General features: G+C 69.8%; 217 protein-coding genes, 4 tRNA genes, 2 pseudogenes and 1 riboswitch (1 of these 224 running past the window's edge). Of the genes and pseudogenes, 101 read left to right on the plus strand and 122 right to left on the minus strand.

Features of this window, described 5'->3' with window-relative positions; translation table 11 throughout:
* Positions 1–590 precede the first annotated feature (590 nt).
* The 3 genes from C8E87_RS09175 to C8E87_RS09185 form a co-directional block, all read right to left on the minus strand.
* On the minus strand, positions 591–1,388 hold the full coding sequence (locus C8E87_RS09175) for a carbon-nitrogen hydrolase family protein (protein WP_133872687.1): 798 nt from the start codon (positions 1,386–1,388) through the stop codon (positions 591–593).
* Positions 1,389–1,653: 265 nt separating this feature from the next.
* The gene (locus C8E87_RS09180) at positions 1,654–2,172 is read right to left on the minus strand and encodes a hypothetical protein (RefSeq protein ID WP_133872688.1); all 519 of its coding nucleotides are present in this window, start codon (positions 2,170–2,172) and stop codon (positions 1,654–1,656) included.
* Positions 2,169–2,528 (minus strand): nuclear transport factor 2 family protein, encoded by a 360-nt coding sequence (locus C8E87_RS09185; protein WP_133872689.1) that lies wholly within the window; start codon positions 2,526–2,528, stop codon positions 2,169–2,171. The genes C8E87_RS09180 and C8E87_RS09185 overlap by 4 nt, the downstream gene beginning before the upstream one ends.
* A gap of 72 nt (positions 2,529–2,600) precedes the next feature.
* On the opposite strand from C8E87_RS09185, the gene C8E87_RS09190 reads away from it, so the two are divergent.
* Positions 2,601–3,176 carry a PadR family transcriptional regulator gene (locus tag C8E87_RS09190; RefSeq protein WP_133872690.1) on the plus strand — a complete coding sequence of 192 codons (576 nt, stop codon included), beginning with the start codon at positions 2,601–2,603 and terminating at the stop codon, positions 3,174–3,176.
* A gap of 106 nt (positions 3,177–3,282) precedes the next feature.
* Here C8E87_RS09190 and clpX read toward each other — a convergent pair whose 3' ends face one another.
* From clpX to C8E87_RS09215, 5 genes are all read right to left on the minus strand, one after another.
* On the minus strand, positions 3,283–4,572 hold the full coding sequence (gene clpX, locus C8E87_RS09195) for an ATP-dependent Clp protease ATP-binding subunit ClpX (protein WP_133872691.1): 1,290 nt from the start codon (positions 4,570–4,572) through the stop codon (positions 3,283–3,285).
* A 209-nt stretch (positions 4,573–4,781) separates the two neighbouring features.
* Complete coding sequence (locus tag C8E87_RS09200) at positions 4,782–5,438, minus strand: ATP-dependent Clp protease proteolytic subunit (protein ID WP_133872692.1); 657 nt, start codon at positions 5,436–5,438, stop codon at positions 4,782–4,784.
* A gap of 11 nt (positions 5,439–5,449) precedes the next feature.
* Positions 5,450–6,079, minus strand: a complete 630-nt coding sequence (locus tag C8E87_RS09205) for an ATP-dependent Clp protease proteolytic subunit (RefSeq protein ID WP_133872693.1) — start codon at positions 6,077–6,079, stop codon at positions 5,450–5,452.
* A gap of 188 nt (positions 6,080–6,267) precedes the next feature.
* Entirely contained in the window at positions 6,268–7,617 is a 1,350-nt protein-coding gene (tig, locus tag C8E87_RS09210) for a trigger factor (RefSeq protein WP_133872694.1), read from the minus strand.
* 36 nt (positions 7,618–7,653) lie between these two features.
* Positions 7,654–7,727, minus strand: a tRNA-Pro gene (locus C8E87_RS09215).
* A gap of 133 nt (positions 7,728–7,860) precedes the next feature.
* Here C8E87_RS09215 and C8E87_RS09220 point away from each other — a divergent pair.
* Together C8E87_RS09220 and C8E87_RS09225 are read left to right on the plus strand one after the other, a co-directional pair.
* A tRNA-Gly gene (locus C8E87_RS09220) sits at positions 7,861–7,934 on the plus strand.
* A gap of 50 nt (positions 7,935–7,984) precedes the next feature.
* Entirely contained in the window at positions 7,985–8,413 is a 429-nt protein-coding gene (locus tag C8E87_RS09225) for a MarR family winged helix-turn-helix transcriptional regulator (protein WP_133872695.1), read from the plus strand.
* A 113-nt stretch (positions 8,414–8,526) separates the two neighbouring features.
* Here the strand turns inward: C8E87_RS09225 and C8E87_RS09230 are convergent, their stop codons facing one another.
* Both C8E87_RS09230 and C8E87_RS09235 read right to left on the minus strand, forming a co-directional pair.
* A complete protein-coding gene (locus C8E87_RS09230; RefSeq protein WP_133872696.1) occupies positions 8,527–9,171 on the minus strand; it encodes an MBL fold metallo-hydrolase in 645 nt (214 codons plus the stop codon).
* A 695-nt stretch (positions 9,172–9,866) separates the two neighbouring features.
* Positions 9,867–10,502 carry a GntR family transcriptional regulator gene (locus C8E87_RS09235; RefSeq protein WP_133872697.1) on the minus strand — a complete coding sequence of 212 codons (636 nt, stop codon included), beginning with the start codon at positions 10,500–10,502 and terminating at the stop codon, positions 9,867–9,869.
* A gap of 197 nt (positions 10,503–10,699) precedes the next feature.
* Between C8E87_RS09235 and atzF the strand changes: the two genes are divergently transcribed.
* From atzF to C8E87_RS09265, 6 genes are all read left to right on the plus strand, one after another.
* Positions 10,700–12,301 (plus strand): allophanate hydrolase, encoded by a 1,602-nt coding sequence (gene atzF / locus C8E87_RS09240; protein ID WP_239080706.1) that lies wholly within the window; start codon positions 10,700–10,702, stop codon positions 12,299–12,301.
* Positions 12,298–12,990, plus strand: a complete 693-nt coding sequence (gene biuH / locus C8E87_RS09245; protein ID WP_133872699.1) for a biuret amidohydrolase — start codon at positions 12,298–12,300, stop codon at positions 12,988–12,990. The genes atzF and biuH overlap by 4 nt, the downstream gene beginning before the upstream one ends.
* Positions 12,991–12,993: 3 nt before the next feature.
* Positions 12,994–13,659 carry a cysteine hydrolase family protein gene (locus C8E87_RS09250; RefSeq protein ID WP_133872700.1) on the plus strand — a complete coding sequence of 222 codons (666 nt, stop codon included), beginning with the start codon at positions 12,994–12,996 and terminating at the stop codon, positions 13,657–13,659.
* Positions 13,656–15,242 carry a regulator gene (locus C8E87_RS09255; RefSeq protein WP_133872701.1) on the plus strand — a complete coding sequence of 529 codons (1,587 nt, stop codon included), beginning with the start codon at positions 13,656–13,658 and terminating at the stop codon, positions 15,240–15,242. The genes C8E87_RS09250 and C8E87_RS09255 overlap by 4 nt, the downstream gene beginning before the upstream one ends.
* A gap of 63 nt (positions 15,243–15,305) precedes the next feature.
* On the plus strand, positions 15,306–15,665 hold the full coding sequence (locus tag C8E87_RS09260; RefSeq protein WP_133872702.1) for an AtzH-like domain-containing protein: 360 nt from the start codon (positions 15,306–15,308) through the stop codon (positions 15,663–15,665).
* Positions 15,666–15,818: 153 nt separating this feature from the next.
* Entirely contained in the window at positions 15,819–16,616 is a 798-nt protein-coding gene (locus tag C8E87_RS09265) for an SDR family oxidoreductase (protein ID WP_133876722.1), read from the plus strand.
* On the opposite strand, the gene C8E87_RS09270 is transcribed toward C8E87_RS09265, so the two are convergent.
* Entirely contained in the window at positions 16,609–17,202 is a 594-nt protein-coding gene (locus C8E87_RS09270) for a DNA-directed RNA polymerase II (RefSeq protein WP_133872703.1), read from the minus strand. The two genes, C8E87_RS09265 and C8E87_RS09270, sit on opposite strands and share 8 nt — an antisense overlap.
* A 102-nt stretch (positions 17,203–17,304) precedes the next feature.
* Between C8E87_RS09270 and C8E87_RS09275 the strand changes: the two genes are divergently transcribed.
* On the plus strand, positions 17,305–18,525 hold the full coding sequence (locus C8E87_RS09275) for a GNAT family N-acetyltransferase (RefSeq protein ID WP_133872704.1): 1,221 nt from the start codon (positions 17,305–17,307) through the stop codon (positions 18,523–18,525).
* 25 nt (positions 18,526–18,550) lie between these two features.
* The gene (locus C8E87_RS09280) at positions 18,551–18,967 is read left to right on the plus strand and encodes a hypothetical protein (RefSeq protein WP_166661123.1); all 417 of its coding nucleotides are present in this window, start codon (positions 18,551–18,553) and stop codon (positions 18,965–18,967) included.
* Here the strand turns inward: C8E87_RS09280 and C8E87_RS09285 are convergent.
* Genes C8E87_RS09285 through C8E87_RS09300 form a run of 4 tightly spaced genes read right to left on the minus strand, consistent with a single transcriptional unit; the run spans position 18,964 to position 21,809 of the window.
* A complete protein-coding gene (locus C8E87_RS09285) occupies positions 18,964–19,440 on the minus strand; it encodes a ribose-5-phosphate isomerase (protein WP_133872705.1) in 477 nt (158 codons plus the stop codon). The genes C8E87_RS09280 and C8E87_RS09285 overlap by 4 nt on opposite strands.
* Positions 19,441–19,467: 27 nt before the next feature.
* The gene (locus tag C8E87_RS09290; RefSeq protein ID WP_133872706.1) at positions 19,468–20,382 is read right to left on the minus strand and encodes an alpha/beta hydrolase; all 915 of its coding nucleotides are present in this window, start codon (positions 20,380–20,382) and stop codon (positions 19,468–19,470) included.
* Between the two features lie 4 nt (positions 20,383–20,386).
* Complete coding sequence (locus tag C8E87_RS09295; protein WP_133872707.1) at positions 20,387–21,586, minus strand: DUF1015 family protein; 1,200 nt, start codon at positions 21,584–21,586, stop codon at positions 20,387–20,389.
* A gap of 10 nt (positions 21,587–21,596) precedes the next feature.
* Entirely contained in the window at positions 21,597–21,809 is a 213-nt protein-coding gene (locus C8E87_RS09300; RefSeq protein ID WP_133872708.1) for a hypothetical protein, read from the minus strand.
* Positions 21,810–22,010: 201 nt separating this feature from the next.
* On the opposite strand from C8E87_RS09300, the gene pepN reads away from it, so the two are divergent.
* Positions 22,011–24,569: an aminopeptidase N gene (pepN, locus tag C8E87_RS09305; protein WP_133872709.1), complete on the plus strand. Its 2,559-nt coding sequence runs from the start codon at positions 22,011–22,013 to the stop codon at positions 24,567–24,569.
* A 1-nt stretch (position 24,570) separates the two neighbouring features.
* On the opposite strand, the gene C8E87_RS09310 is transcribed toward pepN, so the two are convergent.
* From C8E87_RS09310 to ctaJ, 3 genes are all read right to left on the minus strand, one after another.
* Positions 24,571–25,140 (minus strand): Uma2 family endonuclease, encoded by a 570-nt coding sequence (locus tag C8E87_RS09310; RefSeq protein WP_133872710.1) that lies wholly within the window; start codon positions 25,138–25,140, stop codon positions 24,571–24,573.
* A 167-nt stretch (positions 25,141–25,307) separates the two neighbouring features.
* Positions 25,308–25,700, minus strand: a complete 393-nt coding sequence (locus C8E87_RS09315; protein WP_133876724.1) for a DUF5130 family protein — start codon at positions 25,698–25,700, stop codon at positions 25,308–25,310.
* 64 nt (positions 25,701–25,764) lie between these two features.
* The gene (gene ctaJ, locus C8E87_RS09320) at positions 25,765–26,025 is read right to left on the minus strand and encodes an aa3-type cytochrome oxidase subunit CtaJ (protein ID WP_239080705.1); all 261 of its coding nucleotides are present in this window, start codon (positions 26,023–26,025) and stop codon (positions 25,765–25,767) included.
* A gap of 231 nt (positions 26,026–26,256) precedes the next feature.
* Between ctaJ and C8E87_RS09325 the strand changes: the two genes are divergently transcribed.
* Complete coding sequence (locus C8E87_RS09325) at positions 26,257–26,760, plus strand: hypothetical protein (protein ID WP_203721010.1); 504 nt, start codon at positions 26,257–26,259, stop codon at positions 26,758–26,760.
* A 4-nt stretch (positions 26,761–26,764) separates the two neighbouring features.
* Complete coding sequence (locus C8E87_RS09330; protein WP_133872712.1) at positions 26,765–27,592, plus strand: class F sortase; 828 nt, start codon at positions 26,765–26,767, stop codon at positions 27,590–27,592.
* A 6-nt stretch (positions 27,593–27,598) separates the two neighbouring features.
* On the opposite strand, the gene C8E87_RS09335 is transcribed toward C8E87_RS09330, so the two are convergent.
* Entirely contained in the window at positions 27,599–28,147 is a 549-nt protein-coding gene (locus C8E87_RS09335; protein ID WP_133872713.1) for an HNH endonuclease, read from the minus strand.
* Between the two features lie 212 nt (positions 28,148–28,359).
* Here C8E87_RS09335 and C8E87_RS09340 point away from each other — a divergent pair, with 212 nt between their 5' ends.
* The 4 genes from C8E87_RS09340 (at position 28,360) to C8E87_RS09355 (ending at position 32,805) form a co-directional block, all read left to right on the plus strand.
* The gene (locus C8E87_RS09340; RefSeq protein ID WP_133872714.1) at positions 28,360–29,430 is read left to right on the plus strand and encodes a mechanosensitive ion channel family protein; all 1,071 of its coding nucleotides are present in this window, start codon (positions 28,360–28,362) and stop codon (positions 29,428–29,430) included.
* A gap of 291 nt (positions 29,431–29,721) precedes the next feature.
* The gene (locus tag C8E87_RS09345) at positions 29,722–31,014 is read left to right on the plus strand and encodes an MFS transporter (RefSeq protein ID WP_239080704.1); all 1,293 of its coding nucleotides are present in this window, start codon (positions 29,722–29,724) and stop codon (positions 31,012–31,014) included.
* Positions 31,015–31,055: 41 nt separating this feature from the next.
* Positions 31,056–31,460: a globin gene (locus C8E87_RS09350; RefSeq protein ID WP_203721009.1), complete on the plus strand. Its 405-nt coding sequence runs from the start codon at positions 31,056–31,058 to the stop codon at positions 31,458–31,460.
* Between the two features lie 88 nt (positions 31,461–31,548).
* On the plus strand, positions 31,549–32,805 hold the full coding sequence (locus tag C8E87_RS09355) for a delta-60 repeat domain-containing protein (RefSeq protein ID WP_133872716.1): 1,257 nt from the start codon (positions 31,549–31,551) through the stop codon (positions 32,803–32,805).
* Positions 32,806–32,811: 6 nt separating this feature from the next.
* Here the strand turns inward: C8E87_RS09355 and C8E87_RS09360 are convergent, their stop codons facing one another.
* From C8E87_RS09360 to C8E87_RS09380, 5 genes are all read right to left on the minus strand, one after another.
* Positions 32,812–33,396 (minus strand): type III secretion system chaperone family protein, encoded by a 585-nt coding sequence (locus tag C8E87_RS09360; RefSeq protein ID WP_133872717.1) that lies wholly within the window; start codon positions 33,394–33,396, stop codon positions 32,812–32,814.
* A 131-nt stretch (positions 33,397–33,527) separates the two neighbouring features.
* On the minus strand, positions 33,528–34,187 hold the full coding sequence (locus C8E87_RS09365; RefSeq protein WP_133872718.1) for a DUF8185 domain-containing protein: 660 nt from the start codon (positions 34,185–34,187) through the stop codon (positions 33,528–33,530).
* Between the two features lie 16 nt (positions 34,188–34,203).
* On the minus strand, positions 34,204–34,623 hold the full coding sequence (locus C8E87_RS09370; protein ID WP_275409179.1) for an acyl-CoA thioesterase: 420 nt from the start codon (positions 34,621–34,623) through the stop codon (positions 34,204–34,206).
* On the minus strand, positions 34,616–36,292 hold the full coding sequence (gene ettA, locus C8E87_RS09375; protein WP_133872719.1) for an energy-dependent translational throttle protein EttA: 1,677 nt from the start codon (positions 36,290–36,292) through the stop codon (positions 34,616–34,618). The genes C8E87_RS09370 and ettA overlap by 8 nt, the downstream gene beginning before the upstream one ends.
* Before the next feature lie 132 nt (positions 36,293–36,424).
* The gene (locus C8E87_RS09380) at positions 36,425–36,970 is read right to left on the minus strand and encodes a hypothetical protein (RefSeq protein ID WP_133872720.1); all 546 of its coding nucleotides are present in this window, start codon (positions 36,968–36,970) and stop codon (positions 36,425–36,427) included.
* A gap of 125 nt (positions 36,971–37,095) precedes the next feature.
* On the opposite strand from C8E87_RS09380, the gene C8E87_RS09385 reads away from it, so the two are divergent.
* Positions 37,096–38,526 (plus strand): alpha,alpha-trehalose-phosphate synthase (UDP-forming), encoded by a 1,431-nt coding sequence (locus C8E87_RS09385; protein WP_133872721.1) that lies wholly within the window; start codon positions 37,096–37,098, stop codon positions 38,524–38,526.
* Here the strand turns inward: C8E87_RS09385 and C8E87_RS09390 are convergent.
* From C8E87_RS09390 to cobC, 4 genes are all read right to left on the minus strand, one after another.
* Complete coding sequence (locus C8E87_RS09390; protein WP_133872722.1) at positions 38,514–38,891, minus strand: VOC family protein; 378 nt, start codon at positions 38,889–38,891, stop codon at positions 38,514–38,516. The genes C8E87_RS09385 and C8E87_RS09390 overlap by 13 nt on opposite strands.
* A gap of 29 nt (positions 38,892–38,920) precedes the next feature.
* Complete coding sequence (gene cobA / locus C8E87_RS09395; protein ID WP_133872723.1) at positions 38,921–40,108, minus strand: uroporphyrinogen-III C-methyltransferase; 1,188 nt, start codon at positions 40,106–40,108, stop codon at positions 38,921–38,923.
* 235 nt (positions 40,109–40,343) lie between these two features.
* Positions 40,344–41,390 carry a nicotinate-nucleotide--dimethylbenzimidazole phosphoribosyltransferase gene (gene cobT / locus C8E87_RS09400; protein ID WP_438866171.1) on the minus strand — a complete coding sequence of 349 codons (1,047 nt, stop codon included), beginning with the start codon at positions 41,388–41,390 and terminating at the stop codon, positions 40,344–40,346.
* Positions 41,391–41,557: 167 nt separating this feature from the next.
* Positions 41,558–42,610, minus strand: a complete 1,053-nt coding sequence (gene cobC / locus C8E87_RS09405; protein WP_239080703.1) for an Rv2231c family histidinol phosphate aminotransferase CobC — start codon at positions 42,608–42,610, stop codon at positions 41,558–41,560.
* Between the two features lie 80 nt (positions 42,611–42,690).
* On the opposite strand from cobC, the gene C8E87_RS09410 reads away from it, so the two are divergent.
* Positions 42,691–44,916, plus strand: coding sequence for a transglycosylase domain-containing protein (locus C8E87_RS09410; RefSeq protein ID WP_133872724.1), 2,226 nt, complete (start codon positions 42,691–42,693; stop codon positions 44,914–44,916).
* Here C8E87_RS09410 and C8E87_RS09415 read toward each other — a convergent pair.
* Positions 44,913–45,533, minus strand: a complete 621-nt coding sequence (locus C8E87_RS09415) for a TIGR03086 family metal-binding protein (protein ID WP_243755144.1) — start codon at positions 45,531–45,533, stop codon at positions 44,913–44,915. The two genes, C8E87_RS09410 and C8E87_RS09415, sit on opposite strands and share 4 nt — an antisense overlap.
* Positions 45,534–45,657: 124 nt before the next feature.
* The gene (locus C8E87_RS09420) at positions 45,658–47,109 is read right to left on the minus strand and encodes a cobyrinic acid a,c-diamide synthase CobB (protein WP_239080702.1); all 1,452 of its coding nucleotides are present in this window, start codon (positions 47,107–47,109) and stop codon (positions 45,658–45,660) included.
* A 102-nt stretch (positions 47,110–47,211) separates the two neighbouring features.
* Here C8E87_RS09420 and C8E87_RS09425 point away from each other — a divergent pair, with 102 nt between their 5' ends.
* Complete coding sequence (locus C8E87_RS09425) at positions 47,212–48,291, plus strand: SURF1 family cytochrome oxidase biogenesis protein (protein WP_239080701.1); 1,080 nt, start codon at positions 47,212–47,214, stop codon at positions 48,289–48,291.
* A 171-nt stretch (positions 48,292–48,462) separates the two neighbouring features.
* On the opposite strand, the gene C8E87_RS09430 is transcribed toward C8E87_RS09425, so the two are convergent.
* The 9 genes from C8E87_RS09430 to ssb form a co-directional block, all read right to left on the minus strand.
* A complete protein-coding gene (locus C8E87_RS09430; RefSeq protein WP_133872726.1) occupies positions 48,463–50,157 on the minus strand; it encodes an ATP-dependent DNA ligase in 1,695 nt (564 codons plus the stop codon).
* Between the two features lie 113 nt (positions 50,158–50,270).
* The gene (locus C8E87_RS09435; protein ID WP_133872727.1) at positions 50,271–50,567 is read right to left on the minus strand and encodes a hypothetical protein; all 297 of its coding nucleotides are present in this window, start codon (positions 50,565–50,567) and stop codon (positions 50,271–50,273) included.
* Between the two features lie 50 nt (positions 50,568–50,617).
* The gene (locus tag C8E87_RS09440; protein WP_133872728.1) at positions 50,618–52,099 is read right to left on the minus strand and encodes an FAD-dependent monooxygenase; all 1,482 of its coding nucleotides are present in this window, start codon (positions 52,097–52,099) and stop codon (positions 50,618–50,620) included.
* Positions 52,100–52,109: 10 nt separating this feature from the next.
* Positions 52,110–53,465, minus strand: a complete 1,356-nt coding sequence (locus tag C8E87_RS09445; RefSeq protein ID WP_203721008.1) for a dipeptidase — start codon at positions 53,463–53,465, stop codon at positions 52,110–52,112.
* Between the two features lie 21 nt (positions 53,466–53,486).
* Positions 53,487–54,548, minus strand: a complete 1,062-nt coding sequence (locus C8E87_RS09450) for a M48 family metallopeptidase (RefSeq protein ID WP_133872730.1) — start codon at positions 54,546–54,548, stop codon at positions 53,487–53,489.
* 4 nt (positions 54,549–54,552) lie between these two features.
* The gene (locus tag C8E87_RS09455; RefSeq protein ID WP_239080700.1) at positions 54,553–55,182 is read right to left on the minus strand and encodes a uridine kinase family protein; all 630 of its coding nucleotides are present in this window, start codon (positions 55,180–55,182) and stop codon (positions 54,553–54,555) included.
* A 102-nt stretch (positions 55,183–55,284) separates the two neighbouring features.
* Positions 55,285–56,286: a cobalamin biosynthesis protein gene (locus tag C8E87_RS09460; protein WP_438866033.1), complete on the minus strand. Its 1,002-nt coding sequence runs from the start codon at positions 56,284–56,286 to the stop codon at positions 55,285–55,287.
* A 100-nt stretch (positions 56,287–56,386) separates the two neighbouring features.
* Positions 56,387–56,848 carry a hypothetical protein gene (locus tag C8E87_RS09465; protein WP_133872731.1) on the minus strand — a complete coding sequence of 154 codons (462 nt, stop codon included), beginning with the start codon at positions 56,846–56,848 and terminating at the stop codon, positions 56,387–56,389.
* A 181-nt stretch (positions 56,849–57,029) separates the two neighbouring features.
* On the minus strand, positions 57,030–57,665 hold the full coding sequence (gene ssb / locus C8E87_RS09470; protein ID WP_133872732.1) for a single-stranded DNA-binding protein: 636 nt from the start codon (positions 57,663–57,665) through the stop codon (positions 57,030–57,032).
* A gap of 173 nt (positions 57,666–57,838) precedes the next feature.
* Here ssb and C8E87_RS09475 point away from each other — a divergent pair, with 173 nt between their 5' ends.
* The 3 genes from C8E87_RS09475 (at position 57,839) to C8E87_RS09485 (ending at position 61,350) form a co-directional block, all read left to right on the plus strand.
* Positions 57,839–58,849 (plus strand): alpha/beta hydrolase, encoded by a 1,011-nt coding sequence (locus C8E87_RS09475; RefSeq protein ID WP_133872733.1) that lies wholly within the window; start codon positions 57,839–57,841, stop codon positions 58,847–58,849.
* A gap of 16 nt (positions 58,850–58,865) precedes the next feature.
* Positions 58,866–61,199: a tetratricopeptide repeat protein gene (locus C8E87_RS09480; RefSeq protein WP_133872734.1), complete on the plus strand. Its 2,334-nt coding sequence runs from the start codon at positions 58,866–58,868 to the stop codon at positions 61,197–61,199.
* 75 nt (positions 61,200–61,274) lie between these two features.
* Positions 61,275–61,350, plus strand: a tRNA-Arg gene (locus C8E87_RS09485).
* A gap of 235 nt (positions 61,351–61,585) precedes the next feature.
* On the opposite strand, the pseudogene C8E87_RS46640 reads toward C8E87_RS09485, so the two are convergent.
* Positions 61,586–61,801: pseudogene (locus C8E87_RS46640) on the minus strand (hypothetical protein); the annotation flags it as partial.
* Between the two features lie 540 nt (positions 61,802–62,341).
* Here C8E87_RS46640 and ltrA point away from each other — a divergent pair.
* Together ltrA and C8E87_RS45425 are read left to right on the plus strand one after the other, a co-directional pair.
* Positions 62,342–63,709, plus strand: coding sequence for a group II intron reverse transcriptase/maturase (gene ltrA, locus C8E87_RS09495; RefSeq protein WP_243755145.1), 1,368 nt, complete (start codon positions 62,342–62,344; stop codon positions 63,707–63,709).
* Positions 63,710–63,785: 76 nt separating this feature from the next.
* On the plus strand, positions 63,786–64,535 hold the full coding sequence (locus tag C8E87_RS45425) for a hypothetical protein (protein ID WP_243755182.1): 750 nt from the start codon (positions 63,786–63,788) through the stop codon (positions 64,533–64,535).
* Between the two features lie 72 nt (positions 64,536–64,607).
* On the opposite strand, the pseudogene C8E87_RS45430 reads toward C8E87_RS45425, so the two are convergent.
* Positions 64,608–65,162: pseudogene (locus C8E87_RS45430) on the minus strand (tyrosine-type recombinase/integrase); the annotation flags it as partial.
* A 45-nt stretch (positions 65,163–65,207) separates the two neighbouring features.
* Here C8E87_RS45430 and C8E87_RS43565 point away from each other — a divergent pair.
* Positions 65,208–65,420: a hypothetical protein gene (locus C8E87_RS43565; RefSeq protein WP_166660993.1), complete on the plus strand. Its 213-nt coding sequence runs from the start codon at positions 65,208–65,210 to the stop codon at positions 65,418–65,420.
* Here the strand turns inward: C8E87_RS43565 and C8E87_RS09505 are convergent.
* The 10 genes from C8E87_RS09505 to C8E87_RS09550 all read right to left on the minus strand — a co-directional run bounded on the left by C8E87_RS09505 (position 65,406) and on the right by C8E87_RS09550 (position 76,378).
* Complete coding sequence (locus C8E87_RS09505) at positions 65,406–65,612, minus strand: helix-turn-helix domain-containing protein (RefSeq protein ID WP_133872736.1); 207 nt, start codon at positions 65,610–65,612, stop codon at positions 65,406–65,408. The two genes, C8E87_RS43565 and C8E87_RS09505, sit on opposite strands and share 15 nt — an antisense overlap.
* The gene (locus tag C8E87_RS09510) at positions 65,602–66,999 is read right to left on the minus strand and encodes a replication initiator (RefSeq protein ID WP_203720506.1); all 1,398 of its coding nucleotides are present in this window, start codon (positions 66,997–66,999) and stop codon (positions 65,602–65,604) included. The genes C8E87_RS09505 and C8E87_RS09510 overlap by 11 nt, the downstream gene beginning before the upstream one ends.
* Before the next feature lie 201 nt (positions 67,000–67,200).
* Positions 67,201–68,559 (minus strand): FtsK/SpoIIIE domain-containing protein, encoded by a 1,359-nt coding sequence (locus C8E87_RS09515; protein WP_133872737.1) that lies wholly within the window; start codon positions 68,557–68,559, stop codon positions 67,201–67,203.
* A gap of 86 nt (positions 68,560–68,645) precedes the next feature.
* Complete coding sequence (locus C8E87_RS09520; RefSeq protein WP_133872738.1) at positions 68,646–69,023, minus strand: hypothetical protein; 378 nt, start codon at positions 69,021–69,023, stop codon at positions 68,646–68,648.
* A 1,569-nt stretch (positions 69,024–70,592) separates the two neighbouring features.
* A complete protein-coding gene (locus tag C8E87_RS09525) occupies positions 70,593–71,144 on the minus strand; it encodes a hypothetical protein (RefSeq protein ID WP_133872739.1) in 552 nt (183 codons plus the stop codon).
* 292 nt (positions 71,145–71,436) lie between these two features.
* Positions 71,437–72,249: an SAM-dependent methyltransferase gene (locus tag C8E87_RS09530; RefSeq protein WP_133872740.1), complete on the minus strand. Its 813-nt coding sequence runs from the start codon at positions 72,247–72,249 to the stop codon at positions 71,437–71,439.
* A 194-nt stretch (positions 72,250–72,443) separates the two neighbouring features.
* The gene (locus C8E87_RS09535) at positions 72,444–73,298 is read right to left on the minus strand and encodes a hypothetical protein (RefSeq protein WP_133872741.1); all 855 of its coding nucleotides are present in this window, start codon (positions 73,296–73,298) and stop codon (positions 72,444–72,446) included.
* Positions 73,299–73,325: 27 nt separating this feature from the next.
* On the minus strand, positions 73,326–73,940 hold the full coding sequence (locus C8E87_RS09540; protein ID WP_133872742.1) for a GNAT family N-acetyltransferase: 615 nt from the start codon (positions 73,938–73,940) through the stop codon (positions 73,326–73,328).
* An 18-nt stretch (positions 73,941–73,958) separates the two neighbouring features.
* Positions 73,959–75,443, minus strand: a complete 1,485-nt coding sequence (locus C8E87_RS09545; protein WP_438866034.1) for an APC family permease — start codon at positions 75,441–75,443, stop codon at positions 73,959–73,961.
* A gap of 68 nt (positions 75,444–75,511) precedes the next feature.
* A complete protein-coding gene (locus tag C8E87_RS09550) occupies positions 75,512–76,378 on the minus strand; it encodes a GPP34 family phosphoprotein (protein WP_239079990.1) in 867 nt (288 codons plus the stop codon).
* Positions 76,379–76,527: 149 nt separating this feature from the next.
* On the opposite strand from C8E87_RS09550, the gene C8E87_RS09555 reads away from it, so the two are divergent.
* On the plus strand, positions 76,528–77,091 hold the full coding sequence (locus C8E87_RS09555) for an NUDIX hydrolase (RefSeq protein WP_133872744.1): 564 nt from the start codon (positions 76,528–76,530) through the stop codon (positions 77,089–77,091).
* Here the strand turns inward: C8E87_RS09555 and C8E87_RS09560 are convergent.
* Complete coding sequence (locus C8E87_RS09560) at positions 77,088–78,449, minus strand: helix-turn-helix domain-containing protein (protein WP_166661125.1); 1,362 nt, start codon at positions 78,447–78,449, stop codon at positions 77,088–77,090. The genes C8E87_RS09555 and C8E87_RS09560 overlap by 4 nt on opposite strands.
* 505 nt (positions 78,450–78,954) lie before the next feature.
* Complete coding sequence (locus C8E87_RS09565) at positions 78,955–80,130, minus strand: hypothetical protein (RefSeq protein ID WP_133872746.1); 1,176 nt, start codon at positions 80,128–80,130, stop codon at positions 78,955–78,957.
* A gap of 287 nt (positions 80,131–80,417) precedes the next feature.
* Here C8E87_RS09565 and C8E87_RS09570 point away from each other — a divergent pair, with 287 nt between their 5' ends.
* On the plus strand, positions 80,418–81,812 hold the full coding sequence (locus tag C8E87_RS09570; protein ID WP_133872747.1) for an ApeA N-terminal domain 1-containing protein: 1,395 nt from the start codon (positions 80,418–80,420) through the stop codon (positions 81,810–81,812).
* Between the two features lie 81 nt (positions 81,813–81,893).
* On the opposite strand, the gene C8E87_RS09575 is transcribed toward C8E87_RS09570, so the two are convergent.
* Positions 81,894–82,571 carry a hypothetical protein gene (locus C8E87_RS09575; protein ID WP_133872748.1) on the minus strand — a complete coding sequence of 226 codons (678 nt, stop codon included), beginning with the start codon at positions 82,569–82,571 and terminating at the stop codon, positions 81,894–81,896.
* Positions 82,572–83,806: 1,235 nt separating this feature from the next.
* On the opposite strand from C8E87_RS09575, the gene C8E87_RS09580 reads away from it, so the two are divergent.
* Positions 83,807–84,256 (plus strand): DUF6232 family protein, encoded by a 450-nt coding sequence (locus C8E87_RS09580; protein ID WP_133872749.1) that lies wholly within the window; start codon positions 83,807–83,809, stop codon positions 84,254–84,256.
* 35 nt (positions 84,257–84,291) lie between these two features.
* Here C8E87_RS09580 and C8E87_RS09585 read toward each other — a convergent pair whose 3' ends face one another.
* Positions 84,292–85,203, minus strand: coding sequence for a helix-turn-helix domain-containing protein (locus C8E87_RS09585; RefSeq protein ID WP_166661126.1), 912 nt, complete (start codon positions 85,201–85,203; stop codon positions 84,292–84,294).
* 311 nt (positions 85,204–85,514) lie between these two features.
* Here C8E87_RS09585 and C8E87_RS09590 point away from each other — a divergent pair, with 311 nt between their 5' ends.
* On the plus strand, positions 85,515–85,727 hold the full coding sequence (locus tag C8E87_RS09590; RefSeq protein WP_239079986.1) for a DUF397 domain-containing protein: 213 nt from the start codon (positions 85,515–85,517) through the stop codon (positions 85,725–85,727).
* On the opposite strand, the gene C8E87_RS09595 is transcribed toward C8E87_RS09590, so the two are convergent.
* From C8E87_RS09595 to C8E87_RS09615, 5 genes are all read right to left on the minus strand, one after another.
* Complete coding sequence (locus tag C8E87_RS09595; RefSeq protein WP_133872752.1) at positions 85,724–86,434, minus strand: DUF5753 domain-containing protein; 711 nt, start codon at positions 86,432–86,434, stop codon at positions 85,724–85,726. The genes C8E87_RS09590 and C8E87_RS09595 overlap by 4 nt on opposite strands.
* Before the next feature lie 183 nt (positions 86,435–86,617).
* Positions 86,618–87,766, minus strand: coding sequence for an ABC transporter permease (locus C8E87_RS09600; RefSeq protein WP_133872753.1), 1,149 nt, complete (start codon positions 87,764–87,766; stop codon positions 86,618–86,620).
* 1 nt (position 87,767) lies between these two features.
* On the minus strand, positions 87,768–88,427 hold the full coding sequence (locus C8E87_RS09605) for an ABC transporter ATP-binding protein (protein ID WP_133872754.1): 660 nt from the start codon (positions 88,425–88,427) through the stop codon (positions 87,768–87,770).
* Complete coding sequence (locus tag C8E87_RS09610; RefSeq protein WP_166661127.1) at positions 88,424–89,476, minus strand: peptidoglycan-binding protein; 1,053 nt, start codon at positions 89,474–89,476, stop codon at positions 88,424–88,426. Before C8E87_RS09610 ends, C8E87_RS09605 begins: the two co-directional genes overlap by 4 nt.
* Complete coding sequence (locus C8E87_RS09615; RefSeq protein WP_133872756.1) at positions 89,473–90,021, minus strand: hypothetical protein; 549 nt, start codon at positions 90,019–90,021, stop codon at positions 89,473–89,475. Before C8E87_RS09615 ends, C8E87_RS09610 begins: the two co-directional genes overlap by 4 nt.
* A gap of 124 nt (positions 90,022–90,145) precedes the next feature.
* Here C8E87_RS09615 and C8E87_RS09620 point away from each other — a divergent pair, with 124 nt between their 5' ends.
* Both C8E87_RS09620 and C8E87_RS09625 read left to right on the plus strand, forming a co-directional pair.
* Positions 90,146–90,802, plus strand: coding sequence for a response regulator transcription factor (locus C8E87_RS09620; RefSeq protein ID WP_133872757.1), 657 nt, complete (start codon positions 90,146–90,148; stop codon positions 90,800–90,802).
* Positions 90,799–91,902 (plus strand): sensor histidine kinase, encoded by a 1,104-nt coding sequence (locus C8E87_RS09625; protein WP_133872758.1) that lies wholly within the window; start codon positions 90,799–90,801, stop codon positions 91,900–91,902. Before C8E87_RS09620 ends, C8E87_RS09625 begins: the two co-directional genes overlap by 4 nt.
* Here the strand turns inward: C8E87_RS09625 and C8E87_RS09630 are convergent.
* Together C8E87_RS09630 and C8E87_RS09635 are read right to left on the minus strand one after the other, a co-directional pair.
* On the minus strand, positions 91,897–92,754 hold the full coding sequence (locus C8E87_RS09630) for a DMT family transporter (protein WP_133872759.1): 858 nt from the start codon (positions 92,752–92,754) through the stop codon (positions 91,897–91,899). The genes C8E87_RS09625 and C8E87_RS09630 overlap by 6 nt on opposite strands.
* Before the next feature lie 41 nt (positions 92,755–92,795).
* On the minus strand, positions 92,796–93,014 hold the full coding sequence (locus C8E87_RS09635) for a hypothetical protein (RefSeq protein WP_133872760.1): 219 nt from the start codon (positions 93,012–93,014) through the stop codon (positions 92,796–92,798).
* Between the two features lie 107 nt (positions 93,015–93,121).
* Between C8E87_RS09635 and C8E87_RS09640 the strand changes: the two genes are divergently transcribed.
* Complete coding sequence (locus C8E87_RS09640; RefSeq protein WP_133872761.1) at positions 93,122–93,427, plus strand: hypothetical protein; 306 nt, start codon at positions 93,122–93,124, stop codon at positions 93,425–93,427.
* Positions 93,428–93,637: 210 nt separating this feature from the next.
* On the plus strand, positions 93,638–94,852 hold the full coding sequence (gene serA / locus C8E87_RS09645) for a phosphoglycerate dehydrogenase (RefSeq protein WP_133872762.1): 1,215 nt from the start codon (positions 93,638–93,640) through the stop codon (positions 94,850–94,852).
* 55 nt (positions 94,853–94,907) lie between these two features.
* Here the strand turns inward: serA and C8E87_RS09650 are convergent, their stop codons facing one another.
* Entirely contained in the window at positions 94,908–96,050 is a 1,143-nt protein-coding gene (locus tag C8E87_RS09650) for a hypothetical protein (protein ID WP_133872763.1), read from the minus strand.
* 178 nt (positions 96,051–96,228) lie between these two features.
* On the opposite strand from C8E87_RS09650, the gene C8E87_RS09655 reads away from it, so the two are divergent.
* Positions 96,229–96,486 (plus strand): hypothetical protein, encoded by a 258-nt coding sequence (locus tag C8E87_RS09655; RefSeq protein WP_133872764.1) that lies wholly within the window; start codon positions 96,229–96,231, stop codon positions 96,484–96,486.
* Between the two features lie 109 nt (positions 96,487–96,595).
* Here C8E87_RS09655 and C8E87_RS09660 read toward each other — a convergent pair whose 3' ends face one another.
* On the minus strand, positions 96,596–97,249 hold the full coding sequence (locus C8E87_RS09660; protein WP_133872765.1) for a response regulator: 654 nt from the start codon (positions 97,247–97,249) through the stop codon (positions 96,596–96,598).
* A gap of 220 nt (positions 97,250–97,469) precedes the next feature.
* Here C8E87_RS09660 and C8E87_RS09665 point away from each other — a divergent pair, with 220 nt between their 5' ends.
* The 5 genes from C8E87_RS09665 (at position 97,470) to C8E87_RS09685 (ending at position 101,254) form a co-directional block, all read left to right on the plus strand.
* On the plus strand, positions 97,470–97,946 hold the full coding sequence (locus tag C8E87_RS09665) for an AfsR/SARP family transcriptional regulator (protein ID WP_133872766.1): 477 nt from the start codon (positions 97,470–97,472) through the stop codon (positions 97,944–97,946).
* Between the two features lie 36 nt (positions 97,947–97,982).
* Positions 97,983–98,582, plus strand: a complete 600-nt coding sequence (locus tag C8E87_RS09670) for a class I SAM-dependent methyltransferase (RefSeq protein WP_133872767.1) — start codon at positions 97,983–97,985, stop codon at positions 98,580–98,582.
* A gap of 101 nt (positions 98,583–98,683) precedes the next feature.
* Positions 98,684–99,118 carry a MarR family winged helix-turn-helix transcriptional regulator gene (locus C8E87_RS09675; RefSeq protein ID WP_239079985.1) on the plus strand — a complete coding sequence of 145 codons (435 nt, stop codon included), beginning with the start codon at positions 98,684–98,686 and terminating at the stop codon, positions 99,116–99,118.
* Positions 99,115–100,842 carry an MDR family MFS transporter gene (locus C8E87_RS09680; protein WP_133872769.1) on the plus strand — a complete coding sequence of 576 codons (1,728 nt, stop codon included), beginning with the start codon at positions 99,115–99,117 and terminating at the stop codon, positions 100,840–100,842. Before C8E87_RS09675 ends, C8E87_RS09680 begins: the two co-directional genes overlap by 4 nt.
* A gap of 94 nt (positions 100,843–100,936) precedes the next feature.
* A complete protein-coding gene (locus C8E87_RS09685) occupies positions 100,937–101,254 on the plus strand; it encodes an antibiotic biosynthesis monooxygenase family protein (protein ID WP_133872770.1) in 318 nt (105 codons plus the stop codon).
* 98 nt (positions 101,255–101,352) lie between these two features.
* On the opposite strand, the gene C8E87_RS09690 is transcribed toward C8E87_RS09685, so the two are convergent.
* Positions 101,353–102,015: a GAF and ANTAR domain-containing protein gene (locus C8E87_RS09690; protein WP_239079989.1), complete on the minus strand. Its 663-nt coding sequence runs from the start codon at positions 102,013–102,015 to the stop codon at positions 101,353–101,355.
* Between the two features lie 426 nt (positions 102,016–102,441).
* The gene (locus C8E87_RS09695) at positions 102,442–102,645 is read right to left on the minus strand and encodes a hypothetical protein (RefSeq protein WP_133872772.1); all 204 of its coding nucleotides are present in this window, start codon (positions 102,643–102,645) and stop codon (positions 102,442–102,444) included.
* Between the two features lie 319 nt (positions 102,646–102,964).
* Between C8E87_RS09695 and C8E87_RS09700 the strand changes: the two genes are divergently transcribed.
* Complete coding sequence (locus C8E87_RS09700; protein WP_239079982.1) at positions 102,965–103,165, plus strand: hypothetical protein; 201 nt, start codon at positions 102,965–102,967, stop codon at positions 103,163–103,165.
* Between the two features lie 17 nt (positions 103,166–103,182).
* Positions 103,183–103,338 (plus strand): hypothetical protein, encoded by a 156-nt coding sequence (locus C8E87_RS43570; RefSeq protein ID WP_166661128.1) that lies wholly within the window; start codon positions 103,183–103,185, stop codon positions 103,336–103,338.
* Between the two features lie 35 nt (positions 103,339–103,373).
* Here C8E87_RS43570 and C8E87_RS09705 read toward each other — a convergent pair whose 3' ends face one another.
* Together C8E87_RS09705 and C8E87_RS09710 are read right to left on the minus strand one after the other, a co-directional pair.
* Complete coding sequence (locus C8E87_RS09705) at positions 103,374–103,895, minus strand: DUF1360 domain-containing protein (protein ID WP_133872774.1); 522 nt, start codon at positions 103,893–103,895, stop codon at positions 103,374–103,376.
* Between the two features lie 11 nt (positions 103,896–103,906).
* The gene (locus C8E87_RS09710) at positions 103,907–104,146 is read right to left on the minus strand and encodes a DUF6158 family protein (RefSeq protein ID WP_133872775.1); all 240 of its coding nucleotides are present in this window, start codon (positions 104,144–104,146) and stop codon (positions 103,907–103,909) included.
* 89 nt (positions 104,147–104,235) lie between these two features.
* On the opposite strand from C8E87_RS09710, the gene C8E87_RS09715 reads away from it, so the two are divergent.
* The 3 genes from C8E87_RS09715 (at position 104,236) to C8E87_RS09725 (ending at position 106,245) form a co-directional block, all read left to right on the plus strand.
* Entirely contained in the window at positions 104,236–104,643 is a 408-nt protein-coding gene (locus C8E87_RS09715; RefSeq protein ID WP_133872776.1) for a hypothetical protein, read from the plus strand.
* Between the two features lie 13 nt (positions 104,644–104,656).
* The gene (locus C8E87_RS09720; RefSeq protein ID WP_133872777.1) at positions 104,657–104,977 is read left to right on the plus strand and encodes a DUF3817 domain-containing protein; all 321 of its coding nucleotides are present in this window, start codon (positions 104,657–104,659) and stop codon (positions 104,975–104,977) included.
* Between the two features lie 166 nt (positions 104,978–105,143).
* Positions 105,144–105,270: riboswitch (cyclic di-AMP (ydaO/yuaA leader) on the plus strand.
* 57 nt (positions 105,271–105,327) lie between these two features.
* A complete protein-coding gene (locus tag C8E87_RS09725; RefSeq protein ID WP_133872778.1) occupies positions 105,328–106,245 on the plus strand; it encodes a C40 family peptidase in 918 nt (305 codons plus the stop codon).
* An 86-nt stretch (positions 106,246–106,331) separates the two neighbouring features.
* Here C8E87_RS09725 and C8E87_RS09730 read toward each other — a convergent pair whose 3' ends face one another.
* Complete coding sequence (locus C8E87_RS09730; protein WP_133872779.1) at positions 106,332–107,333, minus strand: sigma-70 family RNA polymerase sigma factor; 1,002 nt, start codon at positions 107,331–107,333, stop codon at positions 106,332–106,334.
* A gap of 588 nt (positions 107,334–107,921) precedes the next feature.
* Between C8E87_RS09730 and C8E87_RS09735 the strand changes: the two genes are divergently transcribed.
* Positions 107,922–108,617 (plus strand): SDR family NAD(P)-dependent oxidoreductase, encoded by a 696-nt coding sequence (locus tag C8E87_RS09735; RefSeq protein WP_133872780.1) that lies wholly within the window; start codon positions 107,922–107,924, stop codon positions 108,615–108,617.
* A gap of 5 nt (positions 108,618–108,622) precedes the next feature.
* Here C8E87_RS09735 and C8E87_RS09740 read toward each other — a convergent pair whose 3' ends face one another.
* Positions 108,623–109,339, minus strand: a complete 717-nt coding sequence (locus tag C8E87_RS09740; RefSeq protein WP_133872781.1) for a dTMP kinase — start codon at positions 109,337–109,339, stop codon at positions 108,623–108,625.
* 170 nt (positions 109,340–109,509) lie between these two features.
* Here C8E87_RS09740 and C8E87_RS09745 point away from each other — a divergent pair, with 170 nt between their 5' ends.
* The 7 genes from C8E87_RS09745 (at position 109,510) to C8E87_RS09770 (ending at position 114,750) form a co-directional block, all read left to right on the plus strand.
* Positions 109,510–110,091, plus strand: coding sequence for a nucleotidyltransferase (locus C8E87_RS09745; protein WP_133872782.1), 582 nt, complete (start codon positions 109,510–109,512; stop codon positions 110,089–110,091).
* Positions 110,092–110,108: 17 nt separating this feature from the next.
* Positions 110,109–110,357, plus strand: coding sequence for a BON domain-containing protein (locus tag C8E87_RS09750; protein ID WP_133872783.1), 249 nt, complete (start codon positions 110,109–110,111; stop codon positions 110,355–110,357).
* Positions 110,354–111,100, plus strand: coding sequence for a metallophosphoesterase family protein (locus tag C8E87_RS09755; protein WP_133872784.1), 747 nt, complete (start codon positions 110,354–110,356; stop codon positions 111,098–111,100). The genes C8E87_RS09750 and C8E87_RS09755 overlap by 4 nt, the downstream gene beginning before the upstream one ends.
* A 39-nt stretch (positions 111,101–111,139) precedes the next feature.
* Positions 111,140–111,283 carry a GPGG-motif small membrane protein gene (locus C8E87_RS43575; RefSeq protein WP_166661129.1) on the plus strand — a complete coding sequence of 48 codons (144 nt, stop codon included), beginning with the start codon at positions 111,140–111,142 and terminating at the stop codon, positions 111,281–111,283.
* A 170-nt stretch (positions 111,284–111,453) separates the two neighbouring features.
* Complete coding sequence (locus C8E87_RS09760; RefSeq protein WP_133872785.1) at positions 111,454–112,335, plus strand: MHYT domain-containing protein; 882 nt, start codon at positions 111,454–111,456, stop codon at positions 112,333–112,335.
* 20 nt (positions 112,336–112,355) lie between these two features.
* Positions 112,356–113,087 (plus strand): HD domain-containing protein, encoded by a 732-nt coding sequence (locus tag C8E87_RS09765; protein ID WP_133872786.1) that lies wholly within the window; start codon positions 112,356–112,358, stop codon positions 113,085–113,087.
* A 46-nt stretch (positions 113,088–113,133) separates the two neighbouring features.
* Positions 113,134–114,750: a glycoside hydrolase family 13 protein gene (locus tag C8E87_RS09770; RefSeq protein ID WP_133872787.1), complete on the plus strand. Its 1,617-nt coding sequence runs from the start codon at positions 113,134–113,136 to the stop codon at positions 114,748–114,750.
* On the opposite strand, the gene C8E87_RS09775 is transcribed toward C8E87_RS09770, so the two are convergent.
* From C8E87_RS09775 to xylA, 3 genes are read right to left on the minus strand one after another with little or no spacing between them, the layout of a single operon-like run.
* Positions 114,658–116,124: an MFS transporter gene (locus C8E87_RS09775; protein ID WP_133872788.1), complete on the minus strand. Its 1,467-nt coding sequence runs from the start codon at positions 116,122–116,124 to the stop codon at positions 114,658–114,660. The two genes, C8E87_RS09770 and C8E87_RS09775, sit on opposite strands and share 93 nt — an antisense overlap.
* 9 nt (positions 116,125–116,133) lie before the next feature.
* Positions 116,134–117,534, minus strand: coding sequence for a xylulokinase (gene xylB / locus C8E87_RS09780; RefSeq protein ID WP_133872789.1), 1,401 nt, complete (start codon positions 117,532–117,534; stop codon positions 116,134–116,136).
* 16 nt (positions 117,535–117,550) lie between these two features.
* Positions 117,551–118,738 carry a xylose isomerase gene (xylA, locus tag C8E87_RS09785; RefSeq protein ID WP_133872790.1) on the minus strand — a complete coding sequence of 396 codons (1,188 nt, stop codon included), beginning with the start codon at positions 118,736–118,738 and terminating at the stop codon, positions 117,551–117,553.
* Between the two features lie 125 nt (positions 118,739–118,863).
* Between xylA and C8E87_RS09790 the strand changes: the two genes are divergently transcribed.
* Entirely contained in the window at positions 118,864–119,943 is a 1,080-nt protein-coding gene (locus C8E87_RS09790; protein ID WP_438866172.1) for an ROK family protein, read from the plus strand.
* Here the strand turns inward: C8E87_RS09790 and C8E87_RS09795 are convergent.
* The 7 genes from C8E87_RS09795 to C8E87_RS09825 all read right to left on the minus strand — a co-directional run bounded on the left by C8E87_RS09795 (position 119,931) and on the right by C8E87_RS09825 (position 128,083).
* Positions 119,931–120,428, minus strand: a complete 498-nt coding sequence (locus C8E87_RS09795; RefSeq protein ID WP_239079981.1) for a MarR family winged helix-turn-helix transcriptional regulator — start codon at positions 120,426–120,428, stop codon at positions 119,931–119,933. The genes C8E87_RS09790 and C8E87_RS09795 overlap by 13 nt on opposite strands.
* Before the next feature lie 196 nt (positions 120,429–120,624).
* Positions 120,625–122,337, minus strand: a complete 1,713-nt coding sequence (locus C8E87_RS09800; RefSeq protein ID WP_133872792.1) for a substrate-binding and VWA domain-containing protein — start codon at positions 122,335–122,337, stop codon at positions 120,625–120,627.
* A 239-nt stretch (positions 122,338–122,576) separates the two neighbouring features.
* Complete coding sequence (locus C8E87_RS09805) at positions 122,577–123,629, minus strand: lactonase family protein (protein WP_133872793.1); 1,053 nt, start codon at positions 123,627–123,629, stop codon at positions 122,577–122,579.
* A gap of 27 nt (positions 123,630–123,656) precedes the next feature.
* Positions 123,657–124,256, minus strand: a complete 600-nt coding sequence (locus tag C8E87_RS09810) for a GTP-binding protein (RefSeq protein ID WP_133872794.1) — start codon at positions 124,254–124,256, stop codon at positions 123,657–123,659.
* Positions 124,237–124,623 carry a DUF742 domain-containing protein gene (locus tag C8E87_RS09815; RefSeq protein WP_133872795.1) on the minus strand — a complete coding sequence of 129 codons (387 nt, stop codon included), beginning with the start codon at positions 124,621–124,623 and terminating at the stop codon, positions 124,237–124,239. The genes C8E87_RS09810 and C8E87_RS09815 overlap by 20 nt, the downstream gene beginning before the upstream one ends.
* A complete protein-coding gene (locus C8E87_RS09820; protein ID WP_133872796.1) occupies positions 124,613–125,032 on the minus strand; it encodes a roadblock/LC7 domain-containing protein in 420 nt (139 codons plus the stop codon). Before C8E87_RS09820 ends, C8E87_RS09815 begins: the two co-directional genes overlap by 11 nt.
* Positions 125,033–128,083 carry a sensor histidine kinase gene (locus tag C8E87_RS09825; protein WP_133872797.1) on the minus strand — a complete coding sequence of 1,017 codons (3,051 nt, stop codon included), beginning with the start codon at positions 128,081–128,083 and terminating at the stop codon, positions 125,033–125,035.
* A 256-nt stretch (positions 128,084–128,339) separates the two neighbouring features.
* Between C8E87_RS09825 and C8E87_RS09830 the strand changes: the two genes are divergently transcribed.
* Together C8E87_RS09830 and C8E87_RS09835 are read left to right on the plus strand one after the other, a co-directional pair.
* Positions 128,340–129,002 carry a hypothetical protein gene (locus tag C8E87_RS09830; RefSeq protein ID WP_133872798.1) on the plus strand — a complete coding sequence of 221 codons (663 nt, stop codon included), beginning with the start codon at positions 128,340–128,342 and terminating at the stop codon, positions 129,000–129,002.
* A gap of 11 nt (positions 129,003–129,013) precedes the next feature.
* Positions 129,014–129,844, plus strand: coding sequence for a hypothetical protein (locus C8E87_RS09835; protein ID WP_133872799.1), 831 nt, complete (start codon positions 129,014–129,016; stop codon positions 129,842–129,844).
* Positions 129,845–129,887: 43 nt separating this feature from the next.
* On the opposite strand, the gene C8E87_RS09840 is transcribed toward C8E87_RS09835, so the two are convergent.
* Both C8E87_RS09840 and C8E87_RS09845 read right to left on the minus strand, forming a co-directional pair.
* On the minus strand, positions 129,888–130,358 hold the full coding sequence (locus C8E87_RS09840) for a hypothetical protein (RefSeq protein ID WP_133872800.1): 471 nt from the start codon (positions 130,356–130,358) through the stop codon (positions 129,888–129,890).
* A 165-nt stretch (positions 130,359–130,523) separates the two neighbouring features.
* The gene (locus tag C8E87_RS09845; RefSeq protein WP_133872801.1) at positions 130,524–132,371 is read right to left on the minus strand and encodes a M48 family metallopeptidase; all 1,848 of its coding nucleotides are present in this window, start codon (positions 132,369–132,371) and stop codon (positions 130,524–130,526) included.
* Positions 132,372–132,549: 178 nt separating this feature from the next.
* Between C8E87_RS09845 and C8E87_RS09850 the strand changes: the two genes are divergently transcribed.
* The gene (locus C8E87_RS09850; RefSeq protein ID WP_133872802.1) at positions 132,550–133,746 is read left to right on the plus strand and encodes a cytochrome P450; all 1,197 of its coding nucleotides are present in this window, start codon (positions 132,550–132,552) and stop codon (positions 133,744–133,746) included.
* 320 nt (positions 133,747–134,066) lie between these two features.
* Here the strand turns inward: C8E87_RS09850 and C8E87_RS09855 are convergent, their stop codons facing one another.
* Positions 134,067–135,536 carry a beta-N-acetylhexosaminidase gene (locus tag C8E87_RS09855; protein ID WP_239079980.1) on the minus strand — a complete coding sequence of 490 codons (1,470 nt, stop codon included), beginning with the start codon at positions 135,534–135,536 and terminating at the stop codon, positions 134,067–134,069.
* Between the two features lie 26 nt (positions 135,537–135,562).
* Between C8E87_RS09855 and C8E87_RS09860 the strand changes: the two genes are divergently transcribed.
* Positions 135,563–136,096: a GNAT family N-acetyltransferase gene (locus C8E87_RS09860; RefSeq protein WP_133872803.1), complete on the plus strand. Its 534-nt coding sequence runs from the start codon at positions 135,563–135,565 to the stop codon at positions 136,094–136,096.
* A 21-nt stretch (positions 136,097–136,117) separates the two neighbouring features.
* On the opposite strand, the gene C8E87_RS09865 is transcribed toward C8E87_RS09860, so the two are convergent.
* The 3 genes from C8E87_RS09865 to C8E87_RS09875 all read right to left on the minus strand — a co-directional run bounded on the left by C8E87_RS09865 (position 136,118) and on the right by C8E87_RS09875 (position 139,424).
* Entirely contained in the window at positions 136,118–136,870 is a 753-nt protein-coding gene (locus C8E87_RS09865; RefSeq protein ID WP_133872804.1) for an SGNH/GDSL hydrolase family protein, read from the minus strand.
* A gap of 270 nt (positions 136,871–137,140) precedes the next feature.
* Positions 137,141–137,971, minus strand: coding sequence for an LLM class flavin-dependent oxidoreductase (locus C8E87_RS09870; protein ID WP_133872805.1), 831 nt, complete (start codon positions 137,969–137,971; stop codon positions 137,141–137,143).
* Between the two features lie 475 nt (positions 137,972–138,446).
* Positions 138,447–139,424 carry a helix-turn-helix transcriptional regulator gene (locus tag C8E87_RS09875; RefSeq protein ID WP_166661130.1) on the minus strand — a complete coding sequence of 326 codons (978 nt, stop codon included), beginning with the start codon at positions 139,422–139,424 and terminating at the stop codon, positions 138,447–138,449.
* Positions 139,425–139,508: 84 nt separating this feature from the next.
* Here C8E87_RS09875 and C8E87_RS09880 point away from each other — a divergent pair, with 84 nt between their 5' ends.
* Positions 139,509–140,600, plus strand: a complete 1,092-nt coding sequence (locus C8E87_RS09880) for a magnesium and cobalt transport protein CorA (RefSeq protein ID WP_133872806.1) — start codon at positions 139,509–139,511, stop codon at positions 140,598–140,600.
* Between the two features lie 219 nt (positions 140,601–140,819).
* Complete coding sequence (locus C8E87_RS09885) at positions 140,820–143,435, plus strand: lipopolysaccharide biosynthesis protein (RefSeq protein ID WP_133872807.1); 2,616 nt, start codon at positions 140,820–140,822, stop codon at positions 143,433–143,435.
* Between the two features lie 464 nt (positions 143,436–143,899).
* On the opposite strand, the gene C8E87_RS45435 is transcribed toward C8E87_RS09885, so the two are convergent.
* Positions 143,900–144,751, minus strand: a complete 852-nt coding sequence (locus C8E87_RS45435; RefSeq protein ID WP_239079979.1) for a hypothetical protein — start codon at positions 144,749–144,751, stop codon at positions 143,900–143,902.
* Between the two features lie 510 nt (positions 144,752–145,261).
* On the opposite strand from C8E87_RS45435, the gene C8E87_RS09895 reads away from it, so the two are divergent.
* Together C8E87_RS09895 and C8E87_RS09900 are read left to right on the plus strand one after the other, a co-directional pair.
* On the plus strand, positions 145,262–145,615 hold the full coding sequence (locus C8E87_RS09895) for a DUF2750 domain-containing protein (RefSeq protein WP_133872808.1): 354 nt from the start codon (positions 145,262–145,264) through the stop codon (positions 145,613–145,615).
* 78 nt (positions 145,616–145,693) lie between these two features.
* A complete protein-coding gene (locus C8E87_RS09900) occupies positions 145,694–146,041 on the plus strand; it encodes a PRC-barrel domain-containing protein (RefSeq protein ID WP_133872809.1) in 348 nt (115 codons plus the stop codon).
* On the opposite strand, the gene C8E87_RS09905 is transcribed toward C8E87_RS09900, so the two are convergent.
* The 5 genes from C8E87_RS09905 to C8E87_RS09925 form a co-directional block, all read right to left on the minus strand.
* Entirely contained in the window at positions 146,004–147,026 is a 1,023-nt protein-coding gene (locus C8E87_RS09905; RefSeq protein ID WP_133872810.1) for a 3-oxoacyl-ACP synthase III family protein, read from the minus strand. The genes C8E87_RS09900 and C8E87_RS09905 overlap by 38 nt on opposite strands.
* A gap of 296 nt (positions 147,027–147,322) precedes the next feature.
* Entirely contained in the window at positions 147,323–148,192 is an 870-nt protein-coding gene (locus C8E87_RS09910) for an MHYT domain-containing protein (protein ID WP_133872811.1), read from the minus strand.
* Positions 148,193–148,379: 187 nt separating this feature from the next.
* On the minus strand, positions 148,380–148,769 hold the full coding sequence (locus tag C8E87_RS09915; protein WP_133872812.1) for a hypothetical protein: 390 nt from the start codon (positions 148,767–148,769) through the stop codon (positions 148,380–148,382).
* A gap of 59 nt (positions 148,770–148,828) precedes the next feature.
* Positions 148,829–150,043, minus strand: a complete 1,215-nt coding sequence (locus C8E87_RS09920; RefSeq protein ID WP_133872813.1) for a L,D-transpeptidase — start codon at positions 150,041–150,043, stop codon at positions 148,829–148,831.
* Between the two features lie 170 nt (positions 150,044–150,213).
* Complete coding sequence (locus C8E87_RS09925; RefSeq protein WP_133872814.1) at positions 150,214–151,461, minus strand: L,D-transpeptidase; 1,248 nt, start codon at positions 151,459–151,461, stop codon at positions 150,214–150,216.
* Positions 151,462–151,609: 148 nt separating this feature from the next.
* Between C8E87_RS09925 and C8E87_RS09930 the strand changes: the two genes are divergently transcribed.
* Positions 151,610–151,682 (plus strand) — tRNA-Lys (locus C8E87_RS09930).
* A 277-nt stretch (positions 151,683–151,959) separates the two neighbouring features.
* Here C8E87_RS09930 and C8E87_RS09935 read toward each other — a convergent pair.
* Together C8E87_RS09935 and C8E87_RS09940 are read right to left on the minus strand one after the other, a co-directional pair.
* On the minus strand, positions 151,960–152,445 hold the full coding sequence (locus tag C8E87_RS09935; RefSeq protein WP_133872815.1) for an NUDIX domain-containing protein: 486 nt from the start codon (positions 152,443–152,445) through the stop codon (positions 151,960–151,962).
* A 20-nt stretch (positions 152,446–152,465) separates the two neighbouring features.
* Positions 152,466–153,827 carry an NsdA family TPR-like regulatory protein gene (locus C8E87_RS09940; protein ID WP_133872816.1) on the minus strand — a complete coding sequence of 454 codons (1,362 nt, stop codon included), beginning with the start codon at positions 153,825–153,827 and terminating at the stop codon, positions 152,466–152,468.
* A gap of 194 nt (positions 153,828–154,021) precedes the next feature.
* On the opposite strand from C8E87_RS09940, the gene C8E87_RS09945 reads away from it, so the two are divergent.
* From C8E87_RS09945 to C8E87_RS45440, 3 genes are all read left to right on the plus strand, one after another.
* A complete protein-coding gene (locus C8E87_RS09945) occupies positions 154,022–154,504 on the plus strand; it encodes a glycine-rich domain-containing protein (RefSeq protein WP_239079978.1) in 483 nt (160 codons plus the stop codon).
* A gap of 145 nt (positions 154,505–154,649) precedes the next feature.
* On the plus strand, positions 154,650–155,414 hold the full coding sequence (locus C8E87_RS09950) for a phosphotransferase (protein WP_133872817.1): 765 nt from the start codon (positions 154,650–154,652) through the stop codon (positions 155,412–155,414).
* Positions 155,415–156,132: 718 nt separating this feature from the next.
* Entirely contained in the window at positions 156,133–156,756 is a 624-nt protein-coding gene (locus C8E87_RS45440; protein WP_275408983.1) for a replication-relaxation family protein, read from the plus strand.
* 387 nt (positions 156,757–157,143) lie between these two features.
* On the opposite strand, the gene C8E87_RS09960 is transcribed toward C8E87_RS45440, so the two are convergent.
* On the minus strand, positions 157,144–158,133 hold the full coding sequence (locus C8E87_RS09960) for an ABC-2 membrane transporter-related protein (protein ID WP_133872819.1): 990 nt from the start codon (positions 158,131–158,133) through the stop codon (positions 157,144–157,146).
* Positions 158,130–159,017, minus strand: coding sequence for an ABC transporter ATP-binding protein (locus C8E87_RS09965; RefSeq protein ID WP_133872820.1), 888 nt, complete (start codon positions 159,015–159,017; stop codon positions 158,130–158,132). The genes C8E87_RS09960 and C8E87_RS09965 overlap by 4 nt, the downstream gene beginning before the upstream one ends.
* 120 nt (positions 159,018–159,137) lie before the next feature.
* Between C8E87_RS09965 and C8E87_RS09970 the strand changes: the two genes are divergently transcribed.
* The 4 genes from C8E87_RS09970 (at position 159,138) to C8E87_RS09985 (ending at position 163,379) form a co-directional block, all read left to right on the plus strand.
* Complete coding sequence (locus C8E87_RS09970) at positions 159,138–159,800, plus strand: response regulator transcription factor (RefSeq protein WP_133872821.1); 663 nt, start codon at positions 159,138–159,140, stop codon at positions 159,798–159,800.
* The gene (locus C8E87_RS09975; protein ID WP_239079976.1) at positions 159,797–160,903 is read left to right on the plus strand and encodes a sensor histidine kinase; all 1,107 of its coding nucleotides are present in this window, start codon (positions 159,797–159,799) and stop codon (positions 160,901–160,903) included. The genes C8E87_RS09970 and C8E87_RS09975 overlap by 4 nt, the downstream gene beginning before the upstream one ends.
* A gap of 339 nt (positions 160,904–161,242) precedes the next feature.
* Positions 161,243–162,271, plus strand: a complete 1,029-nt coding sequence (locus C8E87_RS09980) for a methyltransferase (protein WP_133872822.1) — start codon at positions 161,243–161,245, stop codon at positions 162,269–162,271.
* Between the two features lie 232 nt (positions 162,272–162,503).
* A complete protein-coding gene (locus tag C8E87_RS09985; RefSeq protein ID WP_133872823.1) occupies positions 162,504–163,379 on the plus strand; it encodes an SGNH/GDSL hydrolase family protein in 876 nt (291 codons plus the stop codon).
* Here the strand turns inward: C8E87_RS09985 and C8E87_RS09990 are convergent.
* Positions 163,289–164,446 carry a glycosyltransferase 87 family protein gene (locus tag C8E87_RS09990; protein ID WP_133872824.1) on the minus strand — a complete coding sequence of 386 codons (1,158 nt, stop codon included), beginning with the start codon at positions 164,444–164,446 and terminating at the stop codon, positions 163,289–163,291. The genes C8E87_RS09985 and C8E87_RS09990 overlap by 91 nt on opposite strands.
* Before the next feature lie 2 nt (positions 164,447–164,448).
* Positions 164,449–165,840, minus strand: coding sequence for a polyprenol phosphomannose-dependent alpha 1,6 mannosyltransferase MptB (gene mptB / locus C8E87_RS09995; RefSeq protein ID WP_203720501.1), 1,392 nt, complete (start codon positions 165,838–165,840; stop codon positions 164,449–164,451).
* Between the two features lie 824 nt (positions 165,841–166,664).
* Between mptB and C8E87_RS10000 the strand changes: the two genes are divergently transcribed.
* The gene (locus tag C8E87_RS10000; RefSeq protein ID WP_166661133.1) at positions 166,665–167,705 is read left to right on the plus strand and encodes a radical SAM protein; all 1,041 of its coding nucleotides are present in this window, start codon (positions 166,665–166,667) and stop codon (positions 167,703–167,705) included.
* Here the strand turns inward: C8E87_RS10000 and C8E87_RS10005 are convergent.
* From C8E87_RS10005 to C8E87_RS10040, 8 genes are all read right to left on the minus strand, one after another.
* Positions 167,689–168,060 (minus strand): hypothetical protein, encoded by a 372-nt coding sequence (locus C8E87_RS10005; protein ID WP_133872826.1) that lies wholly within the window; start codon positions 168,058–168,060, stop codon positions 167,689–167,691. The genes C8E87_RS10000 and C8E87_RS10005 overlap by 17 nt on opposite strands.
* Before the next feature lie 54 nt (positions 168,061–168,114).
* Positions 168,115–170,142, minus strand: coding sequence for an SIR2 family protein (locus tag C8E87_RS10010; protein WP_166661134.1), 2,028 nt, complete (start codon positions 170,140–170,142; stop codon positions 168,115–168,117).
* Positions 170,139–171,353: a YqgE/AlgH family protein gene (locus C8E87_RS10015; RefSeq protein ID WP_133872828.1), complete on the minus strand. Its 1,215-nt coding sequence runs from the start codon at positions 171,351–171,353 to the stop codon at positions 170,139–170,141. Before C8E87_RS10015 ends, C8E87_RS10010 begins: the two co-directional genes overlap by 4 nt.
* A gap of 7 nt (positions 171,354–171,360) precedes the next feature.
* On the minus strand, positions 171,361–171,690 hold the full coding sequence (locus C8E87_RS10020) for an effector-associated constant component EACC1 (RefSeq protein WP_133872829.1): 330 nt from the start codon (positions 171,688–171,690) through the stop codon (positions 171,361–171,363).
* Between the two features lie 571 nt (positions 171,691–172,261).
* Positions 172,262–172,555 carry a hypothetical protein gene (locus C8E87_RS10025; RefSeq protein WP_133872830.1) on the minus strand — a complete coding sequence of 98 codons (294 nt, stop codon included), beginning with the start codon at positions 172,553–172,555 and terminating at the stop codon, positions 172,262–172,264.
* Between the two features lie 127 nt (positions 172,556–172,682).
* A complete protein-coding gene (locus tag C8E87_RS10030; RefSeq protein ID WP_133872831.1) occupies positions 172,683–173,036 on the minus strand; it encodes a hypothetical protein in 354 nt (117 codons plus the stop codon).
* 145 nt (positions 173,037–173,181) lie between these two features.
* Positions 173,182–173,817 carry a LuxR C-terminal-related transcriptional regulator gene (locus tag C8E87_RS10035; RefSeq protein ID WP_133872832.1) on the minus strand — a complete coding sequence of 212 codons (636 nt, stop codon included), beginning with the start codon at positions 173,815–173,817 and terminating at the stop codon, positions 173,182–173,184.
* Positions 173,790–175,055: a sensor histidine kinase gene (locus C8E87_RS10040; RefSeq protein WP_133872833.1), complete on the minus strand. Its 1,266-nt coding sequence runs from the start codon at positions 175,053–175,055 to the stop codon at positions 173,790–173,792. Before C8E87_RS10040 ends, C8E87_RS10035 begins: the two co-directional genes overlap by 28 nt.
* Positions 175,056–175,171: 116 nt before the next feature.
* On the opposite strand from C8E87_RS10040, the gene C8E87_RS10045 reads away from it, so the two are divergent.
* From C8E87_RS10045 to C8E87_RS10060, 4 genes are all read left to right on the plus strand, one after another.
* A complete protein-coding gene (locus C8E87_RS10045; protein WP_133872834.1) occupies positions 175,172–176,200 on the plus strand; it encodes a fatty acid desaturase family protein in 1,029 nt (342 codons plus the stop codon).
* A 163-nt stretch (positions 176,201–176,363) separates the two neighbouring features.
* Positions 176,364–176,945, plus strand: a complete 582-nt coding sequence (locus C8E87_RS10050) for a hypothetical protein (RefSeq protein WP_133872835.1) — start codon at positions 176,364–176,366, stop codon at positions 176,943–176,945.
* Positions 176,945–178,942 (plus strand): SPFH domain-containing protein, encoded by a 1,998-nt coding sequence (locus tag C8E87_RS10055; protein WP_133872836.1) that lies wholly within the window; start codon positions 176,945–176,947, stop codon positions 178,940–178,942. Before C8E87_RS10050 ends, C8E87_RS10055 begins: the two co-directional genes overlap by 1 nt.
* Positions 178,939–183,771 carry a DNA repair ATPase gene (locus C8E87_RS10060; protein ID WP_133872837.1) on the plus strand — a complete coding sequence of 1,611 codons (4,833 nt, stop codon included), beginning with the start codon at positions 178,939–178,941 and terminating at the stop codon, positions 183,769–183,771. Before C8E87_RS10055 ends, C8E87_RS10060 begins: the two co-directional genes overlap by 4 nt.
* Here C8E87_RS10060 and C8E87_RS10065 read toward each other — a convergent pair.
* Positions 183,746–184,150 carry an SRPBCC family protein gene (locus C8E87_RS10065; protein WP_166661135.1) on the minus strand — a complete coding sequence of 135 codons (405 nt, stop codon included), beginning with the start codon at positions 184,148–184,150 and terminating at the stop codon, positions 183,746–183,748. The two genes, C8E87_RS10060 and C8E87_RS10065, sit on opposite strands and share 26 nt — an antisense overlap.
* Before the next feature lie 45 nt (positions 184,151–184,195).
* Positions 184,196–184,990 (minus strand): helix-turn-helix domain-containing protein, encoded by a 795-nt coding sequence (locus C8E87_RS10070; protein ID WP_133872839.1) that lies wholly within the window; start codon positions 184,988–184,990, stop codon positions 184,196–184,198.
* 345 nt (positions 184,991–185,335) lie between these two features.
* Here C8E87_RS10070 and C8E87_RS10075 point away from each other — a divergent pair, with 345 nt between their 5' ends.
* From C8E87_RS10075 to C8E87_RS10105, 8 genes are all read left to right on the plus strand, one after another.
* Positions 185,336–188,671 carry a CARDB domain-containing protein gene (locus tag C8E87_RS10075; RefSeq protein ID WP_133872840.1) on the plus strand — a complete coding sequence of 1,112 codons (3,336 nt, stop codon included), beginning with the start codon at positions 185,336–185,338 and terminating at the stop codon, positions 188,669–188,671.
* Between the two features lie 299 nt (positions 188,672–188,970).
* Positions 188,971–189,120: a hypothetical protein gene (locus tag C8E87_RS43590; protein WP_166661136.1), complete on the plus strand. Its 150-nt coding sequence runs from the start codon at positions 188,971–188,973 to the stop codon at positions 189,118–189,120.
* Positions 189,107–189,550 carry a DUF2243 domain-containing protein gene (locus tag C8E87_RS10080; RefSeq protein ID WP_133872841.1) on the plus strand — a complete coding sequence of 148 codons (444 nt, stop codon included), beginning with the start codon at positions 189,107–189,109 and terminating at the stop codon, positions 189,548–189,550. The genes C8E87_RS43590 and C8E87_RS10080 overlap by 14 nt, the downstream gene beginning before the upstream one ends.
* Positions 189,547–190,293, plus strand: coding sequence for a cytochrome c oxidase assembly protein (locus tag C8E87_RS10085; RefSeq protein ID WP_133872842.1), 747 nt, complete (start codon positions 189,547–189,549; stop codon positions 190,291–190,293). Before C8E87_RS10080 ends, C8E87_RS10085 begins: the two co-directional genes overlap by 4 nt.
* A 69-nt stretch (positions 190,294–190,362) precedes the next feature.
* Entirely contained in the window at positions 190,363–190,671 is a 309-nt protein-coding gene (locus C8E87_RS10090; RefSeq protein WP_239079975.1) for a hypothetical protein, read from the plus strand.
* A 193-nt stretch (positions 190,672–190,864) separates the two neighbouring features.
* Positions 190,865–191,707, plus strand: a complete 843-nt coding sequence (locus C8E87_RS10095) for a GDSL-type esterase/lipase family protein (protein WP_133872843.1) — start codon at positions 190,865–190,867, stop codon at positions 191,705–191,707.
* 59 nt (positions 191,708–191,766) lie between these two features.
* Positions 191,767–192,279, plus strand: a complete 513-nt coding sequence (locus C8E87_RS10100) for a SigE family RNA polymerase sigma factor (RefSeq protein ID WP_133872844.1) — start codon at positions 191,767–191,769, stop codon at positions 192,277–192,279.
* The gene (locus C8E87_RS10105) at positions 192,276–193,424 is read left to right on the plus strand and encodes a hypothetical protein (RefSeq protein ID WP_133872845.1); all 1,149 of its coding nucleotides are present in this window, start codon (positions 192,276–192,278) and stop codon (positions 193,422–193,424) included. Before C8E87_RS10100 ends, C8E87_RS10105 begins: the two co-directional genes overlap by 4 nt.
* Before the next feature lie 4 nt (positions 193,425–193,428).
* On the opposite strand, the gene C8E87_RS10110 is transcribed toward C8E87_RS10105, so the two are convergent.
* From C8E87_RS10110 to C8E87_RS10135, 6 genes are all read right to left on the minus strand, one after another.
* Positions 193,429–194,502 carry a hypothetical protein gene (locus C8E87_RS10110; RefSeq protein WP_133872846.1) on the minus strand — a complete coding sequence of 358 codons (1,074 nt, stop codon included), beginning with the start codon at positions 194,500–194,502 and terminating at the stop codon, positions 193,429–193,431.
* Between the two features lie 72 nt (positions 194,503–194,574).
* Positions 194,575–195,267 carry an anti-sigma factor family protein gene (locus C8E87_RS10115; protein ID WP_133872847.1) on the minus strand — a complete coding sequence of 231 codons (693 nt, stop codon included), beginning with the start codon at positions 195,265–195,267 and terminating at the stop codon, positions 194,575–194,577.
* A complete protein-coding gene (locus tag C8E87_RS10120) occupies positions 195,264–195,725 on the minus strand; it encodes a sigma factor-like helix-turn-helix DNA-binding protein (RefSeq protein WP_133872848.1) in 462 nt (153 codons plus the stop codon). The genes C8E87_RS10115 and C8E87_RS10120 overlap by 4 nt, the downstream gene beginning before the upstream one ends.
* A gap of 23 nt (positions 195,726–195,748) precedes the next feature.
* Positions 195,749–197,470 (minus strand): YncE family protein, encoded by a 1,722-nt coding sequence (locus C8E87_RS10125; protein ID WP_239079984.1) that lies wholly within the window; start codon positions 197,468–197,470, stop codon positions 195,749–195,751.
* Between the two features lie 237 nt (positions 197,471–197,707).
* The gene (locus C8E87_RS10130) at positions 197,708–198,280 is read right to left on the minus strand and encodes a hypothetical protein (RefSeq protein WP_133872850.1); all 573 of its coding nucleotides are present in this window, start codon (positions 198,278–198,280) and stop codon (positions 197,708–197,710) included.
* Between the two features lie 182 nt (positions 198,281–198,462).
* Positions 198,463–199,989, minus strand: a complete 1,527-nt coding sequence (locus C8E87_RS10135) for a helix-turn-helix domain-containing protein (protein ID WP_133872851.1) — start codon at positions 199,987–199,989, stop codon at positions 198,463–198,465.
* 392 nt (positions 199,990–200,381) lie between these two features.
* Between C8E87_RS10135 and C8E87_RS10140 the strand changes: the two genes are divergently transcribed.
* From C8E87_RS10140 to C8E87_RS10160, 5 genes are read left to right on the plus strand one after another with little or no spacing between them, the layout of a single operon-like run.
* Positions 200,382–201,227: a S1C family serine protease gene (locus C8E87_RS10140; protein ID WP_239079974.1), complete on the plus strand. Its 846-nt coding sequence runs from the start codon at positions 200,382–200,384 to the stop codon at positions 201,225–201,227.
* Between the two features lie 37 nt (positions 201,228–201,264).
* The gene (locus C8E87_RS10145; protein WP_133876743.1) at positions 201,265–202,275 is read left to right on the plus strand and encodes an AAA family ATPase; all 1,011 of its coding nucleotides are present in this window, start codon (positions 201,265–201,267) and stop codon (positions 202,273–202,275) included.
* Between the two features lies 1 nt (position 202,276).
* Positions 202,277–203,161, plus strand: a complete 885-nt coding sequence (locus tag C8E87_RS10150; protein ID WP_133872852.1) for a DUF58 domain-containing protein — start codon at positions 202,277–202,279, stop codon at positions 203,159–203,161.
* Entirely contained in the window at positions 203,162–204,118 is a 957-nt protein-coding gene (locus C8E87_RS10155) for a vWA domain-containing protein (RefSeq protein ID WP_133872853.1), read from the plus strand. It abuts the gene before it with no gap.
* Complete coding sequence (locus tag C8E87_RS10160) at positions 204,118–205,185, plus strand: VWA domain-containing protein (protein WP_133872854.1); 1,068 nt, start codon at positions 204,118–204,120, stop codon at positions 205,183–205,185. Before C8E87_RS10155 ends, C8E87_RS10160 begins: the two co-directional genes overlap by 1 nt.
* Here the strand turns inward: C8E87_RS10160 and C8E87_RS10165 are convergent.
* Together C8E87_RS10165 and C8E87_RS10170 are read right to left on the minus strand one after the other, a co-directional pair.
* The gene (locus C8E87_RS10165) at positions 205,164–205,640 is read right to left on the minus strand and encodes an NUDIX domain-containing protein (RefSeq protein ID WP_133872855.1); all 477 of its coding nucleotides are present in this window, start codon (positions 205,638–205,640) and stop codon (positions 205,164–205,166) included. The genes C8E87_RS10160 and C8E87_RS10165 overlap by 22 nt on opposite strands.
* Complete coding sequence (locus C8E87_RS10170) at positions 205,627–205,995, minus strand: nucleotide pyrophosphohydrolase (protein WP_239079973.1); 369 nt, start codon at positions 205,993–205,995, stop codon at positions 205,627–205,629. Before C8E87_RS10170 ends, C8E87_RS10165 begins: the two co-directional genes overlap by 14 nt.
* Before the next feature lie 433 nt (positions 205,996–206,428).
* On the opposite strand from C8E87_RS10170, the gene C8E87_RS45445 reads away from it, so the two are divergent.
* From C8E87_RS45445 to C8E87_RS10185, 3 genes are read left to right on the plus strand one after another with little or no spacing between them, the layout of a single operon-like run.
* Positions 206,429–206,566, plus strand: coding sequence for a hypothetical protein (locus C8E87_RS45445; protein WP_239079972.1), 138 nt, complete (start codon positions 206,429–206,431; stop codon positions 206,564–206,566).
* The gene (locus C8E87_RS10180) at positions 206,563–207,183 is read left to right on the plus strand and encodes an RNA polymerase sigma factor (protein WP_239079971.1); all 621 of its coding nucleotides are present in this window, start codon (positions 206,563–206,565) and stop codon (positions 207,181–207,183) included. The genes C8E87_RS45445 and C8E87_RS10180 overlap by 4 nt, the downstream gene beginning before the upstream one ends.
* On the plus strand, positions 207,170–209,077 hold the full coding sequence (locus C8E87_RS10185; RefSeq protein ID WP_133872857.1) for an EAL domain-containing protein: 1,908 nt from the start codon (positions 207,170–207,172) through the stop codon (positions 209,075–209,077). Before C8E87_RS10180 ends, C8E87_RS10185 begins: the two co-directional genes overlap by 14 nt.
* A gap of 45 nt (positions 209,078–209,122) precedes the next feature.
* Here C8E87_RS10185 and C8E87_RS10190 read toward each other — a convergent pair whose 3' ends face one another.
* Positions 209,123–210,262 (minus strand): type III PLP-dependent enzyme, encoded by a 1,140-nt coding sequence (locus tag C8E87_RS10190; protein ID WP_133872858.1) that lies wholly within the window; start codon positions 210,260–210,262, stop codon positions 209,123–209,125.
* Between the two features lie 163 nt (positions 210,263–210,425).
* Here C8E87_RS10190 and C8E87_RS10195 point away from each other — a divergent pair, with 163 nt between their 5' ends.
* Complete coding sequence (locus tag C8E87_RS10195) at positions 210,426–211,355, plus strand: helix-turn-helix domain-containing protein (protein ID WP_133876746.1); 930 nt, start codon at positions 210,426–210,428, stop codon at positions 211,353–211,355.
* A 37-nt stretch (positions 211,356–211,392) separates the two neighbouring features.
* Here the strand turns inward: C8E87_RS10195 and C8E87_RS10200 are convergent, their stop codons facing one another.
* The 3 genes from C8E87_RS10200 to C8E87_RS10210 form a co-directional block, all read right to left on the minus strand.
* Positions 211,393–214,908: a S8 family peptidase gene (locus C8E87_RS10200; protein WP_239079970.1), complete on the minus strand. Its 3,516-nt coding sequence runs from the start codon at positions 214,906–214,908 to the stop codon at positions 211,393–211,395.
* A gap of 114 nt (positions 214,909–215,022) precedes the next feature.
* Positions 215,023–215,754, minus strand: coding sequence for a hypothetical protein (locus C8E87_RS10205; RefSeq protein WP_133872860.1), 732 nt, complete (start codon positions 215,752–215,754; stop codon positions 215,023–215,025).
* Positions 215,747–216,343 carry an RNA polymerase sigma factor gene (locus tag C8E87_RS10210; RefSeq protein ID WP_239079969.1) on the minus strand — a complete coding sequence of 199 codons (597 nt, stop codon included), beginning with the start codon at positions 216,341–216,343 and terminating at the stop codon, positions 215,747–215,749. The genes C8E87_RS10205 and C8E87_RS10210 overlap by 8 nt, the downstream gene beginning before the upstream one ends.
* A 67-nt stretch (positions 216,344–216,410) precedes the next feature.
* Between C8E87_RS10210 and C8E87_RS10215 the strand changes: the two genes are divergently transcribed.
* The 5 genes from C8E87_RS10215 (at position 216,411) to C8E87_RS10235 (ending at position 220,525) form a co-directional block, all read left to right on the plus strand.
* On the plus strand, positions 216,411–217,589 hold the full coding sequence (locus tag C8E87_RS10215) for a YncE family protein (protein WP_133872862.1): 1,179 nt from the start codon (positions 216,411–216,413) through the stop codon (positions 217,587–217,589).
* Between the two features lie 182 nt (positions 217,590–217,771).
* Positions 217,772–218,791, plus strand: a complete 1,020-nt coding sequence (locus C8E87_RS10220; protein WP_438866035.1) for a polysaccharide deacetylase family protein — start codon at positions 217,772–217,774, stop codon at positions 218,789–218,791.
* A 158-nt stretch (positions 218,792–218,949) separates the two neighbouring features.
* Positions 218,950–219,243 (plus strand): hypothetical protein, encoded by a 294-nt coding sequence (locus tag C8E87_RS10225; RefSeq protein ID WP_133872863.1) that lies wholly within the window; start codon positions 218,950–218,952, stop codon positions 219,241–219,243.
* Between the two features lie 102 nt (positions 219,244–219,345).
* Positions 219,346–220,131 (plus strand): hypothetical protein, encoded by a 786-nt coding sequence (locus tag C8E87_RS10230; protein ID WP_133872864.1) that lies wholly within the window; start codon positions 219,346–219,348, stop codon positions 220,129–220,131.
* Between the two features lie 10 nt (positions 220,132–220,141).
* On the plus strand, positions 220,142–220,525 hold the full coding sequence (locus tag C8E87_RS10235; RefSeq protein WP_133872865.1) for a VOC family protein: 384 nt from the start codon (positions 220,142–220,144) through the stop codon (positions 220,523–220,525).
* Between the two features lie 11 nt (positions 220,526–220,536).
* Here C8E87_RS10235 and C8E87_RS10240 read toward each other — a convergent pair whose 3' ends face one another.
* Entirely contained in the window at positions 220,537–221,355 is an 819-nt protein-coding gene (locus tag C8E87_RS10240; RefSeq protein ID WP_133872866.1) for a S1 family peptidase, read from the minus strand.
* A 149-nt stretch (positions 221,356–221,504) separates the two neighbouring features.
* Here C8E87_RS10240 and C8E87_RS10245 point away from each other — a divergent pair, with 149 nt between their 5' ends.
* Positions 221,505–222,218: a hypothetical protein gene (locus C8E87_RS10245; RefSeq protein WP_133872867.1), complete on the plus strand. Its 714-nt coding sequence runs from the start codon at positions 221,505–221,507 to the stop codon at positions 222,216–222,218.
* Positions 222,219–224,147, plus strand: coding sequence for a CHAT domain-containing protein (locus C8E87_RS10250; protein ID WP_133872868.1), 1,929 nt, complete (start codon positions 222,219–222,221; stop codon positions 224,145–224,147). It begins immediately after the preceding gene.
* On the opposite strand, the gene C8E87_RS10255 is transcribed toward C8E87_RS10250, so the two are convergent.
* The gene (locus C8E87_RS10255) at positions 224,080–225,756 is read right to left on the minus strand and encodes an L-lactate permease (protein WP_133872869.1); all 1,677 of its coding nucleotides are present in this window, start codon (positions 225,754–225,756) and stop codon (positions 224,080–224,082) included. The two genes, C8E87_RS10250 and C8E87_RS10255, sit on opposite strands and share 68 nt — an antisense overlap.
* A gap of 274 nt (positions 225,757–226,030) precedes the next feature.
* Here C8E87_RS10255 and C8E87_RS10260 point away from each other — a divergent pair, with 274 nt between their 5' ends.
* Positions 226,031–227,178 carry the 5' portion of a hybrid sensor histidine kinase/response regulator gene (locus C8E87_RS10260; protein WP_133872870.1) on the plus strand. The gene runs 691 nt beyond the window's last position, so the window shows 1,148 of its 1,839 coding nt (coding positions 1–1,148); its start codon is at positions 226,031–226,033; its stop codon lies beyond the right edge, outside the window.

Raw genomic sequence — 227,178 nt, forward strand, 5'->3', positions numbered from 1 at the left:
ACCGGGGTCGACCAGCCCACGCACCACCCGCAGCAGCACAGCCACACTCCACCAGCCAGCGCACAGCCAGCGGAATCGACCAGCCCACGCACACCACCCGCAGCAGCACAGCCGCTGTCCACCAGCCAGCGCATACCAGCAGCGATCGACCAGCCCCACGCACCACTCGGAGCAACACCACACTCGACCAGCCAGCGCATACCCAGCAGGATCGACCAGCCTCACGCACCACCCGGAGCAGCACCGCCACACTCGACCAGCCAGCGCATACCCAGCAGGATCGACCAGCCCCACGCACCACCCAGAGCAACACCACACTCGACCAGCCGGCGCACAGCCAACGGACCGACTGGCAGCCACGCCACGACCCGGATCAACAGCGTTCATCGCGTCCGCGCAGCCACCGACCCGGCCACGCTTGACAAGCAGCGCACAGCCAACCAACCGACCGGGTAGCCAGCCACACTCGCCACCAACCGGAGCAGCACAGCCGCACTCGACCAACCGGCGCACAGCCAACGGACCGATCAGCAACCAATAGCACCCACTACGCCGATCAGCACGGGCGTGCTTGGCGAGGTGGCGCGGGGCTAGAGGCGGCGGTTGGCGAGGCTGGGCAGTTCGGAGCGGATGTGGTCGAGGCGCGCGAGGTCGAGGTCGGCGGTGACGATGCCTACGGTGTCGGGGGCCTGGGCAAGGACCGTGCCCCAGGGGTCGACGATCATGCTTCGGCCGAAACACGTACGGGATGGGTCGTGGTCTCCGATTTGGCCGGCGGCCACGACGTAGCACTGGTTTTCGATCGCGCGCGCCCGCAGCAGGACCTCCCAGTGGTCGCGGCCCGTGTGCAGCATGAACGCGGCCGGCACGATCAGGATGCGAGCTCCGCCGTCGACGGCCAGGCGCCTGTAGAGCTCGGGGAATCGCAGGTCGTAGCAGATGGACAGGCCGGTGCGGACCCCGGCGATGTCAGCCGAGACGGTTTTGTCGCCGGAAGCGACCGAGCGGGACTCCTGGTAGGAGACTCGGCCCGCGATCTCCACGTCGTACAGGTGGATCTTGCGGTAGACGGTGATGAGCTCGCCGCGCGGATCGAAGACCAGCGAGGTGTTGTAGGTGCGGTGCTCGTCGGGGCCGGCCTCGTGGAAGGAGCCGGCGTGCACCCAGATGCCCAGCTCGCGCGCCGCGGTGGCGAAGAACTGCGCGAACTCGCCGTCGATGCCTTCCGGCTTGGGCGCTGTCTTGCCGGGGCCCAGGTAGTCGACGTATTCCGGAAGCACGGCCAGCTCGGCGCCGGCGGCCGCGGCACGGTCGAGCAGACCCCGGGCAACCTGCAGGTTGTGCTCCCGATCGGCCCGTGAATTCACCTGACACACCGCTACTCGCATGAAGGAAGCCTACGAGCGGAGCCACCGTCGGCCAACCGCCGGAAGTAGCCCCTCGACCCAGTACCGAAGTATCTGGGCACAGCTCCGTGCCAGGGTCAGGATTGCGAGGCGCAGGTGACCGAGGCGGTGCGACTCAGGTCAGGAAGGGGCAGCGATGGTCAGAAAGGGGCAGCGGATGGTTACGAGGCGCAGCGGACGGCCGAAGGGGCAGCGCAGCCGACGGCCGGAGGGGCAGCGGACGGTCAGGAGGGGCAGTGATGAAGGGTCAGAGACGAGACAGCAGGGAGCGGATGAACCGACGATGTCCGGGGGCCAGCCGAGACCAGACGAGACGACCGGGCCGGTGGTCGTAGCGGACCAACATCACCTGTGTCAGGTGCGTTCCGGAGGTATGGAAGACCAGACGTGCGGTGATGCCGAGGGCGGCGCGGGACTCGAGGACGATCGCGGCCGGCGTGTTGCGGACGATGCGCCAGCCCAGCACCTGAGTGCGTGACCACGGCGGAGCGAGCGGGATGCCCAGGAGGGTCCAGGCGGTCAGCATCTGGGCTCGAGCTTTCCAGGGGGCGCGCTCGAGGACGAGGCGGGCCCACTGCTCGGCTGTGCGCGCCGGGCCCACCCCGGACGTCGACGTGATGGGGCTGGCCGAGGACGGCGACGTGATGGGGAGGGCCGAGGACGGCGACGTGATGGGGAGGGTGAAGGACTCGCGGTAGTGGACGGGGGTGAGGTCAGCAAGGGTCACGAGCGCAGGCGCCGGGTCGATCTCGCTGACGGTGGTCATGTCAGGCGGGACTGCATGGCTTCGGCAAGGGCCTGGATGCCCTTCAGGGGGCGGATCATCACGGTGAACTCGGTGATCTGGCCGTCGGGGCCGGCGTGGAGGAAGTCGCAGCCTTCGAGGTGCTTGTCGCCTATGCGGGCCTTGAAGAGGAGCGCGTGGGACGGGGCGTCGTCGAGCTCGTGGGTGTATTCGAAGTCCTCGAAGACGTGGATCACGGCACGGAGGATCGGGGCCACGGCAAAGCGGCCGCGGTAGGGGGTGTAGACGACTGGGCTTCGGAAGACGACGTCCTCGTGCAGGAGAGCCAGGGCGGCCTCCACGTCACGGGACTCGATGGCGGCTCGGAACGGGTGCACGGCGCGGCCCCTATACTCAACAAATTGATTAGGTGCGGATTAACTTAACTGGCCGCGCGGAAGGAAGTCCAGATGTCACTGCGCCATGCCTTGCTGGCCGCCCTGTCTCAGGGCGAGGCGTCCGGGTACGAGTTGGCCAAGCGGTTCGACGTGGCGGTCGCGGACTACTGGACGGCCACGCCCCAGCAGCTGTACCGGGACCTGGAACGGCTCGAGCGGGACGGTCTGGTCGAGGCGCGCGTCGTCGAACAAACCCGGCGGCCCAACAAACGTGTGTTCACCATGACGGAAAAAGGACTCGACGAACTGCGCGCATTCGGGCGCCGGCCGTCCAAGCCCCCGGCCATGCGCGACGAACTGCTCGTCAAGCTGCAAGCCGCCGACCGGACCGGTGAACCGGCCACCCTCGTCGAGGCGGCGCGGGCGCGAGAAACCCGATCGAGGGAGAAGCTGGCCCGCTACGACCAACTGCGGGATCGACTGCTCGACGGGCGCAGCGAAGACGAATACCTGCGCGACAGCGACGAAGTGGGCCCGTACCTCACGCTCATGGCCGGGCGGATGTACGAGCAGTTGAACATCCGCTGGGCGGCCACGGTGATCGAGACGCTCACCCGGCGGCAGAAAGCGCAGCCCGAGGCCGAGTGATCACGTGGCACGGCTGGGCCGGCGATCACCGCGGCGTAGCGCGGGTCGGACCATATGCCACGCGCGCGGGTGCGTCTGGTGACGACACACCCGCGTACGGGATGGGTCAGGCCGACTTTTCCTCGCGCTCGCGGCGCCGGCGGCCCACGAACTCGCGCGGGACGATCGTCGGGTTCACGTTTTCCAGCACGACCTCGCGCGTGATGACCACACGAGCGGCGTCGGGGTTGCTGGGCACCTCGTACATCACGGAGAGCAACACTTCCTCCATGATCGCGCGGAGACCGCGGGCGCCCGTGCCGCGCAGCATGGCCTGGTCGGCGATGGCCTCGAGCGCGCCGTAGTCGAACTCCAGCTCGACGCCGTCCAGCTCGAAGAGACGCTGGTACTGCTTCACGTACGCGTTCCGCGGCTCGGTCAAGATCTTGATCAGAGCCTCGCGGTCGAGGTTACGCACCGTGGTGATGACGGGCAGACGACCGATGAACTCGGGGATCAGGCCGAACTTCAGCATGTCCTCGGGCATCACCCGGCTGAAGATGTCATCGGTGTTCCGCTCGGAGATCGACCGCAGGTGAGCGCCGAAGCCGACACCGCCATGACCGACGCGGGACTCGATGATGCGGTCCAGCCCGGCGAACGCGCCACCCACGATGAACAGCACGTTGGTGGTGTCGATCTGGATGAACTCCTGATGCGGGTGCTTACGGCCGCCCTGCGGCGGAACGTTTGCCACCGTACCCTCGAGGATCTTCAGCAACGCCTGCTGGACACCCTCACCGGAGACGTCCCGGGTGATCGACGGGTTCTCGCTCTTGCGGGCGATCTTGTCGACCTCGTCGATGTAGATGATTCCCTGCTCGGCGCGTTTCACGTCGTAATCGGCGGCCTGGATGAGCTTGAGCAGGATGTTCTCGACATCCTCGCCCACATAGCCGGCCTCGGTGAGCGCCGTGGCGTCCGCGATCGCGAACGGCACGTTGAGCATGCGGGCCAACGTCTGCGCCAGGTGAGTCTTGCCGCAGCCGGTGGGGCCGATGAGCATGATGTTGGACTTGGCCACCTCGACGTCGCTGCCCGCACCGGGAGCGCCGCTCGACTCGGCCTGAATCCGCTTGTAGTGGTTGTAGACGGCGACCGAGAGCGCCTTCTTCGCCTGTTCCTGACCCACCACGTACTGGTCAAGGAACTGGCAGATCTCCATCGGCTTGGGAAGCTCTTCCCACTTCACCTCGCCGGTCTCGGCCAGCTCTTCCTCGATGATCTCGTTGCAGAGGTCGATGCACTCGTCGCAGATGTAGACCCCAGGGCCCGCGATGAGCTTCTTGACCTGCTTCTGCGACTTCCCACAGAAGGAGCACTTCAGTAGGTCGCCGCCGTCGCCGATCCGTGCCACCTACGTTCTCCTTGAGCTCATCGGCCGACTCACACCGGCCCTGATCACGAGGACTGATTGCCTCGTTGCCATCTCATCGTCTGCGGAACCGCGTAACTGAGGCTGCATGCTCGACGTTACCCGCAAAGGTGCCGTTCTCCGACCCCCCAAAACGGGCGTGTCAGGGGTCGGCCAGTTTATTGCGCCCGGCCGGCCCCCGACATGATGCCTCAGCCCACCGACTGCAGGCTCTTCTTGCGGCTCGCGAGCACGACGTCGACCAGACCGTACTCCTTGGCCTCCTCGGCCGTCATGATCTTGTCGCGATCGACGTCCTTGCGGACCTGCTCCGGCGTGCGGCCGGAGTGACGCGAGATCATCTCCTCCATCTGCGTACGCATGCGGAGGATCTCGCGGGCCTGGATCTCGATGTCCGACCCCTGGCCGTAGCCACCCTCGGTGGCCGGCTGGTGGATCAGAACCCGCGAGTGCGGCAGGGCCATCCGCTTGCCCGCCGTGCCGCCGGCCAGCAGGACGGCGGCCGCGCTGGCCGCCTGCCCCAGGCAGACCGTCGAGATGTCGGGGCGGACGTACTGCATCGTGTCGTAGATCGCCGTCATGGCGGTGAAGGAGCCGCCCGGCGAGTTGATGTACATGAGGATGTCGCGGTCGGGATCCGAGCTCTCCAGCGTGAGCAGCTGGGCCATCACGTCGTTGGCCGACGCGTCGTCCACCTGCACGCCGAGGAAGATGATCCGGTCCTCGAACATCTTGTTGTACGGGTTCGTCTCCTTCATCATCCCGTTCGAGGAACGCTCGACGAAGGAGGGCAGCACGTAGCGGTTGTGCACCGGCGCGAACCCGGAGGGCAAGGTCAGGTCAGTCATTGTTCAGCTCCTCAGTTCAGCGTTCCGGCGCCGTCGGAGACCTGCATGGCCCCGGTGATCACCTTGTCGATGAAGCCGTAGTCCTTGGCTTCCTCCGCCGTGAACCAGCGGTCACGGTCGGAGTCACGCTCGATCTGCTCCTGAGTCTGCCCGGTGTGGAAGGCGACTCGCTCCTGGAACATGCGCTTGGTGTACAGCATCTGCTCGGCCTGGATGGCGATGTCGGCGGCCGTGCCGCCCATGCCGCCCGAGGGCTGGTGCATCATGATCCGCGCGTGCGGCAGCGAGAAGCGCTTGCCGGGGGCGCCGGCGCAGAGCAGCAGCTGTCCCATCGACGCGGCCATACCCATGGCTACGGTCTGCACGTCGTTATCGATGAACTGCATGGTGTCGTAGATCGCCATGCCCGAGTAGACCGAGCCACCGGGCGAGTTGATCCAGAGGTGAATGTCGCGCTCGGGGTCCTCGGCGGAAAGCAGCAGCAGCTGAGCGCAGATGCGGTTGGCCACCGAGTCGGTCACCTCGCTGCCGAGGAAGATGATGCGCTCACGCAGCAGGCGGTTGAAGACCGAGTCGTCGAGGTTGCCACTGAGGGATTCACCGCGCAGCGCGGGGCTCGCGGGAAGATGAAGATCGGTCATGGCAGCCCTTCACAGCTGACTGTGCCGGCCCGGTGTCCGCGGCCGGCAAGTTGTCCGTCGTACGACCAACCTAACCGGTCGATTGCGCATCAGCTTCCCGCTCGGGCAGGTGTTCGCTGACAGCGCAGGGCGCTCCAGGAAAACCAAAAGACCGCGATCGCCCCGGGAGGCGATCGCGGTCCGGAGATTCAGTGGTTGTGGCCGGTGTGGTCGTCCTCGGAGGCGGCCCGCAGGTCGTCGAGCGTGAGGACCGTGCCCTCGGAGTCCTTCATCTCGACCTGCTCCATGACCGAGGCCAGTGCCTTGCCACGGCGCACGTCGCCGAACACGGCGGCCGCCGCGCCCGACTGCACGAGCTGGTCGTAGTACTGCTGCGGCTGCATCTGCGCCCGCTGCGCCCGGTGCACGATCTCGTGACCGAACTCGTCGTCGGAGACCTGAACGTCCTCGGCGTCGGCGATCGTGTCGAGCAGCAGCTGAATGCGGACGCCCTCGACGGCGGCCTCGGTCAGCTCCTGGTCGATCTGCTCCTCGGTCTTGTCCTCCGAGGTCAGGTAGTCCTGCAGGGTCGCGCCGATCCGCTCCAGCTGGTCGGTCATGGCCTGCTTGCGGCCCTCGACCTCGTCCTTCACGACGCCCTCGGGCGCCGGGATGTCGGCCGCCTCGACCAGCTGCTTGAGCGCCTCGTCACGGGCCGCGTAGATCTGCTCGACCTTCTTGACCTTGGTCAGCCGCTCGCGCAGGTCGTTACGCAGCTCCTCCAGCGTGTCGAACTCGCTGGCCATCTGCGCGAAGTCGTCGTCGACCTCGGGCAGCTGCTTGTCCTTGACGCTGCGGACCTTGACCTCGACCTCGGCGTCCCGCCCCGCGAAATCGCCACCCACCAGCTGCGTGGTGAACTGGGCATCGGCGTCCGCGACCAGGCCCACCAGCACCTCGTCGAGACCCGGGAGCAGCTGCTTGCTGCCCACCTCGTGCGAGATGTTGGTCGCCGAGCCGCCCGGAACCTCCTGGCCGTCGACCGTCGCCTTCAGGTCGAGCTGCACGTAGTCGCCCTCGGCGGCCGGCCGGTCGACGGTCTTCAGCGTGGCGAAACGCTCACGCAGGCCGTTGATCTGCTCGTCGATCTCGTTGTCGCCGATCTCGACCGCCGGAACCGTCACCGAAATGGTCTTCAGGTCGGGCACGGTGATCTCGGGCCGGACGTCGACCTCGGCCGTGAACCTCAACGGCTCGTTGTCGGCGAACTCGGTGATCTCGACCTCGGGACGACCCAGCGTCTTCACGTCGTGCTCACGCACGGCGGCCAGGATCTGCTGCGGGATCGCTTCCTGAACCGCCTCGTTCAGGACCGCGCCACGCCCGACACGCTGGTCGATGACCGCTGCCGGGATCTTGCCGCGACGGAAGCCCGGCACCTGCACCTGCGCGCCGATCTCCCGGTACGCCTTCTGCAGGCTCGGCTTGAGCTCGTCGAACGGCACCTCGATGGCGAGCTTCACCCTGGTCGGGCTCAGAGTCTCGACGGTGCTCTTCACAGGCGTACTCCTTGTTGCTGCGACAGTTGGTATCAGTCGGGGTGGCGGGATTTGAACCCACGGCCCCTCGCTCCCAAAGCGAGTGCGCTACCAAGCTGCGCCACACCCCGTGGCGACGGCCAGTGTATGCGGTCCGCTTCCGCCCGCGTGCGCTGGAGTCACCTCGTGGCGTATCCGGTTCGCGTCGGCGGGAGTTGATTAAGTAAGCTATCCCCGGCGACCCCGCCTCAGGGCGGGGTTTACGCGGGCGTAGCTCAATGGTAGAGCCTCAGTCTTCCAAACTGATTACGCGAGTTCGATTCTCGTCGCCCGCTCCACATGGCGCTGCTCAGCGCCCACATCCACAGCGTCGCTGTAGATTGAGCCGATGGCATCGGATCCGGACGAGGAGATCGCCGAGCGGCTCCGGCAATCTGTCGGCCGTTTCGTTCGCCGTGTCCGTACACAGGCCGACACCCTGCCGCCGACCCGGGCCGAGACGCTCAGCACCCTGCAACGCGAGGGTCCCCAGACGATCGCTCAACTGGCCGCCCACCGCGGCGTGAAACACCAGAGCATGAGCCGGACAGTCGCGGAACTCGAAGCGCTGGGCCTGGTGGGGCGCGAGGCCAGTCCGGATGATCGCCGGGCCTTCCTCATCACCCTCACCGAGGCCGGAACCGCCGCGCTGGAGGCCAATCGGCTCGCGCGCCGCCAGTGGGTCGCCGAGGCGATCGGGACACGGTTGACTCCCGCCGAGCGCGAGATGCTCAACGCCGTGCCGACCCTGCTCGACCGCTTGTCGTCCGGCGGATGACGGAAGCAGCCGCCGGCATCGGCGAGAAACCACGACCAACGGCCAGGAACGGCGGCCCGCGCGAAACAAGCCGCAGCGACGGGTAGCGGGCCGGCCGGCGAGGAGCAAGCGGGTCAGATCTCGACGGATTCGCCGGATCCGAGCACGAGCATCGGCGTTCCGGTGAGCCCCTTCTCGCCCAGGAACATCGCGGTCGACGCACGGCCGATCTCGCTCAGCATGACGTCGTGAATCTGCACGGTCCGGCGCGGCGCGACAGCCGCGATGAAGTCGATGGCCTCCCCGACCTTCACCCACGGACCGCCGGCCGGCACGAGCAACGTGTCCACCGGCGCCGGCGGCACCGCGTAGGAATCCCCCGGGTGGAACACGCGTCCACCGACGAGGTAGCCCACGTTGTGCGGGACCGTGATGCCGTCGTGGATCTGGGCGTGGTCGCCGCCGAAGACACGCACCTCGATGCCGGCCACGTCCAGGACGTCGCCGCTGGTCACGGTCGCCACGCGTCCGTCGCCGGTTTCCCCGAGCGCCGCCGCCACCGGCGCGGGACCCCAAACTCGCAGGTCAGGGCGGGCAGCGAGGGCCGCTCGAACATCATCGACGGCGAAGTGGTCGAAGTGTTCGTGAGTGACCAGCACGCTCGTCGCCGAGGCGAGCAGTTCCGCGGCATCCGGCGTGAAGGTGCCCGGGTCGATCAGGATCCGCTGCCCGGCGTCCTCGATGACAACCGTGGCGTGGGCGTGCTTCGTGAGCCGCATCGTTATTCCTTCCGCTGTACTTGCACAGCAGAACTGTACAGCTATGTTGTAGAAACGACGAGCCAACCCTTCCTCCGTACGCCTCGTCGAGACCGGCAACCGCAAGCGGCCAGTCCTCGGGGTTCCTCGCGACGTGGCCGGTGGGTCACGGCCGTAGCGCGAGCGCCGGGACGTTACCCGGTGGTCCGGCAGAAGAGCGCCGCCACAGAACGTGGCGGCCGACGGGTGAGGCGAGTCCACATCTGACGCCGCCGGGTGAGGCGGGGTGCGGGCAGGGGCCCGACCACACGAGCGCCCGCGAGCGGGGGTGCGGCGTGTTCGTCCTCGGGCGGCCGGGAAGCCGGCTGGACGGCACCGGGGAGATGCACTGGAAGCGCTGGCAAGTGACACGCGGGGCAGGCCGGAAGGGGATGTGGGCGCAGCGCAAGGACGCGCCGAAAGAGGCGCGGGCGAACCGCGGGCCACACTCAAGAAGCGCAGGCGAACCGCGGGGCACGCTGGAGCGCCGGGGGCGCGGCGCCGGGCCGCCACCCGGCGCCGCGCGTCTCGGCCGGTGGTGCCGCGGCCGGGAGCTTCTGGAGTGGATTCAGTCCAGATACCCGCCCGAAAAACTAGCCTGTGTGTAGATGAGCGTCTATTAGCGGACCCTTAAATCACACCGTGTGGGTAACTTGCCGTCACTCAGGGCGACGCGTTCAGCTGAGGTAGGTCCGGGCGCCGTGACTGCTCAACGCGGCGAGGATCTCCGCGGCGTCGTTGGCGGAGACGGCGGCGAAGAGGCGTTCGTGGCGGAGGACGCCGTCCTCGGCGCGGGCTGCTTCGGCCTCGCGGCGCATGTTGACGGCCATGTAGAGCTGGATGCGCACCAGCACCGAGCCGTACAGGTCGGCCAGCTGGCGGTTGCCGCCGAGGGCCACCACCTCGGTGTGGAACCGGCGGTGCGCGTTGGCCAGTTCCAGGCGGTCGTCGGCCTCGGTGGCTTTGCGCATCACCTCCAGCGCCGCCCGTAACGCCGTCAGGTCGGGGTTGGCCGGCATGGTCGCGACGGCATGCCGCTCCAAGACGTCACGGACGTCGTAGAGCTCGCGCACGTCGTCGGCCGAGAGCGTGGCCACCCGGGCGCCGCGCCGCGGAATGTGCTCGACGAGGCCCTGCTGGGCGAGCAGCCGCATGGCTTCCCGCAGCGGCGCCCGGCTGATGCCGAGCCGCCGGGTGAGCTGCTCCTCGACGAGCCGTTCCCCTGGCTCGGCGCGCCCGCTCAGGATCTCGTGGCTGAGCCGCTCGACGGCAAGCTCCACGAGGCTGTACGACCGCAGCTCCCCGTTGCTCACGCCTGAAGTGTGCCAGCACGCCCCAACCCGCCCGCCGCCCCGGCCCAGCGCGTCGAGCAAAGCCCAGGTCGAGACGAGGAAAGCCGGGGGAAGGGCGGCCAAGCGAGGGGCGGGCCGGGCGGATTGGTGAGCGGGGCGAAATCGGGCCGTTACAAAGCGTCGCCTTGGGCGAAACAGAATTGTCGACAATCGACGATGTGGATGTCGATGCGGTGGTGGAGCGGGCGCGGGCGGCCGACGGGGTGTGGATCTCGCTGGTCGGCCCGGACGAGCTGCGGGAACGTGCCGCGGCGGTCGATCCGGGGCTGCCGCTGGCGGGGATGCCGTTCGCGGTGAAGGACAACATCGACGTGGCAGGGCTGCCGACCACGGCGGGCTGCCCGGACTTCGCGTACACCCCTGATCGGAACGCCCCGGTCGTACAGCGGCTGGTCGACGCGGGAGCGGTCGTGGTCGGCAAGACCAACCTGGACCAGTTCGCCACGGGACTGACCGGCGCGAGATCCCCGTACGGGAATCCGGAAAGTGTTTTCGGCGGCGGGCTCATCTCGGGCGGGTCCAGTTCCGGGTCGGCTGTGGCGGTGGCGGACGGGACCGTGGCGTTCTCGCTCGGCACCGACACGGCGGGGTCGGGGCGGGTGCCGGCGGCGCTCAACGGGATCGTGGGGGTCAAGCCGACGCGTGGGCTTCTGAGCACGCTCGGGGTGGTGCCGGCCTGCCGCTCGCTGGACTGCGTCTCGGTGTTCGCCCGCGACGTGACGACGGCCGAACGGGTGACGCGGGTCGCGCGGGGACGCGTACGGGAGGATCCGTGGTCGCGGGAAGGGAACCGGCCGCTGATCGCCCGGCCCCGTGTCGGCGTACCGGAAACGCTTGATTTTTTCTCCGACGCGGGGCAGGAGAAGGCCTTCGCGCGGTTCGGCGGGGATGCCGCTGTCGACATCGGACCGCTGCTGGAGGCCGGTGACCTGCTCTATCGGGGTCCGTGGGTGGCCGAGCGGCTGGCCGACCTCGGTGACTTCCTGGCCGCGCACCCCGAGTCGGTGCTGCCGGTGACGCGGGCCGTGCTGGAGACCGGTCGCGGGTTCACGGCGGCCGACGCGTTCCGGGCCCAGCACCGGTTGCAGGAGCTCAAGCACGCGGCCGACCGCATGTGGGAGCAGGTCGACGTGCTTGTGCTGCCGACGATCGGCACGACCTGGACGCACGCCGAGATCGCCGAGGACCCGATCGGGCGCAATCTCATCCTGGGCCGGTACACCCAGTTCGCGAACCTGCTCGACATGGCCGCGGTGACCGTCCCGCACGGGTTCACCGAGGACGGGCGGCCCGCCTCGATCACCCTGTTCGGGCCGGCCTTCAGCGACGACACGCTGGCGCTGCTCGCCGCGTCGCAGTGGGAGAGAACCAAGAACGACACCATGACGCTCGCCGTCGCCGGGCTGCACCTCAGCGGCGAGCCGCGCAACCACGAACTGCTCGAACGCGGCGCCACCCTGCTCGGCGTCACCCGCACGGCGCCCTGTTACCGCCTGCACCTGCTGCCCTCGGGCGCGCCGGGCCTGGTGCGCGGCGAGGGCGGAGCCGCCATCGAGGTCGAGCTCTGGCAACTGCCCGTCGCGCAGGTCGGCGGGTTCCTGACCGGCATCGCGGCGCCCCTGTCGCTGGGTCGCGTCGCCCTGCAGGACGGCACCGAGGTCACCGGGTTCCTCTGCGAGGCGTACGCGGTGACCGACGCTCCCGACATCACCGCCGGCGGCGGCTGGCGGAACTACCGCTCGGAAGGACAGCGCTCATGACCGCACGCATCGGCCCGGTGAAAGCGAACCCCTACCTCTGGCCGTACGACGGCTCGGTGCCCGTGTCCAAGACGGCGCTGCTCTGCATCGACTGGCAGACCGACTTCTGCGGCAAGGGCGGATACGTCGACTCGATGGGTTACGACATCGAACTGACCCGGGCCGGGCTGCCGGCCACCGCCCGGCTGCTCGACCACGCCCGGAAGAACGGCATGCTCGTGATCCACACGCGCGAGGGCCATGACCCCGACCTGTCCGACCTGCCGCCCAACAAGCGCTGGCGCTCGGCGCGGATCGGGGCCGAGATCGGCAGCGACGGGCCCTGCGGCCGGATCCTGATCAAGGGCGAGCCGGGCTGGGAGATCGTGCCCGAGGTCGCGCCGATGGCCGGTGAGGTGATCGTCGACAAGCCGGGCAAGGGCGCGTTCTACGCCACCAACCTCGACCTCGTGCTGCGTACGCACGGCATCACGCACCTGATCCTGACCGGGATCACCACTGACGTCTGCGTGCACACCACCATGCGCGAGGCCAACGACCGCGGCTACGAGTGCCTGATCCTCAGCGACTGCACCGGAGCCACCGACCCGTCCAACCACACCGCCGCGCTGCACATGGTCACCATGCAGGGCGGCGTCTTCGGCTGCGTCGCCACCTCGGACGACGTGATCGCGGCAACGGAGGTCTGACCGATGCCTTCCATCAACGCACTACCGAACCCTTTCACCTTCGAACCAGCGGAAACCGCCCTGCTCGTCATCGACATGCAGCGCGACTTCCTGTTGCCGGGCGGCTTCGGCGAGAGCCTGGGCAACGACGTGTCCCAGCTCAGCCGCACGATCGAGCCGCTGAGCGCCCTGCTGGCGGCCTGGCGAGCGGCGGGCCTGCCGATCATTCACACGCGCGAGGGGCATCTGCCCGACCTGTCCGACTGCCCGCCCTCCAAGCTGGCGCGCGGGGGCATCGGGGAGAAAGGCGCCTTCGGCCGGATCCTCGTACGCGGGGAGTACGGCCACGACATCGTCGACGAGCTGGCGCCGGCCGAGGGCGAGATCGTCGTCGACAAGCCGGGCAAGGGCGCCTTCTACGCCACCGAACTGGCCGAGATCCTCGAGAAGCTCGGCGTCACGAAATTGGTCGTCACGGGGGTCACGACCGAGGTCTGCGTGCACACCACGGTCCGCGAGGCGAACGACCGCGGCTACGACTGTCTCGTCCTGTCCGACTGCGTCGGCTCGTACTTCCCGGAATTCCAGCGCGTCGGCCTGCAGATGATCGCCGCCCAGGGCGGGATCTTCGGCTGGGTCGCCGACTCCCCCACTCTCTTGGCCGCCCTCTCGTCGCAGGAGCAGAAATGACGACGACCTCTACCCCGTACTGGGTGCGCGGGGACACCAACGCTTTCTTCGGTTTCGGCGTCAACGTGCTGGTCAACGTGCTCACGCTGACCGCGCTGTGCATCGGCGTCATCCGGATGCCGGCCTCGGACGTCTTCGGCGTGATCCTGCCCGCGCTCGGCATCGCTCTGGTCGCCGGCAACGTCTACTACACGTTCCTGGCCCGGCGGCTGGCCGCGCGCGAGGGCCGCTCCGACGTGACGGCGCTGCCGTACGGGCCGAGCGTGCCGCACATGTTCATCGTGATCTTCGTGATCATGCTGCCGATCTATCTGAGCACCGGGAACCCGGTGCAGGCGTGGACGGCCGGCATCGCATGGGCGTTCATCATCGGCGTGATCGTGCTGATCGGCGCGTTCGTGGGCCCGTACATCCGCAAGTACACCCCGCGGGCCGCGCTGCTCGGCACCCTGGCCGGCATCTCGATCACGTTCATCTCGATGAACCCGGCCGCGACCATGTGGAACTACGCCTGGATCGCGCTGCCGGTGTTCGCGCTGCTGCTGATCGGCCTGCTCACCGACATCAAGCTGCCCTGGAACTTCCCCATCGGGCTGGCCGCGCTGCTGGTCGGCACCGCGATCGGCTGGGCCGGCGGGGCCATGTCGGTGCCCGACGTGACAGCGGCCGCGCGGGACATCGCGTTCGCCTTCCCGCACCTCAAGCTCGACCTGCTGGTCGACGGGCTGGGCGACATGGCGCCGCTGCTGGCCACGGCCATCCCGCTCGGCGTCTACAACTTCACCGAGGCGATGACCAACGTGGAGAGCGCGGCCACCGCGGGCGACCGGTACAACCTGCGCAGCGTGCTGCTGGCCGACGGCGCCGGCGCGGTGATCGGCTCCTGCCTCGGGTCGCCGTTCCCACCCGCCGTCTATGTCGGGCACCCGGGCTGGAAGGGGGCCGGCGGCCGTACGGGCTATTCGATGGCGACCGGGATCGTGATCGCCCTGCTCTGCTTCTTCGGGTTGTTCGGGCTGCTCGGCGCGATCTTCCCGACCCCGGCGATCGTGCCGATCCTGCTCTACATCGGGTTGCTGATCGGCGCCCAGGCGTTCCAGGCGACACCCCGGGCGCACGCGGCGGCGGTGGTCGCGGCCCTCATCCCGAACATCGCGCAGTGGGCGACCGGGCAGATGGACAACGCGCTGGCCGCCGCGGGCACGACAGCCTCCGAGGTGGGGATCGGCGCGCTGGCCGGCGCGGGCGTGGTCTACGACGGGCTGAAGACGCTCGGTGAGGGGGCGATCCTGGCCGGCCTGGTGCTCGGCGCGATCGTCGCCTTCATCATCGACAAACGCTTCTGGCACGCGGCGGTCTTCGCGGGCTCGGGGGCGGTGCTCAGCTTCATCGGCCTGATCCACGCCGAGAAGGTGCAGTGGAACGCGGACGGGCAGGTGTCGCTGGGTTACCTGTTCCTCGCGGCGGTGTGCGTGCTGTTCGCGCTGAGCAAGCCGGCGCCGCGTGAACCCGGCGGGGACGAGCTCGAGGGGAACCTCTTCACCGAGGCGCCGGAGGGTGGCGTCCCGGTCAAGGCGGCCTAGATATCAGCGTGGCGGTCCGGCGTTGCCGAGCCGGGCCGCCACCGCACCGACGACAGGAGCGAGATGCAGCACGAGGTGGCCGCGGCCTTCGAGGCGTACGAGAAAGCCCTGGTCAGTAACGACGTCGAGGCGATGCTCGGATTTTTCGCCGAGGACGCCGTCCGCTACGGCCTGGCCGATCAGCAGGTCGGGCTGGAGGAGCAGCGACGGTGGCGGCTCGCTCAGCCTCCGTTGCCGGTCGGCCGCTTCCTGCGGGACACGATCATGCAGGCGTACGGGGAAGAGGTTGTCGTGGTGAACACCCGGTTCGGATATCCCGGCCGTGAGGTGCTGGGCCGGCAGTCGCAGACGTGGGTGCGGCTGCCCGAGGGGTGGCGCATCGTGGCCGCCCACGTCTCCGAGCCGCTCCCGCCGCCGGGCTGATCGAAGGCGGCGCCCCGCATATCCGGGCGGGTTCCGGGCATACCTTTCTGGTCCGACACCCGCAGAAGGAGGCCACGCGTGGACCCGCGCAGCAGATACCCGGAGGCACCACTCGACGGCGGCGACCAGCAGCCGCCCGGATCGACCGAGGCGATGCCGGACCGGCCCGACCACGGTGAGGAGAGCTACAAGGGTTCCGGGCGCCTCTCCGGCCGCAAGGCCGTCATCACCGGTGGCGACTCGGGCATCGGCCGGGCCGTGGCCATCGCGTTCGCACGTGAGGGCGCCGACGTGCTCATCTCCTACCTGCCGGACGAGGAGCAGGACGCGACCGACACCGCCCAGCTGATCGAGAAGGCGGGACAGAAGGCCGTACGGGTGCCCGGCGACATCCGCGACGAGGCGCACTGCCGGGCCGTCATCGACCGGGCGCTGTCCGAGCTCGGCGGCGTCGACATCCTGGTGAACAACGCGGCTTACCAGATGTCCCAGCCCGGCGGGATCACCGAGATCACCGACGAGCAGTTCGACCGGGTGATGAAGACCAACCTGTACGCCATGTTCTGGCTCTGCCGCGCGGCCGTGCCGCACATGGCACCGGGTTCGACGATCATCAACACGGCGTCGATCCAGGCCTACCAGTCGTCGGCCCACCTGCTCGACTACGCCACCACCAAGGGCGGGATCGTCGCGTTCACCAAGGCGCTGGCGGAGGACCTGGCCGAGCAGGGCATCCGGGTCAACGCGGTCGCGCCCGGCCCGATCTGGACGCCGCTGATCCCGGCGACCATGACCGAGAAGAAGGTCGAGAGCTTCGGGTCGGACACGCCGCTCGGGCGGCCCGGCCAGCCGGCCGAGCTCGCCGGAGCGTACGTGTACTTCGCCAGTCACGAGTCGAGCTACACCACCGGCGAGGTGCTCGGTGTGACCGGGGGGAAACCGGTCAGCTGAACAGCCCGGTGACCCAGTTGAAGGCGTCGACGACCCACTCCGTCTGCTGAAGCCAGGCGACGCCGACACCGGCCAGGAACAGGGCCGTGACCAGGTGCGATCCGCGTGCGGTGCGCCGGACACGGCCCATCTGCCGTTCCAGCACCAGGTGACCGACGAGCCGGGCCAGGCAGAAGACGCCGACGGCGACCGCGAGCGTCACGACCAGCACGATCGTGGGCGTGCCGAACGGGCCGTCGCCGGAGAGCGCCCAGATGCCCCAGCAGACGAACGCGAACAGCACCGCGGCGCTGGTCCACTCGCCGCCCAGGCGCAGCTCACTCCACTTCCAGCTCATCGGCGGGTGAGCGGGGGGCGCCTCGGCGCCGGGCCAGCCCGTGCCGGTCGGCTCGTGTTCCGCGTACGGCTGGCGGGGACGCGCGTTGACCTGGGCGCGGCCCTGGTTGAACGGCACCTGCGGCTCGGCCGCCGGGAACTGCGCCGTCGGGGGCGGCGGCCCCTGCGTCGGCGTGGTGGGCGCTTCGGCCCACGGGTCCTGCGGCGGCATGTCGAGCGTCCGCTCAGACCACTGCGGTTGCTCAGGCATCGACTCCCCCTCCGGTCGGCGGTTTGTCCCACCCACCTCATCGAGAGTAGCGAGCCGACAAATCGTTGGCCCTCGCGGCCGCATTCCGTTACACAAGTGCCCATGGACCAACCCGTGCGCCTGCGTGCCGCCACCGACGACGACCGGCGGGCGATCGCCGATCTGCTGCTCCACGTTTTCCACGAGCACGCGACCGACGAGTCCCGCGCGCTCGAAAAGATGATCCTGGAGCCGGGCCGCGGAGTGGTGGCCGACGACGCGGGCCTGGTGGTCGGTCACGCGACGGCACAGACCCGTGACCTGACCGTGCCCGGCGCGGTCGTGCCGGCCGCCCACGTGACCGGGGTCGGTGTCTCACCCACCCACCGCCGCCGCGGCATCCTGACCGCGATGATGCGTCACCAGCTCACCGAGATCGCCCAGGCCGGGCGCGAGCCGCTGGCCGTGCTGTGGGCCAGCGAGACAGCGATCTACCCGCGCTTCGGGTACGGCCCGGCCGCGAGCCGCCTGCGCTTCGAGGTCCTCAACCGTGAGGTGCGGATCACCGGCCCCGCCGCCCCGGCCGGCCGCCTGCGCCTGGTCGATCCGAAACAGGAGCAGGCCGCGCTGACCGCCCTGCTCGACGGGCTGCGCGTGCATCAGGTCGGCTGGTCGAACCGCCCCGAGTACGTGTGGGACTACCTGCTGACCGACAACGCCGACCAGCGCGACGGCGGCACCGAGCTGCGCGGGGTGCTCTACGAGACAGCCGACGGCCCGATCGGGTACGCGACGTGGCGGGTCAAGAACGACTGGGGCGCCCACGGGCCGAACGCCGAGGTGCGGGTGCGCGAGGTGGTGGCCGGCGATCCGGGCGTCTACGCCGAGCTGTGGCGCTTCCTGCTCAGCCTCGACCTGACCCGCACCGCCTCGTTCCACTTCGGCGCGGTCGACGAGCCGCTGCAGTTCATGGTCGACGAGCCCCGCAAGCTGGGCCGTGGCTACACCGACAGCCTCTGGGTACGCGTGGTCGACCTGCCGGCGGCGCTCGAGGCCCGGCGCTACGCGTGCCCGGTCGACGTGGTGATCGAGGTGCGGGACCCGATCATCGAAGCCAACAACGGCCGGTGGCGGCTCACCGGAGGTCCGGACAAGGCTTCCTGCGTACGCACCGACGAGTCCCCCGACATCGCCTGCTCGATCACCGAGCTGGGCGCGGCCTACCTGGGCGGGACGACCCTGGCCGCGCTGGTCTCGGCGGGGCGGGTCGAGCAGCTGACCGGCAACCTGCCCTCGACCGCGTTCACCTGGTACCGCCAGCCCAGCGCCATCGAGGTGTTCTGAGCGTGCGCAGGGTAGCGTCGGCGGCATGGGTGAGCCCGAACGCCGACGCCGCCGGCTGCGTCCCCCCTCCGGGAACGCCACGCCGGCCGCCCCGCCGACCGCCGACGAGACCGCCGTCCCGGCCGCGGGATCGGCCCTGAGCGAGGCGATCGACGACCCAGCGGAAGCTCCGCCGGCCCCGGCCGCTCCCCCTGCTCCCGTCGCGCGACCCGCGCGCAACGGGGGCCGCCGCCCGCCCTCGGGCAACGGCGACGACCGCGAGGCCGAACGCGGCCTGCGCGGCCTCGTCGGCTCAGGCTCCTCGCAGGTGAGCGTGGGCGCGGCCCTGCGAGCCCGGGACGCCGCCCGCCCCACCGATCAGGACCTGGCCGACGCCGACACCAACCTGGCCATCGTCCGCCGCAACTGGGTCCCCCGCGAGGACCTCCCCCGCAACCGTTAGGACTGCGGGAGCTCCGGGAGTTCCGGGCGGCCCGCCTCGTACGAGGCCAGCTGGCCGATGCGGCGGGCGTGGCGCGGGTTGCCCGAGAACGGGGTGGCCAGGAAGGTCTCGACGAACGAGGTGGCCTCGTCCAGAGTGTGCTCGCGGGCGCCGATGCTGATCACGTTGGCGTCGTTGTGCTGGCGGGCCAGCTGGGCGATCTCGGTGCGCCAGACCAGCGCGGCCCGGACGCCGTCGATCTTGTTGGCGGCGATCTGCTCGCCGTTGCCCGAGCCGCCGATCACGATGCCCAGGGAGCCCTCGTCGGCCACCACCTTGGCGCCGGTGTGCAGGCAGAACGCCGGGTAGTCGTCCTCCGGGTCGTAGACGTGCGGCCCCACGTCGACGACGTCGTGCCCCTGCTTGATCAAGTGGTTCACGAGGTGCATCTTCAGCTCGAAACCGGCGTGGTCGGAACCCAGGTAGACGCGCATGGTCTCACTCTCTCAAAATGGCGACGGTCAGAAGGTCAAGCCCGCGCGCAGGTACGCCGCGACCTGATCGGTGGCCACCCGCGCGTCGTCGATCACGGCCAGCTTGCGCGCGAAACCATGATTCACCCCCATGTAGCGGGTGTGCACGACGGGCACGCCGGCCGCCAGCAGCGCGTCGGCGTAGTCGGCGCCCTCGTCGCGCAGGGCGTCGTACTCGGCGGTGATGATCAGGGTGGGTGGCAGGCCGGCCAGCTCCTCGGCGGCCAGCGGCGCGACGTCCGGCGTGAACCGGGTCAGCGGGTCGGGGACGTACGTCTCCCAGGCCCGCTTCATCGAGGCGCGGTCCAGCCCGTACGAGCCGACCTCGTCGAACGACTCCGAGGCGGTCATCGGGTCGATCGCGGGGTAGATCAGCACCTGCAGATCGAGCGGGGTCGCCGCGTCGCGCTGCCGACGGGCCACGACCGTGGCGAGCTGACCGCCCGCGCTGTCGCCGCCGATGGCCAGCCGGGACGGGTCGACACCGAGCTCGGCGGCGCCGGCCTTGCGCGCGTACGCGAGAACCGCCTCGACGTCCTCCAGAGCGGCCGGGAAGGGGTGCTCGGGGGCAAGCCTGTACCCGACCGACAGCACGGCACAGCCGGAGCGGTCGGCGACACGGCGGCAGAACCTGTCGACAGTCTCGATGCTGCCGTAACACCAGCCGCCGCCGTGCGCGTAGACGAACAAGGGCGCGTCGACCCGGGTCGCGTAGAGCCGGGCCGGCACTCCCCCGGCATCGACGTCCACCACCACGGGAAGCGGCAGCGCGGGGCCGCACTCGGCCTCGTTGGCGTCCTCCATCGCCTGCCGGGTGAACGCGAGCACCTCGTGCGTCTCGGTCAGGGCGGCGGGCGGCCGGGCACGAAGCCCGGCCGCGGCGGTGACCTGGGGGTTGAGCATGTGCTCAGTCGAGCTGGGCCAGCACGAGGCCGCCCCGGGCCTTGGGGGTGAACCACGTGCTCTTGCGGGGCAGTTTCTGGCGTTCGAGGTTGACCCGGACGAAGTCGTCGACGGTCACGGGCGCCACCAGCACGGCCAGTTCGGACCGCTCGGCGTCGACCTCGCCGCGCAGCCACTCGGCCGGGTAGTCGCCGCCGATGTAGTTGATCCGCTTGTCGCCCGGGTCGAGGCCCAGCACGTCACGCAGCAGCACCCGCTCGACCAGCGCGTGGTCGAGGTTGTCGACGTCGGGCAGGCTCGTGTCGACCGGCAGCCCGATCGTGAACGAGCGGCCGCCGGTCGTGTAGAGCTCGACGGTGCCCTTGGCCGGGATCCGGGCCGGGCGGGGCACCTCGGTCACCGTCGCCCCGGCCGCGCGCAGCCGCGCCATCAGCTCCTCCACGCTCACCGTCAGCTCGCTGACCAGCCTGTTGTAGGGCTGGATGGCGACCGAGGCGGGGGTGGTGACGACGGCCAGGAAGCGGGGCAGGCCGGCGGTCTGCGCGGCCAGGCTGCGGTGGTTGCCGTCGGCGACGACCAGCTCGCCCCCGCCGGCCAGCTCGGTCAGCTCGGACTGGAGCGGGCCGGGGCCCACGACCCAGATGGCGTGGGTGCGGCCGGTCTGGTCGGTGTCGGTGGCGGCGGGGGCGCCCGCCTGCTCGGTGGCCGCGGCCAGCGCCGCGTGCAGTTCCTCGCCCTTGGCCGTCTGCAGCAGCAGCACCGGCGACAACAGCGTCGCCACCGCCTCGGCCAGGGCGACCCGCTCGCGCACCTTTTCGAGGAACACGTCCTCGTTGCGGATCACCAGGCCGGGCTCGTCGGCGCTGGTGGAGATCTGATCGGTGTCGACCATGCTCCAGAGCCCGTACGCGGCCGGCTCGCCGGGCGCCGTGATGCGGTAGAGCACCACCACGTCGTCGGCCGGGGTGTAGAAACCCTCGGCCCGCTCGAGCGCGAGGCGCGCGACCGCGTCGGGCAGCGACTGCGGGAACGACTTGCCCACGGAATCGGGAGCCAGATGCGGCATCTCGATCGCGAGAGAACTATGCGGATTGTCGGCGATGATGGACGTGATTTCGGCGTCGTCGGCGAATTCGTCGTAGTTCTGGGCGCCGGTGCCACCTGTGGTGACCCAGGCCCGGCTGATCGGATGCACGACCGTCATGGGGTCGAAACTACCGGGCGGCCCGAGCGTGCTTGCCGACGGGCATGTTGCCGCGTGACCTGGCCAGCTGACCGCGGCGCCAGCTGCCGACCGCGCGCTCGCAGGGCACGGCCTGAACCGTCACCGGCGGCGCGACCAGGGCGGCCAGCTCGGCCGGCAGGTTGGTCCAGGCCCCGCGGTGCACCGCGAAACAGGACTGGGCGACGGCGTCGGAGTCCGCCATCTTCGCCTCCGTAAAGGATGAGGTGTGCATCACCTCACCCAACGAGACGACGGGGGACGCGGTGTCGCTTTGACGACCACACCCGACGTTCGGTCACATATGGGACCGTCGGCGAGGGGCAGCCTGACGCCGGGTGCGGTGTGGTACCGGGCCGACGCCTAGGCTGGCAGGGAAAGCGTGTGCGCTCAGAGGAGAGTGACTGTGGCCGGAGTTCGTAATTTGACCCAGGTGGAGGCAGCCGAGCGGGCCCGGCTGCTGGATGTCACCGGGTATGACATCACCTTGGATCTGACCGACGGCCACGGCAATCCCGGCGACGGCACGTTCCGCTCCACCACGGTGGTGACCTTCACCTGCCGAGAGCCGGGTGCGGAGACCTTCATCGAGACCGCGGCCGCGTCCGTACGGTCGGCCACGCTCAACGGCGAGGCCATCGACCTGGACGGCTTCTCGGCCGAGAAGGGCCTGACCCTGACCGGGCTGGCCGCCGAGAACGAACTGGTCGTGGACGCCGACTTCGCGTACTCGGCGAGCGGGCAGGGCCTGCAGCGCAGCGCCGACCCGGTCGACAAGGAGGTCTACCTCTACAGCCAGTTCGAGACGGCCGACGCCCAGCGGGTCTACGCCTGCTTCGACCAGCCCGACCTCAAGAGCGTCTACACCTGGCACGCGACCGTCCCGAAGCACTGGAAGGTCATCTCGAACATGCCGGTCGAGCGGGACGAGCCCGCCGGGCCGGGGGCCAAGACCGTGCACTTCCAGACGTCGGCGCGGATGAGCACGTACATCACCGCGATCTGCGCCGGGCCGTACCACGAGGTGCGCGATGAGCACGACGGCATCTCGCTCGGTGTCTTCTGCCGCGCGTCGATGGCGCAGTACCTCGACCCGGACGACCTGTTCCTGGTCACCAAGCAGGGCTTCGACTTCTTCCACGAGCAGTTCGGGGTGCGCTACCCGCTGCCCAAGTACGACCAGCTGTGGGTGCCCGACTTCAACGCCGGCGCGATGGAGAACTTCGGCTGCGTGACGCACGCCGAGGCGCACTACATCTACCGCTCGCAGGTCACCGACTTCGAGTACGAGCAGCGCGCGAACACGATCCTGCACGAGATGGCCCACATGTGGTTCGGCGACCTCGTGACCATGCGCTGGTGGAACGACCTGTGGCTGAACGAGTCGTTCGCCGAGTGGGCCAGCCACTGGTGCAACACGCACGCCACGCGCTTCACCGACGCCTGGACGACCTTCCTTTCCGTACGCAAGAGCTGGGGTTACCGCCAGGACCAGCTGTCGTCGACGCACCCGGTCTACACCGAGATGCCCGACCTCGAGGCCGTGGAGGTCAACTTCGACGGCATCACGTACGCCAAGGGCGCCAGCGTGATCAAGCAGCTGGTCGCGTACGTGGGCCTCGACTCGTTCCTCACCGGCCTGCGGGCGTACTTCGGCAAGCACGCCTGGGGCAACGCCACCTTCGACGACCTGCTCAGCGAGCTCGAGACGGCGTCCGGCCGCGAGCTGCGCAAGTTCGCCGCCCAGTGGCTCGAGACGGCCCAGGTCAACACGCTGCGCCCGCTCGTCGAGATCGGCTCCGACGGCACGTACAGCCAGGTGGTCGTGCAGCAGGAGGCCCCGGCCGACTACCCGACGCTGCGCACCCACCGCATCGGGGTCGGGCTCTACGACCTCGAGGGTGACCGTCTGGTGCGGCGCGACCTGCTCGAGATCGACGTCACCGGCGAGCGCACCGAGATCACCGCGCTGACCGGCGTCAAGGCGGCCGACGTGCTGCTGCTCAACGACGACGACCTCTCGTACGCGAAACTCCGGCTGGACGAGCGGTCGATGGCCACCGTCGTGCGGCACATCGACGGGCTCGACTCGTCGCTGTCGCGCGCGCTGTGCTGGAACGCGGCGTGGGACATGCTGCGCGACGCCGAGCTGGCCGCCCGCGACTACGTGACGCTGGTCTGCTCGGGCCTGCCCGCCGAGACCGACATCAACCTCACCACCTGGACGGCCCGGCAGGCGTCGACAGCGGTCGCGCAGTACGCCGACCCGGCCTGGCAGGCCACCGGCTGGGCGCAGCTGGCCGAGCTGGCCCGCACGTCGCTGGCGACGGCCGAGCCCGGCAGCGGCTGGCAGCTCACCTGGGCCCGCTCGTTCATCGGCGCCGCCCGCACGCCCGACGAGCAGGCCGTGCTGCGCGGCTGGCTCCACGGCGAGGGCGTGCCCGAGGGCCTGGTCGTCGACACGGAGCTGCGCTGGTCGCTGCTGCAGGCGCTGGCGTCGCTGGGCGCGGCGACGGACGAACAGATCGAGGACGAGCTCAACTCCGACCGTACGGCCAGCGGCGAACGCGAGGCGGCGGTAGCCCGGGCCCTGGTGCCCACGGCCGAGAACAAGGCACGCGTGTGGGCCGAGCTGACCGGCGAGAAGGACGTGCCCAACTGGCTCAACCGCTCGCTGCTCAGCGGCTTCCAGAGCGCCAGGCGGCCCGACCTCACCGCCCCGTACGCCGAGAAGTTCTTCGACGTGGTGGCCGACGTGTGGGCCCGCTCGGACAGCGAGCCCGCGCAGGAGTTCGCGATGATGGGCTACCCGGTCTATCAGATCAGCGAGGAGACGGTCGCGATGACCGACGCCTGGCTGGCCAAGGAGGGCAACCCCGCCTCGCTGCGCCGGCTGGTCGCCGAGGGTCGCGACGGTGTCGTACGGGCCCTGAAGGCACGCGCGAAGGACAAGAGCGCCGCGTGATCTAGATCCACGCCGCCGGGGCGACCCGGACGGGATAGGGGGCGTCGAGCTTGACCGGCTCGGCGCCCTCGATGCTGTGCACGGTGCGGTAGCGGGCAGCGCCCAGCTCGTAGGTGTGCAGCAGCGGGCTCGCCCGGCCCGGCTCGACCCGCCAGAACGCCGCGATGCCCGCCTCGGCGTACAGCGAGGGCTTGAGCAGGCGGTCGAAGCGGCGGGTGGCGGTCGTCTCGACCTCGACGACCAGGGCCACGTCGGCCGGGTCGCACCAGACGGCTCCGGACGAGCGCGGCCGCAGCACCGTCACGTCGGGCACCAGATTGCTGTCGCCGATCTCGACGCCGAGGCGGTCGCAGACCCACCAGCCGGGCGGGGCCGCCGCGCGCAGGGTGGTGACCACCCCGCGGACGATCGCCTCGTGCGACTCGGGCTCGGGCGGGGCGACGTGCAGGCTGCCGTCCACGATCTCGTAGCGGTGGCCGTCCTGCGGGAACAGGTGAAGATCGGGTTCGGTCCAGCGGCCCTCCGGCGTCGGCCACCGGTGGGGCACCGTGCTGACAGCCGGACTTGTCATCACCAAGCGGACCACCTCCACCGCAACCCGATGCGTCGTCGCACGGGGTAACGAGCCTACCTACACGGTGTTGTTACCGCGCGGTTTCGGGGAGGGATCGACTGCGCTGCCCAGACAAAAGCCCCCACCCCACCAGCGGCGGAACGGGGGCACTGTCCTAGATCTGACTAAGCGCGTCCGGCGTGACTGGCCAGCTGGTCGATACCGGCGACCACTCCGCCGGCCAGATCGCCCCCCGCGAACGCGGCCGCCATCGAGAGGCCGGCCAGCTTCGCGTCCCGGTCGGAGATGCGCTTACGCGCCTCGCTGCCGGTCACGATCTCGAGCTTGCGCTGGTTGGGCGAGATCGCGATGAGCACGGCGACCTCGGCCCCCTCGATCTGCCGGTGCAGCCGCTCGGCGTGCTCGCGGGCCGGTGTCTCGAACTCACCGATGTAGACGCTGAACGTGAGGCCGGTCTCGGTGTTCGCGATCCGGAGCGCGTGGTCGAGCCGCAGCAGCTGCCGGGTCGTGAAGGGGCCCTCGGCGGCGCCGGCATCGTGCCCGTGATGGGCCACGATGGTGTCGCCACCCGGGCGCTCGAGCGCGGTCAGGGGCTGATCTTGCCCACCCTGCGCGGCCAGGTCACCAGCTGTCACTTGCGCCTCCTGTGGAACCGGGCCTCACCCGGGCGCCGCTGCTGTCCTCCAGCACGGGGCCGGGCAGGGCCGGCTTGGTGTGGCCGGCGGCGCCGCCGACGACCTGCTCCGGCGCGGCCAGGAACCAGATCGGCCGGAAGTCGTAGGGACGACCGGGCCGGTATCGACGATCCGGCTGCTTCTCGTCACGCGATCCCGCCAGGGACAGCGCGACGATCAGCCCGATCACGGCAGCCGGAATGATCACGTAGACCAAAACGGTGATAGAAATCGACAACCTCAACGCCCCCAGGCGTCTGTGATCCCAGTTGATCCGAACAACTGTCACGGTAGCGGAGCGCTGGTCGTCCCGGACCGTCGGGTGTCGAACCGGGTTCTCACGCCGTCGGGATCTACGCGGAATCGGCCGCGGGGTGCGAAAATCACCCTCACGCGCCGTTCGTGCCCACGCGTCCACGGGCGGCAGGAGGGGGAACCGATGCGCCTGCCCGTCCCCGCCGCCCTGGCGGCGCTCGCTCTGGGGATACCTGTCCTGTTCGTCCCGGTCCTCGCGGCACGACCCGCGGCAGCCGCCCGCGCGGCCATCTTCCTCGAACTGAGCCCGAGCACGGTGCCGGCCGGCGACGAGGTCGGGTTCCGTGCCTCCTGTGATGACAATCTCAAGGCGGCCACCGTCACGTCGGGACTGTTCGGGTCGGTCACTGTGGCGCCGCGCTACGGCTTCCTGACCGCGACGGCCAGGGTGCCGAACACGACCCGCCCCGGTGACTACCGGGTCGACCTCACCTGCCCGGACGGCGCCACCGCCACGGCCACCCTGCACGTGGTGGCCAAGGTGCAGCCCGCACGCGGACCCGCGACGGGCGGCGGCGGCACGGCCCCCGGGCGCAACGCTCCCGTGCTGATCGGCAGTGGCCTGACCATCGTCGTGGCGGCGCTCGGACTGGGCGTGGTCGCGCTGCGCCGGCGGCGGCTCGGCTAGGCGCATGGCCGCCCGACAGTCCCCCTCCGCGCCCGGGCCCCGGATGCCCGAGTCGGTGCTGCGCAAGCGCCCGGCCGAGATCGTCGCTCCGCCGCCCGGTGTCATCACGGGCCCGCTCCCGGCCCCACGGCCGGCCTCCGGGCGCCCACCCTTCCGCGCCCCCAGCCCCCGGCCCGTGCCCAAGCAGCCGCCCCGGCCGATGCGCGGCCGCAAGCCGTGGCCGATCGGGTTCATCGCGCTGGCCCTGCTCTTCCTCGGCCTGTTCGTGGTGGCCATGGGCATCGGCGCGGCCACCAATGTCGATCTGGCGAGCATCTTCGGCGGCTCGGCCAAGAACGAGCCACCGCCGCGCGCCTTCCCGGTGCTCGAGCCGAGCCGCCCCGAGCGGCTCAGCATCCCGTCGATCAACGTGCAGGCGCCGATCCTCGAGGTGGGCCTGGCCGCGGACGGCTCGGTCGGCGTCCCGCCCCTGAAGCGGCACAACGAGGCCGGGTGGTTCGACGGCGGGCCCACGCCCGGGCAGTTCGGGCCGGCCCTGATCGTCGGGCACGCGGACACGCGTACGGGGCCCTCGGTCTTCAAACAACTGCCCAAGCTTAAGCCCGGGCAGCGCATCGAGGTCACCCGTGCCGACAACTCGGTGGCGGTCTTCGAGGTCAACTCGGTCGAGCACTTCGACAAGGGCAAGCTGCCGGTGCAGCGGGTCTACGGCGACTACAGCCGGCCGTCGCTGCGGCTCATGACCTGCGGCGGGCGCTGGGTCGGAGGCAGCACGGGATACTCCGACAACATCGTCGTCTTCGCCTCCCTGGTCTCCGCGAGCAAGACCTGAGAAAAACTACGCCGCCTCGGCCGAGACAGCCGGGGCGGCGGGGAGGTCGAGCCAGTCGGCCCAACGGGGGTCGGGTGTGCGATGGCCGAGCACGCGCCAGGCCACCCCCCGGGGCGCCGCCGGTATCTGGTGCAGCCGCCAGCCGAGCTCGGCCGGGGTCTTGTCGCCCTTGCTGTGATTGCACTTGGCGCACGCGGCGACCACGTTGTCCCAGGCGTGCAAGCCGCCGCGGCTGCGGGGGAACACGTGGTCGATGGTCTCGGCCGAGCCGCGGCAGTAGGCGCAACGGCCACCGTCGCGGGCGAAGATCGCGCGCCGGGAGAGACCGACATGAGTCCGGTACGGCACCTTCACGTATCGGGTCAGGCGGACGACCGAGGGGACCGGGAGGGTGGTGTGCGCACTGTGCAGGATGCCGTCGCCGTCGGAGACGCACTCTGCCTTGGCCGTCAGGACGAGGATGGTCGCTCGACGCACCGATACGACGCACAGCGGCTCGTAGGTGGCGTTCAGAACCAACGCGGATGAGCCCACTGTGGGTCGTATGTCAGGCATCGCATCACCCTTCGGTGTTAGGCGCTGTCACCGCTCCTGTTGTCATCGCAGCCGACTAACGAGGCGTCGCCAACGATGCCTCGTGCGCCAATAATCCCTGACGAAAGGCCAAATTGCGAGCACAATCCGTGGCCTGACGGTAAACGTCTGAGGTCAGGGCGCTGTGCGGTGGCTGAGAGCCGGTCCGGGCGCGCCCGGTACGGTGGCTTCCCGTGTTGTTGCTAGCTCCCACCCCCGATCCGTCCACTCCCACCGACGTCTACGTCACGCCCGACGTATCCAAGATCTGCAACACCGACGTGGTGTGCAGCCGTGTCTTCGAGTGGACCGGCAACCAGTGGCTCGCGAACAGCAGCTACGTGATCATCGTGAAGCCGCTGCGCATCCTCGGCATCATCCTGATCGCGCTGCTGATCCGCTGGCTGATCCACCGGGCGATCGACCGCCTGACCACCAGCACCAGCCGCGCCTCGATGCCGGCGCTGCTGAAACCGCTCAAGGAGCGGGTGGCCGCGAGCGCCGAGGAGGGCCAGTTCATCCCGGAGCGACGGCGGCAACGGGCCGAGGCGATCGGCTCGGTGCTGCGCAGCTTCGTCAGCGCGGTGGTCTTCACCATGGCGGCCCTGCTGGTCTTCGGGGAGCTCGGCTTCAACCTGGGCCCGCTGCTGGCCAGCGCCGGCATCGTCGGCGTCGCGCTCGGCTTCGGCGCGCAGAGCCTGGTCAAGGACCTGATAGCGGGTCTGTTCATGCTGCTGGAGGACCAGTACGGCGTGGGTGACACGGTGGACGTGGGCGAGGCGACCGGCGTGGTCGAGACGGTCGGGCTGCGCATCACCCAGATCCGCGACGCGCGTGGCGTGCTCTGGTACATCCGCAACGGCGAGATCGTGCGGGTGGGCAACAAGAGCCAGGGCTGGGCCATGGTGGTGATCGACATTCCGATCGGCTTCGTCAACTCGGAGGAGGCGATCGCGGTGCTGCGCGATGCCGCCGAGGCCGTGGCCGACCAGGCCGAGCACCAGACCGAGTTCCTCGAGCCGCCTGACGTGATCGGCGTCGAGCAACTGACCGTGGACGGCGCGGTGATCCGCACGATCGCCAAGACCACCGCCGACGGGCAGTTCGCTGTCCAGCGCGCACTCCGGCGAGCGCTCACCGAGTCGCTCGAGGCCTCGGGGCTGTCCGAACGGATCGCCGCCTCTCGATTGCTTCCGCGCGGCTCGGTGCCGCCCGCTTTCTTCCAGGATTCCGGAAGCGACCGGCAGCCGGGCGGGGCGACCTGAGCTGGGAATTAGGTCTTCCGGGTGAGGCCGGAGCCGACCGAACGGCCGACAATTCCCCCGTACGCCCTAGCATCGGCTCGGACGATCGGGCAGAATCCGCTTGAGCATTTGCACTTGCGGCATCACGTTCCTTCAGGGCACGGACCCCGAGGAAGGCGCGCCCGGTGACCGCCGTGACCCGGCGGAACGCCGTAAACGATGGAGGGCCCGGTGTCCGAGGACCCAGATGCACGAGCAGCCGGTCGGCATCGTGCAACTACCGAGGGCGAGCGCCTGGTAACTTTCCGCGACTTGTTCGCCAATCGCGAGTATCGGGCGCTCTACCTGTCCCTCGTCACCAACTGGGTCGGCGACTACCTGGCCCGGGCCGCCATCACCGTCCTCGTCTACCAGCAGAGCCAGTCGGTCCTGCTGTCGGCGGCGGCGTTCGCGGTCAGCTTCCTGCCGTGGATCATCGGCGGCACGCTGCTGGCGGCGCTGGCCGAGCGGTATCCGTACCGCCGGGTGCTCATCGTGGCCGACATCTACCGCATGGCGCTCATCGCGCTCCTGCTGATCCCGCACGTGCCGACGCCGGTCATGCTGCTGATCGTCTTCCTGGCCAGCCTGGGCACGCCGCCCACGCAGGCGGCCCGCTCGGCGCTGCAACCGCTCGTGGTGGGCCGCGACAAGCTGGCGATGGCGGTCGCCACCAACACCACCAGCGTGCAGGCCGCCCAGGTCTTCGGCTATGTCGCCGGCGCCGCCCTGGCCACCGCGCTCAGTCCGCAGGTGGCGCTGGTCATCGATGTGATCACGTTCGCGGTCTCGGCCGGCCTCGTCGCCGCGTACGTGCGGCGCCGCCCGGCCGCGCACGCCCGCGCCCACCGCAGCCACCTGCTGCGGGAGTCCGCCGAGGGTTTCCGGCTGGTGTTCGGGGTGCCCACGCTGCGCGCCATCGCGATCATGGTCTTCGTCCTGACGATGTTCGCCATCGTCCCCGAGGGTCTGGCCGCCGCCTGGGCCGCCGAGAGCAGCGGGGACCCGGCCACCCAGGGCCTCAACCAGGGCCTGATCATGGCCGCCGGGCCGCTCGGCTACGTGGTGGGCGGGGTGCTGATCAACCGGCTTGCCGGGCCGTCCCGGCGCGACCTGCTGGTGCGGCCGCTCGCCGTCTTCTCGGCGTTCGCGCTCGTGCCCGCCATCGCCGCGCCGCCCGCGCCGGTCGTCGCCGTGCTGGTCGGCTTGTCCGGCTTCGCCCAGGGCGGAGTCATGCCCACCCTGAACGGCAAATTCGTGCTGATCCTGCCGCACGGGTACCGCGCCCGGGCGTACGGCGTCATGCAGACCGGCCTGCAGTTCAGCCAGTTCGGCGCGGTGATGGTGACCGGCCTGCTGGCCGACCACTTCTGGCTTCCGCTGGTCGTCGGGCTGTGGAGCGTCGGGGGCGTGATCGTGCTGGGTGTCCTGGCCCGGCGCTGGCCACGGCCCGCCGTGTTCGCCGCCGCGGCCGAGGCCGCCGCGGCCGCGCCCACCACGCCGCCGGCGCAGCCCCCGGCCCGCCCGAGCGTCGCCACGACCAGCATCACACCCGAGGCGCCCTGACCGTGGCGGTCGTCGTGCCGCGCGGCTGGCAGGATGGACAGGTGACCGCACCCGCTCCGAAAGAGGCCAGCTTCTTCGACGCCGTCGGCGGCGAGCCCACCTTCCGGCGCCTCGTCGACCGGTTCTACCAGGGCGTCGCCGACGACCCGCTGCTGCGCCCGATGTATCCCGAGGAAGACCTCGGACCGGCGGCCGACCGGCTGACGCTGTTTCTCATGCAGTACTGGGGCGGCCCGAACACGTACTCGGCGTCCCGGGGGCACCCGCGGCTGCGCATGCGGCATGCGCCGTTCCGGGTCGACCCGGCGGCGCGGGACGCCTGGCTCAAGCACATGCGCGACGCCGTCGACTCGATCGAGCTGCCGCAGCCCCTGCACGACGAGCTGTGGAACTACCTCGAGCGCGCGGCCTACTTCATGGTCAACAGCATGGACGAGAACGGCTGAACGTTCCCCGAAGAGCCCCTATGTCGTTGATCGGGTGACAAACTCGCTGATCACCTGAAATTTCGGGTACTACGACCAGGAGCTCGCCATGCGCCGCCGCCTGCTCGCCGCTGCCACCGTCGTCGCCGCCGCCCTGGCGTGCGCGCACCCCGCCGCGGCCGACATGGCCCACTCCACCGTGGTCTCGACCAACCCGGTCGACTACACGCCGCACGTCCTGGACGGAACGGTCTGGTCGATGGCGGTGGTCGGTGACACCGTGGTCGTCGGCGGCGCCTTCACCAAGGTCGCCGACAGCAGCCGCCGAACCACCTTCGCCCGCAAGAACCTGTTCGCCTTCGGCCTGCACGACGGGGCCGTCCGCAGCTTCGCCCCGCAGGTCGACGGCGCGGTCTACTCGCTCTCGGCCGGCCCCGGCGGCACGGTCTACGCCGGCGGCGCCTTCAAGACCGTCAACGGCGCCGCCCAGCGTGGCCTGACCAAACTCACCCTCGGCGGGCAGCGGGTCAGCGCCTTCACAGCCAGGATCGGGTGGGGTGACGTCCGGGCGTTGCAGGCCCGCGGCTCCCGCCTGTACGCGGCCGGGACGTTCCAGGCGATCAACGGGGTCAACCGGGCCGGGCTCGCCCGCCTCAACGCCGACACGGGCGCGGTCGACACCGGCTTCGACGCCCGCCTCAGCGCCCCCGGCCTCACCCGGACCAGGGTCGAGCACTTCGACATCTCGCCCGACGGGCGCAAACTGGTCGCCATCGGCGCGCTGCTGCGGGCGAGCGGATACGACCGCACCCAGATCGCCATGTTCGACGTGGCCGGCCCCACGGCGCAGCTGTCCAACTGGTACACCGACGCCTACAAGCCGCAGTGCATGAAGGGCTTCGACACGTACCTGCGCCAGGTGAAGTTCTCGCCCGACGGCTCGTACATCGTGGTCGCGGCGACCGGGCGCGCGTCCTCCCCCGACCGGCTGTGCGACTCGGCGGCCCGCTTCGAGGTGGGCGGCGCCGGGCGGCACAATCCCACCTGGGTACAGCGTACGGGTGGCGACTCGCTGTACGCGGTGGCCGTGACCGGGGCGGCTGTCTACCTCGGCGGGCACCAGCGCTACTTCGACAACCCGTACGGCACCGACGCCAAGGGCCCCGGCCCCGGAGCGGTGTCGCGCCCGGGGATCGGCGCCGTCAGCTCCAGCACCGGCCGCTCGTTGTCGTGGAACCCCACCCGCAAGCGCGGCGTCGGCGTCCGGGTCTTCGTAGCCCTGCCCCAGGGCCTGCTGGTCGGCTCCGACACCGACGAGCTGGGCAAGGAGTACCACGGCCGCATCGGCCTGTTCCCCATGCGCTGACCGGGGCTAAAGGAGGGCGCCTTCGTCGTGCAGCCAGTCCACGAAGGAGGTGGCCACCGCTGCGCCGCAGTCCAGGAGTTCCGTCAGCAGCGGGTCGTGGGCGCCGGCGGCCAGAGGCACCTGGAGCTCGGCGTAGATCGGGAGCTGGCCCCGTTCGGTGGGGTCGCCCACGTAGGCCTTGCAGAAGCGGCGGGTGTGGTTCCACTCGTTGACCACCCGGTAGGCGCGGTCGGCCCAGTCGGGCGGAACCGTGGCGTGCGGGCGGGCGCGCATCACGAGGATCTCGTCGTCCGGGCCTTCGAGGGTGAACAGCACCGCGTGCCGCTCCCACATGGCCAGCAGGCTGCCGCCGCCGTCGGCGAGGAAACGGATGTCGAGCAGATCCAGCGACTTGCCGATGCGTGCGAGCGTCACCGGGGCGACGACCTCGGGCTCCTCGCTGCCGTTCACCTCGACCGGAACCGGCAGCCGGCCCGGCTCACGCTGCGCGGGAACTCCGACACGCACCGTGCCGCTGCGAACCGTCGAATCCTCGTCGGCCTCCGGCGCGCTGCCCGCGGCGGAACCCGGACGCCATGACCACCACGGCATCTTTGTGCACCTCACTCCCCAGCGAACCCACCGCCGGACGTAGCGAGTGGATCCGAGGGCCGACGGTACCCGTACCGGTCGCGGAGGTCATCCCCCCAACTGGAGGGCGGGACCGGTCGTCCGATCGGGCATCACCCTTTCGGGTGACCACCTATAGGCATAACGGTCAATTTCTTGACCGCCTGTAGCCACGCCACTCCATATGGTGCAGAAATTCCCACCCAATTCCCGGCCACACGAACCCGGGCCTCAACGCTCTGAACCTGTCCCGGGCCGAGGAAACCCATCCGGGAGATCGCCTGAACGAGTCGTTGCGAGACCTCGACCGGGCGCCCGCCAACCGGAGTGGCCACCAGCGCCACGTGATCGAGTAGGGCGTCACGAACGGCCCGCTGCCCCACCGAGCGACCGGACAGCCCGCCCGCCGACACCTCACGCAGGGTGCCCGCGGCCGCCTCGGCGAGTCGGTTCAGCTCCGCCCCGGAAACCGATTCGACGGTCTCGCCGCCGGGCGGGGGCAGCGGCCAGCGCCACTGGGCGTCCCGCCGGAGCGGAAGTTCGTCGCCACCCCGCGCCAGGACGGCGAGCAGCTCGCCGGCCGCGACGGTGGCGTCGTCGGGGCCGTGCCCGGCCACCTCCCGGGTGACGAGCACCTCCCACGGCAGCCGGCCCCAGAGCGCCACCCGGCCGCCGGCGGTGCGCAGGCGAACGGGGGCCGTGGGGTCCAACCTGGTCAACCGGGCCAGGAACGCGCCCGCGTCGGGCACGCCGACCAGGCCGTGGGTGTTCATGACCGGCCGCGCAGGGTCACGACGCCACCTCGAGATAGGGCTTGAGGAACTCCCGCTCGGCCTCCGTGAGCCGCCGCGGGTGCCCGTTGGCCAGGTGGTAGGGCACGCAGACGGAACGGGCCCGGCTGGCCAGCACGTCGTTGTCGAACATCTCGTACGAGACGGTGAACGACGCCGCGCGCTGCTCCGAGATCCACATCTCCACCCGTACGGGATCTCCGTAGTCGATCGGGCGCAGGTAGTCGATCTCGTGGCGGGCGATGACGATGCCCTCCTCGAACGACCCCAGCCCGTGCTCGCGGGCGCCGATGAAGAACATGGCGACACGCGCCTCCTCGTACAGGGTGAGGAAACGCGCATTGTTCACGTGCCCGTACGCGTCCATGTCGGACCAGCGCACGGGCACGTGATGCACAAAGCGGGCAGACTCAGTCACGTGTGAGCTTGCGGTACGTCACGCGGTGCGGACGGGCGGCCTCGGCGCCGAGCCTGTCGATCTTGTTCTTTTCGTACGCCTCGAAGTTGCCCTCGAACCAGAACCAGTTGTCGGGGTCCTCATCGGTTCCCTCCCACGCGAGCATGTGGGTGGCGACCCGGTCGAGGAACATCCGGTCGTGGGAGATGACCACGGCGCAGCCCGGGAAATCGAGCAGCGCGTTCTCGAGGCTGCCCAGGGTCTCGACGTCGAGGTCGTTGGTCGGCTCGTCGAGCAGGATCACGTTGCCGCCGATCTTGAGCGTCAGCGCGAGGTTGAGCCGGTTGCGCTCGCCACCGGAGAGCACCTTGACCGGCTTCTGCTGGTCGGGGCCCTTGAAGCCGAACGCCGCCACGTACGCCCGGGACGGCATCTCGACCTTGCCGACCATGAGGTGGTCGAGACCGTCGGAGACGACCTCCCACACCGTCTGGTCGCCCATCAGACCCTCGCGGCTCTGGTCCACGTACGACAGCTGCACGGTCTCACCGATGCGCACCGAGCCCTCGTCCGGCTTCTCCAGCCCCACGATGGTCTTGAACAGGGTGGTCTTGCCGACGCCGTTGGGGCCGATGATGCCGACGATGCCGTTGCGCGGCAGCGAGAACGACAGGTGGTCGATCAGCGTACGCCCGTCGAAGCCCTTGACCAGGTCGTTGACCTCGATCACCGTGTTGCCCAGGCGCGGGCCCGGCGGGATCTGGATCTCTTCGAAGTCGAGCTTGCGGGTCTTCTCGGCCTCGCTGGCCATTTCCTCGTAGCGGTCGAGGCGGGCCTTGCTCTTGGTCTGCCGGGCCTTCGCGTTGGACCGCACCCACTCGAGCTCCTCGGTGAGGCGCCGCTTGAGCTTGGCGTCCTTACGACCCTCGACGGCCAGGCGCTGGGCCTTCTTGTCGAGGTAGGTCGAGTAATTGCCCTCGTACGGGTAGGTGCGCCCGCGGTCGAGCTCGAGGATCCAGTTGGCCACGTTGTCCAGGAAGTACCGGTCGTGGGTGATGGCGATGACGGTGCCGGCGTACTTGGCCAGGTGCTGCTCCAGCCACTGCACGCTCTCGGCGTCCAGGTGGTTGGTGGGCTCGTCGAGCAGCAGCAGGTCGGGCGCCTCGAGCAGCAGTTTGCACAGCGCGACGCGGCGGCGCTCACCACCGGAGAGCTGGGTGACGTCGGCGTCCGGCGGCGGGCAGCGCAGCGCGTCCATCGCCAGCTCGAGCTGCGAGTCGAGGTCCCAGGCGTTGACGTTGTCGAGCTGCTCCTGCAGCTTGCCCATCTCTTCCATGAGCTCGTCGGTGTAGTCGGTCGCCATCTCTTCGGCGATCTTGTTGAACCGGTCGAGCTTGGCCTTGGTGTCGGCGACCGCCTCCTCGATGTTGCCGAGGACGGTCTTCTCCTCGTTCAGAGGGGGCTCCTGCGCGAGCATGCCCACGGTGTAGCCGGGCATGAGCCGGGCCTCGCCGTTGCTGAGCGTCTCGACGCCGGCCATGACCTTCAGCAGCGTGGACTTACCGGCGCCGTTCGGGCCGACGACGCCGATCTTGGCGCCCGGCAGGAAGTTCAGCGTCACGTTGTCGAGCACGACCTTGTCGCCGTGCGCCTTGCGCGCCTTTTCCAGGACGTAGATGAACTGGGCCACGGTGCGCCCTACCTCCGTGATCGATGAATTCGAGCTGAGACGTGCCGGATGAGTCGCAGAATGCAGACGCAATCTTTCCAGGTCGCTCTGCGGCCCTTGTAAACAACCCCGCCGCGCGCCCGGGGATTCCCCTCAGCCGGCGACCTCGGCCGATGCGGTCTCGACCTTGCCGCTGGCCCTGATCAGCCGGAACCGCTTCGTGCTGACCTCGAAGATGTTGCCCTTCTGATCCTCGACCCGGTACGAGTCCTCGCCGACCCGGACCACGCCGGTCAGGAAGAGCCCGTTCTCGCCCTCGATCAGCGGGGCGTCCCGGCCGCCCGTCTTGCCCTGGTAATACAGTCCGCCGTCGCGGTCCTGGCAGATCCAGTACACGTCGTCGCTCGCGTAGATCTTGAGAACCTGCCAGAGCTCGGACGTTCCCCCGGTGCGTTCCGAAGTGAGACGCGTCTCCTGCGGGCACCAATCACCGGGCGGATCGAAGGCCGGCGACGCCGATGTCTCGTCCGACGGGCCGAGCGTCGCCACCCCGCCGCCGGTCGAACGGTCGTTGCCGCGCTGGCGTTCGCCCAGCACGAACCCGCCGGTCATGGCGATGATGGTGAGGAAAACGGTGGCAATGACCACAGGGAAGAAGATCGGCCGCCGGGGCGGGGAAAGATCAGCGGACGGTGTCACGCGCCCAGAATGGCACCCGGCCGCCACCGAGGTCCATCGGCGGAGGCAGAGACTGGGCACGCCCCGTGCTGCTACGCACAGTAGGCTCACTGGGGGAACAGAAACGACCCGGAGGTGCACTCAGCGTGGCCGAACGAAGTTCCTTCGTCGTTGTCGCCAACCGTCTGCCCGTCGATGAAGTAACCACCCCGGACGGGGAGCGCCAGTGGCGCACGAGTCCAGGTGGTCTGGTCACAGCGTTGCACCCGGTGCTCACCGAGCACGGGGGCACATGGATCGGATGGGCCGGGGGCACCGGCGAGGCGCCCGATCCGTTCGAGCTGGAGGGCATCCGGATCCACCCGGTGCCGTTGAGCGCCGAGGAGCTCGAACGCTACTACGAGGGCCAGTCCAACGCGACGATCTGGCCTCTCTACCACGACGCCGTCGAGACCCCGGTCTACAAGCGCCGCTGGCGTGAGACATACAGGCTGGTCAACCAGCGCTTCGCCGAGGCCGCCGCCCAGGTGGCCGAGGACGGCGCGACCGTGTGGGTGCAGGACTACCAGCTGCAGCTCGTGCCGGCCATGCTGCGCGAGCTGCGGCCCGACCTCAAGATCGGGTTCTTTCTGCACATCCCGTTCCCGCCGATCGAGCTGTTCATGCAGATGCCGTTCCGGGCCGAGGTGCTGCGCGGGTTGCTCGGCTCAGACCTGGTCGGCTTCCAGCAGCGGCTCGCGGCGCAGAACTTCGTACGGCTGGCCCGGCACCTGCTCGGCCTGCGGTACGAGGGCCAGTCGATCCAGGTGGACGGCCGCAAGGTCAAGGCGGGCGCGTTCCCGATCAGCATCGACACCAAGGAGATGGAACGGCTCGCGGCCGACCCCAAGGTGCAGGCCCGCGCCAAAGAGATCCGGGCCGAGCTGGGCGACCCCAAGACGATCATCCTGGGCGTCGACCGGCTCGACTACACCAAGGGCATCGAGCTGCGGCTCAAGGCGTTCCGCGAGCTGCTGGCCGACGGCAAGCTCAAGGTCGGCGACGCCGTGATGGTGCAGGTGGCGACGCCGAGCCGGGAACGCGTCGAGCACTACCAGACGCTGCGGGTCAAGGTCGAGCGCGAGGTCGGGCGGATCAACGGCGAGTTCGGCCGGGTCGGCGTGCCGGCCGTGCACTACCTGCACCAGTCGTACAGCAAGCAGGAACTGGCGGCGATGTACGTGGCGGCCGACGTGATGATGGTGACGCCGCTGCGCGACGGCATGAACCTGGTCGCCAAGGAATACGTCGCCTGCCGCGCCGACACCGGCGGGGCGCTGGTGCTCAGCGAGTTCGCGGGCGCGGCCACGGAGCTGCGCCAGTCGTTCCTGTGCAACCCGCACGACCCCGACGGGGTCAAGGACGCGCTGCTGCGGGCGGTGGCGGCCGAGCCGTCCGAGCAGAAGCGCCGGATGCGTGTGATGCAGCGTCACCTGCGTACTCACGATGTCGCGCAGTGGGCCCACACGTTCCTCGACGCGCTCGAGGTGGCCGCCGAGGGCCGCGAGCCCCAGCCCGAGGCGGATCAGTCCACGTAAAGACAGAAGGGATGCCCGGCCGGGTCGAGAAAGACCCGTACGTGCTCCTGCGGCTGGAAGGCGGCGAGCGTCGCGCCCGCTCGGGTGGCGTGCTCGCTCGCCGCTTCCAGCTCCTCCACCCGGATGTCGAGGTGCGCGCTCATCTGCGGTTCGTCGGGGCGCGCGGGCCACACCGGGCGCGTATAGAGCTTCTCGGTCTGGAAAGACAGCCCGGCGCCGCCACCCGGCGCCCCGAGCACCACCCAGTCGTCCTCCTCCTGGGTCGCGCTCCAGCCCAGCAACCGCTGATAGAAGGCGGCCAGTTCACGAGCGTCGGGCGCGTCCAGCACCACCGCCGTCATCGTCATCTGCGGCCGTTCGTCCATGCCGAAGACCTACCCCGATAGTGACGGTTCTATACCGCTGCGTGCACGACCTCGCCGATGACGACGACCGCCGGGGGCCGGATGCCCGCCTCGGTCACCGCCTCCGCGACCTCGCCGAGCGTGCTGCGCAGCGAACGCTGGTGGCTGGTGGAGCCCTCCTGCACGACGGCGGCGGGCGTTGCGGGCGAGCGGCCCTCGGCGATCAGCCGCTCGGCGATCCGGCTCAGGTTCTTGAGCCCCATCAGCACGACCAGGGTGCCCCGCATCCGGGCCAACGCGGCCCAGTCGACCAGCGAATCGGCGTGATCGGGCGGGATGTGCCCGCTGACCACGGTGAACTCGTGGGCGACGCCGCGGTGGGTGACCGGGATGCCGGCCAGCGCGGGCGCGGCTATCGAGCTGGTCACGCCGGGCACGACGAGCACCGGCACGCCGGCCTGGGCGCAGGCGATCGCCTCCTCGCCGCCACGGCCGAAGACGAACGGGTCGCCGCCCTTGAGCCGCACCACGAACTTCCCCTCGATCGCCCGCTCGACCAGGATGCGGTTGATCTCCTCCTGGGCCGCGGCCGGCCCGTACGGGATCTTCGCGGCGTCCACGAACTCGACCTCGGGCCGCAGCTCACCCAGCAGCAGGCCGGGCACGAGCCGGTCGGCCACCACGACGTCGGCCGCGGCGAGCAGGCGACGGCCCTTGACGGTGATCAGCTCGGGGTCGCCGGGACCCGCACCGACCAGCGCCACACCCTTGTGCTGCCCGGCGACGGGCGGACTGCTCTCCAGCGCGTTGGCGACGAGATCGCGGACGGCCATCGCGCGCCGCCGGTCGCCGCCGTCGGTCACGGCCACGGTGACCTGCCCGTGCCGGGTCACGGCGGGGGTCCAGGCCGTCGCTGCGTCACGGTCGTCCGCCCGTACGCAGAAAACGTGGTGCTGCTCGGCGGCGGCGCTCACCTGTTCGGCCGCGGCCGGGTCGTCGATCGCCACGTGCACCAGCCAGGCGCCCACGACGTCGGCCGGGACGAACCGGCGCTCGCTCCAGGTGAGCCGGCCGGCGTCGACCTGGCCGCGCAGGGCCGGGGTGAGCTCCGGCGACACGATCTCGACAACCGCGCCCGCGGCGAGCAGGGCGGGCACTCTGCGGGTGGCCACCGCGCCGCCGCCCACGACCAGCACGCGACGGCCGGTCAGCTTGAGCCCGAGTGGGTAGATGCTCATTTCTCCGACGCTCCCGATTCTGCCGCGCGGGGCAGCTCCGGCCCGCTCATTTCTTCCGATACTTCCGCTTTTCCCGTACGGAGCGAGTCCGCCCGCTTACTTCTCCGGCGCCGCCCGCTTTCGTCGCGCGGGCGCTGCCTGCTCCCGGCGCCTCCGCCCTCACCGCGCGGGCCGCCTGCTTCCCCGGCGCCTCCGCCCTCACCGCGAGAGCCGCCTACTTCTCCGGCGCCTTCGCTTACTTCTCCGACACCCCGGCCGAGTCGAACGTGGCGACCTCGTGCAGGACGCGTACGGCTGCTTCCACAACCGGCAGGGCGAGGGCGGCGCCGCTGCCCTCGCCGAGGCGCATGCCCAGGTCGATCAGCGGTTCCAGGCCGAGGTGGGCCAGCGCGACGGTGGCGCCGGGCTCGGCCGAGCGGTGACCGGCAACCATGGCGGCCGCGGCGTCCGGGGCGAACGCGGCGGCGGCCAGCGCGGCCGAGGCGGCGATCACCCCGTCGATGATCACGGGGACTCGCTGCGCGGCCGCGCCCAGGATGAAGCCGGTCAGCGCTGCGTGTTCGAGGCCGCCGACCGCGGCGAGAACGCCGAGCGGATCGGCCGGGCCGGGCGAGTGCAGAGCCAACGCGCGGCGGACGACGTCGACCTTGTGGTCGAGCGTGGCGTCGTCGATGCCGGTGCCGCGCCCCGTCACGACGGCCGGGTCGCTGCCGGTGAAGACCGCGATCAGGGCCGCCGCGGGGGTGGTGTTGGCAATGCCCATGTCGCCGGTGAGCAGGCATTTCGCGCCGGAGTCGACCAGCGCGCGGGCGACGCCGAGGCCGACCTCGACCGCGGCCAGCGCCTCGTCGCGGGTCAGGGCCGGGCCGGTCGACAGGTCACGGGTGCCGCGGCGCACGTTCGCGTCGAGCAGGGTGGCGCCGCCGTGCAGCGGGATCGCCACGCCGACGTCGACCACCATCACGTCGGCGCCGGCCTGCCGGGCGAACGCGTTGACGACCGCGCCGCCGGCCACGAAGTTGGCCACCATCTGGGCGGTGACCTCCTGCGGCCAGGGGGAGACGCCCTGGGCGTGCACGCCGTGGTCACCGGCGAAGACGGCCACCGTGGCCGGGCTGGGCAGCGGCGGCGGACAGACACCGGCCAGGCCGGACAGGCGTACGGAAAGCTCCTCGAGCGCGCCCAGCGAGCCGGCCGGTTTGGTCAGGCGCGCCTGATGATCACGCGCCGCCGCCATGGCCTGCTCGTCGGCGGGGCGGATCGCGGCGAGCGCCTCCTCCAGCCCTGTCCCGACGGCGGCGGACGGCTCCCCTGAACCGGCGGCTGCGGACGGGTCGGCAGGCGCGAGCTGCTGCTCCCGATCGGCGGGCGCGAGCTGCTGCTCCCGATCGGCGGGCGCGAGCTGCTGCTCCCGATCGGCGGGCGCGGGCTGCTGGTCGGGGTCGGCGGTCACGGGCGCTCCTCCAGCACGGTGGTCAAGGTGTCGACGAAGGCGTCGGTGATGGCAGTGTCGCGCACCGCGATCCGCAGCCAATCAGCGCCCAGCCCGGGAAAAGTGTCGCCGCGGCGCACTGCATAACCACGTTCCCGCAGCTCAAGACGCACTTTGTCGGCGCCGGGGAGGCGTACGGAAACAAACGCGGAGGCCGGATCACCCGCAACCGTGACCTTCGGCACGTGCCGGAGCCTTTGCACCAGGTAGGAGCGCTCGGCCGCGAGGCGGGACGCGATCTCCCGTTCGGCCTTGATCGCGGTCGGCGAGGCACAGGCCGTGGCAGCGGCCAGCGCGGGCGTCGAGACCGCCCAGAGCGGCTGCGCGGCGGCCAGACGGGGCAGCAGGGCGGCCGGGCCGAGCAGATAGCCGATCCGCAGCCCGGCCAGCCCCCACGTCTTGGTCAGGCTGCGCAGCACCACCAGGCCGGGCAGGTCGGACCGGGTGGCCAGCGACTCGGGCTCCCCCGGGACCCCCTCGCGGTGGGTGGTGTCCGAGAACGCCTCGTCGACCACCAGCACACGGCCGGGCCGGGCGAGACGGGCGATCTCGGCGGCCGGGTGCAGCACCGAGGTCGGGTTGGTCGGGTTGCCCACGAAGACCAGGTCGGCATCGGCCGGCACGAGTGACGCGTCGAGGCGGAAACCGTCCTGCTCGCGCAGCAGCACGCGCTCGACGGTGTGACCGGCGTTGCGCAGGGCGGCCTCGGGCTCGGTGAACTGCGGGTGCACCACGACCGGGCGACGAGCGTCCCGCAAGGCCTGCGCGAGCAGCACGAAGGCCTGCGCCGCGCCCGCGGTGAGCAACACCTCGGAGGGGTCACGGCCGTGCCGGGCCGCCACGGCGGCTGTCGCCCCGGTCGCGTCGGGGTACGCCGCGAGGCTGTCCAACGACTCCCGCAGCGGCTCGGCGAGCCAGGCCGGCATGGGCTCGCGGCGCACGTTGACGGCCAGATCCATCAGCCCGGCGCCCACCTCCGTGTCGCCGTGATGGCCGAGGTCGACAGTCATGGGCTCAGCATGCCGGACCCGAACGGCGTCGGACTTTCGGCCGATCCGTCCGGTCATGAATACTTTTGCCATACCTTCATATGGTGGCAGCCGGAAAAGTCGCTCCCCTCGTCCGTGCCGGCCTGATCGCGGGTCTCGTGATCGCCGGTCTCGCCTACCCCCTAGCCGCCCTCGCCGGTCTCGGCGTCAAGGCGGGCACCGAGGCTCTGCAGGGCTTGCCCGAGGAGCTGATCGAGGTGCCCACGGCCCAGACCACGTACGTGTACGCCAAGGACGGCAAGACGCCGCTGACGATGTTCTACGAGGAGCACCGGAAACCGATCAAGATCGCCGAGATGTCGCCGTACATCACCCAGGCGATCGTCGCGTCCGAGGACACCCGCTTCTACGAGCACAACGGCGTGGACGCCAAGGGTGTAGCCCGCGCTTTCGTGGCCAACCAGAAGGCGGGCGGGGTGTCGCAGGGCGCGTCGACGCTGACCATGCAGTACGTACGGATGGCTCTGCGGGACGGCGCCCAGACGCCGAAGGAGGCGCTGGAGGCGACCGAGCAGACGCCCCAGCGCAAACTGCGCGAGATGCGGATGGCCATCGAGCTCGAGAAGCGCATGAGCAAGCAGGAGATCCTCGAGCGCTACCTCAACACGGCGTATTACGGCCACCGGGCGTACGGGATCTTCGCGGCTTCGCAGGTCTTCTTCTCGAAACTGCCCCGGGATCTGAACCTCAACGAGGCCGCGCTGCTGGCGGGCCTGGTCAAGGCGCCGTCGGCCTACGACCCGGCGACCCAGGACCGGCAGGCCGCAACGAGCCGGCGCAACTACGTGATCGACCAGATGCACAAGATCGGGGCGATCACGCCGCAACGAGCCGCCACCGCCAAGCGGGAGCCGATCAGGCTGAAGCTCAGCTCACCGCCGAACGACTGCATCGGCGTCGCCGACAAGCGCAACGACTGGGGCTTCTTCTGCGACTACCTGAAGTCGTGGTGGAAGGAACAACCCGCGTTCGGCCGCAACCCGATGGAACGCGAGGAGAACCTGCGCCGCGGCGGCTACCGGATCGTCACCTCGATCGACCCGAAGGTGCAGGCCTCGGCGATGAAGCACATCCTCGACAAGGAGAAGCGCCGCAGCCGGATCGCGCACGGCCAGGTGATCATCGAGCCGAACACCGGACGGGTGCTCAGCATGGCGGTGAACAGGCGTTACTCGCTCGACCAGAAGGACAACAAGAGGCACAGCCGTTACCGCCACCTCAAGGGCAACTATCCGAACACGGTGAACCCGCTGCTCGGCGGGGGCACGATGGCCGGATACCAGGCCGGATCGACGTTCAAGATCTTCACCCTGCTGGCCGCGCTCGACGAGGGCATGCCGCTGAGCACGTCGTACTACAGCCCGCAGCGGTTCTACTCGAAGTACATCACCGCGCCCGGACCGGCGACCTGCGGCGTGCGCTGGTGCCCGAAGAACTCGACGGCCTCGATGACCGGCAACCAGACCATGTGGAGCGGCTTCGGCAAGTCGGTGAACACCTACTTCGTCCAGCTCGAACAGAAGGTCGGGGCGGAGAAGGCGGTACGGATGGCGGAGCGGCTGGGGCTGCGGTGGCGTACGGACATCGACCGCAAGCTGGCGTCGCCCGAGCACGCCTCGGGGTGGGGCGCGTTCACGCTGGGCGTCAGCGACGTCACACCGATCGAGATGGCCAACGTGTTCGCCACGCTGGCCGCCGAGGGCAACTACTGCGAACCCCTCCCCGTACGTTCGATCCGGACCCGGGACGGCAAGGAAGCCACGTTCCAGGGGAAGGTCGTCGCGGCGCCGCGCTGTCACCGTGCGGTGAGCGTCGACGTCGCCCGCGCGGCCACCGACGCCGCCCGATGCGTCACCGGGTACGGCGCGGCTCGCGGCAGCTGCGGCGGCTGGGGCACCTCCGAGATGGTGTACGGGGTCCTGCGGCGCCCGGTCGCCGGCAAGAGCGGCACCACCGACAGCAACAAGAGCGCCTGGTTCTGCGGTTTCACCCCGCAGCTGGCTGCGGCCGCGTTCGTGGCCGACCCGGACAACCCCGAGAAGAACGTCGGCTCCAGCCGCTCGACCACCTCGAAGTACACGGTCGCGGAGACGTTGAAGGACGCGCTGAAGGGCAAGCCGAAGACGAAGTTCACCCCGCCCTCGGGCGGCCTGGTCTCCCGCTGGCACGACCGCGACCGCGATCGTGACCAGGACAGCGACCGGGATCGTGACCGGGACAGCGACCGGGACCACGACGACGAGCGGGACGACGAGGATCGCGACTAGGCGGCGGCCGGCCGGCGGCGGGGTGGTGGACGCCACTTGGCGTCACGGCCGGCCAGCGACAGCGCGTGGTCGAGCAGGGTGGCCTCGTCGTCGACGGGCACGACCGGGCCGAACAGGCCGGGTGTGCCCTCGGCGGGCCCCTCGGACAGGAACTCGATGAGGACCTCGAGGGTGCGCGGGTCGGCGAAGTATTCCTGGCCGGTGCCGCGGGCGAGATCCCAGCTGTGCATGATCAGCTCGGTCATCGCGACGTGGCCGAGCGCGGCGGCGGGCATGGTGACGCCGCCGGCCCGGGAGGTGCCCGTCCAAGCGGCCGGATCCTTCCACGCGTTGGCCAGGTCTTCCAGCAGGACCGGCAGGCGGCTGCGCCAGTGCCGGGACAGATGCTGCGCGGAGGGGACGGGCGCCGAGGACGTGGCGGGACCGTCGACGCGTTTGTGGGCGGCCTGGGTGAACGCCACGGACAGGCCCATCAGATGATCGAGGAGGGTGGCGACTGTCCACTCGGGACAGGGCGTGGGATTCGACAACTCGCCGTTGTCGATGCCGAGCAGCAAGGCTCGCAAGCCCCGGACCGGAGGGTCGAAATCCAGAGGAACACGATCGGCCACGGCCATCCTCCTTCGCGTCGTACCTGTTAACCCCACGTTACGGCTGGGGTGCGACAGTTTCTTCGTCGCGGAAGGGCGTTTTCACGGATGCTTCCCGGCGGCGTGCATTTCCGCATGTCGATCTTGCTATTCACGACGTGGTGATGTCCACCGTGTCGTTGAGGTTCGGCTGCGGCTCGGGCTGGCGCGGCGCCGCACGCACGTGGACCGGCGGCAGCAGCTGCGCCGGCCCGGAGACGGCGGCCGACACCACACGCTTGGCGATCTCGGGCGCGGCAGCCCAGTGCAGGCCCAGCTGCGAGGCGTGCACCTGCCGCCAGACGAAGCCCTCGGGATTGCCGCCCGACCACGTCCACGCCGGGACGGCGCCGGCACGGGGCGTGACGATCGCCCGGTGCTGTTTGTAACCGGTGATGCGCGCGCCGGCCGGGGCCAGCGGCGAGGTGGTGGGGGCGGTCGCCTCGCGGTAACCGGCCACGGTCTGCTCCCCGGTCACCGCCGACGCGTCGAGCACGCCGCACATGGGACGGCCGTCGAAGTCACGGCCCAGCCACGGCAACGCCACCCCCTCGGCGATCACCGGCCAGCCGTCGGCGGCGAACTGGGCGACCGCGTTGCACAGGCGGCGGTTCGCGGACAGCTCCTCGGCGTACCCCTCGGGCAGGCCGCCCCCGACGACCAGCGCCCGGGTGCCGGCGGGCAGGCCCTCGTCGCGCAACGGGTCGACCACTGCCACGTCGGCGCCGGCCGCGGTGAGCAGCTCGGCCGTCTCGACGTACGTGTAAGGCGCCCCGGGCCCACCGGCCAGCGCGACCACAGGACGCGGCTCGAAGACCTCGCCGCCGGCGGCCTCCCCCGGCGTCCAGATCGGGCCGGGCAGCGCAGGCGCCGAGTTCGCCAGGGCCATGATGCGATCGAGGTCCAGACCGCCGCCGACGGCCTCGCCCAGCCGGCGCACGGCCCTGGTCGCCTCGACCGTACGGTGGGCCACCGGCACCGGGCCGTTCGAGCGGGCGGGCAGCACGTTGGGCAGGTCGCCGCGGCGCAGCGCGCCCAGAACCGGCATGCCGATGTCGTCGAGCGCGGTGCGCAGCATCTGCTCGTGCCGCGGCGACGCGACCCGGTTGAGGATCACCCCGCCCAGGTGCACCATCTCGTCGAACATGCGGAAGCCGTGCACCAGGGCGGCAAGCGAATGCCCCATCGACGCCACGTCGACGACCAGCACGACGGGGGCGTGCAGCACGGCGGCGACGGCGGCGGTGCCGTCGATCTCGGGCTGGCCGGTCAGCGAGTCGAACAGGCCCATCGCGCCCTCGATCACCGAGATCTGCGCGCCGGCGGAGCCGTGCAGGAAAAGTGGAGCAATACGCTGCGCGCCGACGAGCCGCGGATCGAGGTTGCGGCCCGGGCGCCCGGCCGCGAACCCGAGGTAGGCGGCGTCGGTGTGATCGGGGCCGACCTTGAACCCGGCCGCCGGGATGCCCCGCGCCGCGCACGCCGCGAGCAGGCCGACCGCGATCGCGGTCTTGCCGTGTCCCGAGGCGGGGGCGCTGACGACCAGACGAGGCTGGGCGCTCATCAATGACTCTCCCGGGTGCATGTATCGCCTGCTGTCGACTGCCGGAGTGGGACAGTACCCGGCGCGGGCGGCGGCCACCCGGGCGACGGGTAGCCTCGTTGCGTGTACCGCTTCCTGCTGAGCCCTCGCTGGCTCGCCGCTGCCGCGCTGGCCGTGGCGGCGGCGGTGGTCATGGTGATGCTCGGCAATTGGCAGCTGCGACGCTACGAGGAACGCAGCGCGATCAACGATCGCATCGACGCCGCTGACTCCGTGGCCGCCGTGCCGCTCGCCTCCGTGCTGACCCGCCCGGCCACCGCCGGTGCGGCCGGTGAGGCCCCCGGCAAGGACGTGGCCTGGACAAAGGTGACCGTGAGCGGGCGCTACGACCCGGCCCACGAGATTCAGGCGCGGGGTCGCACGGTCGACGGCGACGTCGGGTTCGAGATCGTGACACCGCTGATCCTCGACGACGGCACGGCCGTGCTGGTCGACCGGGGCTGGGTGCCGGCACCCCCCGGCGGGGCCCTCGCCCCGCCCGAGGTGCCACCCGCGCCGGGCGGCATGGTGACGGTGGTCGGCCAGGTGCACCTGTCGGAAAGCCGACCCGCGCCCATCGAGCGGCGTCACGGGCGGCTGGACACCCGGCGGATCTCGGTGCCCAAGCTCGCGCCGGAAATGCCCTATCCCGTGTACGGGGCCTACGTGCTGCTCACCACCCAGACGCCCGCGGCCGACGCCGCCTTCACCCGCATCCCGATCGACCACGAGGACGCGTGGCAGAACGGGGGGTACGCGGTGCAGTGGTGGTTGTTCGCGCTGATGGCGTTGGCGGCCTACGGGTATTACGCCCGCAAGGAAGCCCAGGGGCGTTCCCCCTCGTCCGCCCCCTCCGACGCCCGACCCACCGCGGGCGATCGCGTGGCTGAAGCCGACCGCCGCCGCGCCGCCTCGGACGACCGCGTGGCTGAAGCCGACCGCCGCCGGGCCGCCTCGGACGACCGCGTGGCCGAAGCCGACCGCCGCCGCGCCGCCTCGGACGACCGCGTGGCCGAAGCCGACCGCCGCCGCGCCGCCTCGGGGGACCGCGTCGAAGAGGCGGACCGCGAACGCGCGGCCGCGGCAGCCGCCCTGGGTGACCGTGTTACGGATGCTGATCGGGCCCGCGACGCCGCCGGCGGCAGCCGTTCGACACCGGACTGAACCGCCCTCTGGTCGGCCGCGACGAGGGCTTTGCGGTGCGCGCCGTCGGCAAGCAGTGCTGGACGCGCCGGAAAAACCGGCCGATGTGAGTCAGCCGACAACCGGCCCGGGGCAGGGTTCATCCGGTTCGCTGCGCCGGGCCGTCCGCGACCAGCTGTTTGTGCCGGCGTCCTACAGGGCGTGGCCTCCGATCGCTCGGACCGTGTCGATCGTGTCGGCCTCGGCGGCCGGCTTGTCGTCGCGGTAGCGCAGCACCCGGGCGAAACGCAACGCCACGCCGCCGGGATAGCGCGGTGACGTCTGCACCCCGTCGAAGGCGATCTCGACCACCTGCTCAGGGCGCACCCGCACCACCCAGCCGTCGTCGCCGGTCTTCAGCTCCTGGAAACGCTCGGTCTGCCAGCGCAGCAGCTCGTCGGTGAGGCCCTTGAACGTCTTGCCGAGCATGACGAACCCGCCCGTCCCGGGGTCGCGCGCGCCGAGATGCAGGTTGGACAGCCAGCCCTTTCGGCGGCCATGACCCCACTCGACGGCCAGGACCACAAGGTCGAGCGTGTGCCGAGGTTTGACCTTGACCCAGGCCGAGCCGCGGCGGCCCACGTCGTACGGCGCCTCGACCGCCTTGATCACGACGCCCTCCTGCCCGGCCGCGAGCGCGGCGGCGAAGGCGGCGGCCGCCTCTTCCTCGCTGGTCACGAACCTGCGGCCGACGATCAGCTCGGCCGGCAATGCGTCGGCGAGGGCCTGCCAGCGGACGTGGCCGGGCTCGTCGAGCAGGTCGACGCCGTCGAGATGCAGGATGTCGAAGAAGAACGGCACCAGCGCCAGCTGATCGTGACCGCCGGCCGCGGCACCAGCCCCGGCAACGGCCTCACCGGTAGCGGCTCGAACGGCGTCGGCAGCAGCGACCTGGACACCATCGGCACCAGCGACCTGGACACCATCGGCACCGGCGACCCGGGCGGCGGCGGAGCCAGTGTCCCGGGCGCCGGCTGACTTGCGGCGGGCGGCGGCGCCGCGGGTGGCGGCTCGGCTCGATGTCTCTTGGAAAGGGCGGGGCCGCCCGGAGGCGTCGAGTGTCATCGCCTCGCCGTCGAGCACGACCTCGCGCAGTGGCAGCTTGCGGACGGCCTCGACCACCTCGGGCATGCGGGAGGTGATGTCGTCGAGGCTGCGGGTGAAGACGGACACGTCGTCGCCGGAGCGGTGGACCTGGATGCGGATGCCGTCGAGTTTCACGTCGACCGCCGCCGGGGTGCCGGTGGCCAGCAGCGCGGCGCCGACGTCGGGCGCGGCTTGGGCGAGCATCGGGGTGAGCGGGGTGCCGACGCGCAGGTGGATCTCGGCCAGGGCGGCCGCGCCGCCGGTGAGAGCGGCCACGGCGACCTGTTTGAGATCGCCGGAGAGCAGCAGCGCCCGGCGGACAGCGATGAGCGGCACCCCGGCCGCCTTGGCGATCGCGTCGGCGAGCAGCCCGGCCTGGGCGCCCTGCCTGAGCTCGCCGCTGAAGAGCCCGACGAGCAGCCGCTGCTCGTCGGCCGTAGCGGCGCCGAACAGGGCTGCGACCAGCTCACGCCGCCTGGCCTGTGAGCCCGCCCCGGCGACGACGGAGATCTCGGCGATCAACGCGTCGACCTGAGCCACCGTCAGCGTCGGCTCGGCGGCCGGGGCGGGCCGCTCACGAAGGCCGGCGTAGCCCACACCGGTCTGCCGCTGCCGCAGCTCACCCGCGAGATAGGCCGAGCCGGGCGCGATCTCGCCGGGGTCGAGCCGGCGAAGCGCGTCGGCCAGCAACTCGACCTTCGCCTTGCGGCCCGAGGTGGCCGCGACGGCTGTCGAGGTGGCCGCCAGATCAAGGAATCGCACACCCTCATCCTGGCAGCACCCCCCGACATTTTCGCCGCGAAGATCGCCCCGACCTGCGCCTCGGCCGTCGTGAAGACAGGCGAACAAGAGGGCATGGCAAGGCCGAGGCGCTGTCAGGCGGCCCGGGGCTCGGAGATGCGGAAGCCCCGGGCGCGAACGGCGTCGGCCATGCGGGCGACCTGGGCGTCTATCTCGCAGAGCGTGGCCGACAGCTCCTCGAGGTGGTCGGTGAGGGCGCCGTCGTCCCAGCCGGAGACGTCGACCTCGTCCATCGCGCGGACGGCCCAGCGCAGCCGGGCGATGGCCTCGAGACGGTCATGGGAGCGAAGGCGATCGATCGTGTTGCGTGGCCCGGCCACTTTCGGCCGCACCACCGAGGACACCGCGACGGAGGCATCTTTCGAACGCATGTTCGATATCCTAACAGGACGGGGCGGCCACGTGACCAGTCAACCGGGGCTCAGCCCCGCATGATCGCCGGAAACACGCCCGCTGCCTCGTCGAGCCCGGCCTCAGCGGCCACGAACCCGTCCGGCCGCACCAGATAGAGCCGCCCTGGCCGCAGGCCGGAGGACTCCGGAGCGGCCGGGAACACGTGCACAGGCAAGCCCAGGTCAGGCACGTCGGAGGACACCACACCCCCGTACGCGTGAATCTGCCACCGCAGGTCGCGCAGCGCCTCGAAATTGCCGCCGGCCCAGGGCAGCCGCCGCCCGACCACCGGATCGCGCCGTCCCCCGGCCACGGCTCGCGCGTTCGGTGTCATCCAGTAGTGGATGCGGATCTGCGAGACGTACTGGAAGAGGCGGGAACCGCCGGACGCGCGGGGCAGGAAGCGCACCCCGGCCGGCGCCAGCAAAGGCACGACGACGCGGCGCAGCGCACGGAACAACGGCCGCTGCGAAGTGACCGCCCCGAAGAGCCTGTCGGTGGTGGCGACCAGCGTGCGGGCCACCGGGCGGCGCTCGGCCTCGTACCGGTCCAGCCAGTCGTCCTTGCGGCGGCCCCGCAGCACGTCGGCCAGCTTGAAGGCCAGGTTGTGCGCGTCCTGCAGGCCGGTGTTCATGCCCTGCCCGCCGACCGGCGAGTGCACGTGCGCGGCGTCACCGGCCAGGAAGAACGGCCCGTCCCGGAACGTCGCCGCGACCCGGTGGTGCACCTTGTACGTCGCGAACCAGCGCGACTCGGCGTACGTGACCGCGAAGTCCTTGATCCGGGGCCGCACGTCCTCCTCGGTGAGCCGCCCGTCGCCGTCGTCGTCGCGGATCAGCCCGATCAGGCGCCACGCGTGCCGGCCGCCCATCGGGAAGCCGAGCAGGAAGCCGGACCGGCCGGGACGTACGTTGATCGCGTTTTCCACCAGGCCCCCGACGCCCAGCGCGTCGATGACGTAGAAGCGGTGCGGGTTGGTGACGCCCTCGAAGGCGATGCGCCGCGCCTTGCGGATCGCCGAGTTCGACCCGTCGCAGCCCACGCAGAATCGGCAGCGGACGGTGTCGTTGCCGACCTTGGCCTCGATGCCGTCCTCGACCTGCTTGACAGCGGTCACCGGCGTCTCCCAGCGCACGTCGGCGCCGAGCTTCTGCAGGTTCTCGTACAGGATCTCCTCGTTACGGCTCTGCTCGAGGATCTCGATGAACGGGTGGGGCGTGACCCCGCCGCCGAGCGAGCCCAGCGGGATGCGTCCGAACGCCCTGTCACCGAAGCCCGGCGCCAGCGAGTCGGCCCGGTGGGCGGCGTCGAGCACCTGGTCACCGACGCCGAGCTGGTCGTAGATCTCGAGGCTGCGAGCCTGGACGACCAGGGCCCGCGACTCGCGCGTGGGCCCTTCCTTGCCGTCCGCGACGATCACACCGACACCGAGTTTGACCAGCCAGTTGGCGAGCATCAGCCCGGTCGGGCCGGCGCCCGCCACCAGCACGTCACACGACAGCTCGGCCATCGGCCGCTCCCTACTTCGAAGTCAAGGTCTCCGCCACGTTCTTGAGGAGCAGGGCCTCGGCGAGGCAGACGCGCTCGAACTCGCCCAGGTGCAGGCTCTCGTCGGGGCCGTGCGCCGCCGACCAGGGGTCTTCCACGCCGGTGACCAGGATCGCGGCCTGCGGGAAGAGCTCCTGGAAGGTGGCGATGAACGGGATCGAGCCGCCCACGCCCATGTCGACCGGGTCGGTGCCGTCCCACGCCGAGCGGAACGCGTCCCGCGCGGCCTCGAACGCTGGGCCGGTCGCGTCGATCACGCAGGGTGAACCGTCTGCTTCCAGGGTCACCTCGACCTGCGCGCCCCAGGGCACGTGCTTTTCGAGGTGGGCCCGGACGGCCGCGAACGCCGGCTTGGGGTCGTCACCGGGCGCCAGCCGTACGGAAATCTTGGCCTTGGCCGTGGGCTGCAGGGCGTTGGCGGCCTCGAGCGTGCGGGGCGCGTCGATGCCGAGCACCGAGATCGACGGCTTGGTCCAGATACGGTCGGTGATCGTGCCCCGGCCGATCAGCTCGACGCCGTCGAGCATGCCCGCCTCGTGCCGGAACCGGTCGGCCGGGTAGTCGACACTGGCGCCCTCGCGGCCGACGAGCCCGTCGACGGCGACCTCGCCCTTGTCGTCGTGCAGGGTCGAGAGCAGGCGTGCGAGCGTCATGAGCGCGTCGGGCACCGGGCCGCCGAACATGCCGCTGTGCACCGCGCTCTTGAGCACCCGGACCTCGGCGAACAGGTTGACCAGGCCGCGCAGCGAAGTGGTCAGGGCAGGCTGCCCGATGTCCCAGTTGCCGGAGTCGGCGATCACGATCACGTCGGACCGCAGTTCCTCGCGGAACTCCTCGATGATCGCGTCGAGCGAGTCGGAACCGTATTCCTCCTCGCCCTCGACGAACACAACCACCCCGACCGGCAACTGCTCGCCGAACGCCCGCAGCGCGGCGACGTGGGCCATCACGCCGGCCTTGTCGTCGGCGGCGCCACGGCCGTAGAGCCGGCCCTCGCGCTCGACCGGCTCGAACGGGTCGCTGCTCCACCGCGCCGGGTCGCCCGCGGGCTGCACGTCGTGGTGGGCGTAGAGCAACACCGTCGGCGCGCCCGCGGGGGCCGCCCTGCGACCGATCACGGCGGGCTGGCCGCCGCGCCGGACCACCTGCGTATCGAGGCCGCAGCCGCGCAGCAGCTCGGCCACCGCCTCGGCCGAGCGCTCGACGTGGGAGTGGTCGAAGCCCTCGAAGGCGATGCCCGGAATGCGGACCAGCCGTTCCAGGTCGGCACGGACTCCGGGCATCTCCCGCGCGATCGCGGCGCGCAGATCGGTCTCACTCAGGCTCATGTGAGTGATCCTAAGGGTCGTTCAGTTGCCTTCGTCGTCCTGACGATTACGGCGGGACGCGTCGCCCATCCAGCCGCGGGCGCCCCGCGCCGCCGATCCGGCCAGGTCAGCCGCGCCGTCACCGAGCTTGCGCAGCAGGCCGACGAGCGGATCCTGCGAATTGTTGAAGGTCTCGCGGTACGAGCTCGCCGCCGCCTTGACGTCGTCGGAGACCGAGGCGTCACCGTCGCCGTCGCGGCGGGGGTAGTCGCCGCCGAGAATCTCGGCGTACGCCCCGGAGTCGATCCACTTGCGCAGCTCGGCCGCCCGGGCCACGGGCACCGGGTGGGTGCTCCACATCGTCATGCCGATCTTGTGGATGCTGTCGCGCAGGTCGCCGCCGCTCTCGTACTCCGCGGCCTGCTCGAGGAAGGCCGCGGTGTCGATCTGCGACAGGTCGCCGCCGCCGGCCAGCTTCATCAGCAGGCGCGTCGAGGCGGCCGGGTCCTGACCGGCGAGCAGCCCGGCGCGGTCGGCCGACAGCTCGGCCTTGCGCCACCACTCGAACATGGCCGTGATGATGGCCCGAAGCGCGATCGCGCCGACCGGCAGCCAGCTCAGGTTGGCCGCCCAGCGGGTCAGGATCATCATGATCGTCTTGTAGACGGCGTGGCCGCTGCGGACGTGGCCGATCTCGTGGCCGAGCATCGCCCGCAGCTCGTCGTCGTCGAGCCGCTCGACGGCACCCGTCGTGATCACGATGAACGGCTTGTCGAGGCCGATCGCGGAGCCGTTGATGATGGGGTCCTGAGTGACGAACAGGTCGGGCAGCTCGACCACGTCGAGGGTGCTCGCGGCCTCGGTGAAGCGCTGGTAGACCCGCGGGTACTGCCGGTGGTCGACGCGGATCGAGCCGGCCAGGAACTGCAGCCGGAAGCCGCGCTCGTTCCACATGCCGAAGAACGTCTTGACCACGTCGTCGAAGCCGCGCAACTCGCGCAAGGCGGTCAGCGCGCCGCGGTCGGCCGGATGCTCCCAGGCCCGCGAGCTGATGCCGGTCAGCGTGACCCGCCGGCGTACCGGGCGGTTCTCTTCGTCGGTCATCGTGCTACCCCTTCGAGAAGTTGCCCTCTGCGGCCCGGGCCGCGCCGTCGACGACCAGGTCGGCGTGCGTGGCCGTCTCGTCCATGGCGAAGTGCCGCTCCTCGGCGGCCCGCCAGCGCCCAAGGTACTTCCGATAGGCAAGGCTGTCGTCCCCGTCGCGCGTGATCGCGCGCTCCCAGCGAAGTCCGGCGGGCGCATCGACGAAAACTGCGAGGGTCAGTTCGGGACGAATGGCACGCCGCGCCGCGCTCACCCCCTCCAGCAGGACCGCTTGGGCGGCGGGAACCGTCACCGGCGTACCGGAAAAGTCGCCTTTAACCCAGTTGTACGGCTGGTAGGTGGCAGTCTCGCCGGCCCGTAACGGCGTCAGCACCTTCTCCTCGAGCCGCGTCCAGAAGGTGAACTGATCGTCCCAGCCGTTGAGCAGGTCGTCCGTGTGCACGACCGGGCAACCGAGCGCCGCCGCGAGCCCATCCGCGAACCTGGTCTTACCCGCGCCGCTCGGCCCGTCCACGGCGATCAACCGGGTGCGGCCGAAGCGAGGTTCCCGGCTCATCACCAACGCCGCGAGGTCGCGGAACGACTGCTCAGGCATGACCGTCTTCGTGGCGATCTTCGGCACGATCGCGATCATGGGCTTCGCGGCGGCGAAGCTGGGCCGGCGCCCCGGGCGGCAGAAACGGCTCGGCCGCCCGGGCCCCGACACCGGTGGCGGTGGAAGACCGCGGCAGCTGGATCACCGCGACGCGCAGCCAGTCGCGGCGCCCCTCACCAGAGCGACCCCGGCGGCGATCCCGGCGGCGGCGATCCCGACCGCCCCCGAGACCCGTGCGGCCCGGCGCAGGTGCACGGCCGACGGCCGAGGGCCGTCCCCCAGGAAAGGCCGGACCTCGCTGCGTCCGAAATAGACATTCCGACCGCCCAGCCGTACGCCCAGAGCGCCCGCCATGGCCGACTCGCACTGCCCGGCATTGGGTGAGGGGTGATCGTTGCGATCGCGGCGCCAGACCCGCGACGTCTCCCGCGGCGACCCACCGGCCACCGGCGCGGCCGCGATCGTGAGCAGCCCCGTCAACCGCGACGGCACCAGGTTGAGCCCGTCGTCGAGCCGCGCCGCGGCCGTCCCGAACCGCGCGTATCTCGCCGACCGGTGCCCCACCATGGCGTCCAGGGTGTTGGCGGCCCGATAGGCGAGAAGCCCCGGAAGCCCGAGCAGACCGCCCCAGACCAGCGGCGCGACGACCGCATCGGACGTGTTCTCGGCCACCGACTCCACTGTCGCGCGGGCCAGCTCGGGCTCGTCCAGCCCCGACGGATCCCGCCCGCACAGATGGTTGAGCCGCCCCCGGGCCGCGTCGAGATCGTCCGCGGACAGGTGCTTCGCCATGATCCGCGATTCCCGCCGAAGGGTCCGCCCGCCCAGCACGGTCCAGGTGGCGCCCGCGACCAGGGCGGCCCGGACTGCCGGGGAACGCCTGGTCGCCGCGGCGGCCGCGAACCCGGCCAGGGCCGGAACCCCCACAGCGAGCGCCGTGAACGCGGCGCCGGCCGCCCGGTTGTCCCGGTAGATCCGCTTCTCGAGCGCTGCGGCGGCCGACCCGAAACCCGCTACGGGGTGGAACCGCCGCGGATCACCGAACACCGCGTCCAGCAGGTAGCCGGCCACGAGCCCCGCCGCGTCCGCCGAGCCCGGCCCAATCGCTGCCCGTGCCCAGGGCCCCGCCCCCGCCCCCGCCACGCCTTGGATCCTTTCTCTGAGCTTGCCGATCCGTGCGCATGATCATGCGCACGGGTCGTTGCCGGCCCGTGCCGATGGGAATGTCCGACCCACTACACGATCATGCGCACAGGTCGCACACCCATACAGCGATTTCCGGCGGGACCACGTCCGGTCCGTCCGGGATCGGCACCGGGTCGAACTCACCCCAGACGATCGCGCCGGGCGCACGATCCTCCAGGAACTCGACGACGATCTCCTGCAGGTCGTCCGTAGTCCGGTATTTCTCGGTCAAGGGCAACTCGTCACGCCCGCACGAGGCCGTCGAGCAGCGCAACTGCCCCGCGTGCAGGTCGTGCCACACGTAGAACGTCGCCGGCCCGGCATGCCCCATGCCGGCGACCTGGCCGCGTAGTTGCGCGACCGTCTCCTCGAAGGCGTTGACCACTTCCTCGGCCGACAGGCCCATCCGCTCGTGCGGCGGCGCGCCGAACCAGCTGGTGTTGGCGGTCTCGGTGTCCTGGTCGTGCGGCGCGAGCACCAGCGTCTCGCCCGCTATCGCGCGGATCTCCTTCAACAGCACGCGCACCAGTCTGCCGGTCGACCCCCACCGAGGACCAACCGGGCAGGTCGGCCGGGCGGCCGGTTGCGTGGGCACGATCGGACCACCCCGTTCGGGGGCGTGTCATCCGTCCGGTGTAATCGGGCCAGGCGGGCCGGGGTGGCCCGGCCGCCGCGCGACGGCCGGGCCACGTGAACCGGTGTCAGGCGGCGACGGGCTCCTTCCGGGGGCGTCGGGTGCGGCGGGCGGGGGCCGGCTGGTCGGCGGTCAGCCGCTCCACTTCGAGGGCGATCTCCTCGTCGGACGGCGACCCGCTCGGGTCTTCCACGGGCGCGGGCGCCTCCAGCTCCGGTACGCCATCACGCTCCGGTACGCCATCACGCTCCGGTTCGCTGTCGCCCAAGGAGCCGGGCAGGGCGGCGAACGGTTCCTCGCCGGGGTCGTCCACGAAGCCCACGCCCGGCGGCGTCGCCGAGGTGTTGCGGGTGAAGGCGGACTGGCCGCGGGCGAGGTCGTGACCGATCGAGGACGCCTCGATCTCGTACGAGATCCGGTTGTTGCCGTTGTCGTCCTTCCAGTCCCGGGTGTGGAGACGGCCGTAGACGATCACGGGGTCGCCGACGGAGATCGAGGAGATCACTCCCTCGGCGAGCCGCCGCCACGCGGTCACCCGGACCCGCAGGCTGTTGCCGTCGACCCACTGGTTGCTCTCGCGGTCGAAGCGGCGTGCCGTGGACGCGATCCGGAAGTTGGCGACGACCGAGCCGGGCTCCTCGAAACGCCGCCACTCCGGGGCCGCCAGGACGTTGCCCACGACGACGAGGTTGGTGTCGAACACTTGTGACCTCCAGGGTGTGTGTCGGTGAGGCCGGTAGCTTCCCGTTTGCCGGGCGGGCGGCGCGGTGTTCGGGGCCGGGCCTGTGGACAACGTGGGGGCCTGTGGAAAACGGTTTGGGCGGGGGCCGTTCGTGATATGGGGCGCCACCGTGTACTGGTCGGTAGCCTGGGCGTGTGGAGATCGATGTCCTGGGACCGCCCTACGAGCGGCACACCATTGACCTGGGCCGCGACGACGAGGGCGAGGTGGTGGCCACCCTGGTGCGACGGCGGGCCGACCAGCCCTCGCGCCGGGCGGTCCTTTACGTGCACGGTTTTGTGGACTATTTCTTCCAGACCCATCTGGCCGACTTCTTCGTCGAGCGCGGCTGGGATTTCTACGCGCTCGACCTGCGCAAGTACGGCCGCAGCCTGCTCCCGCACCAGACGCCGAATTTCGCCCGCAGCCTCACCGAGTACTTTCCGGAGCTGGACGAGTCGGCGCGCATCATCCGCGAACAGGACGGGCACGATCAGCTGCTGGTCGCGGGCCATTCCACGGGTGGCCTGATCACGTCGCTGTGGTCGCATGCCCGGCAGGGGAAGGGCCTCGTCGACGGGTTGTTCCTGAACAGCCCGTTCTTCGATTTCAACGTGCCCTGGCTGGTGAAGCGCCCGCTGATGGCAGCCACGATCGCGGCCACCCGGCGGATGCCCTACCGGAGGATTCCGATGGCGTCGCTGGGTCTTTACGGGCAGAGCCTGCACAGCGAACACCGCGGCGAGTGGACATATGACCTGGCCTGGAAACCGGTGTTCGGCTTTCCCGTCACGGCCGGCTGGCTGGAGGCCATCCGCCGAGGTCAGAGGCGGTTGCGCGCCGGACTGGGAATCGACGCCCCGGTGCTCGTCGCCTGTTCTTCCCGTACGTTCCGGGGCCGCGCCTGGCACGACGATCTGCGTACGTCCGATTCCGTGCTGGACGTGGAGCACATTGTCCGGTGGGCGCCGCGCCTCGGGCCCCGGGTCACGATCGCCCGTTTCGACGGCGGCATGCACGACCTGACGCTTTCCGGCAAAGAGGTCCGGGTCGAGGTGTTCCGGGAGCTGGCCCGGTGGGTCGACGCTTTCCTGCCGCCGGTGGGCACTCCCGAGATCACGGTTCCGGCAGCCCCGGAGGACAAGCAGAACGAATCGCAACATTGATTGCTATCGTTCCGTGATGCCCGAGCAACCGGCCGGCCGCGACGCACAACCGCCCGATCCGGCCGGCTGCCGCACCCTCGACGAATTGGCGGCGGTCCTGCGCGCCCTGAAGGCGTGGGCGGGCGACCCGTCGTACGACACGATCACGAGACGCGTCAATGCGGCTCACGGGCCGGCGGGCCGGGGCACGGTGGTCGATTGTTTCCGCGCCGGCCGCCGCCGGGTCAATCCGGAGCTCGTGGTCGCGGTGGCGGCGTCGCTGCACGACGACGAGGCGTACCTCGGGCGCTGGCGGCAGGCGATCCGGGTCACGCTGGCTGAGAGGCAGGCCGCGGCCAACGTACGCGTCCTGGCGGGGCTGCCCGGCGAGGCGTCGTCGTTCGTGGGCCGCGAGCCGCACCTGGCCGCCCTCGAACGAGCGACCGGCGTCTGCGTGATCACCGGGATGGCCGGTGTGGGCAAGACCCGGCTCGCCGTCCATGCCGGTCACCGGCGTACGGGAACCAGGCTGTTTGTCGATCTTCGAGGTTTTCATCCCGACGACAGCCAGCCCCCGGCCGATCCCGGCGCGGTGCTGGACGGGTTTCTGCGGGCGCTCGGGGTGCCGCCGCGGCAGATCCCGCATGATCTGGGGGCACGGTCGGCACTGTTCCGCGATCAGGTCGCCGGCCGGCAGGCGCTGGTGGTCCTCGACAACGCGGCCGACGAGGAGCAGGTACGCCCGCTGCTCGCGCCGGACGTGTTGACGCTGGTCACGTCACGCCGCGAGCTCAACGGCCTGGGCCCGGCGACCCGGATCGATCTCGACGTGTTCTCCTCGGAGGAGGCGTCCGAGCTGCTGGCCGGTGCGGTGCCGGTGGACGGCGACGCGGAGGCGGTCGAGCGGGTCGCGCAGCGGTGCGGATATCTGCCGCTGGCGCTGACCGTGGTGGCCGGTCAGATGACGGCGACGCCGGGCTGGTCGGTGGCTGATCACGCCGACCGGCTCGACGAGCGGCATCGCAACCATCGGCTCGACGACGGCGTCCAGCTCGCGCTGCATCTGTCCGACCAGGGCCTGCCCGAGCGCCGGCGGACCTTGCTGCGCCGGCTCGCCGGTCATCCGGGGCAGGACCTCGACGCGTACGCCGCAGCCGCCCTGCTCGACGCCGAGCTCGACGAGACCGAGGAACACCTGCGGCGCCTGGCCGCCGAGCACCTGATCCAGCAGCCGGTGCCGGGGCGTTTCGTGCTGCACGACCTGGTGCGGGCGTACGCGGCCGAAAGGAGTGCCGACGAGGAGCGCCCGGCCGACCGTCGCGCCGCGCTCACCAGGCTTTTCGACCTTTACCTGTACGCCGCGTCGGCTGCGATGGACGCGCTGCACCCGGCCGAGAAGCACCGGCGTCCCGCGCTCGACCCGCACGACGTACGGGGTCCTGATCTGTCCGACTCGAAGGCCGCGCTGCACTGGCTGGACACCGAGCGAGCGACCCTGGTGGCGGTCTGTCTGTACGCGGCCCGCAACGGCTGGGAGTCGCACGCCGTACGTCTGGCCGCGACGCTGTACACCTACCTCGACAACGGCGGCTACCCGGCGGACGCGATCGCCGTGCACTCCGAGGCCCGCCACGCCGCCGCCCGTGCCGGCGACCTCGCGGGTGAGGCGAACGCGCTGGTCAACCTGGCCGTCGTGCACTGGCAGCTGGGCCGGCACCCGGAGGCGCTGGAACAGCTGACCGAGGCGCTGGCCCTGTTCCGCCGGCTGGGCGACCGCCGCGGGCAGGCTCGCGCCCTGGGCAACCTGGGCGTGGTGCACAACGCGTTCGGCGACCACGCGGAGTCGGCCGCCCACCACGCGCTGGCGCTGGAACAGTTCGCCGCGATCGGTGACCGCGTGGGCGAGGCGAACACGCTGACCAACCTGGGCGACGTGTACGTCCGGATGGGCCGCGCGCAGGACGCCGCGGAACACCACCGCCGCGCGCTCACGCTGTTCCGCGACCTGAACCACCGCGGCGGCGAGGCCACGGCGCTGACCAACCTGGGCGACGCCGACACCCGCCTGGGCAACCACACGACGGCGCTGGACTCGTACGACAAGGCGGTCGCGATCTTCGGCGAGCTCGGCGAACGGTACGGGCAGACGTGCGCGCTGAACGGCCGCGGCGAGGCACTGCTGGCGGCAGGCCGCAACGAGGAGGCGCTGACCAGTTTCAAGGTCGCCCTGGGCACCGCTCGCCTCATCGACGACCCGGCCGAACAGGCGCGCTCCCACGCCGGCCTGGCCGCCGTGTTCGAGGCCGCAGGCGACACCGCCGCCGCGGCCCGGCACCGCCCGCCGTACGCAGTTGACGACCCGCCAACGTAGCCCGTTCGGCCCCGTCCCGACCGGACGGCTGGTTACCCCCGGGTCGGCCTCGGCAAGATAAGCTGTGGGCCCCATGCGCTCGTAGCTCAGCGGATAGAGCAACGGACTTCTAATCCGTCGGTCGCAGGTTCGAATCCTGCCGGGCGCGCCAACCTAAAATGGGTCTTGACCTGCTGATTCTTGGCGACAGCATGGCGTAGAGCGGCCTTCTTCGGCGACGTTTCAGAGGCCTGTGTGCCCGGTGTGTGCCCGGCCGTTCCCTTCGGCTTCTGACGAGGCACGAGCCGTGCGGCAGCCTCTGCCCCCGACCGGGCAACCTCTGGCAGGACACTCGTGTAGGTGTCAGAGGTCAGTACACGCGATGAGTGGCCGAGCATCTCCTGCACCACTTTCATATCCACGCCAGCGGCAAGGGCGAGAGTCGCGGAGCCGTGGCGCAGGTCGTGCGTGCGCCGTGAGGCGCTGGGGTTCGAGTGGAGGTGAGAGACCTTCGCCGCTGTCCTGTCGCAGCAGGGTGGTGGAGCTGGGGGCAGCCTGATCCGGGTGGTGCCGGGGAGGGTGGGAGCAGCCCTGACAACGCCGGGACGGGCCAGTACTGCCAGATGGTTCGGGTTCGGCTAGCGGGTCGGAGAGGAGTACGCGAGGAACCGGCGTGTGACACCCCCTTGATCAGGCGCCAGCTCGAATCTGGTGGATGTGGGCTGGAAGCGGCGCGTACCCGCCTGCCGTGTGGTGGGTGGGGAACTCCCGTGGCGGTGGGCATGAGCTGCCAGGGAGGCTGCGGGGAAGGTCTGCGGCGTACCCGCAGCGATGCCGCAGGGGCATAGTCGGGCTCCTCCTTCGACGAGCGAACCTCAGTGAACACGGGAACCGTCTGGGATCTTGCCCTGGTCGTCCGCGTCCGGCGGACGGGCGGGGCTGGGCGCATCGACCGCTGATCGGTCCGAGACGGGGCGGAGCCGCCGTAGTACTCCGAGCCGGGGAAAGCCCGTGCGCATGGGGAAGGGCGGCAGCGGTTTCGAGAAGGGAAGGACGCTGCAATGCCGGAAGACGCGTCGCCGAACGGCGATGCTCCTGGACCGGGCCTGGTCGGGCCGTGGTCGAGGGTATCGGAGATGCAGGCCAAGCTTCACCGTTGGGCGGTGGCCGATCCTGGCCGCCGGTTCGATGACTTGTTCAACTTCGTGTACGACCCGGCGACGCTGATCGTGGCGTTCAGCCGGGTCGCGGGAAACCAAGGCGCGCGCACGCCCGGGGTGGACGGCTGGACCGTGGCCGACATCGAGGAGATCGTGGGCGTGCCCGGATTCCTGGACGACCTGCGAGCCGCCGTCAAGGACGGCTCGTTCCGGCCACTGCCGGTGCGGGAACGCAAGATCCCGAAACCTGGCGGGTCGGGCAAGGTTCGCAAGCTCGGGATACCGACGGTCGCGGACCGGGTCGTTCAGGCGGCGCTGAAGCTGGTACTGGAACCGATCTTTGAGGCCGACTTCTTACCGGTCTCCTATGGGTTCCGGCCCAAGCGGCGTGCTCATGACGCGATCGCTGAGATTCATCACTTCGGCACCCGTGGTTACCGCTGGGTGCTGGACGCTGATATCGAGGCGTGTTTCGATTCGATCTCGCACACGGCCCTGCTGGACCGGGTGCGGGCGAGGGTCAAGGACAAACGCGTCCTGGCGCTGGTCAAGGCGTTCCTCAAGGCCGGGGTCCTCACCGAGTTGGGTGAGCGGCGGGACACCACGACCGGCACACCGCAAGGCGGCATCCTCTCGCCGTTGCTGGCTAACATCGCTTTGTCCGCGCTCGATGAGCACGTGATGCAGCCATGGCAGCCAGGCGGGCCGATGTCGACCGCGGGCAAACGCGGCTACCGACGCTCCAAGGGACGGCCGACGTGGCGGATTGTTCGTTACGCCGACGACTTCGTGATCTTGGTGCACGGGACGCGTGAGCACACCGAAGCGCTACGCCAAGACGTCGCTACTGTGCTGGCACCGCTGGGTTTACGCCTCTCGGAGGCCAAGACCCAGATAGTGCACATGGGCGACGGGTTCGACTTCCTCGGCTTCCGCATCCGGTGGAAACGCAAGAGGGGTACGAACAAGTGGTACGTCTACACCTTCATCGCGGCCCGGCCGTTGTTCACGGTGAAGGCGAAGATCCGTGCCCTGACACACAAGACATCGCAGTGGAGCCTCGCATCAGTGCTGACCAAACTCGGACAGCTCATGCGCGGCTGGGCCAACTACTTCAAACACGCCGTGGCGAAATGGACCTTCAGCAAACTGGACGCCTTCACCTGGTGGAGACTCGCCCACATGCTACGGGCCCGGCACGGCTGGAACTGGGGTCAACTCCGCCGTCACCTACGCGGCCCTGACGGGCGGTGGCGGATCGCGGCGGACGGGGTCGAGTACTACCGGATCTCCTTGAGTGTGGCGGTCTCTCGTTACACCTACCGGGGCAACAAGATCCCAACCCCATGGCCCACCACGAATCCCGCCTGACGGCAGCAACCGTGGAGAGCCCGTTGCCGAGAGATCGGCACGGCGGGTTCGGCGAGCGGTCCGGGGAAACGGACCGGTGGCAACACCGGAACCGCGCCCCGGGCCGACTCAACAGGCGGATGGGAGGCTGACCACTGTAGCGGGCCATGCGGTCGAACTGATCGGACAGCCAATCCGGTTCGATCCAGGCCCCATTGGCACGAGTAAAGACCCGTCCGCTCTCGACCCACGCCGCGCCGGCCGCAAGCCGCGCCTTCTGCTGCCGAAGGCGGTGACGCCGCAGGACGGAGACCGTATCGGCATCCAACGCCACGATGCGGCTTCCCGCGTCGCTCTTCGGTTCGGATTCCTCGATGTGCCCACCGTTGTCGACGAGCTGGACCGCCACCACCAGCTCGCGCCTTTGCAGATCCACGTCTTCCCAGCGAAGGCCACACGCCTCTCCTCTACGCAGACCCCGCAGCGCGATGAGATGGAAAAGGGCGTAAAGCTCGTCACGGGCGACATAGTCGAGGAACCGGCCGGTCTGGTCCGGGGTCCACACCATCACTGGGGACGGCCGTTCTCCGGTGGCCCGGTAGCGCGAGACTCGCTCATCGGTCCATACGACCGCCTTGGGCCGACGGACAGGGTCGAGTTCTACATGCGCGGCCGGGTTGAAGGTGATCAGCTCTTGCGCGATGGCGTCGTTAAGCGCAGCCCGCAGCGTCGCCCGGATATGCAGTCGCGTCCTTGGCCCAGTGGCACGGCGAAACGGCGGCATGGCCTTCAGAGCCTCTCGGAGGCTATTCCGGGCATCCCTCCCGCGGGTAATCTTGAGTTCTAAGGCTGCGGCCCGCCGAAGAGCGTTATTTTCTTCAATCTCCATGTTGCGCTCAACAATGGCGTTGAACATCTCGCTGAGGTCGGCAACGCGGAGACGATCGAGCCGGATGTGTCCGATACGCGGCTTGAGATGAAGCCGAATGTCCAACGAGTACCGCGCGATCGTGTTCGGCCGGATCTTGCGCCCAGCGATCCACGTATCCAGCCATTCGCCGACCGTCAGACGCGTCGTCAAAGATTGACCGCCCCGGAACTTCCTGCGGACTTCCTCGACCGTGGGCAGCGGTTCACGAGTCGAGGCGATGCGCTCTAGCAGATCACCAAGTCGTTGCTTGCCAAGAACGTCATCAACATCGGGAATCGCCAGCAGCGCCCTGACCCGGTCGAGGTCATTTTGCCCTTCCGTGACTGACTGGTAGCCGGACCTGCGGAAGGTGCGTCGCGTGCCCTCGGCGCTGGACGGCACTTCCTGTCGAATGGCCCAGGTGCCGTGACGGCGCTGGGTGAGTTTTGGGCAAGCCTTGCCGAGTTGCTTACCGGTCCGGGGATCACGGCATGCGCATCGCCGGGATACTGACCCTCTCAAGATGTACCTCCGGGGAGAGAAGTGGTACCAATAAGGTACCACTTCTGGTGTGCTAATTGGACGGTGAATGTGACGAGACGACGGCGGGTGGTCGAGGCCGCACAGGGCCTGCCGCCGCTTCCAGGCGATAGCGAGAAGCGGGACCAGCAGGTCAAGATCAGGCTGTCCGTCGGTGAGGTCGAGAAGCTGAACAGGTTGCGTCCCGACCTCACGACGGCAGGCATCGTGGCCCTGCTGGTTGACGACGTGCTGTCTGGCCGGCACCACCCGGCATGGGGTGCTTCGCTAGACGCCGAGTAGTTCGAGCAGAGCCGCCACGGGCACGATGTAGCTACGCCCGACGCGGACAACCCGGACAGGGAACTCGCCTGATTTGGCGAGGGCATATGCCTTGCTGCGGCCGATGCCGAGGATCGATCCGGCGGTTTCGATGTCGGTGGTGAGTCCGAGGTTGCGGACGGCTTGCACGGTCCAGGTTCGGTCAGTGCTCATCAGCGGCCCCGGTGTCGTTGGTGTCGGCACGGGCGGCGTGTGCGGCTTGGCGGGTGGCGTGGAGGTCGTCTGCGATGCCGTCGGCGTACATGGCTTGGCCGAGGGTGTGCCCGGCGTGGGAGTAGCGCCACTGCTTTTCGGTGATCAGGTCGCCGTCCGATGCCGGTGGGTTGGTGTCTGTGTCGCGGTAGTCGGCGCGGGCGGCGCGTAGGGCGGTGTAGGTGGTGGAGTAGCGGCGGCTTTTGGTGGCGGTGTGGCCTCGGTATCCGAGTTGGTGTGCCCAGCGTCGTAGCTTGATCTCGCGGTGTTCGGGTTGGGTGGCGAGCGTCCAGCAGGTGCGGATGAGGGTGCGGGCGTGGTCGGTGACGGGTAGGACGGCGATGGTGGCCAGGTCGTGGATGGGCTGGTTGACGGTGACGCCGGTGACTTCGGGTTTGCTGACGTATTTGGCGATGTAGCCGGCCACGGCCTGTTCGGTGAGGTCGTCTCCGGTGCGGCCGGGGGTGATCGGGCGGATGTCGAGCTGGGTGCCGAAGCGCAGCACCACATCGGTTCCGCGTACGGGGTAGGCGACGCGGCTGGTGGCGGCTCGGATGGTGTTGATCAGCAGGCCGGTGGATGCCCAGGCGGGTGGAAGATCGGCAGGGCCGTCGGGGCCGTCGAAGCGCATGACGGCGTGGAAGTGGATGGTGCCGCGTCGTTGCCATTCGGCGACTTTGGCGTAGGAGACGCGGACGGTTCTACGTATGGCGGTGCGGGAGACGCCGCGTGTGGTGGCGAGGTGTTCGTAGAGGTTGCGGTGCAGGCGCTGCCATAGGTCGCGGGTGTGGGCGTTGAACAGCACCGCGGCCGGGTAGTCGTAGCAGTCCGGGCACAGCGGTGATCCGGTGATCGGGTCGTCCGGCGGATGGTGGTCAGGGCAGGCCAGGGCGCGGCCGTGAGGGCACCGAGGATTGCCGGGGCGGGGTCGGCATGGGCCGCCGGGGGTGTGGCGGTGGACCGGGCCGAAGCTGGGGGCGGTGAAGGTGACGAACACGCGGGGATGCGTGCGGACGGTGTCGGGGACCTGTTTGCCACCGGCGAGCCCGGCCGCGATCAGGTGGTAGGTGTCGCCTTGGTGCAGTCGGGCGCAGGGTTCGCAGCGTGAGACACGGCGGTTGCCGCAGGCGATGGTGAGCCGGCCGTGGGGTTGGCTGTCGGAGGTCAGCTCGGAAAGGAGCTGGCCGCTGGCGGCGTCAATGGTCAGGGTGTGGCCGATGAGGTGGATCGGGTGTTGGCAGCCGCCGATGTGGCGGATGCGGGTGAGCCACGCGCGGAAGTCGGGATGCGTGGCGGTGGTCAAAAGTTCGTGGTCGGTGAAGGACAGCCCGTCGCGGGGTGAGTACATCAGCGAGTCCTCGGGGTGTGCGGCCTGGTGAGACAGGCCGGTGGCTAAGGGGTGGGGCCGCCGGGACGGTCACCGTGATGCAGGCGGATAGCGGTGACCGCGTTCGGCGGGTGCGAAGGGTCAGGGAACGGTCGTTGGTCATGTGAGTCCTTTCTTGTCAGGGGATAGAGGAGTCCGGGGTCGGACCGGGGGGTGATCGGTTCAGGCGACCGGAGGGTCGGCGGGAGGTGTGAGCCCGGGGATTCGTGGGGTGAGGTGACGGGTGGCGTGCACGGCCTGGTCCAGGTCGTCGTCGGTGAACTTGACTGACCGGGCGCGGACCCAGCCGAAGTGGTCAGCGGTGGTGATGGCGACGCCTTTGTCGGCCGGGCCGATCAGCTGGGCGGCGTCGACGGCATCGGGGTGGAGGTCACCGAGGGTCATTTTGGCGGTTTCGGGGTCGTGGACCTTGAGACAGATCCGCCCGCCGAGCTGTGCCCGTAGGGCGGAGATGCCGGGGCCGAGATCGGTGCCGACGCGTTGCCCGGCAAGGATGAGGTGGATACCGAGAGCCGCGCCGAGCTGGCCCAGGCGCAGCAGGTTCGTCGTGGCCCGCAGGGCGGCGTCCTTTTGTTCGCGTGAGGCGATCAGGTAGAGCTCTGCCAGTTCGTCGACGATGACGATGACCGGCGCCGGCCGCAGGTGCTCGGGTAGTTGCCAGATGTTGCGGGCGCGGTGTTCGCGGCACAGGGCCATGCGCCGTTCGGCCTCGGTGACCAGGTGCCCGAGCAGGTCAGCGGCTTGGGCACGGTCGTAGGCCAGCGCTGAGAGACGGGGAGCGAGCGAGGCGAGTTCCATGCCGCCTTTGCAGTCGATACCGACCAGCGCGATCGGCCGGGCCGCCCATTGAGCGACGGCCGCGTTGATCAGCGTGGACTTGCCGGACTGGGTTGCTCCGGTGATCAGCCAGTGCGGCAGCGCGATCAGGTCGAGGACCCAGCTCTGACCGTCTTCACGGTTGCCGATCTCCGCGCATAGATCCTCGGGAACGGCCACCGGCACGGCCGCCCCCGGCGACGTCGACCGGAGGTCGCGCATGCTGCTGTCACCGAGCGGGTCGGCCCGCAAGATCGTCAAGTCCACCCGCCCCCGCCGGGATGCTGCCGCCCGGACGGCGTGAACGCCCCAGGTGTGGGCCATGGCGTCGGCCGCGTCGATGAACGGTTGCGGAACCTGTCCCGGCTGCAGGGCCACCACAGCGGTTGCACCGAACCGGCGAGGCCGGATCTTGATCAGCAGCGGCACCGCTGGACGCAATGGCCGGCCTTTGACCACCAGCGAGCCGAAGACCCCCGTGTTCGGTCTCTCGCTGGCGGTCAGGTCAGCGTTCAACGTCAGCCGTGACCAGGTACGGCGCATCCGCCACAGCAGAAACCAGAACCCATAGCCGTACCAGTAGGCCACCGGACGACGGCGGCTCAGATAGGCACCGAGCAGCAGCCACAGCACGAACAGGCAGCCGAGGGCGATACCGACCCGGACCAGGGCGTCACCGAGCGCGGCGAGCCGCTCCCAGGTCATGCCCCATCCACTGAACGGGGCCGGAATCGATGGTTCCGAAGGCGGCGATGCAGGCGAGGGGGCCGGACTTCCCGGCGCGAGCACGCTCATGTGTTCGCCTGCTTCGTACGACCGGACGACGTCACGGCGGGAGTGTCGCCAGAGGCACGGGCGGTGGCCGCATAGATGGACGCGGCACGCCACGAGAGACCATGGCGGCCCTCGATTTCCCACAGCGACACTTCCGGCTCAGTCAAGGCGACCAGCGTTCCTTCCGTCACCCCGACCGGTTCGGCCGCTGTCTGCACGTCGATCACCGACGCCTTGCGGGTGCCGTTCCGCCGCACTGAAAGACCGGTCACCCAGAGCTGATTACCTTCGCGATCCTTGCGAGGATCACCATCGAGATTCGTCTTGCGCTCCGGAGCCGAAACGCACATCAAACCGGTAAGTCGAGTCAAGTCGACAGGGATGTTGCTGTTCACAGAAAAACTCCTTGAGAAATGGCGCTGGATGCGCCAACAAAATGGGAAAGCGGATTTGCGTCGAGGGCGAGTTCTTTCTTCGCGCCGAGGTGGTGCCCTGGCTGAAGGCATAGGGGTAATCATTGAGCAATTCCTTTCGGGTGCCGGGCAAGGAGGAGCCGAGGATTCCGTGAGGGTAAGCAGCGCGCGGAGGACCGGATACCGATGACAAATGCGGAGGCAGGATTCCCGTCGCTTAATGATGGGGCATCGACTGTCGCACAGCTACCCAACGACCTCTGACACTGTCTGACACCGGCCTAACAGCCTCTGACACCGACCCAACAGCGCCACCCAACAGCCTCTGACAGCAACCCAACAGCGCCGCCCAACTGGGTCTGACAGCACCCGGCAAACCCGCCGGCCGAGGCTCCCGCATCGTCGATCGACCGGCGGTCGGCATAGCAGCGCGCATAGCCGAGAACACGGACGCCGACCAGGCCCGGGACAGCCGATCGCAGCGGTCCGCCACCGCTGAAACGCCTGGCCTTTGGCAGGTTGGGTGCTTGAGGACGGTGTGCGTACAACTTTCCCTACTGGATCAAGAGAAGGGGAAAGAAGCCGACTAGCAGCAGGAGTGAGGCAGGGAGAGGGAGGGGTCGGGAGGGGGCATGCGGCCTACGGCCGGTCCCCCTCCCACCCCAAGGAGAAGGAACGCACCGACACGGGCACCACCAGCCAGAGCCAGCCACCAGCAACCGGCATCACGATCGAGCCCGACCAGGCGCGACCCCACACGACGGACCCGAGCGAGCCTCCGCTCCCGCGCCGATCCGTCCGTACAGCCCTATGCAGTTGTAAGAGAACTCCAAACCCCCCACGCACCTCGATACAGCAAGCGTAGATAAAGAGCTGCATTCATGCGAATCCCAGAAAAGGCGGGTCCGTCTTGTTCCGTCCGCTCCAGTCCAGAACGACATGGCAACGTGCTGAAAAAGACGGCTACATCCAGTGTCACGTTTCGGTAACATTAGCGAGGGGTCGCGGCTCCATCTCACGGTGCCCGCAGCTGGTGGGTCGCCGTTCGAATTGCTGCCGCACCGGCAAGCCGGATTGCCACCGAATAACTCGGTTGCGCACGCCACGTCCGAAGCCGACCCACGTCCGCCGGACTTTCTCGCGATGGAATCATGTAACAACGCTAGAGCCAAGCGCGCGGAACGACAACGATCGTCCAGCAATAAACGGTGGTCTCCGCTGGTCCCTAACCTAAAATCCCAGCTCACGGGCGCATTCAGGTCACCGAAGAAAGTCCGACTAACATTAGCCGGATTTACATGAACACACAGCGATGTTCCGTGACGCCGGAAGGCAGCGGGATGACGTTTACTGCGCTTTGGTTGCGCATCACGGCGCTTGAAATGTCGTCATCGCGTGTTGAAAGCACGAAGGCCCCGTCCGGCGAACCAGACGGGGCCTACCTTGCACGGTGCGCCAGCTAGATCGGCGAGGTCGCCTGACCCGAGCCGGGACAGGTCTTGCGCTCACCGGCCGCCTGATGCGGCGGGCAGGAGCTACCGGGCGGAACCCCTACCCGTGCACCGCAGGCAGAGCACTGACTTCCTGGAGGCATGTCTTGACTCCTTCGGGGATGACGTAGTCAGGAAACGGCTCCTCGGACGGCTCGGCGCCCACCATGGCACCGGTCGCCTGACACAGGAGCAGCATCGTCGTGCCGTCGGCGCACGCGAAAGAGATGCCATACGGCAGCGCAGCAATCGGGCTGCCTTTGTCGGCCGACGGCTGACCGACCAGACGCCAGGACGAGAACTGGGCTGGCCGTGCGACGTCGAGAAGCTGCGCGACGAACGTCACGAAGCGCGGAGCACGAAACGTCGGAAGCGGCATCACCTCGGGCATCGCCACCTCCATCACACCAGGCTCGACCCGGCCGTTGAGAAGCGCCGTCGAAGTCGACGTGAAGGTCACCTTCAAGCCGGCAATCGTGGTCGTTCTAGACCGCGCCACCGTCGGCCCCCACGGCTCCGTCGCCGTACCGTAACGCTCGACCTTGACGATGTCAGGGTGCTCGCTCGCGACCACCAACCGCTGGACGGCATCGAGGACCTGGCCGAGCTGCATGTCTGCTCCGATCGTTTCGCCTGTTCAGAGTCGCTGGGCAGTCTAGCCCGCCAGGCGGGCCACGCCCCGGCGGTCCATCACGCCAGCGCTGCGGATGTCGAGGGTTAATGACGGCCTCCGTCCCGGCTTAGGTTGCGGGTTGAGTGCGCTGCGCTGACGCACCAGGCCGCTTCGACGGCAGCGAGAGCGAGGATCAGCACTGACTCGACATCGACTCTGCTCCTGCCGCCAGCCCTCACTAGCAGGGCGAGAAAGCCCAGCAGACTGTCTTGTTCCCTCCGCCGGGAGATGGTCATGGAACTCTGCCGACGGCGGCGTAGCTGATGGCTTCGTGTTCATGGCCGTCGGCGGCTGGATCGAGCTCGGGGTGCCAGGCGATCGTGGAGACCAGTCCGGGTGGTTCGAGATCGAGACCGTCGAGGAACTTGGCGATCTCGTCGCGGGTGCGGGCCTGGAACGGGCCGTGTTTGGCCGAGTCGACCAGCTTGGTCAGCCGGCCCCGGATCCGCTCGTCGACCGGGTCGAAGGTGGCGTGTGAGCAGATCACGTAGCTACCCGGAGGTAGTGCCTCGATCAGGGTTCGCACGGCGCTGTACGGGTCGTCTTCGTCGGTGCAGAAATGCAGAATCGCAGCGAGGATCAGCGCGACAGGCTGGCTCATGTCGAGGGCGTCGGCCAACTGTGGGCTGGTCAGGATGTGCTGGGGCTGACGCAGGTCGCCGTGGAGGAACGCAGATCTGCCTTCCTCGGTGCTGACCGCCAAGGCGCGGATGTGAGCGGCGACCAGTTCACTGTGATCGACGTACAACACCCTCGCGGTCGGATCGACCCGTTGGGCGATTTCGTGGACCCCGGGGCTCATCGGCATCCCAGCGCCGATGTCGAGAAATTGCCGTATCCCTTTGTCTGCCGCCAGATATCGCACCGCGCGAAGCAGGAAGCTGCGATTCTCCCGGGCAGCAACGCGGATCGCCGGGAAGTGCTTCGCAATCTCCGCGGAGGAGGCCCGGTCCGCGGCGAAGTTGTCCTTACCGCCCAACAAGTCGTTGTAGCGCCGGGCCGGGTCCGGCCATGTGGGGTCGAGGCCGCGCGGGTCGCTCATCATGAGTCTGCTTCCAAGATTGTGTAAATATCCAGAACAGGAGCCCGCGGCGTGGTCTCGGGCACAGAGCAGGGGTCAGTGGCGTGCCAGCGTCCAGGCTGGGGGCGACGCTGGCACGCCACTGCGGAACCGGCCCGACGGAGCGACGGAGAAGATCGGGCCGGTATGCCAGATAAGACGAGACCCAGTCGAGACGGTCATTGCCGGCCGCCTGCCGCGGAGCTGCTGCATGTGTGAATTCCCGGCCAGCGCAGTAGCCGGTCGATGGTGAACATTGGCGTCAAAGCGGGCTGAATCAGTCCGCCCGCGGTGACCAACAGCCGCTGCCGGCCCGGCAGATGCGTCTGGTTACGGCGGGCGCAACAGTCCTCGAACGTGCGCCGCGCCGCGGCCAACGCCGCTGACTGCTGCAGCCCGAAAATCCGGTCGAGCATGCCCGCGGCGTCGCGACAGCTATGTTGCTGGTACACGGCCACTGCGTGCAAGAAGCCACCGATGATCGTCCGGGGCTGGTCACCGAACCCTTGAGCGAGCCGGATCAGGTCTGCGCAGGAATCGACGGCGTCCGGGGCACCGGCGACCACCGCCGCATCGCCGAGCACAGTCGCGGCGGCCAGCAGCGGAGCCGGATCTTCCACCTTCTGCCGGGCGGCCGTGGCGACGGCAGTACCGGCCAGCGTCATCGCTTTCCGAGGCCGATCGAGCCGCATCGCTGTCTCCGCCCGCAACGTGTGGCGAAGGACCGGGTCCGGGACCCGGTCGGCCGTTAAGACTCGATACGCGGTCAGCGGGAATGCCAGCACCATCCCGTACAAACGATCCAACTCGGTGGGGCCAAACAACCGAGCCAGTCCCGGACTCAAAAGCCCGGACGCCACCGCACCCGCGTATCGGCGTTCGCCGCGATTCCTCTCGGCCGCCACGGCTGCCTCGTACGGCCGTGTGGGGATGCCTGCGCCCGGTGAGCTTTGCTCGCTCGGATCCGCACCTGCCCATGCGGTAGAGACACACTGCTGCCCGTGCAAGGTCGAGCCGAGTCCGAAGCTGGTCATGGTCCCTCCCAGGTCAGAACGTGACGATCAGTCGGTGCCGGCGGGTCGCCACATGCGGTACAGGGGGATGCTGTCGGTGATCTCGATCGTCGGCGGGGTCATGTCGGTGTAGCCGTGACGGTGGTAGAGGCGCTGGTTTTGTGGGCTGGTGGCTTCCAGGTAGGCCGGGATCCCGTCGGCGTCGAGCCGGGCGTGGGTGTGGGCGAGTAGGCGGGCGCCAAGCCCGTGGTTCTGCCTTGGTGGGCGCACGGCCAGAAAGAGCAGGTGCCAGTGCGGGTCGGTCGGGTGGTGGGCGTCCATCTGTGCGTCGAGGTGCCGGAACCGGGGCAACGCGTCGCCGGCCAGCTTGACCAGCTGTTCGGAGTACTGGTCGGGTTCGGTGAACGGGCGGGTGCGGTCGAACCAGACCGCGGCCGCGCTGTGGTCCTCGGTCACGACGACCTGCCCGGCCCCGCCGATCGCATGGGCTATGTACAGCCGGTACCAGGCGCGGGAGACCGACCACCGGCGCGTTTGCTGCGGAACAAGGAAGCGGATCACGTCGAGGTCTTCGAAAGCCTCGGCGACGATGTCGGCCACGAGATCGATGTCGTCGGTTTCGGCGACACGCAGGGCGGGGATGATGCTGGCGGGAGTGTTCACCGGAGGGTGCCTTTCTCGTCAGAGGATCGTCTGCAGGCCGGAGGCGGTGGAGCTGCGGGTGCCGCGGCCGATGCCGGCGTAGACGTCCGGCCGGAGGCGCTTGAGGATCAACCCCCACACCGTTCCGCCGACGAGGATGGCCAGCAGGACGATGGGCACCCAGCGGGCGGGGCCGGTGCCGGGGTTGACGCCGAACAGCAGGTGCAGGTTGTCGACCGCCAGGAAGGCCAAAAGGAGCAGGATTCCGGTGGACAGCAGCGGGGCGAGCAGTCGTTGCCATACGCCTTCGCCCCGTGCGTCTTTGGCGAAGAACGCGATGACGGCGATGCTGGTCAACGTGTAGAGCAGCAGGACGGCGAACCCGCCGGTCGTCGACCCCAGGTAGAACAGTTGGACCAGCGGATCCCACCCGGCCACCGCGTACACGACCAGCACGGCCGCGGTGACCGCGCTCAGCACCAATGACGCCACGCGGGGTGCGCCTTTGAGGGTGGTGTGGCCGAACAGGCGGGGTAGAACGCCTTCGCGGCCCAGCGCGAATCCGTAGCGGGTGGCCGCGTTGTGGAAGGCGATCAGCGCGGCGATCAGTCCGGTGCCCAGGAACAGCCGTCCGATGATGACCGCAGTGTGGCCGAGGATGCCTGCGGCCTGGTTGAAGAACAGGTCCCCGCCCTGGCTGGTGGCTTGCTCGATGATGCTCGGCCCGCCGGCCGAGATTTGCACCAGCGACGCGTACACATACACCGCGGCGATGACCAGTACGGTGGCGTAGGTGGCGACCCGGATCGTTCGCCTCGGGTTCTTCGACTCCTCGATATAGACCACCGACTGCTCGACCCCGGCGAACGCGGTCATCCCGATCACTACGAGCACACCCGCGCTGGGACTCCATAAGTTGTCCAGCGACAGCGCGCCGGTGTTGAAGGTGAACCCGGCGGTGAGCATGATGGCCAGGCTGTAGACCAGCACCAGGATTGTTTCGGCGACGACCAGAACGACCAGGACTTTCTCGGACAGGCTGACCTCGTTCGCGCCCAGGACAGCGACCAGCACCCAGACGGTCAGCGCGAGGATCCACCAGGGAACGTCCAGGCCGACCCAGTCCGAGACCAGTGGCTGCACCAGGGCACCGAACCCGCCGAAGCAGCACATCAGGAAACTCGTGTAGGTGGCCAGCGCGAACCAGGACGTACCGACCCCGAGCGGTCGGCCCAGCCCCTGCGCGACATAGGCGTAGAAAGCGCCGGCGTTCGGAATGTGCCGGGCCATCGCCAGATAGCCGACCACGAACAGCAACAGAATCGCGGCGACCGTGATCACGGCAATCGGGAAACCGAGCAGCCCGGTCACCGCGACCGCGGTACTGACCACCAGCGTGACCACCGTCAACGGAGCCACCGACGACGCTATCGCGGCACCGATCGCGAACGGGCCCAAGCGGTTCGCCGCCAAAGCATGCGACACACTGCTGCCCGGCGCAGTGAGAGAACGTGAAGCGGACACCGAAGGCTTCCTCCAGCCAAGATCAAAGGGTGAGAAGTGCGCGTACGGAAGGGATAAGCGAGAAGGGGCTAGCGCATGGCGGCTTCACCGACAGCGGCGTCCGCAGCGCGCAACAATTCACGGCTCGGCTCGTCCAAGTCGCGCCGGAGGAGGTCCGACAGATACGACCGATCAGCCGGATCCAGAGTGGCGAACGCGTGAAGATGCAAGCCCGTGGCCAAGATCAACGCGGCAAGAAACAGCTCGTCCCGGCCCAGACGCGCCCTGCTTTGCACGGCAATACTGAGCCTGTTCGCGGGCGTACCAGAGACCACCGAGTCGCGCGGAACCAACGATGTCGTCGTCCCGCCCAAAAGGCGACGTTCCTGCCTCACTACGGCCAGCCCCAGCCGGGAAAGCCGGTCAGCAACGAGCGCCTCACCCCGGCCCTGATAAGCCAGATACGACAGCCACTCCTCATGCCGGTGACCGCGCCGCCGATGCCGGGTCTCCTCAGTCGGCGGCATCAGAGCACCGTCCGGTGCAGCCCGCAAGGGCGAGGTCCGGACGGAGCGCTCCGGTGTCCTGGCGTAGCCGTGCCGGCCATACGAGGCTGCCGCTTGCCATCCCTCGCGCGGACGAACAGGCACATCGACCGGCATGTCGGGCGGAGCCCAGCTCTGCTCCTCCGACTGCATTTTGCTTAGCAGCGACCTCAGGGCCGGATCATCGGGGCCATCCGCCCCAGAACGAAAGAGCTCACCGTCGTATAGCTGCAGATGACCGCCGTAAACCAGTTCCGCGAGCAACGCGGTCGCCAGCCCTACCCCCAACGCCCACGGGCCCAGCCGCGGCTGACCTTTGACGCCATCGTGCGCCGCCAGCCAAAACTCATCAGCAAGGCTTCTGTGGTACCCCATGTCGACTCGCCGCCTTACCTCCGGCTCGCGCTTCATCACCGAGCGCCTCTGCGGTCGTACCGCCTGTCGATCACCAGCCTGGTTGGATGCCTCCGGTGAACAAAGCCGACAGTCGTCAGCCGCTGTCAGCCAACGGCCACCATCGGGCTAGAGGTCATCCGGCCGACGTGACTACAGTTCGACGCATGAGCACGGAGCCGAAGCGAGCCAGCGAGTGGACGATCCATGGGGAGCGCGTTCTGGATGACACCCGGCGCGCGGTGCTGAGCATCGCCGACGTGGAGCTCCCGGACGGCGTCCGTTTCGAGCAGTACGTTCTCCGGATCCCGGGCGCGGCGATGGTCATCGTTCTCGACGACGAAGAACGCGTCCTTATGATGTGGCGCCATCGCTTCATCGTGGATCGATGGGTCTGGGAGCTGCCGGGAGGCTATCTCGACCCTGCCGAGGATCCCATGACCTGCGCCGCGCGCGAGGTAGAAGAGGAAACCGGCTGGCGTCCGCGCAGCATGGAAAAGCTCGTCACGTTCCAACCGATGGTCGGAACGATCGACCAGGAGAACGTCGTCTTCCTAGCACGAGGGGCCGACTTCACGGGGTCGGCACCTGATATCAACGAAGCTGAGCGAATCGGCTGGATACCGTTGGCTGACATTCAGCAGCACATGGACGACGGCTCCATCGTCGGCGCCGGTTCGGTGTCAGGATTGCTGGCGGTCCAACTCCTTAAGGCACAGGGAAAGCTCTAGCTTGCCTGGAGCACCGGCCGTACTCGCTCGGTGAACTGCCTGACCGGAGCCAACCCGACGTGCTTCCCGAGCCGGTTCGCCAAATCTGTGAGATAGTCACGCGCCCGAACCGAGTGAAGGCCTTCAGCCGCCTCGATCGCCTGGATCCCGACGCGGCTCGCTTCCTCCGGCTCCCCTGTCTGGACATACGTCAAGGCGAGTAGAGCGAGGTTGAACTGACGACCCCTTGCGTACTGCTTGCCGTCCATGTCAAGAGAGCGGGTGGCGAATCGCTGAGCAATGTCACCGCGTCCGAGAGTCGCGAAGCAGTGACCGAACTTGGCAGCCAGGTAAGCCTCATCGAAGTAGCCGATCCACTGCGGGTCCGCGGTGCGATCGGCCCTGTCGAACAGTTTCTCCGCCCTGTCCAAGGCAACAGCGCAGGCGGCCTCATCCCCATTCACCGCATGGCCCTGGGCTTCCAGCACAGCGGACTCCGCCTCGATAGCGGACACACCAGCCTCTACCGCTGATCGTCCAGCGGCCCGAGCCAAATCGACCGCTTCGGCCGAGGCTCGCCGGTAGGCAGATTGATGGCTCATCGCCGCCAGAATCTCCGCACCCAAGGCACGGTCACCGGCACCAGCTGCAAAGCGGAGCGCCTGCACGAGGTACCGCTGTGCAAGTCCATGCATCCCGGCGTCGTACGAGGCCCAGGCCGCCAACTGCGTTGTCTCCGCCACGGCGGCTAACAACGCGCGGCCAGTAACGGCGTCGTACCGCCCGTTGATCAGTTCCGTGACGTCGCCGTCCAGGAAACGAACGACGCTCTCACGAACGTGACCGCCGCCGAACTGGTTGTCCAACGCTCGGTAGGTCGACGTGATCCGGCGTATGGTCTCGATGTCGGGGCCACCAACCGCCCGCTCACCGCCACCCGTGGGCTGATCTTCGAGCGGCGACATGAGCCAACGCATGGCCGGCGGCATGAACGCCGTCGCGCTGAAGCCGACCCCCCGAAGTAGTGCTCGCCGCCGCATATCCCCTCGCCAAAGATCCACAGCGACATCTAAGCCGTGTCGCCAGTCAGCGGCGAACTCTAGCCCGTCCACCACGCTGACCGGGCCAGGTTCGACTTCTGGTGCGGATGGGATGCCGTCGGCTGACACCTCAACGACCAGGGAAGAAAGTTCCGACCCGGAACCCAAGGCCGCGTCCAACAGCGCGGCGATGGCGGCACTTGGTCGCTTCGTGCCGGCTTCGAGATCCCACAGGTACCCGTGCGAGCAATGAACTGCTCTGCCCAAGCGGCGCAACGAAAGCCCTTTAGCCTCCCGCAGATCCCGAAGTCGAACTCCAAAGTCAGGATCCACGATCATCGCTCGTCGACGCGACATAACTCGCTCCAGGTTGAGGGCAATACGCGGATCCGTCCTACGTGGATCTGCTGATACCGGAAGGCTACATCCAGCATCGGTCCCCGGAATGGTAGATTCCATCTTAAATAGGGCGTATTGGATCTGTCGGCTGACAAACCGGTGCCCCACCGATGTCCTGGATAGCCCCGAGGCAGAATTTGAGCCTGCCGAAAGAACGTGACACTTCCAGCTCCGATGACGCGCCGTTCCGAGTCGCCGCCCCACTCGCCGAATCGCGCCTCTTCACCAACGCGTCGAGACAATCAAGAGTCAGATTTCACTCACAGCGCTGGCGTGACTCGCTACGCACTCAATTCATGACCGCGAACGGACAACGCAAACTCCACGATTAGGCTGCGGTCGGTCACGGCATTGAATACAAAGTCAAACAAGACTCCGCACCTACGTACGCAGATCTACCGAATTGAATACACCAACATGTACTACGAGTGCACCTGATCCACCTTCAAATTGTGTCCAGCAATCCCGTTGCCTTCAGTTCGGCGGCACGGCGCTGGTACTCCTCGCGAGTCGCCATAACCGGGATCCGAAGCATCCATTCCCAGGCCTCGTCAAGACATTCAGTTTCGAACTGTCCAGACTTTCTCGAATACAGACGAATCAATCCTAGAGCCAAGCGGTTTCCGCACACCACAGTAGCGATTAGCTTCTCAAGGTCGTCGCCGATCGGATCCACATCGGGAGCCGCGTCGTCGTCTTTTCGTTGGATGTGATCATCGACAGAATGCAGTACCACCATCATTAGATTCCAAGCTCTCTGACCATCAGCGCGCCAAGTGGAACGCGACATCTCCGCTTCGCGGAGTAGCGGCCCCACCTGCAGCTTTTCGGGATTTAGGTAGCCCGCCATCGCCATCGCCGCCATTGACCCGAGCAGCAACTGTGTCTGCGCAACGAGCGCGCCGAATGGATCGGCAGCAACCGACTTGCTCCAGTACGATAGGGCTGATCTATAGTTCGACCTCTCGCATTTCAGCCGTGCGCGAATAAGTCGTATCGCCGCCTCGGCGCAACGTCTCGGGAGCTGTGTAGATTCTGGCACAACATAGGCCCTGCCGACGGACTTAGCTTCCTTCGGAATACTCCCGAACTCAGACACGAGCGGCTGGCGGCGCGCATCAGCCATCAGCAAATCCACGATATCCGTACGAGACCAAACCTCGCATTCCAATCCGTCGACACTGCCAGATATCGCCTCATTGATCAACAGCGGATGAGTACCTGGATAGTTAACTACAAATATCCACTTTTGCATAAATCCTGGTATTTCCAGGTGTCGGACTGCTACTGCCAAATCTGCACGCATTTTCGCCACGGCCTCCTTGATCCGAAAATAGGGATCAGGACCGTAGCAGGCAAAGACCGTGCGCTCTTCGAACAAGTAGCCGTCGCATCCTTGATCCCCTAAATTTCCTAGAGATGCAGTATTGCGATAATTCCGCCCATGGACCGTACGCATCACGCCGTCGAAGAGACGCTGGAATCCCTCGCCTCGCACACTCCTTAGCTCCACATCAAGGAGGATCCGATAGTAGTTCCGGATCCAGTCAGGTGCGTCCCGTAGATAATCGAATCGAAGCGTTTCGGCCATGTCGAAATAATAGATGACCGAATCGATCAAGCATGCCTGCGCGCATGACGGAGGACTGGCGTTCAGCTTCTGAAGGGCCTCCCACGGTCGATCTCTCCCATGGAACGACTCAACTGATGCCACGGCCACGCTTGTGGGTAAGATCGCGCTACACGCCTCCTCCAGTCGGGTTGTCCTGAGGCCCGGACGCTTCCAAGATCGATCTCGGCCCGTCCGGCCGGCTCGATCATCTGCGACTTCTTTATCAATTTACAAGGCCAGAAGTTACCACTAGAGTCCGGCTGACCGTTCGTAGTCCGCGCGGAGAGCTACCAGATATGAGCAGGTCGGCGTTGGAGCCAGGAGACAAGCGCACCGGGGTGTTCATCCACGCCGAAGGCACGGATCATCAATGTGTCGTCGGATCGATCTGGGTTGACCCTAAGCTCGGCGTGCTTGCAGAAATCCCGTATATCGAGTTTGGAACCGAACAGTTTGCGGTTCCAGCGAATTGGTTCAACAACGACAAACCGCCATCGAGCCTGCTGTTCAGATCAGAGGACCTACACGTCTCACTCTACGGCTGCAGGGTGATCCGCACCGTCAAGGGTACCCATCTCGATATCGGTCGCTTGCGAGCACGAGAGGCCGTGTTCGCGGAACGCACTGGCGAGACCGAAAGCCAGCTTCTTGTTACAAAGATGGTCTCGCGCATTGACGGCTTGGCCGCCTGGTCCGATCTGTCGTCGATCGATTACACAACGGAGCTCATTGATCGCGCAGGGCCTCGCCGGATGCGAGTCCGCTACACACTGGAGCCCAATAAGGGTCTTGAGTGGAACCAAGGGTCCGCTCGAATGAGCATTTGGACACACTGGACACAGGCCGATGGCAGCGGCCGCGGTATCCACCTAGCAGACGACGTGATCCTCGTAAGCCGGTTCCCCAAGCCGAGCCCGGTCGATATGCACCTTTCGGAGCACAGGAAGTTCCGCGACCTGTTGTCGATTCTTTCCGGGCCTGGAGTGCGCTTCGTCGAGCACTTCGTGAGAGACCACGGATTCGGGATGCGAATGCTCGACGGCAAGACGCGCGGCGCGGCTTATGAGCGCGTCATTTCGGCGGGCACCATAGCTGAGAACAGCCAAGAAGCCGTGCCGACGTCGGACTGGCCGATCATTGCGAGCAAAGACTTCGCGGCGTCGGATCTTGAGTGGTGGGCGATGGAATATGACAGGTCGCGCCGATCCATCCTCCCCGTAGCGTCGATACTTCAGCGGCCCCATTTTTTCGCGGAGGATAAAGTCATAAATTGCTCGATGAGCATTGAGGCACTAGGCAGCAATCTAGGTAACACTTCGGGGGAAGGACCCACTCTGAGCGGCAGAGGCGCTAGGCCCACAACCAGCACGTACTTCTACCGAGTGATCGAGGCACTGGACATCGACGTTTCTGCAGTAGCGGCAGACCGAATCGAACTGGCAAGAGCAATGGCGAGTACCTACAACACGATAAAGCATCCCGATCGCGGCGACTTTCCCGACGCCTTCCACAGCATCTATGCAGGCAAGCTTTCTTTGGCATTAGCACGGATGGCCATTCTTCAACGCCTCCCAAACGCCGGCACAAATGTAGCCAAGTACGCCAAGGGATGGCAGATATCCCGAATCTTTGATGACATGAAGGCCAACGGAATCGAGGTGATGGCGGGAAGGTTCATCTCCACGCCATAGGCTGATCGAACAACACCCGCGGCTCGATGCCCGATTGCTTGCGCCCTCAGGTGTGAACTTCGCGCACGGTCGCGCGCGATTTCATCGCCACTTTCCCGTCCTCGGATCAACGAACTCCTCGAGGCCGACCAGCATCGAGCGCTTGGGTTTCGGTGGGATGCCGTCCGGAAATCGACCGCGCAAATCAGCGACGTGCTTCTCCAGGAACGACCTCCGCCTCTCTGCTTCAGGGTCTTCTGGGTGAGAACTCAGGAAGCCGCTTGCAGCTGCGACGAGTGAAGAGTCCATCAACATCGCCATTAGCAGTACCAACCACCCGGAATATGCGTAACCTGGATAAGGCAGCCAAGAGAAGCGTGAGTTCTCGAGTCGATCGGGAAAGGTACTGCCGAACGCCGCAACGCGGGCCGCCTTAGTAGCCACACCCAGCAGTTGGTCGTACGGGACAGACCGAGCCAAGTCCAAGTGCTCTCGCCGCCTGTTCAGAACGAGGTCAAGGTAGTCGACAAGCGTCTCCGCTTCAGCCTCTGTTCGAGCCCACCGAAGCCGAATCACACTCTCTACAAGGAGTTCCGAGCCGACCGCCAGAACACCGATCCGATCGGCCGCGAGCACTTGCTCGCAGGCTGCACGCATCTCACGAAGTTCCGTCGGTTCGTAGTGCGCGGCAGCTTGGCCTCGCGGCACACGCGGGAGCCACCAATTGAATTCCTCCAGGGCAAGGTTCGCAGCCTCGCGGTAGGCGTCGTCCTCGTTCATGCCAGCCGGCCTCTCGTGTAAGACCGCGTACTCCAGGCATCTCCGAATCGGACGCTCCGCTAAGCGAGCTAGCCGATCTTCCCCATCAGACGACTTGGCCATGCGATGCATGTAAACGAGGACTTGCCACTCGACCTGCGTCCGACGGACACCCGCGCAGGCGATCGTCTCCAAGCTACTGACGAGGTCCGCTGAGGGTACTGAGTACGTGCCGAAGCCGCGGCCCAACCCGCGACGATCATTCCGAGGCACCAGTCCCCGCGCCCGCCACCGTTCTAGCTGATAGGGGCTGACCTGGATTCCTCGCTTGGCAAGAACTTCAAGCGCCATGGCGTCGGTCGTGCTCGGCTCCCTCGGCACCGTTGAAACTTACAACTCCGCAATGGTTAAGAGAACAGGTCAATCGGCGCCGCTTTACTAGCTCTCGTGAGGTTCACGGACGCAACGATGATCGTCTTCAGCGCAGCTGCCGTACTGTCCACGACCGGGTTGTTGGCGCTCACGATGGTGCTTCGCGGCTCGACACCACAGGAGCGCCCAGAACTGCTCGCAGCCGTCGCCAACCTGATCCGCGCGTGGCGCTTTCCCGTAAACGATGGATCGGCGCCGCCACCTCCGAGCCAGGCGGATGTTCCCCGCACTCCGCGGAAGATCGGGCAGCGCTCTCGACCTACTCCACTAGTCCGCAAGTTGGACGTCCGCACAGCCCACGACCAGCTATCGGGTGACAAGAGACCTCTCGTTGACACCCCGCGTAGCCGTAGGGACGAAGGTCGGAGCCCTCGAAGCCGTGGCCGGCGACGTCGCCAGCTTTAGGCACCAAGCAAGGCAAACGGAGGTCTTGTGAGCCCGCCGTGTGCCCGGACGCCCCTGGACGAGACGTCATGGCCGATCATCATGCGGAACCGACAGCGGTGTCTACCTGGACAGATAGACACCGCTGCGGACGATCGGGGAGTGATCAACACGGGTTGGATGGAGCTTCTAATCCGTCGGTCGCAGGTTCGAATCCTGCCGGGCGCGCTCACTATCGAAGCGGATCACGAGGCGTTCGTTCAGCGTCGCAAGAGGCGTAAGCGCCGTAAACCTGTCAAACAGGTCCGGGATCAACCTGCATAGAAGGCCGCAAATCGTCTTATCTGCGTTCTGCAGACAGCCTGCTGCCGACGGCGAGTGCACGAGAGAGGGTTGCTGACTGCCGAGGTGCACCTGACGATTACGTCAGGAGGACCGTCATGACACTGAACTCAGACACCTCAGCGACCGGCAGTCCCATCTACTACCCAGGTCCGGGCATTGTGGTCACCGGCACGCACATCGAGACCGAAGACTCGATCTACCGGGTTCGCGATCTCGTTGTCGAGGACCCCACCTATCTGTACATCCACCCGGCGCGCGCGATCGCCTTCTACTGCGGGGCGCTCGAGCTGCTGATGGCCATCGGCTTCGCGGCGCTCCACGGCACGGCCGGCTGGATGCTCTGCGTGGCCGGCGTGCTGGCCGCGGTGGGCATGGGCGGGGCGATCTGGATCGACGACTACCGCAACCCGCGCCACATGGAACTGACCGCTCTGCACAAGGGACGCCGGGTCCTGTTGTTCAGTTCGGACAACCAGCGTGTCTTCGAGCAGGTGCGCCGGGCGGTCGTCCGCGCGGTCGAGGCCAACCGCCGGCCGCGACCCTGACGCGGGCGCGCCGACCGGGGTGAGCCGCGCGCAGCTCAGCCCGCCCGCATCTCGCCCCGGATCGATTTGATCATCTGTAGGGCCCGATCGCCCGTACGCCCGTAGTCGAGCAAATCTTTGAACAGGTCGTTGTGCCGATCGACCGCCTCGGGGTCAGTGATGAGAAAGTCCACTCCGGCGGCACCCTCGACGAACAACACGTCCCCGTGCGTGTAGCCGGAGAACTTGAGCAGCTCGAATGAGCCACCAAGACCGGAGTGGTGCTCCAGGTCGAGCGGGGCAACGCCGATGGTGTAAACGTCTGTGTTCTCCGCCAGCGCCAGAAGGTGGTCGAGCTGGCGGGCCATGACTTCCCGCCCACCGATCGGGCGCCGGAGCACCGCCTCATCGAGCACCGCTACCACCTTCGGCGGATTTTCGCCCTGCTGCCGCTCGGACAGGGCCTGCTGGCGGTCGAGGCGAAGCTGCACACGCGCTTTTACCTGCTCGTCGTTCGGGTCGGCCCGGAGCGTACGGGCCGTGTTGGCGCGCGCATACTCCCTCGTTTGAAGCAACCCCGGAACGGCAAGCAATTGCCAGGTCTGGATGACCGAGGCTTCGTTCTCGAAAGCGACGAAGTCAGCGATGGCGCCGGTCAGACGATGGCGGCTGTACCACTGCCGGGAGCGCGACGTCCGGGCGAGCCGGGACAGTTCCGCGACGACGTTCTGGTCGGTGATGCGGTAGTGCCCCAGAAGTGCACGAACCTCCAAAGGCTGGACCGTGACCTCGCCTTTTTCGATTCTGGTCAGTTTCGATACGGACCAATCCATGGTTTTGGCGACGCCGGCAACACTCAGGCCCAGACCCTCCCGCAATGACTTCAGGCGCTGCGCTACGTTCGCCCTGGCAAGCTTGGGTCCGACCTCTTCGAGCGGCACGACGGACTGGTCGAACGCGTCCGACATGCCATGCACCTTCCGCAGGTTTATCCACTCAGCGGCTCTACCTGCAAATTGCAGGTGGCCGAAGCCTACCGGCGGAATCCTACCGCACGGATAGATGTCAATGATCGGCTCGGCCGAATTGCGCCACTGGCACCGGCACAGGGATCCGGAACGTTGAATCTTCAGGTACCGTGAGTGATCGGTCGACTCCGATGGGGCAGTCCGACCTGAGGCGTAGCTGAAGGCACGGCGTTCAGTTGCGCCACCACGCCGCCCATGCGACATGGCCGTTCGATTCCATGGGCGATCGTTCGCCGTTCACGGGAGGCACAGTGGACAACGAAACCGCGCCTGGATGGCACAAGAGCAGGAGAAGCAGCACAGGGAACTGTGTAGAGATCAAAAGGGAGGGCGAGCAGGTGCTGATGCGGGACACGAAGGACCGCTCCGGCCCGGTCCTCACCTTCGACATCGACGCCTTTCGAGCCTTCATCGCCGAACTGAAGGATGAGCGATCGCCGCTGACCGCCCTGGACTCCGACTAGCCGCCGATCAGCTTCGCCATCAGCGCACGCGCATCGTCGCCGGTCACGGCGACGCTCATCAACGCACCCACCTTCTGCCGATAAGCATCGATCCGCTCATCGTCGTCCTCGATGTCGTCCCCGAACGGCCCCTCCGAGAAGGCCAGGCTGCCGTCCACGGAATCGTGAACCTCGAAGTTGCCGGCGAGGCCGGGGTGCGCGCCAAGCTCGAACGGAACGACCCCGATGCGGACGTTCGGCTTACGGGACAGCTCGATGAGATGTTCGATCTGCTTCCGCGTCGCGTCCGAACCGGCGCGCATCCGGCGCAGCACCGACTCGTCGATGACGACGTTCACCTGCGGGGCGTCGTGACTCTCGAGCCGCTTGATGAACGCCGCGTGCCGCTCGTTGCGGAGCCGTACGCGATCGGTGGCGCGCTCGTCGGAGGCCGCCAAGCCGGAGATGCCGAGGAATGACTCCTCCGCGTACGCCGGCACCTGAAGCACGCCAGGGACCAGGTAGGGAGCGTTGTAGAAGACGGTCCGAGCGACTCTCTCAGCGTCCCGGAGCCGCCGAAAGGCCTCCGAGTCGTGCAGGTTGTCGAACATCTTCGTCATCGTCACGCCCTCCATGGACCGATGGTAGCCTGATTGCGGCACGCAAACAGCCGATTGCAGTTTTCCGAACGCGGACTGCAGAGTACACTGAGCCGCCGACGCCCCCATAGAGGGCACGCGGAGGTTCCGGGCCCCACGCTCGTGCCCTGCGGCTGTTCCTCCAGTGAGCGCGGAAAAGACCCCATGGAGACGGCGCCGTACGAGCGCCGGGGATCGAACAGCCGGAACGGACCACCAGCCGTTCTCCAGGAAGGAGCACCGGCCGATGGTCCGCATCGTCAGAGTTGTGGATTACCCCGTCAGCGCCTCCGTCGGGGACAGGCGGGCCGCCCGCACGGCCGGATACCACCCCGCGATCGCCCCGATCACCACAGTCGCGCCCACGCCGCCGAGCAGGGCCCACAGAGGCACCACCGTCGGCCAGGCTCGGGTTACCGCGTACAACCCCGTGACCAGATAGCCCAGCAACACCCCGGCCGCGCCGCCCAGTAGGGACAGCAGCAGGGATTCGGCGACGAACTGGGCGCGGATCTGTCCCCGTGTGGCCCCGAGGGACCGTCGCAGACCGATCTCCGCCCGGCGTTCCAGCACCGAGATCACCATCGTGTTGGCCACCCCGATGCCCCCGACCAGCAGGGCCACCGCCCCCAGGCCGAGCAGCAGGGCCGTGAACGCGTCGTTGGTGGCCCGGCGCGCGGCGAGCGCGTCGGACGGCTTCGACACCTTCACCTCGTCGGGGCTCGACGGGTTGGCTGTCGGCGCCAGCACTGCCCGTACGGCCTCGACGAGCGCATCGGCCGAGCGCGTGTAGACGGTGGTCGGGTGCCCGTCGAACCCGAGGTACGTCGCGGCCGACTCCCAGCCCACCAGCACCGACTGGTCGAGTTCGGGTGCCAGCGGCACCGGGTCGAGCACGCCGGTCACCGTCCACCAACGCCCGCCGATGTAGACGGAGGGCACGTTGCCGAGCCGGCGGGCCGCCGTGGATCCGAGCACCACGGTCGGGTGTTCGGGGTTGAGCCAGCTGCCGTGCGCGAGCGAACCGCCGACGGTCGCCAGCAGGTCCGGCGAGGCCGCCAGCACGCTGAGCCCGCCGGTCTCCCCGGACGGGATCTTGTCGGTACGGTAGACCGCCGTTTGCGGCACCTGTCCGGTTGCGGTGGCCGCGTGCACCGGGCCGATCCGTTTGATCATCGACAGGGCCGAGTCGGGCAGCACTGCCTGTTCGCCGAACATTGTCTGGCCGGGCGCCACGGTCAGCAGGTTGGTGCCGAGGGCGGCCATCTCCCGATCGAGGTCGGCTCGGCTCGACGACGAGATCCCGACGACCGCGGTCATGGCGGCGATGCCGATCGCGATGCCGAGGGCCGAGAGCACTGCCCGGGTCGGCCGCGACTGCAGCCCGTACGAGGCCAGGCGCACCAGATCCGAGGGGCGCATCTCAGATCACCTGCCCGTCACGCATCGGCACCTGCCGGGGCAGGCTGCCCGCGATCTCGTGGTCGTGGGTGATCACCAGGACGGTGGTGCCGGCCTCGTTGAGTTCCCGCAGCAGGGCGACCACTCCGGCGCCGGAGACGGAGTCGAGGTTGCCGGTGGGTTCGTCGGCCAGCAGCAGGGCCGGGTCCCCCGCCACCGCGCGGGCGATCGCGACCCGTTGGCGTTCCCCGCCGGACAGCTGGTGGGGCCGATGCCCGAGCCGATCGCCGAGTCCGACCCTGACGAGGGCGGCCTCGGCGCGTCGCTCACGCTCGTTTCGCCGTACGCCCGTGTAGAGCAGCCCGTCAGCCACGTTGGCGATCGCTGTCCGGCCCGGCGCCAGGTGGAACTGCTGGAACACGAAGCCGATCCGGCCGGCCCGTAACGCCGACAGTTGCCGGTCACCGAGCGTCGCCACGTCGTGCCCGTCGATGCGCACCGAACCCTGGGTGGGCCGGTCGAGCGTGCCGATCAGGTGCAGCATTGTCGACTTGCCGGAGCCGGACGGGCCGACGATCGCCACCAGCTCGCCGTACTCGACGGTCAGGTCGACCGACCGCACCGCTGTCACCCCGCCCGGGTATGTCTTGGTCACGCCGGCCAGCTGGACGACCGCGTTCACGACGGCATCCCCACCTTCAGGCCGGCCCGGATGCCTTCGCCCGACACCTCGACCCGGCCGTCGGCGAACAGCCCGGTTCCGACCGGCACGATGCGGGTGGCGCCGGACTCGACGATCTCCAGCCCGTAGCCGCCCTCGGCCAGCGCGAGCAGAGCCGCGACCGGCACGGTGAGCACGTCGGCCCGCTGCGAGGCGACGAAGCCGACCGCCACCGCGGCCTCGTCCAACCCCTCGGGCGTACGGGCGAAACCGATCGTCACTTCGATCTTGGTGGTGTCCTCCTCGTTGCCCTGGCCCGGTTCGACGACGGTCTCCACCGCCGTGATCTTCCCGGGGACGCCGGCGCCGTCGGGCATCTCGACCTCGACCGTCGCGCCCTTGCGGGCCAGGCGCTGGTCGTCGACGTCGAGGCGGACCGTCGCCACCATCGTCGTGCCGGTCGTCTTGAGCAGTTCGGCGCCGGGCTGGACGACGGCGCCCACTTCCGCGCTGAGCGAGTCGACGCGGACCTGCCCTTTCGCGTACGCGATCTGGTCGCTCTCCACCCGTCCGGTCGCCCGCCGGCCAAGGTCGTCCTGCCATTGCTCGACGGCCTCGGCGGTCGCGGACGTGTACTCGTCGTCCACAGTGAACCCCTTGTAACCGAGCGCGCGCAGGTTCTTCTCGAACTGCAGCACGTCGGCCCCTTCCACGCCGGGCCGCAGGGTGCGGTAGGCGGGCAAGGTCCCGTACAGCAGGGTCACGGGTCTGTTGTCGAGGCGGTACAGCGGCTTGCCGCGGGTGATCACGGCGCCGCTCGCGGGCAGCGCGGTGAGCGTGCCCGAGCCACGCGCGGCGACCGTGCTGGTGTCGCCGTGACCGAGCGTGCCGTCGTGGGACTCGCGGTCGATGAGCGTCTGTTTCGTGATCTCGGCCGTTTCCGCAGGTCCGCTGCCGGTCGTGCTGTCGCCGCTCTCCGCCGCGGGTAGGTTGATCACGGTGACCGCCGCGGCGACGGCGCCGATGGTGAGCACACCGGCTACCACTCCGGTGGTCCGGCGGCGGTTCACGACTTCACCCCGCCTCGATCGGCGCGTCCCTGCGGCCGGAACTGCGAGCACTTCTGCTCGGCCTTGTCGAACGCCGGGTCACCGGGCCCCGAACTGATCTTCCCGCGGTCGAGCTGGATCGAGCCGTTCGGCTGCGGGTCGGGGAAGTCCGGAACTCCGTTCTCGCGCATGCACTTCGCCATCTTCCGGCCCATCTCGATCATCTCGGGGTCGGCCTCGGCGGCCTCCCCGCCGTTCGGTGCGAACTCCCGGCACGCCTTCTGCGCCGCCTCGAACTTCTTCGGATCCATGCCCTTCGGAACCCGGATCGAGGTGCCGCCGTCCGGGTTGGGGTCGGGGAACCAGGTCATGCCCTGCTCGCGCATGCACTGCGCGTACTTGAGCGGCGCGTCGCCGTCGAATGTCGTCCTGGTGGCCGACGGGCTCGCGGTCGCGGCGCCCGTCCGCGCGGTCGCCACCCCGTCCCCGTCGCCGGCCTGGTCCGCGCAGCCCGCTGACACGAGCAGCGCTGTCAGGACGGCCACAACCACCTTTCCCGTACGCATCATCAACTCCTCACCGGCAGCCGGAGGGCTGCCATCGGCGTCGAGTGAAGCGAGCGCCACGTTTCCCGGCCGTCACGCCGAAACGTGACGCCCAGGTGACACCGTCACGCGGCAGGATGGACGGATGCGGATCCTGGTGGTCGAGGACGAGCCGCTGCTGGCCGAGGCCGTGGCGCAGGGGTTGCGGCACGACGCGCACGCGGTCGACGTGGTCCACGACGGCGGCGCCGCGCTGGAAAGGGTCGATGTCAACGACTACGACGTGGTGGTGCTCGACCGCGACCTGCCCGGCGTGCACGGCGACGACGTGTGCCGGGCGCTGGTCGAGCGCGACGGCGACACCCGAGTGCTGATGCTGACCGCCGCGGCGGGAATCGACGACCGGGTGACCGGGCTGTCGCTGGGGGCCGACGACTATCTGCCGAAACCGTTCGCCCTGCGTGAGCTGAGCGCCCGGGTCATCGCGCTCGGCCGGCGGTCGCGTCCGGCCGCCCCGCCGGTGCTGCGCCGCGCGGGGATCAGCCTCGACCCGCACCGCCGTGAGGTGTTCCGCGACGGGCGTTACGTTCCGCTGTCGCGCAAGGAGTTCGCGGTGCTGGCCGAGCTGCTGCGCGCGGACGGCACTGCGGTGCCGGCCGAGACCCTGCTCGAGAAGGCGTGGGACGAGAACGCCGACCCGTTCACCCACGCCGTACGGATGACGATCTTGAAGTTGCGGCGGAAGCTGGGTGAGCCGCCCGTCGTGCTCACCGAACCGGGAGTGGGGTATCGCATCCCATGAGACTCACCGTGCGCGGCCGGCTGACCCTCGTCTACGGCGGCCTGTTCGTGCTGGCCGGCATGGCATTGCTGGGCGCGACCGCCGTGCTGTTCTCGCAGCGGTTGCCGACGGTGCTGGCCCGGTCGGACCTGACCTCGCCGCTGCCCGGTGTCGGCGAGACACGCCAGTTCATCGACGAGAGCCGCAACGACGCCCTCGCCACCCTGGTCTCGCAGGGCGCGATTGTGCTCGTGGTGGTCAGCGCCGCCACGATAGCGCTGGGCTGGCTCGTCGCCGGGCGCATGCTGCAGCCGTTGCAGCAGATCACGGCCACCGCCCGCCGGATAGCCGATGCGCCCGACGCCGACCGGGGCCTGCACGAGCGGATCGCGTTGAGCGGCCCGCAGGACGAGATCAAGGAGCTGGCCGACACGTTCGACGTCATGCTGGCCCGCCTCGACCACTCGTTCGACGGGCAGCGCCGGTTCATCGCCAGCGCCTCGCACGAGCTGCGTACGCCGCTCACCCTGAACCGCACGCTGCTGGAGGTCGCGCTCACGCCGGCGACCGCGTCGGAGGAGGTGCGCCGGCTCGGCACGACCTTGCTGGCGATCAACGACCGGCACAGCCGGCTGATCGACGGCTTGTTGCTCCTGGCCCAGTCGGAACGGCCGGTGGCCGAACGCTCCTATGTCGACCTGGCGGACATCGTCGACCACGTCGCGGTGTCCGACACGGTCAAGGTGCTCACCGAACCGCAGGAGGCGACGGTGGCCGGGAACCCCGTGCTGCTGGAGCGTCTCGTGCAGAACCTGGTCGAGAACGGCGTACGGCACAACGTCGCGGCCGATGGCTGGGTGCGGGTGCGCACCGGCATACGCCTCGACGGCTGGGTGGTGCTCGAGGTCAGCAACTCGGGCCCGGTGATCCCGCGGTACGAGGTGCCCGGCCTGTTCGAGCCGTTCCACCGGTACGCCGCCGAACGGCTGCACTCCCCCGGCGCCGGTCTCGGGCTCTCGATCGTGCGGGCGGTTGCCCGGGCTCACGGCGGCGACGTGCGAGCCGACGCCCGCGACGAGGGCGGCCTGGTGGTGACTGTCACCCTGCCGCGCGCGTTATGAGACGGGGGCTGTGTTCCGGCCGTCGCGGCTGTCGGCCAGGGACGTTGCCGCGGCCCGGCGGGCCAGGCCGATCACGCCCACGGTCATGACCACGGCCGCGAAGGCGACCACGAACAGACCCGGAACGCCGAAGCGGAAGCCCTCGTCGAAGACGACCACGCCGGCCGTCGCGGCGACGATCGGGTTGGCCACGCTGACGGTGGCCAGCGGAGCGGCCATGCCGGCCCGCCCGTAGGAGAGCTGTCCCAGCAGGTAGCCGCCCGTGGCGAAGACCAGCACAGCGACGGCCGTGAACGGGGAGACGGCCTCGACACCCCCGCCGGTGAACGCGGCCAGCACCGCTTTCGACAGCACTGAGGAGATGCCGAACGCCGTGCCCGCCGCGGCCGCCAGCAGCACCGAGCGCAACCGCGGCCCGGCCGGCCGGGCCGCCGCCGTCAGCACGGCCACCACCGCGAGGGTGACCACCGTGAGATGACGTTCGGCGGGCCCGGCCAGCGCGGCCGGAGTGGACGACTCGACCGACAGCGACAGGATCAGGGCGAGGCCGACAACGGTCAGGATCGCGTCGATCCAGGAGGCACGGCCGATGCGGCTGCGATACCGCACGGCGGCGATGGGCAGCGCGAACAGCAGCGTCAGCGTGCCCAGGGCCTGCACCACCGCGACCGTGCCGAAGTTGAGCGCGACGACGTGGAGTGCGACGCCGCCGCCGGTGAGCAGCAGCGCGACGGCCCACCGGGCCAGGCCTCGCTGACCGTTCTCGGCCAGGCGCTCCTGGGCGACCGCCGCGGCCGCATAACTCGCCGCGGAGAGCACCGAGAACGCGACCGCCCAGCCCAGCGATCCCATTTGCACCCCCTCAACTGAGTCTGCCAGACCCGGACCAGGGCTCAGCCCGTGTCCTGGCTCACCCCGGCCGCCGCGGCCCGCCGCCGCTGGATGTCGGCCAGCCGGGCGGCGTGACGGTCGATCAGGCCGTGCGCACGCCGCCGGGCGAACTCGCGCCGGTCGGCCTCGCGCTCCCGGCGGCGACGGGTGGATTCCTCGACGGCGGCGTGCAGCCGCACCTGCCAGTTCACCGGCTCGAAGCCGGCATCTCTCGACGACATGGCGGCATTCTTCCGCGCCGGTACGACAAAACCCTCTCGCCCGCTGGGGTGCGCAGGCCTGAGCGTTCGGGTTCGGGCGGAGCGCGGGGCCGGGAACGTCCCCGGGCGTGCTGAGCGGCGGCGACACGCTGCCCGGGCGGCCGCTTGGTGATCATCGACCGGCCTGGGCCGCCACCGCGCCGTCCTGGCTCGACCGGGTGCTGCTGGCGCTCAACGTCATCGTGCACGGCGGCAACCCCGAACGGGTGATCGCGGACCTCGACCTGCGGAACGTGGCCGGCGTGGCAGCCCGGTTCGCCGGGTTCCTCCGCGACTTCTCCCGGCTCCCGCCACCGCCCGGCCTGCCGTCGGTGCGCGCGCTCCAGCGGTGCCAGGCCGACGAGGTGCGGCCCTGGCCGCGGCGCCACCTGTGACGGAAAACCGCACGTGACGGCCCTGGGCCGCCGGCCTGAACCGCGGCGGGGCCGCCTGCGTATCTCAGCCCGGTGCGGCCGGGGCGAGCACCTGATGGGAGGTCGAGCACACTGCCCCGAGGCTCGCAGGTCAGGGCACTAGGCTGGGTGGCCGGGCTTCGGCGTGGCGGCCCGGACTGGCCAAAACCTCAAATCACGGATCGGAACAAGATGAGCGACCAGGCCAAGATGCGAGTCCTTCTGTTGGAGAGCATCCATCCCGACGCGGTGTCCCGGCTCGAGGCCGCCGGCTACGAGGTCGAGTCCGTTCGCAACGCCCTCGACGAGTCCGAGCTGATCGCGCGCATCCCCGGCGTCCACCTCCTCGGGATCCGGTCCAAGACCAAGGTCACCGCCAAGGTGCTCGAGGCCGCGGACAGCCTCGTCGCGATCGGCGCGTTCTGCATCGGCACCGACCAGATCGACCTCACCGCCGCCAGCGCCAACGGCGTCGCCGTGTTCAACGCGCCGTTCTCCAACACCCGCTCGGTCGTCGAGCTGGCAATCGCCGAGATCATCTCGATGACCCGCCGGCTCACCGAGAAGAACACGCTCATGCACGCCGGGGTCTGGGACAAGTCGGCCGACGGCGCCCACGAGATCCGCGGCCGTCGCCTCGGCATCGTCGGCTACGGCAACATCGGCACCCAGCTGTCGGTGCTCGCGGAAAACCTGGGCATGTACGTGTCCTTCTACGACACGGCCGACAAGCTCGCCCTGAGCAACGCCCACCGCTGCGCCAGCCTCGAGGAACTGCTCGAGACCAGCGACGTCGTGACCCTGCACGTCGACGGCCGCCCCGGCAACGCCGGCTTCTTCGGCGCCGAGCAGTTCAAGCGGATGCGCGAGGGCGCCCTGTTCCTCAACCTGTCCCGCGGCATCGTGGTCGACCACGTCGCGCTGCGCCAGGCCCTCGAGAGCGGCCACGTGGCCGGCGCGGCGGTGGACGTGTTCCCGACCGAGCCCAAGGGCCGCGGCGACGAGTTCGTCTCCGAGCTGCGCGGCCTGCCCAACGTCATCCTGACGCCGCACATCGGCGGCTCCACCGAGGAGGCGCAGTCCGACATCGGCGGGTTCGTGGCCAACAAGCTGACCGCGTTCGTCGAGGAGGGCAACACCACGCTGAGCGTCAACCTGCCCGGTGTCGCGCTGCCCGAGCAGGCCGGCCAGAGCCGCATCGGCCACGTCCACATCAACACCCCGGGCGTGCTGGCCCAGGTCAACAGCATCCTCGCCGAGCACCACGTCAATGTGGAGGGTCAGCTCCTGAGCACCCGCGGCGAGTACGGCTACCTGATCACCGACATCGGCGGCGGCTTCAGCAGCGAGGTGCTCGACCAACTGCGGGCCATGGAGCAGACCGTACGGCTGCGCGTCCTGTCCTGATCGTCGGAAAGGGGCGCTTCCTCGATCGGGAGCGCCCCTTTTCCCCGTACGGGGTTCAGCCGTTCTCGATGGTCAGAGCGCTGATCGGCGCCCCGGCGCCCATGTCGTAGCGGTTCGGCACCGCCCAGTTCTTGGGGGTGAGCGTCGAGCCGGGCGCCACGTCCTTGAGCGTGCGGTTGCCGGCCACGACCGTCTTGACGCCGCCGCCGACCTTGATCCGTACGGGGCTGCCGGTCGGTGAGCTCACCACAAGTTTCTCGACCGCGCCGTTCACCTTGATCGGCACCGTGCCGGTCGGGCGGGCCAGGTTGATCTGGGCCGTCCGCATTCCGCCGACCAGCTCCAGCCCGCTGATCTGTCCGCCGGTGACGTTGATGACCTGCTCCTCGGCGTACCCGGAGAAGCGCAGCGCCCACCGCACCTTGGCCGCCAGCACGATGTCGATCTCGCCGCCGGTGCCGCCGCCGTCCTTGGTCACCTGCAGCTTGACGTCGTCCTGGGTGATCACCGGGTCGGGCCGGATGCCGGCGTCCTCCGGGGTGGAGATGCGATAGAGGTCGTCGCCAAGCTCGCCGATCGAGACGTTGACCCGGTTGGTCGCCGCCAGCACCTCGAAGCTGGCCTGGCTGCGGTTGTCGAGCGGCGCGGTGACGACCCGTTCGCCCGACTTGCCGCTCGCGCCGAGCTGCAGCACGTCGTCGAGCCGATCGTCGGTGCCGGTGAAGTAGGCGACGCCGACGACGCCCCCGGCCACCAGGACGATCAGGCTGAGCATGACGATGCCGACCGTGACCGCGCGGGACTGGCGGGGCGGGGCCGCAGGGGCGGCCACAGCCACCCGGCGCTGCTCACCGGTTTCGGCCGGGCGGTCGCCGGCCTCGAGGAAGCGCCGGAACTCCCCGGTGTCGGAGCCACGACCGTCCAAGCCGACGCCGTCAGAGCCGCGACTGTCCAAGCCAAGACCGTCGGGGTCACGGCTGTCGAAGCCGCGGGCGTCACCGCCACGGCCCTCGGGGCGGCGCAGGTCGGTCGGTCGCGGCTCGCGCGTGTGCGCGTCCATGGCCCGGGCGTCCATGATCCGGCGGAACTCGCTGGAGTCGGCCCGGGCGAGCCCGCCGGTGTCGGTGGCGCCGCGAGGCTCGGCAGCGGCGGCGCTGATGCGGCGCTGCTCCCCGGTGTGGGTGGAGGCCCGGCGCATCGGCAGATCAGTCGAGGGCGCGCCCAAGCCCGTAGGCGAAAGGGCCGGGCCGGATCCGGTCGGCGCGGGCCTCGTGGCACCCGCGGTCGGTGCGGGAGCCGCGCCGGGCCCGGTCGCCGCCGGAGCTGCCGGTGAGATCGGTGACGCCGGGTGACGTACGGGCGAAATCGGTGTCGCCGTGAAACCGAAGGAGATGCGGCTCGGCGCGGCCGGCCCGGAATCGGGCGAGGTCACCGCCGGGGTCTCCCCCGTGGTCGACGGTTCGGCGGCGCCGAACCAGGGCGGTTCGTCCGCCGCCGGGCGGGCGGGTGGCCGCCGATACATCCTGTCGCGGGAGCCGCCGCCAGGCGATCCCGTACTCGACGGCTCGTCCACCGCCACATCGGACGGTGTTCCGCCAGCCGCTGCTCGGTCAGCTGCTGTCCGGTCCACGTGAAGCCCTTCCCCTGGAACCTGTGATCGGCGCCGCGTGGCGGCCGTCCCCGGAAACAGGTACGGATTTCACCTCTTCCCGGATGAGTACCGAGGGGAACTACTTACCGTTACTACCGGCCGGGTCGCACCAGGCCACGCCGGGTGGCGATCGCGACGGCCTCGAGTTGGCTGTGCGCGCCGAGTTTGGCCAGCACCGCCTTCACATAACCGCGGCAGGTGTGCAGGCTGATGCCGAGCCGCCGGGCGATGGCCCGCGCGTCGAGCCCGGCCGCCATGAGCTGGAGCACCTCGTCCTCACGGGCGGTGAGCCCGCCGCCACGCGGGCCGACCACGGGACTGGTGCTGCGCAGCAGCCGCGCGAGGATGTCTGTCGAGACGGTCATCCCGCCGCCGTGCGCCGTGCGCAACGCGTTCAGCACGTCACCGAGCGCGCCGTTCTTGGAGAGGAAACCGGCCGCCCCGGCCGCCGTGGCCCGCCCGACGAGCGCGGACTCGGCGCTGGCAGTGAGGATCACCACACGTGTGTCCGGTTGGCGCACTCGGAGCAGTTCGGCGATCGCGATTCCGTCCGCATCGGACAAATCGGGGTCGAGCAGGATGACGTCGGGACGCAGCTCGGCGGCCAGCCGCAGAGCTTCCGCTCCGGTGAGCGCGTGCCCCACGTAACGCAGGTCGGGCTGGCCGGCCAGGGCGTGTCCGAGCAGCTCAGCAAACGTCTGGTGGCCGTCGACGACGAGCACGCTGATCGCATCGCCGTTAGTCATGCGCCACCTTTCCCCGATCCGACCCGTGGAAGTCTAAGGAGTACCCGCACTCATCTTTGCCGTACCAACAGGCGGGCGGCGCACCGGCCCGGATCCGATCCGGCGGTACGGCCGATGATCGGATGAGGCCGAGCGGCCGCGATAACCCGTCTTTCGGATGAGATCACCCCCCGCATTGGGGCTTGCCGGTTTTACTGTCTCACTTGCAGAGTTTCGAAACATGTTCGACATCCAGCTTTTCGGTCGCGTCGAGGTCCGGACCAGGGGCGTCCTCCTGGCTGGAACGGATTTCGGCGGCGACCACCCGCGGCGAATCCTGGCGTTGCTCGCCCTGCGAGGCGAAATGTCCACCTCGGAGCTGGCCGGCGTGCTGGGAGAAAAGAAGAAGAGTGTCGAAAGCGACATGTCGGTCCTGCGCGACCGCCTGGAGCCCGGCGCGACCCCGGGCGACTCGGTGCTACGGCGCCGGGACGGCCGCTGGTCGCTCGACCCCGAGCGGGTCCGCGTCGACGTCGCGCGCTTCGACGAGCTGATCACCGCAGCCCTCGGCCGGCCCGCCGAGCGCCGGGTCAAGCCGCTGACTGCCGCGTCGTTCGTCGCGTGCCGCCCGCTGCTGGAAGAGGAAGACCTGCCGTGGGCCGCCGAGGCCAGGGCGGCGTACCGGAGCAAGCTCGAAGATGTGACGCACGCCAATTAGCGCGCGAGCGGGGCCGCCGCGGCGCAGAATCGCGGCGTGCCGCAGCCCACGACCCACCTCCGTACAGTGCCCCTGGCCCCGGAGATCTCCCTGCACCTGGCGGCCGATTCCGCCGGGTTGTTCGACTCGGCCGGCGGCGAGTTCCGCAGCGACGAGCCGCCGCCGTTCTGGGCCTTCGTCTGGGCGGGCGGCCAGGCCCTCGCCCGATTCCTGCTCGACCGTCCCGAGACGGTCGCCGGCCGTCGCGTCCTCGATCTGGCCACCGGCAGCGGCATCGCCGCGATTGCCGCCGCCAAGGCCGGCGCGGCCGAGGTCGCCGCAAGCGACGTCGACCCGCGGGCGGTGGCCCAGGCCGTCCGCAACGCCGAGGCCAACGGGGTCACGCTGAGTGACTCGATCGACCGGCCGCAGGTGCTGCTGGCCGGCGACGTCTTCTACAGCCCCACCGTGGCCGCCGAGATGACCCAGCGCCTGCGCGCCGCCCGCCGCGACGCGGCCGAGGTCCTGGTCGGCGACCCGGGACGCGGGTACTTCCCCGATCGCCTCTTCGAGCGGATCGCCGAGTATGCCGTGCCTGTTCCCGCCGCCCTCGAGGAAGCCGAGACGCTCGTCACAGGAGTCTGGCGCATGCGTTAATGCTTTCACCACCTAAACAGTTGTATTGTGCACGCATTCTTCATCGGCTCACGGAGCGGCGGATCGTGCAGGACCACGACGTTCAGGACACCATCCCGCGGTTGGCGGACGAACTTATGCGGTTCGCCCGCGTCGTCGCGCGGGCCAAGAGCATGCTGAACCTCGGAGATCTCGGCGCCGATTTCTCCGCGCTGATGCTGCTGTTCCCGCTGCGGTTCCGAGGTCCGCTCCGGGCCACCGATCTCGCCGAGATCAAACAGGCCGACCCGTCCACGGTCAGCCGTCAGGTGGCCCAGCTGGTCAAGGCCGGTCTGGCCCGGCGCGAGGCCGACCCGGTCGACGGCCGCGCCTCGCGGATCGCGATCACCGAGGCCGGCCTGGCCGCCGTCGAGCGGATGCAACAGGCCCGGCAGAGCTGGCTGCGCGAGGCGCTCGCCGACTGGCCGGCCGACCGGATCGCCACCTTCGTCGGCCTCTTCGCAGAATTCAACACTTCGGTCGAGGCTCAACTCGCCACACCACGGGAGAACGCGTGAGCACCTCCAACCCCGCAGCACCGCCCGCGAAGGCGTCACTGGAATTCACCCACCGCCAGATCCTGACGATTCTGGGCGGTCTCATGATGGGTATGTTCCTGGCCGCCCTCGACCAGACGATCATGGCGACGGCCACCCGCACCATCGCGGACGACCTCAACGGCTTCAACATTCAGGCCTGGGCCACGACGGCCTTCCTCATCACGTCGACGATCTCCACGCCGCTCTACGGCAAGCTCTCCGACATCTACGGCCGCCGTCCGTTCTTCCTGTTCGCGATCGGCATCTTCGTCGTCGGCTCGTTCCTCTGCGGCCTCTCGCAGAACATGTACGAGCTGGCCGCCTTCCGGGCCATCCAGGGCATCGGCGCCGGGGGTCTGATGTCGCTGGCGCTGGCCATCATCGGTGACATCGTGCCGCCCCGCGAGCGTGCCAAGTACCAGGGCTACTTCCTGGCCGTCTTCGGCACCGCCAGCGTGCTCGGCCCGATCCTGGGCGGCTTCTTCGCCGGCGCCGACAACATCCTGTGGGTCGACGGCTGGCGCTGGGTGTTCTACCTCAACGTCCCGATCGGCATCGCCGCCATGGCCGTCGTCGCCCGCGTGCTGCACCTGCCGCACCAGCGCGTCGACCACCGCATCGACTGGCCCGGCGCGGTCGCCCTCATCGTGGGCCTGGTGCCCTTGCTGACCATCGCCGAGCAGGGCCGTGCCTGGGGCTGGGACTCGCCGCGCGCGATCGCCTGCTACGCCATCGGCGCGATCGGCCTCGTCGCTTTCGTGTTCGCCGAACGGGCGTACGGGGATGAAGCTCTTCTGCCTCTCCGCCTCTTCCGCAACCGCACCATCAGCGTCGGCGCCACCTCGAGCACGATCCTCGGCATGGCGATGTTCGGCGGCCTCATGACCGTGCCGCTGTACCTGCAGATCGTGAAGGGCTCCTCGGCCACCATGGCGGGCCTGCAGATGATCCCGTTCGTGGTCGGCATCATGTCCGGCTCGATCATCTCGGGCCAGCTGATCGCCCGCACCGGCCGCTACCGCATCTTCCCCATCATCGGCAGCGCGCTGATGGTGGCGGCGCTCGGCCTGTTCGCCACCGTCGGCGCCGACACCCCGCTCTGGCGCGTCATGCTGATCATGGTGCTGATGGGCCTCGGCCTGGGCGGCAACATGCAGCCGATGATCACCGCCGTGCAGAACGCTGTCTCCCCGCGCGAGATCGGCGTCGCCACCAGCTCGGTCGCGTTCTTCCGCTCGATGGGCGGCACGCTCGGCACCGCGATCTTCCTCTCGGTCCTGTTCAACGTGCTCCCCGGCAAGATCCAGTCGGCCTTCCAGACCGCGCAGGGCAGCGGAGAGTTCCAGCGTTCCCTGCAGGAGAACCCGGCCCAGGCCCAGCTGCTCCAACGGGCCACCGGTGGCGGCGAGCTCGACGACACGTCATGGCTCAGCCGGCTCTCCGACGTCGTCGCCCACCCCTTCAAGGTCGGTTTCGCCGACGGCATCCAGGTCGTCTTCCTGCTGGCCCTCGCCGTCATGATCGTCGGCCTGATCGTGGTGCTGTTCCTCCCCGAGATCCCGCTCAGCCTCCGCTCGGCCCAGCAGCAACGAGCCGACGACGCCCTGGCCGCCGAGAACAGCATGGGAGTGCCGGGCGAGGTCGGTGCGGGTCCGCTCCCCGTCGACATCGAAGAACCCCTCCCCACCACCAAGGACAAGTGACAAGTTCCGCTTCGCCGACCGCCTGCGCCCTCTTCCCGGCGCAGGCGTTCGCCTTTCCACGGGCTCGACAAGCGTGGGGCGCTAGTTTTGCGACATGGCTGTTGTGAAGATCAACGCGATTGACGTCCCCGAGGGTGGCGGCGCCGAGCTGGAGCAGCGGTTCGCCGCGCGCAAGGGCATGGTGGAGCAGGCGCCGGGTTTCGAGGCCTTCGAGCTGTTGCGGCCGGTGGCCGGCGAGACGCGCTACTTCGTCTACACCCGCTGGGAGTCCGAGGAGGCGTTCCAGGCCTGGTCCAGCGGCGGCAGCCGGGCCGCCCACGCCGGTGAGGGGCAGCGGGCCCGGCCGACCGGCGCGAGTGCGAGCCTGCTCGAGTTCGAGGTGATCCAACACGTCGACAAGCCCGCCGGCTGACCGTCGCCGAGCGGCGCCGAGCCGCCGGTCGCGCCCTCGGTACAGCCGTGGCAGCGCTCGAACCCTCACTCCGGTACAGCTGTGGCGGCTTGTGCGGGTCAGGCGTTGCGGGCGGCCACGGCGATCAGGCGGTCGGCGACGGCGCGGCGGTCCAGGCCGAGGCGCTGGGCGGTGTCGCGCAGGACGGCGTAGGCCTCCTGCACACCGCAGCCACGCTGAGCGATGATCACGCCGATGGCGCGGTCGACCGCGGCGCCGGAGCTGAGGGCGTCTCGGCGGCGTAGCTCGTCGAGCAGCAGTTCGGCCTGGCCGGCCAGGGCCATCGCGGTGACGAGCTGGTCGGCGCCGGGCGTCTCGGTGGTGTCGAAATACAGGCTGAGGGCGCCCACCTCGGCGCGGGGCAGGTCGAGGGGCAGCGCGGCCACGGCGTGCACGTCCTCGGTGCGGGCGGCTTCGGCCAGGTCGGGCCAGCGCGCATCCGTAACCAGGTCGGCAAGGGTGATCATCGAGCGCGTCCGGGCGGCCTCCAGGCCCGGGCCGGTCGTGCCGGCGGTGTACTGGATCTCGTCGACCGCGGCGCCGGCGGGGCCGTGACCCACGTGGGTCAGCGGGCCGCCCTCGCCGATCAGCACGATCGAGCACCGGACGGCGCCGGGGACAGCGCCCGCGGTGAAGGCGGCCAAGCGCTCCAGCGCCTGGGTGAACGTGTCGGCGGCGAGCAGACCGGCGGTGAGCTCGTGCAGCAAGCCCGCCAGCTCCACCGGATGCGGACCGCCCGTCCCAGCCGCACGCGACCCGTCCGGCGCACCCACGTCCGACCCACCGGACGCGGACACAGACGGCCCACCGGAGGCACCCACATGCGAGGCGCCGGGCGCACCCACATGCGAGCCACCTGGCCCGCCACCGGGCGCACCCACACGCGAGCCACCTGGCCCGCCACCGGGCGCACCCACACGCGAGCCACCTGGCCCGCCACCGGGCGCACCCACACGCGAGCCACCTGGCCCGCCACCGGGCGCACCCGGGAGTGGGCCGTCGGTGACAGCCTTGCGAGGCATGCGGGTTCGGCGCGAGCGGGTCACCACACGGGCGGGACCACGGACGCGGGACGAAACCCGGCGATATGGGGCAGGCACGCGGGGGATCCTGCCATGACCATCGACGATCACGTAAGTCTTGTGCCCCTACCGGGTGGTTTCCCCGGTTGCGGCCGCCTGGTCCGAACGGCGGCCTTCGAGGAAAGTGTCGGGCGCGGCTCCGGGGTTGTCCTCGCGCTCGTCGGACTCGGCGAGGATCGCCTCGGCCTGGGCACGCGGGTTCTCGCTGCCGGCCGCGAGCTCCTCGGGGAGGAGTTCGGCGGCCCGCTGTCCGATCCGGTCATCCGTCATGGCGGATCGACTACCCGTCGTGACATGACAGAAACACCGGGCGGAGAGGGCCTGGGCAGGTAACCATGGGGTGAAAGGGAACGCCGCCCCCGGGCTGGACCCGAAGGCGGCGCAGATGTCGGTGTGCAGGTCGCCTCGCGGCGAGTGGCTCAACACGGCTCCAGCCGGACGGTATTCCGTGAAGGCAATGGGTGAGGCCCGGGGACACTGGGCACACCGACATCTGTCATCAACGGTCGGCCCCCACCCATGATTCCGTTAGCGAATGTGACGCCGACCACAGCGTTTCGGCGACCGCGTGGAGGGTAGCCCGGAGTCCGTGACCGACGAGATTCGCGAGCTGGACGCGTTCCTGGACGACGCCTACGACGGGCAGGAGCGGTTGAGCAGCGCCGACCTGCAGCGACGGGCGATCGCGGCCGACCTTCCGGCCCTGGCCCTGACCCGGGTCGACGCGCTGCCGGAGGGCGAGTACGCCCAGGACGAGGCGGCCGAGGCGCTACGGGCCCTGGAGATCTGACGAAAGAGGAGGCCGGGATGGAGCCGATCGGCGACCCGGACGAGCAGGAGGACTTCGCCGGCGAGCACGCCACCACGACCGTCGACGACGACGTCACCGCCGGCCAGGACGACCACGCCGAGCCCGAGAGCCCCGAGGGCTGGGCCGGCCTGGAGAAGGACGGCCCACCCTGACGGGAGACGGCCCGGGCAGTGAGGAGAGCCCGGGCCTAGTCCCCCTCGGCGGCGCGCTTGGCCACGTCGTAGCCCAGCTGCAGGAAGTCGGAGACCGCCGTGGCCGTCAGCGTGACCGCGGCCAGCCGGGTCAGCCGCGGCGCCAGCACGAGCCCGCCGGTCAGTCCCGTGGCGACCCACACGGCCAGACAGAACGGGCAGGTCACCAGCTCGCCGATCCCGTGCTTGACCGAGCTCTCGTGGTGGCGGACCTCCTCGTTGAGCTCGGCGGCCCCGGCCGGCTCGGTGTACCGCGTGAAGGGCGCCCGCAGCGGGCTGGTCACCGAGTCCTTCGCCAGCAGCCGGCTCAGCTTGTGGGTGGCCAGCGACAGCAGCACCACGTCGGCGGTGGAGGGACGGGTCGGTACGGCCTTGCCGGTGACCTTGGCCGCGACGGCGAGTGAGGCGGCCAGCGTTCCGAAGGCACCCATCGCGACGGCGTAGCCACCCAGCGGGCGGTGCTCGTGCGGGGCGTAGGACTGCCCGACGCGCGACATCCGGGCGCGCAGCGACTGCATCAAGGGAACCCCTAAAAGTCCTGAGTGAGCCGGTCGGGGTCGACCTCCCGGCTGGGATAGCGGGTGATGTACTCGGTCTCGAGCTCGGCGGTCCGCTTGAAGTGGTTGCTCAGCGCCGCGTCCGGGCCGTGACGCAGGGTGGCCAGGCGGGTGCGGTAGAGGCTGGCTAGCTCGCGGAACAGGTCGTCGTCGCCGAAGGTGGCCGGATCAATGCCGGTCTCCATCAGCGGAGCGTCACCTGCGTCGGTCATGGTGCACCTCCGGTCGGAACGGGCCTCAGCGTCCTACCGAGATGCCCGTGCCGACGGTCAGCAAACCCCCGCCGGTACGCTTGGTGGCCATGAAGGGCCTGTGGACCCCGGCGTGGATCGCCCGCCACGTCCTGGCACTGGTTCTCGCCTCGGGCTGCCTGGTGCTGGGCTGGTGGCAGTTCAGCCGTGCGCAGGAGGGCAACTCGATCAGCTGGGGTTACATGTTCGAGTGGCCGGTGTTCGCGGCCTTCGTCGTGTTCCTCTGGTGGCGCGAGGTCCAGCTCGCCCGCAAGAAGGGCCGCCTCGTGAAGGCCGAGGAGCCGCAGGCTGCCGCGGGCGAAAGGCTCCCAGGTTCGGCTGTTACCGTCGGCCGGCCGGTACGCGTGGCCACTCAGTCCTCCACGCCGGAGGACGACCCCGAGCTCACCGCGTACAACGACTATCTCGCCTGGCTGAACGCCACCCCCGGCGCCCGCCCGAGCGACTATCCCGGATAGGAAAAGAACGATCGTGAAGGGTGCCCTGACCCGTTATCGGATCATCGCGTGGATCGTCGGCGTGGTCCTGGTCGCGCTCGTCGTGGTGGGCATGCCGCTGAAGTATCTGGGCGACGACCCGGTCGTCGTCGAGGCGGTCGGCCCCGCGCACGGTTTCCTGTTCATGGTCTATCTGGTGGCGACGTTCGACCTGTCCCGCCGTGCGCATTGGGCGTTCGGCCGGATGCTGCTGGTGATGCTCTCGGGCACTGTCCCGTTCCTGTCGTTCTGGGCCGAGCGTAAAGTGAGCCGGGAATGGGTGCCGGCCGAGGAGCCGGCGAAAAGTCCAGTTTGACAGCCGAGTTCGACGCATTGCTTCCGTCGAATTACTAGCTGCTATCGGGATCATTCACGCAAAGCGGTCCATTGTCTTAAATCACTCTGTGACCCCTTGCATTTGAATCTTTCGCCGATAGGTTGATCCGGTTGGTTCGGTCCGCAGCCACTCCCCCTGGTGGCGCCGGCCAACGCCGCCGAATCGATTGAGCCGGGGAACCACGTTCCCGGGGCGAATCCGCGTCAGCGCGGTAGGGCCTTCTTCCCGCCCGAGCCCGTCAGCTGACCCGGTAGGCGGCCAGGCGGAAGAAAGGCCACTGACCGGTGCCCCACCCCCGTACGAGGCTTCGGGTCCTCGTCGTCGCGGCGATGGCTGCCGCGATCACCGGCTCCTTCCTGACGCCCGCGCAAGCGGCGCCGTCCGAGACGGAGCTCAAGAAACAGATCGAGACGGCGTCCGACAAGCTCGAGGACGTCACCGAGCAGTACAACGCGATGAACGTGGCCCTGAAGAAGACCCAGGCCGACGCCAAGAAGCTGCAGGCGTCTCTGGCCCCCGCTCAGGCCGCGCTCAAGGTCGCGAGCGCCCAGGTCGGCAACCTGGCGACCACGTCCTACAAGCAGGGCCGGGTCGGACCGATGAGCGCGCTGCTGTCGGGCACACAGGACGGCCTCATGGACCGCATGAGCTACCTCGACATGCTGACCCGGGCCAACCAGCGCGACATCGACACGTACACCGAGGCGACGCAGAGCTTCAACGAGCGTCAGGCCGCCCTCAAGGCGACCCAGACCAAGCAGACCGCCCAGCTGCGGGCGCTGTCGACGCAGAAGGCGGCGATCCAGAAGGACCTCAAGAAGCTCTTCGAGATGCGTGAGGTCGCGTTCGGCCAGGCGCAGGAGTCGGGCAGCAAGTACGACGGCCCGATCCCGGAGATCTCCGGCAAGGCCGGCATCGCTGTCACGTTCGCGTACAACCAGATCGGCAAGCCGTACCTGTTCGGCGCGGGCGGTCCGGGCAGCTACGACTGCTCCGGCCTGACCTCGGCGGCGTGGCGGGCGGCGGGCAAGTCGCTGACGCACCAGACCAAGTCGCAGTGGAGCGAGACCAAACGCATCAGCCGCGACGACCTGAAGCCGGGCGACCTGGTGTTCTATCGCAGCCTCGGGCACGTGGCGATCTACGTCGGCGACGGTCAGATCATCGACGCGCCGCGCGCCGGCACGGTGGTCAAGAAGCGCACGATCAACATCATGACCCCGTACGGGTACGGACGAGTCGTCTAGGGCCCACGCACGGAGAAGGCCGGTACCCGACTCGGGTACCGGCCTTTCGCGTCTGTGAGTAACGGGGGGTGATGCGGGGTGGAACGTCAGGCGGCCTGCAGGCCCTCGGCCCGGGCCAGCTCGCGCAGCCGGCCGAGCGCCTGGATCTCGAGCTGGCGGATCCGCTCGCGGCTCAGCGAGAACCGCGAGGCCACCTCGGTCAGCGAGTGCTCGCGGCCGTCCTCGAGGCCGTAGCGGGCCCGCATGATGCCGGCCGACCGGTCGTCGAGGTGGTTGAGCAGCCCCTCGATGCGCTGGCGCTCCAGGGCGGTCAGCACGATCTCTTCCGGTGACGGGGCGTCGCTGTCGGCGACCAGGTCACCGAGGTTGGTGTCGCCGTCGTCGCCGACCGGGGTGTCGAGCGACACCGTGTCCTGGGCCCAGCGGGTGAGCTCGTTGACGCGCTCGACGGTCACGCCGAGAGCGGCCGCCACCTGCTCGGGCTCGGGGTCGCCGCCGAGCTCACGGACGAGCTGGCGGGTCACGTTACGCATCCGGTTGACGTCCTCGACCAGGTGGACGGGCAGGCGCACGGTGCGCTCCTGCTGGGCGATGGCCCGGCTGATCGCCTGGCGCACCCACCAGGTGGCGTACGTCGAGAACTTGTAGCCGCGCTCGTAGTCGAACTTCTCGACGGCGCGGACGAGACCGGTGTTGCCCTCCTGGATCAGGTCGAGCATCGGCATGCCGGAACGCACGTAGCGCCGGGCGATCGACACCACCAGTCGCAGGTTGGCCCGGATGAACAGGTCCTTGGCCTTCTGGCCCTCGGAGACCAGGCGCTCCAGTTCCTCCCGGCTCACACCGCGCCGGACCTCGCCGCTGTCGAGCAGGTGCTCGGCATAGAGGCCCGCCTCGATTGCCTTGGAGAGCTCGACCTCCCGTGCGGCGTCCAGCAGCGGAGTCCGGGAGATCTCGTGCAGGTAGACGCCAACGAGGTCGCGCTCCTCGGCGACCTGGTCGGTCCGCATCACGGTGTTCTTCTCCACGTTGCCCACGGTCCCCTCATTGCCTTCACTAACCCCGTTACGGGCGATACCTGTATCCATCAGTTCCTCCCCGTAACGTCCGCAGTTCGCACATTGCGGTTACTGGCATCTACACAACAATTGGCTGCCTGTACTGATTCCGGCTGGTGGATCGAAAGTGTCACGAATGCCTGGGGGAAGGCTGAGAGCCGCATGCGTACTTCCTGTACAGGGCTTTCGTGCCCGGTGGCTCGTGCCATCCGGCATTCGGTCGCGCGACCGGTGGCGGTCGCTCCGACAGAGGCATACCCGTTGCAAGTCTCATGACACCATCGGCCCCTCGTCCCTCACAGCGACGCCCATCACCAATGACCTTGGGACGTCCGTCACCACCCAGTACGTTGCTTGGGCGCGCCAGGTTCATGTGCTGGATCGACAGCTTCGGGCCGGGCTTGAAACAAAAGACACCACAAAAAGATCCCGACGCACCACCGAAACGGGACCACCTGCCACAATGCGGCACGCGGCAGCGCAGATCACTAGCCCACCCGGGTGACCTCCCTGCGAGTGACGCCCCTCTGACAACGGTTCGGCGCCGGCGCCCCATCCGGATGTTGAGGTGACGAACAACACAGTGCTGATGATCGCGGGAGGGGCACGATGGGCGTCATGGGGAACGGGCGCACGGCTCTGATCACGGGTGGAACGGGTGGCCTCGGGGTCGCCGTAGTGACGGCCTTCATCGCCGAGGGGTGGCGTGTGGTCACCCCCGTACGCGCCGGGTCGGTCGGCAAACTGCCCGAGGGGGCCGTGCCTTTGGTGGCCGATCTCACCGATGAGACGGAAGTCACCACGGCCGTCACCGCCGCCGTGACAGCGCGGGGCCCCGAGGCGCCGTTGCGCGCGGTGATCAACCTGGTCGGCGGGTTCGCCACCGGCCCCCTGATCGCGGACGCTCCGTACGCGGGGCTCGTGGCACAGCTCGACCAGAATCTGCGCCCGACCTATCTCGTCACCCAGGCCGCCCTGCCCCACCTCGTCGAGGCCGGCGGCGGCAGCATCGTCTGCGTGTCCTCCCGTACGGCGTTGTCGCCCTTCCCCGGCGGCTCGGCGTACGCGATTTCCAAGGCCGCCGTGCTCGCCTTCGCCGCCTCGGTCGCCGTGGAGTACAGGTCGAAGAACGTGCGCTGCAACACGGTGCTGCCCAGCGTGATAGACACCCCGGTCAACCGGGCCGCGATGCCCGACGCCGACTTCGGCAAGTGGGTGCGCCCCGAGCAGATCGCGCCCACGATCCTGTTCCTGGCGTCGGAGGCGTCCGCGCCCACCAGCGGCGCCCAGATCCCGGTGTACGGCCGGGCGTAACGGGCTCAGAGCGTCTCGGTGAACTGCTCACCGGCCACGGCCAGAGCGGCCACGAGCGGGCCGCCGGCGACGATCATGCTGCGCACCGAGTGGCCCGGATCGGGCGCCGCCCGCCCGGCCAGGTGCGCGTGGATCGCCGCGGACACCTGGTCGGGGGTGCCGTTCGCGTCGATCACCACGAACGTCGCGAACTCGGGCAAGGAGTAATAGGCGGCGCGCGCCGCGGCCAGGTAGTCCAGCGTCTCGCTGTCGTAGCCCCGAGCGTCGATCCGGTCGCGAGCCACCTGCGGGTCGACGTCGAGGAAGAACGTGACGTCGGGGGCGCGGAACAACCGGTAGGCCAGTCGCGCGCGGCGCTCGGCGGCCGGTTTCGCCGACCGGGCCCGCAGGCTCGCGTACTGACAGAAGGCGTAGCGGTCCATCACGACCGTGCCGCCGGTGACCGCACGGCGCAGAAGCGTGCGCAGAATGGCCAGCCAGCGCAGCACCGACTCGACGGCGAGCATGCCGCGGCGGCCGAGCAGAGCGTCGCCGTCGCTCTTGCCGAAAAGCCGGGCCAGGCGCCCGAACCAGTGGCGGCCGCCCGCGTTGCGGCGATAGGCGGCACGCACACCCGCGGCGCTCAACTCGCGTGCCAGGCGGTGGGCCTGAGTGGTCTTGCCCGAGCCGTCTATGCCGACCAGGGCGATCATGCCGGGGGCCGGAACCCTGCCGTGCGTCATGCCATCCAACGGTAACGGGCGGGCGCACGCGCTGTTCTCAAGCGAACGGCGGGTCCGGCGTACCAAAATGGGGTTTTGTCCGGTGATTCGCAGGGGTGGCGATTCAATCAGAGGCGGCCCGGGTAGTCGTATCCGACATCGAACCGCACACGTCGACAGGGGGAAACACCATGCCGCACCGGGTGGACGAGGGGCTGGCGGGGACACTCAAGATGGTCGCCTCCACCTTGAAGAGCGCCGGCATACCGTTCGCCCTCGGCGGCAGTTTCGCGGTCTACGCGCACGGCGGGCACTCCAGCGACCACGACGTCGACTTCCTGCTGCGTGAGCAGGACAAGGACCAGGCCCTGGCCGAGCTGGCCAAGGTCGGCTTCCGCACCGAGCAGCCGCCGGAGGACTGGCTGGTCAAGGTCTACGACGAGGACCGGATGGTGGACCTCATCTATCGGCCTGTCGAGACGCCGGTGACCGACGAGACCCTCAACGACACCGAGCAGATCTCGGTCGAGGCGATCTACATGCCGGTGCTGTCGGCGACCCAGCTGATGGTGCACAAACTGCTCAGCTACAGCCAGCACTACTGCGACTTCGCGACCGGGCTGCCGGTGGCGCGGTCGCTGCGCGAGCTGATCGACTGGCCGCGGGTGCGCCGCGAGACCGAGAAATCACCGTACGCCGAGGCCTTCCTCATCCTGCTGGACCGGCTGGACGTCGTGCCGTTCCCGAACGACGAGGAAGCACTCGCAAGCTGACGACGAGAGGGTTGGCGATGAGCACCGACACCGATCTCGAGGCCGAGATCCAGCGCCTGCTGGCCGAGCACGACCGGATAGCCGAGCAGGGCATCACCGTGCAGCGCCGGGACCACCTGATCGTGCTCGGCGGCGAGGTGGAGAGCGCGCAGCGCCGCGACGAGATCTGCAAGCAGATCTCCAGCCACTTCCCGGACGTGCAGATCACGTGCGACATCGGGATCACCCGGGCCCAGGCGCCCAGCGAGGTGGAGGAGATTTCATGATCCGGATCGCCGCCGTGGGCGACGTTCATGTGGACAAGGACGTGGTGGGCCGCTACCGGCCCGCCCTCGAGGAACTGCCCGAGCGGGCCGACGTGCTGCTGGTGGCCGGGGACCTGACCCGGCACGGCACCCCTGAGGAGGCCCGCTGCTTCGCACAGGAGTTCGGCGGGCTGGCCGTGCCGGTGGTGGTCGTGCTGGGCAACCACGACCACCAGAGCGACCAGCAGGACGAGGTCACCGAGGTGCTGACCGGCGCCGGGATCACCGTGCTGGAGGGCGCGGCGACCGTGCTGGAGGTCCGCGGGCAGCGGCTCGGCGTCGCCGGCACCAAAGGCTTCGGCGGCGGGTTCGCCGGGGCCTGCGCGAGCAACTTCGGCGAGCGCGAGATGAAGGACTTCGTCGGCACCACCGAACGGTTCGCCACCGTACTGGAAAACGCCCTGAACTCGGTGGAGTGCGATGCGCTGGTGGCGCTCACGCACTACGCCCCGGTACCCGAGACGCTGGTCGGCGAGCCGCTCGAGATCTACCCGTTCCTCGGCTGTTACCAGCTCGGACGGGCCATCGACGCGGCCCCGACGGCACTCGCCCTGCACGGGCACGCCCACCACGGTTCGGAGCGCGGCCGTACGCCCGGAGGGGTGCCCGTCCGCAACGTCGCCCACCCGGTGATCAAGCAGGCGTACAACGTCTACCAGTTGCTCTCCGATGAGGCCGACGCGGAACTTGTGGGCGCTCGATAACCAGGTTTCCGATTTTCGCGCACCGGGTATCGGATCTGCATGGACCTAATCCTTTGGATTCTCGCAGTCATCCTGGTGGTCGCCGGTATCCTCGCGCTCTTCCGGCGGCAGCTGCTCTGGGGAATTGTGCTGATCATCGTCGGCCTCCTGGTGGGCCCCGGCGGCGTCAGCATCTTCACCTGATCGGCCCCCCACATCCCGTATCCCTCCCCCACAACCCACGAGCCGGGCCACCCCGAACGGGTGGCCCGGCTCCGTTTGTCCGCTCTGCCACACTCGCCGTGCGATGCACCGATACTGATCGCTGACTGAATCACTCGCGGAAATCATTCGATCTCTCGCGAGGAGTTCCGGTGGCCGAGGTCCATCACTTCACGTACGGCGCCTTCAACCCGCTCGCCGCCTTCCTGCTCGCCTTCCTGGGGTCGTTCTTCGGGCTGCTGAGCACGGCACGGGCCCGCGACGCCCGCACCCGCAGCCGTCGCAACCGCTGGCTGCTCATCGGCGCGTTCGCCATCGGGGGCGGCGCGATCTGGCTCATGCACTTCGCCGCCATGCTCGGATTCGAGGTGCCGGCCAGCCCCGTACGCTTCGACGTGCCGATGACCGTGGGCAGCCTCGTCTGCGCCGTCTTCGCCGTCGGGGCCGGCCTGCTGATCGTCGGTCACGGCCGCCGGAGCCTGCCCAAGGTGCTCGCGGCCGGGACCCTGACGGGTGGCGGCGTGCTCGCCATGCACTACACCGGGATGCTCGGCATGCACGTGTCGGGCCGCATGCGCTACGACCTCACGCTGGTCGCGGCCTCGGCGATCATCGCAGTTGTCGCCTCCACGATCGCGCTCTGGTTCACCGTCTCGGTGCACGGCTGGGCGCCGATCAGCGGGGCCGCGGTCATCATGGCGATCGCGGTCTGCGGCATGCACTACACCGGGATGGCCGCCATGTCGGTGCACCTGGACCCGGGCATGCCCGGCGAGGTGACCGGGCTGCGGCCGCTCACCATGATCGTGCCGATCACCGTGATCACGGCGGCCACGATCGTCGGGGTGGCGCTCAGCGCGCTGCAGGCGATGACCGAGGAGGAGTTCACCGACGGCGCCGGCACCCCGAGGCGCGGGGCGCACGCCGAGCCGGGCGCCAACCCCTGGTCGCTCAAGCAGGCCACGGTGGCCACCACGACCGTACGCCGGCCCTCGCCTCGCCCGGTTCCGATCCGCACACCCACCAACAGCTGACACTCCGGTACGTTCTCGGCATGGCGCCACGGATGCTGCTGTCGATGCCGTTGCACGCGATCACCGAGGTGTACGGCGAGGCCGGTCTTCGCGAGCGGTTCCTCCTCGAGCTCGAGACGTTCCCCGAGGCCGAGCGCGCGCAGCTGACCGGCGCGCTCGACCTGGCGGCCCGCCTGCACGCGGGCGACCGCCGGGTCCGCGAGCCCTACCTCAACCACCTGCTCCGGGTGGCCATCAGGATCATCAAGTACTACGGCGTACGGGATGTCGATGTCCTGACCGCGGCCCTGCTGCACGACGCCGTGGAGGATCACCCGGCCGAGGTGGCCGGGCTGGCGCCGGACAGCGACGCCTCGGGCAGCCACGCCGCGCTGACCGCCGCCGCCATCGCCGAGTTGTCCCGCCGCTTCGGCCCGCGGGTGGCCGAGCTCGTCCGGTCGGTCACCAACCCGGAGTACGACCCCGAGCGCGACCGCCACGAGCAGTACCGGGCGCACGTGGCGGCCAGCCTGGAGCGCGACCCGTGGGCCCGGGTGATCAAGGTCTCGGACTTCACCGACAACGGGGTGGGCGTGGTGCACACGACGCTCGACAAGGCCGTCCGGGCCGCCACGAAGTACCGCCCGCTCGTGCCCAAGCTGCGCGAGCTGGTGGGCCGGCCGGACACGCCGCTGTCGATCGCGGCCAAGGACCACATCATGGATCAGCTCGACCTGGCCGAGGAGAGATTCGCCGCGCTGCTGGACGATTGAGGGCCGGCCGCCACGACGCCGCGGCGCTCTCATTAGCCTGGTGAGCATGCTCCACGACGACGAATGGTGGCGTGACGCCGTCATCTACCAGGTCTATCCGCGCTCCTTCGCCGACAGCGACGGTGACGGGATGGGCGACCTGCCCGGCATCACCGCCCGCCTGCGGCACCTGCGCGACCTCGGGGTCGACGCCGTCTGGCTGTCCCCGTTCTATCCCTCGCCGCAACACGACGCCGGCTACGACGTGGCCGACTACCGCGGGGTCGACCCGCGCTTCGGCGAACTGGGCGACGCCGACAAGCTGATCGCCGAGGCGCACACCCTCGGCATGAAGATCATCGTCGACCTGGTGCCCAACCACACCTCCAGCGAGCACGCCTGGTTCCAGGCCGCGCTGGCCGCCGCCCCCGGCAGCTCCGAACGCGAGCGTTACATCTTCCGCGACGGCCAGGGCCCCGACGGCTCCGAGCCGCCGAACTCGTGGAAGAGCGTGTTCGGCGGCGACGCGTGGGAGCGGGTGCCCGACGGTCAGTGGTATCTGCACCTGTTCGACGTGAGCCAGCCCGACCTCAACTGGGGCAACCCCCAGGTGCGCGAGGAGTTCCTCGACGTGCTGCGGTTCTGGCTCGACCGCGGGGTCGACGGCTTCCGGGTCGACGTGGCGCACGGCCTGGTCAAGGAGGAGAACCTCGCCGACTGGACCAACACCAGCACGATCCTGGGCGGCCTCGACCCGGCCGGCCCGCCCCCGCCCATGTGGGACCAGGAGGGCGTGCACGAGATCTACCGGTCGTGGCGGCGCCTGCTCGACCAGTATCCCGGCGGCCGCATCCTGGTGGCCGAGGCGTGGGTGGCCCCGGCGAGCCGGCTGGCCCGGTACGTACGCCCCGACGAGATGCACCAGGCGTTCAACTTCCCGTACCTGGACGCCCCGTGGACACCGTCGGCGCTGCGCGCGGTGATCGACGAGTCGCTGACGGCCAACGACGCCGTGGGCGCACCCACCACCTGGGTGCTCTCCAACCACGACGTGGTCCGGCACGCCAGCCGGCTCGGCTTCCCGGTCGGCACCCCGCGGATGCCGGGCATCGGCACCGAGGACCCGCAGCCCGACGCCGCGCTCGGCCTGCGCCGGGCCCGCGCGGCCACGCTGCTGATGCTCGCGCTGCCCGGCTCGGCCTACCTTTATCAGGGCGAGGAGCTGGGGCTGCCCGAGCACACCACGATGCCCGACGAGTTCCGGCAGGACCCGGCCTGGGAACGCTCGGGGCACGTGGAACGTGGGCGCGACGGCTGCCGGGTGCCGCTGCCGTGGGAGGCCGACGCACCCTCGTACGGGTTCGGTCCGGCCGAGGCGTCCTGGCTGCCGCAGCCGGCGTCGTGGGCCGAGTTCGCCCTCGACCGGCAGCAGGGCGTGGCCGGTTCCACGTGGGAGCTCTACCGCTCCGCGCTCGAGCTGCGCCACGAGCACCGGCTCGGCCGCGGCACGGTGACCTGGCAGGACGGCCCGTTCGCCTTCCGCAACGGCCACGTGCTCGTGGTGACCAACTTCGGGACCGCCCCGGTGGAGCTACCGCCCGGCGCCCGGGTCCTGCTGAGCAGTGAGCCTCTCGACGGCGACGGCCGGGTTCCCTCCGACGTCACCGTGTGGGCCGCCCTCTAGTTCGGCCGCGCGGGCCAGCAGGGCGGCGTGCGTGTCTTCCATGTCGCGCGCGACCGTCCTGCTGGCCAGCCAGAACATGACCCCGGTGGGGAGCCAGAAGAGCTGGAACGCGGCCAGGCCGACCGCGTAGTTGAGCGGGGGCGGGAAGGCACCGGAGAGCCCGCGGAACGCCGCCGCGACCATGATGTTGCCGCCGGCCCGGCCGAAGCCGTTGACCAGGTTGCCGAGGCTGTAGACGGTGCCGCGGTGCTCGGGCGGGTTCACGTCGGCGATCAGGGCGAACCAGTTGGGCGAGTTGGCCGACGTGAGCATCAGCGCGAAGATCGCCACGGCCAGGCAGAGGCCGACGGTGGGCTCGGTGAACACCTGGGCCAGCACGGCGCGGACCACTCCGCCGGTGCCGACGCCGTCGGGCACGTCGATGCGCATCGGCACGAAGAACAGCACGATGTAGAACGGCACGGCGGCCAGCACCCCGACCGCCGCGACCAGGGCCCGCCCCCGGGGCGTACGGCGTTGCAGGCGGTCGCCGACGAGCCCGCCGAGGATCGACAGGGCACCACCGGCCTGGAAGAGCGTGGCGAACACGCTGCCGATCACGATCGCCGTCCCGGCCGAGTAGCCCTGGTCCTCGGCGCGGGAGCGGAACAGCACCGGCAACCACACCAGCGAGCCCAGGGCGATCTGCGCGGTGCTGCCCTGCAGGATCAGCCAGATGTTGGTGCGCCGGCGCAGGATCAGCGGCAGGTGGTCGTGGTGGATGCGCTCGTCGTACTCGACCCCGGCCAGCTCGGGCTGGCTCTCGCCGCGTGGCACGTTGTAGGTGAACAGGTAGGCCACGGTCGCGACGCCGCCGGCCACCGCGGTGATCAGGAACGGCCGGCGCCAGTCGTCGTGTCCGATGAGGCCGCCCACCAGGGTGCCGCCCAGCGTGCCGACCCCCTGGGAGAGACCCCAGAAACTCATCACGAGCCCGCGCCGCTTGGGCGAGATGAGGTCGCTGACCACGGCGAAGCTGACCGAGGCGACGGCGCCGAGCCCGAACGCGGCGACCACCTGGCTGATCAGGAAGCTGGGGTAGCTGCCGGCCAGGCCGGACCAGGTGGTGCCGGCGACCCAGATCAGCGTGCCCGCGATCAGCACCGGCTTGCGGTCGGTGCGGTCACCCGCGTACGCGAAACCGATGGCCGCGACCGCGCTGATCAGGAACATGATCGTGGTGGCCAGCGCGATGTGGCCCTCGCCCACCCCGAACGCGTCGCCGATGCTGCCGTAGAGCGGCGGCACCAGGCCGATCGCGACGTTGTCGAGCGAGGCGAGGACCACGAACACCACGACGCTGTACGCGCGGTGGGCCGAGCCTCCCCTTCTCACCCGGAAAGGTTAGCGGGGGCGGTCGATCACCGCGTCTCTGGCGGCCGCGTACTGCTCGCGGATCAGCGGCACGGGCTGGGCCTCGTACGTCTCGGGTTGCGCGGCCGACCACACGGGCGGCTCCTGGCCACCGCTCGCGACCCAGGCGGCCTGACGGGCGGCGCCGTCCGCGACGTACTCGCCCGGCGGCGGCACCAGCACCGGCAACCCGAACAGCTCGGGGGCGATGCGCCGGACCGCCTCGCTGCGCGCGCCCCCGCCGACCAGAACGATGCGGTTGGCCGTGGCGCCGTTGGCGACCAGCGCGTCCAGCCCGTCGGCGAGCGCGCAGAGCATGCCCTCGACGGCGGCTCGGGCCAGGTGGGCCGGGTCCGAGGTCTTGAGCGTGAGGCCGTGGATCGCCCCGGTCGCATCCGGCCGGTTCGGCGTGCGCTCACCCTCCAGGTACGGGATGAGGACGAGCCCGTCGGCGCCGGCCGGGGCGCCCAGGGCCAGCTCGGACAGCCGGGCGTGGTCGACGCCGAGCAGCTTGGTCGCGGCGTCGAGCACACGGGCCGCGTTCAGCGTCACGACGATCGGCAGGAACCGGCCGGTGGTGTCGGCGAACCCGGCCACCGTGCCGGTCGGGTCGTTGGGTGAGACGTCGGACGAGACGAACACCGTGCCGGACGTGCCGATCGAGACGATCACGTCGCCGGTGCCGGCGCCGGTGCCGAACGCGGCCGCGGCGTTGTCGCCCGCCCCCGGCCCGAGTGGGGCGCCGTTGGGCAGGTGGCCGGCGACGCCCGTGGGGCCGAGCACCTCGGGGACGCCGATGACCCGGCCGAAGCCCAGCTCGAGCAGGTCGTGACGGTACTCGTTGGTCTTGGCCGACCAGTACAGCGTGCCGCTGGCGTCGCTGCGGTCGGTCTTGATCGTGCCGATGTCGGTCGACCCGGAGAGCTTCCAGGTCAGCCAGTCGTGCGGCAGGCAGACCGCAGCCACCCGAGCCGCGTTGTCCGGCTCGTTGCGGGCCAGCCAGCGCAGTTTCGTCAGGGTGAAGCTGGCGACCGGGACGATGCCGACCGCGTCGGCCCACTTGTCGCCGCCGCCGAGCTCGGAGATGAGGTCGGCGGCCGCCCCGGCGCTGCGGGTGTCGTTCCACAGCAGCGCCGGGCGGACCACTTCGCCGTTCTCGTCGAGCACCACCATGCCGTGCTGCTGCCCGGCGACCGAGGCGGCGGCCACGTCGTCCAGGCCACCGGCCTCGTCGATCGCTTGTTGCAGCGCGGCCCACCAGGCGTCCGGGTGCACCTCGGTGCCGTCCGGATGCGCGGCGCGGCCCTGCCGGACCAGCTTTCCGGTCTCCGCGTCGCGGATGACCACCTTGCAGGACTGGGTGGAGCTGTCGATCCCGGCTACGAGAGTCATGTCTTCCCTTTGGAGGTCAGTTGGCCCGGAGAACGTGGTCGATCATGAGCTGGTGGAGCTTGACGAAACCGTAGCCCTGGGCGCCGGCCGCGTCGACGTCGAAGTCCTCCCAGGCGCCCTTGTCGTTGAGCAGGTCCTGGTAGGTCTCGCCCGGGTTGAGGGTCGGGGTCTCCAGGTCGAGCACCTTGCTGGCACGCAGCGCCTCCTGCACGGCCGGGTCGGCCCGGAACGCCTGCGCACGCTCCTTGAGCAGCAGGTACATCCGCATGTTGGCCTTGGCGGACTCCCAGACGCCGTCGAAGTCCTCGGTGCGCGACGGCTTGTAGTCGAAGTGCCGGGGGCCGTCGTACTTGGGGCCGCCGCCGATCGGGCCGTTCTCGAGCAGGTCGACCAGCGAGAACGCGTTGAGCAGGTCGCCGTGGCCGAAGACCAGGTCCTGGTCGAACTTCACGCTGTGCTGACCGTTGAGGTCGATGTGGAACAGCTTCTTCTGCCACAGGGCCTGCGCGATGCCCTGGGTGAAGTTGAGGTTGGACATCTGCTCGTGGCCGACCTCGGGGTTGATGCCGAACAGCTCGGGGCGCTCGAGCTCGTAGGTGAACGCGATGGCGTGGCCGAGGGTCGGCAGCAGGATGTCGCCGCGGGGCTCGTTGGGCTTGGGCTCGATGGCGAAGCGCAGGCCGTAGCCCTTGTCCTCGGAGTACTGCGCGACCAGGTTGAGGCCCTCGCGGTAACGGTCGAGCGCGGCGTTGATGTCCTTGGCCGCGTCGTACTCAGCGCCCTCGCGGCCGCCCCAGAGCACGAAGGTCTGCGCGCCCAGCTCGGCGGCGAGGTCGACCTGGCGCAGCACCTTGCGCAGCGCGTACCGGCGGACCGAGCGGTCGTTGCTGGTGAACGCGCCGTCCTTGAACACCGGGTGGCTGAAGGTGTTGGTGGTGACCATCGGGACGACGATGCCGGTTTCCTCGAGCGCCTTCTTGAACCCGGCGAGGATGCCGTCGCGGGTCTGGGCGTCGGAGCCGAACGGGACGAGGTCGTCGTCGTGGAACGTGATGCCGTACGCGCCGATCTCGGCGAGCTTGTGCACGGCCTCGATCGGGTCGAGCACCCCGCGGGTGGCCGAACCGAACGCGTCCTGGGCCTGCCACCCGATGGTCCACAGGCCGAACGAGAACTTGTCTTCACGGGTGGGTTGGACCGACACGGTTACCTCCAGGCAACATCTCGGATTTGTTTATTGGTTGAATTATTTGACGGCGGTGTGGCATTGTCAAGGCCGTGAACGGCCGCATCATCAGTGCTTCCCGGGCCCCCGTCCGGCAATCGAGCGTGCGAGCCCACAATCTCGCGCTCGTGTTGCAGACGGTGGCGAACAGCGCAAACCGGCCGTCCCGGGCGGCGATCTCGAGTGCGACCGGGCTCACCCGGGCCACGGTTTCGGCGCTGGTCGACGACCTGATCGCGGGCGGGCTGCTCACCGAGGTGGACCCCACACCCCGTACGGGGGCCGGGCGGCCCGCCGCCGGCCTCGCGCTCGCCCCCGACGGCCCGGCCGGGCTCGGCCTCGAGATCAACGTCGACTACCAGGCCGCCTGCGTGGTCGACCTCTCGGGCGCCGTCCGCCACCGCATCGTCGAGCACGCCGACCAGCGGCCGCTCTCCCCCGGCGCGGCCCTGGCCGAGCTGAGCACCCTTGCCGAGCGGGCACGGGCGGCGGCCGAGGCCGACGGGCTGGTGCTGGCCGGGGCCGCGCTCGCCGTGCCCGGCCTGGTCGCCCCGGGCGGCCTCGTGCGGGTAGCGCCCAACCTCGGCTGGCAGGACGTGGACGTCCCGGCCCTGCTGCCGGCGCTCGCCGACCTGCCGATCACGGTCGACAACGAGGCCAACCTGGCCGCGCTGGGCGAACTGCGGGCCGACGGCGCCGGGCCCAGCTTCGTCTACGTCTCCGGCGAGATCGGCATCGGCGCCGGCATCGTGCTCGACGGCGCCCTGTATCGCGGCGGCCGGGGCTGGAGCGGCGAGATCGGGCACGTCACGGTCCATCCCGACGGCCGGCCCTGCCGGTGCGGGGCGAACGGCTGCCTCGAGCAGTACGCGGGGCAGGAGGCCGTCGCGGCCGACCCCGACCTGGCCGCCGCCGCGCTCGGCATCGCCCTGGCCGCGGTGGTGAACCTGCTCGACCTGGAGGTGATCGTGCTCGGAGGCGGCTACGCGCCCAAGTTCGACCGGCTGCGGGAGGGCATCGAGGCCGAGCTACGCCGCCGGGTGCTGACGGCCGGGCTCGCCCCGGTGACGCTGCGCCCGGCCACGCTGGGCGCCGACGCGGCCATGCGCGGCGCCGCGGACGCGGTGATCCGCGGCGTGCAGGAGGACCCGGCGGCCTGGCTGACGCGGGCTCAGGCCGTCTGAGCCGACGCTGAGCCGCTTTCCCCAGCGGAGCCGTTGCTTTCCCCGGCGGCCTCGGCGAACTCGGTCAGCCCCCGCAGCAGGGCGGCACGACCCCCGGAAGACATCTTTTCCAGTACGCCCGTGAGCGCGCGCCGCCGGATGTGCCGCAACTCGGCCAGCAGGGTGCGCGACGCCGGAGTCAGATAGAGCGCGATCTCGCGCCTGTCCGCCCGGCCCGGCACCCGCTCGACCAGGCCTGAGGCCACCAGGCGGTCACAGAGCCGGCTCGCCGACGAGAGCAGCATGCTCAGTTCGGCCGCCAGCCCACCGAGATTGAGGCCCTCGGCGCGCTCGACCGCCAGCAGGGCGTTGAGCTGCACCGAGGACATGCGCGGCGTCACCTGCTCGCGGGCCACGTCCCACGCGAGCAGCAAGGCTTTCGCGGCGTCGTCGATCGCCGCGGCATGCATGGGGTCAGGCCCGTCCGGACCATGGTGAACGGCCATGGTGCAGCAGAGACTACTCGTACGGCCGGGTCTGTTCGAGAGAGTCGTCATTGATCGACAGGCTACTGACGGTCCGGCCGATTCTCACCGAGGCCGCACGGGTTTCGAGAAGCGAAGTTGTGCCTGGTGCACAACACGCAACGAGATCGGGGCCGCCACCAACGCGGTGACGGCCCCGACGGGAACTCCGAGACGGCTAGCTGCCGGCGGCGCCGGTGCGGCGGCCGATGGCCTCGACGAAGATGGTGCTCATCTTGGCCGGGTCCTTGGTGACGAAGACACCGCCGGCGGGGGTCTCCTTCACGATCTGCTTGAGCTCGGCCTCGTCGACCTGGTCGCCGATGCCGATGATGACCAGACGGATCGGCTGCTTCGGGTCGTTGAGCCGCTTCAGCTCGGCCGTCAGCTGCTCGATCTTGATGCCGTCGGGGTTCTCGTTCTTGCCGTCGGTGAAGAGGATGACGGAGTTGACCTTGCCGGGCTGCCAGGTCCGCTTCACCTCTTTGAAGCCGGCGAGCACGGTGTCGTAGAGACCGGTGTCGCCGTCCGGCTTCGGCACGATCTGGCTGATCGAGCCCTGCACCTGGTCCTTGCCCGACGCGAGCGGCGTGATCGGCACGATCTCCTTCCAGGGTCTCGTGCCGACCATCTGGGTCGAGAACAGCCACACGCCGACGGCCCACTTGTCGCTGAACATGTTCAGGCCGACGGCCGCCGCCTTGCGGGTCACCGCGGCCCGGGTCTGGTTGCCGGCGGTCGGCACCTTGGTGTTCATCGAGCCCGAGACGTCGAAGATCGCGAGCACCCGGCCGGGCTGCGTGATGGCCGTCCAGCTGCCGATCACCTGGCTGAGCGCGCTGGCGTCGAGGCCGGCCGCGGCGGTGCCGCCGTTCTGCTCGTTGCCGCCGACCGAGTTGCTGACGGGCGGGGACGCGTCGGGAGCGCCCAGCGGACGGGCGAAGCCGGAACCGAACGAGCCGTCCGGCGCCCGCAGGCCGGCCGCGCCGAGAGCGTTCTTGAACGTGCCGCTGGCCAGCTGCGCCCGCAGCCCCGCGGCGGCCTGCTGCTTGGGCAGGTCGGTCTCGGGCATGATCGCGAACGGGTAGTCGAGCGGCATCGGGCTCGGCTCGAGGTAGAGCCCGACCAGCGGCACCGGCGGCTTGCCGGCGTTGAAGGCGACCACGTTCTGCTCCGAGATCGGCGCGGCGCTCAGGGCCTGGCCGATCTCGTTGGGGTCGGCCGAGCGGGGGAACCGCTCGATCAGCTCGTCCCGCAGGTTGGCGGCCTCGGTCGCGAGCCTCTGCAACGCCTTGACCTTGGTGGCCTGGCCCTCTTCGCCCCCACCGGCCGCCTGACCCAGGGCGAGCAGCCCGGACAGGCCCGCGGCGTCACGCTGCGGGTTGGCGATGCCGGCGTTCAGGCCGGAGTTGGTCAGCATCTGCTTGAGCAGCTGCGTCCAGCCCAGCTTCGCGTCCGGCCAGCCGATGTTCGCGGCGACCGGCTGCGGCATGGCCATGACGATCGGGCTCTGCGCGATCGGCTTGCCGTCGGAGGGCACAAAGCCGGGCGCCTCGGACTTGAGGCGCAGGATCCACGTCGAGGAGTCGGGGATCCACAGGTCGGGCACCTTGACGGCCTTGGCCGCGGTGCCGACCCCGGCCAGCTGCACCTTGTGCTCGCCGGCCACGGCGGCAGCCATGGTCGCGGAATTGACATCCTCGACGGCGACGGCGACACAGGTGCCGTCGACGTTGGCACCGGCCTGGACCCAGCGTTGCGCGACCTGGTCGATCGCGGGCGCGATCTCGGGGGTCGCCGCGACGGTCAACCGGATGGAACCGGAGCAACCGTCGTCGGAGAGCTGCTGGTATCCGAGGTAGGAGCCCGCCACCACGACGACAATTGCCATCGCAGCTCCGACGATGCCCGCTCCTCTTAAATTGAAGTTTCTACGATGGCGGCCTGACACGCGCTCTATAGTGCGCACCTGCGTACCCGAATGCCATATACGTTCGGGCGAAAGTTACTCGGATTGGGATTCTTGGCATCAAGTATCACCATCCGTAGTGAAGTCATTTCGATCAGTGGCGACCCGTGCCCGGATTGTCCCCGCGACCGCTATGATCACCATCTATCCCTTGTTGCGGGTTACCGACCCTGGACGACGTTCCAGGGCAGCAGACATGTCGGCGTGGGCTCCGCGGTGGGGCCGCCCTGCGGCGCGGGCACCCCGGTCTCGGCGTCGATCCGGAAGCTCGTCACGCTCTGTGACTTCTGATTGGTTACATACAGGTGATCCCCGACCAGGACCATGTGCCGTGGCCAGTCACCCCCGGCCGGCGTCTCGGCCACGAGCGTCGCCGCCTGCCCGTCCCAGGCGAAGGTCGCCACCGTGTTCGGCCCGCGGTTCGCGACGTAGACGAAACGGCCGTCGGGGCGCACCACGACCTCGGACGGGTAGTTCTCGCCCTCGGCCGTGGTCGTCGCCGCCTGACCGGCCAGGTCGAGCACGCCCCCGCCGGCCGGACGCCACCAGGTCAGCTCGCCGGAGAGCTCGCCCACGACGAACAGCGCGCCCTCGGGCGAGAGACGCACGTGACGCGGCCCGGTGCCGGGCTTGGCGGACACCGCGGGCCCGAGCAGCATCAGCCGGCCCACGACCGGGTCGAGCCGGGCCCGCCACACCCTGTCCGAGCCCAGGTCGGCGATCAGCACCTCGTCACGCAGCGGGAACACCATGTGCGCGTGCGGACCGGCCTGGCGGTCGGCGACCGGGCCGCTGCCCTGCAGGTCGAGCAGGTCGGAGCGCTCGCCCGGGGCGCCCTCGGCGTCGAGCGGGAAGACGGCGACCGAGCCGGTGCCGTAGTTGGCCACCAGCAGGTGCCGCCCGTCGGCCGTCACGGCGAGGTGGGCCGGGTCGCTGCCACCGGTCGGCCGGCCCGCCAGCGGGGTGAGCGCGCCGTCGTCGGCCACCGTGAACGCGCTGACCGAGCCGCCCGGGTCGAGCTCGTTCACTGCGTACAGGACCGGCAGGCTCGGATGCTGGGCCAGAAAGGACGGGGACGGTGTGCGCGCCACCACCCCCAGCCGGGTCAGCGAGCCGGTCGAAGGATCGCGGCGCAGCAGCGTGATGCCCTCGCCGTCACCGCCCTTGTCCGCCGTGTAGCCGCCGACGAAGACATGCTCACCGTTCGCGCCCATGCTTCAGATCCCATCACACCCGGATCGTCAGCGGGACGCGGCGGCGGCCAACTGCTTGCGGGCGACGTACTCCACCAGCTCGATCAGGACGTTGCGGGCCCCGATCGGCTCGCGGGCGTCGAAGAGCACGACCGGCACACCCGGGTCGAGGTCGAGCGCCCGGCCGACCGCCTCGGCCCCGAAGCGCTGCTCGGACTCGAAACAGTTGACCGCGACGACGAACGGGGTGCCGCGCTGCTCGAAGTAGTCGATCGACGGGAAGCAGTCGGCCAGCCGGCGCGTGTCGGCCAGCACCACCGCGCCCAGCGCGCCCTCCGACAGCTCGTCCCAGAGGAACCAGAACCTGTCCTGCCCAGGGGTGCCGAACAGGTAGAGCTGCAGATCGTCGGTGATCGTGATGCGGCCGAAGTCCATCGTCACGGTCGTGGTGGTCTTGCCCTCCACGCCGCCGGTGTCGTCGGCGCCCTCGACCCCGGTGAGGACCTCTTCGGTCTGCAGCGGGCGGATCTCGCTGACCGAGCCCACCATCGTGGTCTTCCCGGCGCCGAAACCGCCCGCAATCAGGATCTTGAGCGCGACCGGGATGCGCGACGACGCGCCGTTGCGGTCAGAGCGCACGGAGTCCATTGACAACCGCCTTGAGTACGTCGACGTCGTGCGGCTGGGACGCCGCCGGGGGTTCGTACAGCGAGATGAGTCCCGCCGAGCGTAGATCACCCAGTAAAACCCGGACGACCCCGATCGACAGGTCGAGGGCCGAGGCCAGCTCGACGACCGAGACAGGCTCCCACGACGCGGCGACGATCGCATGGTGCTCCGGCTGCAGGCCGGCATCCTCGGCGTCCTCACCGGCGATGGCGACCACGAACGCGACCAGGTCGAACTCGCCGCCCTCGGGGGCCACGCGGCCCTGGGTCATCGCGTAGGGCCGGACGACGGGGCCGGCGTCCTGGTCGAGCCAGTCGTGCGCGGAGCGTGGCGGATCAGCCGGCATCGGGCATCATGGCTGAGCGCTCGGGCGCGCTCATGTTCTGACCCACCCGGGTGACGAGCATGGCCATCTCGTACGCGATCAGGCCGAGATCGGCGTCGGCCGAGGCGAGCACAGTGAGGCAGGCGCCGTGACCGGCCGCCGTGACGAAGAGGAACGCGTCCTCCATCTCGACCACGGTCTGGCGCACCGGGCCGGCCCGGAAATGCCGGCTCGCGCCCTTGGCGAGGCTCTGGAACCCGGCCGCCATGGCCGACAGGTGCTCGGCGTCCTCGCGCGCCAGTCCGGCCGACGCTCCCATGAGGAGCCCGTCGGCCGAGAGCACGACCGCCTGCTGCGCCGTCGGCACCCGCTCCACCAGATCGTCGAGGAGCCAGGTGAGGTGCGCGCGCTGGTTCGTCGTCTGTGTCACTTATGCGTCCTTTTCCGGCCTGGTCACGTCGTCGCCCCCGGATGATGGCCCGCCATCGGCCGCATCCCCGTGTGCTCTGTCCCCGTGCTCGTTGCTGTGTTCTTGACTGTCCCGCGCGAGCGCAAGATTCACGATCGCCGGGAAACTGACGGTAGCCGCATCCGCAAAGGATCTGGACGTTGCCTGACGATCAATGTCCGTGTCGTCCGCATTAGCCCTGTCTTCAGATGCGAATTTGGCACTTGTACGACGTTCACCACGACGAGATCCTTCGCCAGTAGCGGCGGGGTCGTCACGGGGAGTAAACCCTTCACCCTGCTCAAGGTAGCGACTGGCGTCAATGCGTCCACGGGTGGTGCCGAGCTGCAGAGCGTTCATGATGCTGCGCACCTGCTCGGGCGAGCGCAGCTGCGGTTCGGGCTCGGGCGGCAACGCGCCGGCCGGGCGGCGCAACTGCGGCACCAGGCTGGCCTGGCGCACCCGGCGGGGCAGACCCTCCGATGTGGTCCCGCCGCCGCCCGCCGGCTTCTCTTCCGGGTTGTCGGTCGCCGGCGCAACGGAGAGCGGCGCGGAAACCCGGGGCACCTCGGTCTGCGCTCCGGTTGGCGCGGCCGGGATCCGGGTCGGCACGGCCGGCATGGCCGGCGCGCTCGGTGCCGAATTGCGGGGCACGGCCCGGGGCGCCGGGATTCGGGGGCTCGGCGGCGTTCCGGCGCCCATGTTCCCTGCCTCGTACTCGGGCCTCGGCGGCGCCTCGGTAGCGGCGTTCAGGGCCTGCAGTTCCGCCCGCACCGGGCCCAGATCGGCAACCGGGACGGTGGCATCGGGGTCGGGAGCCGGGACGGCGGGGCGGCGTACCCGGCGGCGCTGCACCAGGCCGTCCTCGCTCAGACCGTCGGCGACCGAGCTGGGAGCGGGACCACCCGGGGCGGCGGGCGAGCGCGGCAGACCGCCGGTCACCACACCGCGTACGGGCTGAGGGGCCTCCGGACCGGGCCGGGCGGTGCCGTCGATGATCGGGTGGCCCGACGCGGTGACCTGCTGCAACTGCTCGCCACCCTGCCACTGCAGCGCGGCCAGCGAACGGGACGGGTCACCCCGGCCCGAACCGACCAGCGGCCGCTCCCCGGTCGACCCGCCGTCGGGCAGCGCCGCGATCGGCCCGGCCCCCACGACCAGGTCGCCCGGCACCAGCACGATCGCGGTGACCCCGGCGAACGCGGACGGGCGCAACGAGACCCGGATACCGTGCCGGCCGGCCAGCTGGGCCACCACGAACAGGCCGAGGCGGGCACTGTCGGCCGGATCGAACTCGGGCGGCTCGACCAGACGGCGGTTCGCCTCGTCGATCGCCTCGGGGCTCATGCCGAGACCGCGGTCCTCGATCTCGATGCCGTAGCCGTTGGGCAGCACCTGGCCGGTGACCTGCACCCGGGTGTGCGGCGGCGAGAACGAGGCGGCGTTCTCCAGCAGCTCGGCGAGCAGGTGGATGACGTCACCGACCGCCCGGCCCAGCACCGAGGCCGACTCGACCGAGCGGATGTCGATGCGCTTGTAGTCCTCGACCTCACTGATGGCGCCGCGGACGACGTCGATCACCGGGACCGGGTTGCGCCAGCCGCGGCCCGGGGCTGCGCCGGCCAGGATCACCAGGTCCTCGGCGTGCCGGCGCATGCGGGTGGCGAGGTGGTCGACGCGGTAGAGGTCCTCGAGCTCCTGCGGCTCGGTCTCGCGGCGTTCCATGCGGTCGAGCAGCGCGAGCTGACGGTGCAGCAGGGTCTGGCTGCGCCGGGCGATGTTGAGGAACACCTCGTTGAGGCCGCGCCGGACGGTCGCCTCCTCGACCGCGGACTGCAGCGCCGTCCGCTGCACCTCGTTGAACGCCTGGCCGAGCTGGCCGATCTCGTCGCGGCCGTACTCCAGGGGCGGCGTCTCGACGTCGACGTCCACGTCCTCGCCGCGCTGCAGCCGGCGCACCACGGCGGGCAGCCGCTCGGCGGCCATCTCGCGGGCCTCACCGTGCAGGCGCCGCAGCCGGCCGACGATCGAGCGGCCGACCCGCACCGACAGGTAGAGCGAGAAGGCCAGCGCGCCGAGGCCGAGGATGCCGGCCAGCCCGAGCCGCAGGAGCACCCGCTCGGCCACCGGACGGGCCCGGTCGGTCAGCGCGTCGGTGGCCGAGATCTCGAACGCCCGCAGCTCCTGCGCCACGGCCACGTACGACGGACGGAACTCGGCGCTGCTCACCGGCGTGGCGGCGCCGTCCCGGCTCTGCTGCACGAGCTGGTTGAGAAGGCTGTCCAGCCGGTCGAAGGCGACACCGCCCTCGACCTGGTTGTACGCCACCCGGTCACTCTCGGCCATGGCTTCCACGCCGCGCGCCAGCAGGAAGCGGGCCGTGCCGACGTCCTGGATCAGCTCGCCGCGCACCTCGGGCGTGAACCGGCCGGCCGCGGTGGCCCCGCCGACCAGGGCGTCGACGCGGCTCAGGTATTCCTGGCCCTGGCCGACGGTGGTGAGCGCGCGCAGCTCCCCGTCGATCTGCTGGTCGTTGAAGGTGGCGGTGGCGGCGAAGGTCTGGAACCCGGAGGCGATCACGCTGTTGTAGAGGTTCTGCGCGCCGATCTCGTCCATCGAGCGTTTGTCGATGTGCACGCGGTTGCCGGTCAGGCTGTCCAGTTGCACGACGAACCCGTCGATGCGGCCGCGCAGCTCGGCGTTGGTGGCGCCCCGTGCGTCGTCCCCCTCGGCCAGCCGGCGGAAGGTGGCGATCGCCTTGTCGGTGGCGCTGCGCTGGTCGAGCAGGGACTGGGGAACCGGGCCGGTGGCCGACAGATACTCCACGCTGAACAGCCGCTCGCGCTGCAACTGGCCGACCAGCTCGATGCCCGGGTTGCCGACGTTGTCCAGCACCGTACGCGCGGACAGCAGGTTGAACGCCGGTCCGGCGGTGAGCGCCGTCGCGAAGACCCACAGTGCCAGCAGAGCCGTCAACGGGACGGCCACCAAGACGATGATCTTCGAACGGATCGACCAGTAACGCTTTTTCATCAGGCTCCGCTCATCTGCGTACGCCCTCGGGAGAATACGTAAAGACTTCGCGGCGAGCCACCGGGACGGCGTACCTAAAAACTCGCTTAAGTCCTTTTTAACCGGCGAGATTGGCACGCCTCGGCCCGTCGTGGTTATGACACTGTGACCAGGCCATCACTCAGAGAAATCGAGGTCGGGCCAAACCGAACCCGCCGGAGGGGATTGACGGCACCCGGCGGGTGGGAATACCGGGGGGCGGATAAGAGGAGGCCCCATGTCCACCACAGCCACGATCATCCTGATCGTCGTCGTCCTGGTTGTGATCGCCGCGGTCGTGTACGGCGTCCAGGTCGTACGGCGTAAGCAGCTGCAGAACACCTTCGGACCGGAGTACGACCGGGTGGTCGCCGACTCCGGGAGCCGCACCGAGGCCGAGAAGGAGCTTCGCGAACGCGAGAAGAGGCACGCCTCGCTGGAGCTGAAGCCGCTCTCCCCCGAGGCGCAGAGCACGTACGCGGCGAACTGGGAAGAGGTGCAGATCCAGTTCGTGGACAACCCGTCGGCTGCCGTCACCGCGGCCGACGACCTGGTCACCCGCCTGATCGCCGAGCGGGGCTACCCGACCGGCGAGTACGACGAGCGGCTGGCCAACCTCTCTGTCGAGCACGCCCGCACGCTGGAGCACTACCGCAAGGCGCACGAGATCAGCCGGCGCAACAGCGCGGGCGAGGCCGGCACCGAGGACCTCCGGCAGGCGCTGGTGCACTACCGGGCGCTCTTCGCCGACCTGCTCGGCACCGACCCGGTGCCCTCGACCGGCACGACGTCCCCGGCTCCGGCTGGTACTACTGAGACGTCCACTTCGGACGCCCCGGCCCCCGCTCCCCGCACCGCCGCCGACGAGCCCGAGTCCCCCGCCCGCGACACCAGCCGCTAGGAGCCACCGCGATGAAGTTCTTCTCCAACGAGAAAGAGAACGACACCCCGACCGACCCCGACCGCACCCAGCCCGTGGCCGTGCCGCCGCAGCGGGCCGGCTCGCCCTGGAGCGACGCGCCGCGCGACGACACCGCAGACGCCGCCGGCCCCACCGGGCAGGACGCCGCCGAGGGCCAGGTGACCAAGACGACCACGTACGGCCCGGACGGGTCGGTCGTCGAGGACAGCACCTATCGCGGCACGCACGCCGACCGCCCGCAGGACCCGCCGGTCGACATTCCGCTCACCGGCGACTCCGCGGACAAGTCGCCGGAGCAGGCCGCGGTGAAGGACGACGGGGAGTTCGACAGCCCCAAGGCCGTCGACCCGGCCACCGGCGAGAAGCTCGACGACGCCGGCTCCGCGGACGACACCGCTGTGATCAAGGACAGCTCCGCCGAGGACGCCGCGGTCAAGGACGACGGCGACTTCGACAGCCCCAAGGCCGTCGACCCCGCCACCGACGAGCCGCTCAAGGACGACCGGACCACCGACGGCGAAGAGTTCCAGCCGACCCCGGTCGCGGCGGCGACTCCCGTCGCCCCGAAGCCGGGCGAGAAGCTGCTGCCGGACGGCGACACGTTCGCCGAGCGGTTCCGCGACATCCAGCTGCGTTTCGTCGACGAGCCCAAGCAGGCCACCGCCGAGGCCGCCGAGCTGGTCGGGGAGGCGGTCGACAAGCTGACCAGCGCCCTCAAGGCACAGCGGGACAGCCTGGGCGGCAACGCCGACGACACCGAGAAGCTGCGGGTCGAGCTCCGCGCGTACCGGGACATCATCAACCGGCTGACCGCGCTCTGAACCGTACGGCCGGACGAAGGGGGAGCCATCGGCTCCCCCTTCGTCATTGCTCGTCGTCGCTCGGCGACGGTGACGGCGGCGCCGTCGCCTCGTCCACCGGCGGTTCGGTGGTCTCGGCCGGCTCGCTCGTCGGCGCGGTGGTGGACTCGGTGGGCGGAAGCTCCGGCTCCTCCGTCGTCGCCGTCGGCTCGGCCTTGGCCGGGGTCGTGGCTGAGGCCGACGGCTCGGGCTCGGAACTGGCGCTGGGAGACGGCTCGGCCGAGGGCGAGGTGGTCAGCGGGCGCACGTCGGCGCGCGTCTCGGTGACGGTGGTGGCGCCGCCGGTCTGCTCCCCCGCGCCGGCGCCGCCCACGAGGTCTTGACCGGACTTCTCCGTGGCGCCCTGCTCGCTCACCACGGGCGGACGGGCCGGGCTCTCGCCCCGCACCCCGCCCAGCTGGACGCCCATCCACAACGCAGGGCCCAATCCGACCGCGACGATCGCGCCGAACAGCGCCAATGGTCCTCGGTCCATCTCTGGCCTCCCCGCCTCATTGGGATGATCCCGCCGGCTTGGGTTGTCCTCTACCCGATATCGGGAGCGGTAAAGCGAACCTTCAGCGAGGTTACCGTCACGAGACGTAACTTCGCCGTCCGCACATCAGAGAACCACGGACCGTGAGGCGTAACAGTTCAACGATCACCGCGTACGAGTCAGAAAGGCGACAGCGTCGTCCAACGCGGCCCAGCCACCGGGCAACTCCTCCGAGTCCAGAGTGGAACGCACACTCACCGTGCCGCCGTCGCGCAGGTTCAGCTCCCACGAGCGACGGCCGTTACGGGTGGCCGAGGCCGAGGCGACATCGGCGAACGGCACGAACCGGCTGCCGGCGCCCGGCTTCTCCAGAGTGGCGGTGGCCGTCGCGGCCGGCGAGCCGTCGGTGCGCACGCCGTCCCCGGCCAGCCGGGTCAGACGGCGCCTGGCCTCATGATGCCGGGTGCGCGGCAGAGCGGGCACCAGCAGCAGCCCGGTCTCGAGGACCAGCAGGTCGGAGCGGGCGCCGTCGACCTGCACCCCCACCACGCCACCGAGCACCGGGACGCGAGCCGCGTGCTGCCGCGAGGCGGACGCCGAAAGGTCGACGCCGAGCGAGGTCAGCCACTCACGGGCCTGCCCGACGGTGGCCGGATCACCGGCGGCCTCCGCGGGCGCCTGCAGCTCCAGATAGGACCCGTCGGCGGCGACCAGCTCGGCCGTGCCGGACCAGCTGTGCCGCCAGCGGGCCACGCCGCTGTGCAGGGCGGCCAGGGCCAGCAGCAGCGCTGTCAGCTCGGTGACCCGGCCCGACACCTCGTCGGCGGGCAGGTCGTCGAAGACCGACTCGGCGATCTTGCGAAGGCGGCCGTCGGCGGCCAGGTCGAGCACCTCGGCGGCCCCGGTGACGGGCGTGCCGGCGGCCCGGGACAGCGCCCGCAGCGACGCGTCGGCCTCACGTTCCATCTCGGCCAGGCGGGCCGCCCCGAAGAACTCGTCCCAGCCGACCACCGTACGGGCGCCCGCCGGGAACGCCACCGCCTGCAGGGCACGGCCCAGCCCGGACAGATCGGGCACCAGCTCACCGGCCGGCTTGCCCGGCTGTTCCGGGCCCTCGGGAGTGATCTCGGCCAGCGCGGACAGACGCTGGGCGAGCGGCGGGTGCGGATCCCACTCCCCCGGCGCCTCGGGCTCGCGGGCCCGGAACGCGGCCACGTCGTCACCGCGGGCGGCCAGCACCCGCAGGAACCCGCCGAAGACGTCGTCCGGCACGAGGCCGGTCTGCCAGCCGGGACCGAGATATTCGGCGTGGAAGAGCTGCTGCAAGGCCTCGAGGGCGGGACCGTCACGCAGCACGGCGGCCGCGGCGTGCGGACCGGCGAAAGCGGCCGCCACCCGGTCGGCGGCCAGCTCCTGCGCATGGCTGAACGGCGTGTCGACGGCCCTGTACCAGCGGGCCCACGCCCTCAGCAGCGGACCGGCCGGGCTGCGGCGAGGAATCCGCGGGACGATCCGCCCCAGGGCCAGCCGGCCACGCCGGGCCACCGGGCCGAACCTGCCACCCAGAGCGGGCGAGCCGTGCGCCAGCTCGTGAGCGACCACCGCCCGTACGCGGGACTCGTCCCACGCCTGCAGCAGCGGCAAACCCAGATAGAGCTCGCGGGGACCACCGGCCAGACCGCCCAGCCGCAGACGCTGCCCGACGGTGGCACTGGCCCCGGCCACGATCGTCACCCCCGCCGGCGGCTTCACCCCGGCCGCGGCGGCAGCCTCGTCGACCATCGCCCAGAGCGCGGGCGCGTGCTGACGCGGCACCGGCACCCCGGCGGGCACCGGGTGACGCAGGCGCAGGGCCCGGACGGTCGCCCACCAGAGCAGACCGGCCACGGCGATCACCAGCGGCACCGCGACCTGCAGCGCCAGCTCACCCGGCAGCGGCTCGAGCACCAGCAGCACCGCCAGCAGGACGACGCCGACCTGCAGCCACGCCACCGCCAGGAAACCGGCCAGCATCGCCGCGGACCGTAAAGCTGGTCGCACCTTGCCCCCCACTGGTCCACACACCCCACCGACGCGCCCAAGCGTAGGGCCGCCCACTGACGGAAACCCCAGACGCGGAGTCCGCCGGCAGGAAAAATAAGGAAGATTTTCGAGCCGGTTTCGCGCAGTCACGCGAGGGGATACGGATCGTATGGCGCTTCTCGACCAGACCCTGGCGTTCGCCACCCTCGGGTACGCCTGGCTTCCCGACCTCCGCCGACGCCACCACGGCCGGCCCGTCCCCATGCGGTTCGGCGGGCAACCCGCGGTCGCGATCAGCGGACCCGACGCCGCCCGCTTCTTCTACGAACACGGCAACCTCGAACGGCACACGGCGCTGCCCGCCCCGGTTGTCGACACGCTGTTCGGCCGCGGCGTCCACACCCTCGACGACGAAGCCCACCGCGCCCGCAAGGCGCTGTTCGTGGCGTTGCTGATGCACGAGGACGGGATCGACACCCTCGCGTCGCTGGCCGGCAAGATCTTCGACGAGGCGGCCGACGGCTGGCGCGGCGGCAAGCCGGTGTCGCTGTTCGACGAGACGGCCCGGGTGCTCGCCGACGCGGCGGCGCGGTGGACCGGCGTACGGGAAGATCCAGAACTTGCCCCGGACCTGGTGGCCATGGTCGACGGCTTCGCCACAGCGGGGCCGCGGCACCTGCGCGCACGGCTGGCACGGCGGCGCCGCGAACGACAACTGTCCCGGCTCATCGAAGACGAACGCCGGCAAGAACCCACCGGCGAACCGGTGTCGAGAATCGCGCACCACCTCGAGGACGGCTACCTGCTCGACCCCCGCACCGCCGCCGTCGAACTGATCAACATCATCCGCCCGACCACGGCGGTGGCCTGGCTCGTCGCGTTCGCCGCACACGCCCTCGACCGCTCTCCCGGAACCCGGGCCCGCCTGCGCGGCGGCGACGACGAATACACGCTGGCCTTCGTGCAGGAAGTACGGCGGTTCTATCCGTTCGCGCCCTTCCTGGGCGGACGCGCCCGACGCGACCTGCACTTCCAGCGCACCGAGATCGCGAAGGGCACACTGGTGCTGCTCGACGTGTACGGCCAGCACCACGACGAGCGGGTGTGGGCGGAGCCGTACGAATTCCGGCCGGAACGCTTCCTGGGACGCAAGGTCGGGGAGTACGAGCTGATCCCGCAGGGGGGCGGGGATCCGCGGACGGGGCACCGCTGCCCGGGCGAGAAGATCACGGTTGCGGTGCTGGGCACGCTGGTGCAGCGGCTGGCCCGGCTCGACTACTACCTGCCGCCGCAGAACTCCTCGATAGACCTGAGCCGGGTGCCGGCCCGCCCCCGGAGCGGCATCGAGATCATCGTCCCCCAATAGGCCCTCCCCACCGCACCACAGGGGGCTGGCCAAGAAAATACGCCCCGCAAAACCGACAAACCGGCTTATCCACAGGCCGTCGGCCGTGATTTTCCGGACACCTTCGGCCGATCTCGGCTGGCATGCTCCGCCAGCGCTGCCGGCTCAGTCCGCGCGCCCGCTTCGGTTCACGCACTCGCTCGGTTCACGTGCCCGCTCAGTTCACGTGCCCGCTCGGTTCACCTGCCCACTCGGTTCACCTGCCCACTCGGTTCACCTGCCGGACGGATTGCGGACCAGCGGGGGCAACAGGCCGGCTCAATCCCCATACCGGCCGCGGGCTACGTCCAGTCGATCTCCGGGGAGCGGTGGAAGTTGACCCCCTGCGCCCCGAAACGGGGACCGAACGCGCCCAGCCGACGGCGGAACGACGGCCACGTACGGTCGGCGCGCGGCGTCCAGCCGATCTCGGCGATCGCGACCAGCCGGGGGAACGCCATGTACTCCACGTCGGCCAGGCTGCGCAGCGTCTCGGACCACAGCGGCGCCTCGACGCCGAGCAGGGATTCCTCGCCCACGCCGGGCAGGCGGTCGGCAGGGTCCCAGTCGTACGAGCGCTCGACGCCGAGCAGCCCGGCCCAGTCGAGACCGAGCGGGCTCGACTCGTCGTACTTCATGTCGAGGTAACTCCGGTCGGCCGGCGACATGATCACCTGGTGGCCGTTCTCGGCGGCGCGGGCGACACCTGCGTCAACCGGCTCGATCCGCCAGAACTGGGGAACGGCCGTGGGCGGCAGCTCGACGGCCGCCATCTCGTGCCAGCCGATCGCCCGCTTGCCGTACTTCCCGACCATCGGCAGCACCCGCGTCATGAACGTGCGGTAGTCCTCGGCGGTGGTGCTCAGCGCCTCGTCCCCGCCGATGTGCAGGAACGGCCCCGGGGTCAGCCCGGCCACGACCCGGATGACGTCCTCGACGAAGGCGTACGTCTCCTCCTTGCTCGCACACAGCGAGGAGTAGCCCACCTCGGCGTCGGTGCGCGGCTGCACCGGCTCGCCGTCGCAGGTCAGCTCGGGATAGGCGACCTGGGCGGCGTTCACGTGACCGGGCATGTCGATCTCGGGCACGATCGTGACAAACCGCGTTTCCCCGTACGCCACCAGGTCCGCATACTCGGCGGCGGTGAGGTGGCCCGGGCCCTGGCCGTCGATCCCCGTGCCCTCGCCGCCGCTGACCTCGGTGAGCCGCGGCCACCCCTCGATCTCGAGCCGCCACCCCTGGTCGTCGGTGAGGTGCAGGTGCAGGTGGTTGAGCTTGAACTGGGCGATGCTGTCGATGTAGGACCGGATGTCGGCCGGGCTGTAGAAGTGCCGGGCCAGGTCGAGCATCGCGCCGCGGTAGGCGAAACGCGGCTCGTCCTCGATCCGCCCGCCGGGGAGCACGACCTCGGCCTGCGCCGTCTCGGGCAGCAACTGGCGCAGCGTCTGCACACCGGCGAAGAGGCCCTGCGCGGCGGGAGCGCTGAGGGTCACGCCGTCGGCCGCGATGTCGAGCCGGTACGACTCCGGCGACTTCGCCTCGTCCACAGTTTCGTCGAGTCGCAGCCGGATCACACCGTCGTCGTCGCGGGGGACCCGGAAGCCGGTGACCCGGCGCAACAGGCCGGCCAGCTCGTCGGCGACGGCGGCTGCCGCGGGGGCGGCGCTCACCGACACGCCGGACGGCACCCGGAAGTCGGCAGCCGGGTCGGACCGGACCGACGCGGGCAGCGGAATGACGTCACCGAGTTGTCTCATCGTGGGAGCGCTCACGATGACGAACAATAAACTGTCTTTCCATGTCGATCACGACCCGTCGAGCCGAAGATGCCGACCCGGAACTGCTGCACGACCTGGCCGCACGGACATTCGGGCTGGCCTGTCCGCCCGGCACCCTGCAGCCGGACATCGACGCGTTCATCGCCGCCAATCTGTCGGTCGCGAGTTTCCGGGGCTATCTGGCCGATCCCGTACGGATCCTGCTGCTGGTCCTTCGTGACGAGGTGCCGGTCGGCTACTCGATGCTGGTCGGCGGGCCGATCAAGGACCCGGACGTGTCCGCGGTGATCGACGAGCGGGTCAGCATCGAGCTCAGCAAGTGTTACGTGACGCCGGAACAGCACGGCTCGGGCGCCGCCGCCACGCTGATGACCGACACGCTGGCCGCGGCGGCCGGGACGGGCGCCGAGTTCTGCTGGCTGGGGGTCAACCAGCAGAACGTACGGGCCGCGAAGTTCTACGCCAAGCACGGCTTCGAGATCGTCGGCACCAAGCGCTTCCTGGTCGGCGCCGAATGGCACAACGACCACATCCGCCGCCGCCCCCTGCCCTAGCCGGCCGAGGCCGCCGAGTTGCTAGGCGGGGCTGATGTCGGCCCAGCTCACGAACTTGCCGCTGCGGCTGTCGCCGGAGGAACGGCCGCGCAGCCTGCGGTTGATCCACGGCAGGACGTGCTCCCGGTAGTAGCGGGCCTCGGCCAGCACCCGGCGGCTCTCGGCCGGGCCCGGGTCGATCACGTGGGCCGCCTGCTCGTAACCCAGAGCGTTGAGCACCAGACCGGCCACCCGGCGGTGGCCGGCGGCGTTGAGGTGCAGGCGGTCGGCCGACCAGTAGCCGGCCCGGCGGATCTCGGCGTCGTGGAACACGTCGATGAACGTGAGGTCGTACTTCTTCGCCAGCTCGATCACCGCCTGGGTCAGCGCCTCACCCCGGCGGCGCATGACGTTGCCGAAGGGCAGCCGGTCGGACGGGTCGCCGCCGCTGAGCAGCACGACCCGCACGCCGGCGTCGACGCAGCGCTGGATCGCCTTGTCGGTCAGCTCGGCCAGGCGCAGCATGTCGCCGCCGGGACGCAGCATGTCGTTGCCGCCGCCGTTGAGTGACAGCAGCGTGGGCGGCGGGTCGAGGGCCAGCGCGGCGTCGAGCTGCTCGGTGACGATCGGTTCGAGCAGGCGGCCGCGGATGGCCAGGTTCGCGTATTGCACCGTGCCGCCCTCGCCCGCCGCCAGCCCGGCCGCGACCAAATCGGCCCACCCGCGAACCGAGCCGTCGGGCAGCTCGTCGCCCACGCCCTCGGTGAAACTGTCCCCGATCGCCACGTACCGCATCAAACCGAACCCTTTCCGCAACGACCCGCCCCCGCGAACCGCTTCCCCTCGCCCGGTCGCGACTGCGCCAGGGCACACCGGCCGAGGCTATCCAAAGCCGTCGTGCCCGGCCTGGCTTCGCGACCAGCGTCATACCCCGCCGCCCACAACACCCGCGACGGCCATGCCACCGTGGCCGGCTTCGCCGAGCGCGTGGGAGCACGCGCCGGCGAGACCCCCGATCGCCCGGTGATGAACCGCGCTCACCGGCCTGGCAGGCCGTGTTGATGGTCAGTCGACCAATGGGCGCACCTCCTCGGCCACCCAGCGGACGTACGCCGCCGGATCCTCACCCGGGACCGGTTGCAGGATGACCTTGCCGGCGCCCGCAGCGGCGAACTCGGCCACTCCGGCGGCGATCTCGGCCGGGGTGCCGGACAGGCCGGGGTAGTCGGTCTTGTACACCTCGGCGTCGCGGGCCAGCTTGTCGGCCGCGCCCGGACCGGTGAGAGCGGGAAGGAAGACGACCAGCTGCGCGCCGGGCGCGGCCTTGGCCGCCTCGGCGACCTGGGCCGGGGTGGTGCCACCGGCGAGCACAACAGCGTCGCCCACCTCGCCGGCCAGGGCGATCGTCTTGGGCCCGCCAGCCGCGATCGAGAGCACCGGCGGCACCTCGGGCGGCCAGTCGAGCCGCACTTTGTCGAGCTTGACGTACCGCCCGTCGACCGTGACCGTCTCGCCCCGGAGCAGGTCGCGCAAGGCCGTCGCATACTCCCGCAGCAGCGTGAGCGGCGACGCGGCCCGTGCGCCGACCTGCCCCATCCACTCCTGGACGCCGTGGCCGATGCCGGGCAACGGCCGCTCGCCGAACATGCGCCCGAGGGTGGCCAGCTCCATCGCCAGCGATGCGACGTTGCGGAACGGGACCGGCATGATGCCGACGCCGACGCGCAGGTTCTCAGTCGAGGCGAGGGCGGCGGTGGCGGCGGTGAGGCCGCCGTTGAGGAAGCAGTCCTCCCAGATCCAGAGCTCCTCGAGGCCGGCCTGATCGGCGGCCTGGGCGACGGAGCGCAGGGTCTCGGGCGGGTTGCTCGGCAGGAAGATCGCACCGATCGTCGTCATGGGCCCGATTCTGCCCGCCCCCTCCGACATTTTCCGGGCCGAGCACGCTCGCGGGCCGAACCGGTCGTCCGGCCCGCGTCGCCGCCGCCGACCGGGCGCCAGCTGTGACGACGATCACTATCTAGGTCGGGCAAAGATTTCCGGACATCCGCAGCGATCGAGCGCCACCACCGAATCCGCAGGTCACATCATCGGGCACTCCTGGGCTCTTCCGGGCCTCCCCGGCGCCCTACAGGATCCGCCGAAATTTTCTATAAGCGACGGCTTAAACAGCGGGCGAAAGTGTCGGAGGGGGCCGATAGCTTTCGTCATGCGGATCGGCGCCACGGGGGCGCCGATCCGTCCAAAGACGCGGGCCGCCTCGGGAGCTTGGGGACAGGGCGAGCCGCGGGAGTAGGAGCCGGCCCCCTGATGTCGCCGTGAGGGTCGCGTGACCCCAGCCTCCCGGCCACCTGATGACGCTGTCAGGGTGGGGTCACGCCACCGAATGGCTGCTCGGTTGGCCGGGTGGCGGGGTAGCGCCTTGCAGCAACGTCTCGGCTGTGGCGCGCACGGCATCGCGCAGCTCGTCCGGGGACTCGATGGTGAACCGCACGCCCAGCACCCCCAGCACCATGACAGGCCAGCTCAGATCGTCGGCGCTCATGTGCATCCGGCACGACGACTCGCCCAGCTCGTCCACCGTGCCGTACTGGCCGATCAGCGAGCGCACCGAGCCGGCCGCCGTCTCGAGAACGACCGACACGTCGTACCGGGACGGGATCTTCGACATGCGTGAGCGCAGCCACTGCGCCGGGTCGCCGCCGGGGATCTCGCGGGGACGGAAGCGCGCCCCCGTCAGCGCCGGCCCGGCCAGCCGGTCGACGCGGAAGCTACGCCAGTCGCCGCGGTCGAGGTCCCATGCCAGCAGGTACCAGCGGCGGCCGATCGGCACCAGGTGGTGCGGCTCGACGTAACGTGACGAGCCCTCTCCCTCGCGCGGCGTGTAGTCGAAGCGCAGCCGCTCCTCGCCCCGGCACGCCATCGCCAGCGTGGTCAGCACTGCGGCGTCCAGTGCGGGTCCGCCGCCCAGGGCAGGCGCGCTCACCGCCCGCAACGCGTCGATGCGACGCCGCAGCCGAGGCGGCAACAGCTGGATGAGCTTCGCCAGAGCCCGTACGGAGGTCTCTTCGAAACCCGCCACCGCGGAGACCCGCAGCCCGACCGCGATCGCGACCGCCTCGTCGTCGTCGAGCAGCAGCGGGGGCACCGCCGCGCCGGCCTGGAGCTGGTAGCCGCCTGCCACGCCGCGGCTGGCGTCGACCGGATAGCCCAGCTCCCGCAGCCGGTCGACGTCGCGGCGCAGGGTTCGCGGGCTGACCTCGAGCCGGTCCGCGAGCTCGGCGCCGGGCCAGTAGCGGTGTGTCTGCAGCAACGACAGCAGCCGCAGCATCCGGGCACTCGTGTTCGCCATGAACCCAGACTCTGCACCATTGCGGTCAGAAAACGACCGCAAGCGCCGTCGAATCGGGGTGCGTCCGGCCGATACCGTCGGCGGATGCGCAGACTGCGGCGGCGCCGCGACCTCTTCCCGCGCGCGCTGGGGCGGTTCCTCGAGGGAATCGCCCCGCGCGCCGTCCACGTGGACCAGCCCGTACGCCGTCACAACCCGGACGCGGTGGTCGACTGCGCCATCTATCGGTCCGGTGTTCGCAAACCGGGCACTGTCCACTTCGCTCAGGCCCGGCAGCATCGCGGCGAGTTCCTCTGGCTCGGGTTGCACGAGCCCGACCTGGCCACGATGCGCGCGGTGGGCGACGCGTTCGGCCTGCACGAGTTGCTCGTCGAGCAGACGGTCGAGGGCGGGCACCGGCCGGTGATCGAGACGAACGGCGACGTGACCCGGCTGGTGCTGCGCACGGCCCGCTACGTCGAGCACGAGGAACTGACCGCGACCAGCGAGGTCGTCGACACCGGCGACGTGACGCTGTTGATCGGCCCCTGGTTCGTCATCACCGTCCGTCACGGGGCAGCGGGCCCACTGTGGCCGGTACGCCGCCAGGCGGAGAAGCGGCCGGAGCTGCTGCGGGCCGGGCCGTGGGCAGTCGCGTACGCGGTGGCCGACCGGCTCGTCGATGCCTACCTCGATGTGTCCGTGCAGGTGGAACGCGATCTCGAGCGGCTCGAGGAGGAGACGTTCACCACTCGGCGCTCGGCCGAGATCGCCCACTTCTACCAACTGAAACTCGAGATGGTCGAGCTCAAGCGGGCGGTGCTCCCCCTGCAGGAACCCCTGGCCCGGCTGCTCGACCTGACCGTCGTGCCGGCCGGCCTGCGACCCTATTTCGTCGACGTGCGCGGGCGTCTGGCCAGGGCCGTTGATCGGGTGGCCGGCTTCGACGACCTGCTCAACTCGATCCTGCAGGCCCGCCTGACACAGGTCACCCTCGAGCAGAACAACGACATGCGCATGATCGCCGCGTGGGCCGCCATCGCCGCCGTCCCGACCGTGGGCGCGGGGATTTATGGGATGAACTTCACGAATATGCCCGGGATCGACTCCCGGTATGGGTTCTCGGTGACCATTGTGATAATTGTTCTCGTCTGTAGTGGCCTCTTCCGGCGGTTCAAACGAGCGGGTTGGTTGTGATGATCCCCGTCACCCACAGTGACAGTCGATCAAGTTACGGAAGTGCCGGATGATTCATCTGGTACCTCACGTACACCGGATATCGACCGAACGGCCAAACGGATCCGCCGCTTCAATGATCGTCCATACCGGACAGTACGCGAAGATTCGGCCACTCTCCCGTAGCCATCGAAACCGACGAGTAACTAACGTTTCATCGTCGTTCCGTGGGGAGGCTTCGTGACCGCGACCCAGGTCGCCGCACCGCAGGGCTCGGTAAACCCGGCCAAAAGGCGCAGCGCCATCCTGACTGCCCTCAAGGGGCACGTCGACCTGTTCCTGAATGCCGGCTCGCTGATCGCCACCACGGCGATCACGTCGCTGTTCGGGTTCGCGTTCTGGTGGGTCGCCGCCCGCTCGGCGTCGCCCGAGGCGGTGGGTCAGGCCTCCGCCGCGGTCTCCGCGATGACGCTGATCGGCACCATCGGCATGTTCGGCATGGGCACCATGCTGATCTCCGACCTGTCGCAGCTGCGCGGCCCCAAGTGGGAACTGATCACCACCTGTCTGCTCGTGGCGGGCAGCGCCGCCACCGTCGGCGGCATCGTCTACGTGATCGTCGCCCAGCTGTGGATCCCGGGCCTGCAAGAGGCCCTGGGCGGCGCCTTCGGCACCGTGCTGCTGGTCATCGGCATCGCGCTCAACTCGATCACCCTGGTGCTCGACGAGGCCCTGGTCGGCTTGCTCAAGGGTCCACTGCAGCTCATGCGCAACGCCTGGTTCTCGGTGATCAAGCTGGTGCTGCTGGGCGGTCTGGCCCTCGCGCCGATCACCCTGACCGGCAACGAGCTGCTGCTGACCTGGGTGGCCGGCATCGTGCTGTCGACCGCCATCCTCAGCGTCGCCCTGCGCCGGCGCCGGATCATCGACTCCGCCCGCCCGCGGTTCTCGCTGCTCAAGGGCCGGGGCAAGTCGACCTTCGACCACAACCTGCTCAACCTGGCGACATACCTGCCGCGCGCTGCCCTGCCGCTGGTCGTCACCGCGACGCTGTCGGCCGAGGCCAACGCGTCGTTCTACACCGCGTTCATGGTGCTGTCGTTCCTGGCGATGGTGCCCGGCAACGTGGCGCTGACGCTGTTCGCGGTGGCCAGCGGCGACAAGCGGGCGCTGACCTCCAAGGTCCGGGTCGGCCTGCTGATCTGCCTCGGCGGCGGGGTGCCGGCCGCGGCGCTGGTCTTCTTCCTGGCCAACCCGATCATGTCGGTGTTCGGCGCGCAGTACGCCGAGACGGCCGGGGACGCGCTGCGCCTGCTGTCGCTCACCTACGTGCCGTTCGTCTTCCTCCACTTCTTCATGGCGATCTCGCGGGTACAGGACAGGGTCCGCGGCGCCGGCATCTTCTCGCTGTTCGCGGGCATCGCCGAGCTGGGCGCCGCCTGGTACGGCGGCCAGAGCGGCAGCCTCACCGACCTGGTGATGTGGGTTGCCATCGTGATGGGCGTCGAGACGGTGCTGGTCGCGCCGACCGTCCTGCAGGTGGTCTTCGGTGGCGCCAAGCGCCGGGGCGACAACGCGAACTCGACCTCCATGACCCTGCACGAGCGGGCCTGGCTGCCGCTCGAATACATCCGGACCGTGGGACCGCTGTACGGCGTGACGGTCGACGGCATGCGGCGGGCACTGATCGGTCTGCACGCGGCCGACCCGAAGCATCGGGCCGTCTCCAAGCTCGACCGCGTCGGCGCTCGCTGGGAACACATGGACGGGGCCGAGTTCGCCCAGTTCGTGCATCGCGCGGTGCAGGACTCGGGCGACTGGTCGCTCGACATGGACGGCATGACCCGCAAGCTGCAGTCCGAGCCGCGGGGGGTGCACCCGATCCGCATCCTGGTCGGCGCCGGCTACGTGGCGATCAAGGTCTCGCACGCGTACGGCGACGCCGGCCCGGTCAACCTGCTGGTCCACGAGCTGATCATGGCGGCGAGCCAGGGCCGGGCCGCGGTGATCCCGCCGCTCGAGCGCAACCGCATGGCGCTGCCCAAGGCCTGGTGGAAGCAGTTCGGCACGAAGCCGGCCCGCTGGAAGGAAGGCATCAGCTTCGCCCGGCCGCCGGAGCCCGAAGAGACCCGCATGCGCAAGTGGCAACCCAATTTGACCGTACGCTCGGCCCGCTCGGCCACGACTCTCAAGTTGATGCGCCAGTGGCGTGACGAGTACTCCCCCGGCGTCACCACCTCGGCGATCACGTTCGCGGCGTTCACCGCGGCGCTGCACCAGCTGGGCCTCAAACCCGACACCGGCGGGGCGACGTTCCTGGCCGACGGCCGGCGCTTCCTCGACAAGGACACCCGGATCGACAGCAACTTCTGCATGGGCCCGTACCTCTCCCCGCAGAACATGATGGACCCGGCGTCGATCAACACGACGATCAAGAACGAGCTGGCCACCGGCCGCATCCTCACGATGATGGTGCTGCGCGAGGGCAAGATCGCTCTGGACGGCGCGCCCGGCATGCCCGACCCGTACCCGTCGGAACTGGCCATCCCGCCTCGTCCCCGGCTGACCTTCAGCAACCAGGGACGGCACGACCTGCTCGGCGACCTGCCGTGGTCGGTCGGGCCGGAGTGGCGGGTCAACCTGAGCGTGCCCACGCTGAACAGCCCCGAGGGCGTCACGCTGACCACCAGCGAGATGAACGGCGTGCTGCACGTCGAGGCCACGTTCCACGCGTCGACCTTCGACCCCAACCTGATCTCGAAGGCGCTGGAGATGGTCCTCACCGACCCGTCCGCACTGATCATGAACGCGCGGCGCGAGTCGGACGAGGCGACACAGGCACTGGCCATGGCCTGATCCCGGCCCACGAGCAAAGAACGGCGCCCGGCCTCTCTTGGCCGGGCGCCGTCGTGTTTATCTGCGGCGACCAGGTCGCCGATCGTCCTGGGCGGGCCTGAGCCGCCCCCGCGTTCATCCGGCACGACGACTTCCCGCGCCCGCTATGTCCCGGCGCCGATCGGACGCCGCTCTCCACGACGCCGCCCACCTTGTGACGGCGCCGGTTCTGCTCGGTGCGGGCCTTCTCAGACGGAGGAGCTGATCGGGTCGCGCCTCGGTCGCCTCTCCCCGCCGGCCGGCCCCACTCCGGTTTGGCCGCTACCGATGATCATGCTATAGCGCACAATTCGGGCCTGCTGGCATAACGCTTTTTAGACCATTTCGTACGCATATTGACGCGATGGCGTCGCAGTCCCGCCATGCCGCCGCAGCCGGTTCACGTAAACCTGCCGGACATGCGGCTCGGTGCGAGACGCCGCCGGTCAGTGCCGGTTGTCGCCGCGGTCGCCGCCGTTGCCACGGTCATTGCCGTTACCCCTGTCGCCGCCCTGGCCATTGCCACGGTCACCGCCCTGACCGTTACCGCGGTCGCCGCCCTGACCGTCACCGTTCGACGGGCGCGTCCAGGTTGTGGTCGGGCGGGGGTTCGTGGTTGCGACCGGGCTGGTGGTCGCAGCCGGGCTCGTCGTCGCAGCCGGGCTGGCCGACGGTGACGTCGTCGGGCTGGCCGACGGAGACGTCGTCGGGCTGGTCGGGGCGCTCGGGCGCGGGTTGTCCGGGCGGCCGGGGCCGTCAGGACGTCCCGGACCGTCAGGGCGACCCGGACCGTCAGGACGTCCCGGACCGTCAGGGCGACCCGGGCCTCCGGGCCGGCCAGGGCCGTGGACGCTGTTGCGCAGCACCGGGAGGGACAGCGAGAAGGAGCGGTACTGCGTACGGTCGCGGCGGCCGCACAGGTCGTACGCGATCGTGGCACGCAGGCGGGCGATGCCGGCACGGTCGAAGTCGGGGTTGACCTCGACGGCGGTGAAGTCGGGGCGACCCGGGCGCAGCGAGTCGCCGCGGGTGAAGGTGGCGAAGCGGCCGCGGCCCGGGTAGTCGACGTCAACGTCCCGGCCGTTGACACGGACCTCGACGTCGCAGACCCGCCGGTCCGTCCGCCAGTAGATCTTGACCCAGCTGTCGGCGTTGGCCCTGACCGCGCCCAGCCAGGTGGAAACCGGCTCGGGCCCCCTCGGCGCCGCCGTTGCGGGCGCCGCAGCGGTCACCGTGGCCATGCCGACCGCCGCGGTGGCCGTGGCCACCAGCGCCGCGATACGCCGACTGTTGTTCATTCTGTTCCTCCAGTGACTGTTGACTCGTCCGGCCGGGCTTTAACCCGACAAACCGGACAATATGACCATCACCTGATCCTCCTGGCCTCGCGCCACGCCGAACCGGACAATTTCCACTTTCTTGTACTAAATGTTTAGCCCCTGCCAACCGAAAAGTTGATGTTGATCCGCCTCGGGGTATCACCCTTTTCAAGATCGAATATTCCGGAAAGCGACTGCCGGGCAGGCCTTGTGGACATTTCTCAGCGAGGCATCCACGCGCGCCGGAAGGACCGGTGACACGTCGAGGGTGAGTTGCAACCACGCGAGACCCGCGCATCGGCCTGAAGGGCCGACCGGCTCGCGAGGTGCGGCGCCAACGGTCCTGGTGCGGTTGGGCGACGGCCACGACGCGTACGTCTGCGGTTGGCCCTTTTGCATCTTCACCGGGTTGACCTGGGCGTTTTGGCCGGTTGGTCGAGCTGTCTGCGGGACTATGGAGGGCGTCCAGGAGCGGGGAGGGAGACATCTATGTCGCTCAGTGGGGCGCATCGGGCGGCGTTCCGGAGGGAGGCTGTGGTGGGCGGGCGCGTCTATGCCCTTCGGGACGACGATGGCTTCGCGGCGCCGGGTGTCGGGGCGGACGGGGCGCGGGCGGTGCCGTTCTGGTCGAAGCCGACCCGGGCAGCGCGGGTGGTCGATCAGGTGGAGGCCTACCGGGGTTTCGAGGTGGTGGCCGTCGACGTCAGCGAGTGGCTTGACGAGTGGTTGCCGGGGTTCGAGCAGGACGGGATGCTCGTGGGCGTCAATTGGGCGGGTGCCCGGGCCACCGGTTTCGACCTCACGCCGGCGCAGGTCAGGGAGTGGTTCGAGGCGGAGAAGTAGGTGACGCCGCCGCTGGGGCCCGCACGTGCGGCATCCCGGGCAAGCTTAGGCGGGCCGACCTGCGGGTACCCGGATGTCATGACCACGAACGAAGCTCCCGAGGACCTCGGCGCTCCGGTCGCCTATCCCGTGCTCAAGGACGGCACGCCCGTCTTCGACGAGTCGGGCGCGCGCGCCGGTGAGGTCGAGCATGTCCTGGCCGACGAACAAACGGATCTCTTCCACGGGCTGATCATCGAGACCCGCGAGGGTCACCGTTTTGCGCCCGCCGACAAGGTCAGCGGCCTGTTCGAGCACGGCGTGATTCTCACCGTGCCGGCCGCCGACCTGCCGGAACCCAGCGAGGACCCGTCGGCGCGGGTGGCCGACGAGGGCCTGCGGGACACCCTCAAGCGGGCGTGGAACTGGCTCGTGCAACCCCGCTAGTGCCGCCCCAGCGCATCAGCGACGCGCCGACCGACATGCCGCCGCCGAAGCCGGCCATCAGCACGATGTCGCCGTCCTTGAGGGCGCCCTTGCGGTTGGCGTCGTCGAGCGTGACCGGCACCGACGCACTGCCGACGTTGCCGTAGCGGTCGAGCGTGAGATGGGTCGTGGCCCCGGTCAGGCCCGTCTGCTCGACCAGTTCGGCCAGCATGACGCCGTTGGCCTGATGGGGCACGAAGTGGGTGACGTCGTCGACGTCGACGTCGGCCCGCTTGAGCAGGGCCTCGAGCGCCGGCGGGACGCCGCTGCTGACGAACTCGCGCACCCCCCGGCCGTTCATCTTGAAGTAGTGGTCGCCGTTTGCCACCGTCTCGGCCGAGGCGGGCAGGCGGCTGCCGCCCCCCGGCACGTGGATCAGGTTGCTCGCCTCGCCGCGCGACACCAGCTCGGCGTCGAGGAAGCCGTAGCCCTCGGCCACCGTGCCGACCACGGCCGCGCCGGCGCCGTCACCGAACAGCACGGCCGTACGGCGGTCGCCGAAGTCGAGGATGCGGGAGTAGACGTCCGACGCGATGACCAGAACCTTGGCCGTCGGGTTCATGGCGACGAGGCTGGTGGCCAGCGAGGTGCCGAAGATGAACCCGGCGCAGACGACGTTGATGTCGAAGCAGGCGGCCCGGTTCGCGCCGATCTTGTCCTGCACCAGGGTGGACGTCGGCGGTTGCGGAGAGTCACCGGTGGAGGTCGAAACGATGAGGTAGTCGATGTCGACGGCCTCGATCCCCGCGTCCTCCAGGGCCTGACGCGCGGCCTCGGCGGCGAGGTCGGAAGCGGCCTCGTGCGGCGCCGCGAACCGGCGCGCCTGAATCATCGTCTTGCGGCTGACCCACTCAGGATCCGCATCCGGCACGAGACGTACCAGATCGGTGTTGGTGACCACCTCGGCCGGCAGATACGAGCCGGTACCCAGGATGCCCACGCTCATGTTGACCCCACTTCGATCGAACTCGCCCTCTGTCCCGCGAAAGAGGCTATCGGGTTTAGGCTCTGACAGGCAGGCAAGATCCCACGCCGTGCGGACCGCCCATATCGGCCGATCGGCCCACTGACGCCCATCCCGGAAACGGGCCGGTAACAAACGTGTCGACTTCGCTCGCTCCGTGCAGTCATTCATTACGGAGAGTGATCAAAACTCCGGCAAATCGCCTTGGGTCACAAGTCGGCAACCGTTCACATAGCGAAAGGCCGGCCCCTTCCCGGGGCCGGCCTTTCTGTCGGATATCAGCGCGACGAGCGGTCCCGGTAGGTCCACGCGCTCGACCGGAGCCCGCCGCCCATGGTCGTTTCCGGGGCGGTCTGCCGCGGGATGCGGGCGGCGGCCTCTTGACGGCGCTGCGCCAGGTAGGCCGCGGCGGCGCGGTCCTCCTCGGTGGGGGCGGACATCAGCGCGTAGGCCAGCCCGATGATGCCGAAGACGACGGCCAGCCCGATCGGCACCAGCATGCCGCTCGCCGTCGCGCCCGGCAGATCCCCGGCGGCCGGGCGGGTGCTCACCGACATGGCGGTCATGCCGGTGAAGTGCATGCCGTTGACCGCGATGCCCATGACGAGGGCCGCGGCGAAGATGACGATCGGGCGGCGCACGGTGACGGCGAGCCACAGCGCGACGGCTGCCGCGACGACGGCGATGCCGATCGAGAGGCCGACCCGGCTCATCCCGTACGTCACGTCGCCGTTCAGCTTCATGGCGGCCATGCCCGTGTAGTGCATCGCGGCGACACCCAGCCCCGCGACGACCCCACCGGTGACGATGCGCAGGTTCTGCGCGCCCTTGCCGAGCAGCGCGATGGCGAGGCCGACGCCGACGGCGAACACGGCCAGGAGCGCGCTCGCCGCGGTGAGCCCGACGTCGTAGCGGATCGGCGTGCCGACCACCGCGAAGCCCATCATCGCGACGAAATGCATGCTCCAGATCGCGGTGCCGCCGATCGATACCGAACCGAGCGTCAGCCACCAGACACGCTCACCGCGCCCGGCGGCCGAGCGGAACCGCACGGCACACGTCAGGCCGAGCATCGAACCGAGGACGGACAGGACGTAGCTCACCGTGGGCGTGATCCACCCATGGTCGAAGTGATGGATCTGCGCCATCGCGGTCTTCTCCTTCTTGGCTTCCCCGCCCGGGAAACTGCATCATGCATTGCCCGATGCGCTCACGCCTCGGCTACGAACCGGCCTTAGCCTTCAAAACGCCGCGAATCGGCCGTCGAATCTCGAAACTACCTGGTCAGAAGCGTGCGTCCGTCGACGATTACACCGCGCCGACGGGTCAGGGTGATCACCCGACGGTCCGTAGCCCACTGTCCGAACAGACACTCGACATGTCCGAGGCGGCAGCTCCGACGGCTGCCACGGCATCGGGCTCGCTCTCCGTCCCGGCCGAGGAGACCGCTTTCCCGTACGCGGTGAGGAGGCGCTCGGCCGCATCGGCGACCGGGGCGTCCGCCGTGGCACTCGCCATCACGATGGTGTCGACCACCCCGGCCTGCATCAACGAGGCGTCGTCCATCGCCTGGTCGAGGGTCGCGCAAGCCAGGGCGCCCGGAGGCTCGTCCTCGGCGGGGCTCACTTCGACGCTCGGGGACGGCGCGATCTGCGGCTTGTCGTCGTCGCTGCCGCAGCCCCCGACGAGCAGGACCACCAAAACCAACGCCGGGATTTGTCGCATTCCGCCAGATTATGCGGACTTATGACCGTGCGACGGCAAAAGCCCGGCCGGGTTTTCGCTCAGAGGTACGAGCCCTTCTTGTACTCTTCCCAGCTCATGTTCCAGTCGGTCCAGCCGTTGCCGTTCTTCAGCTTCTCCTCGGTGCCGGTGACCGTGATCGGGTCGCCCATCATCGTGCGGTCGAAGAGCCAGGCGCCCATCTTCTCCGACACGTTGACGCAGCCGTGCGAGACGTTGACCTTGCCCTGCTTGCCCTCGGACCACGGCGCGGAGTGGATGAACTGGCCGCTCCAGGTGATCCGCTGCGCGAAGTCGATCGGGGTCTTGTAACCCTCGCCGGCGGGCAGCTCGTCGGTCGTGTCGAAGATCGTGTGCTTCTTCTTCTCGATCACGACCATCGTGCCGCTCGAGGACGGGGTGCTCTTCTTGCCGAGGCTCACCGGGATGGTCTTGATGACCTTGCCGTCCTGCTTGACCGTCATCTGCTTGGTCTTGTTCGAGACCGTCATGACGAGCGAGCGACCGATCTTGAGGTCGACGGTGAGGTCGGAGCGCCCGTAGTAGCCGTTGCCCAGCGGCACACCCTTGAGCGCCACCTTGTAGAAGACCTTGGACTGCGCCTTCCAGTAGACCTTGGGCCGGTAGTGCACCTCGGTCGGGCTGGTCCAGTGCCAGATGCCTTCCTGCGCCGGGGTGGCCGTGACCTTCATGCGGCGCTCGACGTCGTCGCGGTAGCTCTCGGGGATCGCACGGCCGAACCGGATGATCAGCGGCATGCCCACGCCGACGGTCTGGCCGTCGCCCATGAAGCTGGTGACGCGGATCTCCTTCGACGGCTTGGCCATCGTGGTGAACTCCGACGTCGCGGTGTTGGTCTTGCCCTCGGCCCGCGGGCCGGTGACGGTCACGGTGATCTTGGAGCCGTAGGGCAGGGCCTTTGCCGGGGTGAACGTCTTGGCATCCTTGTCGAGGGTGCCCTCGATCTCGGCGCCCTTGGCGTCGGTGACCTTGACCTCGGTGTTCTCCGGGTCCTCGCTGGTGAACTTGATCGGGCTGATCGCGACGACGCCGGTGGCGCCGGCGGCCGGCTCGGTCACCGCGACGGTGCTGGGCAGGGCCTCGGGCGCCTTCTCGGGTCCGGCGCTGCTGCCGGGCTTGGCGTCGCCGCCCTCCCACGAGGAGGACTTGCTGTCGCCGTCACCGCAGGCCGAGGTGAGCAGCACGCTCGTCGCGGCCAGCGCGACGACGGCCTTCTTGAATCCCCAGGTCTTCATGGTCCCCTCGCGGCGTCTTCGGTCCCGGCTCGGTCCCGTTTCTGGTCCCGTTCTTCTTGGTCCGGGGCCCAATACTGCCTCTATCTTCCCCGGTCACCAATCCCGGAATCGTGCCGCGCTGCCCTCTCATGTGTGCAAATTGGACGCATTCGCCCCATATGCCGCATCGGTCACTTCAGCGACGCCGGCACCGGCAGGGCGCTGCCCTTGACGAACTCCGCCCAGGGCTTGTCCCAGGGTGTCCAGCCGTCGCCGTAGCCCAGCTTCTCCTCAGTGCCCTTCACGGTGATCGGGTCACCGATCAGGGTGCGCTCGAACAGCCAGCGCGCATTGCCGGGTGACACGTTCACACAACCGTGGGACACGTTCCGCCGGCCCTGCGCGCCCACCGACCACGGGGCGGAGTGGAGGTACTGCCCGCTCCAGGTGATCCGCTGGGCGAACTCGATGTCGGTGACGTAACCGTCCGCGCCGTCGGTGTCGGTCGTGTCGAAGACGGTCTGTTCCTTCTTCTCCATGACGACCATCACACCGCTGACCGACGGCGTGCTCTTCTTGCCCAGGCTGACCGGCATCGTCTTGATCGTCTTGCCGTCCTGCATCACGGTCATCTTCTTCGAGGCGTTGTCGACCTTCATCTCGAAGGACCGGCCGATCTTGGCGGTGGCCGAGCGGTCCCGGTCGCCATAGCGGCCCCCGCCTGTGGGCAGGCCCCCGACCGCGATCCGGACAGCGAGCGTGGTGCCCGGCTTCCAGAACTCGGGGCCGCGGTAATAAGCCTGAGAACCGTTGGGAGTCCACGACCAGACGCCGGGCTGGGCCGGGCTGGTGCTGACGAACATGCGCCGCTGCACGGCCGCGCGGTCAGCCTTCTTGATGCCCGGGCTGAACTCGACGACCACCGGCATGGCGACCCCGTACGTCCGGTCGTCGAACAGGTAGAGGCCGGTGCCGGTCTTCTTGCCCGGCTTACCCATGGTCGTGAAGCTGGTGGTCTGCGTCGTCGTCTGCCCGTCGCCGGCGGTGACCACGACGGTGGCCGAGTATTTCTGTTTCGGGCTCAGCGTCTTGCCCGGCACCCAAGCGGTGCCGTCGTCGCGCAGCTTGCCCGGGACGACAGCACCCTTCTCGTCCTTGAGCGTGACCTCAGTGACCTTGCCCCCGGCCAGCTTGAGGCCGATCTCGGTGCTCAGCGGCACGCCGGTCTTGCCGGTGGCCGGGGTCAGCGCCAGGCTGACCGGCACCGTGGCCGACTCGGTCTCTTTGTCCGTTCCTGTTCCCGCGCTCGGGTCGGCGCCGGCGCTCGGCGTGGCCACCCACGCGCTGCTGCCCTGCTTGCCCCCGTCCTTGCCGCACGCCACGAGCGCGACCGGCGTGATCACCGCCATCGCCACAACTGCCACGAGCGTGCGCCGCATCCTGGACCTTCCCCCTCGACAAGTACGCGGGGACATCCTGCCCCATGAATGCAAGAGATCGAGTCCTCCGTACGGGTGGGGCAGCCCACCCGGGGGCGATTTCCATGATCGTCCGGGGGCGTGCTAACGTTTTCTCCGTTGCCGACGAGCGCCGCTAGCTCAACTGGCAGAGCAGCGGACTCTTAATCCGCGGGTTGTAGGTTCAAGTCCTACGCGGCGCACAGCTTCATGATGGCCCTGACCAGGTGTTTCACCTGAGGTCGGGGCCATTTTCGTTGTCGGGGTCGCGGACGGGATGCTCGGTGGCTGCTCGGGAGCCGTTGGACCCGGCGCCCGCGGCCACGGATTCGTGGGGGGATCGGCGGACGACTTGAGGTTCGGGGAAAGGCACGCCATCGTTCGTGCACCCGGCGACCCGGTACCGCGGCGGGCCTGCGGGTCGTGTTGCTGCGGCAGCGAAGCCCGGGCATCTCGCACGAGGTGCCCGGGAACGTGGCTTTACGTGAGCCGTCCGCCGGCGAGGTAGGCGGTCTCGCTAGAGGTGCGGGCCCGCAGAGCTGCGGAGATACGCGGGGCCACGTTGGCGGGCAGCCGCGCCGCCGCTTCCCTCGGGGGCAGGAAGGCCCAATCGTCCAGCTCGTCAGCGGCCAGGGTGAGGGCGGCGTCGGCCGGGATTTCGCCGCAGTCGAAGGTGAGGCTGATGATCGCCCGGGTGCGTTTGCCTTCCGGTGGGGCCCAGTCCACGACTAGCAGGCTGTTGGGTTTGACGGTGAGTCCGAGTTCCTCGTGCAGCTCGCGGGCGCAGGCCTCGTGGGGAAACTCCCCCGCTTCCACGTAACCGCCCGGCAGTGACCAGTCGTCTCGGTAGGTCGGCTTCACCAGGAGGACGTGGTCGGTGCCGGTGGCGGTGATCAGCCCGGCGGCCGCGGCGTGGAAGGCCGGCAGTTGGGCGTACCAGACCTCGGGCTCGACCCAGGTGCTCATGGGTCGACGGTAGTGGAGGCTCACGCGGCGGAGGCAGTCGTGTTGCCGTGCACCTCGAGGAAGTCGGCGACACAGGTGACCGAGCGATGCGGTGTCAGCACCTGGACGAGTTCTGCGAGCCGGTGCCTGACGCGCCCGGAGCTGACCGTCCGGCCGTGCTGGATGGCTTCATAACCGTGGTGGCACGCCTCGTCGAGGTCACCAGCGGCCGCGTATGTGGTGGCGAGTAGAGCGGTATGCAGCGCTCGGGTGCGGAGGTTGCCTGCTGGGACGTCGAGTGCGGCGGGTCCGTGGCGGATGGCTTGGCGGTGTAGTCGCAGGTCGCGATGGCAGCGCAGGGCCGCGCCGGCGAAGTGTGCGGGGCTGAAGTAGCCGGCCCAGCCTGGCGCGTCTCCAGGGCGGCCTTTGGCGAGCGCGCGGGCGGCCTTGGCCAGGGCTGCGGTGCAGGCTCGCCGGTCGCCGGCTGTGGCGTGGGCGCTCGCTTCGGTGGTGTGCAGGCGGGCGAGGACGGAGGCGGGTGCCCGTCCGGCGCCGTCGAGCGCGGCGCGGGCGAGTCGTACGGCTTCGGGGCCGTGGCCGAGGTAGACGGCCTGGGTGGCGAGGTTGGCCAGCAGGTGGGCGCCGTAGAGCGAGTCGTCGGCGGCCTTTGCCAGGCGCAGCGCGGTGGTGAAGTGACGTTGGGCGGCGCCGTGTTCTCCGGCGTCGTACGTCATGAACGCGAGTTGGCCGGAGATGGTGGCGGCGGCGGTCATCAGCCGCCGTCCGACCGTGTCGGTATAGCTGCCGTGCAGCATCGGGCTGACTTGCCGATGGAGGAAGTCGCTCATGATGCGGCGGGTGTGGTGGGCTCCGCCTCCATGCTTGCGGTCAAGATCGGCGAACTGGTCGGCGAAGATCTGCAGTGCCGCGATGTCCGAATCGAGGAGGCGCCTACGCCCCTGGTGGGCGACCGTGGCGTCGGCGGAGTCGTAGCGCCAGGCGAATCCGGTGTTCAAGGCTGCTGCGACGACGAACGGGGTGGTGGCCAGGAGGGCGCCGCGCTGTACGGTCAGCCTCCATAGCCGGCTCCCGACGTCGACGGCTTCGTCCGGTGAGCCGGGATAGTGCAGCCCGACCTGTCTGTCCTCGCCTCCGAGGCCCAGGTCGTCGATGCTGATCGTCCGACCGATCCGGCGGGTCAGGACGGTACTGATCAACTCTTGGATGCGCCGATCGGGGCAGCGTCCTCGGAGCCGCCAATAGACGGTCGAGGCGTCGTAGCACAGGTGCGCCTGGTCGCGCGCCGCGTGGTTGACCTGCCGGGCGAACGCGCCGTGCGCGTGTTCATATCCGGCCTCGCGCAGCAGAGCTTCGAGTTCGTGGTTCGTCGCCGGCCGCGCCATCGATACCTCCCGTCCCGATACGGTCACGATACGTGTTCAGACATGATCGTTGGGACACGCGCAACCCCGCACAACAATGCTCGCGGGTCAGCATCTCGGAGCAAGACTCGCGTGCTTCCGAGCACGCCCTGGCGGCCGGTGTCCTGGAGACAGCCGCATCAACGCGGAGACACACTCCAGGAAGGACTCCCGTGATGACCACTTCGACTCAGACCCCGATCAAGTCGCGTGTTTGCTGGCCCGAGGACGGCCCGGAACAGGCCAAGTCCGGCCGTAGCCTGGTATCAGTCGAACTGTTCGACCGCCTGGCCTGCCGCATCCGGCTCGAACACCCGGAGTTGGCCGCCGGCATGGCGGAGCGGATCCTCGACCAGGCACTGGCGTTCCTCGGCACCTGCGCCGTCTCGACGGAGCCGATCGGCCCTTCCGAACTCGTCGATATCGGATGGCACACGTTCATCCTGCACACGGCCGACTACGCCGACTTCTGCGACCGGATCGCCGGCCGATTCATCCACCACGTCCCGGACGAGCCGGACGGCGGGGCGGGGTCGCCGCTCGCCGCTTCGGTCGCGGCGATCCGGGCCAGCGGTTTCACGCTCGACCGAGCGCTGTGGTCCTCGGGCGCTGAGTGCACGCAGTGCTATGCCGGATGCACCGACAGCCCGACGCGCTGACCAGCCAGGGCCTCGCGCTGTGCCCGTCGCCGTATGCTGAACAGCCCGGCGACGGCACCGCGTGGAGGCTGATGGCATGCCCCGCTGCTCATGGCACGACCTGCCGCCCGATTTGCACCGCGCCGTGGAGGCTCGTGTCGGCCCCGTGACCGGGGTGCAGGATCTAGCAGCAGGGTCGGCGGCCCACCTGGTCAGCGTTTTGACGACGGCAGAAGGCCAGGTCTTCGTCAAGGGCGTCGGCGCCGGCACCCGCGCCGCGGTCATCCAAGGCCGCGAAGCTGCCATCAATCCCCACCTCCCCCGCGGATGCGTCCCGCGTCTGCGCTGGACTGTCCAGGATGAGGGCTGGCTCTTGCATGGCTACCAGTACATCCCCGGTCGGCACGCCGACCTGTCTCCAGGCTCCGGGGATCTACCGCTGGTGATCACGACCCTGAACGCGGTATGCGCCGCGCTGTCACCGTGCCCTGATCTCGACGTACCAGTGCAGCGCTTCGCCGACCGGTGGGCAGGCCGCATCCGCGCGGAGTATGTCGAGGGTGACACGTTGGTCCACACCGACCTCACGCCTCGCAACTTGCTTGTGGACGGCACACGGGCTTGGCTCGTCGACTGGGCCGGGCCCTGCGTCGGAGCGCCGTGGATCAGCGCCGCATTTCTCGCCGTACGGCTCATCCGTGCCGGCCACCACCCGCGAGACGCCGAGGTTCTGCTCCAAGATGCGACCGCCTGGAGCGTCGCGACGCCCGAGGCCCTCGACGCGTTCGCCGAGGCGTCGGCTCGGCTATGGCAGCAACGCGCCATCGAAATCGGCGCACCGCACCATGCCCCGCTCGCCGAGGCCGCTCATCGCTGGAATGAGTACCGGACCGATGCAAAGCTCGTCCGAGGTGCTCAGCCAAGCGCGTAGCGCAAGTTGGCACACTCGCACCGTCCTGGACGCTCCGGGCCGCAGATGGACACGAGCGGACGGGCGCGGACAGACCCGCGTCTGCGCGGACGCTCGGCCTCCGCGTCCATGACCGCACTCGGAAACAGGGCTGCCGAAAGCCCTTGACATGGGCTTTCGGCGGAGAGGTACTGGATACACGTTCCCCGTGCGGCTGTTGCTTGCCGGGCCACATAGGTCGATGCCGGGGCGCCCTGTCGGGCGCCTTTCGTCGTTCAGGGCCCGGAATCCGAGCCAATCGTCGACGCGAGGCCGACCGAGTGCCAGGAGGACCACGATGAAGGATCTTCTTCCGGCGAGTTGAGCCGCAGGCGGGGCCTCAGCTTGCCCCGACGTGACGAGTTCGGATGCCCGACCGGGCCCTGGGCTCCTGAGTTGCATCGCCGTCGATGTTCACCGTTTTGACACGACCACGTAGGCCGCGATCGTGGCGATGTCCGCTGCCCACGTCCGTCCGATCGCAGTTCTTTGACAACTCCACAGTGGATGAATCCTGGCCGCACTGGGCGGCCCGCCCAGCCGGGCGTAACCCGGCACGGTGGCCCCTGCCCGACGCGAAGGGCAGCGGTCGCTTTGTACCACCCGGTGCCGCCCTCCGGTGACACCGGCAAAGCCTGAACCCTCACCAAGGAGTTTCTCTTGCTCTCCCAATCCTTGCCTCCAGCCCTACCTGCGGGTAGTGCTGACAGATCCCGGCTTGACGCCCGTTCGGGAGTCCTGCTTGCCGTCCGCGTTGACGTCGGTCTTCAGCCGGACCCCCGGACCGACTTCTCCCTTGTTCTCACAACGCAGGTCACACCGCCTGTCAGCATCGTCGGCTTGTCCTCCGACAGACCCTGCATGGTCTCGGGTCTCTCCCCCCGGGACCACCTCCCCGGACGATCCGGGCCTGGTGCGCGCCTACCAGCCTCGGATCCGGCCCGACGGGTACGCCGAGTGGGTCGAGCACGGCGTGACGGTCCCGGTGTTCCTGGAGTACGACACCGGCGGCGAGCAGCTGCCGATCCTGGTCGACAAGCTGTACGGCTACCGGGACCTCTTCGCCAAGATCGGCCGGGTGTGGCCGGTGCTGTTCTCCCTGCACTCCGCCACCCGCGAACGAAACCTGCGCCGCCTGTTCGCCGACGAGCCGCCGGTCGTGCTGGTCGCGACCTGCGCCCGCGACATGCTCGAAACAGGTGGCCTGTGCCCCGCTGACGCCGTATGGGCGGCCGGGCACGGCGACGCCGGCCGCCTCCGGCTGGCCGATCTCTCCACCTTGACGGCCAACCTTCGCCACGGCTCGGAAGGCGAAGCAGCATGAGCGGCCTGTACCCGTCGTCGGAGTCCCGCCGACGCCTCCACGAAGGCGCTGACAGAAACCCGAGCGATCTGTCATCGCACGGGCAGGAACGGCTCTGGCCGCCCCGACAGAGCCCTGACAGATCCGAGCCCTTCCCACACCTCCTCAGCAGAGGTACCGTCCCGCGCCTTCCCTGGCCCGGCACGGCGAGAAGCGCCAGCCTGATCGCCGTCGCGCTGCGGGCAGGTCCGCGAGCCGGCGGTCCCCACGCCGCCGCGAACCTAGAACCTCAACCTTTGTTGAGGTCAAGTCGTGACCGATGGCAGGAGGCAACGGCGCCCAAGGGGTTGCTGAGCATCGGGAAGGTGAAGGTCAGCTTGCGCATGGCTCCCATTGACGGCTTTGCGGTCATGCGACCCGGCGGATGCAGCGGACGGCGAGGTAGAGCAGCAGGGCGGCGAGGGCGACGAAGATGCCCGTCTCGATGCCCTGGAACAACCAGAACCGGGTTCCGGGCTGGTAGAGCTGCCAGTTGTAGGCGCCCGAGGTGATGCCGAGGTCGGCGCCGCACGCGGCGCCCGGTCCGGTGGCGTCGGGCGCGCAGGCGATTTGCGCGCCGGCCGTGATCATCTTGCCGGAGGCGTCGCGGATGCCGTACGACAGGATCCAGTCGCCGGCGGCCGGGTTGGTCTGCTCGGTGGCGTCCTGGAGCGGGAAGGTCACGACGCGGGCGGGCAGGTAGTGCGGCCGGGCGAGCGTCGTCAGGGCGAGACGCAGCCCGAGGAACCCGACGAGAGTGGCGGTCATCGCCGGCAGCACCTTGGGCCAGATGGCGCCGGCGAGGATGCCGAGCGCGACTGCGAAGATCGTGTAGCCGATCGGGGCAGTGCCCTGCATGTCGAAGAAGAAGGTGTTGAAGCGGCCGTGCTGCCCGGCTTGACTCATCGGTGTCAGCCACCACGAGACACCCAGTCCGTAGACCGTCGAGGCGACGAGGGCGACGGCGCCGGCGAGCCCGAACTTGACCAGTGCCCAGCGTCTCCGGCTGACGCCCTGGGTCCAGACCATGCGGTGGGTGCCCTGCTCGATTTCACGGGCGACCAGCGGGGCACCCCAGAACAGCCCGACCAGCAGGGGCAGGACGAGGAACAGCACCCCGATCATGGTCATCACGCCGTACTGGCCGTTGAACTGGATGGACGCCTTGCCGCAGGTGTCGGCTTCGGCCGGGATCATCGAGGCTGAACCCAGCGCCCGGACGCAGTCGTCCATGCCCAGGTCGGCGAAGGTGTGGCGCATGGCCAGACCGGTGGGGACCATGAACACGGCGAGCAGCGCGAGGCCGATCGCGGCGAACAGTAATTGCTTGCGGTGCTGCCGCCAGGCGAGCCAGATCATGCCGGCACTTCCCACGCGGTCTGCGGCCGGGAGTCGGCGTCGCCGAGGTAGGCGAGGATGAGGTCTTCCAGAGTCACGTCGTACGCCTTCCATGCCGAATCCCGCAGCACAGCGTTCGTGCGGACCAGCAGCGTGGACTGCCGATCGGTGTGCTCGGCCCGCATCACCTGCGCGACCCCCGCGGGCAGCCGGCCGTCGCCCCGGGGGCCGGCGAGTTGCCGGTGCTCGGCGAGCAGGGCGCTGACGTCGCCGGCGAGCTTCACCCGCGAAGCGTGCAGCACGATCAGGTAATCGCAGGTGCGTTCGAGATCCGCCAGGATGTGCGAGGACAGCAGCACCGTGGTGCCCGTCTCGGCGACCACGCCCATCAGCGCTTGGAGGAACTCGCGCCGGCCCAGCGGGTCGATGCTGGCGACGGGTTCGTCGAGCAGCAGCAGCCGGGGGCGCTTGGCCATCGCCAGCGCGAGGGCGACCTGGGCCCGCTGACCGCCGGACAGCTTGCCGACCGGCTTGTCGTGCGGGATGCCGATCTGCGCCAGCCGGCGGTGCGCCAGCGCCGTGTCGAAGCGCCGATTCAGTTTGGCGCCCATGGTGAACAGCTCGTCTGCCGTGAAGTCGCGGTACAGCGGTGTGTCCTGTGCCACGAAGCCGACGTCGGACAGGACGGCGATGTCGTCGTACGGCGCCCGGCCGAACACCCGCACCGCGCCGGCGTCCGGCCGCAGCAGACCGACCGCCAGGTGCAACAGGGTGCTCTTGCCCGCTCCGTTGGGACCGACCAGCGCGGCCACCCTCCCCGCCGGAAGACGCAGCGAGCAGTCCCGCAACGCCCAGGCACTGCCGTACCTCTTGCCGAGCCGGTCAGCTTCGAGAACGATATCCATCCGTAACCCTTCCATCCTGCTCACGCGGTTGCGGGTTTCAGTTCTACGCAGACGGCGGTGTCAGGACGGTGTCGCCAGGTGACACCGTCCTGACACCCACGCGGTGGCATGGTGGGGACCATGCGCGTGCTCGTGGTCGAGGATTTCGAGGTGCTGGCCCGCACTGTGGGGGTCGGGTTGCGCCGTGAGGGCATGGCGGTCGACGTGGTCCTCGACGGCGAGGCGGCCCTCGATCACCTGGCCGTGACCAGCTATGACGTGGTGGTGCTCGACCGTGACCTGCCGGGCGTGCCCGGCGACCAGGTGTGCCGGCGGATCGTGGACGAGCACTCGGCGACCCGGGTACTGATGCTCACGGCGGCCTCGACGGTGAAACAGCGAGTCGACGGCCTGGGCCTCGGCGCCGACGACTACCTCGCCAAGCCCTTCGACTTCGCCGAGCTCGTCGCGCGGGTACGGGCGCTCGGCCGGCGGCCTGGCACGGCCGTGCCACCCGTCCTTGAGTACGGGGAGCTCACGCTCGACCCCGGCCGGCGGGTCGCGACACGCGACGGACGCCGGCTGGAGCTGAGCCCGAAGGAGTTCGCCGTCCTGGAATGCCTGCTCGCCGCACACGGCCGGCTCGTCCCGGCGGAGGATCTGCTCGAACGGGTCTGGGACGAGGCGGCCGACCCGTTCACCACCGCGGTGAAGACCACCATCCGCCGCCTGCGGACCAAACTCGGCGACCCCGCGATCATCCACACCGTTCGCGAGGGCGGCTACCGGATCGGCGAACCGTGATACGCCTCCGAATCCCCCGGCGGAGCCTGCACGTTCAGCTCACGCTGCTCTACGCCGTGCCCTTCCTGATCTCCGGCGTCCTGCTGCTCGCGATCCCGCTGCTGGGCAGCAACCAGGCCACCCCGGCGAACCCGGTCGCTGAGAACCCCGCCGGCGTCCCCGGCGACGGCGGTCACCTGGACCGGCAGTTCAGCACCTCGGCGTGGACCGTAGCCGCCATGGTGGTGGTCTCGCTGCTGCTCGGCTGGTTCGTCGCCGGCCGGTTTCTGCGTCCGCTGCGCACCATCACCGCCACCGCCCGGGAGATCTCCGTCAGCGACCTGCACCGCCGGATCGGCCGAACCGGTCTGCACAACGAGTTCACCGACCTGTCCGAGACACTCGACGACCTGTTCCAGCGGTTGCAGGCCGCTTTCGAGTCACAGCGGCACTTCGTCGCCAACGCCTCGCACGAACTGCGTACCCCGCTGACCGCCGAGCGGACGGTGCTCCAGGTCGCGCTCGCCGACCCGGACGCCACCGCCGAGAGGCTGCGGGCGGCCTGCCACGAGGTCCTCGCGCTCAACGGCCAACAGGAACGCCTCATCGAAGCGCTGCTGACCCTGGCACGCGGCGAACAGGGCCTCCAACTGCACACCCAGCTCGACGTCGCCGGCGTCGCGGCCGAGGTGGTGGCCGCCCGACAGCAGGATGCCGGCCGGCGAGGCATCCAGATGCACACCGCCCTCGATCGGGCACCAGCGACGGGCGACCCCGACCTGATCGAACGCCTGGTCGTCAACCTGGTCGACAACGCCGTGCGGCACAACACACCGGGCGGCTGGGTCGAGATCAGCACGACGAGCACGGCGACCGGCGGCGCCATCCGTGTCAGCAACTCCGGCCCGACGGTGCCGCCCGGTGAACTCGAGGCGCTGTTCCAACCTTTTCGGCAGATCGGCAACAGCCGGACCAGGCAACCCGACGGACTCGGGCACGGACTCGGTCTGGCCATCGTCCGAGCGATCGCCGACGCGCACGGGGCGACCCTCGACGCCCGGACCCGAGTCACCGGCGGGCTCGACATCGAAATCGGGTTCCCGGATGAACGAGCCGTCGACTGATGATGCTCTGCGGCATCCACCACGGCCAGGTGCTCGCCCTGCAGCGCGACGCGATGCGCTGCTGCGCGCTTGTTACACCGCCTCACTCGCGGTGGCCACAGGCGTACGGTTACGTTCCCGCGGATCACGTCCGGCGTGTGTGGACGGCCGCTCGACGCCGCCCGGCAGGCGCTGGCCGCGCCGGCGGGCACCGGGGCATTGTCGAGTCCGCCCGACTGGTCCTCTTTGACGAACAGACCCGCCATTGCCGAGCGCGTCCGAGCCGATTCGCTGGGTGACGAGACCACAAAGGACCGGCCTAGGATGAGGCTCAACGACGGGTGACAGGGGGATCACGCCATGTCCGACGAGCCGCGCATGTTCACGCCGACCGAGCCGACAGATGACGCCGCGGCCGGCCCACCGGCGCCCGCCCGCATCATCGAGCTGGCCGCCGGTTTCATGGTCTCGAAGACCCTGTTCGCGGCCATCGAGGTGGGACTGTTCGCGGCCGTCGCGCCCGACGGCCGGACCCCGGCCGAGCTGGCCGAGCGATGCTCCATTCCCGAGCGCAGCGCCCGCGCGATGGCCGACCTGCTGGCCGACGCGGGCCTGCTGGTGCGCGACGGCGGCCGATTCCGCAACGCGCCCGACGCCGAGGCGTTCCTCGCCGGGCGGGGCCCGTTCGACCTGCGGCCACTGGCCCGCTACTGGGATCTGGTGAGCTACCCGACCTGGCGGCACGCCACCGAGGCGTACCGCACCCGGCGCGGCCTGCGGCCGCAGCTCGACAAGACGCAGACCGAGGCGTACGAGTCGGCCGTCGCGCTGGTCACCGCCGAGACCGCCGCCGACCTGGCCCGCGGCTACGACTTCGGCCCGCACCGGCGGCTGCTCGACGTGGGCGGCGGCTACGGCACGTTCGTCAAGCCGATCCTCACCGCGTACCCCGGTCTCAGCGCGACCCTGGTCGACCTGCCGGAGGTGGCGTCGGCGGTCGCCGCGGAGGCGGCGGACGGGCCGCTCGCCGGCCGCCTCACCGCCGTCGGGCAGAACATCTTCGCCGAGCCGCTGCCCGGCGGGCACGATGCCGTGCTGGTCGCCAACGTGGTGCACCTGTTCCCGCCCGAGCAGATCGCCGAGCTGTTCCGCCGGGCGCGCGCGGCTGTCGCCCCCGGCGGGCGCCTGCTGCTGGTCGACTGGTGGCGCACCGACGTGGCGCCGCACCCGTCGGCACGGTTCGGCGCCGGCGAATTCCTGATGATCAGCGGCGGCGACCTGTACCAGGTGGACGAGGTCGCCGACTGGCTCGGCGCGACGGGTTGGCAGTTCGCCGGCCTGCACGAGCTGCCACCGCCCTCCGGCCTCATCGTGGCCGCGCCGGCTTGACGGCGTGGTCCGGCGCGCCGCCAGCCCGGCGGATGGGTCGGTGCGACCGTACGGGGTGCGTCGGTACCCGGCCCGCGGGGCGGCGGCCATCCGGCGGGCCAGGCTAGACACAGCAGAGCGGCAGAGAACGGCAAGCCGCGACGGGCCGCCCGACAGGAGAAGAAATCAGGTCTTCGCCCGGCGGACACAACCGCTTGACCCTGTGCTCCACCGGGTCGTCCACCGTGAGCGCATGCTCCGATTCGCGGCCCTCGGTGACTCCGTCACCAGCGGGTACGGCGATCCGATGCCCGGCGGCGGCTGGCGCGGCTGGGCGGCTCTGCTCGCCGAGGCCCTTCCCTGCGACACGTCCTTCCACAACCTCGCCGTCAGTGGCGCCCGCGTCGCTGACGTGGCCGAGCGGCAGTTGCCGGTCGCCCTCGAGCTCCGGCCCCACCTGGCGTCGGTGCTGGCCGGCATGAACGACACCCTGCGCGGCGACTACGACCCCGGCGACTTCGGGCACCGGCTCAACGCCGTGGTCGCGGCCCTGACCGCAGGCGGCGCCACGGTGCTGACGGCCCGACTGCCCGACCCGGGCCGCATGTTCGGCCTGCCAGGTGTCATCGCCCGTCCCCTGGGCCGCCGGATGGCCGCCCTCAACGACGCGGTCGACGAGATCGCCCGGCGCCACGCCACGATCCACGTCGACCTGGCCGGCGGCTCGGCCTACACCCGCACCCATTGGAGCGTCGACCGCCTGCACCCGAGCGAGGTCGGCCACCGCTTCCTGGCCCACCGCTTCGCCTCGGCCCTGCTGGAGGCGGGCCATCCCGTACGGCGCCTGCCCGGCCTGGCCGCCACCAACCCGGTGCCGTCCCTGAGCGAGCGGGTCTGGTGGATGGCCACCAAAGGCAACCAGTGGCTGCTGCGTCGCTCCACCGACCTGCTGCCCACCCTGGTCCAGCTGGCCGCCCGCGAATGGCGGGCCCCCGGCGGGGAGAACGCGCTCGTGGCCCACGAGGCAACCGATCAGCGTCAGTCCGCGCCGGCGTCCACCAGCGGGGCGGCCGGGACCTCGGCGCGGAACGGGACGGACAACAGCAGGCCGACGCTGATCCAGACGTAAGTGTTGCTGCCGATCGCGGCCAGGAAGCCGTCCGCTCCGGCCCACCAGAGCCAGACCACACTGCTGCTCAGAATGACGTAGACGGCGGACAAGGCGGCCAACCGGCGACGGGAGCCGGACCGCAGGGCGGCGTCGGTCAGCAGGAACAGGGCGGGCAGCAGCCAGACCAGGTGGTGCACCCAGGTGACCGGGCTGATCAGGCAGGCCAGGATGCCGGTCACCGCGAAACCGGCCACGTGGTCGGCCCGCTGGACGCGGAGGAACCAGACCGCGATGGTCAGGGCCACCGCGGCCAGCCAGAACGCGGACGGCAGGTCGAGGCGGGCCACCACGCCGCGCAGGGACTGGTTCGAGACGTATTCGAGGCGGCCGACCCGGTCGGTGTCCCACAGCGCGCCCAGCCAGAACTGGGCCGACGTGGCCGGGGCGACCAGGACGGCCAGCAGGGTGGCGCCGGCCGCGGTCCCGGTCGCGACCGCGGCCGCCCGGAACTGGCGGGTGACGATCAGGTAGCCGATGAAGACGATCGGCGTCAGTTTGATCGCGGAGGCCACGCCGATGAAGACGCCCGCCCAGCGCCGGCCCGCGGTCAGGGCCCGCAGGTCGAGGCAGACCAGCAGAAGCAGGGCCAAGTTGACCTGGCCGAAGCTGAACGTGTCGCGGGCAGGCTCGAAGATCAGCACCGCGAGGAACGCCAGCGAGCAGGCCATCCACAGCGGCCGGCCGTGCCGCCGGACGACGGGGGCCACGAACCAGCGCAGCAGAACGACGACGGCCGAGGCGTTGACGAGGAGGCTGCCCGCCACGGCGACCGGCCAGCTCGTCAGCGCGAGCGGGCTGAGGACCAGCGCGGCGAACGGCGGATAGGTGAAGCCGTACTCGGTGTTGCCGTAGAGGAACTCGTAGAGCTCGCCGCCGTCGAGCAGCCAGTAACGCACCGCGCCCCGATAGACGCCCAGGTCGAAGAACTCCCGGAAGGTCGGCACGGTCACCAGGAACACGCCGACGGTGACCGCCGCCACCGCCACGACCACGATTTGCCCGTACGGGCTCAGCAGCCTTCTCATCTTCAAGCCGCCAGCCGGGTGGCGGTGGGCGCGGCCACCAGACGCACGCCGGCGAAGGCGACGATGCCCAGCAACACGCCCAGGGCCGCCAGCAGGAACCGCTCGGCGTCGGCGGCGAACCCGTCGGGCAGCACCACCAGCACCAGCACCGCGCACGCGGCGGCCAGCAGACGACGGACCCAGCGCTGCCCGGCCGCGGCGGCCAGTGGCACCAGCCCCCAGATCACATACCAGGGGCGCAGCGCCGGGCCGAACACGACCACCGCGACCAGCACGATGCCCAGGCCGTAGAGCGGGCCGAGCCGGCCGAGGCAGGTCCACACCAGACCGGCGACGATCAAGGTGGCGAGCACACCGAGCCAGCGCCACAGGTTCACCACGAACACGTCGCCGACACCGTCGTCGCGCAGGATCCCGGCGGTCCAGCGGCCGAGCACGTTGGTCAGCGACAGGTTCCCGGGGGAGATCGGGGTGTCGAGGGCGGAGATCCAGCCGTACCCGGTGCCCGCGATCAGCGTGAGGGCAGCGGTCACCGCGGCCGCCGTCGCCCCCACCACGGCCGAGGCCCGCAGCCGCGGGAACCGGCCGGGCAGTTGTGCCGCCCAGATCACCGCAACCGCCACCAGCCCGAGCGCGGCGGGGGCCTTGACAAGCGTGGCCCCCACGACCAGCCCGGTGGCGACGATCGGCCGACGGCGGATCGCGGCGGCCAGACCGGCGGCGAGCAGCCCAACCATCAGCGCGTCGTTGTGCGCCCCGCCGACGAAGTGGATCAGCACGAGCGGGTTGAGCACGGTCAGCCACAACGCCGAGGCCGGCGTGATCCCGGCCTCCCGGGCCAGGATCGGCATCATGTACGCGAGCAGCGCCAGACCCGCCACGGCCAGCAGCCGCATCATGATCACGCCGGTCAGCAGGTGCTCGCCGATCGATGCGGTCAGCAGGTTCGCCAGAAGAAGGAACACCGGCCCGTACGGGCTGGGGGTGTGCTGCCAGATCTCGGGCACCTGCGCGGCGAAGAACCCACCGAGCGCCGACGGCCCGGCCCGATAGACGTCGTAGCCGTCGCCGAGCATCACGCCCTGGGCGATGTAGCTGTAGACGTCCCGGCTGAACAGGGGCGGCGCGACCAGCAGCGGAGCCGCCCACAGGGCGAGGGTCGGCCACTCGTTGCGTGCGGGACTGTTCCTGGTTGCCCGGCCGTACCACCACCAGGCCAGAAGCAGCAGGGCCAGCCCGCTGTAGACGCCGACCAGCCCGATCCGCACGTGCTTGAGGCCCGCGAAGAACGGAATCCCGATCGGCAGCGCCCCCGCGCCGAGGCCGCCGAGCGCCACCAGGCAGGATCCGGCCAACCCCGTGACCCGCGCCGGCATGGCATGATCTCTGAGCACGGCAGCACCATTTCAATGAAGGGTGTCGCCGCGGGGACAGGATGCCGTCCCCCACATGACGGGCCGATGGCAGGGCAGCCGCCACCCGTGTCCGGTTCCGGTCCGAGGCCCCGATCATGCCGACCTCACCGCCGCCGACAACAAACTGATGGGCCTCGACCGCACTATCCGCAACCGTCCCGCTGTTCGCCTTCCCGCGTGAACTACTCGTTGCGGTGTGACCCAGCGCCTCCGTCCGGGTCGCCGCCATCGAGCGCTCCCGTATGGCCCGCGACGTGGTCCGGGTGGGCCTCGCTGCGGATGGCAACAGCCGGCTCGACAACGCCCGCGGGCTTTCACCCATTCGGTTGAAACCCCTATCGGGTACTCCTTGGCCGCAGACGAACCGCGGAGGGAAGTACTGGCGGTCCGGCACGTCTTCCTTGCGCCAAAGTTCCTGGGAGTTACGGCGAAGCGCCCATCCGATGGGCATCCCGTGACGTATACAGGTTGCACGGCGTTACGTCGACGTGATCTCCGCCCGGGAGGATGCACTCCGCTGAGGTCCCAGCCATGTCCCCATGACCTGAAGCGCGAGGCTGCCCGTGCTCGTAACCGAAAGTTTGCCGACCGCTGCCGGCACAGGCGGAGGCATCGACGCACCGTTACGGGCTCGCCTCGCAGCGACTATCCGGTTACGCACAGAGAGCTTTGGTTCGATCGCCTACGTGCCCGAAAGAGACCATTTCTACGCGCTCGACCGGGAGTACGGGTCGGCACTCCAAAGGTTAGCCACGGGAGAGGCACGCCCGGTTCGTCCCGCCCACCGCGAAATGGTGACCGCGATGGCGGAGGCCGGCATCTGCGAGACCGAGCCGCCGACTCCGCAACGAGCCTTCTACGGCCGTTCCCTGCTCGGCGCCTTTCCCGGCGGCATTCCGTCGATCAAGGCTCCCATGGTGGTCAACTGCTTCACCACGGCACAGTGTCCATTACGCTGCACATATTGCCACGCCGACGATCTCATGAAGTCCTATCGTGAGGACGAGAACTCGGATTGGATTGACGAGGTCATCCGGGTCGCGGCGGCTACGCCGGCCATGGTCGGGGTCGTGACCGGCGGCGAGCCGCTGGCCAGCCCGGGGAACGCCAAGCGCTTGCTCACCGCGCTGGCCAGGGATAAGGCGGTAGTGCTGGACACGTCCGGCGTGGGCGACTTCGGCAGTCTGGTGCCGGCGCTGCGGCATAACAACGCCCATGTGCGTTTCTCGCTCGACAGCGCGCACCCCTCGATCAACGATCGACTTCGCCCGATCAATCGGCGGCAGGTCCCCTTGGGCACCAGTTCGTTCCGAAAAGCGATCGAGGGCGTTCGGCTGGCCGTGAGCGAAGGAGTGGCCTGCAGCGTGCAGACCGTCGTGACGGCACGAAACTCGGATTCCGCCAGCCTCACGGAGCTGCGCGACATGCTTCTCGAGGCCGGGGTGCGCACCTGGGCATTGCACATCGTCGTGCCGGCCGGTAAGGCCGCTCAGCGACCCAAGGGGCTGTTGATCGGCGACGACGGGGTGGCCACACTTACCCGCCTGGTCGCCGACACCGCGTCTCAGCGCCTGCCCATCGACATTCGCGTGACCAGCACCCACCGTCAACCGAATTCGACGCTTCTGATCAGCGCCAAGGGGGAGCTGGCGATCCAGCGCCGAGATGGCGCCGGCAAGAAGATCCTCCGGGTGGGCCGGGTGATGGCCCGTCGGCGTCTGCTGCGGCAGTTCCGGCGACACGTCGACACCGCCGGACACGCCAGCCGCTATCTGAACGGCACGCTGGATCTCTATCCGAAGTACGTAACCGCCGGACTGCCGGCTATTACCGTCGCTGTTTGAGCCACTGGCTCGCGGCTTCGGCCACCATCACGCCGATCGCCTCATCGTCGCCCTTGTCGCGAATCACGCGGGCGGGAATGTCACCGGCGGCGCCCACCTCACGCAGCCACGGCTCGGCCAGGGCCAAACGGTTCTCGGCGCGGAAGACGGCGATGACTCGCCTGGCCGCCGCGAGGCGCGACGCTACGTCCCGGCGCTTCTCACTGTCCTCGGAGAGCCAGTGCCGGTATTCGCCGAGCGAGTTGGCACCGGCCAGATAAGCGACGAGGGCGAGGTCGAGGACCGCCGCGCACACCTTGGCGTCACGTGACAGATCCAGCACCGGTCCTTCGACGGCGGATGCGCTTGCGGCCATGACTCGAAGGTAGTGGGCGGAGAGCAAGCGCGCAGTGGTCCGGCCGGCCGATTGTCACCCGCACGATGCGCCTTTGTACAGGTCAGTGGCTCGACGTGCCAGCATCTCGAGGGCGTCGCCGCGCTCGGCGAGCGCGGTTGCGAAGGTGGCCCACGAGTCGATCACATAATCGCCGAGCGTAGGCAGATCCTGGCTGGTGAGGTAGGTCGGAAGCAACACAGCATTCTGGAACAGCCAGTGGATGTAACGGCCTTCATCCTCCCAGTAAGCCAAATCGTGGACCTGGTTCAGATGATCGCGTAACTCCGCCAGCGAGTCCCAGCGCACCATCCCCGACTCATGGGACAAGCTCTTGATACGTGGGTTGTAGAGCTGGCTGACCCCCATGCTGTAGAGCTGCCGCCACTGCTCCCAGAACAGGCCCTCGTCCCATCCGCTGAGTGTGATCACCGAGCTGGTCCGGTGCTCGTAGAGCAGTTTATGGAGATATGCGAAAATCGTCGTCGGCGTGAGCATGCGGTCGGCGTAGTGGCGCTGCAGGTCCTGGACGATCTGCTCAGCCTTCCCGGCGATTTCGTCAAGCTCGTACAGGGCCAGTTGTGGGACCGCCTTGATCGCGGCGAGCGCCGTGTACAGCGATTCCTGCCGCCCGTAGAACTTCCGGGCCACGCGCCACGGGTCGATCGGACGCAAGAGGGCCTCGTCGGCGGGCGGTCCGATCCCGTCGACGAACTCTGCGAGCGATTGCACCCGCACGTCGGCCTCCGGCTCGACGTGACCGACCCAGCGACGCAGATCCGCTTCGAAGGAGGGACGTGGGTCGTCGCCGGCGGGGACGCTCAGATCGTCCAGGGCGATGACGATCCGGGCGCCTCTGCTCGCCAGCGCACCCGCCACGAATCCTTGCACCATGTGGATTACCGACGTGCGGCGGCGCAGCCGAATCGGCCAGTAGACGACCTTTGGCGCACCGTCCGAGGGTCGGGACTCCGCTGCCCATTCCACCCGCCAGGCGAACCTGCGCTCCAACTCGCGAAGTAGAGCACGCGCGTCCGCCGGAGGCTTACTGTCCGGCTGGGAGACGAACAGGCGCTCCCACTTGGGATGACGCACTTGAACGTTCGGCTCGGACGGCACCGCGACCCCGAGCCCATCGGCGAGAGCGGGCAGCAGGCGGGAGTTGTCAACCGGGAATACATGGCTCAGCTGCGGGCAGTCGGGCAACATCGTAGGCACCGACGTGCTTTGGCCGTGCGAAAACCAGATCACCGGCGCCGGCTCCGGCATCGCCTCGATTGCCGCCCGGATCGTGCCCGACCGATCACTCGCGCCGAGCACGCACACCAGATCGCCCTCGAGCAGGGGAGCGACCGCCTGACTGATCGAGCGCGTGGCGTCCTCGTCGAGAACGTGGCTGAGGTGCGCCGCGGCGGACAGCGGCAGCGAACGCCAGAAGCCGTGCAGGTGATGGACGAGGACCGTGCCGTCGTCGGGATCGGCATCGTCCTCGCCGGCCAGGCGGGTGTCCGCGCGCCCGCCCGCCCGGCGGATCGCGATCTCCATCAGTGGATCAATGTTCGTCGTGAGGATACGTCGGCCGAACAACTCGGGGCGTGCGACGAGCAGCGCCCCAAGCGCCCGCACCGACGCCGGCATCCGCCATGACTTGTCGTCGTTCTCCAGGCTCTCGCCTACCTCGTACGTCATCGGCTGCCAGAACCCGCGGCGGCCCAGCGCCGTGGCGCGCGGGTCCTGCGGCCTGTACTGCAGCAGGACCGCCTGCTGGGCGATCGCGTCGAACTCGTCCGCCGAGAGCCAGCCGGTCAGTACCCTCCGGTACTCCGGATAGAGCGCGCCGGGCGACCGCCCGGCGCAGTCCTTACAAGCCTGATCGAGGGCCCGCTTGAGATCCCCGTCGTCGTTGCGCCCTTCCGCGAAACGGTTCGCCAGCTTGACGAAGTCGGACACCCGGGGAATGTGCTGATCGTCGAGTCCTGAGCCGACCACCAGCGTGACGCACTCGCCCCTGTCGTCCATCCTTTGCAGCCGGCTGATCAGGGCGGAGGCGGCCTGCTCTGTCACCCCGCGCTCCTCGTGAACGTCGCGCGGACCGCGGAGACATCGGCCACGCTCAGCTCGCCGTTGTTGATGAGCTGTTCCAGGCCACCGGGCCCCCATCCGAGATAGCCGCGGAAGATCCGCATTTCGGCCACGCGTTCGCGCACCTCGGGCTGCGCGTCGCTGAGCTGCAGAGAGCCGAGGTTGTCCCGGATCTCGGTGTACCGGATCGGCTTCTCTGCTCCGGACTTGATGCGGACCAGCGCGATGAAGCCGTCCCGGGCAAGCGGACCACCGTCGTACAGTCGCGGCGGCTGCGTGATCTTCGGTCGCCAGTGCCTCATCGACGGGTCCAGTTCCTCGCCGGGCCGGTTCAGACGTACGCCGATCGCGCCGGTTTCGTCGTGCCGCAGGACGAGCATCCGGACACCGCGTAGTTCGGGATCGGTGACGCTGTTGTTGGCGTCCAACACACACCCTGTCTTGTGTCGTCGGTTGATCCGGATGTTGCGCGCCAGCGGGATACCACCGCCCGAGTTGCTCAGACGCAGCTCCGGCCGCTGGTAACCGCCGTTGGTCAACCGCCCCTCCACCTCGTCGGCGATCGCCTGCAGGGTCAGCACGGGTGTGCTCAGCGCCGAGCCCGCGGTGAGAATGTCGAGCAGTGCACCGGTGAAGGCAGTGTTGCGATGCCCCGCCGGAGCAGTGGCTGCTTTGTTGGCGCCGACCGCCGCCCACAGGCACAGGTCCTCAGTGTCGTGGTGTTTGAGCCGGCTAGCGGCATCCGCAGCCGACACCACCTCGCGCCCGCCGCGCCCAGCGAGACAACAGTCGATTATGATCACCATGCGCTGAGTGCCGCTCTCCTCAGTGGCCTCTCGCAGCTTGGCGTACGAGACGGTCTTCTCGTCCGGGCGCCGCGGATCGGTGCCGGGCAGGGCGAGCATGAGATCGCCGGCGTGGATGAGGCCGTGTCCGGCGTAGTAGTAGAGCAACAGGCCGTCGGACGCGGTGGCGCTTGCCGCAGTGCGCAAGGCTTCGATGATGGCTTGCGGGTCGGTTTCGTCGGTGAACTCGGTGATGTGCTCAGGCGGCAGCCCCCAGATGTCCGCGTCGGTGAGTGCTCGACGCAAATCTGTGAGGTTGTCCTGGACCGACGGCAGGCGGTTCAGCTTGTCGAATTTCGATGAGCCGATCAGCACTGCGCGGGAGTTCGTCGGATTCGCCACGTCCATCGTGCGGTCAGCCGCTCTCCAACCTGCGCGCCATCTCGGCGATGGCGCTGGGGTCCGGATCGGTCGACTCGATCCGCACAACCGTGCCGTCAGGACGCTCCTGAGTGATGGTGAACGCCGCCGGCGCGGACCGGGTACGGCGCCAGTTGAGGATTTGGACGAGCAGATTGCCGGCGGTCAGAGTGCTGGTGATGGCAAGCGACAGCACCTGGATGTCGACCCCCTGGTCCTCCGGATCCGCGGACCGGCCGTAGCGTAGATCGCCGTCGCGCTGGACGTCCCGGTCCGCTGCCAACCACTCGCGCAGGGATTCCGTCTCCTCCGCACTCGCTTCCACTCGGAGTTCTAGTCGCACATCTTTGTCCTAGTTCTGAGATCGAGGGGCAGAAAGAACATATCGAATCGGATACGCGCTGTCACCATTCGTAATCGTCGAGAAACGGCCGATCGGTCTGACCAGCGGCTAGTAGTCCCAGCGCAGAAAAGTTCGGACAAAACGTGGAGGCGTTCCGCGTTCGCCGCCTTCGCACGCCACCGATCCCCAACTCTGGGCGCGGCCGAGCAACACGGACCCGCACGGTCGCGCCACCGACCCGTAGGCGTTCCCGCGATGTGGTCCTGAGCAGGGGATACATTGGTCGATTCGGGTCTGGGGGACGCGCTGCGTGCAGCGCACCGCGAAGGGGTGGCGCACAATGACGGCACCACCTTCGGAACCTACGAACGCCTCAGCAGCGACCCCGACTCGAGGACATCGACCACCTGACCGCTTGCGCAAGCGGTCGATCACCGGCCCACCCATGGTGGTTCGTCGGTCAGGTCGACGAAGGAGCCGCTCCAGCCGTGACTCCATCGGCGCGCCTCGTACTCGCCCAGCTCAGCGTAGATCGGCCCGGCCCATTCGAGGCTCAGCCCGCACCGGCGTCGCCTTCAGGCACGGGTTCGAACCGTGACACCTCCGGCCGCCGGCCGTCCGGCATATGAGGCAGGGACTGGCTCGCGACCGCCACCCAGACGGTCGGCCGAGGCGACCTCGTCGGCATCGCCAGATAGCGGGTCAGCGTGTTGCCGCCGTCCCAGCCGATCCAGGACTCCCACTCCACCACGCCCCGGAAGGATCTAGGGCCGGAGACGTCCGCCTGAAGGTCGAGGTTCGCGCGAATGACGTCATGGATGAACGCCGTTGCTTTCTGGGGGAACATGTCGCCCGTTGTGGGCCGCCCGGCGCAAAGCCGTCACAGCATGGACATCGCGGTCGTCAAGACGCTTCGACGACACCCTCGTGGCGAGCCAGGCTCGGGCGTCGACATCGGTGAGGCGACACCCGGCTTAATAGATCTTGAGGAAGGTCACCGCTCCCTCATCAAGCCTGACTTCTTTCTCCTTGGCGAAGTTCACTCGGCGCTCTTCGTCGATCACGACGTATCCGGCGTTGTTTCCTGACCACAAACGCGTGGCACGCCGGATGTAGAGCTGGTCGTCCTCGCCCGCATTGGCCCAGCACCTGCTGTCCTCGTACTCGAAACCGTCGCTGGTCCACGACCAGTACCAGATCCGGAGGTAGCCGCCTTCGTTGCAGGCCACCAGGTTGAGTGCATACGCGGGCGCCGCCGGAACGACGGCGGCCAGGCTCAGCAGCATGGCGCCAGCCAGCATCCGCAGGTTTCGGGACCATGTCTTCACAGATTCCCCCCACACAGTTGATGTTGATGAAACGATATGCGTCGATTTTTGGGGAGGATTGAATTCGCCGTGAACTTCTGTGGAGCAGTTCATTCCTCGTGACGGCCGCCCACAGATGGAACGGGGAAGGCATCTGCTTGCCGGGTCAGGCGTTGAGGAACATCAGGACGGCGAGGACGCGGCGGTTGTCGTCGTCGGACGGTGGCATGCGCAGCTTGGTGAAGATGTTGTTGATGTGTTTGCTGACAACCTTCTCGGTGATGAAGAGCTGGGCGGCCACCGCGGCGTTGGAGCGGCCCTCCGCGATGAGCCGTAACACCTCGTGCTCGCGGGCGGTCAGGCCGGCCAGGGGTTCGCGGCGGGCCAGCATCTGGGCGACCACCTCGGGGTCGAAGGCGGTGCCGCCGCCGGCGACCTGCTGCACCGTGGCGACGAACTGTTCGACGTCGGAGACGCGTTCCTTGAGCAGGTAGCCGACTCCCCCGGCCTGGTCGGTGAGCAACTCGCGGGCGTACAGGGGTTCGACGTGCTGGGACAGCACCAGGACGGGCAGGCCGGGGATCTGGGTGCGGGCGGCGATGGCGGCCTTCAGCCCCTCGTCGGTCTGGGTGGGCGGCAGCCGTACGTCGATGATCGCCACGTCGGGGCGGTGCCGCAGCAGCGCGGGCAGCAGCGCCGGGCCGTTGTCGATGGCGTCGACCACCTCGAAGTCGAAGGCCTTGAGCAGGCGGGTCAACCCGTCGCGGAGCAGGGTCAGGTCCTCGGCGATGACGACACGCACGGCAGCTCCATGGTCACGACGGTGGGACCGCCCGGCGGGGACGTGACGGACATCGTCCCATCGAAGGCGTCGAGCCGTCGTTCGATCCCCTGCAGTCCGGTGCCGTGCCGCGGGTCGGCGCCGCCGTCGCCGTCGTCGCCGACCTCCGCGAACAGCACGCCGCCGGTGTGCCGCAGGGTGACCCAGGCCGTACGGGCGTTGCTGTGCCGGATGACGTTGGCGAGCGTCTCGGCCACCGCGAAGTACAACGCCGACTCGACCGGGGTGTCGAGGCGGCTGGGCAGGTGCGAGGTGACCGTGGTGCGTACCGGCAGGCTCATGGCCAGGGCTTGGACGGCGCCTTCGAGCCCGCGCTCGGCCAGCACCGGCGGGTGGATGCCGCGGACCAGGTGGCGCAGCTCGACCAGGGCGGTGGTGCTGGTCGCGCGGGCCTCGGCCAGCAGTTTGAGCGCGGCGGCGGGGTCGCGCAGCACGAGCCGTTCGGCCAGCCCGATCGTCATTCCTACGGCAACCATGCGGGCCTGGGCGCCGTCGTGCAGGTCGCGTTCGATCCGGCGCAGTTCCACGGCCTGCGCGTCGATCGCGCCGGCCCGGGACTCGGTCAGGTGCGCCACCCGGAGCCGCAGTTCGGCGCCCCGGGTCGGCGCGAGGAACAGCCGCGCGAACCGCAGGTTCACCGTACGGAGCAACGGCGCCACGATCAGCCCGACCGTCACCACGACCAGGCCTTGGGGCAGCGCCAGCCAAGCCTCGGCGAGGTTGGTGGTGGGCCAGAACAGGCCGTACCCGAACCAGATGCCGCCCAGGAACAGCCACAGCGGGACCAGCAGAACACCGGCCAGGCCGTACCCGGTGATCGTCAGGACCAGCAGGCCCAGCCCGATGGCGACGAGCGCGCCGGGCAGGAGCCAGGCCGCGTCACGCCAGGTGGCCGGATCGGTGAGCAGCCACCGCAGCCACTGCCTGTCCCCCACCTCGGCGGGATCCGGCCGGGGCGTGTAGGGCCGCCGCATCGGCACACCGGCCCGGGTGCCGATGCGGCGTTCGAGGTCGGCGCGCCACCGGACGACCGTGGTGGCCAGCCCGAGGAACTCGGGGCCGAGCACCGGCACCGGGCCGAGCACCAACCCCACCAGCCACAGCCCCAGCACGGCCGGGTTGAGCAGGGCGAGGCCGATCGCGAACAATCCGTCCGCGACGGCGCTCAGGCCGGTGCGCACCCGGCCCCGGATAGTCATGACACCATCATGGCTCGGCGGCCGCGGGAAAGCAGACGACCAGGGGTGCCAGCACCCCCACCCGGGTGGGGCCTCGCACTCCCGACCGGACGGCCCGGCTCGATCAGACTGGACCGATGACGGCAATCACGGTGCGACCACGGGCGAGCACGGCCAGCGATTTCGCGGCTCTGAAGCGGAAGGTCGACGCGGCCGGGCTGCTGCGGCGGCAACCCGCCTATTACGCCCTGCGTCTCGCTGTCGTCGGCGCGATGTTCGCCGGCGGCTGGGCCGCCTTCTTCCTGATCGGCTCGTCGTGGTGGACGCTGCTGGTGGCGGTCTTCCTCGCGGTGACCTTCAGCCAGGTCGGCCTGGTCGCGCACGACCTGGCGCACCGTCAGGTCTTCCGCACCAAACGGCCCAGCGAGATCGCCGGCCGGATCAGCGCCAACCTGGGTGTGGGCATGAGTTACGGCTGGTGGATGGACAAGCACACCCGCCACCACAACAACCCCAACCACGACGACCTCGACCCCGACGTCGCCCCCGAGGTGCTGATCTGGGCCACCGAGTCGGCGTTGGGCCGGCGAGGGCTGGCCGGTTTCGTCACCCGGCATCAGGCGGGGCTTTTCTTCCCGCTGCTGACGCTGCTCAGCACCGATCTGAAGGTGTCCAGCATCAAGGCGCTCCGGGTCGGCGTGGTGAAACGGCCGGTGCTCGAGTCGGTGCTGCTGGGAATCCACGCCGCTGCCTACCTGTCGGCGTTGTTCGTGGTGCTGTCGCCGCTGCAGGCCCTCGCGTTCCTGGTCGTGCATCAGGGGCTGTTCGGCGTCTACCTGGGCATGACGTTCGCCCCCAACCACAAGGGCATGCCGCACCCGGACGGCACCGAGGACTATCTGCGCAAGCAGGTGGTGACCTCCCGCAACGTGCGGGGTGGCTGGTTCGTCGACATCGCGCTGGGCGGACTGAACTATCAGATCGAGCACCACCTGTTCCCGGGGATGCCGACCCCGAACCTGCGTAAGGCCCAGCCGATCGTCCGCGCGCACTGCGAGCAGGTCGGCGTCCCGTACGTGGAAACCGGTCTGATCGAGTCGTACCGGCAGGCGCTGCGGCATCTGCACGAGGTCGGCGCTCCGTTGCGGGCGAGCCGCGCCCGGTGAAACCCGCCGTTGGGCCGGCGCCGCGGCATATGACGGTTGTGCGAAAAAGCTGAACGGGGGTCGCTGAAAGGACCGGTCAAGCCCGAGAATGTGAGCCGATCATGGGGTGGACACCGGCTGTCACCATGGGTTCACGACCACGGGACGGGGGACGGTCCGGAGCATGGGGTTTGTCGACGCTGCGCTGAGTTTCCCGACCGTTCTCCTCACTCCCCTGCTCGTCGTGGTCATCGGGTTCTGGATTGTTGTCATCGTGGGCGGCGCGGACCCGGATGCGGGGTCGGAGGCCGGTGACGGTGGCCCGCTCGACTTCGCCGGGCTGGGTGGCGTGCCGGCGCCCATCACGCTGTCGTTGCTGGTGGCGTTCGCCTGGTTCGCCAGCCTGGCCGGCGGTGAGTTCCACGGGCCGATCCCCCTCTGGGCCGTGCTGCTCGCCGCCGTCGCCGTGGCCTGGGTGCTCACCCGCATCCTGGTGATTCCGCTGCGCAAGATGCTCCCGGACGGGCCGGACGCCTCCCGCGCCGACTTCGTGGGGCTCACCTGCGTCATCCGCACCGGGCGGGTGACCGACACGTTCGGCCAGGCCGAGGTGCACGCGCCGGACGGGTCGTCGGCGATCGTTCAGGTACGGCAGGCCGGCCACGACGATCTGCGTGCCGGTTCTGAGGCTCTTCTTTACGACTTCGACCCGGACGGCGAGTTCTTCTGGGTCGTTCCCACCGATATCGCAACAAGGGGTCATTGATGGACGTTGTCTCCACCGGGTTCGGTGTGCTCGCAGCCGTGGTGCTGCTCGTGGCCATCGGTGTGCTGTTCTTCGTCAGCCGCATGTTCCGCAAGGTCGAGCAGGGCAAGGCGCTGATCGTGTCGAAGGTGCGCCGCGTCGACGTGACGTTCACCGGCGCGATCGTGCTGCCGGTGCTGCACAAGGCCGAGATCATGGACATCTCGGTCAAGACGATCGAGATCACCCGGACCGGGCGTGAGGGTCTGATCTGCAAGGACAACATCCGGGCGGACATCCGGATCACGTTCTTCGTGCGGGTCAACAAGACCACCGAGGACGTCATCAAGGTGGCCCAGGCCATCGGCACCGACCGGGCCAGCAGCGAGTCGACGCTGCAGGAGCTGTTCAACGCCAAGTTCTCCGAGGCGCTGAAGACGGTGGGCAAGCAGCTCGACTTCGTCGACCTGTACACCCGGCGCAACGACTTCCGCGACCAGATCATCGAGGTGATCGGCACCGACCTCAACGGGTACAGCCTGGAGGACGCGGCGATCGACTTCCTCGAGCAGACGCCGCTGGGCTCGATGGACCCGAAGAACATCCTCGACGCGCAGGGCATCCGGAAGATCACCGAGCTGACCGCGATCGAGGCGGTGCGCACGAACGACTACCGGCGCAACGAGGAGAAGGAGATCACCCGCCAGAACGTGGACGCCAAGGAGGCGATCCTCGAGCTGGAGCGCCGGCAGGCCGACGCGGAGATCAAGCAGCGCCGCGAGATCGAGACCATGCGGGCCCGCGAGGAGGCCGAGATCGCCCTGGCCCACGCCGAGGAGCGGCTGCGCGCCGAGGGCGCCCGGCTCAAGACCGACCAGCAGCTGGGTGTTCAGGAGGAGAACAAGCGCCGCGAGATCGCGGTGGCCGAGAAGAACCGCGAGCGGGTCATCGCCATCGAGACCGAGCGCATCGAGAAGGACCGCATGCTCGAGGTGATCGGCCGCGACCGCGAGACCGAGCTGTCCACGATCTCGAAGGACAAGGAGGTCGAGGCGGAGAAGCGGCTCATGGCCGAGGTGATCCGGGAGCGGATCGCGGTCGAGAAGACGGTCGCCGAGCAGGAGGAGAACATCAAGCGCCTGCGTACGGTCGAGGAGGCCGAGCGCACCCGCCAGGCCGTCGTCATCCAGGCCGAGGCCGAGGCGCAGGAGTCCCTGGTCAAGGACATCAAGGCGGCCGAGGCGGCGGAGGCCGCGGCCAAGTTCAAGGCCCGCGAGGAAGTGCTGCTGGCCGAGGCGCGTCAGCAAGCCGCCGAGCTCGACGCCCGCTCGAAGATCCGGCTGGCCGAGGGCACGCAGGCCGAGGCGGCCGCGGCCGGGCTGGCCGACGTGCAGGTGCGCGAGCGCAATGCCGAGGTGATCGAGAAGACCGGCCGGGCCGAGGCTGCCGTCGAGCGCGAGAAGGCGCTGGTGGCCGCGGAGGCGATCCGCGAGAAACTGAAGGGCGAGGCCGAGGGCCTGCAGGACAAGGCGGGCGCGATGGCGGCCCTGGACGACGCCACCCGCGAGCACGAGGAGTACCGCCTGCGGCTGGAGATGGAGAAGGAGATCCGGCTGGCCGGCATCACCGTGCACCGCGAGGTGGCCGAGGCGCAGGCCAAGGTGCTCTCGGCGGGGCTGGAGAAGGCCGACATCGACATCGTCGGCGGCGACTCGATGTTCTTCGACAAGCTGATCGGCTCGATCGCCCTGGGCAAGAGCGTGGACGGCTTCGTCGAGAACTCGACGGTGGCTCAGAGCCTCGGCGCCCGCTACCTCGACGGCACGGCCAGTTTCGCCGACGACCTGGGCCGCGTGGTCGGCTCGGTGTCGACGTCCGACGTGGCCAACGTCAGCCTGGCCGCCTTCCTCACCCAGCAGATCAAGAACGGCGGCAAGGACGCCGGCAAGCTGCGTGAGCTGCTGGCCGCCGCGCAGGAGATGGGTATCGCCGACGGCAAGGTGCCGGCGGCCCGGTGACCGCGGAGACCATTGACGCCGGCACCTACGAGGTGCTGCGCGGCCGGCTGGGGGCGCGTGCGCGCGAACTGGCCGGCCGCGCGGAGGCCCTGAACGCCCGGCGGATCGAGACGTTCGGCGGGCGCGGGACCACGCTGCTGCACACCGACCGGATCCGGACCGAGAACAACTGTGTGCCGCGCGACATCGCGCAGGTCGGCGGCGTCATGCTGTTCGGCTACAACGTGTTCATCGGGCTCAAGACCGAGACGTCGATCGCCGACGTGTTCGCGGTGCACCGGTTCACCGGCAAGACTTTCGAGCCGGCCACGCTGCCCGGGCTGCTCGACGACCCGGCGTTCGAACGCGACTTCGCCGAGCTGTACCGCTATTACAAGCAGACGAAGCTGCAGCAGCTGCGCCGGATCGAGAACCTGCTGCTGGCCGTCTTCCAGACCGGCGCGCGCGGCGACGACCTCAAGGTGCTGCGCTGGCGGGTCGGCGCCGACGGCTCCGTGTCCTACGTGGACAACCGCGGCGAGCGTGACCACGTCTTCCCGCCGCAGCACGACTTCGAGTGGATCGTCACCGGCCGCGAGCACCACGTGCTGGGCCGGCACCCGCACGTGTCGATCGAGGATCAGGTCTTCGTCGAGACGGTCGGCGGCTCGCTGACGGTCAAGGTCGAGAACAACACCGAGAACGGCGAGGGGATCTTCTCCGAGCCGGTCGACGAGCCGCTGCAGAGCCTCGCCGACGCGGGGATCTCGTACGCCCGGGTCGGGCCCCTGATTCTGCTGCGCGTCCTCCCGTACCAGGAAACGGTCTTCCGCTTCTTGGTCTTCAACACCCGCACCAAGGACGTGCGCCGCCTCGACGGGATCGGGCAGGCCTGCCGCCGCCTGCCGGACGACCAGGGCGTCATCTTCCCGGGCGGCTACTACCTGGCCACCGGGGCCGCGAAGACGTTCGACGCGGACACCACCGACCTCGAGTTCGAGCGCGCGATCCACTCGGTCAACGGCGAGGACGTGCTGTACGTCTTCCACGCCCGCACCACCGGCCGCTATCTGCTGCTGCCGTACAACGTGATCCGCAAGGAAGTCGCCACCCCGATCGTCGGCAACGGCTACTCGCTGTTCGACGACGGCACCCTGGTGGTGTTCCGCACCACCACCGACGAGCCGGCCCGCGTGCACCCGATGCAGGTGTGGCAGACCCCGTACGAGTCGGACACGCACGCCGCCACGCGACCGGCCGGGGACGGCCCGCTCGACCGGATCGGCAACGCGGACCTCGTACGGGGAATTGCCGACGCGCTCGCCGTGGACCGCATGGTCGAGGAGATGAGCCCGTCCGGGCCGGTCTTCGAGGCGATCATCGCGGCCTGCGCCCGGGTCGCGGACAGTTATCACTGGCTGGGCGACCCCGAGCTGGAGAACCTGGGCGAGCCGCTGGCCGAGGTGCGCGCCACCGCCGAGCAGGTGCTCGACGAGTTCGAGTCGGTGCAGGTGCTGACCGCGCAGGCGGCCGACGCGGTGACCGCGGCCGAGAGCAACGCCGCCTCGCTGATCGGCAAGGCCCGCGCCGAGAACCCGACCACCACCGGCGGCTGGGTGGCCCAGCTCGGCGGGCTGCGCCAGGAGCAGGGACGGCTGGCCGGGCTGCGCGAGATGCGTTACGCCGACGGTGCTCGCATCGACGCCGTGGACGCCAACCTGTCGGCGGCGGTCGACGAGACGGCCCGCCGCGCGGTCGAGCACCTGCAGCGGCCGGACGCGTTCGCCGACTACGAGTCCACGGTGGAGGATCTGGTCGTGTCGGCCGGCGCAATCGCCACCACGGCCGAGGCCGAGCCGGTCACGGCCCGCATAGCCGAGCAGTTCGACGGTCTGCAGGCGGTCACCGAAGTGGTCGGCGGTCTCGACATCGCCGACGCCACCGTACGGGTCGGCATCCTCGAACGCCTCGGCACCGTGCTGGGCGGGCTCAACCGGGCCCGCGCCACCGTCGAGGGCCGCCGCCGGGAACTGGCCGCGCAGGAGGGCCGGGCCGAGTTCGCCGCCGAGTTCGCGCTGTTCGGGCAGGCGGTCAGCGGCGCGCTGGCGGCCGCCGACACCCCCGAACGCTGCGACGAGCACCTGACCCGGCTGATGGCGCAGATCGAGACGCTGGAGACCCGGTTCGGCGAGTTCGCCGACTTCGCCGAGCAGCTCGCCACCAAACGCACCGAGGTCTACGAGGCGATCTCCGGCCGCCGCCAGGCTTTGCTGGACGAGCAGGCGCGCCGGGCCGACCGGATGGCCGACTCGGCCCGGCGCATCCTCGACACCGTGCGCCGCCGGGTCGGCACGCTGACCGACACCGACCAGGTCAACACGTACTTCGCCACCGACCCGATGGTGGCCAAGCTGCGTTCGATCACGGGTGACCTGCGTACGCTCGGCGACCCCGTACGGGCGGAGGAGCTGGACGGTCAGCTCAAGGCCGCCCGCCAGGACGCGGGCCGGAGCCTGCGTGACCGGCAGGACCTCTACACCGACGGCGGCCGCACCATCCGGCTGGGGCGGCACTCGTTCGCGGTCAACACCAGCGCGATCGACCTGACCCTGGTGCCGCACGCCGGGGAGCTGGCGTTCGCGATCACCGGCACCGACTATCGCGGGCCGATCCGTGACGAGGGGTTCCTGTCCACCCGTACGTTCTGGGAGCAGCCGCTGGTCTCCGAGGACGCCCACGTCTATCGGGGTGAGCACCTGGCCGCGGCGGTCTTCGCGGACGACCCCGCGGCGGCGGTCGCGGCGCTCACCGACGACAGCCTGCGCGATCTCGTACGCCGGGGCGCGGAGGCCCGCTACGACGAGGGCTACGAGCGGGGGGTGCACGACGCCGACGCCGCGCTGATCCTGGCCGCGTTGATCCGCCTGCACACCGGGGCCGGGCTGCTGCGTTACGAGCCCGAGGTGCGGGCGGAGGCGCAGCTGTTCTGGGCCTTCGGCACTACACCCGGGCAACGCGCGCAGTGGTCCCTGCGGGCGGCGTCGCTCGCCCGGTTGCGCGAGATGTTCGGCTCGGCGGGCGCGGCCTGGGACGAGTTGTGCGCCGAGCTCGGACCGGGCGGCGAATACCTGGCCGAGGAGCTGGCCGCCGCCCCGGACGGGTTCGCCACCGGCGCCGGGGCCCGCACCCTGCTCGACCGTTTCCACCGCGAGCTGGGCGGGCCGCAGTCACCGGCCGGGCGTCAGTACGCCGCCGACCTGCGCGCGCTCGAAGGCGACCTGGACGCGCGCCGGCAGTTGGTGCACGCGTGGCTGAACGCCTTCCGCGCCGCCAAACCGGACGCCGGCGACCCGGCCGACGTGGTCGAGGCTGTGGCCGTCGAGCTGACCGACCTCACCCGGTACGAGGTGTCGGCCTCGCTGACCGAGACGGTGACCGGCCTGCTCGGCGTGCACCCGCGGATCAGCGAGGGCGCGTTGACCGTACGGCTGGACGATCTTTTGACGCGGACCCGTGAGCTGCGGGAGAAGCGGATGCCGGCCTACCGCGCCTACCAGAGGCAGCGGGCGGCCCTGGCCACGGCCGAACGGGACAGGCTGCGGCTCGACGAGTTCAAGCCGCGGGTGATGACCGCGTTCGTGCGCAACCGCCTGCTCGACGAGGTGTACCTGCCGCTGATCGGCGACAACCTGGCCCGCCAGCTGGGCGCGACCGGCGACGGCAAACGCACCGACCAGTCCGGCCTGCTGCTGCTGATCTCCCCGCCCGGCTACGGCAAGACCACGTTGATGGAGTACGTGGCCGACCGGCTCGGCCTGATCTTCGTCAAGGTCAACGGTCCGGCGCTGGGGCACGGCGTGACGTCGCTCGACCCGGCCGACGCGCCCGACGCGACCGCCCGGCAGGAGGTCGAAAAGATCTCGTTCGCCCTGCAGATGGGCAACAACGTGCTGCTCTACCTGGACGACATCCAGCACACCAACCCGGAACTGCTGCAGAAGTTCATCTCGCTGTGCGACGCCCAGCGCCGCATGGAGGGTGTCTGGGACGGGCGGACCCGCACGTACGACCTGCGGGGCAAACGGTTCGCGGTGTGCATGGCCGGCAACCCGTACACCGAGACCGGGCGCCGTTTCCGGGTGCCGGACATGCTGGCCAACCGGGCCGACGTGTGGAACCTGGGTGACGTGCTGGCCGGCCGGGAGGACCTGTTCGAGCTGTCCTACCTGGAGAACGCGCTCACCTCGAACACCACGCTGGCGCCGCTGGCCGCCCGCGACCGGGCCGACCTGCCGTTGCTGCTGCGCCTGGCCGACGGCGACGACTCCGTACGGGCGGACAGGTTGTCGTACCCGTACTCGGCGGCGGAGCTGGAGCAGGTGCTGTCGGTGCTGCGCAAGATGAAACGGGCGCAGCGAGTGGTGCTGCGCAACAACCAGGCCTACATCGCCTCGGCGGCGCAGTCGGACGCGGCGCGCACCGAACCGCCGTTCCGCCTGCAGGGCTCGTACCGCAACATGAACAAGCTGGCCGAACGCATCGTGCCCGCGATGAACGACGACGAGCTCGAAACGGTGATCGACGACCACTACCTGGGCGAGGCGCAGACCCTGGCCGCCGGGGCCGAGGCGAACCTGCTCAAGCTGGCGTCGCTGCGCGGCCGGCTGAGCCCTGAGCAGGCCGCGCGCTGGGAGGAGGTCAAGGCCGCGTACCGCCGCGAACAGGCACTGGGCGGCGCCGACGACGACCCGATGGTGCGAGCGGTGGGCGCGGTGGGTCTGCTGGCCGACCGCGTACGGGAAATCGAGTCGGCCATCCGCGAGGTCAGCGGCCCTCGACCACCCGTTTGAACGCTGCGGGCTGCCCGCCGTCGGCCCGCCGGATCGCCGCCCGCAGCAGTCCCGCGAACGGACGCCAAGGCCCGGTGACCCGGCAGTCGGCGGTCAGGGTGACCCGGGTCCGGTCGCCCTCCGGCTCGCAGGTGTAGGTGTAGGCCGCGGTCACCCCGCCTTGGGCCGAGCGCACGACGACCGTGCGGCCGGGTTCGACGACCTCGATCCGGCCCGTACGGTCCCGGCCGCGGGCCCGGAAGGTCAGCTCGTTCCCGGCCACCCGGATGCTGTCCACACCGGACATCCAGGCGGGGGCGGCGGGCCAGTCGGTCAGCCGCGCCCAGACCTCGGGTGCCGGCCTCTCGACGGTCGCGGAGGTGGTGAAAGCAGTGGTCACGGCGGTCAGCGTCCCCGTCCGGGCCGGCCTGGTATTGGACGGATTTCACATCTCCGGGGTGAATCCCGGCGCCGCCTGCTCCGGGGTGAACGCGGCGCGCTGCGCCTTCGCGTAGGCCGAGGGCGTGACCCCGGTGTGCCGGCGGAAGTCGCGGATGAAGTGGCTCTGGTCGAACCACCCGTACGCTGCGGCCAGCCCCGGCCAGTCCACCGGCCCGTAGACGTCGATCGCGGCCAGCAACGCCCGCAACCGGAGGATCCGCGACAGCACGCGCGGGGTGAGGCCGACGATCTCGGTGAACTCCCGGTCGAGATGCCCGTGCGAGACGCCCAGTTCCCGCGCCAGCGCCGCGATTGCGCGTAACGGATCGGCTTCGAGCGCTCGCACGGCCCGTTCGCATCGCAGCAGGGCGGGGCTCGGCGGTCCGGGCTTCAGCGCCCTTTCGACCGTGTCGAGCGAGCCGTTCCCTTGCAGCTCACGGCGCAACTCGGCCGCCCCCGGCCAGGGCACAACCTTTCCCCGTACGGGGGCAGGCCGCAGGCCGAGAATCGTCCGGCACCCGATGGCCGTCGTCACGATGCCGTAGCAATGTGTCTCGCCGAGCGGCTCGTTGAGGACGGGACGGTCGTGCGGCCCGAGCAGGAACCCGTCACGCGCGACGAACTCCGGCCCGTCCCCGGCTACCAGCCGGATCGGATCACCGAGCACCACCACGGCCACGGTCGACCCGGTCGGCGCGATCCGTTCCCGGCGATAGTCGATCCGTCCCCGGGCGAACCAGATCGACTCGACGAACCGCGCCAGCTTCGGAGGACGCCGCTCCTCGTAGACGAACTCCATGGTCACCAACCCGGCCGCGTCCCAGTTTCACCGCGGCATCATGTCATCACCGGGCGCACCCGGCCGAGCACCGCCGCGGCGGCCACGGCGGGCAGCGTCGTCACGACGACGAACTGAATCAGGCACAAGGCCGCAACAGCGCCCATGTCTCTCCTGGTACCCCGTCGTGAACGAAATCCCGCGACATCACCCGTTGACTTCCCAGTGATGAATCTGAAACCTTGAATCCCTGTCCACGAAAAAACTTGGCAACAAGTTGAAATTTTGTGGCAGAAGTCCCCCATCCCCGTTGGCCGTCGAGACCCCGAACCTCGGCGGCCACACGCGCACACCTAAGAGGACTTCATGAGAGGACGAAGACTCGTCACCGGCATCCTGGCGACCGCCCTGGTCACGGCCGGGATCTCCGCCGGCCCCGCGCACGCCGCCGGCGGGCCCAACCTGGCCCAGGGCAAGACCGCCACGGCGAGCGGCAGCAACGGCCAGTACGGGGCCGGCAACGTCACCGACGGCAACGCGAGCTCCTACTGGGAGAGCCCGAACAACTCGTTCCCCCAATGGGTGCAGGTCGACCTGGGCAGCGCGGTCAGCATCGACCAGGTCAAGCTGAAGCTGCCCCCGCCCGCCGAGTGGGCCACCCGCACCCAGACGCTCAGCGTCCTGGGCAGCACGAACAACTCCAGCTGGAGCACGCTGTCGGCGAGCGCCGGCCGCACCTTCAACCCGGGCAGCGGCAACACCGTCACCATCGACTTCACCGCCGCCACCGTCCGATATGTCCGCGTCAACATCACCGCGAACACCGGCTGGCCGGCCGGGCAGCTGTCCGAGCTGGAGGTCTACGGTGTGGCCGGGCAGGAACCCGACCCGGACCCCGACCCGCCGACCGGCGTCAACCTGGCCGCGGGCAAGACGATGGAGGCGTCCAGCAACGTCTTCAACTTCGTCGCCGCCAACGCCAACGACAACAACCTCGCCAGCTACTGGGAGTCCAACGGCTTCCCGGCCACGCTGACCGCCAAGCTCGGCTCCGACGCCACCGTCACCGGCGTGGTCGTCAAGCTCAACCCGGACGCCGCGTGGGGTCCGCGCACGCAGAGCATCCAGGTGCTCGGCCGCGCGTCGGGCGCCTCGACGTTCACCTCGCTCAAGGCGCGCGCCGACTACGCGTTCGGCAGCGGCAACACGGTCACCATCCCGGTGTCCGGCCGGGCCGCCGACGTGCAGCTGCAGTTCTTCAGCAACACCGGCGCGCCCGGCGGTCAGGTCGCCGAGCTGCAGGTGCTCGGATCGTGGGCCCCGAACCCGGACCTGGTCGTGACGGGCCTGTCCTGGAGCCCCGCCACACCCGACGAGTCCTCGACGATCACGGTGACGGCCACCGTACGCAACCTCGGCAGTGTCGCCTCGGCGGCAACCACCGTCGATGTGCGGCTGGGCGGCAACACCGTGGGCAGCGCGAACGTCGGTGCGCTCGCCGCGGGCGCCTCGACCACCGTCACCGTCAACGCGGGCCGCCGGGCGCAGGGCTCCTACCAGGTGTCCGCGGTTGTCGACCCGGCGGACACCGTGGCCGAGACCGACAACGCGAACAACACGCTGGTTTCCGGCTCACCCCTGGTCGTCGCTCAGGCGCCCGGCCCCGACCTGCAGGTTCTCAGCGTCACCCCGAACCCGGCCAATCCCGCGGCCGGCACGGCGGTCACCTTTGCGGTCGCCGTGAACAACCGGGGCACCAGCGCCGCGGCGGCCAGCGTGACCCGGGTGGCGGCCGGCAGCACCACGCTCAACGCGAACACCGGCACGATCGCGGCCGGCGCCACGGTCACCGTCAACGTCGGTCCGTGGACGGCGAGCAGCGGCGGCGCGACCGTCACCGCCACCGCCGACGCCACCAACGTGATCGCCGAGACCAACGAGAACAACAATTCCCGTACGCAGTCGATCGTGGTCGGGCGAGGCGCGGCCACCCCGTACGTGTCCTATGAGGCCGAAGCCGCCCGCTATCAGGGCGCCCTGGTCGAGGCGGACCCGCTGCGCACCTTCGGGCACACCAACTTCGGCACCGAGTCGTCGGGCCGCAAATCAGTGCGCCTGAACAGCACCGGCCAGTTCGTCGAGTTCACCTCGGTCAACCAGGCCAACTCGATCGTCGTTCGGAATTCGATCCCGGACGCCCCGAACGGCGGCGGCCAGAACGCGACGATCAGCCTGTACGCCAACGACCAGTTCGTGCAGAAACTGACACTCTCGTCGCGCAACAGCTGGCTGTACGGCACCACCGACGACACCGAGTCGCTTTCGAACACGCCGTCGGCGGACGCGCGCCGATTGTTCGACGAGTCGCACGCGCTGCTGTCCCAGTCGTACCCGGCCGGCACCCGCTTCAAGCTGCAGCGCGACTCTGGCGACTCGGCATCGTTCTACATCATCGACCTGATCGACCTGGAACAAGTGGCCCCGGCGCTCAACCAGCCTGCCGGCTGCGTGTCCATCACCAATTACGGCGCGGCGCCGAACGACGGCATCGACGACACGGCGGCCATTCAGCGCGCGGTCACCGACGACGAGAACGGCGTGATCAGCTGCGTGTGGATCCCGGCCGGGCAATGGCGTCAGGAGCAGAAAATCCTCTCGCCCGACCCGAACCGGGGCCAGTGGAACCAGAAAGGCATCCGGAACGTGGTCATCCGCGGCGCCGGCATGTGGCACACGCAGCTCTCCACGAACACCGAGCCGCAGAACGTCGCCGGCAACATCAACCACCCGCACGAGGGCAACGTCGGGTTCGACATCGACGACAACACGCAGATCTCCGACCTGGCCGTCTTCGGCATGACCACGAACCGGGCGAACCGCGGCCACGGCATCAACGGCCGGCTCGGCAAGAACACGAAAATCAGCAACGTGTGGATCGAGCACGTCAACGTCGGCGCCTGGGTCGGCCGCGACTACTCCGACACGCCCGCCTATTGGAACCCGGGCGACGGGCTCGAGTTCAGCGGCATGCGTATCCGGAACACGTACGCCGACGGCATCAACTTCAGCAACGGCACACGCAACTCGCGGGTGTTCAATTCGACGTTCCGCACGACCGGTGACGACTCGCTGGCCGTGTGGGCGAACCCGAGGGTCCGCGACGCCTCGGCCGACTCCGCCAACAACAACCACTTCGTCAACAACACGGTGCAACTGCCGTGGCGGGCCAACGGCATCGCCATCTACGGCGGCGCCGGCAATTCCGCCGAGAACAACCTGATCTACGACACGATGAACTACCCGGGCATCATGCTGGCCACCGACCACGACCCGCTGCCGTTCGGCGGGACGACGCTGCTCGCCAACAACGGCCTTTACCGGGCCGGCGGCGTGTTCTGGAACGAGGATCAGGAATTCGGGGCGATCACTCTCTTCCCGCAGGGCAAGGACATCACCGGCGTGACGATCCGCGACACCGAGATCCTCGACTCCACCTACGACGGGATCCAGTTCAAGACCGGCGGCGGCAACATGCCGAACGTCGCCATCACCAACGTCCGCATCGACAAGTCCAACAACGGCGCGGGAATTCTCGCCATGAGCGGCGCCCGCGGCAACGCCGTCCTCACCAACGTGAACATCACGAACTCGGCCGACGGCGATGTCGTCATCCAGCCGGGCTCGCAATTCCGCATCAACTGATTTCCGTGACATCGGCGGTGTTCGGCTCCCGGGCCGGACACCGCCAATTCACACGTACGCCTCGTCACCTCCCACCACCGCACCGGCGCCGAACCGGGGGTTCCTCGCGGCCCGGTCGGTGGTCACGCCGCGTAGCGCGGGCTCCGGCCGTGGCGGGTGGTTGCGCTCGACGCGGTCCCGCCCGCTCCACGGCTCGGCTCGGGCGGTGTGTTCAGCGGCGAGGCCGACGGTGGATGCCGTTTGTCCGGGCGATCCCGGGGTAACCGCGCCGTCCAGGGTGAACGGACGGAAGGACTCTCATGACCGACGAGCACGAGATCGACCGGGGCGCTGCCGAAGAGGGTGCGGGCAGCCCGCTGACCCCCACCGAGGTCCAGGCGAGCCGGCGGCCACCGTCGGAGCCGGACCCGGAGCGCTTCCCGTCGGGTGACGACCGTGAGGCCGAGTAACACCGTCTCGGGGGCGCTGCTCGGGCTGGGGGTCGCGGCGTTCGCCGACGAGACCGTGTTCCACCAGTTGCTGCACTGGCACCACTTCTACGACAAGTCGACTCCCGCGGTCGGGCTGGTCTCCGACGGCGTCTTCCACGCGGTCAGCTTCTTCGCCGCGGTGGCGTCGCTGTTCCTGCTGGCGTCGCTGCGGCGGACCGGCTCGTGGCAGCCCCGGCGCTGGTGGGGCGCGTTGCTCACGGCGGCCGGGGTGTTCCAGCTCTACGACGGGACCGTGCAGCACAAGCTCCTGCGGCTGCACCAGATCCGCTACGACGTGGACGTCACCCCGTACGACTGGACGTGGAACATCATCGCCGTCGCGCTGATCGTCGCCGGGGTGGTGCTGCTGGCCCGCTCGCGCACCGACCGCGTCGCGGAACCGGCTTGATCGCGCTGCTGATCGCTGCTGCCCTCGTCTACGCGGGGGCGGTGTTCCGGCTGCGCCGCCGTGGCGTGGACTGGCCGCCGGGCCGGGCGCTCGCCTGGTATCTGGGCATCGCCGCCGCCGTGGCCGTGCCGGGGCACGCGCACACGTTCCGCGACCACATGATCGGGCACCTCGTGCTCGGGATGGGCGCGCCGCTGCTGCTCGTGCTCGCCCGGCCCGTGACGCTGGCATTGCGCGCCCTGCCCGTACGAGCAGCCCGCCGCCTGGCCCGGGCGCTGCGCAGCCGCCCGGTCGTCGTGCTGACCCATCCCGTGACGGCGGGAGTCCTCGACGCCGGCGGACTCGTCGTTCTCTACACCACCGGCCTGCACTCGGGCGGTTTCCTCGTCGGCCTGCACCTGCTGCTCACCGGCTACCTCTTCACCGCCGCCGCCGTCGGCCGCGACCCCGCCCCGCACCGCCCCGGCCCGGCCGTCCGGTCGGCCGTGCTGATCGCCTTCATCGCGGTCCACGGCATCCTCGCCAAGCATCTGTACGGCCACCCGCCACCGGGAGTACCCGCCGCCGAAGCCGAGCAGGCCGCCCAGCTCATGTACTACGGCGGCGACCTGCTGCACCTGGCCGTCATCGTGCTGCTCTGCCGCGAGCTGTTCCCCTCCCCCACCCGGGCGTGGCGCCTGCCGCCCAGCCCCGCCCCGGCCGCGTGCCACAACTCCCCGGTCACCGCCAAGTCCTCCGCCTGATCGCGCGGCGTTCGATTGGTGACCGGTTCGCGGACGTTTTCGCCGGCTCGGACGGGGAATTCGACGATCATGCAGCCTGAGACTCCGACGCAGCCGTTGCCGATCGCCCGGGTGAACGTGGGCATGACCGTTGCCGACTCGGCCGGGGAGGAGGTCGGCACCGTGACGGCCGTGCAGATGCCGGGGACGGATGTGCGGCCCGACCTGCCGGCCGGGGTCGCCGAGCACCTGATGGCGGCCGGGTACCTGCGCATCGACGGCACGGGACTGCTCTCCAACGACGTCTACGCGGCCGGTGACGAGATCGCCGAGTCGGTCGAGGGCGAACCCGCCACGGTCACCCTGAACGTCTTGCGGGAAGACCTCGCGCGCGCCTGAGTGACCACCCGCCACGGCCGGAGCCCGCGTTACGGCCTTGCGGCCCGCCTGGGTCGCGAGGGGCGGCGAGTTCCGGCGTTGCTTCTGTGGGAGGTGACGAGGCGTACGGGATGGCTTGTGGGGTGGTCTGTCACGGGTTGCGCCGATGACATATCGTGCCGGAGTGGTTGCCTTGCGTCACTCTGGAGGGTTGATGGCTCGCCGCTGGCATGTGGGCGCGTTCGGGGTTATGGCGGTTTTCGCGCTGGCCTGTGAGGCGGGCGCGGGTGGCGCGGGAGGATCGGAGCCGACGGGGGCGCCGCCCAAGGGGTATCCGTCGTCGATGGCGGCGCTCGGCGACTCGATCACGGCGGGTTTCGGCAGCTGCGGGGCGTTCCTGGTGTGCGGGCGCAACTCGTGGGCGACGGGCACGGCCGACGCGGTGGACAGCCATTACCGGCGGATCCTGGCGAAGAACCCGCGGATCAGGGCGAAGGCGCGCAACTTCGCGCGGCCGGGAGCCAGGGCCGGCGATCTGCCCGGGCAGGTGGCGCAGGCGATCGACATGAAGGCCCAGTACGTGACGATCCTGATCGGGGCCAACGACGCCTGCGCGGGGTCGACCGCCGCGATGACTTCGGTGAGCACGTTCCGCAGCCGCGTCGACCGGGGGCTGAACCGGCTCAAGAAGGGCCTGCCCAAGGCGGACGTGCTGGTCGTCGGCATCCCGGACGTGTACCGGCTGTGGCAGCAGGGCCGCAAGAACGATCGCGCGGTGCGGGCGTGGCAGCGGTTCGACACCTGCCAGTCGATGCTGGCCGACCCGACCTCGACCGACGACGCCGACAACAAGCGGCGGCGGGACGTGCGGGCCCGGATCAACGACTACAACGACGAGCTGGCCGAGGCGTGCGCGAAGTACGGCAGCCGGTGCCGCTGGGACGACGACGTGCACGAGGCCGGTTTCAGCCTCGACCTCGTCAACCAGGTCGACTTCTTCCACCCGGACGCGGAAGGCCAGGCCGAACTGGCTGACCTGACGTACGGATTCAAATAGTCTGCAACCCTTTACCGCCCCGGCGCCGACATAGAGGCAACAGGACGGGGAGGAACCGGATGCGGGCCGACAAGGACCGGGATTACGTCGAATACGTGCGGGTGCGGCTGCCGCGCCTGCATCGCATGGCGTACATGCTCTGCTCGGACGCGCACCAGGCCGACGACATCGTGCAAGCCACGCTCACCGCGCTCTACGTGCACTGGCGCCGGGCAACCACGGCCGACAACATCGACGGGTACGTGCACCGGATCATGGTGCGGCGCTACCTGGACGAGCGTCGCCGCCGGTGGTCGCGGGTGCTGCTGGGCGATCACGTGCCGGAGGTGGCCGAGGCGGCGCCGGGAGCCGACAACGGGTACGGCGACCGGGACGCGTTGGCCACCGCTCTGCGCAAGCTGCCGAAGGGGCAGCGGGCCGTGGTGGTGCTGCGCTATTTCGGCGACCTGACCGTCGAGCAGACGGCCGAGGCGCTGGGTTGTTCGACGGGCAACGTCAAGAGCCAGTGCGCTCGTGGGCTGGCCACTCTCCGCGCGACGATGGCCCCGGTGGCCGAAAGGGAGCGGTCGTGAACAACGACGAACAGCAACTGCGGGAGCGGCTCGAGGCGATGACGGCGCCGACCAGCCGGCTCGAGGCCGAAACCCTGCTGCAGGCGGGCCGGCGCCGGTCCTTTCGCCGCCGCTCGTGGCAGGCGGCGAGCGGGGTGGCGCTCGCAACCGGACTTGTGGTGGCGGTGCCCATCGCGCTGAGGACGCCGGACGCACCGGATCCGGTGATCGTGGCCGACAAGCCGACGCAGTCGGCGGCGGCGAAGGTGAAATGCAGGTCGACTCCCCTTCCGGTGCCGAAGGGCGCCAAGGAGGCCACGGCCGAGGGCGTCGACCCCACCGGGCGGTACATCATCGGGCACGATTCAAAGGGGCAGGACTTCCTGCCGATCCTGTGGACCGACGGCGTGCCGCAGCGGCTGCCCCAGGTCGAGGACTCGGTGCAGCTGACGACGGTGAACGCGAGCGGCGTGGTGGCCGGCCTGGCGACCTCGGACAACGAGGAGTACGCCTTCCGCTACGAGAACGGGCAGTACACCCGGCTCAAGACGCCGCCGGGCCAGTGGACGATCTATCCGTGGCCGACGATGAACGCCGCCGGTGACATCGTCATCAACGCCGAGCCCAAGGGCAACAGCGGGGGCAAGGACAGCATCGCGCTGTACTGGAAGGCGGGCACGACCGAGGCGGTCACGCTGCCGCTGCCCACGGAGGCCAACGTCTACGACATCACCGACGACGGCCTGATCGTCGGCGGCAAGTATGTGAAGGGCGAGGCGCGCGAGGCGTACGCGTGGGACCTCTCCGGCAAGGGCACCAAGCTGGACACGCCGTCGGGCACCAAGTCGGTCGCATACGCCGTCGAGGGCGACTGGGCCACCGGCGGTCTGTGGCGCGGCGACGAGGACGCCAAGGTGGGGCTCTGGAACGTGCGGACGGGCAAGCGCACCGCGGTCGACGGCTCGGGGCCGGGTGACGCCGTCAACCGGGACTCCTGGGTCGTGGCGGCGGGCGCGGCGTACCGCGACGGCAAGCGGCTCGACCTGGACGCGCCCAAGGGGCAGGAAGTGTTCGTACGCGGGGTCTCGAACACGGGTGTGATCGTGGGCGTCACGCGGGCGCCCGTCGGCAACGAGCAGTACGGCCCGAAGACGTGGAAGTGCTGACGCCTTAGCGGCGGCGGGATGGTGGGGCGGCCCAGACGAACCGGGGCGCGGCGGCCGGCAAGGCCAGGGCGCGGTAGCTCGGCTCGACCGGCCGTCCCCTGTCCGGCGGGCGCCAGATCGGCGGCGGGCCCCACCAGATGACCCGATCGCCGGTCGGCTGAGGCAGCACGGGCAGCGGCGGCGCGCCCAGCGCGTGGCGGGGCGCCTGGGGCGGCAGGGCCTTGGACGGCTCCTCGGCCGCCTCGACATGGGTGGCGTGAGTCGCGGGGGCGGTGGCCAGCACGATCGCCGCCCCGACGGTGCAGGCGCAGGCGATGCCCGCGGGCAGCAGCCAGCCGTCGCGAACGGTGTCACCCAGGAACGCGACGGCCACGATGGACGGCGCCATCACCTCGGCCGTCCAGTGGATCGCGGTGACCGGGCCGACGTCGCCGTGCTGCAGGGCATGCGCGTACAGGGTCATGCCGGTGCCGGCGAAGACCAGCAGCGCGGCGGTCAACGGCTCGGTGACCAGGATCAGCCCGGTCTCGCCGGCGCTCGCGCCCGCGGGGATCGGCAGCGAACGGCCGACCAGGGCCGCGCCGCCCAGCGACAGGCCGGCGCAGGCCGCGATGACCCCGCCGGGCGCGTCCACCTTGACCGCGCCGTAACCCACCAGCACCATCGCGGCGGCCGCACCGCAGAGCGCGAAACGCAGCTCGCCGGGGGTGTGCACCTCGTGCTGCGGGGCGGCCGAGAAAGCCAGGAAGGTCAGCGAGACGATGGTGACCAGGATTGCTGCCGAGTCTCGGCGGCGCAGGCGGGAACCGAGCCAGATGCGGGCGCCGAGCACAGTCAGCGCGAGCGAGCCGGCCAGGATCGACTCGACGACATAGACCGCGAGCTGCTGCAACGCGATGATCGCGCCGACCCAGGCCAGGATGTCGAAGAAGATGCCGGCCAGGTAGAGCGGGTGGGCCATCGTCTGGGCCGTGCCCCGGCTGCGGCGGGCGCCGACGGCCTGCAGAATCGAGGCGGTCGCGTAACAGAGCGAGCCGAAGATGGTGATCGCCAGCGCGAACCACCCGGCCCCGGTCATTGCCGGGACCAGACGCCATGACGCTGTGTCGATCGAGCAACCACGATTTGATGATATGCGGGCGGACCGGTTCTAGATAGTGGCCGTGGCGAGAACCTGACCCGCGTACGTCTCCACCTGCACCGCCGCCACGTCGGCCGGAGCCACCAGCGCGCTGCCGTCGACAGTGGTGCCCTCACTCGCGCCGGTCTCGCTGACCAGCCAGCTCCCGGCGAACTCACGGCGGCCGTCGCTCGCCACCACGAACAGGCGGCACTGCGAACCGGCCGGCACCCCGGCCACGGTGGCGCTGAGCCGCACCCAGCCCGCCGCCGGGGTCAGGGTCACGTTCATCGCCGTTCCCGTCGCGCGGTCGAGCGCCGTCAGCACCCGGGGCGCGGGCGCGCTCGCCGCCGCCACCACCGGCGCGTCCGTCGTGGGGGCGGCGCCGGAACGACCCACGTACAGGCCGCCCGCCAGCGCGACCACGGCCGCCGCGACCCCGGCCAGCGTCCACAGCGCGCCACGCCGCCGGGCATGGCTGCGGCCCTCCTCGCGTACCTGGTTCAAGGTGCGGCGCAGAAGCAGGTCACCGTCGGGCGGCGGGCCCTCCAGGAACGCCTCCGGCGGGATCTCGCCCAGCCGCTCCTCCATCTCGCGCAGGTCGCCCAGCTCGCGACGGCACTGCGGGCAGTCCTCGACGTGGGCGTGCACGGCCGCCCACTCGTCGTCGTCGAGAACACCCAGGGCGTACGCCCCGAGCTGCTCGGTCTGGTGCCCGTTCATGAGACTCCCGTCGGCTCGGCGGCACGCAGCGCCTCCCGCAACCGGCGCAACGCCTGATAGCTGCGGGACTTCACCGTCTCGGCCTCCAGACCGAGCGACGCCGCCGCCTCTTTGACGTCACGCCCCTGGAAGTACAACTGGTTCAACGCCTCACGCTGCTCGGGCGGAAGGGCGCCGACGGCGACGAGCATCTCCATCGGCCCGGCGGGCACCCCGGGCACGCCCTGCTCCGTCGCCACGGCTCGCACAATCGGAAAAAGATGCGCCCGTACGGCACCCCTGTCCTCGCTCAGGGCGGCACCCGCGGACCAGGCGCGCAGCAGGGTCTCGCGAACGATCTCCTCGGCGCGCGCACGATCGCCGCTCAACCGGGTCGCGTACGCCAGCAGGGCCGCGCCGTGCTCGGCGAACAGCCGGCGCACGAGCACCTCACCGGCCGTCCGGTCGCGTCGGCTCACCCCTTGTTCCCCTTTGTCACCCTTTATTCCCCGACCCGTAGGATCGAGATGGTGTTGTCGCCGCCGTTCGAGACGTAAGCCAGTCGGCCGTCGGGCGAGACCCCCACCGTACGGGGGCTCTTGCCGACCTTGACCGTCGCGGTGACCGTGCCCGTACGCCCGTTGAGCACCGAGACCGTGCCGTCGAACTCGTTCACGACATACCCGTACCGGCTGTCGGCCGAGAACGCGACGCTCTGCGGGTCGCGTCCCACCTTGAACGGGCCGGTGCGCTTCAGGGTGACCGTGTCGATCAGGTCGGCGGTGTCGGCCTCGTACCCGGCGACCAGTGCCATCCGCCCGTCCGGCGAGACCGCGATGCTGTGCGGCGCGCGTGACACCGGGATGTTACGGATCACCGTGTTGCTCCGCATGTCGATCACCGAGACCGCGTTGGACTCGTGGTTGGCCGTGAACGCGCGCATCTGGTCGCCCGAGAAGCCCACGGCGTGCGGGTTGGGCCGCACCGGCAGCTCCGACTCCATGCGCAGCGTGCCAGGGGTGAAGATCTCGAGCCGGCCGTCGCTGTGGATCGGCACCCAGAGCTTGTTGTCCGGGGCCACGGCCAGCGTGTACGGCATGTCCCCGGTGTCCAGGTAGCGGATGACCTTGCGGCTGGTCGCGTCGACGACCGCCACGCCGCTGCCGGTGCGCTTGTCGTCCTCGTACATGGAGACGAAAACCGTACGGCCGTCGCGGGACACCGCCACGAAGCGGGGCGTGTTGCGCACCTGCACCGGGGAGACCTTGCGGCTGGCGACGTCCACGACGGACAGGATGCGGCTGTTCTGGTTCGCCACATAGACCGTACGGCCGTCGGGCGAGACGGCGACACCCTCGGGCTCGGCGCCGACCCGCACCGTGGCGATCACCCGGGGTCTGGCGACGCTTTTCACGCGCGCGGCGGCCAGCGGGACCTTCGTCAGGCCGGGGGCCGGGGTCTGCTTGAGCTCGGCGGCGGCCGGCTGCTCGCTGGGCAGGGGCGCGGCGACGATCGGGTTGGCCGGGGTGCGGCGATCGTCGAGCAGGGTCATCGCGACACCGGCGCCGCCCAGCACCACCAGGGAGGTGAGAATCGCGACGAGGATCGTGGTGCCGATCTGGCGGCGGGCGGGCGGGGGCGGCGCGGGCAGGACGGTGACACGGGCGGGGCCGTAGCCGCCGGCGACCATTCCTCCGTCGTACGTGCGCAGGCCGGCGGGCTCGCCACCACGGGAGGTGCCGTAGTCGGCGGGGCCGTGGACCGGCGGCGCGGCGCTGGTGACCTGACCCGTGACCCGGACCTCGGCCCAGCCGGCCGGACCGCGGACGGTCACCGAGCCGTCCAGCCAGTCCGACCTCGGCAGCCACATGATCCGCAGCGTGCGGTCGTGGAGCATCGCGCGCAGGCCCGGGCCCGAGACGGTGACCGTGGCGCCGGCGACGGCCAGCGGCGGGCCCTCGACCCGTACGTCGGCGACCAGGCGCGGCGTCTCGGCGGCGACCGGGCCGAAATCGATGCGCTCGGGATCGAGGCGTACGGCTGTGCGTTCCAGCGCTGCGGCAGCGGCGGCTGACACGGCACGGCTGTCGTCGTCGGTCATCTGCTGCAGCACCTGGCGGGCGGCGTGCGCCATCCCCAGGTCGGCGCCCCAGGCCAGGCGGGCGAGCCCGTCGATCCCGGCCAGGCGAGACTCCCGGATCGGACTGCCGATCTCGGTCAACACACTCTGCGGTAGCCCAGTTTCACTCATAGTGTCCCCGCGATCATCATGCGGTGACGACAGTCCTCAAGGGAAGACGCCGGGTGAAATTGGCACCATCCGATGTTGAGCTGCCAAAATCGCCAGGTTCAAGGTGGACGCGAAGGTCACCCGGGCCCAGGAGAAGCCTTCCACCACCGGTCGCCCCAGGTTCGGATGGTGGATTGTCGACCTCTTCGGGCCCGGGTTCTGCGCCTGCGGTCAGCCGTTGCTCAGCCGCCACCCCTCGGTGGTCGTCGGCGCGTTGGCGGTCGCCCGGGTGAGCGGTCCCGAAGGCGTGCAGGCGTTCAGTCCGCCGACCCACCGGTACTCCTGCACGTCGTACGTGACGAGGTATGCCTCGACGCCGTACTCGCCGACCACTCGGCCGTGGGGCGGGACGACAGCCGTGGTCGACACGCCGATCGCAGTGGTGCGGCTCCGCTGGATGGTGCTGCTGAGATTGGTGGTGAGGAACCCGAAAAGGGATGCGGACGTTCCCGCCGTCACGCTGATCGAGAACGTTTTCGACACCTGCGACGTGAACGTCGCCTGGGCCGGCTGGTCAAGATTGTTGGTGACGGACCTGCTGTCGCTCACGTTGAACGCCGGGACCGCGCCGACCAGGGAGTAGAGGTAGGCGTATCCGCCGACGATTCCGCGGATGGTGCCGGGCGGGCATGGGGTGGCGGCGAGGGCAGCGCCTGGGGTGACGGCGACCGCAAGTGCCGAGACGAGCATCGACGCGGCAGCGGCGCCGGCCCACCTCCGGGTGGGACCGTGCGAATTGGGCATCTGGCTCCTCCATCATCCGGACAAGAGACGAGCACGGCGCCGTGTGGCCGCCCGTCTGATCGGCTGGGCTCGACAGGGACATGATGGTGAGTGGTCCGCGAGGCGGGTACGCATTCCGTACAACGCCGTACATCGACGAACACGTGTTGCCCGCACCATCCGGCCGGAACTCAGGTGTGCGGTCAGGTCCAGCCGCGGGCACGGATTCGCGCTACCGCCGTCGAAAGCAGCCGGACACCGCTCACCGATATCGGGTCGACGCCAGTCAATGTTCGAATGTGTTCCAGGCGATGCGCCACCGTACCGGGCTGGATGTTGAGTGCGGTTGCTGTCGCCGTCCGGTCCAGGTCGTTGAGATAAAGAGCGTCGAGGGTGGCTACCAGTTCCGGGTTGACGGCCAGCGGCTGCACCACCGCGCGAAGCCACGAGTCCACCCTGGGGACGTTAGTCACGGACAGCTCGACGAAAAGATCCGCGATGGCGTGCAGACGTGCGGGGCGGTCCTCCATCGGGGCGACAACGCTGGCCTCCCGCGCCCAGGTGAGGCTGTCGGCGAGGCTTCCAACCCTGCCGTCGACCGTTGCGGCCTGGCACGGGCGCCCGACCGTCTTCACGGCCAGGCGTACATGGTCCAGCGCCCGCGCCTGAACCGCTTCACCGACGCCCGGTGTGAGTAGTACCAGTTCGTCGGGAGCGAGCCATGCGACCGGGACCAGGCGGCGGGCCAACGCCCGTGACGCCTCGTCCCGTGCTTCCGGCGGCGGAGCAGGCGGGGGAAACCGAAGCACTGACACGAGATGACGCGGCGCCACCGGGGAGTCGAGCGCGCCGACAAGTATCGGCTCCACCGGTTCGTCCGAGAGCAGCGCCCGCGCGAGGAACTCAGTGCGCGTTGTCAGCACCTGAGACGCGTCCACGCCGTTCATGTAGCCGCGTAGGTACGCCTGCCGCGCGCGTATGCCTTGCGGGCCGAACCAGCTCACAATCCGCAGCAGGTCGTTGACGTGATCGGGACGCGACATGTCGTGCACCTCGCGCAGCATCGCCGTGGTGTGCAGACTGAGGACCTTTTGCTGCGACGGCACGGACAAGCCAAGTTCGGCCCGGCGCCGACCGGCCGACGCGATCACCGACAGGTCCGCGTCGCTCAGCGGACGCTCCGCCGCCGCGAGGTCGAGGGTGCGTCGCCGGATGAAGACAGCGAAGTCCAGCACGTCGGTCAAGCTGTCGGCACCGGCCGAGCGATATTCGTCGACTTCACGCGCGTACACGTCGACCGCGTGCCGAGCGTTGATCTCCACCTGATCGCGCAACAGCTGGAACAGGGAGCCAGGACGCGCTGGGTCCTGCACAGCCTCCGGTGCGGTAACACCGGGGCCGGCTTGTCGCGCGCGGCGGTTCTCCTCGACCCGGTCGCGCGCCTCGGCCAGGGCGCCCTGCTCGGCCGGAGTGGCACCGAGGAGAGCGACCAGCGCGTCGAACCGGTCGGTGGGCGGCAGCGTCTTCGCGGTGAAGTATTCGGCGATCGCCGTCGGGGACCAGCCGGTGCGGCCGGCCATCTCCCGGTAGGTGAGCGGACTGTCGCGGCCGCGGCGGGCGTGTCGACGCCGGAGATCCCGCAGCAACTGAGCGAGGTCGGCGATCGTCCGGACGCCGGCGGCGGCCGGCATCAACGGGTTGCCGGTCTGCTGCGCTGATCCGTCCAGCACCCGGATACTCCCTCGACGTCGGCGCTCCGGCCGGGTGCGGTGGGCGTCGGCCTGGTGCAACGAATGGCCCTGCTGCGAACGAGCCCCAGCCCGCCATCGTCCGACTTCTATGCGCGGACGATGGTCCTCATGCAACGACCTGCCCGTTTCCGGCAGGTTTCTCGGGCATGAACTCCGCGTGCCGTCAGGATCGACCGGCCTCGCATGCGGTGGGTCACGGAAGGGCAAGATCGGCATCTGGACCGGCACCAACGCCGGCCGCTCGGGCAGCAGTTCTGGCGCCGGTCGAGCAGTCCGGGCAAGCCTGGCTGAGCGAAAGAGCCGTCGTTCGCAGAGGGGCACAAACCGTACTCGTTGATGGAGTTTAGAGAAATGGCTCCTACAGTCGATGGATGGAGATGGAGGTGCTCCGGCCCGCGGGCAGTGAGCGGACACCACCCACGGTTGGGGAGCCGCGGCCTCCGAACTGGTGGAAACGCCCGGACGTACGCCGAAGAATCGCCCTGGGCGTGGTCGTCGCATGGGCCGTGGCGATCACCGGAGTGGTGCTGTTCCGGGGCGGCGGCGACGACCCGGGGGCGCGGGCAGGCGCACCTCCCTCGGTTGCGCCGTCGTCGGACGGGCCGCTCACCGTCCCGCAGGTGTATCAGGCGCTGCGGCCCTCGGTGGTGCTGATCAAGGCGACCGGCAGCGGGCAGGGCGCCGACACGGGCACGGGCGTGATCGTCAACGCCGACGGCACCATCCTCACGGCGTTTCACGTCGTCGAGGGCGCCAAGACGATCACCGTCTCGTACGCCGATGGCACCGAGTCGCCGGCGACGGTCGCGTCGCAGAGCCCGGCGCAGGACATCGCCACCCTCAGCCCCCAGAAGCTGCCCGAGACCCTCGTGCCGGCCGTGCTCGGCGGTGGCGCCGGGATCGGGGACGCCGTCGTGGCCGTCGGCAACCCGCTCGGGCTCACCGCGACCACCACCAGCGGCGTCGTCTCGGGCCTCGAACGCACGCTCAGCCGCGACGAGGGCGGCGACATCGCGGGGCTCATCCAGTTCGACGCGGCGGTCAACCCGGGCAGCTCCGGCGGGCCGCTCATCAACGACCAGGCCCAGGTGATCGGAATCGTGGTCGCCCTCGCCAACCCGACCGACGACGGCACCTTCATCGGCATCGGCTTCGCCGTCCCGATCGGCTCCGCGCTCGGGGCCGGCCAGGGCGACGGCCAGAACCCACCGCTGTAACCAGCGCCGGAGAGCACAGAGGGACGGACGTATGAACATGCCGGCACGCGGCGCCTACAACTGGACCGACGCCCCGCCGGCCTCGGCCGGTCCCATCGAGAAGGTGCTCTACGAGGTCAAGAAGTCCATCGTGGGCCAGGACATGCTGCTCGAACGGCTGCTCGTGGCGTTGCTCGCGCGCGGGCACATCCTGGTCGAAGGCGTGCCCGGCCTGGCCAAGACGCTGGCGGTGAAGTCGCTGGCGGAGGCGATCGGCGGCGACTTCCACCGGGTGCAGTTCACGCCCGACCTGGTGCCGGCCGACATCGTGGGCACCCGCGTCTATCACCAGCCGACCGGCGAGTTCCAGGTGCAGCTCGGGCCGGTCTTCACCAACCTGCTGCTCGCCGACGAGATCAACCGCGCCCCGGCCAAGGTGCAGTCGGCGCTGCTCGAGGTCATGCAGGAACGGCAGGTGACGATCGGCCGCGAGACCCACCGGGTGCCCAACCCGTTCCTGGTCATGGCCACGCAGAACCCGATCGAGACCGAGGGCACCTATCCGCTGCCCGAGGCGCAGACCGACCGTTTCATGATGAAGGTGCTCGTCGGTTATCCCAGCGCGACCGAGGAGTTCGTCGTCGTCGAACGGGCGCTCGGCCCGGCCGCGGTCATCCAGCGCATCATCGACCCGGAGACGCTGGCAGGGCTGCAGGAGGAAGCCGATCGGGTGTACGTGGACCCGTCGCTGATCGAGTTCGCGGTGCAGCTCGCGCACGCCACCCGCGACCCGGCCCGCATCGGCCTGACCGACCTGGCCCGCTACGTGACCTTCGGAGCGAGCCCACGGTCGTCGATCAGCCTGGTGCTGGCCGCCCGGGCGCTCGCGTTCATCAGGGGACGTGAGTACGCCGTACCGGAGGATCTGACCGACCTTGTTCTGGATGTGATGCGACACCGGCTCGTGCTGTCGTACGAGGCGCTCTCGGACGATGTCACGGCCGACTCGATCCTGCAGAAGGTGCTGGCCAACGTGGCGATCCCGGAGCCGGCGGGCCGGGGCCGCTGACATGGCCTCCCCCTCGGACAGGCTGCTGCGGCGCCTCGAGTGGCGGCTCGGCCGTCGCCTCGACGGACGGTTGCAGGGCAATTACCGCACGGTGTGGCACGGCGCCGGCGTCGACTTCACCGACCTGCGGTTGTATGCGGCCGAGGACGACGTACGGCATATCGACTGGAACGTCACCGCGCGGCTCGACGAACCGCACGTGCGGCAGTACACCGAGGACCGCGAGCTCACCGCGTGGCTGGTGATCGACCGGTCCGCGTCCATGCGATTCGGGAGCGGCGCGGGCAAGGAGTCGACCGCCACCGAGCTGGCCGTGAGCATCGCGCGGCTGATCTCGCGGGGCGGCAACCGGGTCGGGGCGATCCTGTTCGACAACCTCAGCCACCAGGTGATCCCGCCGCGCGCCGGCCGCGACCAGGTCCTGCGGATCACCCGCGAGTTGCTGCTCCCCGCCCCCAAGGCCAAGCCGGGCCGCACCACCGACCTGTCGGAGATGCTCCGCCTGGCCGCGGCGACCACAGCGAAACGCCGCAGCCTGGTCTTCGTGATGAGCGACTTCATCGGCGAGCCCGGCTGGGACAGGCCGCTCGCCCGGCTCAACCACCGGCACGAGGTCGTGGTGATCCGCGTGGTCGACCCGGCCGAGGTCGTGCTCCCCGACTTGGGCGTGATCCTGGTCGAGGACGCCGAGACCGGCGAGCAGCTGCTGGTCGACACGAGTGACCCGTTGCTGCGGGACCGGCTGGCCGATCAGACGGCGGCCCGCGAGGAGGAGCTGGCCGCCGGCATGCGCCGGGCCGGAGTCGGCGCCCAGCGGGTCACCACCGATCAGGACCTGATGGCGGTGCTGGTCGACATGGTCGGCCGTTCGGGCCGGAGGCGTTGAGTGAGCTTCCTCCATCCGGCCCTGCTCGCGGTCGCCGTGCTGGTCACGGTGGCGGCCGTGGCGGCGTACGGGAATCTGCAGAGGCGACGGACCGCGGCGATGCGCCAGGCCGGGTTCGCGCCCCAGAACGCGTGGCGCAGGCACCTCCCGTACGGGCTGATCCTGCTGGCTCTTCCGGTTCTGCTCGTGGGGCTGGCCCGGCCGCAGGCTGAGGTCACGACGCCGCGCGTGTCGGGGACCGTGCTGCTGGCGTTCGACGTGTCGAACAGTATGCGCGCCGACGACGTGGCGCCCTCCCGGCTCGCCGCGGCCCAGACGGCGGCGACCAGGTTCGTCGAGGAGCAGCCGCGCACGGTCGACGTGGGGGTGCTCGTCTTCGGCGACCAGGCGCTGTTGACCCAGGCCCCGACCGACGACCACGACGCCGCGCTGGCGGCGATCGGGCGGCTGTCGGCCGGCGGCGGCACCTCGCTCGGGCAGGCCATTCTGGTCGGGCTGGGCACGATCACCGGCAAGCCGGTCGCGCTGCCCGCGGAGGGCGCGCCCGCGCCTGATCTGGGCTACTGGCCGTCGGCGACGATCGTGGTGTTCTCCGACGGGCAGGAGACCGGCGGGCCCGACGTCGGGGCGGCCGCCGAGCTGGCCGCGGCCGCGGGCGTACGCATCCAGGCCGTGGGCGTGGGAACCGAGCGCGGCGGAACCGTTGAGGTGGACGGGTTCCAGCTCGGCACGGCGCTTGACGCGTCGCTGCTCACGGCCGTGGCGCAGACGACCGGGGGCGCGTACCTGCCGGCCGGCGACGCGGACACGCTGACCGACACCACCAAGTCGATCGACCTGCGGCTGACCGCCAAGAAGGAGCCGCTCGAACTGACCGCGCCGTTCGCCGGCGCCGCCCTGCTGCTGCTCATGCTGGGCGCCGTGCTCGGCACCCGCTGGCACGGAAGGATCGTCTGATGTCGTTCAGCTGGCCGTGGGCCCTGACCGCCTTGCTCGCGGTTCCGCTGCTGCTGGCGATCCGCTGGTGGCTCAACCGCCGGCGCAAGCGTTCGGCGGTCACGGTGTCGAGCGTGGCGCTGATCCGGGCCGCGCTGCCGGGCCGTACGTCGTGGCGCCGCCGCATCCCGGTCGTCCTGTTCCTGGCCGGGTTGCTGTCGCTCGGGTTCGCGCTGGGCCGGCCCGAGGCGTCGGTGTCGGTGCCGTCGAACAGCACGTCGGTGCTGCTGGCGATCGACGTGTCGGGGTCGATGTGCTCGACCGATGTACAGCCCAACCGATTCACGGTGGCGACCGACGCGGCCCGGGACTTCATCCGCGAACAACAGGACGGCACCCGGATCGGGCTGGTCGCGTTCTCCGGCATCGCGGGCCTGCTGGTCGCGCCGACCACCGACAAGGATTCACTGCTCGACGCCATCGACACCCTGCGGACAGCCCGGGGAACGGCCATCGGCCAGGCGATCCTGACGTCGATCGACGCGATCGCGGAGAGCAACCCGCGGGTCGCCAAGACGGGCGTCGACCTGAGCACCCCGCCGGGGCAGCCGGGTGACTTCGAGCCGGACACGATCGTCGTGCTCACCGACGGCTCGAACACCACCGGCGTCGACCCGGTGACCGCGGCCGAGCAGGCAGCGGCCCGGCGGGTGCGCGTCTACACGATCGGCTTCGGCACCACCCAGCCGGCGCCGATGGTGTGCACGGCCGACCAGATCGGCGGCGACTCCCCGTTCGGCGGCGGCCGGGCATGGGGCGGTGGTCGCGGCGGCGGGCCCAACCTGCAGATCGACGAGGAGGCGCTGACCCAGGTGGCCGACACGACCGGCGGGCGTTACTTCCGGGCCGAGGACGCCGACCAGCTGGTGGACGTCCTGACCGACCTGCCGCGCGAGTTCAACCTGCGCGAGCAGGAGGTCGAGGTCACGTTCTGGTTCGTCCTGGCGGCGTCCCTGTTCGTCGTGACAGCGGTCGGCCTCAGCCTCTGGTGGAACCGGCCGGCGTCCTACAAGCCGCCCTCCAAGTAGAGGGGATGGCCGGCGGCGCGGGCCCGCTGGGCGGCGGTCATGCGACGGGCCAGCGGCGGCGAGAGCAGCGTGGCGGCCTCGGCGCCGGTGCACCAGCGATGGCTCTTCAGCTCGTCGGCGGGCAGTGTGATGCGCTCGGCCTGCTCGGCGGGCAGCACGCCGGCGTCGAAGACCAGCATCAGCCCGTCGGGGCGGCCGGGCTGGTCGGGGCGGGGCGGTGACCAGTCGATGACCAGCAGGTCGGTCACGGGTACGACCAGGCCGAGCTCTTCCAGCAGTTCACGCTGGACGCCCGTACGCGGGGACTCGCCAGCCTCGACCACCCCACCCGGAATCTCCCAGTTGTCCTTGTACGTGGGCTCGACCACGAGGAACCGGCCGGCGTCGTCGGTGAGCAGCGCGCCGGCGCCGACCAGCTTCGTGGGCAGATGGGTCCAGAAATCACCCAATGTCATGGGACGACGGTATCCCCCGGGCCGAACCGCGGGCTGCTTCCACGGGGTAGCGCCGGCCCGCCTCCTCCAGCTTTTCCACCGCCGCCTCGACCAGGTCGATGCCGAGCACGTCGGCCAGCCGTACGAGGTAGATGGTCACGTCCCCGATCTCGGCGCGCACCCGTGGCCCGAGCTCAGGGTCGCTCATCACCGCGCTCGCCTGTTCGGGGGTGAGCCATTGCAGCTCGGCCAACAACTCCCCCACCTCGCCGCCGAGGGCCATGGCCAGATTCTTGGGCGTGTGAAAGCGTTCCCACTCCCGCTCCCGGGCAAAGGCACGTACGTGTTCGGTCAGCTCACCAAGAGAAGAAGCCACGCCCAACACCTACCAGAGCGGCCGTCGTAAACGGAACGTCACCACCGTCCTCGGCAATAGGTGGCGCGATCGACGGCTACCGAGAGTGCCGACAGGCGGGCGCGCAGTGGTGAAGGCGCGCCCTGTCACTCCGCTTGCGCCACACTACTTTCCGATATCCAGCCAGGAAAAAGCACTGATCATCGATCTTCGGAGAAGAACGTGCCCGAGGCGACGTCAACATCGGCATCGTCCCACGGACAGTAGTCATCAGGGGTGAAACTGACCAAGGGGGAAGGTGCGAGGGATGCTGACGGAGTCGCTCTCTGAATACGGAGTGGTGGCGCTGGCTCTCGGTCTCGCCGGCGCGGCAGCGGGGCTGGCACGAACGTTCATTACACATCGGACACGGTTGAGGGAGGAACAAGAGGCGTCTGTCCGGACTACGGCCCGGATGACCGGACTGATCGGGCTGGCCGCGGCACATCACAAGGATCTTCGGATCATGGAGCGGGATCGCGACGGGCACCGCGTGGTCGAGCTGGGTAGGTCGAGAGTCCCGGCCACCGCCGAGCACAAGGAGACGGCGTGAACGCGGTGGAGGGTTCGGCCGCCCTGACTCCGGCACCCGACGGGACGGAGGGACCGGAAGCCGACGCCGAGCGCCTTGCGGCACAGCACAAGCAGGAGTTCGAGGGCTTCGCCAAGAAGAGCTATCACCAGGCCGAGCGGGTCCTTCGAGCCGGCTGCTCCGATCGGCAGACTGTCGAGGACGCCCTTCACGACGCCTACCTGCACGCACGCGTGAAGTGGGAGAAGCTGCGGGACTACGACAAGCCGATCGGGTGGGTGATCAAGACCGCGCGGAACAAGATACTCAAGGAGCACACGCGCAGTCGTCGCGAGGCCGCAACGGCGCCGCACGAGCTACCGGCGACGTCGACCGCCGATGTCGCCGACTCCCACGGGGCTCAGGATGCCCTCAACCGCTGGCTGCAGCGCATTCCCCCTCGCCACGCCGAGGTCTTTCAGATGACGCAGGAGGTCTTTACCGACCAGCAGATCGCCGACACGCTCGGTATCGCCGAGCGCAGCGTCCACCACTACCGAGCCCTTGCCTTGAAGCGCCTGCGCGAGCTGGCCGCGGCGGACGGGTTCACCACACCGTGCCGGAGCCCGCGCGAAGGAGGCGACCGTGGACCTCGATGACATCCTGGCGCTTGCCAAGTCACATGAGCCAAGCCCGCTGGAGCTGGCCCGCGCCCGCCGCGTGGCCCGGGCCGCCGAGGTCGCCTACCGTTCAGCGGTAGCCGAGGGACACGAGATTGTCGTCGACACGGACGTGGCCGAGTCCGCCGCCGAAGACCACGACGAGTCCGCGCGGATCGCCCGTGCCGCGCAGTTGGCTCAGCTGGGTGTCATCACACTGACCATCGGCTCCGGGCGTAGCAACCGGTTCGACCACCTCGCCCTGTCGGACCAGATGGCGATGATTCTCGGACGCGCACCGGGAGCACTTCATCCGACTCCGCAGTCGCTTCTCGACATGATCCATCCCTCGGACCTCGAGTCCTTCCAGCATGCGGTCGAAACGGCATGGAAGAGGTGTGAGCCGGATGAGCTCACCTTCCGGGTGTTCCAGGCGAACGGTGGGGTCTGCTACCTGCACTGTCACATCGAGGTCTTCGACAAGGGCGAGTCGCCGGTCGGGGTCATCCTGACCGGCGAGGATGTGACGGTTCTCGAACTCGCCCGTCAGGAACGTGCCCGGCTCGCCATCCGCAGCCAGATGCTCTGTGACGACGTCGCGGCCGCGGACCTCGTCACCGGTCTGCCGACTCGTGGCTACTTCATCGACGAGGTCGACCGAGCCCGCCGCACGGGAGGCGGCGCTGTCGCCGTCGTGGCGGCCGAGCCTGCCACTCGCTTGCCGGCCAAGGGCAGCGATGCTGATCACGATCGGCTGGCGGCTTCCATCGCCCGGCTCTTGCGCACCGCCGCAGGAACGGACGTGACATGCGGTCTGGCCGGTCCTGGACTCTGGGGAGTACTGCTCCCGGGGGCCGACGGGCAGTCCGCGGAGGTCATGGCGTACGAGGTGGTGGACACCTTCCGGCGTTACCTGTTCGCCTGCGCGCGGGGAACGGTGCGTCTCAACGCTTGGGCCGGAGTGGTGCGCTTCGAGGCGGGACGCACAGACACCGGCTTCGACCTGCTGATCGACGGCGAGGAGGCCGCGCGCGCGGCTCGTCGCAGAGGCGCGGCCGTTCACGTTCTCGAAGAACCCGTCGCGGCTGAGGTGCGGACAGAACAGTGCCGAGCCTCGGTGCGGGAGACGGTGGCGAAGGATCGGTTCGCGCTGTTCGCGCAGCCCATCGTCGACCTTGCGTTGAACAAGGTCACCCGGCATGAGATCCTCCTGCGGGTACGGGACGAGGCAGGCGGGCACAAGGCGCCCTGGGCCTTTCTCGACATGGCTGAACGCGTTGGCGAGATCCTCACTGTCGACCGGTGGGTCATCGATCATGCGTTGCAGCTCATCGGTCAGAGCGCGCAGACGTCGCACTATCAGATCAACGTCTCCGGTCAGTCCCTGTCCGACCCCGGCCTACTGGGTTATGTGTCAGAGGCGATCCGCCGTCACAACGTGCGGCCCGAGTGCCTGACCTTTGAGATCACCGAGACCGCGCTCCTTGAGAACCGCAATGCGGCTCTGGCTTTCGCCACGGGGATCCGGCTGGTGGGTTGCCGGCTGGCATTCGACGACTTCGGCACCGGCAACGCCGCTCTCGCCTCGCTCAAGCACTTCCCCGTCGACCTCGTCAAGATCGACGGAACGTTCGTAGTCGGTCTTCGGGAGTCGCCGACCGATCAGGCGTTCGTGTCGACGCTGGTGAGCCTGTGCCATGCGCTTGGGATCCAGGTGGCCGCCGAATTCGTTCAGGACGAGGCGACCCTCGCACTTCTTACGCGCTACGGCGTGGATTTCGCGCAGGGCTACGAGTGTGGGCGGCCTACGCCGTTGGCGGCAGGCCTGTGTCACAAGGGTGAGTCGATCGAGCTGGAGCTGCGCCTCCCGGAGCAACGACTTGCCTCTGGCTAGGGAACAGGCGGGTGGCCCGGGGGAGCAGCCGGGCCACGCCGGAAGTCAGGGAGCGATGACGGTGCGGAGTGGGGGGAAGCCGTTGAAGCCGACGGCTGAGTACGTCGCGGTGTACGCGCCTGTTCCGTGGATACGGATCACCTCGCCGGCCGCCAGGTCCAGCGGGAGATCGTACGGGGCGTGCTGGTAGAGGATGTCGACGCTGTCGCACGTCGGGCCGGCCAGGATCACGGGGCCGGTCGGGCCGCCGCGGGTGGTGGACAGTTCGTACTGGATGGCCTCGTCCTCGGTTTCGGCCAGGCCGCCGAACCGGCCCACGTCGAGGTAGACCCAGCGCGGCTCGGCGTCGTCGTAGGACTTGCGGGCGACCAGCACGACCTGGGTGTGCAGCACCCCGGCGGGTGCGGCGACGTAGCGGCCCGGCTCGATCATGAGCGCGGGCGCGCGGTGCCCGAAGTGCCGGCGGACGGCGTCGTCGATGGCGGAGGCGAAGGCCGTGATCGGTGCGACGGGGGTGCGGTAGGGCACCGGGAAGCCGCCGCCCGCGTTGAGGATCCGCAGCGTGATGCCGGATTGTTCGAGCACCTTGAAGATCCAGGCGGCGGTGGCGATGGAGGGTTCCCACCGGTCGGGGTGCAGTTGCTGCGACCCCACGTGGAAGGCGATGCCCGCGGGGTCGAGACCGCGCAGCGCGGCCACCTTCATGAGCTCGGCTGCCATTTCGGGCACGCACCCGAATTTGCGGGAGAGCGGCCATCGCGCGCCGTCGCTCGACGCGAGGATGCGGCACAGCACCGACGAGCCGGGGGCATGCCGCACGATCTTGTCCAGTTCACCCTCGCTGTCGAAGGCGAACATCCGCACCCCACGGGCGTACGCGTACGCGATGTCCTCGCTCTTTTTGATCGGATGCCCGTAACTCAGGTCCCCGGGCGACGCGCCCGCCGCGAGACAGAGGTCGATCTCGGCACGGCTGGCGACGTCGAACTGGCAACCCGCGGCGACGAGCGCTCTGAGCAGCGGAAGTTCGGGGTTGGCCTTGACGGCGTAGTGGATGCCCGCCCCGGCAAAGGCGTCGGCGATCCGGTGGTATTGGGTGCGGGCGACGTCGACGTCGATCACCAGGCAGGGGGTTTGGCCGAGGCCGGCCTGCAGGAGCTGTTGGGCGTCTGCGGTCACTGTCATGGCTTCGTGTCCTCATCGGTGACGGGGAACGATCGGTGACGGAACAATCTTGGTGACGGGCGGACAGGATGCACACAGAGTACTTCCGTCAATGCCCAGAGTGGTTATCCAAAGGTGACAAGAAGAATTTGCCAAGGTCATTACTGTTGGCGCCGTGTTCGACATGCTCTCCGCCGAGGAGCAGCACGCCTATCGCCTGCTGGTACGCATGGCCGGCGCCACCGCGGCGGACCTCGCGGGACAGGCCGCCCTGCCCGGCCACCAGGCCCAGGCGCTGCTCGAGGCGCTGCACCGCAAGGGCCTGGCCACCGCCGGCCCCACCTTCCACGCCCTGCCGGCCGACGTGGCGCTGGGCGACGCGTTGCTGCGCGAGCAGCAGTCGCTCGAGTCGGCCCGCCGGCTGGTGGCCGCGCTGAGCGAGGAGTACCGCGCCAACACCCGCCGTCGCAGCCCCGACCACCTGGTCGAGATCGTGGTCGGCGCGGCCGCCCTGCGTGACCGGCTGCGCGAGATGCAGGATTCGGCCCGCGAGGAGATCCTGTGGTTCTGCCGGGCCAACCCGATAGCGATGCAGGGTCCGGAGAACACCGAGGAGTCGAGCGCCCTGGAGCGCGGCGTCCGCTACCGCGCGATCTACGAGCGCGAATTGCTGGAGAAACCGGGCGAACTGGACAGCATCGTCGAGGCGATGAAGCTGGGCGAGCTGTCCCGCACGCTTCCGGCTCTGCCCGTACGCCTGGCCGTGGCCGACCGGAACTTCGCGATCTGCCCGCTGGTGCCGGACGCGGCGCGGGGAGTCGGGGAACCCACCGCGGCGCTGATCCGCCCCAGCGAGCTCCTCGACGCCCTGGTCGCCCTCTTCGAGAGCTACTGGGAGCGGGCCACCCCGCTGTTGCCCGACGGCAGCGAGGAGGAACCCGACAAGCTGCTGTTGTCGCTGTTCGTGGCCGGGTTGCCGGACAAGTCGATCGCCACCCAGCTCGGGGTGAGCCGCCGGACCGTCCAGCGCCGCCTCGACCGGCTGATGGAGGCGGCCGGTGTGGACACCCGCGCGGGCCTGGCCTTCCAAGCGGCCCGGCGGAACTGGCTGTAAGCGTTGCGCGCGGGCCAGCGGTCCTCGGTGAGCGGCCTCATCGCCCGTACGCCCGGATCACGGTCTGCTCGACGGAGTTGCCGGATTTGTCGGAGGCGGTGACCCGCAACGACACGGGCCCGTGGCCGCCGGGCGCGAACACGATCGGCCCCGACATCAGCGCCGGCTTCCACGTCTTCCCGTCGTCGGCCGAGGTGGCGACGGAGATCCGCTGAGCCCCGGGCACCTTGACGGTCAGCAGGTTCAGCGCTCCGATCCCGTACGAGACCTGGAGCAGCGGAAGCGTCCCGGCCGAACCCGATGTGAAGGTCCACGAGGTCGACGTCGAGGTGCCGTAGAGCCAGTCGTCGCCGCCGCGGGCGGTCCTCATGTCGAGGCGGTAGGTCGCCTTCCCGGCCGGCACGGTCACGTCCTGCCAGCCGTTGGGCAGCTCGGCCACGACGGCGCCGTTGCGGTGCAGCGTGGCGCCGGTGTCCTCGACCAGGTAGTGCCGGTCGGTGTCGTCCACGAACGACGCCACCCGCAGCTTCAACGTGTTGCCGTCCCGCGTGTTGCGGTGTCCCGTGGGGGTGGCCGGGCGCACCACCGGCGCGTACCAGGTCTCGGAGGCCGAGCCGGGCCGGGCGTACGAGGTCGCGTCCTCGACGATGCCACCCTGCAGCCGGCCGCCCAGGTTGCTCCACGGGAACGCGTGGTGCACCTGGTGCTGCCACACGCTGTCGCCGGTCGACACCCACTCCTCGCGGACCGTCGGCGTCCGCACGTCGCGCTGCGTGTCGTTCCACGAGTACTGCTGGTAGGGCCGCCAGCCGAAGCGCTGCTCGCGGATCCAGTCGAAGCCGCCGTTGTGCGCGTACCGCGTGCTGATCCGGTACGAGTTGGCCGCGGTCACCTTGTGCACGATGCCGTTCGGCACCCTGTCCTTCGAGACCTGGAAGACGTCGTACAGGTAGGGGCTGTTGGTCGTCAGCGTGAGCGAGATGCTCGCCCTGCCCGCGCGGGCCAGGATCCGTTGCCCGTCGTCGTGGGCCACCTGCGCGGTCGGGATCGACAGGCGCCCCTCGCTGTCCGGGTTCCACGGCTGCCAGGCGCTGAAGTCGGACGGCAGCACGACCAGCGCCATCGCCGCCCCGGCCGCGGCCGCCGCCTGCGACGCGTCGTCGGGGTTGTCCGACTCGATCACCACGGCCTTGCCGCGGACGTTCTCGCCGAGCCCCTTGACCAGGTCGAAACGGCGGGTTCCCTCGTACGCCGGGGAGCTGGCGCACAGATAGATGTCGAGCTCGCCGCTCACCCCCGGAACGGTCGCCTGCACCAGCGGGGCCACGAGCTGCCACCGCGACGAGAACTCGTAGCTGCCCTTGCGCAGTTTCGCGGTCGGCGTGACGTTGATCTTTTTGACGGCGCTGAAGTTCATGAAGCCGTTGATGATGCCGCGGCCGCTGCCGGTCACCCGGCGCACGTAGTAGCTCTCCACGGTCCGCTGCTCGGCCGGCTTGGGCGTCTCGATCCGGATCGGTTTTGCCGTACGGGCGTCGAGCACCACGGTCAGGTCCCGGTCGACCTTGAGCTCCGGGATGGTGACCAGGGTGTCCTGTTCGTCCTGCGGCCCTCCGTCGGGAATCGTCGCGTCGACCAGGTAGTCGCCCGCGCCCAGCTGGACGGTCTTCCGCTCGCCGGCGCCCAGGGCGTCGAGCACGTCGAAGCGCTGGTCGTCGCCGAACACCTGCAGCGCGGGCACGGCGGCGGGCCGGCCGGAGCGATCGACGGCCGTGAAGGTCACGCGGTGCCGTTCCGGGTCGAGGGTGCCACCGAGCGCGGTCGTCACCTGGACGCCGCCGGGGGCGGTGGCGGTGAGCCAGCCGTTGAGCTGCCCCGGGTCGGCGGCCGGAAGGTTCCAGCCGAGGGTGACGCCGGAGCTGCCGCCGACCGGCACGGTGACGGTCGCTGGCGTGACCGTGATCTGCGGCAGGGACGACCGTACGGTGAGGGTCACGGGCGCCGGGCCGGTGTTGGTGTAGGTGACCTTCCGCGACACGGCCGGGTCGCCCAGGGCGTGCAGCCCGAAGTCGGCGACGCCGGTGCCCGAGACGGTCTGGCGCACCGCGCGGGCCAGGTCGACCCGGCCCGCCCCCTGCCCGTAGACGGGGGTTCCGGCCGTGGTGGCGGCGGTGCTGACCAGCTCGTCCTTGATGCGCGCGCCGGACCAGTCCGGGTGCTGCTGGGCGACGATCGCGGCCGCGCCGGCCACGTGCGGTGTGGCCATCGAGGTGCCGTTGGCGGCGGTGTAGAGCTCGTCGACCGGGTCGCCCATCGTGGTGCCGGCGGCGCGGGCGGCCACGATGCCGACGCCGGGCGCGGTGATCTCGGGTTTGAGGCCTTCGTCGCCCACGCGCGGCCCGCGGCTGGAGAAGTCGGCCAGCCGGTTGTCGCGGTCGACCGCCCCGACGGTCAGGGCCGAGGACGCGGCGCCGGGGGTGCCGACCGTGTAGGTGGCGCCCTCGTTGCCCGCTGCCACCACGAACAGCGTGCCGGTGGAGGCGCTGAGCTCGTCGACGGCGGCGCTCATCGGGTCGGTGCCGTCGGTCGCGCTGCCGCCGAGGCTCAGGTTGACGACCTTGGCCCCGGCGCCGGCGGCCCATTCCATGCCGGCGATGATCCCGGACTCGTAGCCGGTTCCGCTGTCGTCGAGCACCTTGCCGATCAGCAGCCGGGCGCCCGGGGCGACGCCCTTGCGAGCGCCGTTCGAGCCCGCGCCCGAACCGGCGACTGTGGCCGCCACGTGGGTGCCGTGTCCGAAGTGGTCGGCGGTGTCGGGGCTGCCGCTGAAGTCGCGCGCCGCGGCGATGCGCCCGGCCAGGTCGGGGTGGTTCTGGTCGGCGCCGGTGTCGAGCACCGCCACGGTCACGCCGCGGCCGTCCAGGCCCGCCTTCCAGGCGTCGGGCGCGCCGATCTGCGCCGTGCTGCGGTCGAGGACGGGTTTGACCTTGCCGTCGAGCCAGATCCGGTCGGTGGCGCTGCGTGCGCCGGGTGCGGTGTTTGCCTGCGTACGCCAGAAGGCCGCGAGCGAGTCCTTGTCGGCGCGCACGGCCACGGCGCCGAGGCTGGGCAGCGCGACACCGTTGGAGGCGCCGAGCGTACGGGCGGTTGCAGTGCCCTGGGCCGACCTGACGATCAGCGGAAGCGTGTCCCGGGCGGCGTCGCCGTACCCCTGATCGACCAGCCGTTGCACGTCGAACAGCTCGGCGTCGACGCGCCCGCCGGCGATCAGCGGCACGGCGTCGGCGGGCACCACCCGTACGCCCTCGCGGGTCTCGACGGTCGTGAACGACATGCGGTCGCGCCCCGGCCCGGGACGCACCGACGCCGCCACCCGGCCGTCGCCCGCCGGGACGAGCTGGACGACGTCGCCGGTGATCAGGGTGATGGACCCGACGGTGGCCGGTTGACCGGGGGCGGCAGCGGCCGGTCCTGGCGGGGACACGGCCGCTGCGCCGGCTCCGGTCAGGAGGCCGGCCATGAGTGCGCCGGTGAGGCGTTTTGCTGGTGACAAGGCCGGCTCCTTAGGCGTTCGCGGTGAACGCATTCTGAGCTCGGCCGATGCGGGCCGGGGAGAGGTTGGCCATGCCGCAGAGGCGACATGGCGCGATGTGGACAGCGGTCGATGTCAGCGGAGTGTCCGGGCGGTTTCCTTCGCCGTCCCGAGGTCGGTGAAACCCTCCAGCCGGTACGTGACCTGGTTGTGCTCCCAGATCAGGGTGGGTGTGGCGAGCCGGGCCGTGGCGGTGCGCTCCTCGCCGGCGCGGTCGACATAGGTCAGCGTGTGCGGCGTCGGCAGCCAGATCGCCATGGTCGCCGACTCCAGCTCGACCCACTGGGCGTCCTGCGCCTGCTTGAAGAAGACGCCCGCGGAGCCCGCGAACTGGTCGAACCGTACGGTTCCGCCGCGGTAGACCGCGCTGACCACCCGGGGGAGGCCGTTGGCGTCGGGATCGGCCAGCTCGACGAGCTCGGGCGGGCCGAGGGCGGCGGGGAGGCGTACGGGGAAAGGCGCACGCTGCTGGGCCTGCTCGAGGGTGACCGGGCCGGTCGACGGCAGCGGGCTGGGTGAGGAAGCGGGTGGCGCGGGCTGGGCGGTGCGGCGCACCTCGATGCCGGCGACCTGCAGCACCTGGACGACCGCGTCGACGACGGCGGCGCGGGCGGGTTCCACGGCGGTCACGGTGACGGCGACGGCCGCGAGGGCGGAGGCCAGCCAGATCCGCCGGCGGTGCCTACGGCGTACGGGAATCTCGAGGCGAGCACGCACGGCGGCGCGCTGGTCGGCGGCCTCGGGCACCGTCAGGAAGGCGTCGAGCTCGCGCAGCTCGGCGATCAGGTCGTCGTGACGATCAGGCACCGGGCACCTCCGGGACGAGATGCTCACGCAGCCGGGCCAGCGCCCGCGCGGTACGCGACTTCACGGTTCCCTTGGGCACGCCCAGCGCCGCCGCCGTCTCCTGCTCGCTCAGGTCGAGCAGGAAACGGCACACCAGGACATCCTGGTCGCGCTGGGGCAGCGAGCGGATCCGGTCGACGAGACGCTCACGGCGTTCCCGGGCCATCACGGTGTCGGCCGGGTCGGGCTCGTCGGGCCGCGGCTCGGTGACGGCGGCCGCGCGCAGGGCCAGCCCGTCACGGCGGCGGCGGGACCGGTGCAGGTTGCGGGTCTCGTTGGCCACGATGGCGAGCAGCCACGGGCGGAAGCCGGACTCGCCGCGGTAACGCGACAACTGCCGGTACGCCTTCACCAGCGCCTCCTGCACCACGTCGTCGGCGTCGTCCCCGGCCCCGAGCAGCACGGCGGCCCGGTGCGCGGGCACGGTGTACCGGGCGACCAGGACCTCGTAGGCCCCCAGGTCGCCGTCCCGGGCCCGGCTCACCGCCGTCGCGTCGTCGATGTCGATGGCCTCTCTCAGCCCGAGCTCCTTCGATTCCGTTACCGACACTGCCCTGACACCGCCCGCCGCGGAAAGGTTCCCGGAACCTGTCACGGATCCGCGGTGTCTTCCGGGCATGACCACACGCCGCTCGTTCCTCGTCCTGTCCGGTGCGGTGCTCGCCGGTTGCCGTTCGCCGGAGGACCCGGCCACGCCGGTTCCCGACGTGGTGCTCGCGGGCACCCCCGGCGGTGTCGTCCGGCTCGCCGGCGACGCGACGCGCTCCCTGGGCGCCAGTTCGGTGCTGAGCCGGGACGGCGCAGTCGCGTACGCCGTCGAGGGCGAAAGCCTGGTGCGGATCGACGCGGCGACCGGGGCACCCCTCCAGAAGCGGTCGATCGGGGGTGGATGGGTGCCCCGGGTGGTCGCCGAGTCGGGCCACGCCTGCGTGCTGACCCGGACCACGGCCGCCGATCCGCCGGCCGGGCGCACGAGCACGCCCGTGCTGGTGGCCGGCGCGGGCGGGGAGAAGACGTTCGACCTGCCCGGCTGCGTCGAGCCGGACGCGTTGACCAGCGACGACCGGGGGCTGTTCGTGCTCGACTGGCTCCCGGCGGGGCGGCCCGACCATTACCGCGTACGGCTGCTGAGCCTGAGCGACGGTACGGTCACCTCGCTGCTGACGCGGGACAAGCGGCCGATCCCGGAAGGCGCCGAGGAGCAGATGCGCGGCCGCGGGCGGCAGGCGGTGTACTCGCGGGACAGGCAGACGCTCTACACGCTCTACACGCACCAGCCCGAGCATCAGCACACCCGCGACCTGCTGGGTGGCACCCGCAGCCAGGTACACGCGTTCGTGCACGTGCTGCACCTCAACGAGCAGTGGGCGTACTGCCTGGACCTGCCCGCGCCGTTCGGGGAAGGGCCGGCCGAGGGGCATGCGCTGGCTGTCGACGGGCGGCGGATCGCTGTGTTGGACACGGCATCGGGGTCGATCGCGTACGCGAGCACGGAGTCCCTGGAGATCGAGAAGGTGGCGCGGACGAAGGCCGGTGGGGGTCCGGCCGCCCTCGGATTCGGCCGCGGCGGGCGCCTGTTCGCGGCTGACGGCGCCACCGTGCACGTGCTCGAGGACGGCGGCATGCCGGATACGTGGCAACTGCCGGGCGCCGCCCGCGGCCTGTGCCTGAGCCCGGACGGGTCGCGGCTCTACGCCGGGGGTGCCCGTGAGGTGGTCTGGCTGGACGCGGCCTCGGGAGCGCTGCGGGGCCGCGCCCAGGTGGCCGGGCCGATCGCCGTTCTTTCCGTTAGATAACCGAAAGTTACGGCGGATGCATTTTGCAAATAGCTCCTGAGAAGGCGAAACTTTCCGGAACTAGAAGGTTGACTGATCGCGGTGATCGTCCCAAGAATGAGGGGCGCAATGACGTACGTCGATCGCGCGGCGGCTTCCACCGGCCGCCGCGCTCCCCCGACCACGACGCGAAGGTGACCACCGTGACCAGATGGATCCGTCCTCGATCCCTGATCCTCACAACCGCGGCCGCGCTGCTGGCCGGAGCCGGGGCGATCGCCCTGGCCGCGCCGGCCCAGGCGGCGAGCTGCGAGAACGGCTACGTCGGCCTCACGTACGACGACGGGCCCAACCCGAGCACCACCAATCAGTTGCTGAACGCGCTGCGCAGCAACGGCTTGCGGGCCACGATGTTCAACACCGGGCAGAACGCGGCGGCCAACCCCGGCCTGGTCGCGGCGCAGGTGTCGGCGGGCATGTGGGTCGGCAACCACAGCTACACCCACGGGCACATGACGCAGATGAGCCAGCAGCAGATGCAGTCCGAGCTGTCGAACACGCAGAACGCGATCCGCAACGCGGGCGGTGGCACCCCGACGATCTTCCGCCCGCCGTACGGCGAGACCAACGGGACCCTGCAGTCGGTCGCCTCGTCGCTCGGGCTGCGCACGGTGACCTGGGACGTCGACTCGCAGGACTGGAACGGCGCCAGCACCGCCGCGATCGTGCAGGCCGCCTCACGCCTCACCAACGGCCAGACCATCCTGATGCACGACAACTACCAGAGCACCATCTCGGCCATCCCGCAGATCGCGGCCGGGCTGACCCAGCGGGGCCTGTGCGCCGGCATGATCTCGGCGTCGACCGGCCGGGCCGTCGCGCCCACGGGCGGCGGCAACCCCACCACGCCGCCCCCGTCGACCGGCAACCCGACCACTCCCCCGCCCGGCGGGGGCAGCTGCACCACCACGTACACCGCCGGACAGCAGTGGAGCGACCGCTTCAACGGCTCGGTGACCGTCAACGGCTCGAACAACTGGGTCGTCACGGTGACCCTGCGCTCGCCGCAGCGCGTCCTCGCGACCTGGAACGCGTCGGTGAGCTGGGACAGCAGCGGCCTGGTGATGACCGCGCGCCCCAACGGGAACGGCAACACGTTCGGTATGACGATCCAGCACAACGGCAACTGGAACTGGCCGTCGCTGTCCTGCCGAACAGCCTGATCCACCGCCGGGTCGGGCTACCCCCGCGGGGTCCGGCTCGGCGGCCTCCAACCTCCGCCCCGGGCCGGGCTCCCCACGTGGAGTCCGGCCCGGCGGCCGTCAGCTGATCTTCGGAGTGGCACAGTCGATTTGCCCCTTCTTATAGGTACATTGGCGGCATGGCGACGAACTCACTCCGCGGCGTGCTGCTGCGGTCGTTGCCTGTTCTGCTCCTGCTGCTGACGCTGGGCCTGACCGCGCCGCAGACGACAACGCAGGCGCTCACCTCCGCGGGCGTGGGTCACAGTGCCTCCGCCACGCCGGACTCCATTGCCGACACTCCCGCCGACGAGGCGGAGAAGGCACTTTCCCGTACGCCGGAAGGCCCCGTCGCCGACCGCACCCGGGCCCTCACCGCGCAGCGCGCCGCCGCCGTCACCGGCTCCCGCGCCCCGCCGCTCGTTCTCGCCTGATCACGCGCTGACGGCCGTCCGGCCGAACCGTGGTCGCCGCCCGCGCCGTCCCGCCGAAGTGGACCGCGCGAACCTCCTTCGAGCGGACAGGACACCCTGGCGATGAACGTTGTTGCGGAAATGCTGCTGAGCTCCCCGGCCCCGGCCGCCATCTGGGCGACCCTGTGGATCCTCACTCTGCCCGCCGTGCTGGTGCTGGCCAGCCCCGAGGCGATGCGTAACCCGGGTGAGGCCCTGCGGTCGCTGGGCCGCTACCTGCGGCTGCCCGGGTGCCGGGGCGCGCACCCCCGCGAGACGGCCCTGGAGTCGCTTGCCGCCACCCAGTTCGCCGAGGAGGTGCGGGTCGCTGCCGACCGGGCCGAGCTGGCCGCCGAGCGGTGGCACGAGCGCTGGGAGGCGGCCACCGACGAGGTGACCGAGGCGTGGCAGGCGTGGCTCGACGCGGACGCCCGGCTGCGGGTGCGGCGGTCGGCGGCGGCCTTCGGCACGCCGTGGAGCGCGCAGACCCCGACCGAGTACGCGGCCCGCGAGCGCTTCCTGCACAAGGCGGTTCGCACCGCCGCCGGCAACGGCTGGCTGCCGGCCGCCGCGGTCGCCGACGCGCTGGCCGGACGGGCCGGGTGGGACGCCCGCCTGCACCCGCTGGAGCAGGAGCTGGTGGTCTTCCGGGCCGCCGCCGGCCATCTGCGGGACCGCTACGAGCGGGCGGTCGCGGCCGAGGTCACCGCCCGGCACGACGCCACCCTGGCCCGCCGCACCAGCGACAGCCTGCGCCAGGAGTCCTGGATCGCGGCCGCCCGGGCCGCCGACCTGCGCCGCCTGGTGCCCGCCGGCCTTTCCATCGCCTCCGTCGCCGGTGAGCCTGCGGTCGCGGCAGCCTGGCACTAGGGTGCGCCGTATGGCCACGCATTGGACGCTCGGCGGCGACGCCTCCGATCCGCACCGGCTGGCGGCCTTCTGGGCCCAGGCGCTCGGCTACCTGCCCGAGGAGGGTTACGACGACCCCGACGGCGCCTCGATCGTCGACCCGGTGGGCCGCGGGCCGGCCATCAGTTTCCTGCGGGTGCCCGAGGTCAAGACGACCAAGAACCGGGTGCACATCGACATCCGGGTGGCCGGCGAGCCGCCGTGGGACCCGGCCGAACGCGAGCGCCTCGTCAAGGCCAAGGTGGCCGAACTGGTCGCCGCGGGCGCGACCGAGATCCGCACCCAGCGCTACGACGACCAGTTCGGTCACGTGGTGATGCTCGACCCCGAGGGCAACGAGTTCTGCGTCGCCTAGGGGCCCGCCGGTCAAGGCTTGGTGAGCAGGCAGCCCGACACGCTCAGGTCGATGACGCGTGAGGCGTTCAGGCACGTGGTGAACCAATATGTCTGCTCGCCGTAGCTCTGCCCCTGGGAGACCGTGACCGTGCCGTCAGCGGCGACCTCACACGGGTTGTTGAGGGTGCAGCGTTCGCCGTCGTCGTTGCCGGTGTTGTTGATGCCGACGATCTGGCCGTCGGAGGCGCTGACGATCGGCGAGCCCGAGGTGCCGTGGATGGTGTCGCAGGCGGTGTCGTAGCGGATCGAATCGCGCCAGGTCCACTCGCCCTCGCGCAACTGCGGGACGAAGGCGTCGATCTTGCAGTTCCAGATCCGCTTCCAGTAGCTGGACGGGATGGCGATGCTGAGCCCCTCGGACGGACGGCTGCTCGCGATGGTCAGCGCGGTGGCCCCGTACCGGCTCTGCAGGGTGGCGTAGGTGGTGGTCAGGCGATAGAGCGTGACGTCGGTGCCGGTCATCGTGGCGTAGAGCACGCGGTCGGCGCGAACGGTGCCGAGTGACCCGCCGCTGCTGTTGAGCAGCGTGCCCGAGCGGGACGAGCTGCGGTTCACCAGAACCTGCCCGGCGCTGAGGAAACCACCCTCGTAGCAGTGGCCGTTGGTCAGCATCATGGCCCGGTCGCTGCTGACCGAGGACGGGTAGCGCACCAGCGAGGCCGAGCAGTTGCTCAGCGCGATGGTGTTGGCCAGGGTGGTGGCCGCGACAGCGTGGGCCGGGGCGGCCACGAGACCGGTCATGCCGGCGATCGCGGCGGCCGCGGTGACGAGGAACCGTCGTACGCGCATGGGGGTTTCCCTTCTGGTAGACGCCCGCAGCGTGGCACCGCAAAAAATCGATGTCAATCAATAACATTGCGGTCATACCGATGGCCCGTTGTGCCGGTTGCCCGGGCGGTACACGATGGACTCCCAGCAGCCGAGCACGGGGAGCGATCATGGGGACGGCCCGCAAGTTCAGCAAGGTCCTGCACTCCGAGCTCGACGTGCACGCGGCCTGGCTGCCGGTCACCAACACGTTCGCGCTGGGCGACTACGGCGTGGTCAGCGACGGCGTCTTCGTCCGGATGGGCAACATCGCCGAGTACGGTGTCTCGTTCACGGCCGCGGCGGGACCGCAGACCAAGCTGCGCTTCCGGTCCGAGGGCACACGTGTCACCCGGTTCGTGGCCGGGGCCGAGGTGCCCAACCTGCCGCAGGTCGACATCGAGGCGTCGATCCGCATCGAGTTCTCCACAAAGGACTCGTTCTACGTCGACGCGCCGACGCTGACCGCCCAGTCCATGCAGGACGTTGCGAAAGTCGGTGCGGCGCTTCGCAAGGCGGAAGGGTGGCGCCGCAAATATCGGGTGGTCTTCTCCACGTACGCGGGTGAGGGTTGCACGATCATCTCGTCGCGCGAGGCGAACTCGGCGTTCGAGCTGAGCGCCACGGCCGACGTGCTGCGCCTGCTGGAACTGGGCAAGGCGCACGGCGGCATCACGCTGTCGGGCGAACGGGCGGCCGGGCTCGAGGTGATCGGGGCGAGCGGCGTGGTCGGCCTGCGGTTGTTCAAGCTGCGGCTGTTCACCGGCAGCACCGACATCCTGCGGGGCGAGGCCGACGGTCAGGTGGAGTTCGAGACCGCGGACGAGCTCGAGGACGACGTCTAGATGCGCTCCGAGCTGATCGAGTTCTTCCGCTTCGACGACCAGAACTCGGGCATGCTCCGCCGCGGCGACCGGTTCCTGCGGGCCCGCGGCAACGAGCCGGTGGCCGAGGTGCGGATCCCGATCGGCCACGCCGAGTTCCTGCGCCGGCTCGACCACCTGCGCTATTCCGTCGAGCACGACGAGGGCCGCCGTGACGAGGCGCTGGCACAGCTGTCCCGGGTGGTCAGCGAGGTGCTGGGACCGTACCGGGCCGAGGGCGGGCCGACCCAGATCGACCTGGTGACCAACGCGGCCGAGCTGAGCGCGCTGCCGTTCGAGCTGGCCGCCGACGCCCGGGGCAGGCCGCTCTTCGCCACCTCCGGGCCGCCGCTCGTGCTGACCCGCCGGGTGCGCACCGGCGCCCACGGCGAGGGACACATCTGGTGGTCGAAACCGCGTGTGCTGTTCGCCGCCGCCTCCCCGCCCGGGGCGGGCAAGCCGGTGCCGCTCGAGGAGCATCGGGCCGCGCTGCGCGACGCGCTCAAGCCGTGGAGCGAGCCGCTGCCGGTGCCCGGCCTGGCCGACGCCGTCCGGGACAACCGCCGCGTGCTCACCACCATCGACCGGGCCGGCCTGAGCCGGATCCGGGCCGCCGCGCTGGCCGCCGCGGCCGAGGGCCGGCCCTACACCCACCTGCACGTGCTGGCCCACGGCTGCGACGTCGGCGACCGGTTCGAGCCGGCGTTCGGGGTCGCGCTCTTCGACGACGACGACCGGACGGCGGCCGCGGTCACGCCGGAGATGCTGCGCGCGGTGATTCAGGGGATCGAGCCGGGCCCGGTCGTGGTGACGCTGGCGGTCTGCGACGGCGGCAACGAGTCGAACAGCGTCACCGGCGGCGGCAGCCTGGCCCACGCGCTGCACGTCTCGGGGGTGCCGGTCGTGCTGGCCTCGCAGTTCCCGCTGACCTTCGCCGGGTCCACCACGTTCACCCGCAGTTTCTACGACCTGCTGCTGTCCGGGGCCGACGTGCGGGAGGCGCTGCACGAGGCCCGTACGCGGCTGCACAGCCAGGGCGGCGAGACCGCGCACGACTGGGCCAGCCTGGTCGCCTACGTGCAGCTGCCCGAGGACTATCAGGACAGGCTGTACGAGGTCGCCATGCAGGCCGAGATGGCGTCGTTGCGTACGGCTCAGCTCTGGTCGGACAGGCTGGTCAACGAGGGCATCACCGACCCTCAGGCGTACGACACCGTCGCCGGGCGGCTGGGGTCGCGCATCGCGTCGTTGCAGCGCTACGTCGAGGGCACGGTCGCCGCGCCCGCCGAGGCCGCCCGGCTGGAGAACCTCGGCATTCTCGGCAGCGCGCAGAAAAGGCACGCCGAGCTGGCCTTCCACCGGGCGCGACTGGGCGAGGCCGGCCGCGAGCGATGGGAGGCGGCCGCCCGTACAGGTCTGGCCGAGGCCCGGCGGTGGTATCTGCTGGGCTTCACCCGCAACCTGTCGTTCCACTGGCACGGGGTGCAGGCGCTGTCGTTGGAGGCGGCGCTGACCGGGCGCATCGAGCGGGTCGGTCAGTGGTACGCGGCCCGTGAGGCGGCCGAGGCGGACGACGGCGCCTGGGCGCCCGGGTCGCTGGCCGAGCTGCTGCTGCTCGCCCCGCTGGCCGGCCGCACGCGGGCGCTGGAGGAGGCCGAGGAGCAGTTGGCCGAGCTGGTGGCGCGCACCCACGCCCAATGGCCGGCCGACGACCCGTTCCCGGTCGACTCCACAATCCGGCAGTTCGGCCGCTACCTGCGCTGGTGGACGACCGGGCACGGGTACTTCCCGGGCTACGCCGGCGGAGACCTGACGGCCGACGCGGCGCGGCTGCTGGAACGGCTCAGGGCGCTGTCGGGACCATCCAGTCCAGCACCGGCGTCCCCTGCAGGGTCACCAGAACACACATGACCAGCAGCAGGCCGACGCTCCAGCCGACCACCCGGCGGAAGATGTCGCCCTCCTTGCCGGCCATGCCCACGGCCGCGGCGGCGATCGCCAGGTTCTGCGGGCTGATCATTTTGCCCAGCACCCCGCCCGAGGAGTTGGCCGCGGCCAGCAGCACGGGGTCGAGTCCGGCATCGGCCGCGGTCTGCACCTGCAGGGCCCCGAACAGCGCGTTGGCCGACGTGTCGGAGCCGGTGACGGCCACGCCGATCCAGCCCAGGATCGAGGAGAGGAACAGGAAGATCCCACCGGTCTGGGCCAGAAACTCGCCCAGCGTGTTGGTCTGGCCCGACTGGTTGAGCACGTACGCGAGGGCGAGCACCGCCATCACCGTGACGATCGCGTGGCGCAGCTCGGCATACGTGCGGCCGTAGGCCTTGATCGCTTCGGCCGGCCGGACCCGCAGGATCGCGGCGGTGAGGATGCCGGCCAGGATCATCAGCGTGCCCGCGGCGGGCAGCCAGCCGAGGGTGAACGTGGTGGAGGCCAGAGGTTCGCCGTTGGCGCCCAGAACGTCGAGGCCGGGCCAGCCGAACGTGACAGTCCAGGGCTCCTCGGCCAGCAACGACTTGATCGGGCCGAGGTTGGCGATCGAAAAGATCACGATGATGATCAGGTACGGCGCGTACGCGCGCAGCACTTCGGCGTTGGTGTCCCGCCGGGTCCGCACGGCCACGCCGCCGTCCCCGGCCGGCTCGTCGGCGGACAGGTCGGGCGACTCGGCCGGGCGCCAGACACGCAGCAGCAAGATCACGGCGGCGGCGGACAGCAGCGCCGCGATGATGTCGGTCAGCGGCACCGAGATGTAGTTGGACGCGGCGAACTGCGCCCCGGCGAACACCAGGCCGCCGACCAGCGCCACCGGCCACGTCTGCCGCACGCCCCGCTTGCCGTCGATCACCGCGACCAGCACGAGCGGCACGACCACGGCCAGGACGGGCGTCTGCCGTCCGACCATCGCGCCCAGCGTGTCCGGGTTGAGCCGTGGGTCGTCGGCCGCGCCCGCGGTGACCGTGCCCAGCGTGGTGATCGGGGTGGCGAGCGCGCCGAAGGCGACAGGGGCGGTGTTCGCGATCAACGCCACGGCGGCCGCCTTGATCGGCCGGAAGCCGAGCGCCATCAGCATCACCACGGTCACGGCCACCGGCGTACCGAAACCGGCCAGCGCCTCGAGCAGGGCGCCGAAACAAAAGGCCACGATCACGGCCTGGACGCGCATGTCGGGACTGACCCGTTCCATCGAGCGGCGCAGCACGTCGAAGTGGCCGCTGACGACGGTGAGGTTGTAGACCCAGATCGCGTTGATGACGATCCACAGGATGGGGAAGAAGCCGAACGCGGCGCCCTCGGTGGCCGACAGCAGGGCCTGACCGGCGGGCATCGAGTACACCGCGACAGCGACGACGAGCGCCACGACGAGCGAGATCACCCCCGCGAGCCAGGCGCGCATGCGGACGGCGCCCAACAGCACGAACAGGGTGAGCAGGGGCAGCACCGCGAAGATCGCGGAGACCGCGACGGACTCACCGACGGGATCGGTCACGATCTGGAACTGATCAAACATGATCGCCATCCAGGAAGATCGATACGTGCGGGCCGAACCGTCATGGTCACCCGCTTCGGCGCAGCGCGCATCCCGGTGCGGGCATCGGGCAGGGAATATGGAAAACACTCACATTTAGGTTGTTTGGTCGGTACGGTCGGAGCGGTGAGGTCAGGATGAGCACCGGCGGGCTCATGGCCCTCGTCGACCGGCTCTCCGGCGAGGACGGGCGGACACACAGCGCCGAGGGCACACCGGGGGCAGGTGCGGTCGTCCGGTTCAGCCTGACAGGACAGGAACCGGTATGACGTCCGTACTGGTGGTGGACGACAACGACGACGACGCGGTGCTGATCGGGCATGCGCTGGGCCGGGCCGGGCTGCAGGTGCAGGTGACCCGCGAGGAGACGAGCGGGGGTGTCGCGCGGGCGCTCGCCGCGGGGCCGGTCGACGTGGTCATCTGCGATTACAACCTTCCCACCGTACGGGCCGAGGATGTGCTCGCCCAGGTTCGCGAGCACGATCCCGACCTCCCGTTCGTGCTCGTCTCGGGTCAGGTCGGCGAGGAGGTGGCGGCCGACCTGATGCGCGCCGGGGCCCGTGACTTCGTGCTCAAGGACAGGCTGACCCGGCTCGCACCCGCCGTGCAGCGCGAACTGGAGGAGGCCCGGGATCGTCGCGCGCATCGCCGCTCCGAGCGGGCGCTGCGGCTGCTGGCCGAACACGCGCCCGACGTCATCTTCCGGTTCCGGCTGCGTCCCGAACCGGCGATGGAGTACGTCAGCTCGGCCGTGGAACCGATCACCGGCCACGCGCCCGAGGAGTTCTACGCCGACCCGGCGCTGATCTTCCGCCTGGTCGAGCCGGACGACCGCCCGCTGCTCGAACGGTCCTGGCGCTCCGCGTCCCCCGGCGCCCTGACGGTCCGCTGGCGGCGGCGCACCGGCGACCCGGCCTGGGTCGAGCAGCGCGCGAACGCGGTGACCGGGCCGGACGGGCGCCCGCTCGCGATCGAGGGCATCCTGCGCGACATCACCGAACGGGTGCGCATGGAGGAGCAGCTGCGCCAGGCCGAACGCCTCGACTCGCTGGGGCGCCTGGCCGGCGGCATCGCCCACGACTTCAACAACATCCTGGCCGTCATCTCGGGATACGCCGCGATGCTGTCCGAGGAGCTCGGTCCCGACCACCAGCTGCACACCGACGCCCAGGCGATCGAGCAGGCGGCCGCCCGGGGCAGCGGCCTGACCCGGCAGCTGCTCATCTTCAGCGGCCTCGAACCGTCACGCCCGGAACCGCTCGACCTGAACGCCGTGGCCACCGACATGCAGCGGCTGCTGAAACGGACCCTGGGCGACGACATCGAACTGACCACCAAGCTGTCGCTGGACGTGCCACCGATCTCGATGGACCGCAACAAGCTCGAACAGGTGGTGCTGAACGCCGGCGCCAA

Source organism: Paractinoplanes brasiliensis (assembly GCF_004362215.1).
Classification (GTDB): Bacteria; Actinomycetota; Actinomycetes; order Mycobacteriales; family Micromonosporaceae; genus Actinoplanes; species Actinoplanes brasiliensis.

Excerpts from the sequence above, each read along its gene's own strand:
- C8E87_RS09175 (WP_133872687.1), bottom strand. The coding sequence starts at position 1,388 with ATGCGAGTAGCGGTGTGTCAGGTGAATTCACGGGCCGATCGGGAGCAC.
- C8E87_RS09180 (WP_133872688.1), bottom strand. The coding sequence starts at position 2,172 with ATGACCACCGTCAGCGAGATCGACCCGGCGCCTGCGCTCGTGACCCTT.
- C8E87_RS09190 (WP_133872690.1), top strand. The coding sequence starts at position 2,601 with ATGTCACTGCGCCATGCCTTGCTGGCCGCCCTGTCTCAGGGCGAGGCG.
- C8E87_RS09200 (WP_133872692.1), bottom strand. The coding sequence starts at position 5,438 with ATGACTGACCTGACCTTGCCCTCCGGGTTCGCGCCGGTGCACAACCGC.
- C8E87_RS09205 (WP_133872693.1), bottom strand. The coding sequence starts at position 6,079 with ATGACCGATCTTCATCTTCCCGCGAGCCCCGCGCTGCGCGGTGAATCC.
- C8E87_RS09225 (WP_133872695.1), top strand. The coding sequence starts at position 7,985 with ATGGCATCGGATCCGGACGAGGAGATCGCCGAGCGGCTCCGGCAATCT.
- C8E87_RS09230 (WP_133872696.1), bottom strand. The coding sequence starts at position 9,171 with ATGCGGCTCACGAAGCACGCCCACGCCACGGTTGTCATCGAGGACGCC.
- biuH (WP_133872699.1), top strand. The coding sequence starts at position 12,298 with ATGACCGCACGCATCGGCCCGGTGAAAGCGAACCCCTACCTCTGGCCG.
- C8E87_RS09250 (WP_133872700.1), top strand. The coding sequence starts at position 12,994 with ATGCCTTCCATCAACGCACTACCGAACCCTTTCACCTTCGAACCAGCG.
- C8E87_RS09255 (WP_133872701.1), top strand. The coding sequence starts at position 13,656 with ATGACGACGACCTCTACCCCGTACTGGGTGCGCGGGGACACCAACGCT.
- C8E87_RS09260 (WP_133872702.1), top strand. The coding sequence starts at position 15,306 with ATGCAGCACGAGGTGGCCGCGGCCTTCGAGGCGTACGAGAAAGCCCTG.
- C8E87_RS09265 (WP_133876722.1), top strand. The coding sequence starts at position 15,819 with ATGCCGGACCGGCCCGACCACGGTGAGGAGAGCTACAAGGGTTCCGGG.
- C8E87_RS09270 (WP_133872703.1), bottom strand. The coding sequence starts at position 17,202 with ATGCCTGAGCAACCGCAGTGGTCTGAGCGGACGCTCGACATGCCGCCG.
- C8E87_RS09275 (WP_133872704.1), top strand. The coding sequence starts at position 17,305 with ATGGACCAACCCGTGCGCCTGCGTGCCGCCACCGACGACGACCGGCGG.
- C8E87_RS09280 (WP_166661123.1), top strand. The coding sequence starts at position 18,551 with ATGGGTGAGCCCGAACGCCGACGCCGCCGGCTGCGTCCCCCCTCCGGG.
- C8E87_RS09285 (WP_133872705.1), bottom strand. The coding sequence starts at position 19,440 with ATGCGCGTCTACCTGGGTTCCGACCACGCCGGTTTCGAGCTGAAGATG.
- C8E87_RS09290 (WP_133872706.1), bottom strand. The coding sequence starts at position 20,382 with ATGCTCAACCCCCAGGTCACCGCCGCGGCCGGGCTTCGTGCCCGGCCG.
- C8E87_RS09295 (WP_133872707.1), bottom strand. The coding sequence starts at position 21,586 with ATGACGGTCGTGCATCCGATCAGCCGGGCCTGGGTCACCACAGGTGGC.
- C8E87_RS09300 (WP_133872708.1), bottom strand. The coding sequence starts at position 21,809 with ATGGCGGACTCCGACGCCGTCGCCCAGTCCTGTTTCGCGGTGCACCGC.
- C8E87_RS09310 (WP_133872710.1), bottom strand. The coding sequence starts at position 25,140 with ATGACAAGTCCGGCTGTCAGCACGGTGCCCCACCGGTGGCCGACGCCG.
- C8E87_RS09325 (WP_203721010.1), top strand. The coding sequence starts at position 26,257 with ATGCGCCTGCCCGTCCCCGCCGCCCTGGCGGCGCTCGCTCTGGGGATA.
- C8E87_RS09330 (WP_133872712.1), top strand. The coding sequence starts at position 26,765 with ATGGCCGCCCGACAGTCCCCCTCCGCGCCCGGGCCCCGGATGCCCGAG.
- C8E87_RS09335 (WP_133872713.1), bottom strand. The coding sequence starts at position 28,147 with ATGCCTGACATACGACCCACAGTGGGCTCATCCGCGTTGGTTCTGAAC.
- C8E87_RS09355 (WP_133872716.1), top strand. The coding sequence starts at position 31,549 with ATGCGCCGCCGCCTGCTCGCCGCTGCCACCGTCGTCGCCGCCGCCCTG.
- C8E87_RS09360 (WP_133872717.1), bottom strand. The coding sequence starts at position 33,396 with ATGCCGTGGTGGTCATGGCGTCCGGGTTCCGCCGCGGGCAGCGCGCCG.
- C8E87_RS09365 (WP_133872718.1), bottom strand. The coding sequence starts at position 34,187 with ATGAACACCCACGGCCTGGTCGGCGTGCCCGACGCGGGCGCGTTCCTG.
- C8E87_RS09390 (WP_133872722.1), bottom strand. The coding sequence starts at position 38,891 with ATGGACGAACGGCCGCAGATGACGATGACGGCGGTGGTGCTGGACGCG.
- cobA (WP_133872723.1), bottom strand. The coding sequence starts at position 40,108 with ATGAGCATCTACCCACTCGGGCTCAAGCTGACCGGCCGTCGCGTGCTG.
- cobC (WP_239080703.1), bottom strand. The coding sequence starts at position 42,610 with ATGACTGTCGACCTCGGCCATCACGGCGACACGGAGGTGGGCGCCGGG.
- C8E87_RS09410 (WP_133872724.1), top strand. The coding sequence starts at position 42,691 with ATGGTGGCAGCCGGAAAAGTCGCTCCCCTCGTCCGTGCCGGCCTGATC.
- C8E87_RS09415 (WP_243755144.1), bottom strand. The coding sequence starts at position 45,533 with ATGGCCGTGGCCGATCGTGTTCCTCTGGATTTCGACCCTCCGGTCCGG.
- C8E87_RS09420 (WP_239080702.1), bottom strand. The coding sequence starts at position 47,109 with ATGAGCGCCCAGCCTCGTCTGGTCGTCAGCGCCCCCGCCTCGGGACAC.
- C8E87_RS09435 (WP_133872727.1), bottom strand. The coding sequence starts at position 50,567 with ATGCGTTCGAAAGATGCCTCCGTCGCGGTGTCCTCGGTGGTGCGGCCG.
- C8E87_RS09440 (WP_133872728.1), bottom strand. The coding sequence starts at position 52,099 with ATGGCCGAGCTGTCGTGTGACGTGCTGGTGGCGGGCGCCGGCCCGACC.
- C8E87_RS09445 (WP_203721008.1), bottom strand. The coding sequence starts at position 53,465 with ATGAGCCTGAGTGAGACCGATCTGCGCGCCGCGATCGCGCGGGAGATG.
- C8E87_RS09450 (WP_133872730.1), bottom strand. The coding sequence starts at position 54,548 with ATGACCGACGAAGAGAACCGCCCGGTACGCCGGCGGGTCACGCTGACC.
- C8E87_RS09455 (WP_239080700.1), bottom strand. The coding sequence starts at position 55,182 with ATGATCGCGATCGTGCCGAAGATCGCCACGAAGACGGTCATGCCTGAG.
- C8E87_RS09480 (WP_133872734.1), top strand. The coding sequence starts at position 58,866 with ATGCCCGAGCAACCGGCCGGCCGCGACGCACAACCGCCCGATCCGGCC.
- C8E87_RS09505 (WP_133872736.1), bottom strand. The coding sequence starts at position 65,612 with ATGAGCACTGACCGAACCTGGACCGTGCAAGCCGTCCGCAACCTCGGA.
- C8E87_RS09510 (WP_203720506.1), bottom strand. The coding sequence starts at position 66,999 with ATGTACTCACCCCGCGACGGGCTGTCCTTCACCGACCACGAACTTTTG.
- C8E87_RS09515 (WP_133872737.1), bottom strand. The coding sequence starts at position 68,559 with ATGACCTGGGAGCGGCTCGCCGCGCTCGGTGACGCCCTGGTCCGGGTC.
- C8E87_RS09525 (WP_133872739.1), bottom strand. The coding sequence starts at position 71,144 with ATGCAGCTCGGCCAGGTCCTCGATGCCGTCCAGCGGTTGGTGGTCGCG.
- C8E87_RS09530 (WP_133872740.1), bottom strand. The coding sequence starts at position 72,249 with ATGATGAGCGACCCGCGCGGCCTCGACCCCACATGGCCGGACCCGGCC.
- C8E87_RS09535 (WP_133872741.1), bottom strand. The coding sequence starts at position 73,298 with ATGACCAGCTTCGGACTCGGCTCGACCTTGCACGGGCAGCAGTGTGTC.
- C8E87_RS09550 (WP_239079990.1), bottom strand. The coding sequence starts at position 76,378 with ATGAAGCGCGAGCCGGAGGTAAGGCGGCGAGTCGACATGGGGTACCAC.
- C8E87_RS09555 (WP_133872744.1), top strand. The coding sequence starts at position 76,528 with ATGAGCACGGAGCCGAAGCGAGCCAGCGAGTGGACGATCCATGGGGAG.
- C8E87_RS09560 (WP_166661125.1), bottom strand. The coding sequence starts at position 78,449 with ATGATCGTGGATCCTGACTTTGGAGTTCGACTTCGGGATCTGCGGGAG.
- C8E87_RS09570 (WP_133872747.1), top strand. The coding sequence starts at position 80,418 with ATGAGCAGGTCGGCGTTGGAGCCAGGAGACAAGCGCACCGGGGTGTTC.
- C8E87_RS09575 (WP_133872748.1), bottom strand. The coding sequence starts at position 82,571 with ATGAACGAGGACGACGCCTACCGCGAGGCTGCGAACCTTGCCCTGGAG.
- C8E87_RS09580 (WP_133872749.1), top strand. The coding sequence starts at position 83,807 with ATGACACTGAACTCAGACACCTCAGCGACCGGCAGTCCCATCTACTAC.
- C8E87_RS09585 (WP_166661126.1), bottom strand. The coding sequence starts at position 85,203 with ATGTCGGACGCGTTCGACCAGTCCGTCGTGCCGCTCGAAGAGGTCGGA.
- C8E87_RS09595 (WP_133872752.1), bottom strand. The coding sequence starts at position 86,434 with ATGGGGGCGTCGGCGGCTCAGTGTACTCTGCAGTCCGCGTTCGGAAAA.
- C8E87_RS09600 (WP_133872753.1), bottom strand. The coding sequence starts at position 87,766 with ATGCGCCCCTCGGATCTGGTGCGCCTGGCCTCGTACGGGCTGCAGTCG.
- C8E87_RS09615 (WP_133872756.1), bottom strand. The coding sequence starts at position 90,021 with ATGCGTACGGGAAAGGTGGTTGTGGCCGTCCTGACAGCGCTGCTCGTG.
- C8E87_RS09620 (WP_133872757.1), top strand. The coding sequence starts at position 90,146 with ATGCGGATCCTGGTGGTCGAGGACGAGCCGCTGCTGGCCGAGGCCGTG.
- C8E87_RS09625 (WP_133872758.1), top strand. The coding sequence starts at position 90,799 with ATGAGACTCACCGTGCGCGGCCGGCTGACCCTCGTCTACGGCGGCCTG.
- C8E87_RS09630 (WP_133872759.1), bottom strand. The coding sequence starts at position 92,754 with ATGGGATCGCTGGGCTGGGCGGTCGCGTTCTCGGTGCTCTCCGCGGCG.
- C8E87_RS09635 (WP_133872760.1), bottom strand. The coding sequence starts at position 93,014 with ATGTCGTCGAGAGATGCCGGCTTCGAGCCGGTGAACTGGCAGGTGCGG.
- serA (WP_133872762.1), top strand. The coding sequence starts at position 93,638 with ATGAGCGACCAGGCCAAGATGCGAGTCCTTCTGTTGGAGAGCATCCAT.
- C8E87_RS09650 (WP_133872763.1), bottom strand. The coding sequence starts at position 96,050 with ATGCGCCGGGCCTCCACCCACACCGGGGAGCAGCGCCGCATCAGCGCC.
- C8E87_RS09660 (WP_133872765.1), bottom strand. The coding sequence starts at position 97,249 with ATGACTAACGGCGATGCGATCAGCGTGCTCGTCGTCGACGGCCACCAG.
- C8E87_RS09665 (WP_133872766.1), top strand. The coding sequence starts at position 97,470 with ATGTTCGACATCCAGCTTTTCGGTCGCGTCGAGGTCCGGACCAGGGGC.
- C8E87_RS09685 (WP_133872770.1), top strand. The coding sequence starts at position 100,937 with ATGGCTGTTGTGAAGATCAACGCGATTGACGTCCCCGAGGGTGGCGGC.
- C8E87_RS09695 (WP_133872772.1), bottom strand. The coding sequence starts at position 102,645 with ATGACGGATGACCGGATCGGACAGCGGGCCGCCGAACTCCTCCCCGAG.
- C8E87_RS43570 (WP_166661128.1), top strand. The coding sequence starts at position 103,183 with ATGGAGCCGATCGGCGACCCGGACGAGCAGGAGGACTTCGCCGGCGAG.
- C8E87_RS09705 (WP_133872774.1), bottom strand. The coding sequence starts at position 103,895 with ATGCAGTCGCTGCGCGCCCGGATGTCGCGCGTCGGGCAGTCCTACGCC.
- C8E87_RS09710 (WP_133872775.1), bottom strand. The coding sequence starts at position 104,146 with ATGACCGACGCAGGTGACGCTCCGCTGATGGAGACCGGCATTGATCCG.
- C8E87_RS09715 (WP_133872776.1), top strand. The coding sequence starts at position 104,236 with ATGAAGGGCCTGTGGACCCCGGCGTGGATCGCCCGCCACGTCCTGGCA.
- C8E87_RS09725 (WP_133872778.1), top strand. The coding sequence starts at position 105,328 with ATGGCTGCCGCGATCACCGGCTCCTTCCTGACGCCCGCGCAAGCGGCG.
- C8E87_RS09730 (WP_133872779.1), bottom strand. The coding sequence starts at position 107,333 with ATGGATACAGGTATCGCCCGTAACGGGGTTAGTGAAGGCAATGAGGGG.
- C8E87_RS09735 (WP_133872780.1), top strand. The coding sequence starts at position 107,922 with ATGGGGAACGGGCGCACGGCTCTGATCACGGGTGGAACGGGTGGCCTC.
- C8E87_RS09740 (WP_133872781.1), bottom strand. The coding sequence starts at position 109,339 with ATGACGCACGGCAGGGTTCCGGCCCCCGGCATGATCGCCCTGGTCGGC.
- C8E87_RS09745 (WP_133872782.1), top strand. The coding sequence starts at position 109,510 with ATGCCGCACCGGGTGGACGAGGGGCTGGCGGGGACACTCAAGATGGTC.
- C8E87_RS09750 (WP_133872783.1), top strand. The coding sequence starts at position 110,109 with ATGAGCACCGACACCGATCTCGAGGCCGAGATCCAGCGCCTGCTGGCC.
- C8E87_RS09755 (WP_133872784.1), top strand. The coding sequence starts at position 110,354 with ATGATCCGGATCGCCGCCGTGGGCGACGTTCATGTGGACAAGGACGTG.
- C8E87_RS43575 (WP_166661129.1), top strand. The coding sequence starts at position 111,140 with ATGGACCTAATCCTTTGGATTCTCGCAGTCATCCTGGTGGTCGCCGGT.
- C8E87_RS09765 (WP_133872786.1), top strand. The coding sequence starts at position 112,356 with ATGGCGCCACGGATGCTGCTGTCGATGCCGTTGCACGCGATCACCGAG.
- C8E87_RS09770 (WP_133872787.1), top strand. The coding sequence starts at position 113,134 with ATGCTCCACGACGACGAATGGTGGCGTGACGCCGTCATCTACCAGGTC.
- xylB (WP_133872789.1), bottom strand. The coding sequence starts at position 117,534 with ATGACTCTCGTAGCCGGGATCGACAGCTCCACCCAGTCCTGCAAGGTG.
- C8E87_RS09795 (WP_239079981.1), bottom strand. The coding sequence starts at position 120,428 with ATGGCCGTTCACCATGGTCCGGACGGGCCTGACCCCATGCATGCCGCG.
- C8E87_RS09800 (WP_133872792.1), bottom strand. The coding sequence starts at position 122,337 with ATGGCAATTGTCGTCGTGGTGGCGGGCTCCTACCTCGGATACCAGCAG.
- C8E87_RS09805 (WP_133872793.1), bottom strand. The coding sequence starts at position 123,629 with ATGGGCGCGAACGGTGAGCATGTCTTCGTCGGCGGCTACACGGCGGAC.
- C8E87_RS09810 (WP_133872794.1), bottom strand. The coding sequence starts at position 124,256 with ATGGACTCCGTGCGCTCTGACCGCAACGGCGCGTCGTCGCGCATCCCG.
- C8E87_RS09815 (WP_133872795.1), bottom strand. The coding sequence starts at position 124,623 with ATGCCGGCTGATCCGCCACGCTCCGCGCACGACTGGCTCGACCAGGAC.
- C8E87_RS09825 (WP_133872797.1), bottom strand. The coding sequence starts at position 128,083 with ATGAAAAAGCGTTACTGGTCGATCCGTTCGAAGATCATCGTCTTGGTG.
- C8E87_RS09830 (WP_133872798.1), top strand. The coding sequence starts at position 128,340 with ATGTCCACCACAGCCACGATCATCCTGATCGTCGTCGTCCTGGTTGTG.
- C8E87_RS09835 (WP_133872799.1), top strand. The coding sequence starts at position 129,014 with ATGAAGTTCTTCTCCAACGAGAAAGAGAACGACACCCCGACCGACCCC.
- C8E87_RS09840 (WP_133872800.1), bottom strand. The coding sequence starts at position 130,358 with ATGGACCGAGGACCATTGGCGCTGTTCGGCGCGATCGTCGCGGTCGGA.
- C8E87_RS09845 (WP_133872801.1), bottom strand. The coding sequence starts at position 132,371 with ATGCTGGCCGGTTTCCTGGCGGTGGCGTGGCTGCAGGTCGGCGTCGTC.
- C8E87_RS09850 (WP_133872802.1), top strand. The coding sequence starts at position 132,550 with ATGGCGCTTCTCGACCAGACCCTGGCGTTCGCCACCCTCGGGTACGCC.
- C8E87_RS09860 (WP_133872803.1), top strand. The coding sequence starts at position 135,563 with ATGTCGATCACGACCCGTCGAGCCGAAGATGCCGACCCGGAACTGCTG.
- C8E87_RS09865 (WP_133872804.1), bottom strand. The coding sequence starts at position 136,870 with ATGCGGTACGTGGCGATCGGGGACAGTTTCACCGAGGGCGTGGGCGAC.
- C8E87_RS09870 (WP_133872805.1), bottom strand. The coding sequence starts at position 137,971 with ATGACGACGATCGGTGCGATCTTCCTGCCGAGCAACCCGCCCGAGACC.
- C8E87_RS09875 (WP_166661130.1), bottom strand. The coding sequence starts at position 139,424 with ATGGCGAACACGAGTGCCCGGATGCTGCGGCTGCTGTCGTTGCTGCAG.
- C8E87_RS09880 (WP_133872806.1), top strand. The coding sequence starts at position 139,509 with ATGCGCAGACTGCGGCGGCGCCGCGACCTCTTCCCGCGCGCGCTGGGG.
- C8E87_RS45435 (WP_239079979.1), bottom strand. The coding sequence starts at position 144,751 with ATGAACAACAGTCGGCGTATCGCGGCGCTGGTGGCCACGGCCACCGCG.
- C8E87_RS09895 (WP_133872808.1), top strand. The coding sequence starts at position 145,262 with ATGTCGCTCAGTGGGGCGCATCGGGCGGCGTTCCGGAGGGAGGCTGTG.
- C8E87_RS09900 (WP_133872809.1), top strand. The coding sequence starts at position 145,694 with ATGACCACGAACGAAGCTCCCGAGGACCTCGGCGCTCCGGTCGCCTAT.
- C8E87_RS09905 (WP_133872810.1), bottom strand. The coding sequence starts at position 147,026 with ATGAGCGTGGGCATCCTGGGTACCGGCTCGTATCTGCCGGCCGAGGTG.
- C8E87_RS09910 (WP_133872811.1), bottom strand. The coding sequence starts at position 148,192 with ATGGCGCAGATCCATCACTTCGACCATGGGTGGATCACGCCCACGGTG.
- C8E87_RS09915 (WP_133872812.1), bottom strand. The coding sequence starts at position 148,769 with ATGCGACAAATCCCGGCGTTGGTTTTGGTGGTCCTGCTCGTCGGGGGC.
- C8E87_RS09920 (WP_133872813.1), bottom strand. The coding sequence starts at position 150,043 with ATGAAGACCTGGGGATTCAAGAAGGCCGTCGTCGCGCTGGCCGCGACG.
- C8E87_RS09925 (WP_133872814.1), bottom strand. The coding sequence starts at position 151,461 with ATGCGGCGCACGCTCGTGGCAGTTGTGGCGATGGCGGTGATCACGCCG.
- C8E87_RS09935 (WP_133872815.1), bottom strand. The coding sequence starts at position 152,445 with ATGAGCACCTGGGTCGAGCCCGAGGTCTGGTACGCCCAACTGCCGGCC.
- C8E87_RS09940 (WP_133872816.1), bottom strand. The coding sequence starts at position 153,827 with ATGGCGCGGCCGGCGACGAACCACGAACTCGAAGCTCTGCTGCGCGAG.
- C8E87_RS09945 (WP_239079978.1), top strand. The coding sequence starts at position 154,022 with ATGACCACTTCGACTCAGACCCCGATCAAGTCGCGTGTTTGCTGGCCC.
- C8E87_RS09960 (WP_133872819.1), bottom strand. The coding sequence starts at position 158,133 with ATGATCTGGCTCGCCTGGCGGCAGCACCGCAAGCAATTACTGTTCGCC.
- C8E87_RS09965 (WP_133872820.1), bottom strand. The coding sequence starts at position 159,017 with ATGGATATCGTTCTCGAAGCTGACCGGCTCGGCAAGAGGTACGGCAGT.
- C8E87_RS09970 (WP_133872821.1), top strand. The coding sequence starts at position 159,138 with ATGCGCGTGCTCGTGGTCGAGGATTTCGAGGTGCTGGCCCGCACTGTG.
- C8E87_RS09980 (WP_133872822.1), top strand. The coding sequence starts at position 161,243 with ATGTCCGACGAGCCGCGCATGTTCACGCCGACCGAGCCGACAGATGAC.
- C8E87_RS09985 (WP_133872823.1), top strand. The coding sequence starts at position 162,504 with ATGCTCCGATTCGCGGCCCTCGGTGACTCCGTCACCAGCGGGTACGGC.
- C8E87_RS09990 (WP_133872824.1), bottom strand. The coding sequence starts at position 164,446 with ATGAGAAGGCTGCTGAGCCCGTACGGGCAAATCGTGGTCGTGGCGGTG.
- C8E87_RS10000 (WP_166661133.1), top strand. The coding sequence starts at position 166,665 with ATGGCGGAGGCCGGCATCTGCGAGACCGAGCCGCCGACTCCGCAACGA.
- C8E87_RS10005 (WP_133872826.1), bottom strand. The coding sequence starts at position 168,060 with ATGGCCGCAAGCGCATCCGCCGTCGAAGGACCGGTGCTGGATCTGTCA.
- C8E87_RS10015 (WP_133872828.1), bottom strand. The coding sequence starts at position 171,353 with ATGGACGTGGCGAATCCGACGAACTCCCGCGCAGTGCTGATCGGCTCA.
- C8E87_RS10025 (WP_133872830.1), bottom strand. The coding sequence starts at position 172,555 with ATGTTCCCCCAGAAAGCAACGGCGTTCATCCATGACGTCATTCGCGCG.
- C8E87_RS10040 (WP_133872833.1), bottom strand. The coding sequence starts at position 175,055 with ATGACTATCCGGGGCCGGGTGCGCACCGGCCTGAGCGCCGTCGCGGAC.
- C8E87_RS10045 (WP_133872834.1), top strand. The coding sequence starts at position 175,172 with ATGACGGCAATCACGGTGCGACCACGGGCGAGCACGGCCAGCGATTTC.
- C8E87_RS10050 (WP_133872835.1), top strand. The coding sequence starts at position 176,364 with ATGGGGTTTGTCGACGCTGCGCTGAGTTTCCCGACCGTTCTCCTCACT.
- C8E87_RS10055 (WP_133872836.1), top strand. The coding sequence starts at position 176,945 with ATGGACGTTGTCTCCACCGGGTTCGGTGTGCTCGCAGCCGTGGTGCTG.
- C8E87_RS10070 (WP_133872839.1), bottom strand. The coding sequence starts at position 184,990 with ATGGAGTTCGTCTACGAGGAGCGGCGTCCTCCGAAGCTGGCGCGGTTC.
- C8E87_RS10075 (WP_133872840.1), top strand. The coding sequence starts at position 185,336 with ATGAGAGGACGAAGACTCGTCACCGGCATCCTGGCGACCGCCCTGGTC.
- C8E87_RS43590 (WP_166661136.1), top strand. The coding sequence starts at position 188,971 with ATGACCGACGAGCACGAGATCGACCGGGGCGCTGCCGAAGAGGGTGCG.
- C8E87_RS10090 (WP_239079975.1), top strand. The coding sequence starts at position 190,363 with ATGCAGCCTGAGACTCCGACGCAGCCGTTGCCGATCGCCCGGGTGAAC.
- C8E87_RS10095 (WP_133872843.1), top strand. The coding sequence starts at position 190,865 with ATGGCTCGCCGCTGGCATGTGGGCGCGTTCGGGGTTATGGCGGTTTTC.
- C8E87_RS10100 (WP_133872844.1), top strand. The coding sequence starts at position 191,767 with ATGCGGGCCGACAAGGACCGGGATTACGTCGAATACGTGCGGGTGCGG.
- C8E87_RS10110 (WP_133872846.1), bottom strand. The coding sequence starts at position 194,502 with ATGACCGGGGCCGGGTGGTTCGCGCTGGCGATCACCATCTTCGGCTCG.
- C8E87_RS10115 (WP_133872847.1), bottom strand. The coding sequence starts at position 195,267 with ATGAACGGGCACCAGACCGAGCAGCTCGGGGCGTACGCCCTGGGTGTT.
- C8E87_RS10130 (WP_133872850.1), bottom strand. The coding sequence starts at position 198,280 with ATGCCCAATTCGCACGGTCCCACCCGGAGGTGGGCCGGCGCCGCTGCC.
- C8E87_RS10140 (WP_239079974.1), top strand. The coding sequence starts at position 200,382 with ATGGAGATGGAGGTGCTCCGGCCCGCGGGCAGTGAGCGGACACCACCC.
- C8E87_RS10145 (WP_133876743.1), top strand. The coding sequence starts at position 201,265 with ATGCCGGCACGCGGCGCCTACAACTGGACCGACGCCCCGCCGGCCTCG.
- C8E87_RS10150 (WP_133872852.1), top strand. The coding sequence starts at position 202,277 with ATGGCCTCCCCCTCGGACAGGCTGCTGCGGCGCCTCGAGTGGCGGCTC.
- C8E87_RS10160 (WP_133872854.1), top strand. The coding sequence starts at position 204,118 with ATGTCGTTCAGCTGGCCGTGGGCCCTGACCGCCTTGCTCGCGGTTCCG.
- C8E87_RS10165 (WP_133872855.1), bottom strand. The coding sequence starts at position 205,640 with ATGACATTGGGTGATTTCTGGACCCATCTGCCCACGAAGCTGGTCGGC.
- C8E87_RS45445 (WP_239079972.1), top strand. The coding sequence starts at position 206,429 with ATGACCGGACTGATCGGGCTGGCCGCGGCACATCACAAGGATCTTCGG.
- C8E87_RS10190 (WP_133872858.1), bottom strand. The coding sequence starts at position 210,262 with ATGACAGTGACCGCAGACGCCCAACAGCTCCTGCAGGCCGGCCTCGGC.
- C8E87_RS10195 (WP_133876746.1), top strand. The coding sequence starts at position 210,426 with ATGCTCTCCGCCGAGGAGCAGCACGCCTATCGCCTGCTGGTACGCATG.
- C8E87_RS10215 (WP_133872862.1), top strand. The coding sequence starts at position 216,411 with ATGACCACACGCCGCTCGTTCCTCGTCCTGTCCGGTGCGGTGCTCGCC.
- C8E87_RS10225 (WP_133872863.1), top strand. The coding sequence starts at position 218,950 with ATGGCGACGAACTCACTCCGCGGCGTGCTGCTGCGGTCGTTGCCTGTT.
- C8E87_RS10230 (WP_133872864.1), top strand. The coding sequence starts at position 219,346 with ATGAACGTTGTTGCGGAAATGCTGCTGAGCTCCCCGGCCCCGGCCGCC.
- C8E87_RS10235 (WP_133872865.1), top strand. The coding sequence starts at position 220,142 with ATGGCCACGCATTGGACGCTCGGCGGCGACGCCTCCGATCCGCACCGG.
- C8E87_RS10240 (WP_133872866.1), bottom strand. The coding sequence starts at position 221,355 with ATGCGCGTACGACGGTTCCTCGTCACCGCGGCCGCCGCGATCGCCGGC.
- C8E87_RS10245 (WP_133872867.1), top strand. The coding sequence starts at position 221,505 with ATGGGGACGGCCCGCAAGTTCAGCAAGGTCCTGCACTCCGAGCTCGAC.
- C8E87_RS10250 (WP_133872868.1), top strand. The coding sequence starts at position 222,219 with ATGCGCTCCGAGCTGATCGAGTTCTTCCGCTTCGACGACCAGAACTCG.
- C8E87_RS10255 (WP_133872869.1), bottom strand. The coding sequence starts at position 225,756 with ATGGCGATCATGTTTGATCAGTTCCAGATCGTGACCGATCCCGTCGGT.